Below are 230,686 nucleotides of genomic sequence, written 5' to 3'. Positions count from 1 at the left end.
CTTCGGGACGCTTTCTCAAAGGAGGTACTTCGATGGGTACGGTATTGAGTCGATAGAAGAGATCTTCACGAAAACGTCCTTTGCGAATAGCCTCGCCCAAATTGACATTGGTAGCTGCCACCACCCGTACATCCGTTTTTACGGGCTGACTTGCTCCAACGGGTATAAACTCGCCATTCTCCAAGACACGCAAAAGGCGAGCTTGGGTAGCAAGAGGCAATTCTCCCACTTCATCAAGAAAAATAGTCCCTCCATTAGCCTCTTCAAAATAGCCCTTACGGTCTCCCAAAGCACCTGTAAAAGACCCCTTCCGATGTCCAAAAAGCTCAGAATCTATGGTTCCTTCTGGAATAGCTCCACAGTTTATCGCTATATACTTACTGTGTTTGCGCCGAGAGTACTGATGTATAATCTGAGGGAAAAACTCCTTTCCTACACCACTCTCACCCACAACCAATACAGACATATCAGTAGTGGCTACTTGTGCTGCTGTACGCAGTGCTTGTAAGAAAAGAGGCGCATTGCCTATAATCCCGAAGCGTTGCTTAATCTGCTGAACATCTATATCCATACTTTTTTGAATGGTTGTATTAGTAAACTGTCTTGATAGAAAGGTTCTTTATCCTTAATCACAACTCTATCAGAAGGGCTGAATAGCTTCTCCAAAACTGAGAGGAGCATATACTAAAAGGTCTTGCTGACGAACTCCTATTTCTATTTTTTTTCCCATCTGCACCGACTCTCCATCTATCTGAGCAGGTCCAAAGGCACTGCGTTCTATCACTATGTGAGAGCCCCTATACGACTCGATGCGGGCATTTTTGTCTATCGTCTTTGTAAAAAGTTGCAATGCCACCTGTGCGGCATGAATACCCTCTAAGGGGCGGATTATCACCAAGTCCAAAAGTCCGTCCGAGGGCGAGGCATTGGGTGCAATGTAAGCATTATTGCCATATTGCTCTATGTTGGCACACGTTATCAGGAATGCTTCTCCCCCTATGTCATGATTATCTATGGAGATTTTATACTCCTGAGGTTTGAAAGAAATATATTCATCAATGGCAGACTTTATATAGGTAAGAAGTCCACGAGTCGAGGCATCATCGTAGCGTTTAGTAATCTGCGCATCAAATCCTACACCGAAAGTACAGAAAAAAGGCAAGCCATTCGCCAATCCCATATCAATAGAAACCAACTTACCCTCGGTTATAATACGTACTGCTTCTGCATCGTTTTGCATAGGGATACCCAACGCTCGGGCTAAGCCATTGCCACTCCCTCGAGGTATGATACCTAACTTGACCTCTGAGCCACTCAAAGCACTTGCTATCTCGTTAATAGTACCATCGCCTCCCACAGCGATAACCGAGTCTAACCCATGAACCATAGCCTCTTTAATCACCTCAGCGGCATGCCCTTCTCCCTTAGTATAGGTCAAGAAGAGCTCCTCCTCTCTATCCTGATAGGCGGCTGCAAGCAAAGCAGGCACTTTGTGTTTAGATGCGATGCCCGATATCGGATTAATGATAGCTATAACCCTCTTTTTCACACTCTTTATAGATGTTCTATTTATCTTCTATTGTGTTGTGCCAATCGCTCCTCTGCCAAGGTTTCGTACTTAGTACCAGGACGTCCATAGTTACAGTAGGGATGGATGCTAATGCCTCCACGGGGGAGGAAATCTCCCGTTACTTCTATATACTTAGGATTCATAAGAGCAATCAAATCATTCATTATGATATTGACGCAATCTTCATGAAAAGCTCCATGCGAACGAAAGCTAAAGAGATAGAGTTTCAAACTCTTGCTCTCGACCATCTGTACATCAGGTATATAGTCTATATAAAGGGTGGCAAAGTCTGGCTGGCTTGTTATGGGGCAGAGTGCTGTAAACTCTGGGCAGACGAAGCGCACCCAATAATCTCGCTCAGGATGCTTATTAACAAAAGACTCTAACACTTCGGGGGCGTAGTCCTGCTTATATACTGTTTTCCCTCCGAGGAGGGTCAATTCTTCACCTCTATCTTGCATAATTCTATTTTACAATAGGACAAAAGCCCTATACAGACAACTAAGCTACAAAAATAATCATTCAAGCACAAACGAAGCCCATTAGACATCATGCATAAGATTGCTGTGCAAGGTGCTATTGATAGAGCGAGAAGCGAACAACGAGGGAGTGCCAAAGTTCATTTTAGACATATCCCTCGTTAAGGTAGGTCAGAATATGCAAAGTACAAAGCACGAAGATCGTGGCTGAAAAGAGCGTGCCGAAGTACGAGACAAAAGCTGAAAGTGGCAAGCAGTACAGCAATTTGCGTACTATAAAACACCGTCCTTACTTTTGGAACTTATATGCTTCGCTCCACACTCCACAGGAAAGCTCGCAAACCCTGCAACGGATTTTCCCTATCAATCTCTGCTAAAGCATCTAAGAGCTTATGTGCACGCTCTTCGGAGCATGCTACCAAGAGAGCCCCATTGAGAGTAGGCCATGCGTGGGTGCCCAAATGGGGATTACCCGTGTGAGACCCCGCCCCTTGAATTTCCTCCCATTGGTGTATCCCTTTAGATTGAGACGGCTCAAAGCCTTGATGACAAGTCCATGAAGGGCCTGATTGAAACTAATGAAAACTATCTTTTGTGATTCCATAACTCGTAGCTATTAGGGGTTCAAAAGTTTTTTACACTCTCCGTCTTTGGAAGGCTCTTCGAGCACGTCTGACACGTCTACCCAAGAGAGATGCATAAATGGTAGGAATTAAAATCAACGTAACTCCCGTAGAAATAGAGAGACCAAATGCAACGGTAACTCCCATAGGTTGCCACGTTTCGCTTCCTTCGCCAATACCGATAGCCATAGGTACCATACCGAGTACGGTGGTCAGTGTGGTCATAAGTACTGGACGCAAGCGAGATTTGCCAGACTGCATAATGGCTCGACGCACACCCAATCCACGCTCTCTACCCAAGCGAGCGTAGTCGATGAGTACAATACCATTTTTCACCACAATACCTACCAACATAATAGCTCCAATAAAGGCTATAATACTCAATGGTACGCGAGTGAGAGCTAACCCTATAATAACACCTGTAAAAGCAAAGGGTACGGAAAACATTATCACAAAGGGGTCGAACATACTTTCAAACTGCGCCGCCATAACGATATATACTAAAACCAAAATAAGGAGTAAGAGTATCGTCAGATCGCCAAAAGCCTCTTGTTGCTGTTCATAGCTTCCCGAAATCTTATAGGTTACTCCAGCAGGCATTTCGGTATTCTTGAGCACTTCGTTGGCATCCTTCACCAAATCGGAGAGAGGCACTCCCTCTGCCGCTACCATAGCAAGAGTTACCACGCGCTCTCTATCCTTACGCTTGATAGAAGGGGGAGTAAAGTACTCTTTCAGCGTTCCCAAATCGCCCAAGCGTACTGCAGCCCCTGTGGGGGTGGCTACCAAAATATTGTTCATATCTTCGAGCGAACGGCGATATTCGGGAGCCAAACGCACACGTATCTCATATTCATTACCTGCCTCTCTATAATAGGAGGCAAGGTTACCCATAACGCTATTATTGAGCATCAAGGCAGCAGTGGAGATGTTGAGTCCATGTTCAGCCAGTTTTTTGCGGTCAAATTCCATACGATATTCAGGCATATCTTTGCTACGGTCGTTATTGACTTCCGAGCAAGAAGGACGTTTCTTGAGAGCCTCTTGTACCTTAGCTGCTGTTTGATTGGTCTTTTCAAAGTCGTAACCATAGATTTCCACCGCTACAGCCGTCTGCCCTCCTACCTGCTGCTCCGGGGGTAACCACATAGGTGTTAATGCCAGGGGTATTGGCAAGGTCTTCACGCATCAAGTCAGCTATGGCATAGATACTCCTATCTCGTTCCGAAGCATCTACAAAGCCTATGTTGTAGCGCAGCACATTATTACCACTTCCCGAAAGAGTGGCAAAAGCATTGCCCGCATCGGCAGTACCTACTGTTAGGTTACAATTCTTTATTTCAGGATACTTTTCTTGCCACATTTTGGTAAGCATAAGCTTTTTCACGTGCCAGGTCGATACTCGTACCCAAAGGTAGATCTATACGCATCGTCATAGAAGAGTTGTCATTTTGCGGCATAAACTCTGTCTTAATGGTAGAACCTAATATAATAGAACCTCCAAAGATGAGTATCGCCAAAAGGATAGTGAGCGTGCGGTGTCCTAATGCCCACTTAAGAGAGCGAGCATATATCTCTTCGGTCCATGAGAGAGCCGATTCAATAGATCGTTGTATGCGATTGAGTTCTTGACGTTCTTTCTTCTGCTTACGGCGCAATATGTGTGCACAGAGCGAAGGAGTTAGGGTAAGTGCTCCGATGGTAGAAATAATCATAATGATACTTACAATCCACCCTAACTGCTGAAACATAATACCCGTCATACCTCCGAGCATTGTGAGAGGGAGGAATACTGCAAGCATCGTAAGAGTAGAGGCTACAACCGAGATAGCTACCTCATTAGTAGCATGTGTGGCAGCTTGTTTAGGGTAACTGCCTCGCTCTATATGGGTGGTAATATTCTCCAAAACCACAATCGCATCGTCTACCACCATACCGATGGCTATAGAGAGCGAACTCATCGAAATAATGTTGAGAGTATTACCCGTTAGCATTAGGTAGATGAAGGAGCCGATAAGTGAGATAGGGATGGTAAGTATAATAATAAAAGTAGCTCGCCATCTACCCAAAAAGAGCAGCACCACAAAGATGACTACCACGAAAGTGATAAAGATAGTGTTCGTAAGGCTCGAAATGGTATCTTCAATATAGTTGGCAGTATTCATTACCGAAGAGAGCTTTACATCACTGGGGAGCGACTGCTCAAGTTTTGGGAGTAGCTCGGTAATCTTATTGGATATGGAAACGGAGTTAGCACCACTCTGCTTATTGATAATAATCAGAGCGCTGCGTTCGCCATTATTGTAAGCCTCCTGCATCTGTTCGGCTATGGTGTCTTCCACTCGTGCTACGTCTCGGAGGTATATGTTCTGTCCTCCTCTACTGGCTATAACTATGTTTTCGAGTTCAGAGGGGTCGGCAAACTCTCCCTGTACTCGTATAGAATTGGTCTGGTTACCAATGGTGATTTGTCCAGCAGGCGTGTTGCTATTTTCTGCCCGTATAATGGAACTTATCTGCGGTATGCTTAGTCCGTAGGCTTCGAGGGCAGTAGGGTCACAGTAGACCTGTATCTGTCGTTTAATAGTACCCGAAGAGGATACACTCCCCACACCATCGATACGACCAATCGGATTAACCACTTTTTCTTCTAATATCTTATCCAACCCTGTGGTACTCTCTTCGGCTGTAGCTACAAGTATTTGGATAGGAATATCGTCGGCACTGAACTTAAAGAGCATTGGGTCTCGCACGCCATCAGGGAGCGATTCGGTTAAAAGCCCCAACTTGTCTCGTACATCGTTCGTAGCTACGTCCATATCGCTCCCCTCATTGAACTCGATGGTTACGATAGAAACATTTTCTCGGCTCTCACTGGTGATGTGTTTCTGATTGGCAATCCCATTCAAAACATTTTCGATAGGATTGGTTACGTTCGCCTCTACGTCCGTTGGTCCTGCACCCGGATAAGAGGTAAATACAATGATACGCCCAAACTCTATATTGGGGTAGAGGTCTATCGGCAACTTCTGCAAAGAGAAGAGCCCTAATATAACCACAGCAACGAATATCAGTATCGTTGTAATGGGTTTCTTGACGGCAGCACTATATATACTCATAATGGTCGATTGTTGAGACTCTCGCTATAATTACTTACTGACTACTCGTACACGTACTCCGTTGCGAAGGCTTTGAGAACCCTCGGTAATAACCACATCGCCCTCTTTCAAACCTTCGATTACCTCTATAAAAGCATCGTGTCTTGTACCTATTTTAAGCTCGGTACGCACTGCCTTATCACCGTCAAGGGTAAAGGCATAATAGTCGCCACTACCACTCTGTTTAACCACGGCACGATCCGAAACAAGCAACTTCTTTTCTGTACCAAAGTCGAGCGTTGCACGGGCAAACATGCCTGGACGAAGTACATTTTTGCTATTGTTCACTTCAATCTCTACTGGGAAAGTGTGAGTAGCTGGATTTATGGTTGGATAGATGAGAGATACCTTTCCAGTGAACACCTCGTCGCCCAAAGCATCTACCTTGAGAGAAGCAGGCATCCCCTTATTTACCCTACTGTATAAACGCTCTGAGACATTGAAGCGAAGTTTAACAGGATTTATCTCTTGGATTACAAATATAGGTGCCGAGGGGGTACACATATCGCCACTATCATAGTTGCGGGCAGTTACAATTCCACTTATAGGGCTACGAAGTATGGTATTCTCTTGAATATTTTTGAAGTTATTCTCCGCTATGGCCAGCGCACTGCGACGAGCCTCCCATTGGGCTTGAGCCACCCCTCCCACTTTGTAAAGCTCATCGGTACGGTTAAAGGCGAGCTGGGCATCTGCCAACTGTACTTGAACTTGGTTGAGCTGACTATTATCCATTTCAGCCAAAACCTGTCCACGACTAACGAAAGCCCCTACTTCGGTACGGATACTTTTGATACGCCCTGCCATTTGTGGAGCAATATTGTTTTTAGTTTTAGCCTCTATAGTAGCCGAGAAAAGTTCTGTTTGAGGCACCATTTGATATGAGGCTACGGAGGTTTCAACCACTATCCGAGTAGTATCTTCTGTCGCCGTTTGTCCCTTAGAAGATGTGCTACCACAAGAGGAGAGTAGGAATGCTCCTCCCATAGAGCATAGAGAGACGAGGAGGTAGTTTATGATTGTTCGCTTCATAGTGTAGTTCTTTTTATCTAAGATGATATTATTTCTATTCCGTTGTGATTTATTTTTTGTCGGGTAACCCTTTGCCCTCAAGTTTTTCAAGCTCCGACTGAGCGACCATAAAATCGAAGAGGGATTGGTGATAGTTAAGACGTGCTTGGAGCAAAGCTACGTCGGCATCGTTCACTTCAAGAAGAGTTCCCTCGCCTGTTTCAAAGCGTTTAGTCGCTATGCTATAACCCTTTTCTGCCAGTTTAATAGCCTCTTGGCTTACAGTATAGGTTTGTACTGCTCGGCGTACTCTGTCCAAAGCATCTTTTTGAGCTATGGTGAGCTGGCGTTCGATGTCTCTACGATTGAGTTCGAACTGTAACAATGCAACTTTTTGTTGCTGTACATTGTAGTAACGTTTACCTCCCGAGAAGATGGGTATCGATAGATTGAAATTGATAGACGAAAAAGGTGTCCAAAGACGACTATTGTCTAAGTCCAATTTGTTGCTCGAAAAGGAGAAATTGTACATTCCCGACACCGAAAGAGTTGGGATGAAAGATGCCTTTGAGAGTTCCAAAGAGGAGTTGAGGAGCTTTTTCTGATGCGCCAATTCTTTAAGGGTAGGATTGTTGTCGAGAGTGCTATGTTCGGCTACAATATATTTGTCTATGATTTCTGGAGCATAGTCTTTGAGAGTTCCTTTGGGAACAATAGCAAAATGGGGAGGTAGTCCCATGAGGACGAGCAGAGAACTATTAGCTGTATTGGCAGCATCTTGAGCCTGTCGAAGGTTAGGTTCGAGGTTTTTGACTTGTACCTCACTACGGAACAAATCGTACTGAGCCACTAAGCCTTGCTTATAGTTGCTCTCCACCAATCGGTAGTTGTTCAGTGCATTACGATAGCTTGCCAACAAAACCTCATAGGCATCGCGCGCCAAGAGAGTTTGCAAGAAGGCCTTACGTATCTCGGCTACCTTATTTACCTTGGTCGTGTTGGCTTGTTCCATCGCTAAGGCAAGATTTTCCTTACTCATGGTAATACTTCTCCACAATTGAGCATTGACCAAGGGGAGGGCTACATTTACACCCCCTTGTATGTTATTAGTACGTCCCACTTCGATACCTTTAGCAAGCATCTCTTCAGGCATACTACTTGCCCCGGGGAAGCCATCTAAGTACATCACCTGTTTTTTTATGGTGTAGCTATAATTTCCAGAGAGATTTACAGAGGGGAAAAGCTGACCCAGAGCCTCACGGTAGGAGTACTTTTGCTTTTGGATGAGAAGCTCACCCACTTGTACGGAACTACTTTCGGCAAGAGCTATCTCAATGGCTTCGTCTAATGAAATCTCTCGACTATGCGGAGGGGAATTGGTGGGTATGGTAGTGTTATCGGGAACAACTTGGGCATAATTGGGTACCGAAACAGTACCCCAAAGGACTAACACGAGTCCTAAGAATAGGAGCAATCGATTTTTTGTCATAATTCTTGCTTTGTTTTCGTCGTTTTACAGAGAGGAAGAGTGGGCTACTCTTTACTCTCTTTTTGCCTTCACAATGAGGCTTTACTTTTCTCTTTAGATACTAAAAAAACAACAGGTTTAATACGATACTGTTTTTATTTCTTGTTTTTAAAGCAAAAAAAGGGAGCTTTTTCTTTTTGAATATGTTTTTAACTTCTTCTTTAGTACGTTTCTGGTTCTAAGAAATCGCTTTGTTTATCGTAGGGTTGGCATACGATGCCTATGTTTTCTATTCCTTTAAGTGCAGGAAGTGGCGTAAGAGGAGCGAGTCGCATTGTATAGATACCACTCGTAGGGAATGATATTTTTCGGAAAAAGACAAAACTGTTTTCACGTAGCGTAATCCCTCTCCCTGACCATCTCCCCGACTCGATAGCGAGAGGAATTGATAGGGTATCTATACGTTCATAGCCCCATTGATTAGCAATGGAGCTATGTAGCACGATATTGTTATAGTCATACTCGTTATTGTGACGTATTAAAACGTCGATTCGGTAGGGGCGTTTCGCCTCGGTGATGAGAAAAGGGATCTCTACGGGAGCCTCCTTCTTCCAGCCCGAAGCAGGAAGAGTGCAGTAGGTAACCGAAAGCTCTTGTGAAGGTCTGCAGTTCGTTACGAGTAGCAATAGCAGTACAAACCCTAAAAAGAGAGCGAGAGGAGTACTTTTTACCTTCACGGGAGTTTTCGTTATCACTATTCGTTAGGTTTCTCGGCGTTTCTCTTTTCTCCTCTTTTGCCTTGTGGACGAGAGTTTTTTTCTAGAGAGCCTGCCTCGTGATTTTCGCTATTTGCACTTCGATTGTGCGCACGGTGAGCGTTTCGAGGGTTGTTTCTCCTTCGATTCGGTTGAGGCTTTTCGCTCTGAGAGGGATGCTCGATAGTTGTTTTTTGTTCTGCCTCTTTGGCGGTTTCTGCCGTTGCTTGCCCTGCCACCTCTTTGGACTTACCGCTGGGACGCTTTTTGCGTCCGCGTCGCTTATCGTTATCAAAGCGAGTGAGGGAATTGGCTTCCAAGATGTCTGTTACCCCATTGGTCGGTGTAGCTACCTCTTCGAGTAGAGCCTCTGGCTTTTCTCCTCGTTTATTCATTTCGATAACTTCTCTTACTCGGCGTAGCGATAGCGTTACACTATTCGATAGGTTGCCCTCTTCGGGGACATAGGTAAGCTGCGAACGGAGCAAATCCCACTTGACAAACTTATAATTATCTGTCTGGGTTGCCAAGACGATATTCTTCGAAGGCATCTTTTTCTGCGCTTCGAGATAGGTATTGACCTCAAAGTTGGTACAGCACTTGAGTTTGGCACACTGCCCAGTAAGTTTCTCAGGGTTAAGAGTAAGCTCTTGAAAACGTGCAGCCGTAGTATTGACACTCTTAAAAGAGGTCATCCATTGGGCGCAACAAAGAGGGCGTCCACAAGGACCAATACCTCCAATGCGACCTGCCTCTTGGCGAGCTCCAATCTGCTTCATCTCAATGCGTACATGAAAGGTCTCTGCCAGCACTCGTATCAGCTTACGAAAGTCCACTCGACTATCGGCTATGTAGTAGAATATGGCTTTGCTTCCATCGCCTTGATACTCCACATCTCCAATCTTCATATCAAGCCCCAATTCTTCGGCTATTTGCCTTGCTTTGATCATAGTGGTATGCTCTCGTTGCTTGGCCTCTTCCCAACGCTCTATATCGTTAGGCGTAGCAAGGCGGAATATCTGACGCACCTGTTCGCGAGCATTTTCGCTCATTCGTCTGTAACGGAGTGCTGCGAGAGTACCTGTCAAGGTAACACTCCCCACGTCGAAGCCGGGAGCTCCCTCTACTGCTACGATGTCGTCTTTATGTAACTCCAAGTTGAGAGGATTTGTAAAGACTACCTTACGGGTATTTTTGAATTGAACTTCTATATATCGGTTATCCTGCACATCCTTGGAAAGGTCTGCCATCCAGTCAAACGAACTAAGGGGGCGTTTTCCACACCCTTTGCATCCGTCGGCGGATAGTTTTGCGCCAGGAAGTTTATAGTGATCTTTTGCCATCTACTTGTATAATCTCTGTATGATTTGGTCTGTAAAGTTAGTGGTTATCGGTCAAACTTGATACTACTTTGTAAGGAATAGACTTTAATCTTTTGTGGAAGTCCCAAAACCATGCCTACAAACTCCTGAAACCCTCCGTGTAAACTCTCAAAACCATTATACCTTCGGAGCAAAAGGATTAATGGTTGCAACTCGACACTAAGAGAGCACGTTAGAAAGAATTCAAAAAAATCTATCGCAACGAACGTCCAACAAGACATCTGTAGAGTATGGCAATCACAATAAGGAAGGAACAATAAAACGATTTCGATATAGAAATAAGCCCTTTTCCTCCGAAAGAAACAGCTCTCCTTTTTCTTTTTATTCTTTTTTAGCACGAAGTATTCAGGCAGTTACACGTGGTCTAAAATCAAAAACAAGAAGGTCTACAAAAAGACTACAAACTACTATAAATCAACAAATAAACACCACAAAGAACGACAAAAGTAAGAACCAAAAAGAGCACACTCTTAGGATTACTTATTAAGACAAACTATTTACATTAAAATTAGGCCGACACAATCAAGCAAAATATTGGATTTTTATCTTACATTTGCCTCGGAGTAAAGGTTAGACACCTACAATTGACCAGGTAGAAAACCTCTTCTGAGACTATGTGGAATAGAGTCATTAAGAGTATAACAATCCCCATCTTTTTAGGATTGATGTTGCTGTTCAGCGTGGGCTTCAAAAGCGTTGAGGTCTGCTGCGCATGTATATGTACTCAGATAGCTCCCAAGGGGTGTCCTTTGGAACGCCTTGATGCGGAGAGTTTCGCGGGGCGTCTACTCGCCTCACTCCCAAACGAAGAGACAACAACCACCGAAGAGCAGTGTACCTGTGATGGAGGAGAAGAGTGTTCGGATTGTATCCCCAAGATTGAAGTACTCCACGTAGATAGTTATACCCCTCCAAAAGAATCGTTCAAGAGAGTCAATTACCTATGGATTACTCTCTCGGAGATTAGTACGTATTATATTACACCTTCCCTTGCAGGAACAAGTACTACTTTCCCAAAAATCCCTACTCATCCTGCCCCTCTTGAGGGCAGAAGCATACTCACACACAGTTGTGTACTGAGAATTTGAATACTTGTCCCCCTTTGCGTCGTGAGACGTTAAAAAGGGCTTCCCTATGCGCTGCTGTCTATTGACTCCTGCGCACAGGCATCAGCGAAAGATGCAGTAATTAAACAAGTATTTATTTCAAATTCGAAACCACGTATTATTATTATGAATCGTACACACAAGAGCTTGCTCCTCTTTTTCCTAATCCTATCATTCACAACCTTCTCTCTAACAGCACAAGATGCCACACACATAAAGGGTAGCGTGGTCGATGAAGAGGGAGCACCGCTCCCCTCTGCCAATGTCTATTGGTTAGGTACTTTTACCCACACAACCACCAACGAAGAGGGTATCTTTACACTTCCTCGAACGGAGAAAAGCAGCAAAGTAATCATTAGTTCTATGGGCTTCCGCTCCGATACGATACCCATCTCTACTGACATCGCAGAGCTAAAAGTTACCCTACACTCTCTTGAAATGGAAGAAGTAGAAGTAGTCGCTTTCCAACGTGGACGAAGTCGGTCCAAACTCTCGGCAGGCAATCAAGAACGCATTAATATGGGCGAACTACTTCGTGCTGCCTGTTGTAGTTTGGGCGAGAGCTTTACTACAAACCCCTCGGTAGATGTCTCTACAACCGATGCTGCCACAGGGTCTAAGCAAATTAAATTGCTTGGATTAAGTGGTAAGTATGTGCAGATGCAGACGGAAAACATTCCCAACTTCCGAGGAGTTTCATCTCCTTTTGCTTTGGGGTATATCCCTGGCACTTGGATTGAGAGCATCCAAGTATCAAAGGGAGCAGCCTCTGTCAAAAATGGTTTCGAGTCCATGACGGGACAAATCAACGTAGAGTATCGCAAGCCCAATACCGAACGCTACTTAGACGGCAATTTTTACTTGGATCAGGGACTGCGTGCCGAAGGCAACCTTATCGGCAATTATCAGTTCGGGAAGCATTGGAGTACTGCCCTTCTGACGCATATCGAAGACCGTTCTCTACCTCATGATGGCAACAAGGATTCTTTCATAGATATGCCCCTGCAAAGGCAGTACAATGTAATGAACCGCTGGACCTATAAAGGAGGGCATACTATGCTCCAAGCGGGTTTTCTCTACCTCTATGAAAATAGGCGTTCGGGACAGTTGGGTCATCTCCACAAATCTCCACTTGATCGTTACCAAATCGGCATTCAAAATCACCGCACAGAGGCATTTACCAAAGTGGCTCACTCCTTTGACGATGAAAATGGTAGCAACATAGCCCTCATACTCGATGCAGGAAAGCAAAAGATGAACTCCTTCTATGGGCTCAAAACATTAGATATCGAGCAAAATAATCTCTACGCTTCGCTCATCTTCGAAACACAGTGGCAGGGCAAACATGCGCTATCTTCTGGACTTAGCTGGCAGTACGATGCTTGGCATCAAGCCTCTCAAATAGAGTCTCGGAAAGGGCTCACTCCACATAAGAGTACTTTCTTCGAATCTGTCCCTGGAGTCTATACACAATACACCTATACGCCCAATGGACATTTGACCTAATGGGAGGTATACGTGCCGATTATAGCAACCTACATGGCTTCTTTGTAACGCCTCGTTTACACGTGCGCTACAGCCCTATAGAGTACACCAATGTGCGTTTTTCCGTTGGTAAAGGCTATCGTACACAAAGGGTTCTCACAGAAAACTATCACCTACTCGCCTCCAGTCGCCAACTCATCATTACGGAGGGGGCTGACCAACTACAAGAAAGCTCTTGGAACTTTGGTTTGAGCAACAGTTGGGAAATCCCCCTATGGAAGGAGAAAAAGTTAGATCTCAATTTGGAGTACTATTACACCCGCTTTGACAATCGAGTGGTAATGGATATGGATAAAAATCCACATGAAGTACATTTCTATCCGCTCAATGATGGACTATCCTTTTCACACACATTCCAAATCGATGCTGCCTATAAACTACTCAAAGATTTGGATATAACAGCAGCTTTTCGCTATACCGATGTGCGTACCACCACCAACAATCTACTCCAACAAGAGCCTCTAAGTTCGCTTTTCAAGAGTATGCTCTCACTCTCGTACAAAACGCCTCTTAGACGTTGGCAGGGCGATGTAACACTCTCTCTTAATGGAGGAGGACGTATGCCCACCCCTTACCTTTTGGCAGACGGCACTTCCTCATGGAAGCCTCACTTCCCCACCTATCCGATGCTTAGTGCGCAGATCACACGCTTCTTCCCCAAATGGTCTATCTATTTAGGAGCAGAAAATATGACTAACTTCCAGCAGCCGACTCCCATTATTGATGCTCACAATCCTTGGGGACCTAACTTCGATGCCTCCATGGTGTGGGGACCAACCGAGGGTATTATGGTCTATATGGGTATTCGCTTCAATATATTCGACAACTAAATCATGGTCTGTTTCCTCTCGTTCTATAAACATTCAATTCATTCTATAACAATATGAAAACAGCATTTGTATCTATCCTTTTCACATTACTTTGTAGTACAGCATTGTTGGCCAAAAACATTGTCAGAGTACACGTTGCCCCTACCCCTCGTATGCACTGCACCAGTTGCGAAGAAAAGATTCGTAAGGCATTGCAGTTTGAAAAAGGGATGAAAGACATAGAGTTCGACATCGAAAACAATGTTATCCTATTGGTTTTCGACCAAGACAAGACTTCTTTGGAACATCTGGCGAAGAAACTCGAAAAGATTGGCTACGAAATCCGTATCTTGGATACACCTAACGGAGTCGATGCCAACGATGCACCCAACTCTACTTGCTCTCACAAGAAGCAGTCTACCTGCCTCTCCTTGGGCAAAAGAGGTTAAAAGAGGCAACGTACAAGTATCCCCTCCAACCTTAGAGAGTGTTGTATATTACCGCCTCCACTGGTATTATCATGCAACACTCTCCTAATAGAGAGAAGGCCTATTCGGCTATATGCATTTTTTGCGTAGTTAGCTCTTTTTTAGTACCTTTGCTTCTATCACTAAATATAGTTGCGCATTATGAGCCAAAAAAGAATTCTATATATATCACAAGAGATTACTCCCTATTTGGAGGAAACTCCTATGGGGATTTTTTCTCGGTGGTTACCTCAACGCATCCAAGAGAACGGTAGCGATGTGCGGATCTTTATGCCACGTTACGGGCTTATCAATGAGCGTCGTCATCAATTGCACGAGGTTATTCGCCTCTCAGGCATCAACATTATCGTCAATGACACCGACTATCCGCTCATCATTAAAGTGGCCTCTGTACCACAGTCTCGTATACAAGTCTACTTTATCGACAACGATGAGTTTTTCAAACGCAAATCCCAATTTGGCATCGAAGAGAAGTATGGCAACGATACAGCGGACCGCTCTATCTTCTTCGTACATGGTGTTTTCGAAGCCATCAAGAAGCTCCGCTGGATACCCGACGTTATTCACTGCGTGGGATGGTTTGGGGCACTTGCGCCAGCTTACCTGAAAACAATCTACAAGGATGATCCCTGCTTCAGTAAAGCTAAGATTGTTTACTCTCCTTTCGAGAAGGAAGAAGAGGGCGAGCTATCAGAAAAAATCATGGAGCTTTGCACTTCGATGGTATAGAAAATGAGCTTGTAGCTCCTATGAACGGAGCTTATACGCCAGAGGCTGTTCGTCGTATGGCGATAGCTCACTGTGATGGTGTAGTTATGCCCGAAAAGATCGCTCAATCGGCTCTATTGGAGTATGCCAAAGAGTGCAATAAACCGATTTTAGAGTACCCTGGAGACTTGAAAGAGAATGTACAGAAATTCCAAGATTTCTACGATTCTCTTGTTGACTAAAACCTTTTTATTCATCATTCAACACCACACAAGGAGTGCTTCGCTCTACCCTCTTATGTTAGCTCTATTGCTACTATTGCAGACAGAGAGCATAAGCCTTGCTCCACTTTCAATCCAGAAATAAAAAGATGAAAACAAACCTATTCAAGCCAGCCTTAGCACTCTTTGCTATCTGGATTTCACTCCTCTTTACAGCTTGCAACGACAAGCTCTCGGATTTAGGTTTAACACTTCCTTCGGATCAGCACGTACAGACGCTCTCCGACACCCTATTACTCGAAGCCCAAACGATACCTATAGACTCGATTTATAGTCGCTCAACCTATACTTTATTAGGGCAATTAAGCGATCCTTTCTTCGGCAATTTCCGCTCTTCTTATATTACTCGTCTACAACATGCTCCAGGCTTTAAGCTCAAGCATACCCCTATTAATGGGAAAATAGACTCGGTGGCGGTGGAGGTTAGCTACTCTTCTTGGGTAGGAGACTCTACTACATGGGCTAAAGTAGCGGTATATGAAGTAAAGCAACCACTTCCTGAAAGCCGTTATTCAAGAGACCTAACTCCCTACATTAAAGGAGCAGAACTGCTCGGCACACATACTTATCAGGCAGGTAACGCCAAAGGAGAGCATACTCTAAAGATACCTGTAAAGACCGAGCTTGGCGAACGTATTCATAATGCATCTATAAACGCTCCTCTCAGTTTCGATACGCAAAAGAACTTCGAGGAGCAACTCCTTAGAGGACTTTACATCCAATCCACTACGGGTTCGGGTTGTATGCTCAGCATCTATAACACAACCCTTGTACTCTACTACACCTACCGTTATGAAGGTAAGAATAAAGCAGGACGAGACACCGTAATGAACGTGGTGGCAACATCTCGCTTTACAAATACTAATCAACTCTATATGTTGCAACAGTTTGAAGATAGTAATATCGACAACCTCTTGGCTCCGAGTAGCGAATATGCCTATGTAAAATCGCCACAAGGAGTAGCCATGCAACTCACGCTCTCACAAAAAGATATGGAAAAGGCTTTTGGGAAAGCCTTAGGAGATGCCAGCAGAACACGCCTTATTAACGATGCTCAACTCAAATTGCCTGTAAACGTGCCTTCAGAGACCCAGACTATACTGAATCCACCCGCCTATACGCTGCTCATTCCTAAGGACTCTATTGTCTCCTTCTTCCAGAATGGATATACGGAATTAACCCACCCCGATGTCTTTTTTCTTTCTACCCAATACAATATCAATCAAAGGCTTATGTCTTTAACAATATAAGTCGCCTAATAACGAAACATATTGACCAGCATAGCACTCAAGACCCTCAAACGGGTTCCATCACACTAAAAAAACCATTAGAGATGGTGATACTCCCCGTTCGTAGGGAGACTTTGAGTGGTTCTAAACTTACTGCCAATATTATGAACTATGTGTTCCCCTCAGGCGCCCGCATTCAGTTGGAGTCTGGAGGCATAAGAATAGGAGTAATAAGCTCCTCACATAAGAAACACAAGAAATAGCTTTAACCCTCTTTGGAGGAGTGAGGAAATCGTCTCAAAAGAGAAAAAAGCATCGTTTTTTATCCCAATACAATAATGATAACAGCAAAGGATACCAAGATTAGGCTCACGGTAATGAACTTCTTACAGTTTTTTATGTGGGGCGCATGGCTTATATCTATGGGGCGTTACTTTGGTAACGTAATGCATTTTGACGGAGCTCAAATCGGCAATCTCTTTGCCACAGGAGGTATTGCCTCTATTATCATGCCTGCTTTGGTGGGTATCGTCGCCGACCGATGGGTCAATGCCGAGCGACTTTTGGGACTTTGTCATGCACTTTCGGCAGGGCTTCTCATCCTCTTAGGTCTATTGCCTGCGGGCACTCCCTACGGGACTGTTTTTCTGGTAGTACTTCTTCTGAACTGCTTCTATATGCCTACACTTTCGTTGAGTTATACGGTTTCGTATAGCGCCCTCAATCAAGTAGGCGAAGATGTAGTAAAGGCTTTCCCTCCTATTCGAGTATGGGGAACAGTTGGTTTCATCTTAGCGATGTGGTTGGTCAATCTTCTGGGCTTTATGGATAGCCCCAACCAATTCTTCTTAGGGGCAGGAGTAGCACTTTGTTTAGCATTTTATAGCATAACGCTACCCAAGGTTCCTCACGGACTCGGTAAGGGAGAAAAAAAGGGTTTACTCTCCTCCTTCGGGTTGGATGCTTTGGTGCTTTTGAAAGATACGAGGATGGCGATCTTCTTTCTCTTCTCTATCCTCTTAGGGGCTGCCCTTCAGATTACCAATGCTTATGGTAATCTATTCTTAGATAGCTTTGGTACGCAAGAACTCTTCAAAGAAAGTTTTGCGGTACGTTATCCCAACATTCTGCTTTCGCTATCACAAATTTCCGAGACCCTCTTTATTCTTGCTATCCCTTTCTTTCTCAAACGCTTTGGCATCAAGAACGTAATGCTGATGAGCTTCTTCGCATGGTTCTTACGCTTCGGGCTTTTTAGCATTGGAGATCCAGGCTTCCCTGGCATCATCGCCCTACTTCTCTCTATGGTAGTGTATGGTATGGCGTTTGACTTCTTCAATATATCGGGTTCTATGTTTGTAGAGTCAGAAACACCTGCCTCTATGCGAGCCAGCGTGCAGGGTCTATTTATCTTGGCAACCAATGGATTGGGTGCCGTGATAGGCTCTTCGTTGAGCGGTCAAGTGGTACAGGCCTTCACTACAGATAATAGTGTGCAATGGAGTACTGTCTGGGCTATTTTTGCAGGATATGCACTGATAACGGGTATCCTCTTCTTACTACTTTTCCGCTATAAGCCTCAACCCTCTCACTGATCAATCAAGATTAAAATAGATTTTCCCCTGACGAGTATAATGTTTTTTATCTTAACACAGAAGAAAAACGATTATATTTCATATCTTTGCTTGCGGTAGTTATAAAAGTTTATAAAGCAATTATGGGAAAGTTTATTCAAGATTTCAAAGAGTTTGCCGTTAGAGGCAACGTGATAGATATGGCTGTCGGTCTAATTATAGGGGCAGCCTTTGGCAAGATTGTCTCTTCGTTAGTAGAAGATGTTATTATGCCTCCCATCGCTTTGCTCACGGGAGCGGGCAATGTCGAAGAGATCAAGTGGGTGCTTCGCGATGCTATTATCGAGGGTGGAGAGGTTGTTCAACCCGAAGTAGTTATGAACATTGGAGGCTTTTTACAAACTGTTATTGACTTCATTATCATAGCCTTTGTTATCTTCCTTATGATTAAAGGCATTATGAAGCTAAAACGTCAGAAAGTAGAAGAACCAGCTCCAGAAGCACCAGCTCCTCCTTCTGAAGAAGTTAAACTATTGAGCGACATCAAGGAACTTCTGAAAAAGCAAACCAACTCTTAAGAGCAATCGTTTCTTACAGCAACACAAGCTACTCTCTCCCCAGTGAGAGGGTAGCTTTTTTTAGTAATGAGAGGTTGGGAAAGAGACGCAAAATGCTTCACAGATGAGCAGGCTTAGCGAGCCAAACGCAAGATACGTATCGCTCCTCTGAGTACTAATAAGAAAACAATGCTCCCGACAATCAAATCGGGATAACGAGAATTGGTAAATGCTACCACAATAGCCGAAACAATCACCCCTATATTGACCAACACATCGTTGGAGGTGAAAATACGTGAAGCCTCTATATGCGCCTCACGACTTTGTGCTCGGTTTAGTATCCAAAGAGAGGCGGTGTTACCTGACAAAGCTATAAGAGAGGCAATAATCATTGCCCAAAAATCGGGCGTTAGGTCGGGAGTAACAAAACGCTGAACGACCTCAACAATTCCCCACCCTGCAAGTAAGAACTGCAAAAGCCCCGCCATAACAGCAACCTGCTTCTTACTTCGCCCAGCACGCCCTATAGCCCATAACGCTAAACCATACACCAAAGCATCTGCCAACATATCGAGGCTATCTGCCATCAATCCCATTGAACGAGCCCAAATACCCCATGCCCCCTCTACTACAAAGCAAAAAAAGTTGATGCTAAGCACCCACCACAAGAGGGTCTTCTCTCTCCGCTCAACAGCATTTTCGGGCTGCTTTGCCGGTAAAACACCGTCAAAAGGTATAGAAAGCTCTAAACGACTACCCAAATTAAGCGAAGCCAAAGTATCCTCAATAGGTTTTACTGCCTCTCGGTGGATTATCTCCAAGCGACGTTGAGACAGATCGAATGAGAGTTGCTCTATCGTACTATCTCCATCGAGCTTCATTCTAATCATTCGCTCTTCGCAGGGGCAATCCATCTTAGGTATTAAGAAAGTACTCTTTAGCATTGTATGTATCAACTATGGAATAATAGGAGAATTATATTGCCTTGCAAGGGAATTGAAGGAAAGGGCAAGCAACCAACATACGACTATCTCAGTCCCTTTACCTTGTGAGGATTAGCTCGAGCAAAGTCTGCCCAGTTGCGCACCACGTTTGTAGTGGCTGCCAATGGATTACTCGTTTGATAAAAGTGACAGAGAGCTACAGCTAAGCCGTCCGTTGCATCAAGCAGATAAGGCATATCCTCTTTGGAAATACGCAAAATCTTCTGCAACATCTCTGCCACCTGCTCCTTAGAGGCATTTCCGTTACCCGTGATAGACTGCTTAATCCGCATAGGAGCATATTCGGTTATAGGAAGTCCTCGTTGCAAACCCGCAATCATCGCAGCTCCTTGCGCTCGCCCCAACTTGAGCATGGTCTGTACATTCTTGCCATAAAAAGGGGCTTCGAGAGCCATTTCATCAGGAAGAAACTCCTCAATGAGCCCTGTTATGCGCTCAAAGATACGATTCAAACGGAGGTAATGATCTTGGTACTTTTTGAGTTCGATAGCCCCCATAGCAATTAGAGAGGGCTTTCTCTGCTCTATACGCAGCAGACCATAGCCCATCACAGTGGTACCGGGGTCAATGCCTAATATAATCCGCTCTTTACTATACTCCATTGTCCATTCCTCTTTTCAGCACCACAAAAGTACTTCTTTTGGGAGAAAAACAGGAAAGTTTGCACGGAAGGTTGTAGAGGTTACCATTAATGGTTTCGAGAGTTTACACGGTGGGTTAAGGACAATAGGTATATACCTTTCGATGGGGGGGTAATATAAGAGCTAAGAGATCCCCCAAAGAGTAGAATAAGGTAAGGTAGTAAGGTCGAAGATAAAAGCAGTAATTTTACATCGTCACGCTCCGATCCTACTTTGCTCCACAAACCACCATAGACTGCCGATTGAATTTGATGAAACGAACGCTAACCTATCTTCTCCCCCTCTTCCTCTTGGAGAGCCTTTGCTCCTTCTCTATGTGGGGTATTACTCTATTTTCCAGCGAACAAGAAGCCAAGAATAGCCTACTCTCTCCCCCTCGCTACCAGTGGGATGTCTCTTGTATAGACAGTCTAACATCCTCTCCTCAAGATTCTCTCAAAGAGAAAACCCTTAGAGAGGTGCTCATACAGCATAATATCTCTTCGAAGACACCTACACTTCCACCTCAAAAATTGGAGGGCAAAGAACTCAAAGCCCTTTCCCTCTTCAGTATAGCCGATGCACTACGTCTCTTTAACGGCATACAAATCAAAGACTATGGTGGTATTGGCGGGCTCAAAACTATTAATTTTCGAAGCATGGGTAGTACTCACATGGGTGTCTTTTACGATGGGGTTGAGGTAGGGAACGTGCAGCATGGTATGGTAAATCTGGGCGAATTTTCGCTCGAACCGATAGAGCGTATCGAGGTCTATGTGGGGCAAAAAAGCCAAGAGCTACAACCTGCTCGAGATTTTGCTTCTTCGGGTAGTCTCTATCTCTACACTCGTCGTCCACAATACACGGCACATCGCCCCACGTCGCTACGAGCCACAATACGGGGAGGCTCTTTCGGACTATTCAATAGTTCCCTACTTTGGGAGCAACACCTCGCCTCGAACCTCTCCACTTCGTTCAATGGGGAGTGGTTACAAGCTACTGGCAATTATCCCTTTCGCTACCGACGTACTGCTCCTGACGGCACACTCGCCTACGATACCACAGCAGTACGTGCCAATGGAGACATCAAAGCGCTACGAGCCGAGAGTAACCTTTTTGGACAATGGAGGCACGGAGATATGCATATCAAAGGTTACTTCTACCGCAACGAACAGGGCGTACCGGGAGCCATAGTGAGCAATGTATGGCGCCGAGGAGAGCGAATGTGGGTACAAAACAGCTTTATACAAGGCATTGGGAACTACCGAATAGGAAACTATAAAGGGCTATTCACAGCAAAGTATGCCGATTATCGTTTGCGCTACGTAAACCACGACTGGCGAACTAAAGCTATTGATGAACGTTACCTTCAGCGTGAGTGGTATCTCTCCTATGCCCAGAGTTACCAAATTCTCCCCTCGTGGAGTCTCTCCTTGGCGTACGACTTTATGCACCACTCTTTGGAGCGGTATCGGAAAGATGTACCTAATCCTCGTCGTTCCACACACTTACTTGCCCTTTCGAGTCAATACAACACCTCCGACTGGAGGATACAAGCCAGCCTACTCAGTACCTATATAGCCGACCAAACGGGACTACCCAATCCTCCTCGCTATCACACCCTAACACCATCCGTTATCGCTTCATATCAACACCCACGACTACCCCATCTGCGCTGGGGAGCGCTCTACAAGCGTTCGTTTCGGATGCCTTCCTTCAACGACCTCTACTACATCGACATCGGAGAGATACATCTTGAGCCTGAAGATACAGAACAATTTAATCTTAGCCTTGATGGCATAGCTCGCTGGAAAGGGTGGTATCAAGAATTGAATTTCCGACTTGAGGCATACTACAACAGAGTGCAAAACAAAATTATAGCCTACCCCAAAGGGCAACAGTTCCGTTGGACCATGATTAACTTAGGCAGGGTAAGCATACAGGGAGTAGATGCCCAACTCTCTTGTCTTATAAAGCCTCTTAGAGAGGTTGAATGGCGTAGTACGCTGCGCTATACTTATCAGTCTGCCAGAGACCTAACCGATCCTGAAACACGTTACTATACTCATCAAATACCCTATGCCCCTCGACACACAGCCTCATGGACACATCGGATACACTGGTATAGATGGCAAGTAGGATACAGCATACTCTACACGGGAGCTCGCTACAATCAGCGCGAAAACTTTCCACAACATTATATGCGCCCTTGGCAGACTCATGACCTTAGCGTGAGTTACACCCTTCCTATTTGGCGCAGACAAGACCTACAAATACAGGCTGAGTGCAACAATATTTGGGCAGAAGATTACGAAGTAGTAAACAACTATCCGATGCCGTTAAGAAGCTATAAGCTCTCCCTAATTGCACATATTTTATGAGAACCATTACAAGAATTCTAAAAAGTCTATTCATAACACACCAAGAAATAACAAACGTACAAATATGAAGAAAACACTCCTCCTCTTCTTCCTTCTATACTCTACTTTCTCATTGAAGGCACAGTATCGTAGCAATGTCGGACTCAAATTTATGGGACTAAGCATCCATCCCTTGGGAGGCAATGGCAACGAGGTTATCATGCCCAATAAGTTAGACCCCCAAGCGCATTTTGTAGTCAATCTTGGAGCTATACTCTCCTACGAACACTTTCTTTATAAAGATATTGTCTCGGTCAAAGCCTTGCAAGGACTCTATGCAGACTGCGCCGTACAATTAGCAGGCTTTTCAAGTATAGGTATCCGCGCTCGCATCTTTCGTCTTGGTAGGCACAGCCTCTATGGAGGATTAGGCCCTACGATTATCTTTCGTCGCAACTGGTTTCGACTCGAAGGCTATCAAGATAGTCACTATTTCAAAGGCGACAAGGACGACTATTGGCAGTATCGCTTTCTGTGGTATGGAGGAGAGTTTGAGTATAAAGTCGTCTTGAGAGATCAGATAGATTTTTCTATTTCGTTCGTACCTGGCTATCCAGATCTCATGAGCCTCTCTATGGGCATCTCCTACAATTTCTAACATCGGCTCTGCATTTCAGGAGTGTTATGAGATAGAAAGCAAGTCTCATTATAGTATTACCTTTGCGCAGGATAGGCAGTTGTATGAGCAACAGAATGGCGGTAGTCTGCAAAGAGTCTGCACTCATCTCTCTATCTCAACGAACAATTTTATTTAGAGACTATTACAAACAATACACTAATCTATTTCCTTATGAATTACAAAATCAGAATTCTCGCCCTACTACTTTTAATAAGTGTAGGTGTGGTCTCTTGTCGCAAAGAACCTACCAAGCCTCAAGAAGAAACCAAAGAAGGTATCGAAGTTGCAACTTTGAAGCGTGTCGATGACACCTTCCAAGGCTTTTACCTTCTCAACGAAGGAGCTTTCCAAAGCAATAAAAGTAGCTTAGACTATGCCAATTTCCTCACAGGACGCTACATCCATAACGTTTTCGGTTTGCGCAACCCCAACAAGGTGAAGGAGTTAGGCGATACAGGTAACGATCTCAAAATATATGGTTCTAAACTCTACATCGTTGTAAATGGCTCACATAAAGTAGAGATATTAGATGCCTATACGGCTCGTCATATTGCACAAATCGATATTCCCAGCGGACGTTACATCAACTTCCATAAACAATACGCTTATGTATCTTCATATGCCAATCCTCAAGGAAGTGATGCCAATGCACCGGGCGTTGTATATCGTATAGATACTGCTTCGCTACAAACGCGTGGAATAGTTGAGGTAGGTTATCAACCCGAAGAAATGGAGGTTATAAATGATTTTCTGTATGTCGTCAATTCAGGAGGATATAGAGCACCTAATTATGATAAAACTATCTCTGTAATAGACCTCAATAGCTTCGTAAAGCAAAAGGACTTTACTGTAGCTCTTAATATGCACCGTATGCGCAAAGATGCACACAACGCTCTGTGGATAAGCTCTCGGGGCAACTATAAAGATGTGCCCAGCAATCTGCACTGCGTGCGTTACGATGCTGTGAGCCAAGCCTCTCCGCATGTCGAAGACCTCAACATCCCTGTAAACAATATGGCTATTGACAAGGACTATCTGTACTTTACCAGTTCGCTTTTCGACAACACGACTAAAAAGCAAGAAAATAGGTTTGGGATAGTAAAAATCTCTACACGCAAACTATTCAAGGAAAACTTTATCTCCGATGGTACTGAACAGAAAATTAAATCTCCTTATGGATTGGCAATACACCCCACCACGGGTGAAATCTTCATAATGGATGCTGGAGACTTTACCTCAAGCGGAACGCTCTTTATCTACACCAAAGAGGGAGTACTAAAAGCCCAAATACCCACAGGAGATATTCCCAATGGTATCGTTTTCTTACCCAAGCGGTAAGAGGAGCCTCCTACTTGCTCTGTTTCAACCTTTGAAACTCTCTGAGTAAAGAGGTAAAACTCTCCGTGCAATTTCTTAAAAGGGTTAGTCATTTGGCAACAAATGATTAACCCTTTCTCTACAACCCACAATGCTACCGACCCAACAAGAGCGTTCAAAGGCTTCTACTCGTGTCCGATAAAAGGCTTCCAACCTTTAGAGATGGCAATACAACACGCTCCCATCTCCCCTACATTTAAGGAGAGAGCAACAAACATTTAATTTGAGACAACGTAACTAACTATAAGACAAGAGTTAGCAAAAAGAAAAGCCAACGCAAGATTTAAATCCTACGTTGGCAACATTTTAGGATGAGGGGTATTTACAAAGCCTCTGTGGGACAACAAAAACCCTTTGTAGAGATGGGAAAATGGGGGTGTACTTAGAATGACATCCCCATACCGACACGGATGCCCCACATAGGAGTATCGGGGAGCAAACTTGGAGTAAAGCGCCGAAAATAGTGTACCGCAAAGATGTTGAATATACCCTCTATACCTGCACTACCCTCCCAATAAAGATGGTTGTGCATAGGACTTACTGTCATAGGGTAAACATATTCGCCCTCTCGATGTCCTTTTCTCTCTTGAGAGACATCTCCCCAGTAACCATGAAGAGAGAATACTTCTCTCAAACCTAAGCGGTTAATCAAGGGTATTCGATTCAGTATAAGCCCTCGCATACGATAAAACAAATTGAACTCCAGATATTTATCTGCCACAAATTCCAAAGGTTGCATCAACTGAAACTTGTTGCGCGAAAGGACCCAACTGGCATTAATCCCCGGAGTATAGAAGTCGGCTTCGTCTACTTTTCCCAAAGAAATACCTCCTAATACTGAGGCATCTATATATCCAAAAAGCGAAAGATAAAAGCGGTTGTAAAAAGAGAGAGCCAATGTACCTTTATGCCCATTATTACCCAAAACCCCATCGGGGAAATAGGTAGCCCTTAGACCAATGGTCGGGTGAAAGCGTTTGAAATTCATCATCTGCTTAGGACGACGATTGTCAATGGGCTCTCTCCCTGGGGTAAAGTTTACAGAAGCTCCCACTGAAGCTCGTTGCAGAGAAGGTACTTCTATTCGCTCACCTTGAGCATTGATGCGATAGTAATGGAGGTCTCCTGTAGAAGTCCGTTGAAAAACATTCGTCCACAATCCAATCTCCCAAGTCTTATTAAGGTCGGCAAGAAAAGAGAGCGTAGCACTCTTTTCATAGTAACGTTGGCGGATATTCATCGTTCCCAAGAGCGTACCTAAGCCGTCCTTATAGAGAGCCTCTTCGGTATAGCCTGGTACAAAGAGATCATTCTGTACGGTGAGAGATATGTTGCGTCGGGGGAATTCATTCTCATGAGCATCTTTCTCTATCGGTGAGTAAATAAGGCGTGCGTAATACTTCCAACGCTCGTCTCCAAAGCCATAGCCCAAATAGCCCTGTCCAAAGAAATGGGGACTAAGACCTGCAGAGGTAATCCCTCCCAAACGTAGACGTACTCCCTCCAACGTATTCCACGCAATAACCGACTCCAAAGGTCCTAATTCAGCATAATAATCTTCTCGTTTCAACTTATTCAATGGTAAGCCCAAGAAACCCCTCGAAAGCAGCTGAGCCCCCTTGGCAAGCGTTAAGTATATGGGGTCTCTGTGCACATAGCGCATCATAGCAAGCGTACCCTCGCCAAGGGGGGGCAAAGGTTCGGGACGGGTTACAATACCAAATGTACTTCGTCGAGGCTTATCGATCTCTTTACGTACTTCTTTCGATAGAGCTTTACGAGGGTCTAAAGCTACACTATCAAGAGCTTCTGGACCTCTCTTATAGTGTGTGTAGATAAAGCTCTGGAAAAACTCTGCATTCTGTTTAAGCAGAGGTGTTGGAGACAAAAGTGTATGAAAATCTTGCCTTTGGGGCAACCAAATCGTGTCGGCTCCGAAGACTTGTGGAGCATATTCGGCTGTTATGTAGCACCCTTGTACCCAGTCTATATTCGCCTCTTTAGGAAGCTCAAGGTGCAACTTTGCCAAAGCATAAGAAGCTGTATCGACCCAAAGCGTACCCTTAAATCCGATACTACGTATACTAAAAGGCACTACACCAATCTGATAGGAGGGACGGTCATTGACCATAACCGTATCTAAAAGATAGTATTTGTAAAAAGAAGTGGAGAAAAGACTGCTCATCGGACCCGGGAAACTATTCAAGAAGAGTCCTAAATCGTTGTTATAGAAGTTCACTTCGGGCATTAGTTCCTCAAGGTTAAGCATAACCTGAGGTCCTTCTATCGCCTCCTCAATACCCTGATAACGACGCCCTATGATGAGTTCCTCTTGTTCCTTACCACCTATATTAGCCCGTACAGAATGGCGTTCTCGAATTGAGAAAGGGCGTACTTTTAGCCCCTCGAAGCCAGAACTATCACTCCATGCCTGCCATCTCTTGCTATCAATACCGAATAGAGAACTAAAGGGTTTATCTATAGAGTCGGTAAGTCCGATAATTTGACGACGATAGACCTGATAACTAAAATCTTTCTGCGACTCCACTCTATTCTTCTCCTTACGGGCAATAGCTCGCTCCATTATGGTTACGGCAGGATTACCCTTTTTGCGGTAGCGTTTCTTCTTGGGCGAAACGACCACTGTTTGCAACTCTGCGCCTCGAAGGTTAAACTGCCAGTAGTAACCTTTGGTAACCTTAGTCTGCTCTAAACGTACAGTACTTACTCGGTAGCCGACCATCGAAGCCGAGAGTGTCAAACGAGTATTCTTTGCATAGTAGGCAGGAATAGTTAGTTTGAAGTTGCCATCTACATCGGCAATAGCACCAATCTCTCTATGTTTGGTAAGGTAAATAGAGGCTCCAACAAGAGGTTCTCCCGATATGCTATCCAGCACACGTCCCTGCACCATAATCTGCGCCCAAGAGGGAGCGGTATATATGAGGAGGAAAAGTATCGAGACCCACCCTCTTTTTAGGGACGAAAAGCCTCCATGGAGGAGGTAATAATTCTTTAGACGTTTCATTTGGTTTGTGTTATGTTGGTGTTTTATGTTCTTTATAGCTCCTTACGAAGTCGGGCTATCGGTATGTTCAACTGCTCTCTGTACTTAGCCACGGTACGCCGAGCCACGGAGAGTCCTTGTTCTGCCAGCATCGACTCTATCTGTGCATCCGAGAGAGGTTTGCGTTTATCCTCCTGCTCTATAAACGACTCTATTAAGGCTTTGGTTTGACGGGTCGATACAGCATCGCCCTCCTCTCGCTCCGTACCCTCGCTAAAGAAGTATTTCAACGAATAGATTCCATAGTCGCTCTGCACATACTTACGTGAAGTAATTCGACTTACAGTACTTATATCATAGCCTGCACGCTCTGCAATATCTTTGAGTCCCATAGGACGTAAGAGAGCTACATCTCCGAGACGAAAAAAAGGCTCCTGCATCTCTACGATGATTTGCATCACTGACAAAAGAGTACTTCTACGACGAGCAATAGCTCCTATAAACCATGATGCCTCGTGGACTCTCTGACGAGCAAATTCTCTTGCAGCACGTTCTTCGGGTCGCTCCTCCTTGATCTTTTGAGCAGAGGGGCGTTCACTAAGCACCTTGTACTCTGGCGAAACACGAAGTGAGGGTATCCCCGGAGGGTCATTGAGCCAGATCAAAAGTCTATCATCTCTTAGGTGTACCGTGAAATCGGGGGTAATACGCGCCGCAGCAGCTTCGACGGCACTACCGAAACCATTGGCAGGCCGAGGCGTAAGCGAACGAATAAGGTGCTGTACAGAGGCAAACTCTTCTTCCGAGAGTGAGAGAGCTTGCATTATACTCTTATAACGTCTATTGGCAAGAGCATCGAAATGGTGCTCTACAATCTCGGTCGCCAAGGCAAGACGGTGTAGCTGTTCCTTCTCTTCTCTATGCTGTTCTTTAAGGCGAAGCAACTGTAAAGAGAGACACTCTTGTAAATCTCTTGCAGCCACCCCAGCTGGGTCTAATGACTGTATCTTACGGAGTACCTGCTCAATGACTGTATGTGAAACAGTAATGTTTTCGTTAAAAAGGAGGTCGTCCTCTACATCTCTAAAATTCAATCTAAAGTAGCCATCATCGGTAAGGTTACCCACGATGTATTCTGCCACAGTACGCTCTTCGGCTGTGAGGGGCAAGGTTATGAATTGCTCCCTTAGATAGTCTGCCAGTGTATTAGTATCTCCAGCAAAAGGGATCTCCTCTCTCTGCTCCTCTACCTCTTGTATTAAGCGTAGTTTATACTCAGGGATATCATCTTCCGAGGCATAATCTGCCGTGGAGAAATCCTCACTCGTTGCCGATGGGGTATAAAGTTCCTCACTATCCTCAAGGGAATCCTCTATCGGAGACTCTATTTCTGAATTCTCTTGTTCCAAAGCATTTGCCTCCATAGGCTGAGAGTCCACCTCCAATGCTGGATTGGTAGCCAACTCCTCTTGAATACGATCTGCCAACTCCACGGCAGGAATCTCCAACAGTAAGAACTGCTGTATCTGCTGTGTAGTGAGAGATTGTTTTTGCTTCTGAACTAAAGATTGATCTAACATAACTCCACTAAAGAACTAAAACGCATACTATTCGATGCTTTTAGGAGTATGAGTTGACCTCGGAATGGTTGCTGTTGGAGTTCTACTACCAACGCTTCTCGAGAAGGAAAGTAGTGTATGTGAGGGGGGTGCAGCTCTGTACGTAAAGAGTAAAACTCTGCCCCTACCAAATAAATAGTATTAATAGTCGTCAGGGCAGAGAGGTATTCTACCAATGCTCTATGCTCTTGCACGGCCTCTGCTCCCAACTCGTACATATCCCCCAAGACAATGGCTTTGGGTCGGGCTGAGGAGAGCTGCACAAAATTATCCACAGCAATACGCATGCTGGTGGGATTGGCATTGTAAGCATCTACAATAAGCTCATTGTCCAAAGGAGTAGAAGGGATAAATTGCGACCTATTATTGGAAGGAGTGTAAGACTCCAAAGCAACAACAATATCCTCTATGGGAACCTCAAAAAAGAGCCCCACAGCAACAGCAGAAAGAGCATTAGGGAGATTATAATCACCTACAAGATGCGTATACACATCGTATAGGGTTTCGTTATGAGAGAGCTGGAAAGCCAAGCAATAGTCTTCTGAGCGAGGTAACAAAGTGGCTTTTACTCCATCTGTAGCCTCAAGACCATAAGTTAGCGAAGGTAAACCCTCAGCCAACTTTACCAATATCTCATCATCGGTATGTAAAAATATCTGCCCCCCATGCGAGTGTATATAATCGTAAAGCTCTCCTTTGGCTTGAACAACTCCCTCATAAGAACCAAAGCCCTCCAAATGGGCTCTTCCGATATTAGTTATCAGGGCAAAATTAGGCTCCGCTATGTCCGCAAGATCTTGAATATCACCAATATGAGAGGCACCCATCTCGACAACGGCTATCTCGTGCTCTTTCTGTAAACGAAGTAACGTGAGAGGAACACCAATATGATTGTTCAAATTGCCCTCCGTAGCTTCCACCTTATAACGCTGACGGAGTACAGTCGCAATTAGCTCCTTGGAGGTTGTCTTTCCATTGGTTCCTGTAATGGCAAGCAAAGGTATCGCAAGTTGTCTACGGTGATATCGTGCCAGCTCAACAAGTGTCTGCCAAACATCTTCTACCAGAATACAACGGTCATCCTTCTGAGCTATCTCTGCATCGTCTACCACGGCATAACTGCATCCTTGTTGCAGAGCCTGTAGAGCGAACTGATTACCATCAAAACGCTCTCCTTTCAATGCAAAGAAAAGAGCCTTGGGCTGGAAACTACGACTATCTATAGTAACGCTCCCCGCTTCGAGAAATAAATTATATAATTGCTCTATAGTAATCATTGTATCAAGTATCTACTTTCAAAAAAATAAATGCTCTCTGAGCATCTGCCCCTCTCTATGAGGAACGCAAGACATACTCCTAAAGCACAAATATAAGGCAAAAGAGATTTTCCTCAAAACCGGGAGATTTTGAAAACCTCTTAGAAAGATAAAAAGCTATCCATCAAATGGATAGACTTAATACTGTTCATCCAAATTGGGAAAATCGTGTGCCTTTACATCGCTAATATATTGAGTAAATGCCCTACGCATTACCTCTCCCAACTCGGCATACAGACGCAAGAAACGGGGGCGGAAGCCCTCATTCAAGCCGACCATATCGTGTAAAACCAACACCTGACCATCAACAGCTCCCCCCGCTCCTATACCAATAACTGGAATGGTGAGTTCCTTTGCCACTCGCTCTGCCAGAGTGGCAGGTATCTTCTCTAACACAATGGCAAAACAGCCCAACTCTTCGAGCAAATGGGCATCGCGCACCAACTTATTAGCCTCCTCTTCCTCACGAGCACGTACATTGTAAGAGCCAAATTTATTGATAGATTGGGGGGTTAAACCTAAGTGTCCCATAACGGGAATACCTGCCGAAAGAATGCGTTCTACCGACTCTTGAATCTCACATCCTCCCTCTACCTTGATAGCATCGGCATGAGTTATCTTCATCACCTTTATGGCAGAGTCAAGTGCCAACATAGGGTTACCCTGATAAGACCCGAAGGGAAGATCAACAACGACTAAAGCTCTTTGTACTGCCTTAACGACCGATTTGCCATGATAAATCATCTGATCTAACGTAATAGGTAGCGTAGTGGTATTACCTGCCATCACGTTAGAGGCAGAGTCGCCCACCAAGATAACATCCATCCCTGCACTATCGACCAACTTTGCCATAGTGTAATCATAAGCAGTGAGCATAGCAATTTTCTCGCCACGTCCTTTCATTTCGAGCAGGCGGTGGGTGGTAACTTTCCGAGAGTCTTCGGGTTGGTAAGTAGACATAATAGTTCTTTTGCTTTTTGCAAGGTGCCTCCTCTTCAGCACCTATATAAGAGTTAAGGAAATGGGATAAAGCTCAAAGAGTAAACATCCAAAGAAACAGCTGCTTTACAAGCAAAACGCTTTTTATAAGGCTTGAAAAATGGCAATTAAAACTTGTGTTTCGTTGTACAACCAATAAACACCCGACTCTTCCGTCCCTCTCTCAATGCCCCGACTATCACTTTGCAAAGCTCTCAAAAGGCCTCTTACACAGCCTTTTTGAGAGCCTGTACAAATGTTTCCGTTGGACGACTTATGCTTTACCTATTTATATACGGATAAAAATATGTTTGATAGTTCGTTCAACTCCCCCTATCACTCCCATTCAATTGTACTGGGTGGTTTAGAGGAAATATCGTACACTACACGGTTCACACCACGTACCTTATTGATAATTTCGTTAGAGACTTTTGCCAAAAACTCATAAGGTAAACGTGTCCAGTCGGCACTCATAGCGTCTACACTATTTACTGCTCTGAGAGCAATGGTGTACTCATAGGTACGCTCATCTCCCATCACACCTACCGACTTGACGGGGAGAAGGATAGCTCCCGCCTGCCAGACCGAGTTATAGAGTCCTTGCTTGCGCATCTCGCTCATATAGATATGGTCTGCCTCCTGCAATATGCGCACCTTTTCGGGCGTAACAGCCCCCAAGATACGTATGCCTAAACCGGGACCGGGGAAGGGGTGACGCTCCAAAAGATGAGCCTGCATACCAAGCGCTTTCCCCACTCGGCGCACCTCATCTTTGAAAAGAGTACGGATAGGCTCTACCAACTTGAGCTTCATACGCTCTGGAAGACCGCCTACATTATGGTGGCTCTTAATAACCATGCCTGTTATATTGATAGACTCGATAATATCAGGGTAGATAGTGCCCTGACCAAGCCATTTGATGCCTTGCAACTTCGAAGCCTCTGCCTCAAACACATCAATAAAGCCTTTACCGATAATTTTGCGCTTCTGTTCGGGGTCTGCAACACCCTCAAGTGCTGTATAGAATTGCTCATGCGCATCTACCCCAATTACATTAAGCCCCAAGTGACGATAATCTTCGAGTACCTGCTCTGCCTCACCCTTACGGAGTAAACCATGGTCTACGAAGATACAAGTGAGATTATTACCAATAGCACGGTGAAGTAAAACTGCTACCACAGAGCTATCTACTCCTCCACTAAGTGCCAGTAGTACCTTATCGTTGCCCAACTGCTCACGAAGCTCTACTACCGAGCGTTCAATGAAAGCATCGGGCGACCAATTGCCTGCAATGCCAACAATATTGATAAAGTTCTCTAAGAGGCGTACCCCCTCTGCACTATGAAACGCTTCAGGATGAAACTGAACGCCCCACGTTAGCTCGCCCTCTATGCGGTAAGCTGCATGCGTTACCTGATCGGTAGAGGCTATTGTGGTAAAGCCTTGAGGTAATTCAGTAATGGTATCGCCGTGCGACATCCATACAGTGCTTCTCGGAGAGAGTCCTTTCAGAAGGGGGTCTTCTGGGGCCAATAGGTTAAGCTGAGAAGAACCATACTCTCTCGTTTCCGAAGGCTCTACCTTACCACCAGCTTGATATACCAAACTCTGTGCACCATAGCAAATACCCAAGAGAGGGAAGCGACCTCGTAGCTCGTTTAGAGTAATGCGAAAAGCCTTAGGGTCATAGACCGAGTAGGGACTACCCGAAAGAATTACCCCACGCACATCCTCGATATTTTCAGGTAATTTGTTGTAGCACAATCTCACAATAGGTATTGAGGTCACGAATACGACGGCCAATGAGTTGCGTAGTTTGTGAACCAAAATCAAGTATCAATATTTTTTCTTGCATACCACTCACTAATTTGGGGCAAAGGTACTAAAAAGAGGTCGTTGCTCACTCTCTCAAAGAAAGACTATCGCAGGTCTTCTCCTATCTTCCTATTGAATAAGAGCAAAACATAGCGGATGAGGACGAGGCAACTTCATCAAGAAGTTATAAATACGCAAACAAGCATAAGCATCAAGAGCGGCGTAGCCAATCTGTTTTGGGGTCAGTTGCTTTGCTTCCCAATTCGTTACCCGTTGTGTTTTACTAATCCGTTCGTTGAAAAGGATAGCATAGATACGCTGTAACCCCGAGTCTTTAATACCGTATCCTGGGCAGAGCTTCTGCAACTCTACGAAACCTTGAGGAGTGAGTTGCATCTTACGACGCATTACTTTGTAATCATCGTGCAAACTAAGCCCTATCTTATAAATATCTGGATTGGTGATAAAGTCGCACAATTCCTGCGTGAAACCGATTTTGTTGATACGAAATAGATAGGCATCGGTAAGCGTAGCAATCTGAATGAGGGAAACCTCTGCCTGCTCGTCTCGTCTAAAAACGGGCTTGCTCTCGGTATCAAAGCCTACTACTCGCTCGTCTCTTAGAGCCTGAAGAGCGCGGACAGCCTCCTCTTCGGTCTCAATGAGGTGGATAGTGCCAGAGAAAGAGGCAACCTCTTCGATTGCACTAATCTCCTCTTTCGATATGGATGGGCGTAAATTCATCTCTTTAGTCAAACATTTTATCAATATGTGCCTCAAAGTCTTCTTCGGTAGGCAAAGTGGGAATAACGGCTGCCAACTCTGCCTCTTGCGTATAACGTACACGATGTAAGGCTCTCAACGCAGCTAAGAGACGATCGCCCCAATACTCCTCAAACTGTGCATGAGTAAAAGAAATAGCTGCGGGAAGAGCAACAAAGTTTTCATCTCTTAGGATACCGACCAAATTACCAACAGGCTGATACACATCTGCCAAGCACTCTGATATGCGAGCCGTCATAGGAACATCGCTGTACTGCATATCGTCCGAGAGAGTCTCTAAAAAAAGGTCTTCTCTATCCAAGAGGTCTTCAATACTACGCTGCACATAGGTGTATTCCTCCTCACTGACACTCTCAGGGAGCAGAGCAAAGAGTTCTTCTGCCTCATCGGACTGTTCAATAGAGGGGAGCAAAGAAGACTTCACATAAAGCAGAGGTAGTATTTTGAGCAACCGCTCCACAAAATCGGCACGTTGCGTTTGCGCAGCTTCGTGGAGCAAAGCGCAAAAAGGTACTGCCACGGTGGCAAACTCCAACACTTCAGGTGTTAGATAGTTTTTTTCTTGTGTACTCATCACTTACAACCCTACTTATTTTTTTGTTATCCCTTTGTGTTCGATGAGCCACTCGGCTATCTGCACGGCATTGAGGCTGCCCCCTTACGGATTTGATCTGCCACACACCAGAAGGTAATACCTCCATCGTGGGCTATATCTCGACGGATGCGCCCCACATATACAGGGTCTTTGTCTGCCACAAAGAGAGGCATCGGATACTCCAACATCTTAGGATCGTCTACCACCACCAGTCCCTCTTGGGAATGAAAGGCTCGACGTGCCTCTTCGGGAGAGATAGCTCGCTCCCCACGTACCCAAATAGCTTCACTGTGGGCACGTAGTACAGGGACTCGCACACAGGTAGCACTGACCGATATATCGCTGTGCAAAATCTTCTGAGTCTCGTAGTGCATTTTAAGCTCCTCTTTGGTATAGTCGTCCTGATCAAACTTATCGATATGCGGTATCACATTGTAGAGCAATTGATGGGCAAACTTCTGCACCTCTAAAGGTGCGCCCTCGGCTGCCGAACGGACCTGTTCACGAAGTTCCTCCATAGCAAGATTACCTGCCCCACTCGCGGCTTGGTAGGTAGCTACATGCACCTCTTTGAGTGGAGTAATTTTATTCAAAGCATGGAGTGCCACCACCATCTGTATGGTAGAGCAGTTAGGGTTGGCTATGATATGGCGTGGCGTAGTAAGAGCATCTTCGGGGTTTACCTCGGGGACCACCAGAGGTACATCTGACTCCATACGAAAGGCCGAAGAATTGTCTATCATCAAGGTGCCATATCGAGTAATGGTAGAGGCATAGGCTCTGGAAGTGTCTCCCCCTGCCGATACAAAAGCAATATCTATATCTTTGAAAGCATCATTATCGCACAACTCTTCTACCACACAGGTTTTGCCCTGTATCGTGTAGCTACGCCCTGCACTTCGTGAAGAGCCAAACAGGCGAATCTCATCTGCGGGAAAGTGGCGTTCCTCTATAAGACGTATAAACTCCCCTCCGACTGCTCCAGAAGCTCCTACAATAGCTATTTTCATACCTTTTCTATTCTTTTAGTAAAAACATCTAATTTCGCCTCTTCAAGAAGCCTCATAGGTTTCTTGCAAGAGAGCTGAACACAAAAATACTCACTTTAAGCCAATTACCATCCTACACTCTGCTATGCAACTCAACTTTTTCTCGCCACGACACCGCTCCAAAAGCCTTGCGCTACTCTGCTTACTCATCGGTATCTGCATACTATGCTCTTCGGCACCCCTCTATGGACAGGGAAGTAATGTTTGGGAGGGTATCCCTCTCTCTTCAGAGCAGTGGCAAGGCACGGTAGAGAAGTTCCAAATAGGAGACGGAGGGCTATACCTTGCCGACCCTTCACCTCGCCCTCGGCATAACGAAGCATGGCTTATCGCACCCTACTCTTCTTCCTTGCCCCACCAGCTACAAGGGGAGGTTAGTTTTTCGTTTACCCCCTCCTCTTACAATCATTTTTACCTTCTTCTCTACCCCTATACTTACCCAAAGGGAACATCCGAAAGGAACGAACAAAATTTCGTAGCCCTCTCTATCGGCAGAGACAAGGTGGTACAACTCATCACCCTCCAAAAGCGACATACGAAAGGGGAGGAAATGCTCCTCACACCGCTCTCTACTCTACTCAATGACCACATACTATACCGTTTCGACAATAGCTCAAACCACCTCTCGTGGCGCATCTCATGGAATAGCCAAGGGAGATGTACTCTTTGGCTCAATACACACAATTCATTGCAAAAGGAGTGGAGACATATAGGCTCTATCGACATAGAGCCAACCCTCTGCCCCATAACCCAGCAACCCACATGGGGGCTATACATTCGCTATACTAAAAAGCAAGCCAAAGGGTGGCAACTCCTACGCTGGAAGACAACAAACAGTACCCTTCCCAACGAAGAACCAACACCCAACGAGGGCGAAAGCCCCTTTGACGACATAAGTTATACGCCCCAACAGCTTACATTACACTGCAAAAAGTCTTTAGATATAAGCCATTTAGAGGCTCGATTGGAACCCTATAAGGGCACTTTACACCCCGAAGCTAAAGACGATCTGCTGTACCTGCACCTATCCGAGGCATTGTCGGAGGGGCGTTATCGGCTTACGCTACGTAATCTATACACCCCACAAGGCAACCTTCTACCCGAAGAGGAGTTTATATTCTCCTTAGAAGAAGAACGCCCCACTCCACTCCCTGCCGAAGAGCCGAAACCAGAGACACATCCGCTCTTAAGCGAGGTAATGTACTACCCTCTATTAGGAGGGAGCGAATACATAGAACTCTTTAACCCCACGGGAGAGATGCTCGATTTGAAACACTTTGGCATAGCCCTACGCACCGAGGGGCGACTGGGCAAAATCTATCCTATACAGGGGAGTAACACTCAAATTCCAGCAGGGCAATACAAAGCCATCACTGCTTGGAAGAGAGGTTTAGAAGAGCAGTTTCACACCCCCACAGACAGCATCGTAGAGGTACAACGCCTACCCAACCTACCGAATCGTTATGGGCAAATCGCCTTAGTACGCTTGGCAGATACCCTCTGCGTAGAAGAGATGCTCTACACTACACCCGAGAAGGAGCGCAAAGAGCAGTATCAAGGTATGGCTTGGGCTCGTATTTCGTTCAGGAAATCGGCACTCAACAGTGACAACTGGCGCAGAGTACGGGGCGATGAACAGTACGGCTCGCCTGGCAGATGCAATACGCCACCCGAAGTAACACCCAACCTTGACGAAAAGGAGAGCAACACGCCCCGCACCCCACACAGTATAGCCCAAATGCTACTGCGCCACGAACGGGAAAAAGGTTTCAAGGCACAAGCCTTTTGGTATGCACCCTCGGGCGAACAAATAGCCTACTACCCACAAGAGCAACTGCTCCGCTGGTGTCGAGAGGTGCTACAAGGTAAAGCCTCTCTACCACCCATATGCCCCACTCACTCCTGATACTGGCGGTAGAGATGCGCACCGAGGCAATGAGGAGGTGGCAAAAGATGCATCTATTCTTCCGCTAAACTCCTCGCTACTCCCCCAGCGATGTACGAAAGACTCTATCTATACATATTTATCTAAAATCAAGAAAGGGGCTGCAACTATCTTGCCTCTTCACTGGTAGGCTATTAAAAAATTCCGCCCCTTTAGAGCTGATAGGAAGACTCTAAGGGACGGAATAAAAGACAAGAATGTGCAAGAGTCTCAAAATAGGGACTCCTATGTGAGACTATTCTTTATACATAGAGTACTACTTGATGCGGTGAAGCACTTTGCGAGTCTTACCATTGCTGAGGCGGATGATGTTTACCCCCTCTTGCAACTCCGCAAGGCGACGACCCTCTACACTATATATCGCCACAATAGTAGCCTCCTCTTGCGCCAAAACATCGTCGATAGACACATCTTCGCTACCCTCGTAGTCTTTCCAACTCTTTTCATTGGGATTCCACTCTTTGGCAATCCAACCTCGAGTCTTGGCGGTTGCTACCTGCTTCTTAGAGCAAACATTACTTTCTGGACTTCTAACATCTGAGAAGTCTATCACTTCAAACTTTCCTTTTTTCTCTTCATTGCTTCGGTCAGGAAGCGAAGCGATAAGAGCATCCATCTTTTCCCCCTTGATGCGGTTTTGAGAACAATCTAACTCATTGAGCTTTATATTTTTGCTTACATCAAGCTGAGTAAGTTCGTTTTCAGAGCAACAAAGTTGCACGAGCTCTGCATTTTGGCTCACATCGATCTGAGTAAGTTCATTTTCACTACAAAAGAACTTAACTACATCTCCTTTGATAGTAATGCGCCCCTCCGTATTAGTAAGTGTATATTCGCTATCGCTCTTATGAGTTGCCCCCTCTACTTCAAAAGCTCCATTGACTTCTGCTACAGACAGGTAGATACTACTACCTACGGCTTTGTTGCTCTTCATCGTAATTACACCACTGCCAACCTCTTCACTTCCCGTGTAGTCTACCCAACTTCCGAGGTCCTCTTTCCACTCTTTGGCAATCCAACCACGAGCCAAAGCATCTGCACCTGCTTTTTAGTGCAGACATTGCCCTCTGGATAATCGGGGTCTGAAAAATCTACCACCCTGAACTCTCCCTTTACACCCTGACTACTTCGGTCAGGAAGCGAGGCAATGAGGGCATCCATCTTCGCCCCCTTAAGGAGATTTTGCTTACAACGGAGTAGCTCCAAACGACTATTTTTGCTAAAATCAATGTCGGTAAGTTGGTTTTGAGAGCAGTCGAGCGAGATTACATCTCCTTTTATCGTGATACGTCCACCCTCGTCTGTAAGGAGGTAGTTGCCATCATCTCCTTCAGCCACTCCCTCTACCTCAAAGTCTGCATCTACCTCAAGGGCTAAGTCGATACTCTCTCCTACAGCTTTGCTGGTCTTCATCGTGATGACCCCACTACCTATCTCTTTACTGCCTGCATATTCTACTATATTGTCTTTCTTAAGCTCCAAGGCTATCCAATTCTTAGAGCGTATCGAAGCTACCTGCTTTCTCGTACAGATATTCCCCTCGGTTATATCTGGGGTTGAAAAGTTTACTACTCCAAAGAAACCTTGTCGTAGAGAACTATGTCGGTAAGGAAGAGAAGCTATGAGGGCATTCATTTCGCTCCCTCTAATCGCATTTTGAGAGCAAAAGAGAGCATTCAAATTTTTGCTTTCGCTCACATTGAGTTGAGTCAGCCGATTAGTAGAGCAATCAAGCTCCTGTAGGTCCGTGTGCGCGCTTAAATCAAGCTGAGTAAGCTGGTTGGAGGAGCACTTCAGACTCTGCAATTCCGTATTCTGATCAATATCAAGTTGAGTAAGCAGATTGGCAGAGCAGTTGAGGTGCTTAAGCCTCGTATTTTTGCTAATATCGAGCTGAGCGAGTCGATTGCCAGCACATTTAAGAGTTACTAATGCTTTATTTTTCTCGACATCAAGCTGGGTAAGCTGGTTGCTGGAACATTCGAGAGTACTAAGCCCCGTATTTTTGCTAATATCGAGCTGGGTGAGTTGATTAAAAGAGCAGTCGAGCGCATAAAGTTGCGTATTGATACTAACATCCAACTGAGAGAGTTGATTATCATTACAATAGAGCGTGCTAAGCCCTACATTTTGTTTAATATCAAGTTCCGTAATTTGATTGATATTACAGAACAGAGCCGTAAGATTAGGGTTTTGGCTCACATCAAGCTGAGAGAGTTGGTTGGAAGAACAGTCAAGATTTTTTAGCTTGGAGTTTTGTCGAACATCGAGTTGGGTAAGAAGATTGCCACGACAAGAGAGTGTCTCAAGTACTTTGTTGTGGGTAACATCAAGCTCAGAGAGTTGATTATTCCAGCAACGCAATTCTTTGAGGTTGGGGCTTTGGGTTACATCAAGCTGTGTGAGAGTATTATTGTTGCAAAAAAGCTCTATTACATCGCCCTTAATGGTAATACGTCCATCAGTGGCGGTTAGCGTGTAGTCTGTGCCACTGTCAAGGGTTGCTCCCTCGACAGTAAAATCTCCATTGGCTTCAATACTCAAACCAAGGGTTTCACCGACAGCCTTGCTTGTTGTCATCGTAATCTGATTTTGCGCCTCCATTCCTCCAAAGGAGAGTAGCACCATAAGGACTATAAATAAGCCCCGGAAAGTAGTTTCTTTTTTCATTTTGACTATATTTTCATTGCTTTTTTTCACACCAAATATCGGTCTAAAAAAAGACCTTTACAAAAATCACAAAAGCACCCACTCACAATGGTTCTTTTGAAGATATTATCGGAAGACATTGCGTAGGAGCATCCATAAAGATTACTCCTTTTATATTTTGCAAAGTTCGGAGTTATTTCCATTATCCACTTATCAAATTCTGCCAAAAATCTGTCAATTTCGGACATTCTTCCTGTACAAAATCTGTCAATTTCGGACATCAAAACCTCATAAACAACTAATAATCAACAAATAAACCCTTATTTTTCATGTCCGATTTTTACCCATACTTTTTAATGGGATCACAGAGGGTTTTAGGGTTAGAAAAAAAGAAAAGAATAGAGGCTTATTTGCTATTTTAACAAAAAAAGAAGTAGCAAGAACTGGCTTCTCACATTACTTTCGGCTTCTTATAGCCATCCATTTTCACAACAAATACAGCTCACCTATTAAGAAAAGAAAGAAGCATTTCTCTCTATCAAAAAGGGGAATAATAGAGATTGTCGAAAAAGAAAAAGAAAAAGGAGCAGGGCGTTTTGCCCTACTCCTTAGTACGTTTGCCCCATCCTCAAGAAGCTCTACAAAGAGAGTAAGAAAGTCTTTACAAAGAGCTACTCAACTATATCGTCAAGAAAGGTAAAGAAGGTAGCATTGCAGGGTATATACCCTCCGAACAAAAGCATCTGTGCAAACTCTTGTAACCATCTGTGCTAACTTCCGAAAGGGTTAATCCTTTTAACGACTCCCTCCCACCCTTTCATTCGCAACCGATAACGTTACTAATCGGAAAGGTATGAGAGTCAGACAGCGGGGAGGTTCATTCCCGTTAGCTTGCGGTAGAGGTCGAGTGCATAGAGGTCCGTCATCCCCGATAGAAAGTCCAGCGTACACTGAATCTTGCCATAAAGGCGATCTGCCTTAGTGTTGTACTGACTGCTAACTCGCTTGAGGAAGGTCTTCGAATAGGAGTTCTCTGGGTGGAGCAATGCATACATCATACGGTCTATAATCTCCTCGAAGATGCGATGCCCTGCCAGCTCCACATCCACTACATCTTGAGTAACGTAGATGTGTTGGCGAGCTATCTTGCTCGACTTTTCGTATGCCTTGGCGCATCGGTCAGAAGTAGCGTTAATTAGAGCCCCTTGAAAGGTACCTTCCAAGATAGCAGCCTCGTTGCGCAAGAAGGCTTCAGAACACTCCTCGACCAAAAGATTGATAACCTTAGAGCGCACGTAGGCAATGCTCTCATTCTTGTCGTGGATACTATCGGCAATAGCTTGGATATGATTCTGCTCCTCCTCGGAGAAAAAGTCCAACATCAGTTGTATCACCTCTTGATAACCCAAAAGTCGAAGTTTGCAGGCATCCTCCAAATCCATTATCTGGTAGCAAATATCGTCTGCCGCCTCTACCAAAAAGACCAACGGATGGCGAGCATAGCGCAAAGGTTCCTCTTCAAAGCAAATCAACCCCAAATGGTCTGCAATGGTGCGAAAGGTATTTTGCTCGGTTTCAAAGAAGCCAAACTTGCCCTTCTTCTGCCCCGCCGTGGAGGAAAAAGGATACTTAACCACCGAAGCCAGCGTAGTGTAAGTGAGTCCGAAGCCCCCCTTGCGACGCCCCTCGAACTGGTGCGTGAGCAGACGGAACGTATTGGCATTGCCCTCGAAGTGGAGGAAGTCGTCCCAGCGTCCGCCCTCACGGCGCACCTGCTCCTCCCACTGCTTACCAGGTCCATCGGCAAAGTAACTCGAAATAGCCCGCTCGCCACTGTGCCCAAAGGGCGGATTACCCATATCGTGCGCCAAACAAGCCGAAGATACTATGGAGCAATTGCCAAAGGGTCAAAGAGTTCTGCCCCATACTTGCGCTGCAAATGGCGTGTGATATTATTGCCCAGTGAACGGCCCACGCAGCTCACCTCTAAGCTGTGTGTGAGCCTATTATGTACAAATACATTGCCTGGTAAGGGAAAGACCTGCGCTTTGTTCTGCAAACGCCGAAAGGGTGCTGAAAAAATCAGACGGTCAAAATCTCTCTCGAAGTCGGAACTGCGCCCTGCCCCAGAGGAGAGGACGGTGATATTGCGCCTCTCGTCCTCTTTACCCAAACGCATATCGGACAGAAGATTCTTCCAAGTCATTGCCATAATGTAACCTTTTTATCTTATTGTGATTGTTACAAAGGTAAACGAAGTATCGAAACTGTCGAATAGGCGTATCATAAAAAGCCCTCTTTGCACTCTGCGATGAAGAGGAGATACTCCCAGCATCCCCTCGAAGAGCAACAACAACGAAGCCAAACCTCTGTTATGCAAAGTCGAAAAAGAGAACTTTGGCAATAAGTGCCCCAAAGGCAACGAAGGATGCCTTTGCAGAGACTTTGGAGAATAGAGGGAGGGCAAGGCGTGGAGGATGAGGGGGAAAGGAGCGTACACAGGTACGTGACTGACCCAGAACGCCGACAACAACGAAGCCAAACCTCTGTTATGCAAAGTCGAAAAAGAGAACCCCTCCGCTTCGTAGAGAGAAGGGAGGGGTTAATTTAAGGGAATGAAAGGGAGCAAAGGGAGCGTTCATCACGCCCTCCCTCTCAAGGGGCAATCCCCCAAGTAGTGAGACTTACTCCGCCTCACGCATATTGGTAAAGACGTTTTGTACATCTTCGTCTTCTTCAATCTTTTCGATTAATTTATTCACTTGCTCTGCCTCTTCGGGCGTTACGTCACGATAGTCTTTGGGGATACGTACAAACTCTGCCGAAAGGATTTCCCAACCATTCTCTTCGAGGTAGCTCTGTAAAGCGGCATTTTGAGCAAACTCTCCATAGAGAATGAGTTCGCCCTCCTCCTCTTCAATTTCGTCCTCCACACCAAAGTCGATAACCTCAAGCGAAAATTCCTCCAAATCTATGTCTTCTCGTTTACGAAGATGGAAGACACATTTATGGTCGAATAGGAACTCAAGGCTACCCGTAGTACCAAGACTACCGCCATGTTTGTTGAAGTAACTACGCACATTGGCAACAGTACGAGTAGTGTTGTCTGTAGCAGTCTCTACAAAGATGGCTATTCCGTTAGGACCATATCCTTCGTAGTTGACCTCCTTATAATCAGAAAAGTCCTTGTCGGTCGCCTTTTTGATGGCACGCTCCACGTTTTCCTTAGGCATATTTTCTTTCTTAGCCGTCTGTATAAGAACGCGTAAACGGGGATTGGTATCAGGGTCCGAACCACCAGCTTTTACCGCCATGGTTATCTCTTTACCTAACTTTGTGAAGACGCGAGCCATGTTGCCCCAGCGTTTCATCTTTCGTGCTTTGCGATATTCAAAAGCTCTTCCCATAAATCTTTCGTATCTCTATATTATTCTTTTATTATTTATCGTAACGATGCTCCTAACTCTTTTTCAAGCATCTGACGGATGCGGAGCATACTCTTTTCAATCTGTTTATCGGTAAGTGTGGCTGTTTCGTCTTGTAGATAGAAGCTCACGGCATAACTCTTTTTACCCTCAGGGAGGTTCTTACCCGTATATACGTCAAAGAGTTCTACACGTTGGAGTAGTTTGCGCTCTGCCTTGTAGGCTATCTTTTCAATTTCAATAAAAGGTATAGCCTCATCCAAAAGAAGAGCCAAATCCCTCTTCACTACGGGGTATTTGTTAATTTCCTTAGCTTGAAGAGGGCTTTTTCTACCCCACTGCATAAGGAGTGTGCGGTCTATCTCGGCATAGAAAACAGGATCTTCAATCTCAAAAGAGTGGGTAATCTCAGGCTTAACCCTACCCAACCATGCAATACAAGCCCCTGAGGCATCGCCTATACGATACTCTAAACAGTCCGTAAAAAGGTCGTTGGAAGAAATTGTTAGATGAAGGGTATCAGGCACAATGTGCATACGTCGGAAAAGATTCTCTACATCCGATTTGAGGTGATAAACGGTCATCTTCTGCGCAGGAGTAAGCCAGTTGTTTTCTGCTCGTGTACCCGAAAGCCAGAGACCCAACATAGCTTTTTCTTTATATACAGAGAGTTCGTTCTTTTCCAATCCTTCTTGTGCTTCTTTTCGATAGCAATTGCCCCACTCGAAGAAGGCACATACGCTCTGTTTGTTATGGAAGTTACGACTGATAGCCTCCAACCCTCCAAAAAGAAGGGTCTGACGCAATACGCCCAACTCTCGGCTCAGAGGATTAACCAACGAGACCAATTCACTCGCAGGATAGGTGGTAAGCTCGGTGTAGTAACGCTCTGCCGTGAGAGAGTTCGAGAGTATTTCGTTATAACCTGCCCCGACCAACTGCTCGCTCAATATAAGTTCGGAGTGGTAGTCCAAATCGTTCTCGCTACGAGTACTTAAATTCGCATGGATATACCCTTGAGGGGGATTTCGTTATAACCATAGATACGGAGGATTTCCTCTATCACATCGATCTCTCTGCGCACATCAGTACGGTAAACGGGAAGCGATAAAAGCCAACCATCCTCTGTCGTTTTGATAGGGTTAATATCTAAGTCTTGTAAGATTTTGAGTACTGTTTCGTCGGCAAGCTCTGCCCCTGCTACCTCGTTGAGTTTACTTCTACGCAATGTACATTCGGGCTTTTCGGGCGCCTTTCTATATACATCTACCCCACTACCTACCACCGCTTGAGGTATTAACTCCGTAATTAACAAAAGGGCACGACAAAGGGCAAAATGAGTTGCTTCGGGGTCTAACCCACGTTCGAAGCGAAAAGAGGAGTCGGTATTCAGGGCGTGCGCACGGGCAGCCTTACGGATAAGCGTGCTGTTGAAATTGGCACATTCGATAAAAATACGAGTGGTCGTCTCCGTTACTCCAGAATCTAATCCACCAAAGACACCTGCCATACAGAGCGGTTTGTATTGGTCATCGCAAATCATCAGTTCTGTACCCTGCAACTTACGCTCTACCCCATCCAAGGTAGTGAAAGGGGTATCTTTAGGAAGTTGGGCTACACGTATCCGTCCGCCTGCAATGCGGTCAGCATCGAAGAAGTGAAGGGGTTGCCCCATTTCGTGTAGCACATAGTTGGAAATATCTACCAAGAGATTGAGCGGACGTAAACCTATCGCCGTGAGTCGTTGCTGGAGCCATTCAGGGCTTTCGCCGTTGGTTAGCCCCTCTACCACTACCCCTTGATAACGAGGACACGCCTCCTCGGATACCTCCACAGCTATATCTATCGGTGCTACCGTAGAGTTAGATGAAAGTTTCGCCTCCTCGGGGCGTTGTGCCTGTACGGACTTACCTCTCTGATTGAGATAAGCTGCCAAGTCTCTCGCTACCCCGAAATGAGAGGTAGCATCTACTCGGTTGGGGGTAATATCTACCTCCAAAACATAGTCGCACTCTATATTGAAATACTTTGCAGCGGGAGTTCCGGGCGTGGGAGCATCAGACAAGGCAAGAATACCACTACTATCGCTACCGATACCTATCTCCACTTCGGAGCAAATCATTCCGTAGCTTTCCTCGCCTCTTAGCTTAGATTTCTTGATAACGAAAGAGTCTTCCCCGCTATAAAGCGTGGTGCCGATGGTGGCTACAATAACATATTGCCCTTGAGCTATATTGGGCGCTCCGCAAACTATCTTGAGAGGCTCCTCTGTCCCCACATCTACTGTTGTGCAGTGCAGATGGTCCGAATTGGGATGCTCCGTACAGGTAAGCACATGCCCTACAACAAGACCTTCTAACCCACCCTTGATGGAGTCCACACGTTCTACACTTCCTGTTTCGAGCCCAATAGAAGTGAGCGCATCGGCTACTTCTTGAGGGGTCATTTCTTTGACGGCTGGCAAGTAGTCTGCAAGCCATTTGTAAGATATGTTCATATATGTCTTGTTTTTAGTTCAGAGGATACCCTCTCTTCCGTGGCTACAAAATTACTCCTTTTCTGCTAGGTTTGTATTCTTTACTTTCTCTTGATGGATGCGCAACTGAGGGAAAGCAAAAGAGATACCCTCTTTATTGAATACGGAGTACACCTCTTTATTGAGCCACCAATAAAGATCCCAATAATCTTCCGTTTTACACCAAACACGTACAAGAATATTAACAGAGCTGGCTGCCATCTCGTGCAATTCGATATTTATAGGTTGGTCGCGTAAAATGCGCGGGTCTCTCTCAAGCAACTTCTCCAATATGGGTCGTACCTTCTCAAAAGGCGTATCGTAATCTACCCCCACAATAACCTGACATCGACGCATAGTCATAGCACTGAAGTTAATAATCACATCGCTCGAAAGGCGTCCATTGGGGATATGAATCACTTTATTGTCTGCTGTGGTAAGCGTAGTATAAAAGATAGCTACTTTCTGCACGAAACCTTCGACGGACTCGAACTGTATGTAGTCTCCCACATGAAAGGGGCGTGTAACAAGTAGTATGATGCCCCCAGCAAAGTTCTGCAACTGACCGCTCAACGAAGCTCCCAAAGTAACCCCTGCCGCTGCCATAAGGGCTGCAAAGGATACGGGGGCAACACCCAGTATATTGATAGCTACAATGAGCAGTATTATAACAAAAACAACCTTCAAAAAGGAGTTAAGAAACGAACGTACGGCAGGGTCTATGTTGCGCTTTACCATCGCCTTGACAATAAGGCGCAATATAAATCGAGAGAGTAAGCGTCCTACGTAGAAAATAACTACGGCTATGAGGACTCGTATTCCAAAGTCTATGAAGAGTTTAAGCCAATCGGAGAAAAGGCCACCAAAGTCGATTTTGGCAATTTGTTCAGCAGAAAGGTCTTTGGGAATAATAGGTTCGGCTTTTTGGGTCGAATCTGCCCCCATCCCCGTAAGCAATCTATAAGGCATTACTATATTAATTTGATACAATTTACTTCTCGACAAAAGTACAATAAAGCAAAGAGCCACGAGCAACAGCCCATAGAGAAAAAAGATTTTGGATATAAAACTCTACCCCACAAAGCGAGGAGGAGTTAAAAACTCAATCGGCGTAAAAAGCGAGGGAAAAGGAATGTTTGCACCGCTCCTCTTGTAAGGAGATAGACGTTGAAAGCGAGCCAGAGTGCCGTTACCCCCCAATAGGGATGCAACGTATAGTAGAGCAAGAAAAAGAGAGCGGCTGCCCAAAGCATACTCCAGAGCAACCCTTTGGCATAGGTCCCCCCAATAAAAATCCCATCCCAAAGGAAGGCAGCAAAACCCATCGGCGGTATAAGAGCTGCCCAGAACACATACTCCATAGCAGAGGCTACAATATCTTCTCTATTGGAGAGTAAATGCAAAAGCGGAGCAGGCAGCAGATAGTAGAGCAGAGCTGTAAAGAGAGTTAGAGGTACTCCTATGATAAAAAGTTGGCGTACAAGTCGTTCCAAAAGAGAGCGTTGCTTCATTCCGATAAAACGACCTGCCAACGCCTCGCCCGCATAGGCAAATCCGTCCATAAAATAGGAGAAGAGGGTAAAGAACTGCAACAGCAATGTGTTGGCAGAAACCACTACTTCGCCCTCCTTAGTCGAAGCATAGGTAAAGAAAAGAGTAACGCCACTTAAAAGTATAGAGCGTAAAAAAAGATCTCTATTCACACCCAAATAGTGGCGAGCGCCATGGAGTTGCAAAAGCTCCTTAATCCGAAACTGCTTTAGGATAGGACGGTAGAGGAAACGTGCACTCAACAAAAGAAAAAGTACCCCTATGTATTGAGCCACAATAGTGCCCCATGCCAACCCTTCGACCCCCATAGCATACCCTCGCACACAAACGTAACTAATGAGGATATTAAGCAGATTAACGAGAATAGCTCCTATCATCGGGGTGCGCGTGTTCTGCATACCGATAAACCATCCATTAAAAACATAGAGCAACATCGTGGCAGGAGCACCCAAAAGGGACACACGAATATACCGCTCGGCTTGAAATGCCATCTCAATATCGCCCTGTGCCATAGCATGGACGAAGAAAGCCATTAAAGGCATCGTAAGGGAGAGAAGAATCCCTATCAATAAAGCTAAAACTACCCCTCTTCCGAGGTTTCGGTTGATGGCCTCCACATCATCGGCTCCGAAGGCTTGGGCTACAAGACCTGTAGTCCCCATACGAAGAAAGCCAAACAGCCAGTACAGAGTATTGACCACGACAGAGGCGAGCGCCACGCTCCGATGCTTCCATACACCGCCATATTGCCCGCCAGCCCCACATCCACTAAAGAGAGTAGTGGCACTGTGATGTTGGAAACGATATTGGGTATCGCAAGCCCCCATATCAACTTTCGCAACGAGGCATTACTCAGCGACTGTTGGAGCGATGATTCGGGCATACTACAAAGAAGAGGGGTAGCTTATGCTTTTTACTATCAAGTGTGCGCCAAACGCTCCTGTTGGATAGCGAGGTATTTCTCCAAAAGTTGGTCTGCCAACCCTACGGTATCGGTACAGGGCACACGCTTCTCCGCTTTGAGTTCCTTACAAGTCAAAGCACCCCACTGCTGACGGAATTCCTCCTGAAGAGCTTGCGCTTCGGGCGAATCTTCGCCCAACATCTGCTTTGCAGCATAAACAGCTCCGCACAAACCACCTTCGGCACGACCACCTCCCTTAGAACGATAAGTAAGCTCTATATCCTCATCACTCATGTTGGACTCTGCCTGAAAGCTCTTTACGATAGACTGTGCGCAGTTCCAATTGTTAGGTCCTGCGTGGAAGTATTCCACCGCTTTTTTGTTTTCTTCCTTATTCATCTTTTAATCTCCTTATTTTGATTATTTCTTTCGACCAAAGGTAACCCTTTTTGGGCACACCTTGTTCACACAGAATACCTACCCTCCACATTCTCTACATTAGCCCTCCGACAAAACTCTATAATTTTAACCATTGTACAACACACAATATTTACATAAATTGCACTCGTAAAACACAATAGGTTCGTGTTCTGCTCCTTGTAGAAGAGCACTAACATTTAAAAGATACAATCATGATAAGTAAAAGATTTATAGCATTATTGATTCCAATGCTTTCCTGCTTCGCATGGACAGGGAAAAGTCAGGAAACAAAACTGACAGAACTCCAAGAAGCTGTCTTTGTAAATCACCTCGCAGAAAGAACGCATACCAAAAACACCCAAGAAGCAAAGATGATACCTATGCTTACCATAGGTAACAAGTGGAATACCTATAAGCAATGTGAAGTTTTTGATGGCACGGCTAAACCTCCCAAAAAGTTAGGAGAAGACAAAACTACATATCACTATAGCATCAAGCGAGAGGTGGAGCTGGAAGGTAAGAAATATTTCGAAATCTTGAGAGATGGAGAGCTATCTTTCTTTATGCGAGAAGATTTGACAACAGGGAAAGTATATAGAAAATACCCAGAGAGAGAAGAAATTCTAATCTTTGACTATGCTCTAAAGGAAGGAGATGTTTTCATTTGGGAGAATGCACCTCTCAAGGAAGGTTTTAAGAAGTTGCGCATGAAGGTGATTTCTATTTCAGATAAGGAGATCAATGGTAGCAAGCGTAGAGTCTATCAATTGGCTTTTGCACCATATTTTGATCAGGAAGAGAATCATCATCAAGAAGAAGATCCATTTGGGAAATACACGAAAGGAGATCCCTTTCAAAGCCATTCAATGTTTTTCTTGGATACTGGTTTTTGGATAGAAGGTATCGGGGGAAATCAAGGATTAGGTGCTGTTAAATATTATGACCTTGTAGGCGGACATTGTACTTGTGAAGAGCTATTGTGCTTTACCAATGCTACAGGAGAGACTTTCACATTGTATCCAGAAAGCGGTTGCGAAATAAACTACAAAGTGCCTCTCTCGGTAGAAACTCCTTTGCTCTCGAAAGCAAAGATTGTTTATTCAGAGGGGCAATTGCAGATTTCTTTGGAGGATGCCAAGACGCACACACTTTCGGTGTACAATATGGCGGGACAGTTGTTGGCACATCAAGAGACCTTTGAGAACAGCGTAGTAGTACGTTTACCCACTTCGGTAGAGAGGGGTACAGTGCTTATTCGCATCGACAACGAGTCCACCCTATATACTTTCTAAACACAAGAGAGTAAGTAGCCAATAAAGAACCCTCCTTGCGTTGTGCAAGGAGGGTTCTTTTTATTTTTCCGCACAGTGGGTTTTACTGCACGGTAAGATGAGGCGGATAGATTACATCATACCGCCCATACCGCCACCCATAGCTGCAGCTGCTGCCGCACTCATATCGGGTTTATCTTCTTTCTTCTCGGCTATAACGCATTCGGTAGTGAGGAACATACCTGCAATAGAAGCAGCGTTTTCGAGTGCCACACGAGATACCTTAGTGGGGTCGATTACGCCAGACTCATAGAGGTTTTCGTACTTGTCGATACGAGCATTGTAACCGAAGTCGCCTTTGCCCTCACGCACCTTTTGTACCACTACGGCACCTTCCTTACCAGCATTAGATACAATCTGACGGAGAGGTTCTTCGATAGCACGCTTCACGATGTCAATACCAGTAGACTCGTCTTCGTTCTCGCCCTTGAGAGACTCAAGCACTTCGATAGCCCGTATATAGCAGTTCCTCCACCGGGCACTGTTCCCTCTTCGATAGCTGCACGAGTAGCACTCAAGGCATCTTCTACACGGTCTTTCTTTTCCTTCATCTCTACTTCGCTGGCAGCACCTACGTAAAGTACAGCTACACCGCCTGCGAGTTTTGCCAAACGTTCTTGGAGCTTCTCACGATCGTAGTCGCTTGTGGTATTTTCGATCTGTTTGCGGATTTGCGCTACACGCTCTTCGAGCAACGCCTTATCGCCCATACCATTTACAATAGTGGTATTGTCTTTGTCCACGGTTACTTTCTCCGCCTGACCGAGCATTTCTACCGTAGCACTCTCAAGAGAGAGACCTGTCTCTTCGCTGATAACAGTAGCTCCTGTGAGGATAGCGATGTCTTGCAACATAGCCTTACGACGATCTCCAAAGCCCGGAGCTTTCACAGCACACACTTTTAGTCCACCACGCAAGCGGTTCACAACAAGCGTTGCGAGGGCTTCGCTATCGAGATCTTCTGCGATGATGAGAAGAGGACGACCCGTTTGTAGACTCTTTTCCAAGAGAGGAAGGATGTCTTTAATTACAGAAATCTTTTTGTCGTAAAGGAGAATATAGGGGTTATCCATCTGCGTTTCCATCTTCTCCGTATTAGTTACGAAGTAGGGAGAGATATAACCACGGTCAAACTGCATACCCTCTACCACCTTGACACTGGTTTCAGTACCCTTAGCTTCTTCCACGGTAATAACACCTTCTTTCTTTACTTTATCCATAGCCTCTGCAATGAGACGACCGATTTCTTCATCTCCATTGGCAGAAATTTTAGCCACGTGTTCGATTTTCTTCAAGTCATCTCCTACAGCTTGGCTCTGCTTAGCAAGGTCTCCTACTACGGTAGCTACTGCCTTGTCGATACCACGTTTGAGGTCCATAGGATTAGCTCCTGCTGCCACATTCTTAAGCCCTACACTGATGATGCTCTGTGCCAAAACAGTTGCAGTAGTAGTACCATCACCAGCATCGTCATTGGTCTTAGATGCCACCTCACGCACCAACTGCGCTCCCATATTGCAGATAGGACAGTCGAGTTCTATTTCTTTTGCCACGCTCACACCATCTTTGGTAATATGAGGGGCACCATATGATTTGCCAATAATAACGTTACGACCCTTAGGTCCGAGGGTTACTTTTACGGCATTTGCCAATTCGTCTACACCCTTCTTGAGCAACTCACGTGCTTCAACGTCAAATTTTATCTCTTTAGCCATAGCTTTATATTCTTGTCTACAGATTTACTTTTATTTCTATTCAATCTCTTGTTAATTATTTCCCCTTAGGAGGGTTATTACTTCTCCCGCCACCACTTGGATTACCTGTTGTTGAAGGCCATCCGCCTGCATTTCCTTGTCCTTTTCCCATAATCCTATCCTCCTTAAAGTATAGCCAACACATCACTTTCGCGCATAATAAGCACCTTAGCCCCCTCGATTTCTATCTCAGTGCCGGCGTACTTACCATAAAGCACTTGGTCTCCCACCTTAAGTTCCATAGCTTGGTCTTTAGTCCCCTTGCCTACGGCAACAACCTCTCCCTTTAGTGGTTTTTCTTTAGCCGTATCGGGAATAATAATACCTCCCTGCGACTTTTCTTCTGCAACAGCAGGTTTAATAACAACGCGATCTGCGAGTGGTTTGATGTTCATAATCTTAGTCTGTATTGTTTATTTACGTTCTTGCTTTTCCATAGTGCGATACCCTGCATAGTGTATGGATATAAAGCGCACACGGAAAGACATACAATTTACGTGCCAGAAAAGGCAAAAAGAAACAAAAAGAACACCCGCAACCCTCCGTTAGGTATCTGAAAAGAAGCGTAGCATACAGAGCTTACCCAACGAAGTATATGGAAAGTGTACTAAGACATTTTGTCCGACCCTCCTCCTCTCCATATAGCTACTTTTGAAAACCATTATTGCAAACTCTCAAAACCATCTGTGCAAACTCTCAAAACCATCTGTGCAAACTCTCAAAACCATCCGTGCAAACTCTCGTAAGGATTAACCCTTTGAATAACGAATAGGCAATCTCCCTATTCTCCAGAAAGTTCTCTTTAAGGATGATATATTTTTCATTCAAAAGTTCGTTCAATGCTATAAAAATCATTCGGTATACCTATCTTTGTAGGGCAAAATAGACTTCCAAGCAATGCTAATCGTAAAAAGAAACAAACAGACCGAGGAGTTCACCCTCGACAAGATAAAGAACGCCCTAAAACGAGCCTTTGCAGCCACCAAAACAAAGATTAGTCAGCGTGAACTAACCGAGCTTTGCAAGCAAATTTTAACCGTTATAGAGGCACTACAATACAAGCAAATTGATGTAGAAACGGTACAAGACATAGTCGAAACCGAGCTTATGAAAGGAGGCTATTACAAGGTAGCCAAAGCCTACATTCTCTATCGCACCAAGCGTACCGAAGCTCGAGAAGTAATCAATCGCTTCCGCAATCAAATCAAAGACGAAGAGATTATCTCCCTTCTTAAAGAAATTCAGGAGCAACACGAAGGGGCGGTATACGCTTTAGATCTATTACATGCCAAGTTTTTTGCCTTTTTCAAAGAAGGGGCTAATACGCTCTCTACTCTTATTAAGGCAGCGGTAGAGCTCATTACCCCCCAGGCTCCCAACTGGGAATACATAGCCTCTCGCCTCTATGCTTTAGAACTACGCAAAGCATTAGATAAAGAAGAAGAAGCACTACAAATAGACAGTTTCTATGCCAAGATTAAGTACCTCACCAACGAGGGACTCTATGGACGTTACATTTTGGAACACTATACAAAGGAAGAAATCGACCGTCTGGCACAAGGCATCGAAAACGAACGCACACAACTACTCACATACAGCAGTCTGCATCTAATTGCCAAGCGCTACGTAATTCGCTCAGGAAGTCACGTTCTCTTAGAGAGTCCGCAAGAGATGTTTATGGGGATTGCTATGCATTTGGCACTGCCCGAAGGAGAGAACAAAGTATTTTGGGCGAAAAAGATATACGACATACTCTCTCAACTCAAGGTTACAATGGCTACCCCCACTATGAGCAATGCGCGCAAGCCTTTGAGTCAGCTCTCCAGTTGCTTTATTGACGTAATGCCCGACAACTTGATTGGCATCTACCGTACGATAGACAATTTTGCCCAAGTCTCTAAGTTCGGAGGAGGAATGGGTATCTATTTAGGAAAAATTCGTGCCGTCGGGAGCGACATTAGAGGCTTCAAAGGCGTGGCTGGAGGGGTACTCAAGTGGGTCAAACTTGCCAATGACACAGCCATAGCTGTAGACCAATTAGGCGTTCGCCAAGGCTCTGTAGCCCTTTACTTGGATATTTGGCATCGCGATATGCCAGAGTTTCTACAAATACGTACCAACAACGGTGATGACCGCATGAAGGCACACGATGTATTCCCAGGAGTATGCGTACCCGATTACTATTGGCAACAACTTGAGGAGAACCCCAATGGCACTTGGTATCTATTATGCCCTCATGAAGTGTTGAGTACTAAAGGATATGCTTTAGAAGACTACCATGGAGACGAGTGGACGAAAAGATACCTCGACTGCTTAGCAGACAATCGCCTTGCCAAACGTGCCATCTCTCTAAAGGATATGTTACGCCTCATCATCAAATCTGCCGTAGAGACGGGAACTCCCTTTATCTTCAATAGAGATACCGTTAATCGTATGAACTAATGCCCATCAGGGTATGATATACTGCTCGAACCTCTGTACAGAGATAGCTCAAAACCAAAGCGAAATACGCCTGAAGCAAATCAAAGTAGAAGTAGAGGAAGGCCAAGAAGTAGTTATCGAAAAAAACATTGCAGGCGACTTCGTTGTGTGCAACTTAGCCTCACTCGTACTCGGCAATATCAATACCGACCATCCTGAAGAACTTAAAGAGATTATCCACACCATAGTGCGTGCTTTGGACAACGTTATCGACCTCAACTTCTACCCTATACCCTATGCCGAAATCACTAATATGAAGATGCGCCCCATAGGCTTAGGGACGAGCGGATACCACCACCTATTGGCAAAGAAAGGCATTGCATGGGAGAGCGAGGTGCACCTCGACTTCATGGACAAACTCTACGAAAAAATCAACTTCTATACCATCGAAGCCTCGGCAGAGTTGGCAGAAGAAAAAGGACGCTACAACTACTTCGAAGGTAGTGATTGGCAGACAGGGGCTTACTTCACCAAACGTGACTACCAATCTTCTGAGTGGCAAGAGCTTGCCTCCAAAGTAGCTCAAAAGGGTATGCGTAATGGTTATCTTTTAGCCATAGCACCTACCAGCTCCACCTCTATAATCGCAGGTACTACCGCAGGCACTGACCCCATTATGAATCGTTACTTCTTGGAAGAGAAGAAAGGCTCTATCGTACCTCGCGTAGCCCCCAACTTGACCGACAGTACATTCTGGCTCTACAAAACCGCACACAACATAGACCAAAAATGGGTTATAGATGCCGCAGGAGTGCGCCAACGCCACTTAGACCAAGCACAGTCGGTAAACCTTTTCATCACCCAAGATATAACCTTCGGAGGCATACGAGACCTTTACCTTAGAGCTTGGCACAAAGGAGTCAAGACACTTTACTACATCCGAAGTCTTGCCCTCGAAGTAGAAGAGTGTGAGACCTGCTCTGCCTAATGAGAATAGAAGAAATCATCATCACCCCTTATCTGATAAAATTTTATGGACTTAAAGAAAAAAGCACTCTTCAATGAGTTGGGAGACATAGAACTCTCTAAACGTCGTTTAATTAACGGAAATACAACCAACCTCAACGATTTTAACAACATCAAATATACATGGGTCTCCAACTGGTATCGTACAGCTATGAACAACTTTTGGATACCCGAAGAGATCAATCTCAGTCAGGACATCAAGGACTATCGCCTGCTATCGCCTGCCGAAAAGAATGCCTACGATAAAATCCTCTCCTTCTTAATCTTCTTAGACAGCATCCAAACAGCCAATCTCCCCAGTGTAGGCGAGTATATCACCGCCAACGAGGTCAATCTCTGCCTCACCATACAAGCATTCCAAGAGGCGGTACACTCTCAGAGTTATAGCTATATGTTGGACACTATCTGCTCTCCCGAAGAGCGCACCGACATACTCTATCAGTGGAGAGACGACCCCCACTTGCTACGTCGTAACAAGTTCATCGGCGATATCTACAACGAGTTTCAAGAAAACAAAACCCCTGAGCAGTTGCTCCGTACTATGGTGGCAAATTATATCCTTGAGGGGGTTTACTTCTACTCAGGTTTCATGTTCTTTTACAACTTAGGACGCATCGGAAAAATGCCCGGTTCTGTTCAAGAGATACGTTATATAAATAGGGACGAAAATACGCACCTATGGCTCTTCCGCTCTATGATATTGGAACTCAAAAAAGAAGCCCCCGAACTTTTCACACCCGAAAGCGAAGAACTCTTCCGAAGTATGATTAAGGAGGGAGCACTCCAAGAAATCGAATGGGGTAAGTATGTTATTGGCAACGAAATAGAGGGCCTTACCGAACAAATGGTCAGCGATTATATTATGTATTTGGCCAATCTACGCTCAGCAAATCTTGGTTTAGGGGTTATTTTCCCTGGCTACGAAGAGGAACCTATGAGTATGGGGTGGGTGTCGCAGTACAGCAATTCCAACCTCATAAAAACTGACTTTTTTGAGGCAAAACCCAGTGCCTATGCCAAGTCTGCTTCTATCGAAGACGATCTTTAAGCGAAGCTTTTTTATACTCTCAGGCTACCTAATGCCCCTTTTCACAGGGGCATTTCTCTTTGAAAAGTTTACTTTATCGGAGAGTTTTTGATATATGTCGCAAAAAAAGGTATAACTTTGCGCTCGTGGATTATTAAGTATTTTATTATAAAGCAAGTAAAAACAGATGCAAAACAAAGGATTTGTGATCTTCATCACAGTTGCGTTGGCCATTATCTGTGCCTACTATCTATCCTTTACTCCCGTGGTTCGCCACTATGAGAGCAAAGCAGAGGCGATGACCGCTGCAGGACAAGACGGTAAAGCGTACCTCGACTCAATGGCTAATGAGAATGTTTGGTTTGGACAAACGCTCAAGAAAGCAAGAACACAACAAATCGGATTAGGACTTGACCTCAAAGGAGGGATGAACGTAGTATTGCGCCTCAATGCAAAAGATCTGCTCATCAACCTCTCTGGCCATAGTGAAGATCCTAACTTTCTCAAAGCCTTGGACAATGCTGCCAAGTCTTCTCAATCGGGAGACTTCATCGACAAGTTCGTTAGCGAGTACAAAAAAATAGCCCCAGAAGGTCAGCTCTCTATAATCTTTGGTAATGGAGACCTTCGTGAGCAAGTATCCGCTCGTAGCACCAATGAGGAGGTTATCAAAATCCTTAAGGAAAAATATAATAGTGCATCTGAAGCCTCTATCAACGTGTTACGCACCCGTATAGACGCTTCGGGGTAGTCGCTCCCAACATCCAAAAGATAGAAGGAGAGGGGCGTATATTAGTAGAACTCCCAGGGGTTAAAGAACCTGAGCGTGTACGTAGCCTCTTGCAACAGAGTGCTAACCTCCAATTCTGGCGGACGTATGACTATACAGAAGTAGAAGGCGACCTAATCAATGCCAATAATCGTCTCTCTGCTATGGCATCACTCTCTTCTACTAAAGCAACTGTCGAAGAAGAGTCTGCCACAGAAACACCTGCGACAGAAGAGGAAGCGACCTCAACAGAAGTTACTCCCGAGGAACAACCCAAGAAGCTCCTCAGGTAGAAGAAAAAGCTACTGAACCTATGGGGAATGTGCTTTTCAATCGCCTCAATCTCGTCAATAGAGGAGTAATCGTTGGTATGGCACGCAATGCCAATCGAGCTGCTATCGACAGTTTGATTCAAGTAGCCAAAGAACAAGGATTTATACGTGAAGACCTTCTTCTTCTTTGGGGGAATGCTCCTTATGTAGACCCTGAAACCAAGAGAGAGACAGACCTTTACGAACTCTATGCTATACGTGGCAATCGCTCGGGACAACCCGACTTAGGGGGAGATGTTGTAACCTCCTCAAAGAGTGAAATGAGCCAGTCTATCGTTAATAGAGGCCCAGTGGTTACAATGGCTATGAATGAAGAGGGAGCGCGCAAATGGGCTCGACTCACAAAAGAGAACATCGGCAAGCCTATTGCCGTGGTTTTGGACAATGTGGTTTACTCTGCCCCTGCCCCTCGTGGTGAGATTACAGGTGGACGCTCTGAAATTAGCGGAGACTTTACTGTAGAGCAGACTGTGGACCTTGCCAATGTACTCAGCTCTGGACGCATGGAGGCAACTGTTACTATTGAGCAAGAAAACGTTGTAGGGCCTACCCTCGGAGAAGAATCTATCCGTTCTGGTGTTATTTCCTTCTTCGTAGCACTTCTTATCCTTATGATATATATGTGCTTGGCATACGGCTTCATACCTGGTATGGTAGCTAATGGGGCACTTATCATCAACAGCTTCTTTACCTTAGGTATTTTGGCCTCGTTCCATTCGGTGCTTACCCTCTCTGGTATCGCAGGGTTGGTGCTTACATTAGGTATGGCGGTAGATGCCAACGTGCTTATATTTGAACGTATCAAAGAAGAGTTGCGTGCAGGCAAATCTGTAACCCGTGCTATTGCCGATGGATACGGAAACGCTTTCTCCGCTATCTTCGACTCCAACCTCACAACGATTATTACAGGAATTATCCTCTACACATTTGGTACAGGTCCTATTCGTGGTTTTGCCACCACACTGATTATAGGTTTGATTGCCTCGTTCGTTACTGCCGTATTCCTAACTCGTATTGTTGTGGAATGGCTTGACAAAAAAGGCAAGATGAGCAAGGTAACCTACACGACCTCTATTACTCGCAACATACTAACCAACCCCTCATTCAACATATTAGGTAAGCGTAAACTTGGTATAGCTATCCCTGTGATTCTTGTGCTCATAGGACTTGTGGGGTACTTCACCTTAGGGTTAAACAAGGGTATCGAGTTCTCTGGAGGACGTAACTTTGTCATAGCTTTTGACCAAAAGGTGAATATCGAAGAGATCCGAGCAGCTTTAGCTCCTGAGTTGGATAACAAACTCGTGGTAACCTCTATTGGTAACGAAGGTACCGAAGTACGTATCGCCACGAACTATATGATTGAAGAAAACACAGCTGAAGTAGAAGATGCTATCAACGAAAAGCTCTACAACGCTTGCAAAGACTTCTATCAAACCCCTGTGACTAAAGACACTTTCCTTTCTGAAAGCATTGTAAGTTCTCAAAAAGTTAGTGCCAGCATGTCTAAAGATATTAGTCGCAAGGCATTTATTGCGGTGCTTATCTCACTGATCTTTATGGCTCTTTACATTTTGCTTCGTTTCCGTCGTATCTCTTACTCTATCGGGGCCTTTGCATCGGTAACGGCTACCACACTAAGCATTATAGCTCTCTATATCTTACTGTGGAAACTTATGCCATTTACAATGGAAATCGATCAGAACTTCATTGCAGCTATCTTGGCAATTATCGGGTACTCTATCAACGACACTGTGGTAGTCTTCGACCGCATTCGTGAAACTGTAAAGACCTATCCCAATAGAGACCTCTATACGACCATTAACGATGCGTTGAATAGTACTCTATCCAGAACGTTGAATACTTCGCTAACCACTTTCATTGTGATGTTTATCATCTTCATATTCGGAGGGGCTTCTATGCGCAGTTTCACGTTTGCGATTTTGCTTGGGGTGGTAATTGGTACTTATAGTACACTCTTTGTAGCTTCTCCTATAGCTTATATGCTTGCTACTAAGAAATCAAAGAAACAAGTGGCAAAGAAATGATTTGCAGTCAGTAAAATAACTTAATAAAGTTCCCTATCATGAAGACTCCCTCTTCTTTCACATATGTGTTGGAGGGAGTCTTCGGCTTTAGGGAGGCACAAAAAACTCCGAAAGAGATTTAGGATACAACGCCTCTATTCACAAAACAAAAAGCCTCCCTACCCTGCGAAATACGAAAAGAAAAATGTAAGTATTGAAGATAATAATTAAGAGAACAGAAATTAAAAAGGATTTTTATGAGACAAAACAGAGTACGTTTTATTAGCCTTTTGCTTTTGACACTCATAAGCATAGGCTGGACCTACGCTCAAACCCTTGTTACGGGTAGAGTATTGGACAAAGAGCAAAAGACTCCTATTGTCGGAGCTTCTGTAACCACAGGACAGGGAGCTACCCTCCGTGGCACGACTACCGATGTAGATGGCAACTTCAAACTCGAAGTACCTCGCAACGCTACTTTGACCATCAGAAGTGTAGGCTATGTATCTTACACCCATAAGTTATCGGCTACCACTCGCACACACTCATTGGGTGCGATCTATTTGGCAGAAGATGCTGTTAGTTTGGGACAAGTAGAAGTAATCGCCTCTATCGTGCCGAAAGATAGAAAGGTACCCGTACCCGTTTCTAACATCTCTCTGGCACAAATCGAGAGCAAGGCTTTCAACACAGAATTCCCAGAGCTTCTTAAGTCTACCCCTTCGGTATATGTTACTCGTTCGGGTGGTGGTTTCGGAGACTCTCGTATTATGATGCGTGGGTTCGACACCAATAACCTCGGTGTACTCATCAACGGAGTACCCGTAAACGATATGGAAAGCGGACGTGTGTACTGGAGTAACTGGGCAGGATTGAACGATGTATCTTCTTTGGTGCAGGTACAACGTGGTTTGGGAGCTTCTCGCCTTGGTATCTCTTCCGTAGGGGGAACTATCAACATCGTAACAAAGAACATAGATGCTAAGAAAGGCGGTAGCGTATACACCGGTATCGGTAACGACCAATACGCCAAGCATGGATTTAGCATTTCTACAGGTCTTATGGACAACGGTTGGGCTCTTACTGCCTCTGGAGCTACCTCTTATGGTGATGGTTATGTTAGAGGAACCGACTTCCGTGGCTGGAGTTACTTCTTAAACCTATCTAAGAAAATCAACGATGAGCACACTGTTTCACTCACAGCTTTCGGTGCACCTCAATGGCACAACCAAAGATCGGCTCGCCACACACAAGCGCAATATGCCGAACACCCCGATAAGGAACGCATGAACTTAGAGTATGGTTACCTCAACGGAGGGGTATACTCTGCTCGTCACAACTATTACCACAAGCCACAACTCTCTCTCAACCACCTTTGGAGAATAGACGAAAGTTCTTCTCTCAGCACTGCTGTTTACGCTTCTATCGCTAACGGAGGAGGTCGTCGTGTAGATGGTAAAGTAGAAAAAGTAGCAGGTAAGACCGTTCGCTACACTAACTGGATCGAAGCATACCGTGGTAAACTTGACCCTATTGCTAAGCGTACTCCCAGTGGACTTGTAGACTGGGAAAGTATCTTCGCAGCCAATGCCTCCGAAGGGGACAACGGCTCTAAGGCTATCCTTGCCAACAGTGTAAACAATCACCAGTGGTACGGCATCCTCTCTACCTATCGCAATCGTCTTGATGAGCAGTTTACTATTACAGCTGGTTTGGACGGACGCTTCTACCGTGGCGACCACTACAAGCAAGTGTACGACCTTTTGGGTGGAAAAAACTACCAAAATCAACTCCTCCAAAGCCAAGTAAATGCAGGTAAAACTACGCTTCAAGTGGGCGACATCTTCGACTACCACAACATAGGCGAAGTACTTTGGGGCGGAGCCTTTGCACAGGGCGAATTCACCAGCGATGAGTTCGACGCTTTCCTCTCAGGATCTCTTACTTACCAAGGTTACCGCTACCTCGTTCCCGATGGATACAGCGTTGCTAATGCCAAAAAGTTAGCTCCTGAGATACGTGATCGTGCCGCTTCGGATCGCATAAACTTTATGCCCTTTAGTGTAAAGGCGGGAGCTTCTTACAAATTCCTTGACTACAATAATGTATTTATCAACGCAGGTTACTTCACACGTGCGCCCCACTTCGGAGGGACCTTCCTCAACTACTCTACCGAAATCAACAAGCACCTAACCAATGAGAAAATTCTCACTGCCGAGTTGGGTTACGGCTTTACCAATGAGTATGTACGTGTTAACTTGAACGGTTACTATACCAAGTGGAATGACCGCTTCTTGCGTCGCTCCAGTGTACTCGATAATCGTCAGTACTTTAACTTCCGTGGTTTGAATGCTCAACACATGGGGGTAGAGTTGGAGGCAGAAGCTCGTCCCGTAGACGAATTGCGTCTTAATGCTATGGTTTCTTGGGGAGACTGGCGTTGGGGAGGCAAGACTTACTACGATGTGTACGATGACTCTCAAACCAAATTGGGCGAAGGCGAAATCAACCTCAACGGCGTGCACGTAGGTAACTCTGCTCAGTTTACTGCAGCCTTTGGATTTGACTGGGAAGTATTCTCTAAACTCCACCTACGTGGTAACATCAACTACTTCGGTAAAAACTTTGCGGACTTCGAGCCTACTAACCGTCTTAGCAAGAACGCAAGTGGCGAAATTGAAGTGTACACCGGCGATGCTTGGCAAATGCCTAACTACACCTTAGTAGACCTCTCTACAAGCTACAGCTTCGAACTCTATAAGGGTATGACAGCTACCATCTTCGGAGGAGTTAATAACCTTTTGAATACTCGCTATATAGCCGATGCTACCGATGGTGTTAAGGTAGATAGCAACAATGTACGTACAGGCGAAGATGCCCTCGTATGGTACGGCTTTGGACGCACTTGGCAGATGGGTATGCGCGTTAACTTCTAACGCTCTACTTATCTAAACGAACTACAAAAAGCTGTATCCTTTATCGGGGTACAGCTTTTTCTTTTTAGCCTCCTTGCAAGATGCTCCTCCATCATTGCAAGAGGCTTTTTTTCAGAGTGATTTGCGCACCCTTCTGCCACCATCTACCTCAACTTTCGAAACCCTCCGACTAAACCGCCAAAAGCATCCGAGTAAACTACCCAAACCATCCGTGCAAACTTTCGAGACCATTAACCCTTTCGAGCAAAAGGATTAATGGTTGCAAAACGAAGACTCAAGCCTTGCAAAAAATTCGCTAAAGACAAGAAGTATCCAAAAGCATACAAGAATGCGAAAAGAGGCTTCTACACCAAAGTTCGCCTAAGATTAAAGAGGAGATTACTTCCAATCTAAAGAAGGCTTATTTATAAGATTTTTGTTCCTTTCTATGCTGTGCATAAATACGTTGGACAAAGTATAGAGTCGAAAGAAATAGATAGATACAGAAATTATATAGACTTTGACCACCTTTCTGACAATGAAAAAGAGAATCCTCTCCCAAGAGATTATTGAGTGTCATAGAACAACATCGTACTCGGTCACGTAGCAAAATACGTTATCGACGTCTACAGATTCTAAACGATAGCGTTGCCCTATTTGAGAAAGGGGCAAACTTCGGGGCGATACATCTGCTCTTTTTCTCTTTGCTCCTATGACCATAAATCTATGATTTTTAGTACCTTTGTCAAGAATGTTTCAAGAAGAAAAATAATTTAAGATGACTATGTTAACACCCGTAACTAAGACGATTGATCTTGGTGATGGACGTTCCATCAAGATCGAAACGGGAAAATTGGCTAAACAAGCCGACGGTGCTGTCACCGTAACTATGGGCAATACCGTGTTGCTCGCTACTGTATGTGCTGCTTCTGAGGCAGCTCCCGACTGCGACTTTATGCCGCTTCAAGTAGATTACAAAGAGAAGTACTCTTCTATTGGTCGCTTCCCTGGAGGGTTCACCAAGAGAGAAGGAAAGGCTTCTGACTATGAGATATTGACCAGCCGTTTGGTAGATAGAGCCTTGCGCCCCCTCTTCCCCTCAGATTACCACGCAGAGGTATTTGTTAGCATCACGCTTTTCTCTGCCGATGGTGTAGATATCCCCGATGCTTTGGCTGGCTTAGCAGCTTCTGCTGCACTTGCCGTTTCGGACATCCCTTTCGAAGGCCCTATCAGTGAGGTACGTGTGGCTCGCGTAGATGGTAAGATTATCATTAACCCTACTTTTGAACAGTTGGAAAACGCTGACATCGACATGATGGTAGCCGCTACGATGGATAACATCATGATGGTTGAAGGTGAGATGGACGAAGTACAAGAGAGCGACATGCTCGAAGCTATCAAAGTAGCCCACGAAGCGATAAAAAAACAATGCCAAGCTCAGTTAGAACTCTCTGCCGCAGTAGGCAAATTGGAAAAACGCGCTTACTGTCATGAAGAAAATGACGAAGAGCTACGCAAAGATGTACACGACAAGTGCTATGCAAAGGCCTACGCCATTGCCACAAGCGGTACCGACAAACACGCTCGTGCCGAGGCTTTCAAAAACTTGGTAGAGGAATACAAGGCACAATTCACCGAAGAGGAATTAGCTCTCAAAAAGACCATGATAGCCCGCTACTACCACGATGTGGAAAAGGAAGCTATGCGTCGCGCTATTTTGGACGAAGGTAAACGTCTTGACGGTCGTAAAACTACGGAAATTCGTCCTATATGGATTGAAACCGACTGTCTTCCTATGCCACATGGATCGGCTATCTTCACACGTGGAGAGACCCAATCTTTGACCACGGTTACCTTGGGCACAAAAGCTGATGAAAAACTCGTAGACGATGTACTCTATCGTACTAAGGAGCGTTTCCTCTTACACTACAACTTTCCTCCCTTCTCTACAGGCGAAGCTCGTCCCCAACGTGCCACTGGTCGTCGCGAGATTGGACATGGTAACTTGGCATTCCGTGCACTCAAACGTATGATCCCCCAAGATTGCCCCTATGTAGTACGTGTTATTAGCGACATATTGGAGTCGAACGGCTCTTCCTCTATGGCCACTGTTTGTGCTGGTACACTGGCTCTTATGGATGCTGGGGTGCAAATCAAGAAACCCGTATCGGGTATCGCCATGGGGCTTATCAGCGAAAATAAGGGTACCAACTATGCTATCCTCTCAGATATCCTCGGAGACGAAGACCACCTCGGAGATATGGACTTCAAGGTAACAGGGACACGAGATGGTATCACTGCTACTCAGATGGACATCAAGGTAGATGGACTCAGCTATGAAATCTTAGAGAACGCACTTCGTCAGGCTCGCGATGGCCGTATGCATATTCTTGGTAAAATCGAAGAGGCTATGCCTGCTGTCCGTCCCGACCTGAAGCCACAAGCTCCTCGCATTGAGCGATTGCGTGTACCTAAAGAATTTATTGGAGCTATTATCGGTCCTGGAGGTAAGATTATCCAAGGTATTCAAGAAAAGAGTGGTGCTGTGGTAAGCATTGAGGAGGTTGAGGGCGAAGGCCATGTAGAAATCTCCAGTGCCAACAAGGAGGCTTTAGATGTAGCTATGGCAATGATTAAAGGTATTGTGGCATTACCCGAAGTAGGCGAAGTATATGAAGGTAAGATTACCTCCGTTATGCCTTATGGATGCTTTGTAGAGTTTCTCCCTGGCAAAGAAGGGTTACTCCATATTAGTGAAATAGATTGGAAGCGTTTCGAAAAAATCGAAGACACCAATTTACACGAAGGAGATAACGTTAAGATACAACTCTTGGAGATTGACCCCAAGACGGGTAAATTCAAACTTTCTCGTCGCTCGTTGCGTGAAAAACCTGCTGACTATGTTGAGCCAGAACGCCGTCCTCGCCGTCGTGAGGAGGGTGAGCGTGGCGAACGCCGTCGCAGAGAATAGTTTCTCTCAAGAGTAAATCTACTGAGACCGTTAAATGGTCTTTTACCCATCGAAGCCCTTTCTCTTGTTCTATCAAGGAGAAGGGGCTTTCTCTTTTGTCCTCTTTCTCCCCACTTATAGGATAAAAGAGCGCTTTGCAACTATATCAAAAACTATCTCCTGCTTGAGTAGGCTATAAAGCACTCGCTAAAAAGTCTGAAATCTACAAAAAAGCCGCCCAGCATTCCCCAATATCCTCCTATCTCTTCCATTCATTTACAAAATAACAAGTGTAAACACCTGACATATACTTCACATATGTCAAAGAAAACCCTTGCTTGTTTTGTATTTTATAACTAAATTGCAGTCGATTTCAGTTAAACATATCCAATACATCGCTTTTTTACTTCGATGTCTTTGAATAAACCTCTATCGAGGTAATGAATACTTTTATTCATAAAAACATCAGTCCTATTTGACAGGACATTAGGAAAATATTTATTAAAAAAAGAAGAAAACATTCCATAATAGCTAACCTTTAAGAGGGAGCATCGCAGAGCTATTCGCAATAAGCACTGCCCAAAGTCGATTAAGGAGAGGGGTATCAAGAAGAAACAGTGGAAAGATATTTACTAAAAACGAGGGTATCCCCCTCCCGTAGTAGAAGGTATAGAACGGATAATAGAGCCATACAACAAAAGTTAATTGCCCAGTACCCCTCCCATAGCAGAAGGTATCGAACTCGACTATGAGAGAGTAGGCTATTAGAAAGAGAGAGAAAGAACCAATAACATCAGATATGTGTACAAAACGGCTTAAACTATTTCTTTATTCCCTACTGGTACTCTCGCTCGGAGTGCTAAGCAGTTGTCGCAAACAAATCCCCAACAATGGGAACAACCCACAAACCCCTCCCCAACTACCATGCCAAATCTTCACTAAAATCGGAGGAACTCTTGACGAGTTGCGTGCCTTCGAAATAGCCCAGCCCCATCGCCGTCCTGCGGTAAAGATACCTGAACAGGTAGAGAGCGACGAACTGTGGATAGCCATCTCCTACATACTAACCCCTTCGGGCGACTTAGCCCCTTGTCATACAGTAGCCTACTCGGGACGAGGTAACTCGGTAGATCGCATCAATCTTTTTATGAAAAGCAGAGAGGTGTACACTACAATGATAAGCCCTTGGCTACTCTATCACTACCGTCCGATAGGCATTTCTAAAGATGGACGTACCGTTTACGAAGATAAACAGCTCTCCTCTCCCTCCGCAGAAGATACACTCATAGCCGTTTCCCTGATAGACAATGACAACGACCCTAAAAAGAGCGAGTACAAACTGCTATGGGCATTCAGAAAAGATATTGAACTACAATAAATACATATAAACGATGAAACATCTATTACACACATTATTTCTCTCTGCCTTTGCGCTACCTATGGGCAATCTCTGTGTGGCGCAAGAACAAGTAGTCCCTCCCACCCCATTCTTTCACACGAGCTTTGAGACGTGGAGCAAGAACGACTTAAACGAAGAAATCATAAATATCGAGGGCTATCGATGGAAACTCTGCAACGCTACCATAGCAGAAAATAAGCTAAAACGCATACCTTCAGGACAAAAAGCTCTGGAGTTGGTCGCAGGGTCTCTCAATGGTATTCCTACCACCTTTGAACTACTCGACAATATCCCTGCCAGTCAAATCTCTTTTGTACTTGCTACTTCGGGGATGGACGGCGTTATTTCAAAAGATAATACCGCTTGGATATACGAACTTAGTTACGATGATGGAAAAACTTGGCAGAAAGCTAACTCTGCATTGTTCACATTAGATCTCTTCCCCTCGGTAATCACCATTGAAGCTCCCGATATGGACAATCGTCCATTCCGCTTCCGGATACGCTATCAAAGTCAAGATGAAAGAAGACTGGGCTCAGGCTTTCGCATTCTTATAGACGACCTTTGCTTCTATCCTTACGAGACGGGCGTAGATGCAGCTTGGGACATACGCCCAGAAGGCATTGTCAATGGTTATGAAACTACCCAAACTCGCCTCGAAGTAAAGCCACAAATCAGTGGAGCAAGTTGGATACTATGGGGGTCTACTCCAGAGCCTTACTACAGCTCTACCACCTATATGACAGTAACACTCGATAATGATCAAAAAGTAGACATAAAGCATCTTAACGATGAAATCGAGGGGCACAGTGCCATTTTCGACAATCTCAGCGAAGGTAAGCATAGTCTCGAACTGCAATTTGTCGATATTACCTCAAATAAACCCTACCCTGGTATTGCAAGTTATAAGATGGACTTCTGGGTACGCCCCTACAAAAAGATACAGTCGCTCAAAGAACTGAAGAAAGGCAATGTAGGCGAGTTTTACGAAATAACTCCCGAAAAAGATGATTTGTATCTCAACTTCTCGATACCGCTATGCAATCAACATTGGTTAATACAAGGGGAAGCGGGCATTATGCTCAATGACCCTCTTTACTACCTACCCATAGCAAAAGATTTACCTCTAAAGAAAAAAGCAGTACAATCTATTAGGGGGCAGTTAGTGCGCCAAGATAACAACCTCGCTTTTGTACTCGACACTACACCCAAAATCAAGGAAACGGAAGCCGACTGGAGCCTTATCAACTTCACTTGCAAAGAGTTCAAAGAGTTAGCCCCTATCAAGGAACAACTCCACGGGCTGTGCCTATCGCTCCAAGCGGTTTATATCTCCGAAGCGATTAGCAACACTACAACTCCCTTTATTCCAGCTCCCAACCGTCGCTTCTCTTTTAAGGATAAGAACGGCGACCTTCTTGCGGCACAAAACATCTATCCGCACCTTTTCCTCCGCAATAAAACAATCCCTCAAAGCCGCCTTACGGTGTTTGGCTTTATGGGCAAAGACTTTGCCTCAGGAGAGATGGTCATTTTCCCTATTTTAGCAAAAGAAAATCCGCTTGACGATGCGGTGCAACCCATTCTCAACTCCGAACTTATCCAACTTGCCTACACAGGAGAAGGCATCGAACTAACGGCTCAGAAGAAGTGCCAAGTACACCTCTTCTCCCTTGACGGCAATACTATTAGAGAGCAACGCATCGAACCCCATACTCCCACCTCAATTGTCTTACCTGCACAGAGCTACATCCTCATTGCTTACGATGAGGAAGAAGGCAACTACGTAACCCACAAAATAATCCTCTAACCTTTGAGATTCTCAACATGAAAAAAGTGTATCTAATTATGGTTGCCTGTATAGCAACCTTACTAAGCCTCAACAGCCAAGCTCAAGAGATAGCTCACGGAGCGTTGGATAAGTCTTTTCGCCCCACGCTGGACGGCAATGTCTTTGTCGTACTTCCCAATTCGGACGGAACCATCATGGTAGGAGGTAGCTTTGCTAATGCTGGATACAACGATGAAGATGCGGTATATATGGGCAACATTATACGCCTAAACTCTAACGGCAATCCCGACAAGAGCTTCAACACAGGAGGCATAGGTTTCGACAATAGTGTCTACTCCATACTCCGCACCCCAGAGGGCAAATATCTCGTATCGGGTCGCTTTAGCAAGTACAACGACCAACCCGTAGGGATGCTTGTACGCCTAATGCCCGATGGCTCATTAGACCCAACGTTCAATAATAACAATACGTTTACTCTCGATGGCTTTCACGCCAACTACACCCCCTCTGTAAGCAAGATTTTCATTCACCCCTCAGGACAGATCTACGTAGTAGGAGGCTTCAACAAAGTGAACGATATATTTGCCCCCTTTGTGGCGCGCTTCTCGGCAGATGGGCAGCACGATGGTAGCTATCAACCTGTCGATAAAGTGAACTTTAAGACCGACCCCAGCATATTGGGGGCTTATATGGACCATGACGGAAGTTTCTTTATTACGGGGAGTTTCTCTCGCTATGGAGGCATTATAGGGTGCGATAGAGTGGTACGCTTCTTGCCCGACGGCAGTCTCGATCCCGAATTTCAATCACCCGAATTTAAGGATAGCGAAGACGGAGGTTGTACTGTAAAAAGTATAACTCCCTACGATACAGGACACTATCTCGTAGCGGGCGACTTTGTAAAGGTCAATGAGCAAGAGCGTTTTCTCACCTGTGTCATCGACAGGCAGGGCAATGTAGTAGAAGAGTACAAGCCTTTTAATTTCTCAGGAGACGATAACAACATCACATGGGCAGCCTACTACGCCCTTCGCTATATGGATTGGATATTCGTTGCAGGGGGAGATGTTACAGCTCCTCAAACCTCTTTTATCCACTCCTTCGATAGTAAGGGAAGCGAGATAACCGATGGTTTCAAATTAGATACAAAACCCGACCGCACCGCCACTTTCTTATATGCCGATCCCATTAACGGATGGCTCTATGTGTCGGGACTATTCAACAAAATCAACAAAGACGTAGTCCCCTACTTCGGGCGCATAAGCATTGCCAAAGATCCTATGGCTATCCAAGCTCCTATCATAGCTACCGAAGAGGCGCACCTTACGATACACCAAGAGGGAAGTAACCTTTTTATAACGGCATCGGATGCCATTACCGAAGCATCGCTTTACTCGATGGAGGGCAAACTGCTAACGAGTGGTAAGAGCCTCGACGAAGCTACTCTACAGATAAAAACCCCTTCGGCAGGCAACTACTTCGTGAAAGTAGTACTTGTAAATGGAACAACAGCCACTAAAAAGCTGATTGTCCGATAGAGCGATTGCTGTAGCAAGTCCAATGCTACTAATCGTGATCTGATTGGTTAGCCTATTTTAGACACCAATCGAACCCCCGTACAAACTTTCCAAAGGTACGTAGGTTACAAGCAAAAGGTCTAATGGTTTCGATGAAAATCATTAGACCTTTTTTAATTCAGTGTATCGAGTGGTTAGCCTGCGCCTATCACGAGAGCCTCTTAGTAATCACCAAGGGGACTCGGAAAGAGTGGAGACCGAGGCTCGTTAGCGGATAACCTTTACCGTAGTAGTGCCTTGGCGAATGAGCCACAAACCAGCACCACGCTCCATTGTTACCTCCGCAGTTCCTTGAGCATCGGCACGTCCCTCTACGAGCAAGCCCCCCTTAGCATCGTACACTTGGTAGGGAGCCTCGGCTTCGAGTCCCTCTACATAGAGGCTCGTTTCGGTACAACGAACGGCAACGCCCTCTCTACGGGCATCGTCAATGGCATCTATCAGTACAAAGAGCACCTCTACCATGGCATATTGCTCCGCCTTAAAAGTATTGCCCGTTATCTCCTTGCCCTCTACGACAATCTTTTTGAGCATATACTTATCTTCGGGGGTGGCAGAAATGGTTACGTCGGCTCCCTTTTGGATAGGTGTCCAAGAGGCAACTGCTTTACCCTCTACAAGAGTGGCAAAAGTACCATGCTGGGCAGGCAAACAGAGCAAACGTATCGTATTACAGCCCGTGCCATCGCCCTCGATGTCGCTCTTCCAAGCCTTCTCTTTGAGCATAGCGGTCTGTGCCGTGGCTCCACCTGTCGTCTTATTAATGAAGAGTTTAGCCTCATCTGCCTCGGTGGCTTTGGGCAAAAGATAGCATATATCGTTCAGCGTGCAGGCATCGAAAGGATTGCCTCTAAGATCTAAATATCTCAACGCTTTATTCGATGCAATATCCAAAGTCGAGAGTTTGTTACTCTGGAGATTGAGTTTCTTGAGATTAGGTAGCATAGTTACATCAATGGAGGTCAAGGATGCGCCCTCCAAGTCGAGCGATTTGAGGGCTGGAGTATGACTCAAATCGAGCGGAGTAGTGTAGTTATTGCCCCCTGCGGTGAGGATTTCGAGCAATTGGTTCTGACTCAAATCCAATGCGGTAATACTCGTATTGTAGCAAGTTAGCACGGTAAGTTTCGGATTCATCGCCGTGCGCAGTTCGGTGTACGCGTTCCAACCGCCATAGAACTCTTCCAAATTTGCCAAATGGCTAATATCAATACTGGTGAGCTTATTGTCGGTAATCCACAACTCTCGTAGGTTGGTGAGCTTATCGAGGTTGAGGCGGCTGATTTTGTTCTGCGCCAAGCGGAGCACCTTTAGGGCATCGTTCTTGTCGAAATGCGCCTCTACAAAGGGATTGTTCGTAATATCCAAGAGGGTGAGTTCGCCATAAATCTTAACAACAGCCCCCTTATCTATCGTTTGGCTGATACTAACGGGCTCTTTGGAGCCGATGGTGTAGTCTATCTTTTCGCCACTACCCCAATCAATCTGGATAGCAGTCCCCTCTTTCTGTGCCCCTAAGTGCATCTGTACAGTGGCTTCGTCTATCTCGTAACCATCTTCATCCACCCCCAAATCATCGGTCATTTTGAGTACTATATTGGCTGGGGTTTCATCATCGGGCAGAGGTTCGGGGTCGCCATTCTTGACACAATAAATCATCCCCTTCCATCCCTTCATAGCAGAAGCACAGAAAAAAGCGACCGAGAGTGCCCCATCGGGAGCGGTAGAAGAAACGGCAAACTTCTGCTTAGCAGGCGTTCCCTTGGTTTGGAACGTGGGAGTCAGTCCCTTGGGCCAGCCATACCTATACTCGCCATCTTCATCCATTTCGTTGTTAAGTACCACTATACCTGAGTAAATCCGCATCTCGTCGAATGAGTCCAACTCCATCTCTTCAAAAACGATAGTAATGTGCGAATTGGCATTTGTGGGCTTCAGTTGGAGCATCGTATAGGCATAGTTGTTGCGCATCCCCTTGTCGGGACCACCCGCATCGTAATACTCTTTGGGTTCGCCCTGCACTATGCTGTAATCAAATACGGGCCCCTCGCTACCAGGTTGGAATATTCTACCGTAACTCTGAGCAGTAAGTAGCTGCAAAGAGAGTAGCAATACGGAGAATAACAATACAGTTTTTCTCATCTTTTTCATTGTATTTCAGTGAAACTTCTAATAGAACCTATGGGCAAGAGAGTGCAAGGACTTCTTTTCCATACTATATGAGGTCGGAAGACTATCACAGGGTCTCTTTGGTTATAAACTCATATGCCAATGAGACAAAAATACAATAAATATTAAATAAAACCTATCATACAAACTCCACAAAAGAGTATTAAAAAAGGGGAGAACTAATACCTCTTTCCAAGTCTGCACATCATAAATAATTATTCATTTTAATCAATCACATTGATATATTTTTGTAACATCGTAAATAGTTACGATTACCAACCAAAGTTAGATATGAAAACAAAGCAGCTATCTGTATTATTCCTCTCTTTCCTATTAGTCATGTCTACATCATGTACTAAAAAGGAAGCTATTGAAGTCAAATCTTTTCGAGATGTTATCTTTCAAAAAGAAAAAATGCCAGAGTATTATTGGAATCAAAAATATCTCCCTGGTAATGTATTTATTACACCTACCATCCAAGATTACTTTTTAGCAGAAAATTGGCAATTATTACAACAAGAAAAAGGAAAGCCCATAAGCAACACTTTGAAAGGAAAATCACTGGCTTCTTTGGACACTATGATCATACAAGGAGAAGCAAAAACTCTAACGAATAAAAACGGAAGAAAGTACAAGGTGCTAAACGTAACCTCCTGTCAGAGCGTACCTTCTCAGGAATTACAAGGTACTTTACAGCTTCTACAACAGCCACAGGACAAACGTTTCTACTTAGCTATTCAGACAAAGACAGAGCTGTATTGGATATTAGACGATAGTAAAAATCTCCAGGAGGTTAAAGGAAACAAAGAACTACTGTACAGACCAGAGAAAGGGCACTACAACATCCGATTTTCTTTGGAAAAAGAACTCAATCAAACAATTACTGTTACAGGTTATATAGGGAAAAGCAAGTTAAAAGACAACTCTTTGTGCACTACTCTATTGATAACCAGCAAGAAGAGTTAATCTACAAAAAAGTAGCACTAATTTTCATCAGTCTTTTTAGCCGTTTGAACTTCATTTTACTGAACTGCGATAAAAAAACATACAACTACAAGGTTATAGCATCTCAGGGTCTCGGAGCTATACTCTTTTTGAGGAGGGTATCGAAGTTCTACCCTCCTTGCTTTCAATAGCTCTCAGTTTCCCAAAAGCAAAAAAATCCCGAGAGAAGGCAAATGCTTCTCTCGGGAGGGAGGTGAGCCGTACTGGAGACAAATCGTAGCCACCAATGGCTATACAACTAATTCGAGCAACGATCTCGAATTACTTACGGCAGATTACTTCTATTTCTACCAATCCGTTCTTAGGGAGCGTTTTAACTGCTACGGCAGAACGAGCGGGGAACGTGCCAGTGAAGTGCTTTTCGTACACAGCATTCATGGCTGCAAAGTCGCCCATATCAGCAAGGAAGCAAGTCGTTTTGATGATGTTATCCATCGTGTAACCCGCTTCGCTGAGAATAGCTTTGAGGTTGCGGAATACTTGCTCAGTTTGCTCAGCTACACCGCCCTCTACAAAATTACCCGTAGCAGGGTCTAATCCGAGCTGACCACTTGTGATGAGCATGCCGTCAAATTCGATGGCTTGGCTGTAAGGTCCAATCGCTGCAGGAGCGTTGGAAGTATTGATTACTTTTTTCATAAAACAAAATATTAATAACGATATTCGTTCTTATCTCTTAACTCTTGCTGGCGTAGCACCTCGAAGAGCAGTATGCCCCCTGCTACGGAAACGTTTAGCGAACCAATAGTACCCCTCTGAGGGATTGCTACTTGTATCGAAGACAAGCGAGCCACTTGCTCACTTACTCCCTCATGTTCGTTACCCAAGACAAGTGCCAACGGTCCTGTGAGGTTTGTTTCGTAGTAGCGTTGCGAAGCCTTTTCGTTGGCAACTACTACACTCAATCCGCTATCTTTCAGATAGCCCACCGCCCCCACAATAGAAGGCACTCGGCACACGGGTATGCGCATCAAAGCACCTGCCGAAGCATTGACCGCATCGGCTGTAACCGACACACTCCCTCGCTCAGGTATCACCAGCGCATGCGCCCCAGCACACTCTGCAGAGCGAGCTATTGCACCAAAATTACGAGTATCGGTAATACCATCCAGTACCACAATAAGAGGCTCAAACCCCTCTTCATACAAATGAGGGACAAGCATCTCTAATCTCGTATAGGAAACCTGTGCCATAACAGCTACACACCCCTGATGTGCCCCTCTTGTGAAGCGATTCAGACGCTCTTGAGGCACTTCCATAACGGGGATGCGTAGCCTACGTGCTGCGCTTTTAATGGTACGTATCTCCTCGGAAACAATACCCCGACGGAGGTAGATTTTATCAATTTCTTGCCCTGCATCGAGTGCCTCCTGTACGGAGTGTATGCCAAATATAATCTTCTCTTTAATCATTGTTCAAAAGTTCTCTCGCGGCAGCTCTCGCAGCCTCTGTTATAGTGTCTCCGCTGATAAGGCGTGCTATTTCGTCCTCTCGTTGCTGTGCATCGAGCAGGGTTAGTTCGGTGTGCGCCATCTGCTGCTCATCGTACCGCTTGGCAATACACATCTGCGCCCCACTGCGTGCTGCCATCTGTGGCAAGTGGGTAATAGCAATGACCTGAAGGTAGTGCCCCATGCTCTGGAGTATCTTACCCATTTTGTCTGCCACACGGCCCGAAACGCCCGTATCTATCTCGTCAAAAAGCAGGGTAGGTAGTTGGTCTCGCTCTGCCAGCATAGCCTTTACCGCCAGCATCACGCGCGCTATCTCTCCACCCGAGGCTACCTCGCCAATCGGACGTATATCTTTCGCACCATTAGCCCCAAAGAGTAGGATCACTTGGTCGTATCCCATGGGCGTAGGGCTATCGGTAGGAGTTAGGGCAACTTCGATGTAAGCATGAGGCATCTCTAATTGATGGAGGTCTTCGGTAAGACGTTCGGCAATTTTTTGTGCTACTGTACGACGCATTTCGGTAAGCACGGCAGCAGCTTGGTCCATAGATTGTCGTGCCTCGGCAAGGCGCTGCTCCGCCTCTTGAAGAAGCATATCTTGGTCTTCGTGCTGCTGCAACAGAGCTTTGAGTTGGTCACGAAGGGTGATAAGCTCTTGACTACTCGGCACTCGATACTTTTGGAAGAGCGTGTTAAGCAAGTCCAATCGGTCCGTTACCTGCTCCAGCAGTAACGGATTGGACTCTACACTCTCCGAAAGATTGCCCAAGTCGGTGCGCACATCATTGAGCTCAATACGGCAAGAGTGCAACCGCTCGGCATACTCCTCTAAGGTACTTACCTTGGTTGCCACGGACTGCAACGCCCGCTCGGCTTGGAGCAAAAGAGAGAGAGCCCCCTCTCCCTCGCCCTCCAAGAGCGAAAGGGTTTCGAAAAGACCAGCTTTGATTTCGTCGGCATGGGATAGTTGCTCCTCCTGTTCGGCAAGCTCTGTCTCTTCATTTTCTTTCAGTTGCGCCTCGTTCAACTCGTTATATTTGAAAAGGTTGTAGTCGTATTCCTCCTTGCCTCGTCGTATCTCTTCGGTGAGTTGCGCCAAGGCTTTCTCCGCCCCCCTATACTCGGCATAAGCGTTGGTATAGACCTCAAAAGGCGCAAGGCTCGGCAACATCTTGTCTACCATACGCATTTGAAACGAAGAACCCGTAAGACTTAAATTTTGATGCTGTGAGTGGATGTCGAGCAACATAGCCCCCAACTCTGCCAACTGTGTGAGCGAAACGGGAGTATCATTGATGAAACAACGCCCCCTGCCCGATGTGGCAAGCTCTCTTCTTAGGAGGCAATACTCCTCTCCCTCGAAGAGGAGGTCGTTTTCCTGCAACCACTGCTCCGCTTGCTGTGGGATGGTGGCGAACTCTCCCTCTATGATACACTTCGTAGCCCCCTGTTTAATCATCGAACTCTCGGCACGCTTACCTAAAAGAAGAGAAAGCGCACCAACAAAGAGGCTCTTACCCGCCCCCGTCTCTCCCGTTACGGAAGTGTATCCAGAGGAAAACTCTACAGACAAATAGTCTATAAGTACGAAGTTGGAGATGGTCAATCGGCTAAGCATAGCATCTGTAACTCTTAAAAGAGGGGTTAGCGTTTAAGGGCATCAAGCACATTGCCCTCGGTAGGGTAAATCTTTGAAAGCAGTTTGTAGGCTGCCTGCTTCTCCTCTGGAGTAGCCTCTTTTGCAATCTGTACAATCTCTTGCAACTTAGTTTGGGATACCAGCATAAGTAAAGGCGAGAGGGAGTTACCCTGCCAAGAGAGTTCTAAATCTTTGAGACTCTCCAAGAGAGAAGTGCGCCCTCGTTGCACGTTGGCAACCAACTCATCCAACCCTTTACGATGATACGCATACCAAAACTTTCTAAAAGGTTCTTGTCGAGGATCATTTAATGCCTCTGCTATGGCGTAGCGGTTATAGTCGTTTTCATAGGCTTTCCAACCCTTCCAATCGGCATTGGTCTGACCTGCACTATTGACTAACTGACGCATTTCGGTACGAGCTATATTACCCCCTTGGAGCGAGAAGCTATCGAAATCAAGTGCCAGAATAAAATAAGCGTAGAAAACCATCGTAGCCACCAGATTACTACTTATCTGATTGCTATTGTATTCAACCACATCGAACGATTGATACTCAAAGTTCACATCTCTATCTCTATATACCAAAAGAGGTGATTGATAAGAAGCATTGTAAACAGGACGTTGGGCAGTAACATAAAGTTCCGCTTGATATTTTGACTCATCCTCTACAGAGAGGAGATTTAGTGCAAAGTTACATTCGATGCGCTCATTGGGCGAAAAGACGGCATTGGTCCAACGCGTATTGTTGAGCATATCGGAGAGCTGTCGTTCCAGCTCGGCAAACTGTTGCTTATCTACCGTACCTAATCGGTCAGTATTGATAGCCACCTTTGCCTTTAACTCTTGTGCCGAACTGAGGAAAGGCAGGAGCAAAAGAAACAGGAAAACAATACTTTTCAAGAGTCTACTCATACCCTTTCTAACCTTTTGATGATAGCTTGTACAATGTCTTGCGCCACCTCTTCTTTTGATTTGAGGGGGAAGTGGACCACTTCGGTAGCTGAAAGCAGGGCAATCTTATTAGTCGTACCCCCAAAACCAGCTCCCTGATCGGAGAGAGAATTGAGTACCATCATATCCATCCCTTTGACTCTCATCTTACGGAGTGCCTCCTCTTCGTTGGGAGAGGTCTCTAAAGCAAAACCCACTAACAGCTGTCGAGCTTCTTTCTTTGCCCCCAATGTAGCAGCAATATCAGGATTTTTAGTGAGTTGAATTTGCAGTTCTTGTCCTAAAGTTTCACGCTTCATCTTGCCCTCTACAGGCGTAGTAGGTCGATAGTCTGCCACCGCAGCCGAGAAGATAGCGATGTCGCTCTTAGGGAAAATCACTTCGGATGCCTGTAACATCTCCAAAGCCGAAGTTACTCGAACTGTTTTCACCCCCGATGGGTCGGGCAGTGCCGTAGGACCCGATACCAAAGTAACCTCCGCTCCTTGCGCCTTACAAGCCGAAGCCAAAGCATAGCCCATTCGCCCCGAAGAATGGTTGCCAATGAAACGTACTGCATCAATCGCCTCATACGTAGGCCCTGCCGTTATAAGTACTCGCTTTCCTTGAAGAGGAGCTTTTGAGAGAGGTGTCGCAAGGGGCATTGCTCCACTCTCAAAGTAGCGTATCACCTCCCCAGCAATATGTTCGGGTTCTGCCATACGCCCTTTGCCCTCCAAACCGCTTGCCAAAAATCCAGAACCAGCATCTATGATATGTACTCCCCTTTGTTGTAGTATAGAGAGATTGTTTTGCGTAGCCTCATGCGCATACATATCCAAATCCATGGCAGGAGCTACCCACGTGGGTGCTTTCATAGAAAGATAGGTAGTTAGAAGCATATTGTCGGCAATGCCATGCGCCATCTTGCCCAACGTAGCTGCAGAAGCAGGTGCTATGAGCATAAGATCTGCCCACAGACCTAAAGAGACATGGCTATGCCACGAACCATCTCGACGGTCGAAAAACTCCGAAACAACGGGTTTATTAGTAAGGGTTGATAGAGTGAGAGGGGTAATAAACTCTTTGCCTGCAGGAGTTATTACCACCTGTACCTCTGCCCCCTCTTTGATGAGACAACGAATAAGAGTAGCCGCCTTGTAGGCAGCGATACTGCCCGTAATACCCACTACGATATGCTTGCCCTGCAACTTCATCGGATTAGTTTTTGCGTGTAGCCTCCAAGTAAAGGCGTGTGAAATGCTTCTTTGTATCTTCGGGGAAATCGGAACCCAAAATCCAACCATAATAGCCCGGTTCTTGGAGCAATACCTCCTGTACGGAGCGTCCTTTATGTTTGCCGAAGTTAATTATTGGCTCACTTTTATCATTAAGAATAATACGCCCCGCCAAGTCTACATTGCGATTTTGTTGTGAGAATTGTGCCAAGAACTCGATATTATTTTGAAGTTGATCGGGATAGCGGTCCAACTGCGCCTTGAGTACTTCGTAAGTAGCACGTGTGTCCGCCTCGGCAGAGTGTGCATCTTTGAGTTCTTCATTGCAGTAGAAGCGGTAAGCAGCCTCCAAGGTACGTTGCTCCATCTTATGGAAGATGTTCTGCACATCTACGAAACGATACTGCCCCAGATTAATCTCCACACCTGCTCGAATGAACTCTTCGGCAAGCATAGGTATATCGAATCGGTTAGAGTTATAGCCCGCGATGTCGCACCCGACAAATTCCGATGCCAAACTCTTGGCTATCTGACGGAAAGTGGGGCAATCCTTAACATCATCGTCCGATATACATGTATTGCTGTAGTCTCGGGAGGGATGGGGCATTCGGGATTGATACGGCGTGTTTTACTCTCCTCTCTACCATCAGGATAAACCTTCAAGAGAGAGATCTCCACAATACGATCCTTAACGGGCGAGAGACCCGTAGACTCTATATCGAAGAAAATAATGGGGCGATTGAGTGCTAATTTCATGCCGATATTGTTTTAGGAACAATGAGACCGAGCAAGTCTTTGCCCTCCTCAAGATCTAAGGGTTTTACCAATAGAGGTCGTGTTTGGTCTGCCAAATGGAATATCAAATCGTTCTCACCCATGCAAGAGAGTATCTGCACCAAATCGTGCGTACCGAAGGCGATGGTCATACGGAGTGTTTCGGGCACATCACAAGGGAAGTTCTCTTGTGCCATCTTCTCCTCGCCAAACACACCTGAAGTAATCACGATAGCTTGGTCTGTAAACTGCAACTTAACAATGGATTTATCTTCTGCCAAAAAGGTGTAAATACGTTTAATAACACTATTGAAACGCTTTCCATCTATCTGCACTTGATGAGGGCTATCAGCTGGGATAATAGAGGCATAGTTAGGGAAACGACCTGCCAGTAGAAGTGTGGAAATTTCTACCGATCCGAGTGAAAACACCGCCTTGGACTGTGTATAGGTAACGTGTACAGGTTCGCCCGCATAACGAGGCAGAAAGCCACGCAAGAAGTTAGCTGTCTTAGGAGGCAAAACAAAGCGTTGATGTTCCTCCTTATTAGGCACGGCAACGATTTTATGGTCGCACATCTTGGTTAATATGAAGCCGTTGGTTGCCACGAAAGTAAGTCCTTCGGGAATGAAGTCCATACAAACCCCGGTAAGGATGGGACGTTTTTCGTCCGTAGCTACAGCTGGAAGGGCTGCATCTAACGCATGACGCAAAGTGTCTACCGTAAGGGTGGCACTGTGCAAAACGGGTTCTTCTTCGGGCTGTTTCTGTTGGAGACTCACGGGAGCCAACTTGCGAGGATAGAGAGAAGCATCGCTACAAACGAATTTGAAGTATCCTCCATCGAACGTTACCGAAACTGCAGAATTCTCCTGATTGTAAGAGAAAGTCAATGGCTGATCAGGCAAATTCTTGATATAGTCTATCACATCCTTAGGACGTACTGTAAAAGAGCAGTTTCCCTCGGCAGAGAGAAGAGGGAGTACCCCCGAGATACGTAACGATTGGTCCGATGCTGTAACATGAAGAGAACCGTTTTCTATCTCAAAAAGGAAGTGCGAGAGTATCGGAAGGGTGCTATTAACAGGAACAATCTTGGCGATGCTTTGCAGGAGAGAAGATAACTCTCCAGATGAGATCTTAAATTCCATATTTGTAGGAGTCTTATTAGTTTATTATCCACAAAAATAGCCTTTTTTGAGGAGATTAAGAAGCCCTTTTTGAGACTACCATATAATCTCACGCTCAGCACGTTCTTTTCGAGAGAATACCTCTTCTTCTATCTTTCCAATAGAAACAAAAAAGCTACCCAACCAAAGTCAGGTAGCTTTTGTTACGAGTACCTCTCCGTTTGTCGAAGAGCTATCGGTAGTATACCCTAAAATTACATTTCCCAGATTTCCTTGTCGTTAGGAATGTGGATCTTGGTGTTTAGAGGAGCCACACGAGAGATGTTGAGCAAGTGCTTGTAAGTAAAGTTCTCTGAAATAGAGTTGTTACCCCAAGAACCGCAACCCAAAGTATTGGTTACAGCCAAACCATTTTGGATATGCCCCCCTGCAGTAGTTGCACTTGGTGCATTAACTACGATACGAGATACTGTTACTTCAGAACCAACGAGGATGATGTGTGCTTGGTTGTTAGAGTGGATAGCACAAGTGTGACCATTACCTTCGTTAGCCAAGTTGGTGCGTGCAATTTGTACCCCTTCTTCGAAGTGCTTGTAAGAAAGTACGCACATTACAGGACACATCTTTTCCTTACAGATAATGTCTTCTGCACCTACTCCGTGAGCTTCTACCATAATAACACGAGTTCCAGCAGGAACAGTAAGCCCAGCCTTCTTAGCGATAAAGTCCACGCTCTGACCTACTACGTCTTTAGCGATAGAACCATCTTCGAAGATAGCAGTACGTACGCGCTCGCCTTCTTCTGCAGTACAGAAGTAAGCACCCTTGTTGCGGAATGCGCTATATACAGCTTCTTTATCCTTTTCGTTGTAGATAATGCTTTGTTCGCCAGAGCAGATAATACCGTTGTCGAATGCACGACCTGTGATAATCTTATCAGCAGCTACTTCGAAGTCGATATCTGTATCCACAATTACCTGTACGTTACCAGCACCCACACCGAAAGAAGGCTTACCAGAAGAGTAGGCAGACTTAACCATACCCATACCGCCCGTAGCAACAACTACGTCTACAGCACCCATCAACTCTTGTGTTTTTTCGATGCTGGGCTCTTCGATAATTTGTACCATTGCGTCAGGTACATTGAAAGGAGCAATAGCCTCCTTAATCAAACGTACAGCGTGAGCAGAACATTTCTTACTGCGTGGGTGAGGAGCAATGATAATAGCATTACAAGTCTTCAACGCAAAGATGATGTTACTCATAGGAGTAACGATAGGATTTGTAGTAGGAGTAACAGCACCAACCACACCGATAGGCTTAGCAATCTCAATCATGCCTGTACGCTCATCAATATTGAGGATACCTACAGACTTTTTGTCATGAAGGTTGTACCAAACACCTTTAGACTTACCTTGGTTCTTGGCAACTTTGTGTTCGTACACACCCATACGAGTTTCATCTACTGCTTCACGAGCCAAAATCTCTGCATTTTCGTAGATTACTTTCGCTGCAGCACGACAGATGTTATCTACAGACTCTTGGTTATGAGTGGCTTGATACTGTTTTTGAGCCTCACGAGCCAGGCTCACCATTTCTTTGATTTCCATTTGGACTTCTTATTTTTTATCGTATTTGTTGAAATCTTATTCCAAAACGCCGTCTAACACCAATTAGAATAGACGTGTATAGATGCCCTCAATCTCATCTACAGAGAAAGGGACGTAGTTATTTTTGAGCAAACGTTGTTGTGTTACAAGCACCGACTCTGCAAAGCCACGGCACTCTTCTTGCTTCATACCATACTCTTGAAGAGGTTTACGGCTGATGAGCTTACCGAGCAATTCGTCAAGAGCTTCATACACATTATCTACCGTACAGTTGAGCAAGCGAGCCAACTCTTTTTCCAATGGGGCGATAGCTCCGTTGGGATCTTTTTGGTGGTAGAGCTTGAATACCTCTGTAAAGAACTGATAGTTAGCCTCTCCATGAGGAACGTGGTAATTCCCCCCAAAGGATAAGAGAGTGCATGCACTGCACCCACCCCAGCATTACCGAATGCAATACCCGCCATGTTGGCAGCAATAAGCATGTCGGCAGCATATTTATGACGCTCTTCGGGATTAGTAGCAGCAATCTTTTGGAATACATCAATGATAGTCTCCATAGCTGCCATACTGAACACACGTGTGTAAGGGTTGCAACGAGGAGATACGCAAGACTCAATAGCATGTATCAGCGCATCAATAGAAGCCGCAGCATAGAAGCGGAAGGGCAAGCCCGCAAGAAGTTCTGGATGATAACCGCATCATCGGCAACAATAGCATCATCGGCAAGCCCCATCTTGGTGTGGCGAGACTTAATCTCGGCAATAGAGATGTTGGTAACTTCGCTACCTGTACCACAGGTGGTAGGTATAATCACCAGTTGCTTCTCTTTAATCAAAGGAATTTTGTGGTCGAAAGCATCCATTACATCTTTGAGATCTTTGAGAACAAAGAGCTTAGCGATGTCAATTACCGTTCCACCACCAACGGCTATTACACGATTGAAGGTAACTCCCTTCAAGTCGCGCAAGATGTTGTTCATCATCTCGTCAGAAGGCTCACCCACACCATACTTCTCTTGCATAACAAAGTGGCAAGGAAGGTTAAGGGCCTTCATAAAAGGTTGATAAAGGAAGTCATTGGTGAGTACGAGGTCATGCTCATTGAGGGCAAACTCCGTAGCAAACTCGGCAAAAGTCTCCGAGCGATGCACTTTTGTGCTTAACTTAAGTAACTGCATGAGTTCTGCGTAATATTTTAATGAGGGAAACGTTTATTCAATTCTTCTGTTAAGCTGGCGCGAAAATCGGGGTGCGCAATAGCAATAAGAGCCTTGGCTCTGTCTCTTAAGGTACGTCCTTTGAGGCGAGCCACACCATACTCGGTAACGACATAATCAACATCATTGCGAGAAGTTGTTACGGCTGCCCCCTCTGCCAATAGAGGTACGATGCGAGATACCGTACCCTTAGCCGCCGTAGCAGGCATAGCATGATACTTACTCCATGACCCGACATAGCAGCACCGCGTACATAGTCCACCTGACCCCCTGTACCACTGAACTGTTTGTAACCAATAGTTTCGCTACAAACCTGTCCCATAAGGTCTACCTCTATACAGCTATTGATACTTACAATACGATCAAACTGCATCACTGTACAAGGGTTGTTTACAACATCTACAGAGTCGAGACGCACATCGGGGTTATTATTAACGAAGTCGTAAAGCTCTTTGGTACCCATGAGGAATGTAGCAGTAAGTTTACCCTTGTCAATCTCCTTGCGAGCTCCCGTAACAATACCTGCACGCACGAGTTCCAACACGCCATCTGAGAACATCTCTGTATGGATACCCAAATCCTTTTTGTCCTTAAGGAAGAGCAACACGGCATCGGGTATAGCGCCAATACCGAGCTGAAGGGTATCTCCATCTTTTACGAGGCTTGCAACGTTACTACCGATAGCCTCTTCGGTAGCCCCGATTTTGGGTCGAGGTATTTCGTATAGGGGATAGTCTCCCTCTATGATATAGTCTATTTTAGAAACGTGGATGAGGTTGTCTCCCCCTACGAAAGGTGTTTGCTTATTCATCTCGGCGATAACCACCTTGGCACACTCGGCAGCAGGGCGCGTATAGTCGCACGATACACCATAGCTACAGAAGCCCTCTGCATTGGGTTCTGACACTTGGATAACAGCCACGTCTACAGGAATAGTACCTTCGCGAAGGGCGCGAGGCACTTGATAGAAGAACATAGGAAAAAAGTCGGCACGACCCTCGGCAATAGCTTGACGTGTATTGCCTCCAACAAAGTTGGTTATGTGTTTGAAGTGCCCTTTCATCTCGGGAGCACAGTAGGGAGCTTCCCCTAGCACCAGCATGTGATAAATCTTCACATCCTGATAGTTCTTGTAATTTTCACAGAGTGCCTTGATTGTGAGCTGAGGGGCACCTGCCGCATGGGAGAGGACTACGGTGTCTCCACTCTTAATCGCCTTTATCGCCTCTTGGGCAGATACGACTTTGCTTTTGTAATCTTCCATCACTTTAGTTTCGTAATATTATCGAGAATATTGATTTCGTATTCTTCTTTGTGTCGATTAAGGTTACAGAAGCGAGTTACTTCTGTTGTGCCTTTCGTGCTTCTTGTCGTTCTCGAAGCAAGGCTTTGGCTTGATTAATGAGGTCATCGTCTATACCCGAAACGGCAATAAGACGAAACTCCTCGTCTGGAAAAGCGCCCCGTAGAGTAGCCTCGACCAATTCGTCCAGTGTATCTCGCATAGAGGGGCAGGCAGCACAAGCCCCCTTGAAGGAGACGTGGATGTCTCCTTCAGGGGATATGCTACATAGCTTGACGCCACCTCCATGTGAAGCCAACGCAGGGTTTACCTGTTGTTCCAACACAGCCTGTACGGCATCAAAACTCAAACTCATATAGATTAAAAATCTTTGGTCTACTATTATTTACCAGCAGGCTTTTGGTCCAAAGAAACATCAACCTTGGCAATTTCGCGTGCCAACTGCTTCTTACCTTCGATATCGCCTTGACGTTGGATCATGATACGTTGAGCCTGAGGAGAACCAGCACCGTGCATAGACTCTGTACGATAACCCACTGCAGCTGTACCGAGTGTGATATTTTCGATGAGACGAAGTACACGCATACGATTTTCAACGTTGGTACCTGTAGCTCCTTGTAAATATTTGCGTACCAAGGGTCCGAGCTTTTCGTCACGAAGGTCTTGCTCTGCGGGCATAGTTACCATAAGACCGCCAGCGATGTCCTCTGCCAAACGAGCAATCTCATAGGGGAAGCGTGTAATATTTTGCTTACAAACATTCGCCAAAAGGAGGTCGATAAGATAGTTACCACTCTTAGTAGGTTTACCCTCAGCCGAACAAGCAATACCACAAGCATAGAGTGTTTCGTTCAAATGAATCATCTCGATGAGCTTATCCTTGATGTGCGAAGCCTTAGGGACACCATTGTAGTCTGCTGCCAAAGCTGCTGCACCGATAAGGACATCGCCCACACCTACCTTACAACCACCATAAGACTGACGGTGATAGCCTGCAAAACGCTCTACCATTACCCCTGCATACTTGTACTCACGGCACATGAAGACACGTTCGTTAGGGATGAATACGTCGTCGAAGATAACCAACGCTTCGTGACCTCCAAAAGAAGAGTTACCCAAATCAATATCTGCTCCCTCTTCCATCTTACGAGTATCACAGCTTTGACGACCATAAATCATCAAAATACCAGGAGCATCGCTCTCAATAGCAAAAGACACGGCATAGTCTGCATCATCTTCACGCATAGCCAATGTAGGCATGATGAGGTGTTCGTGAGAGTTCACGGCACCTGTTTGATGCGCCTTAGCTCCGCGCACCACAATACCATCTTCGCGCACCTCCACAATACGAAGGTAGAGATCTGGGTCGGGTTGTTGTGAAGGCTCAAGTTACGGTCTCCCTTAGGGTCGGTCATAGCGCCGTCTACCACGAGGTCTCTCTCTTGTACCATCTCAAGGTACTTCACAAAACGTTTGTGATACTCTGTACCGAGCTCTTGGTCCATATCGTAAGTAGTAGAGTAGATAGCGTTAAAAGCATCCATACCTACGCAACGTTGGAAGCAAGATGCGGTTTTCTGTCCCAAGAGACGTTGCATCTTCACCTTGTTCATGAGGTCTGTCGTATTCTGATGAATATGGCAGAAACGGTTGATTGTCTTACCCGTTAGGTGACTTTTTGCAGTCATCAGCTCTTTGTATTCATCATGTTGAGCCAACTCATAAGTCATTGCCAACGAATTGAGTGATGGGCGGATTACAGGGTGATCTACTGGATTGTCGATCTTTTTGCCCATGAAGTAAACTTGAAGATTCAGTTTACGCAAACTCTCGATGTACTCTTCTCTCGTCATCATAACTTTAATCCTTTCCTTTTTTCAAACTTTCCTCAAAGGTTAGTTTCTAAGAGGTCCGTTATTATCCTTATACTATATTTATTAAGTCATCTTTTTTCCTCTGACCTAAACCTTGGTTAGCACATAGTGTCAGGGTTAGGCAGGACACAAAAACAGGGAGACTGTACCTTCGATCTCTCCTAAACATCGAACCCACAGAACGATAATAGGAGGCGATAAAAGACAAAAGCCCCTTGACAGTCCGCACTTAGGCTATTCCTATCAGGGGCCAAATTTCTTAGGCAGTGTTTGGTATGAGGAGGACAAAAGACATTTTACACAAAAGAAACAACCCCTTCCACAAAAGATGCTCCTCGTGATGCCTCACCTTCTTATCACCCACCGTCTCCTATTCCCCCGGAATAGGCGGGCTATCTCATAATTATAGAATGTATCAAGAGGGGAATCCTACCTTATAGGTATTCTTTCACTCTGCACGGAAGCACTTCGCCAAGCGTTCTATTTATTGGAGCAAGCCCCAATATCTCTCCGTACACTGCACCTCTTCTTTGTGAACAAAGGTATACGTACGAACAAAGATATAACGGAGATACTTCTATAACTGCCACAAAGTTAGCACTTCTTTTTGTTCTGCCAAGTTATTCTTACGATTAAAGGGAATAGATTTTCAAATGTGCACAAAACAACAGAAGATGTGCAGGGAAAAAGAGGCTCTTATACGAGGAGAAGAAGGAACTATTCTTTACGCCCCTCTCTGTCTTCTATATCTTTTCTCCAAAGAAGGCTGTACCCTATCCGAGTACAGCCTTTTGATAGAGGATATATTGCCCCGATGGGATAATCCATCTACGGCTTTAATAATTCTTACTGTTTAACCACGGGGATTGCCTTACCTCCAACCTCAACAAGATAAGTTCCTTGTGGCAGTCCAGAGAGATCAAGTGTAGCAGATCCGTCCCCCTTGCATCGCGTGAGCTGTACTGCCACTCCCTGAGTGGTAAAGAGAACTACCTCAGCAAAGGCTTCCGCCCCTCGTATGCGAAGCTCGAAGGTCACAGGATTGGGGAATACTTCTATGGCAGAAGACATTACCTCTTCACTTGCGGAGGGTTGAGAGCCTTCGTAACGTCGAGGGTTACCTCCATTATAATCTTCGCACTCCCAACCTTTTTCCCAAGCCAGCTTAGCATCTGCTTCATAGCAAACGTTGCGCTCCGTCTGAGACCCTGTATTTATAATACGTAGCTTATTGTTATGCATCGGGTGCGGATAGCTGTGGTCGGGTAGTGATTTGATCAGGGTTGAGCATGCCTCGCCACTTATTTGATTTTCGTAACAAAATACAGAAGAGAGGTTATCTAACCCTGTAAAATCTAATCCTTTAAGAGCACACTTTAGTTTCCATAGGTCTAAATTTTAGTTGTCTCGTGTGCCAATGAGAGCAGACGCTCAACGAAACTCTGGCAATGCTTCTCCCTAACCAAAGTTCGCGTCAGAAGAGGTGATATAAAAAGAGGAGCTTACCCGACTTTTACATCGAGCCAGCTCCCTTTTATATACATACACCTCAACTTACCCTCTCTTTACCCAACAAGGGAACAAGGATAGAGTAAAGTCGATTATGATAGCACTAAGGAGTACCGCCTACACAATGCACGTATTGGAGTCCAGAACCGCCAAAGCCGTTATGTTTACAATATCCGTAACACTCGCCTCATGGTCGGCAAAGTAGACCGGCTTGTTTAGCCCCATTTGAATAGGTCCTACCACCTCTTCGGCATCGTCTGCCTCTCGAAGCAACTGATAGCAAGCATTCGAAGCTGTCAGACGGGGGAAAATAAGCACATTAGCCTTTCTGCCCCTAATTTTATTCTCTGGATAACGCTTGTCTCGCTTTTCGGCATGTAAAGCAAGAGATACTTGCATTTCTCCATCAACCAAAAGATGAGGATAACGCTCATGCAATATAGCCACCGCCTTCTGTGCCTCCTGTGTAGACTCAGCGTCGGTAGAGCCAAAGTTGGAGAATCCGACCAATGCCAGAACAGGTTCGATACCGAAACAACGTACCTTCTCAGCAGCCAAAACAGCTATATCAACCAACGCATCTGCCTTTAGGTTGCAATTAATCATGGTATCGGTTAAGAAGAGAGGACCATTCTTTAGCGTTACCATATGCATGGTAGCAAAATGGTTGACCCCCTTTCGAAGTCCTACGGTCTGCTTGGCAATCTCTGCCAAATCTGTGTGATGGCTGTAAATACCCGTAATCATTGCATCGGCATCTCCTTTAGAGAGCATCATCATACCAAAGTAATTGGGGTCGTACATTTTATCAACAGCCGTCGGCAAATCACCTCCCTTACGCCAGTTTTGATGAGCCAAAAGCTCGGCATACTCTTGGCGACGTCCCTTTTCAGCCTCGTCTCTATAATTGATAATAGTAAGCCCTTCGAGCGAAAGGTCCAACTCTTTTGCCAATTGCTCTAAATGCGAGGGGATACCTAATATAATAGGATGTGCCATGCCCTGCGCTTGAGCCTCTACGGCAGCACGCAAGACCGCGGGATTATCTCCTGCGGCATACACCACACGACGAGGACTTAGTTTGGCAGCCTCATGGAGGCGACGGGTCAAGTGACTCATCAAACCTAAACGAGAGCGTAACTCATCTTCATAGGCAGACCAATCTTCAATAGCCCTCTGGCTACTCCACTCTCAATAGCTGCACGTGCTACTGCCGATGAAACCCGCACTATCAAACGAGGGTCTACAGGCTTAGGGATAAAATAGTCTGGGCCGAAATGCAACTCCACATTGCCATAGGCTCGGGTAACCTCTTCGGGTACAGCCTCACGAGCCAACGCTGCAATAGCAAGAGTAGCAGCCTTCTTCATCTCCTCATTGATGGCACGAGCCTGAACGTCCAACGCCCCTCTAAAGATATAGGGAAATCCGATCACATTGTTTATCTGATTAGGATAGTCCGAACGACCCGTTGCCATAATAACATCTTCGCGAGCAGCCTTTGCCTCTTCGTAAGTAATCTCTGGATTAGGGTTTGCCAAGGCAAAAACAATAGGCTGTGAAGCCATAGCACGCACCATATCTTGTGAAAGCACTTTGGCACGCGAAAGCCCGACAAAAACATCTGCCCCCACAATAGCCTCTGCCAAAGTGTGAATATCGGTACGTGAAGTGGCAAAATAGGCTTTCTCTTCGGTAAGATCGGTACGCTCTTTAGAGATAACCCCCTTACTGTCGAGCATCACGATGTTTTCTCTTCTTGCTCCAAAAGATTCATAAAGTTTAGTACAAGATATAGCCGAAGCTCCTGCTCCATTGATAACAAAGCGAGCTTCCTCTATTTTTTTGCCCGCAATAGAGAGCGCATTGAGAAGCCCTGCGGCAGATATAATAGCAGTACCGTGCTGATCGTCATGCATCACGGGTATATCCAATTCTTTCTTGAGAGTCTGTTCAATCTCAAAACATTCAGGGGCTTTAATATCTTCCAGATTGATCCCTCCAAACGTAGGAGCTATTGCTTTGACTATTTCGATAAACTTTTTGGGGTCTTTCTCATCCACCTCTATGTCAAAAACATCAATCCCCGCATAGATTTTGAAAAGAAGTCCCTTACCCTCCATCACGGGCTTACCCGCCATAGCTCCTATATCACCCAAGCCAAGCACTGCCGTTCCATTGGAAATAACGGCTACCAAATTGCCCTTAGCCGTGTACTTATAGGCTGCCGTGGGGTCGCTCTCTATATCCTTACAAGGTACTGCTACGCCCGGACTATATGCCAATGTCAAATCTTGCTGCGTGGCATAGGGTTTTGTGGGGCGTACTTCTATCTTACCAGCTTATCGCCTGCATGGTAAGCTCTCGCCAATTCTTCCAATTTGCTATTCATATCTGTTGTGTCTCTTATACTATCGAACACAGAGGTATAGGAGGTGTACAACCTACCTCTCCTATCCTCTCGAACTCACTATTGCAAACTTTATACTCTATTGAAATTTAGTGATACACTACTTTCCAACGCTTTTTACTCTTTCTGTAAGAAGGTACCTTTTGCACCTTCTTAAGATAAGCAAGGATACTTTCTACCGATGTATAGCCTGTCTCCTTATAGGAGGAGGTATGCTCAAACTCGTAAGCATTGGCAATATAGTTGTTATAAGCTACACGGTACTTATAATCCTTCTTCAACGGCTTTTTATTAGGAGTAAACAGTTCTACTGAAAAACATTTTTTACTCTTCTTATCTACGTGATATACAGCATACAAACCTGCCGCATATATAGGACTCTCAAACTCTTTGCTCCAGTTTTTGAGCAATAGTCTACTAAGCTCTTCTGGAGTAAGTTCTATTACCACCATTTCGTTACCAAAGGGATCTAACGAATAGACATTGTGGTTGGTGATAGGACCTTTGGGCAGGCGACTCATGCGCACCCCTCCTCGATTTTGTAGAGTTATATCAACGCCTAATGTTGAGTAATGGGCATCTGCCATAAAAAAGCCCAATTCCTCTCCAGAGGTAAAGTCATCCGAAGCCTCTCCTACCACTTGTTTGAAGAAAGGATTGCTATTGAAGTCGTCCACCACGGCACGGATGGTAGCACTCTCCTCTCCTGCTTGGGCATCAATCGAGAGGAGTTGTGTAGTAACCTGCACCTCCGAGGAGTCCGAAAGGGTCAATGTAGTGAGGTAACAGTTGCGCAAACGACTTCCCGCCTGTGTAATGGTGCATTTGCCCTCCTTGATAGGTTCGGTAAGGAGAGTATGCGAATGCCCCCCGATGATAAGGTCAATCCAATTATTATCACGTGCTACTATCTGATCTTCCTCTACCCCTAAGTGCGATACCAACACTACGGCATCACATACCTCACGTAGCTCTTGATACTTTTTGATCTCTTTTTGGGCAGGAGCAAAGCGCACGTGCTCTACCCAAGTGGGGTTTGTAGCAGGCAAACCACTTTTCTCCAACTGCAAAAGTCCAACCAAACCGACTCTCACTCCATTGGGGAGAGTGTGTATGGCACTGGGCAGAAGACGAATACCTCGCTGAGGAGCAGGGAAAACGTTTGCTGCCAAGAAAGGGAACTGTGCTACCTGAGTAAGGAGTCCCAAGTCGGCACGAGTGTCAAACTCATGATTTCCAAGCACCGAATAGTCGAAACGCACCATATTCATCAAATGAGTCATCGGGTAACCTCTTGGCGTAAAAAGATCATTAATAGGATTGCCACTATGGTTATCTCCAGCCCCGATAAGAAGCATATCGGGATAGATTTGACGCAGGCTATCTACCATGTAACCAAAACGAGGAAATTGATCTATGGCAGCATGCATATCATTGACAGAGAGGAATACTACCTTTTTCTCTTGCGCTACGGTGGTTTGCACCGTACAGAAAGCAAAGAAAGCTACAAAAGCAATCATTATACCTCGGCTCCAGCTTCTCTGCATCATTGAATAGTTACGTATGTATTTCATAAAAAGACTTTTGTTACGGCACAAAAGTACGACTAATTGAAAGGAAAACCAAAGGGAGGAGAAGAGTTGAATACTGAAAGAAAGCCTAAAAGAGTGCATCACTCCGCCTGTCCAAGAGTAGTCAAAAGCCCTTACCTTACCTCCATAACAAAATTAGCGTCCACCCTCCAAAACCTCAAAGAGAACCCCCTCTCCGAAATACGACCTTCAGAAAGGGGGCTTCTACAAAACGTTTGAACGCTTTTCTCAAACAGTAGAGAATGAGAGTACTACAATAAATCTCTCAACCTCTCTATCCTAATATCGAAAGCATTTATTACTTACGGAAAGGACCCTTTACCACCTCTGCCTTGAGGTTGCGTCCACGTACCGAGATAGCGATAGGAGTGCCTACCTTAGTATAGTCCATAGTTACATAGCCCATACCGATACCCTTCTTAAGGCAAGGAGACATAGAACCAGAGGTTACAACGCCAATCACCTCGCCCTGCTCATTTACAATATCATAGTGCTGACGTGGAATACCCTTATCAATCATCTCGAAGGCAACGAGCTTACGAGTAAGTTTACCAGCCTTTTGCTCTTCCAAGAGGGCACGGTCTATCATCTCTTTCTTATCGTCGGTAAATTTGGTTATCCAGCCCAAACCAGCCTCAATGGGAGAGTGAGTATCATCAATATCATGACCATAGAGGCAGAAGCACATTTCTAAGCGCAAAGTGTCTCGACAGCCCAAACCAGCAGGCATAATCCCCTCTTCCTTACCCGCTTCGAAGAGTGCGTCCCAAATCTTCTTAGCATAGTCTGGATAGAAATAAAGCTCAAAACCACCTGCTCCCGTATAACCCGTAGCAGAGATAATTACATTAGGACAGCCTGCAAAGAAACCTACCTTGAAGTTATAATACTCGATTTCTGAGAGGTTGATATCAGTGAGTTTTTGCATCACCTTGATGGCGTTAGGACCTTGTACTGCCAACTGAGCAATTTGATCAGAAGCATTTTCCAAAGCCGCACCCATAGTATTTTGAGCCTTGCACCACTCCCAATCCTTTTCGATATTAGCCGCATTAGGCACCATCATATATTTGTCTTCGTCGTAACGATAGAGCAGGAAGTCGTCTACAATCCCCCCTTTTCCATTAGGGAAGCAGCAGTATTGCACCTGACCAATAGCAAGTTTAGAGGCGTCGTTGCTGGAAACTTTTTGCAAGAAAGCAAGGGCATTAGGACCTTTTACCCAAAACTCTCCCATATGTGATACATCAAATACCCCAACATTATTAACCACATTGAGGTGTTCCTCAGTGATTCCAGAGTATTCGATTGGCATATTGTAGCCTGCAAACTCAGCCATTTTTGCGCCAAGTGCAATGTGTACGTCGGTAAACGGAGTTGTTTTCATCTTATTTATATGTTTGTTTTTTTAATCAAATCGCCTCAAAGTTACGATAATATCCGATAATATCCATATCATTGTATAGATACCTTTGCATAAATAGATGCCCTCTCACAATTCTCAAATAGAAATAGCCATAATGGAATAAATACGGGAAGTATTGCTCCTTCTCCGCCGTGCCTCCTCTGCTACATGACCCTTATATATTTTTCAAAAGTTATGGTAATGCGCCCAAGTATAAATATATTTGTCCCCAAATTAGAAATAAAGCAATCATATTTAGCCCAAAGATTTATGAAACACATCTACTCTTTTTTAATCGGGGTACTCTTGACTATTTGCTCTGCAGGAGCGCAATCTGCCCCATCTAAGGGCATAACTGCTCAATACGAAGACTACTCGTGGAAACCTCTAACAGGCAATTATGTAGCAACTGACTATAAAGGCGTAACCCACGATATACAAGCCTATTTGGCAGAAGGTAAGTGCGTACTTATCGACTTCTCGGCTACCAACTGTGAACCTTGCTGGAAGCTTCACCAACAGGGCTATTTGGAAAAGTATCATAACCTCTTTGGACCTAATGGCACAGAGATGCAGCGCTTGGTTGTACTATGGGTCGAAGTCTATGGAGCTCCGTGGGACAAGATAAAAGACCCCTACAAAGACTGGACTAAAATACACAACTCGACAGACGATGTAAGCTACCCTATCCTGTCCGAACGAGAGATGGACAAAAAGTTAGGTATACAATTTAACTCCGTACCGAGCGTCTTTCTCATCAGCCCCCACAATGAGTACACAGAAATCTATCAAACAGGCATTTTATATTCAGAAACCCGGTTGAAAGAGTTGATTAACGCTTGCCCCAAGTTACCCCAAGCTCCCAAAGCTGTACAAGCCTATGCCTTAGAAACAGCCTATACGGGAGAACAAATTGCTTGGACACCTATCTACGAATCAATAGCCCCCATTACCAGCTATGCGTGGACATTCGAGGGCGCAAATACCCCCTCCTCTTCAGAGCAAAACCCCGTTGCTGTATGGGATACTCCCGGCACCTATAAGGTACAGCTAACCCTACAAAACATCAAGGGAAGCACTACCGCCGAGCGTACCTATACCGTACTCGACAGAAAAAGTTCGACCCTCCCAATAAATGAAGATGCAGAAAATGGCACACTGCCTAAAGGGTGGCGCACTTGGGAGGAAGATGGAGACTTCAAAAGTTGGAGTAATTTGAAAATGGACCTCGACCGTTTGGGTTTGACCATCCCCGAAAATTACAAAGGAGGCTACAACTCTCCTCTCTGTTGGGTATCGTGGAGTTTTTATCCCACAAGCGGAACAGTTGCTCCTAATGGAGGCTTTAACCTAAAAGGAACTAACGTAGCTGCGCAAAACTGGCTAATCTCCCCCCAATCTCCATACCCGAAAAAGCGGTAAAGGCCTCTATATCATATGCAACGAACAGATACTTTCTCTCCAAACCCGACCACTACCAGCTACTCGCTTCGACCGAATCGACACTTGCATCACACTTTACCCACGTCCTCAAAGAGGGGCAAGTAACCCATTCCAAGGAGTGGCAAAATGAAACCATAGACCTAATGCCGTTTAAGGGAAAGACGGTAACACTCGCTTTTGTTCACAAGCGCATAGGCAACACCTCCTCTCTAAGCCCAGGTTCCAGCTTCCTTTTGGACAACATCAAAATAGAAGTTGAGGTATCCTCTGCAACGCTACCTGCACTGCCCGAGGAAGAAGTTAGTATCTTCCCGACAGAGAGTTCGACACAGATTACAGTCCGAACTCCCCAAAAGAGTCAAGTTCGCATCTTTGACCCATGTGGGAAACTCCTCTATTACACCGAAAGTGCTTCCGAAGAGTTTACTCTTAATGTAACAGATTGGCAAACGGGACGCTACTTCGTACAGGTAGTTACTCCAGACAAACAGGCTACCGCTCAGTCTTTCTATGTTAAGCATTGATACCTCTCACCTCCTTTTGGAAAGAAGAGAAACATCCTAAAATAACCTTCTAAGAGAGTACTTCATAAAAGGGTGCATCGAACTTATTTGGGATACTTCTTTACGCCGAGGTGTATCTACACACATAGAAAAAGAGACACTAAAAACGAAACTAAAAGAAATGTACAGAAGGGCGTAACTAAAACAGAATGTAAAGGCAAGCAATCTATATGCGCCCCATAAACCATGGTATTGTCGCAATAAAAACCTATCCTTCTTTTCGGAGGGATAGGTTTTTTCTTTATCTCAATTACAGATGCTATTACCCACCCTCCCCATTTCCTACATCCACCATTAACTTTCGACTTTAGCCATATACTTTGCACGCACCCTTTATCTCCTATCTCAAGACCTTCTAATTACCGCATTCTACAAAACATAGCAGAAAGGTCGGTGTAATAAACTCTTCAGAGTACCAGCGATGAGCAGAAGCAACGCAATCAAATTAATTAAATATTTTGACAATAAAAACAAAACAATTACATTTGCCCGCAATGCTACAAAAGGCTTTTCCTCCAAAGTAGGTTCTTGAAGAAGAACGGAAAGGAACGGAAGGCTTTACACTTCGGAAGAAGCTAAATTGTACTATTCATTATAAACTAAATACTTACTTTATCTATGAAAGAGAAAAAAACTACTTCAAGAGTGCTCTCTTCCACCAAAAGGGGCTTTGTTTTCTTATCGTGCTTCCTTTCGTTACTCTTAGGAAGTGTAGCCTATTCGTTTTCCGCTATGGCTCAGAGTAGTATAACCCTTACTACCAACAAGGCTGTGGGCGAAAAAATCAAGTTGCGCATCTACATCGAACCCAAGACTTCTATCAGTATAGATGGTGTGGAAGAAGAGTTCGAAAATGCTTGGAAAGAGTACACCCTCAACAAACAAGAGGTTACCATTACAGGAGTTATTAAACGCCTGTTCTGCTCTAACAATCAGATTACCTCTATTGATACAAAGAATGCCCCTGAACTTCAAGCCATTATTTGCTCTTACAATGAGATCCAAAGTCTGGATTTTAGTCAAAACAGCGAAATAAAATCAATCACTTGTATTCAAAACAAGTTGGAAAGTATTAACGTAACGGGTATAGAAAAGCTCGAATTTCTATCGTGCGAACGTAACAACTTAGAAACTATAGATGTAACCACCAACTCTAAGCTATCTCACTTAGGAGTTGGCAACAACAAACTAAAAAAAATTGATGTAACTCAAAACAAACTTTTAGTTAATCTATTTTGCGAAAACAACGAATTGAGTAGCTTAGACCTTGCAGGACTTAGCAAGCTCATTTACATCAACTGCTTCGGCAATAAAATAAAGGGAAAAGCGATGAGCGACTTGGTAGCCTCATTACCCGAAAGAACCCTTTTGGATGAAGCCGAGCTACGCATTATCAACAGCAAAGGCTCTACACACGATAACCACTGTATGAAAAAAGATGCCCTTGTAGCTGAAGAAAAATGTTGGTCTGTGATGGACTACAACGGAGGTAACAAAAACTCTTATGCTGGTACAGACGAAGAACCTCAGGAGGATACCGAACAAATCTCTTTCGTAACAGAGCGACCAATAAATACATCTATAAGTATGGAAATAGAGGCAGAAGGAGAAGTTACTTTTGAAGGACTTGATGGTACTTACAAAAAGGGGTGGGAAAACTACACCCTCCGCTCTCCTAATGTAGTAATCAAAGGGAAAATTAAAAAACTTAACTGCTCAATATTGGATATCACAGCTATTGATGTTACCAAAGCTACTTCGCTGGAAGAGTTTGACTGCTCGACCAATAAGCTAACCTCTATCGACATCTCTAAAAATGCGAACTTGCAGTATTTTGAAATCTACAACAATCAGCTTACCAGTCTTAACACAAGTGGCAATCCAAAGCTCGTTTTCGCAGACGTGGTCAACAATCAAATAACGGAGCTTGACCTCTCCTCAAACATTGAGTTGCGCAATCTCTCTGTCTATTTCAACAAGATCAAAAAGCCCGAAATGAAGAAGCTACTCTCTTCGCTCCGCACCATAGAGGGAGACCAAGCTGGAGAGCTTATACTGATCAATAGCGTTCCATCAGTAGGTCAGGTTACTGTCGAAGAGCAGAATGAATACGACCAAAACGATTTGGCAATAGGAAAAGAAAAAAATTGGGATCTATTCGACTGGAATGGAGGGCATAAAAAAGAGCTTATCGCCGCTCCTTTAGGCAATGGTGTTATGACCTTCCGCACCAAGAAAACAGCTGGACAGAAGATTGCAATAGACCTTGGACCAGAAGAAACTCCTGCCGTAATAGAAGGGGTTGAAGAAACCTACGTACCAGGCAGTGGCTTAACGGAATACACACTTAAGGTTCGGAGGTAACAATACGTGGAGACTTATCGGTATTCTCTTGCCATAGCAACGAAATTGAGTCTATCCGTATCAATAATCCCGCACTCAGACTCTTCTGGGGCTTCCATAACGAGATAAAAGAAATCGAGATTACCCCCTCTCCTGAGTTAAAAAGAATACTACTCTCCAAAAACCAACTCAGCACATTTACTCTTGCAGATTGTCCTCTCTTAGAGTCTATCGACCTCAAGAACAACAAGCTGACAAGCATTACCCTATCCGGATGCCCTAAACTCAATACAATCTTCTGCTTCAAAAATCAGCTCGACGAAGACAATAGCAAAAAACTTATCGAAGCACTCCCCGCCATCCCCGATGGAAGCGACAAGGGTATCTTGGTAATCGTCGATACAGAGGCTAGGGGAATAGAAAAGAACGTATGCTCCTCTACTTTGGTAACATTGGCTAATACGAAAAACTGGGAAGTACGAGACAATATTGGAGATACACAAGGCGAAAATGGTGTCCTTTTCCCAGGAACAGACCTTGCCAACGAAGAGATTGGCTTTGCAAAGGTGAACTGCTATACGACTCCTACAACTGATGCTCTCTTTATCGAGGGTGCCAATCCCAACGACCGTATTATCATCTATGCACTTGATGGTTCCATAGTCTATCAGGCTACAGCCGATGCTCCTCAGATGCGTATTGATATGAACAACTATCCAAGTGGAGCCTATTTGGTACGTGTAGAGGCACACACACAAAAGGTAATGAAAAAGTAATCAGAACCTTTTTACTTAAACACTATAAAGCGGAGTTTTAGACTCCTCTTGTAGAGACAGCAGAGTCTCTCGAAAAGGTAACATAAAATCCTTTTTGGGAGACTCTTTGTCATTCCCTCGTTTACTCAACATCAAGCCCTCAACATAAAAACATTGCACACAGTCTCTACCAAGAGATAGTATACCCTCTCCATCAAGAAAGAGCTAAGTTATCGAGTAAAAAAGAGAGGGTAAGAATTTATTGAGACATCTTCCTCATTAAGGCATCACAGAATACTCAAAATACAAGATGATAAAAGAGAGGTAGAAAAGAGCGTAGCAAAGTAGAAGCCTAAAGCCAAGAATTGCGAGTAACTCAGCAATTTGTGTATGATGATACAGCATCTCTTTTGAGAATAATGTCTCAATCTCTCCAACCATTAATCCTAACGCTTATAACCTTCCGTGTAAAGAGAAGTAACCCTCTGTGCTAACTTTCAAAAGGTATATACCTTTTATCCAAAAGCTTTAGAGAGCGTTGCCTTCCCCTCTATCGACATTACGTTGTGATATAAACAAGCGAAATCAGAAAGCCTCGTGTGAATTCCGACAAGTTTTTTTCGACGGACTTTTCACAATACTCTGTAGAATATCATAAACGCAAGAGATTAAAGAATGAAAGAGAAGAAGAGAGGTAAAGAGATCGCTTATCGAACCTAAATGTCAATAATACGACAAGTGTGATAGCATAAAACAATCACCCGAAGAGACAAAGCAGCCAACAGATCTACCTAAAAAAAGAGGGAAGCCTCGGTAAAGGCTACCCTCCTTGGATAAAGCTACTTGACGAAAAAGTAGTACGTATATGTAAACTGCAAAGGGAAGTTAGTTCTTAGGTTTAGCTTTACGCCAAAGCCCTATCAAGATACTAATACCTAACAATACCAAAACAACCAATACGGCAGCTTTAAGCAAAGCACTTGAGATTAGAATTATCCCTTTAGCTACCAAATAGATAACTACAATAATCAAAATCACTATAAGTGTCGAAAAGATTTTGCCTAATAAATTCATAATTTCATTCCTTCTTAAAAATGTTCACTAACAAAGATAACAAAATCAGAATATAACGCCCTATCCTCAATACATATTTAGGATAAAATCTTACAGTCAATAAAGTAAAAAGATAAATACTATTCCCTCTTCTAATTTTCCCTCTTGAAACTATTGCATTAATACATTATACCGCCTTTTTGATAGCTTGAATAATACGCCCAGGCATAGCTTGAAACTATTGTATTAATACATTTATTGGTGTCCGATAAAATGCTTACTTTTACTCATCGTTATTGAGTTTTTTTGCTGACAATAAAGTAACGAAAAGAAGGGCTGAACTCCTGATATAGGAATCAGCCTTTTAATTATACCGTCAAAAAACTTTTATCGGACACCAATGATTATACTATTACTCTGGAGATATATCATAACCCACCAAATTAGCCTGTACGACATTCGGCGGTAGTCATTACTTCTGTACATATCCCTCCCTATTTCCACTTGATGTCTTCTAAGGCAGTTTAATCGTCTCGACAATCCTACAAACTTGCACTGACCTTGTCTTACACAGGCTTTGTCATTGGTAGTATTCTTCAAATAATTATAAAAAGTCCATTGAGAACATCTTTTGACAACCTGAGCAACGATACTGTCTTCCCCTCAAAAGCAACAACTAAGCTTACACACTCTTTTAAGACACTTCCGCTTTGACATATTAAACCAACTTCTATACCCTCTCAAAAACAGGATCAAAAAAACTGTCTTGCTGGAATTTACCAATAAGACAGTTATTTATATCCCCTAAGAGTTCTAACAATATAGCTCTTGAGGTGTAAAAATTAAGAGATAACGAAACCTTTTATATTTACCCTCATCTTGTAGAAGCGATTTCGAAAAACACTCCAATCAGTAGAGTGATTCAAATCTCCTAAAACAGTATCATAATGGGTAGGTCCTGCATTTCTAATAGGATAGAACTTACTTTTGGGAGTAGCAATATTTTCTTCAGAATAAGTTATCTTAACCCCAGGTCGCTGTTGCTCTGGCAAAGTTTGTGAAGCCAAATACTCTGGCAAATAAACATAAAGTCGATAGTCTGCTGTTAAAATTCCCCCAATAGAAGCATCGTCAATATTAGGAGGGAGCACAACGTATGCTTCTTGCGGAGCACCCTGAAAGCTAAAAGTATAGCCTTGTGCAGCCCCTACAATTGCAGGATTAGTGAGTTGTTTACGAGGGAAAAGGGTATACTTGGCAGGCATATTAAGTAGCTCTACTTTCAAACGACTATTGGGGGTATAGCCATAAGGTAAAATCCAACTATATGTCTTATTGCCATCTTCTCCCACAACAACTTCCACAACATCCTTCAATGTAATTTCCATCTTCGCTAAAGAGCGCATCATCTCAGCAGCTTGACGGTTCGTCCCCTTGATACTGGGACGTTGTACTAAGTTTTGAGGTTGTAAGTTAATACGATGAGGATCTGCTTGAGATCCAGTGCCAGGTAGCGAACGAGAAAAAGTAACTCCCTTGTATACAGCTGTCATCATAAAGAGTCCATTGACTCCACTACCCATTTGTTCGGGAACAATGCCAACCATATTTACATCAGCAAAAGACTCCAATGTATTACGAGAAATCCCAGCTTGTGACAAAAAGGACAAATCTGTACCCGACTGACCCGATGCTGATTCGTTCGCAATCATATATATGTCATAGGTCAGCATCTCTGAGATTTTAAAAGTAACCCTATGATTTACTATATTGGCAGCGTCAAACTTTACATTCAACGAAGCATTAGCTACTCCTGTAGGGAAAAGAATCAAACGAAGTTCCCGAATGACATCCTCCTTATCTGCAGGGTCTGTATTGGGGTCTGTAAACCCAGGATTTTCTGTATCAACTCCATGAGAACGCAAGGCATCAATGCCTAAGCTTACATATGCTGTATGTGGCTGCGTAGGGTCTAACCCTTGATTGGGTTTAGTACACGAAGTTACCCACCCAACAAATACCAAGAAAGGGAGTAAGAATATAGATTTTCTTTTAAGCATAATGTTTCTATAGATAAATGTTTGTTTCTACACCTGTCATCGGGTGTCAGTATTCCTGCTTGCAAAAACAATCCCTATGAAAGAACACTATCTTCATAAAGAGCTGACAACAACGCAGGTGATGCGTATCTCATTATAGCACTTCCTATCTCTACGCAACTATTTTGTTTGTTAGATTGCGGAGGGCGGGAGCGAACCTCAAATATCCGCTCCCTAAGCCTCTGCAATAATTATGAGGATAATGAAGTTACTCTAATTAGAGACCCAAATCTACTTCGTAAGAGTGAACGTTCCACTTAAGAACCTGAACAGCTACACTCATATAAGTATCCTTGTCGCCCAATGGATCTTCTGGCTTAACAGGAGGTGTAGGATCATCTTCGTTTGGTCTTGGGTCTGGGTTCACAGGATAATCAGAACCAGGGTTGTCAGGATCTTCTGGATACAAAGGATTCCAGTTGAAACCAAGAGCCTTAATATTTCTAATATGTACGTGGTAAACGTTGTTACGGAAAGCAGGAGCGTTAAGAGTCTTAGGACGCTCTACAATATCGGGGTTCACATAAGCATAGTAAAGCACCTTACCACCTTCATACTTACGATACTTTTGTCCTACAAGACCACCCTTATCAGGATCAATAACGTTTTCAACCTTTGAATAAAGCTTACCTGTAGTTGTACCCAAATAGAAAGTACCATCTACCAATTCATTCTTAGAGTTTCCTTCTGCAAAAGCAGCATCATAGGGTTCAAACTTCGTACGTACCAAAACGTAAGGAGTATTACCACGGCGGAAATCACCATCGTAAGTAGCAGGTGTATTGTTTGGTGCGGTATTACGCTTGTGGTTAGCTTCAAGTATAAAAGCTGGACGCTCGATTTTACCAATAAGTTCTGAATTTAGGCTACCAAATGTTTGCACAGTAGCAGGACGATCCTTAACAAACAAGTCTGAATAGTCATAATTATCATTCATATCAGTATATGTTTGAGGATTAGAAAAAGGTCCTGTTACAACTGCGTAAGCGGGGGTCTTTATGATGCCAGTCTCTATCTTTTGTTGAATAAACATTCTCTTTTCACCTTGGGCTACAGCATATTTAATTTCTGTAATCTTACCAATTTTTTGACCAGTACTTGTATTTTCGATTTCAAAAGCATCCTTAGCAGTGGTCAATACAACGCGAGCAGCAACTCTCTTTACTTTGGCTGTAGCTCTGTTTTGAGGAGCAGGAGCCATCGCAGCCTCATAAGTAACATTAGGTTGAACATCAATTGTACACTCTTCACTGTTACTCATCATAATTAGATCTTCTCCATTGGTTTCTTGAGTCATCAACTTCTTCATAGCAGCAGGAGCATCTGTTTTGTAAGCAGCAGTATTAGCAGCAATATTGTGAGCCACATAAATCTCAGCCCAAGCTCTATCAAAAGCTCCCTTCTCTGTTACAGCAAGAGTTCGACGAATTTCTTGAGGAGCATTCACCAAAACATACACCTTCTTAGGACCAGCTGTTGTTTTGATCGCCTTATTGGGATTAAGTTTTGTTTCCTGACCAGCATTCTTTACAATAGTGAAATCTGCAAGAGTGTATTGACCAGAAGAAACGGTTGTAGCATCTACCAAGTAAACATCAACTGTTTTAATGGCATCGTTACCTTCCCACTGATCATCTCTCTTGTTGAAGTCATCCTCTTCTGTACGGAAGGCATCACCTCCAAGAGACAGAGTTACAGAAGCATAGGTATCGCCCTTTTCTGTCTTTCCATTGAGCTCTTCAGAACCCTTGTTACAAGAGGTCATCGCTCCCAAGAAGAGAGCTAGTCCTGCAACCAAAATAGATTTCATTTTCATGATTGTTTAACTATTAAATTAACACTTTATTAAATTATTTCTTTTGTATTTGTTGAGTATATAAGAGTTTAGTCGCCCAAGTCTACTTCATAGCTGTGTACCAACCATTCGTTGATCCAAAGCTCAATAGCCATATAACCATTAGGACACTTACATTTCTCCATACGCACCAAGACATCAAAGTCATTGATACAACGTAGATTTATATTGTCCGCATTAGGACTTAACAGAATAGCTCCTATCAGATCTACCTTGAACATCTCCTCTCCGTTCTCCAATTTACGGATAATAAGCTCATTGTTTCTCCCTGTTTCCAACTTAAGCGTAGAGAAAGTAGCAAAGAGGTCTAACTCATTAGGATACTTTCTATTGGGAAGGTATTCCATTGTAGTGGGGTAAGAAAGCTTTTCATGCTTAAATACTCCCCCCTCCGCTATATAGGTAGCATTATTAGAATGCAACTCAATAGCAAAGTCTTGAGGTTTTTCGAAACCAATAACACGAACATTTACTCGGTTGGTAATCTCACGAATATTGACCTGTGTGTGGGGTAAAAACTCTTCCTTTTCACCCACAATAACACGGGGAGAAGTTCCAACATAAAGTTTATGCTCGCCCAAAGCGGCAGCTTTATTCGCCTCTCTTTTGAGAAGAAGCAATACATCTTTACGAGTAGATTCGTTATTGAGTTCTTTTAATTCAAAATGATCATCTACATTAGCCCACACTACGAAGCTATAACGACCATGGGTTGGCACTGGAACCAATACCTCTCCCTCTGCAGAAAGACGAAAGTCTTTGTTTACTGTGGTAGACACCCACTTATCCTGCTCGTTGAAAGTGTAGATATGCAAACTCTTAACCTCTGGAAAAGAGGGAGCTTTGGCACACTCTGTTTGCTCATAGATATTAATATAGACTCCTCTTTCGCAGGAAGCCAAGTTGTCAAACACGTGTCGCTTACAAGAAGAAGTAACTCCCGCAAGAAGCACTGCAACTACTGCCCAGCACCAAATTTTGAGTTTATTTATACGATTCATAAATGATGAGTTCATTGTTTAGTCAGTTTTCTTCGTTTATCGGTTCAAAATCTCTTGAGCTATCTTGCATCCCTTAGCAGCTGCATCGCTGAGAGTTTTTTCTGCCGCTTCTTCATAGCCCAACATATGTTCTGCTATAGCTGTAGGAAGAGCTGTACGAACATCGTCTCTAAAAGGTTGGAGTACACACACAGCTTTTTCTGCCTGCTTACTTCCATCATATTTCAAAAGAGCGTTGGCATAGTTGAGAGCAGCTACCACATCGTCTGGATAGATACGATAAGCTGTTTCAAATACTGGAAGAGGATTTTTACCCTCTTTAATATACTGCTGAGCCAGCATATAGTGCTCTTGATTACTCATCAACTCAGGTTTCTTACCGAAGATACGAGGCAATTCGTCAATAGTGAATGGACGCACCTTGTAACCCATACGGAAAGTAGTACGACGGAGCGGAGGATAAATATTTTCCAAAAGGTAGTGATAAGCCTGACCACCCTCTATTTGAAGAAGGGCATTACGTTTACCCAAGTGATCGGAATGAGTATCAAGCGCTTTGAGCACCTGTGCCTTATAAGAAAGATTAGAAGCCTCAACAGCCTTACGAAGACCAGCCCAGTCTGAACCAAACCCCTTAACCTTGAGGTTTTGTGTACGTTTAATCTGCGGATACTTATTGCGTACATAGTTAGCCAAAACATCGGCACGACGCTCTGAGAGAGTTTGGTTGGCATTAGCATCTCCTTCGGGAGAGGCATACCCTTCTACATGTACTACATCCAAAGTAGTTCCCTCTAAGCTCAAAGCTTTCTTCACAAAGTCGTCCAAACGATTGAGTTCAGAAGCATTGTTCTTATAATCTCTCTTGAGTTCATGACGCGCTACAACGAAGTTAACCTTACTCTCAAAGCTCTCCTCATGACGTTTAACAGCTACCGCCTTAGGCTCAACAAATGAGTAACGATAATCTTCGGGAGAGAAAGAATGGATGCCTGCATCATAGGAACCGCGCTCACGATCTTTCTTCTTACACTCGGCACAACCATACACTTCCTCACGAAGTACAAGGCGAGACTTCGCCATCCAACGTTCAAAGGGCACAGAACGCTCTACCTCTATGGAAGCAAACTTGGCTGAATGTACCTCCTCTACAACAGGGAGGTGCATCTTATTCTTTAACACCTTTGCACGCTTGATAACCTTTGCACGCTTATTGCCTACAATGCACAAAGGCTCAAGGCTTACCTCCTTAGAATTGTCTGCACTTACCAGTGTAGGGTAGATGTACACCAACTCTTGAGACATTATCTTGCGATCGGGGAGAACAGAAAACGACACATTGAGGTGTTGTCTGTCTTGCGAACGCTCTATCTTGACATTACTACTCGTCCACTTATAGGTTTCTGTTTTCTGAGCAGAAACTCCAAAAGAGAGCGAAGCTCCGAAGAGGGAAACGATTAGAAATTTGTATATCTTATTCATTGCTAATTCCTTTTTCTTTATCGTTTTTACTTAATCATATATATCAAAGAGAGGGTAGCCTTGGTAGGACCAATATAGTCTGCCACCTGATCTTTCGCGAGACGCTCGCCACAAGTAGTACACTTATACTTATCATACATGATACGAGCATAACCTGCTCCAATAGAAGCCTCAAGACTGAAGCGAGAAGAGAGCATCCAATGATACCCCACACTCACACCACCACCGATAAACCAACCTTCGTAACGATGGTCTGCCATCTTATTCTCTTTATTCTGTAGGATAAAGTAAGGGATATTTACCCCTCCAACATTCATAAGCCCCCCATGAGCATGTACCCCAAAGAACCAACCATTAAAGGCATCACAAGTCCAAAGACGGAGTTCGGGCTGTACCAACCAGTGACTCCATTTCTTAGGAGTATACCCTGTGGCTAAAGAGTTCTTTTCATAGAAGAAGAAGTTGGCTCCCAGCTGAGTATCCAAGGTAACCTTACGTCCTAAAGCAATCTCTAAAGAGAGGTTGGGAGTAAGAAGAGCATCATAGGCAAGGTTGTTCTTTATAGCTACTTTTTGGGCAAAAGCCGAAGAGAAAGCTACTAGCAACAACGCTCCAATAAGCAGAAACTTTTTCATATCATAGTATTTTATCATTGTCCTTATTTACCTCTAAGCAAGAGAGTAAGTTATTTATCGCAAATCGTATTTACGTACCGTACGCATTCCATTCTTGAAGAATACTTCTACTACTACCACTCCATGAGCATTATTAGTATCTACTTCTACAGTACGAGTAGCATTGTCTGTCAAAACTTCGTCTGCCAATGTCTTACCCTGCATATCGTAAACAACTACTCGATGGAGAGCATCGGGACTCTCGACACGGAGGCTACCTGCTCTGTAGAACATCTTGAACTCAGCAATAGGCATCTCGTCACTCGATGTAACATTGGTTATACCAAAGCGTTTGATACGCAAAGCAAAACGTGTAGCAGGAGTCGTATCGGGCTTATGGATAAAGTCGTACTGAGGGTTGCTTAGGAGATCTTGCTCTACTCCCTCATGCTTATCGACCAATGTAAGCTCTTCATATACCGAGCGATCTATATGGTCAAAAGAGAGTGTCAAAGGAGACGAAAGCGAAGAAGCTACTCCTAAATTGATAGTACCATGAGCTCTCTTAGGATAAGTAATAGCATTGTAATCTCCAGCATCAGGCTCTACCAAGAAGACTGTAGGCATAGAAGCATACTCACTATTTACGAATGCAGGAGCAGAGACATCATTAGTCCAACCCAAGAAAGCCTGTGAATAGTCGCCCTCTCTATTGGCTACATTGATAGTAAGAGGCACTTCCTCCATAGAAACCACACCTGCATTCTTCACCTCGTAACGACCAGGCTGTCCTGTGCGCCATGATGGGAGAAGAACAGACTTATCTCCTGATGTGGGGAAAAGAAGGTCGCCTACCGCCTTACGCTTCACGACAATAGATTGCAAAGGAGCAATCTCTTTGGAAAGAGTCGAAGCCGGTGCTGTTGCTTTGGAGTAAACCTTCCAAACATTCTCTGTAAAGAGGTAGTAGTAAGGTTCTATCTTATCTTGATTCACTTCATAGAACTTATCGAAATCCATCGGTGTCATAAATGGATTACCCAACATTATCCAGTCTCCAACGCCACCTGTGGGCTTAGCTCCTAAAGAGTATCCCTCTGTATTAACACCTCCAACATGAATATTACCAATCTTTCCACGACGACCCGGATTATTCTTTTCAAAAACAAAACGGAATGCATCAGGTAAAGTTCTCTTATAACTATCAGTCCTATTCGTTAGTGCTAAAGTATTTTCATTATAATAGCGGAAAGTACTTGTTTCTGTATGATCATCATAATCATGATGAGCATAAGCAGAAGAAGAACGAGGATTTTCAAAGAAAGGTAGACGGAAAATACCATCTAACATATTGAGACGCGTATGATCACTATAACCAACTTTACCACTTTGATAACCAGCCACTCGCAAAGCCATTGCATGATTGTGATTTGACAATGGTTCTACTTGAGAATTAAAGGGTTTTGTGAAAGATGCATCGGTCAAAGGAGTTGCTGTAGACATCTTTAAATAACGTTGATACGTTTTGGGATAACCTCCTACCCCAAAGTCTCCAGAAACCATATCTTTAAGAGGAGTAGCAATCATATACCAACGATTACGCTCCATAAGTTTACTGTCTGCAGAAGGATGCCCGAGTTCAACATAAGCAGTAACGACACCGCTATTGCTCATTTCACCAAAATTATAGTCTACATAAGCATTATGGTAGGAAAGCTGTTGCGGAGTTCCTAATTGAGAACCATAGTGGAAATAAACATCATTACACTCAGGCGCACCGTAGACATCTCGTTTGGTAATAGCACCAGCAAGGTCTGGGAAAGCGTTATCCACTTCTGCAGGTATATGCACTGTAGTACAAGGAGCAGGAACAGCTTGTACGGGTACACCATCTCTCTTGGCCCAGTTATTGAGGTTATGCCAGTCTGCATTCTGGGCATCCTTGCGCCACCACAGTTCACGTGGTGCTACAGAAAGGACAAACTTCTGACTTATACTTGAAGAAGTACCTCCACAAAGTATATTATTAATCGTTATCTCATACTCTCCCGAATAAGTCTCATCTACATTCGTAAGTACAATCTTCTGTCCTGTGCGAGTTTGCCCATTAGGAAGTTTCCATGAGTAAGTAATTCCTTCTCCCAAATTAATCACAGCCAACTCTATATTATCGCCCACACAATATTTACGCTGTTGATTAGGAGTTCTAATCATGTCTGGAGATGGGAGGTTATATACAATGAGAGATTCATCATTAAAATTAGAACACTCCATATCAGTCAATTTAGCACGAAGTTTACCTGGGAGTTTCTTTCCTGCAGGAGCTGCTAAATTGAACGAAGCCCCATTCTTTACTTGATCTTTTGCTAAAATCTGCGTTGCAAAAGGAAGACTTTCTCCTTCATAAAAGAGTTCTATTTTTACCCCCCCTACATTATTAGTAGGAACAATAAAGAGACGACCCGTTAAGCCATCGGGACAACTATACCCAATATAAGTCTCTCGTTCGTAAGAGAGAGGGATGTTAGATAAGTCGATAGTATAAACAGGCATACACGGCAAGTCTCTAAAAACTCTGTCATACTCGTTAGATCTACTAAATGGAGCTACTCCAATTTTTATTTTACCATTGGTTTTAGGCAACTCAAAATAAAGATTCTCAGGATTGGCTTGATTTGCTCCAAACCACAAAGCTGTGTGATATACCCATGCCCAAGCACTTCCAGATTGTAAGTTATGAGTTACATCTTCCTTCTTGAGACCTGCTGGGAACTCGGCGATATAGAACATTAAATCCATTGGCTCTGCAGCACCATTCTTAAAAAGGAAATTCGTTCTATTTTCTGGAGTAAAGGGATGAATACGCACGCGTCCACAAGAAGCATTTACCAAACGTGGGCTAAAATTCTCTTCTTTAACCTCCCATTTAGGTGTTACAGCCGTCGTAATCTCCGCTTCCAGCATATGAACCTTGCCACACGCATCCTCTATCTTGAACATATACTTACCATTCGGAGCAAATATATCTCTACTCTTACGGAAGAGTTCTGACTTCTTCCCAAAGGGGAAAAAGCGATTGTTTCTTCTATCTTTATCTTCGGGTTCCGCTGGAGGAAAATTAGCAGGAAACTCAAATGTTTCTCCCAACACTAAACCATCTTCCTCTGGCTGATATCCAACAGGAGCGCTCTGCAAAGTTACCTTATGACTCAAAAAAGTAGCACCAATAGGAGTAGCTCGATATATTTCGATAGCTGACCCTCTCTTTCGATTACAAATATCATATTTATCTCTACTTGGATTGACTCTGACATTATAAGTGAAGCTGTCCTCTATTCTTATAGAGAATTCTACCTTAGCACCGCTTCCATCTTCACCCTTAATCCAATAGTCTTTTCCCGCCTTCAAAACATAATTATTAAATCTGGTACTAGGAGGATTTCCTTTCTTCGTAAACACCTCATCGCCCGCTGTACCTAAACGTGTTGTCTTATCAGTATCAAAAAGCCCTACCTTAACAGGATAGCAAAAAAGTTCTGTAACGACATCCGAGGGTCTAATATTCACATAATAATCTGTTCGACAAGGATCCACAAGGGTAATCCAGTGAGTCAGGAATTCATATTTTTTAGTTTTTATTCTTTTGCCTCGAAACCCAGTGGACATCTGATCGGGAGAACCTTTTACTTGTAAAAAAAGAGCTGGAAAAACATTCTTATTAATAGTACTAACTTCCGGCTTTTGATCTGTATCCACAAAACCAGCATCACTCCACTTAGCCCCATTAGAAATCTTACTAAAAAGATAATACATGGTTCCCCAATCTGCAGCAATACCAGGAGTAGAGTTACCTGCAAAATTCACCTCTCCAACTTTATAATACTTCGTTGGTTTAGCATCCCCATAAGCAAATCCATAATTGTAGTACTTAGCAATTGTATCCAATGGCACTACTGTTCCTCCTTGAGTGGAAAGATTATTACCTGTGGGAGATAAATAGGGCTGTAAATCTTGGTCATTACCAACAAACTGAGCAATACCTCTATTTTGATAACGGAAGAAGAACCAACCACAAGCCAGGCGGGTTTCCTCAGAAGCTTGAGGATTAGTCTCAAAGGGAACAACCCCCCCCTGAGGGGCATCAGAAGCAACAGCTGTCATATTAATAGTTTGCACCTCTTGCCCCCCACACTCATCATATACCTGAAACTTATAGACTCCCTCTGGGATATTATAGAAGTAAACCTTAACATCAGGAGTAAGGACATGCTCTTTAATCCCAGTATAGTTAGATGGTGTTTCTATCATCTTAACCTTATACTCAGGTCTATTCCCGCCAGTAACCATTACTGAAATAATCCCCGTAGGGACACGCTGACCATTTTCCTTATAGCTCTTCAACGTTTTACGTTCAAGTTTAATAGCTACCGTTGGAACTTTATAATCCGAGTTTACAGTAACAGAAATAGGATCTAAAGTAACCTCTACACTATTATCAAAACGCACCTTAGCGTATGCCTTATAGACACCTTTTTTCAGTCCTCCAAAACGATTATTTAAGACAAACTGGCCACTCGCACCTGCCAAAGAGTTTCCTTTATCGTCGCGTAAATCATACTTCACATTACTCGGAGTAAAATTGTAAGGAGAACCTTCTTTTTTTGCGACATTGATTTCAACAGCTCCATCCTGAACACAATGTGCATCAGTTGCTACCGCTGTCATCGTAACATCAGCAGCTGTTTGCGCCCAAGCAACTCCACTCGAAAGCACAGCACCACTAACGAGCAGTAGCACAGTTTTCCAAAGTCTATAAATTATTTGAGAACGATTCATACTTTCTTCGTTTTATATTTCATACACCATATACAATCTCTCTAAGAAGACTTACTGAAAGGTTTGCAAAGAATGAACCCCTTAAAAAGTAAGGAATAGCAACACAGCATATCAAGGAAGACCAAGAACACTTCATGGCTATTACATTTTTTGACACTTCACATCATCTTCTGTACCAAAAGTACATAATAGAAAAGAGATAAACAAGTATTTTCTATACAATTCTATAATCGAAAACAGCGTTTTGGTCTTTTATCAACAAGATCAAAGAGGAAGAAAAGTCTTTATACAAGGGTGTTTCAAGACTTTTCGAAAGAAGATAATAAATCTTTTTGGTAATGATAAAAAAGGGGCAAACAAGAGAAAATGAAAGAGAGTGCCTCAAAAAAAAAGGTTCAGAAAATAGCATTTCTTGTTAATATATATACCCCTCGTATTCGACAGCGAAGGCAAGAACTCTCACAAAAGAAAAGATTAGTTAGGTCGTTGCAAAGCTCCACTTAAAGCTGTTAGTATAGAGGGAAAAAGTCCTTACATCAACCTTGTAGCAAAAGGGGCTACTACCATCTTTTGCAACCATTAACCCTTTACGACAAAAACATCTGTGCAAACGCTCGTAACCATTAATCCTTTTCGAGAAAACCTTCTGTCTAAAGAACGATAGGCTTAAAGGGCAAGCCAAGGGAACAGCATCGAGTATCCTCTACTGATAGAGCTTTTGTATAGAAAGCGAAGTTATCGCATAGAGTTCTCTCCACTCTTCGGGATACTCCCCTAAGAGCATCTGATGCGCTTGCATAGTTTCGACATCGCCCCTCCGAGCAGGTCCCGTCTGCCCCTCTTGAGCCCCCAACGCAATGGCTTTGTGCAATGTTTCTTGCATCAAAGGGTACAAAACTTCTACGGGCAAATTGGCACGCTCCAACATCTGTGCCGCCACCGCCCACTGGTGATTGACAAAGTTGCACGCAAAAACAGCTGATAAGTGCAGAGCTCTACGCATCGACAAGGGAGCTTCTCGCCCCTGCATCCCCAGAAGGTGTGCCAGTCTCATCACCTGTTCCATAGCCTCACTACTTGCCCCCTCATAGAAAAGAGGCACGCACTCCATCGGTAGAGGGCGACCTTTTGAGAAGGTATTTAATGGATAAAAAACAGCACTCGAATAGTGATACTGTGTGAGCGTCTCAAGAGAGACACTTGCCGCCGTGTGCATCCACACCCCTTGGGTAGTAGGCATAGTTTGTGCCACCTCTTGAACCACCCTATCAGGTACTGCCAAGAGATAGATATCGGCATCCGTGGTATCTCTTCCAAAGAGTGAAATACTTGACTTGTGGGACAATAGCGTGCAGACAACGCCTCGGCATGCCCCACTGTCGGACTTACAATAGCATGAGGGGTGCATCCTTTGGTTACAAGAGAGGCAATAAAACTCTCAGCCACTCCACCTGCTCCGACAATAACGATCTGAAGTTCCGTATTCATCGTTTACGACTACACATATATATAATAGGTATCTATAGAGAAGGGTGTGGCTAAAATGAATTGAGACACTCCTCACTCTACCCTACCTCAACGAAGACAAAAATACAAAAGAAAGGGAGCGTTTGCCCTATGGCTCCATAAAAAAGCCCCCAATGAAGCCAATATCAAAAGCTCACCGGGGACTAATCTTATACTATATATAGGATAAGTTTAGAGTATATCTCAGAATACCCCTCTACTCATCTTCTGGTAATGTCAAGACTACGAAGTGGGTAATAGGCTTACCTTCCTCAACAGGCATCATTAGAGAGAGAGAAGCCGTTGGCAAAGGAGGATTATGAGAGAAGAGCAGTCCATAGAATTTATCGTCATTATTTGGGTCTACCATCTGCATCATAAAAATCAACTTAGGATAACGATAGAAGAAAAGCTGAGACCATTTTTCAGCATTGGCCTCCTTCAAAGGCTCTAACTCTTTGTTATCTTTCGTCTTAACAGGATAATTGACACAACTATACACCACACGAGACCAAGGGCCTTGATTCAAATGATACACAGCCAACTGAAACAAAAGTTGTTCATCAGTTACTCCCTCTTTGGGCATAAAGAGTAATTGTTCCTTACCCTTCTCTTTACTAAAGCCTACATTTTCACGCAAACCTAAGGCTTTTTCGGCAGAAAGCACCATCGGCATATTCCATTGAATCGGGTCGCCCATGAGCAAATCAACATCCCAAGATGCTGCACTATAATCAACTTCGGGAAAAGCTGCAATGGTAAAAGTTTCTTCCTTACCTGCTTTAGAGAGCGTAAGTACAACTTCTCCCTCACCTTTCACCATAACTTCGTTGCCTTTAAGCTCTACGATACCTTCCTTGTCCATAGCAATCTTATAGGTAGCCTCTTTAGGTTCGATGGGTAATGTAAAAGAGTCGCCCACAAGCACAGCTTTATTGGAGTAGCGTAGCTGGGCACTTTCAATACCCACCACCTTTACTTTCTCTTGTAAGCCTTGGGCAGAAAGATGAATATATGTCTCCCCTACCTCTTTGACTGTAATCACTCCCTTATCAGAGACAGTGGCAATCTGCTCATTGTCACTTTTGAACTGAACAGGCACAGTCGCAGGTTTTACGGAATATTGGATAGTCCAGCTCTCTCCCTTCAATAGATAAAGCGTACTCTGAGTTACCTCAAGTTTCTCGATCTTAGGTTCCTTAGGACCACAAGAAGTTATCGCAAATAGAGATGCAATAAGAATAATGGATAAGAAGATCTTCTTTTTCATAAGTATATATTTATATAAAACAGAATAATAGATATTCGCAGACATTCATTCTGTACCCGAAAGGAGCATCGCAAAATTAATCTATTTTCAGCAACAATCAAATATAAATTAAGAATTCAGAGAATAAAAAGAGCTTGACGGGCTCTTGATAAATGTTGAGTAATAAAGAAATCTCCCTACTTCAATAGGGCTACTCCTCATGGCGCCCATACTGTTTGGGCGAAATGCCATAGAGTTTTCGGAAGTTGCGCGTAAAATTGGAGGGTTCATCAAAGCCACACTTCAAAGCAACCTCTCTCACACTCCACTCAGGGTGCATCTCTAAAAGCTGTTTAGCTCGACGCATACGCACATGCATAGTATAGCTTGCAGGGGTTTCTCCTGTTAATGCCGTTACCTTACGATGTAGCTGTCGAGTACTCAAACACAGCCGTTCGGCAAGCATCGGTATATCCATCTGCCCACTTTCCATAAGGACATAGATGCAAGTAATCATCTTACTAAGGAACTTCTTATTCTCCTCGATTTCAAGTGCATCTGGTTCTTCTCCACTCTCTTCCAATGGCTGAGCATATTTCTCTCGTAGCAATCTACGCTGTTCCAAAAGTTTATCGACCCTTACCCTTAATTCTTCGTCATTGAAAGGCTTTTCCAAAAAAGCATCTGCTCCCTCTTTGAGAACGTTGATACGATCCTCTTCGTTCACTTTAGCCGTAATAACAATAATCGGGATATGATTGGTTAGTTCGCTGTGCCGTATATGTCTACACACCTCTACCCCATCCATTTCGGGCATCATCAAGTCGGTAATAATAATATCAGGGATGGTTTCTTCGGCTTTCTCAATCCCCAGTCGTCCATTGGCAGCATAAGATATGGCATATTCATCTCCAAATCGGCTTCCTATATAAGAGGCTATATCACTATTATCCTCTATAATAAGCACTCTTGTCTTCCCATCGTCCTCCTCGGAACAATCATCAGTAGTTTCCACCACCTCTTTGGGTAAAAGAGGCATATTGTGATGCTCTTCGTAAGAGAAGATAGCATGATGCCCCGAACCATGGTGTATGGGTAACTGGATAGTAAAGGTGGTACCTTTGCCTAAAACACTCTCAACAGAAATAGAGCCTCCGACAGAGTCTACAATCTGCTTAACGAGAGCCAAACCAATGCCCGTACCTGTATTGTCATGCCCCCCTACTATTTGGAAAAAGGGTTCAAAAAGATGTTCAATATCCTCCTCCGCAATACCAATACCGGTGTCTGCCACTACGAGGAAACAGCTTTGCTCTTTCTTCCACACAGAGACTGTTATCTTGCCTTGCTTTGGAGTAAACTTTAGTGCGTTGGAAAGTAAATTGTTGATAAGTTTGCTCGTATAGTCGGGCACAAAATCTATCTCGATGCTTTCATGCGCCACAAAATCAAGTTCGATGGAGTGTCTATGAGCATACTCTCGATAGCTATCTACAATCATCGAAAGATAGGTACACACATCTCCTCTACGCCAATCGGGGTCTCCGACGGATGATTTTACCTTGGAAATATCAAGTAGTTGATTGATTAGTTGTAAGAGATTGTTTCCCTGACGTTCTATAACCTGAGCCGAATGCTCAATCTCTGCGCGAGTATGACACTTAGTCTGCAAATCTTTACTCTCTCCCAAAATGAGCGTTAGAGGTGTACGAAACTCGTGGGTAACATTAGTAAAGAAAGATTCACGCATACTATTCAACTTCTTCAGAAGGCGATGATTACGAGCACGGCTACGAGAGATATACCACATCATCGAGAGGAGCAATAAGAGAATAAGGATAACCATAAAAGAGATGGCAAAGCCTACCCTACGTACAGTACGCTCCTCCTTGTACTCCTGCTCTGCCAAACGCATCTTTTGGCGCTCTCTATTGCGTTCCAGACTCACGCTGACATTTTGTATCTGATTCATCTTCTTAACGTCTACCACACTATCGGCATAGAGAGTAGCACGTTCATGATATTCGAGAGCCTTGCGGTAGTCGCCTCGTTTCTTATACATAAGAAAATAAAGGTCATATATATCGGAGAGATGCGCTATGGAATTGATCTTCTGAGCAGTCTGCCGTGCTTGTACTAAGTAAGCCTCTGCTTGATCGAATTGCCCCATTTTGTACGAAATACGGGCCATCGCAATAAGCGTATTGAGCGCATGCCACTCATCTTTAGAAGCGACCATAAGTTGGTAGCTGCACGGTAAGCCTCGTTAGCCGAGAGGTAATCTTCAGACTCTTCATAGAGATGACCAAAATAGATATAGCAGAGCGATATACCCAGCGTGTTATTCGCCTTTTGATTCAACTCCATAGAACGACGATAATAGACCCAAGCGGAGTCTACCTGCCCCTGTAACTCAAAAACAGCTCCGATATTAGCATAGTTTATAGCCTTACCAATAGTGCTTTTGAGTATTTCTTCTCCTCGAAGGGCTTTGCGAAAGGCACTATCGGCACGCTCATAATTGCCAAGAGTCATATAGATATTACCCAAACCATTGAGAGAGATGACCTCATTTTTCTTGGCCATATAAGAGGTATCAGAATGCTCTTCGCTCAACTTCCACGCCTTATAATGATATTCAGTAGCTACATCGAGTACTCCTAAACGTCGGTAATTAGTCCCAATATTGTTAAGGGCTTGCACCATTTCGAGGGTATCATTAAGCTGCTCTGCCAGCATCAACCCCTTGCTGTGTACTTTGAGAGCTTCGTCAAAACGGCTCTCATCACGCAATTTCTTGCCCCATTCTCTCAGTACCGATAAGCTACCCAGCTGATTTCCTTCGTCCTCCCACTTTTTTTGTAGAGCCTCTAACTCTTCACATCCTTTCTGCGATCGGATTACACTATCTACAGCACGGCGTTCTTCGGTAGAAATAACTTGTTGTTTCTTAGCACACGAAGGCAAAAGAAGAAAAAAGAAAATGGGAAGCCACCAATAAAAAAAAAACGCCTCGATCAGATACATCCATAAAGAATCCTTTAATGCTTAGATTAAGAAACAACAACTAATTTTCCAGCTACAAAAGTACATCGTCCGCTTCAAACTTTAATCTTTTTTGAAAAAATAAGGGCAAGAACAGTTCTATTATGCCCTCTTTCCCTCTTAGTTAGGTAACGATTTTCTCTCAAAAAGGGAACAAACCCATAGGGTGAAAAATCGGACATCAAAAAAAGCACGCTATACACTATATTTCAACAAGTTATAAGGGAACGATGTCCGAAAACAACAGATTTAACATTTGAAATATGGCAGAAATTGACAGATTTTTGGCAGAAATTGATAAGTAAGATAGGAGATTTTGTTCCGAACTTTGCGGTAGAGAGAAAAGATGAACTATGAGACGCTCCAATGAAAGTGAAAAGCAGAAGAATAAAAGCCAACGGGCTTTGGAGTTTGCCGAAGAGCGAATGGAACTCCTTGACACGGTGCGTCTCGTAGTAAGGGATGAAATAGAAAAGTGGGCTAAAGAACGTGGAAAAGAGGAAATAGCAACTACAGAAAAACACATCAAAGACCCCAAGACTCGCAAGATAAAAGACTCGAGTCAGTGTTCTTGGAGGAGTTCAATAGAAAAGCTCTTCCGTCTCAATAGGAAACGATAGTCTGGTTGCTATTTCTTCTTCAGCAAGCCTCTCTGTTAGAGGATTCTGTACCTCCGAGGCATACGCTACGGAGAGCACTCTGCCCCCTTTATGGAAAGGGTGTGGAGCCGAAGAGTAACAATATTGACAATAAAAAAAACAATCATCAGATAGGAGCATATGTTAGAGTATCACATTAAAAAAGAGGTAATGCGTGTGGGCAGAGAGAAGGGTAAGAGCATGTATTACGCTGCTTTAGTACCCCACGAGAAACTCTCTCCCAAGGAGGTAGAAGATCGTATCATAAAGGCTACCTCACTGACACGTGCGGAAGTGCGCGCAACAGTTAGTGCCCTGGCAGAAGTAGTGCGGGAGGCAGTTCTTGAGGGAAAGGCTGTGGACTTAGCTAACCTCGGAACCCTAAAAGTGGTTTCGATAGGCAAACGTCGAAAAAGCCCCTCTGAGATTACGATAGAAACCCTCAAAAGACCCAAGATTCAGTTCTTACCTAAGCACTCGTTATCACTGAAAGCACGAGAAATACCTTGCCATATTATTGACAACGGAGGTGAAACTTCTGCAACAGAGGTCTAACGAGAAGAAAAATTAGAACCTATAAAAAAGAAGAAAAAGCACGAAAAATATAGAGTAAAGGGAGGGGCAATATCGCAGGAATTAATGGTTTATTTTCTTGAAAAGCCCCTCCCCTCTATCCCCAACGCCCGTTGTACGGGTTGCAACGAGAGGTCGTTACAGAGCATCGTATCGGTGCTTACACTTAGAGTTACGAGGTTTTGGTAACGTCTCTCAGAAGGCGGTATTACTTTACCTTACCCCTCTCTGGTCGGAGTAATCCTTCTGGGGAGGGGTTCTTATGTAGAGTAAGGTGCAACATCAGCCATAAACTGGATACTCATATAGATTTAGAGTACCTATTTTATATATAACGAGATATGGTATCAACGTTTGACACGCTCTCGAGCCCTCGCCTTATCTCGCCGTTCCTTCTCGGCTTGGGCACGTTTGCGACGCTCCTCTTGGCGTTGTTTTTCGCGGTCTCGAAGGGTTTGCCTACGAGCCTCCTCGGCGGCTCGTTCACGCTGTTTCTTTTCTTCAGCGAGCTTTTTCTCTCGAGCCTTACGCTCTCTCTCAAGGCGACGCACATCATCATAGGTGATAGGCTGACTCTCAGAAACTTTTTTAGGTGTTTCAATACGTTCTGTACTATCGTTGTTAGACTCCTCTTCGGGCTCTTGCCCACTCTGTACAGGAACTGCAACAACGGGTAAGTTAGTTTCCTCCAGCCCAGACTCTTCCACCTCCTCAGATGTTTTGGAAGATGGCTTTGCCTGTTGCTCTGCCTCTTGTTTGAGTATAGCATATCGCTCTAAGGGAATAGCCATAGTCGGTACTCGCTGTACGAGACTATCTGCCATAAAATTCATATATGCCTCTAAGGAAAGCCCCCCTTGGAGCTGCTCCCAGTTGCGTTCACTAATTGCTAAAAGAATAGCCTCTCTGCCCAGTTGGGGCATATACCCTTCGGGCGAATAGGCACGCTGTACATAGTGCCATGCGGCATACTCTCCCTTAAAATCTCCTATGAGCAAACGGTCAGAGGTAGCCCCTCGCTCCAAGGAGAGGGAGAGGTCTTGCTCGGTAAACTGGCTAAAATTGAAGGTAGTAACAGCAAAGAGCAACGCATTACGGTCAGTACCTCGGAGGGATAGAGCAAGAGAACTTTTTGTTTGTCCGCCAAAAGGGGCACTGAGAAATAGAGTGAATCCGCACCAGCAGTAGAGCCAGCAAATCCAAAGAGCGCATCATACTCCAATCCTGTATAACCTCCTTGGGCAATTTTTCGCCCACGAAGCAATTCGGCAAGCATACGTTGCGCTGGTTCGCTCACATCTCCTTGTGGGTAGAGTGCCAACATCTCGTCCAAAGCCTTCTTAAACTCCTCCTGCCTACCTTCGAGCACATAACCCAAAGCATTAAGGTAGTGCATCTTGGGAAGTAGTTCCGAGAGCGGATAGTCTTGCTTGATACGCTCCATAGCTTGGCGTATTGGGGTCGCTTCTCCTGCACGGTAAGCAAGCCAAGCCTCATTATAAATGGCATTGGCAACACTATCTGCCGTGCGCAACTTACGCAAATAGTTCGGGTCTGCCACCGCCTTAGAAAGCGGGTCTTCGGGGTATTGACTCACAATCTTACGTTGCCACTCGGCAGACTGGCTATGCAGTCCGAGTCGCTCGCAGAGCATATAGAGCTGGTAGTAGGCATTTAATCTTTCCTCGAAGTTAGGGTAACGGCGTAAAAGCTCTTGCCAAGCCTCGATGCTTCGGAGAAAAGCTCCATTTCATTTTCAAAAACCTCCGCCATTCCTACTAAAGTGTTCTGAATAATAATATCACTGGCAGCCTTTTGCTCTTCAGTAAGAGGCAGTTGCGCCAAATAGTAGTCGCGCTGATTAGGATCTTCGGAGGGCGATCGTACTTCTAAAGCTGGGCTGACAACCGCTTCTTTCTTCTCTCCTTCGGATATTTCCGCATTCTTCTCTGGCTCTCCTTCGGAGGGGGTTAGGGTAGTCTCGGCAGTAGGGGCAATCTGTTTGCGCCGTCTACGCCAATCATCTTCGAGCGGACGTTGTCCCCACAACTGCACGAACTTAGCCTTACCCTGTGTAATAAGTTGCGTATTGTAAAAATAAAACTCTCCTCCTGCGCTCTGCTGGGGCATAGTAGGCAATGAGGACTGGCGCTGGGGTAAGCCTCCTAACTCCTCATTAACGACACGCTGACGTTCCTCTTGCTCTGCCATCTGTTCGTTACGGAGACGCTCTCGCTCCGCTTTTTTATAGGCAGTGATGGCACTATCGATAATTCTAAGTCGCTCCTCTTCGGGTAGCGAAGCCAAGTGGCGGAGGCTATCCTGCTCCACCAAAGCCTTTACGTGTAATCCTAAAGCATCCAACTGCTTTGAAAGCAGATTCGACTCCTCATAGAGCGGATGGGCTTTGGGCAGGGCGGGTACACCTGCCGAGAAGGCCTTTTGTGCCTCAAGCCAGTTGCGTTGCGCACGGAAGATGCGACCAAGAGAGATTTGACAGAGGGCAAAGTCCTCTTTCCTTTCGGTACTATGCTCTCCTCCAAGGCGGAACGATTGTATAGCTTGTAGGGTGTCGGGGAGCATCAAGTATAGCTGTCCCTGCGTGAGGTATATACGATCTAAGACATCCTTATGGCGAGCACTGCGCACCAATCGTTCAGTAGAGCGAATGGCACCTCGGGGGTCTCGCTCTGCTTCTATCTCTACACGGCGCAGATGTGTAGCTATCTCCATAGCAAAAGGAGGGGCTTGACGAAGCAAAGTTGCAAAAGTACGGTCTGCCTCTCGGGGTCTTTGGGCGCGCATCTGCAACTGCCCCAAAAGATAACGCATACGCATACGCTCGAGTCGGTCGGGTTCTTTGCGAAGTGCCCTACGGAGGGGGTCGATAGCCTCCTGTTCTTTGCCAAGGGCAAGGGCTATCTCTGCCTGCGTTTTGTCGTAGATAGCACTTTTACGCAGAAGCGACTGCGTGGTTTGCAAACCAGCCACCAATGTTTCTCCCTCGTGAATCCAATCCATCGCTACATAGCTACGTGCCTGCCAAAGGCGCGCTTCGTCTCGAATGAGCGGTTCGGTAGCATAGAGGCGAGACATATAGGAGAAGGTCGCCATAGCATCCATAAAATCGCCATTATAGAATTGCGATTTACCCACTAAAAGCCAAGCATTGTGGAGGAAAGTGTTGTACTCCCGACGGCGATAGAACGCCTCGTCTCGTGCCGAAGCATTGCGTTTGCGCTCGGGTTTGACCCGTATGGAGTGCATCTTGATGGCTTTCTGCCCCTTCTCAAGGGCTTTGTTGAAAGCTCCGCCTGAGGACTCTTTGAGTATCCCTCGCTGTGCTTGTATCGGGTCTAAGAATATCGGTTCGGAATAACTCTCCGTATAAGACTTGATAAGGTTAGCATACGACTCTGTGAAACTCTTCTCTCCATTGTAGTAAACGTTATAGCGAGTCGTGAGCTGATGATAGAAGCGTGAAGATGCCGTATTCTTACGCGTAGAACAGGAAGCTCCCACGACAACGAACAGTAGGAGCGCAGATACTCGCAGGTAAGAATATATCGCCTTCATGGTAATTATTGGGGCAAGTTTTGAGCCGATGCTATCAACTGCCGAGCCTCCTCTGCCAAAGCAATCGGGAGGGCTATTTCTCTCTTTTCAAGGCTTTTGAGCCAATCGCCCACCTCGTGAGGGTAAAGCGTGGTAAGCACTTCGCGAAACTCTTCGACCTCCTCTGGAGTATAGTCGGTAGCAGAGCGATGGACAAAGCGATCCAACTCCTCATCATCGTAGTACACCGCCTGCTTCTTCTTAGGCGTAGAGGCTCCACACCCCGATGAGCAACAACTGCTACTGCATGTACTGCAAGCAGCCGAGGGTTCGCCCCATGTTTCAATATCTTTCTTTATATCATCGGCATGCTCCTCTATCGAGCCATGGCGTTTGCCCCAGCGGAGGATTACCCAGATAAGTAGCCCTAAAGCTAAGAATATACCTACTACTTTTATCATACCTCAAAAGTACATAATAACGCTAATACAACGAAACGAACCATGTATATAGTATAATTGGAGGAGTCAGCTCCACCGAGCATCAAAGAGCATCGTATCACATCTCTAAGAGAAGAGGCAAAGGAGATTGAGAACGGAGGCACAGAAGGGAACTTTTTCGGAGGCTATCGCTTACACAAAAAAACATTAACCCTTTGCGCAAAAAGCATCGTACCTTTTCACTCTAAGCATCGACTTACGAGCCGAACCATTAATACTTATTACTTAAGGGTACAAACCTTAGAAACACAGCCACCGCTCAAAATATCCGTCAGATACTTCTGATAGCTTTTGTTTTAACACTCCACCCCAACTAAAAGGGTTGATTTTTCGGATTTTTAGACAAGGTGTAATAGCAAGGTATTGCAGTTGTCAAATAAGTAAACTATCTTTGCCGTATCAAAACAGCAATACAGATAGTAAACCCAATAAGGAATAGGAATATGAAAGTAAGTATTAACAAGTATTCGATAGCAGGTATCCTACTGCTTTTGGCAACTATGCTTTGGCTTCCCCGCGAAGGAAAAGCACAGCAAAAAGCACTTACTAAAAGGGGTTATCCTCGACAGTCTCACCAACGAGACCATACCTTATGCGACCATAGCCATTACCCCTCTCAAAGGAACGGAAGAATTGGAAACGCTCAAGCAGGTAACCGATGACATGGGACGTTTTACCGTATTAGTCCCCTCGGCAGAGGAGTATGCCCTCACAGCCTCTTTTGTAGGCAAGAAAATGGAGCCTATCAAAGTGCCTTTCAGTCGAATAGAAGCAGGCGCTATGGTACGGGTCAAAATGCAAGACCGTGCCGAAGAACTCTCCACCGTAACCGTTAGTGCCGCTCGCCCCTTGGTACGTATTGATGCCGACCGCATAGCCTATAACGTAACCGATGACCCAATGAGCAAGAGCGAGAGCCTGAGTGATATGCTCCGCAAAGTACCCTTAGTAACCGTAGATGGCGAGGGTAAGGTACAGGTAAAAGGTTCTTCTAACTTCCGAATCTACCTCAATGGCAAACCCTCGAAGATGATTAGTTCCAATCCGAAAGAGGTGTTGCGCAGTATCCCTGCCTCCTCCATTAAAAAGGTAGAAGTCATCACCGATCCAGGGGTTAAGTATGATGCCGAAGGTGTTACGGCAATACTCAACATCGTTACCTCGTCTACCACCTTAGAAGGCTACTCTGGGAGCGTTTCGGTCAATGGAAGTCCTCTACAACCCTATTTGGGCACTTCGCTTTTCTTTACAGGCAAAATCGGCAAGCTCGGTATTAGTACTAATTATACCTATTGGCGACACAAGACTATCATAGGCTCCGAAACAGACTCTTATATGGAGCTGCCCCACGGCAACCAAAAGGATATAACAAAATCGCCCAACGACAAAGCGAATGGGCACTATGGTAGCGCCAATTTGACCTATGACTTCAACCCTCGTAATCTACTCTCTGCGAGCGTTTCGATCAACCTCTATAACAACTCCAACAAGAGCTTAACCGAGAGTGCTCTTACCCTTAAGAATGGTATGCTCCAAGAGGCATACAAGAGCACCACATCTACTCGAAGCAATTCAGGTTCGGTAGAGGCAAACATCGACTATCAACACACTACTGAGCGTGAGAACGAACAGCTCACCCTATCCTACCGCTTCGTGCATAGCCCCAGTGCTAACTTTCAGAACATGGATCTCTCCTACCATCATCGAGGAGGAGTCGAGCTAAATCCAGCGTTAGATTTATTCCAAAGAACGCAGTCTATCGCCGCTCTCAACGAACATACTGCACAGGTAGACTATACCCGCCCATTCGGAGAAGTACACCTTATTGACGTAGGGGCTAAGGCTATCTTCCGCCGTGGAGGCAATAATTCAAGTTATGAATTGTTCAATCCGATGACCCAACAGTGGGAAAAGGGGAGTCTCTTCGGGCAACATATCGGAATAGCTTCGGCTCCGATGAGCTACCGACAGGACATCTACGGACTTTACGCCAACTATACCGCCAAATGGAAGAAGGTTACCTTCGTTATGGGCGTGCGTGGAGAGCAAGGGTTCTATGATGTGCGCTTCAAAGACTTGGAGGGAGCCAACTTCTCTCGTACCTTCCTCGACATCGTGCCGCAAGTAACGCTCGCATACAAGCTAAGCGATATGCAACAAATCAAGCTCTCGTACAACTATCGAGTGGCTCGTCCGAACCTCACACAGGTCAATCCCTACCGCACACAACGCTCTCCCACGCTGGTAAGTGAGGGCAATCCCGACATTAACAACTCTAAGATGCACCACATAGACCTTGACTACAATCGATACAGTCAGAAGCTGACGCTTATGGCTTCATTGCAAGGGGGGTACTCTAACGATAATATTACCCAGATTATGTATGTCGATAAGGACAATCCGACTCTCATACACGCCACTTGGGGCAACTACGGAACGTCTCGCAATATAGGAGGAAACATCTTTATCAACTACACTCCCAAAGTGTGGCTACGCCTCTATGCCAATGCCAACCTCATGCACTACTATTTCGAAGCACGTAACCAAAAGACTCCACAGGGTACTACCTACAGCAATACCCAACAGGGGTTTGGGGGCGTATCCTACTTAGGGGCTATGTTTACCTTACCGAAGAGTTGGACCATAGGGCTCAATGGTGGCTTCTTTGCCCAAGAGCCTAAACTCGGCTCCAGCAGTGTCTATGGCACATGGCATCACCTATCGCTCTCGAAATCGCTTCTGAATAAACGCTTAACGCTATCTGCCTTTGTGAACAATCCCTTTGCCCCTTACCAAACTTTCCGTATAACCTCTACGGCTCCCGGCCTTCGACAAGAGTACAAGGTGCGCCAGTTCATGTTCAACGGAGGACTAAGGATTAGTTTCAACTTTGGTCAGATGAAGAGCCAAATCCGCAAAGTAAAACGCACCATTGTAAACGATGACTTGAGTACCGCCAAGGAGACCGACAGCCAGAAAAGCATGGGACAAGGTCAGGGCGGTAACTAACCACTACCCTCGGAGGAGGTGTCTGACGGCAGCTCCTCCACCTCTCTTTGAGGTTTTGTAATCCTTTTGGGAGAGTCCAAACTCGACCTTTTCTATTTTCTCACTAATTAGTAAACCCGTTGCATAGCGACCCCGATGAGGCTCTGTGCAACGGTTTTTTGTAACATAGATAGAGCCACAACCACGCTCCCCCATAGCCGTAAGGGAGAAGAGGCAAAGAAAATCAGCCCATCTGCTCAGCTTCCCAGCGGAGCAATGCCTCTTTCATAGCTGTGCCATAATAGTACCCCCCGATAGCTCCCGAAGAGCGTATCACTCGGTGACAGGGGATGAGGAGCGGAAAGGGATTAGCCCCCACGGCATTGGCAACGGCTCGCACGGCTCGAGGCTTACCGATGCGCACGGCAATCTCTTGGTAACTTACCCTTGCCCCCATCGGTAGCACAGAGAGAGCGTGCCATACACTACGCTGGAAAGGTGTACCTTGCCAGAGCGATGTATCGGGAAGTGCCTCCTCCTCCAAAATATAGTACAGTGCCTTACCTCTATCGTCAGGTAAGGCTACCCCCTCGGGATGCAGTTCTATATGCCATGCCGAAGGGGTTTTCTCTATGCGTACAGTCCCAAAATAGGGTATGTACACAAGTTGCGATAGGGCCTCGCTCATCGCTTACAAAAGAGCTTGAATAGCCGCATCGTAGTTAGGTTCTTGCGATATATTGGCGACCAATTCGTGGTAGACAATCTTACCCTCGGCATCAATAACCACTACGGCACGAGCCAAAAGACCTTGCAAAGCTCCTGATGCGATGCGTACACCATAGTCCAAATCAAAGTCATCATTGCGGAAGAGAGATAGCGTCTCTACCTTATCAATACCCTCCGCTCCGCAGAAGCGTGCTTGAGCAAAAGGCAAATCTTTCGATAGGCAGAGCACAACCGTATTGTCAAGCTCCGCTGCACGTTCATTGAAAGAGCGTACACTCTGGGCGCAAACCCCTGTGTCTATGCTTGGAAAGATGTTAAGCACCACGCGCTTTCCTTTAAGGGAGGCAAGAGTCAGATCTGAAAGGTCGTTTTTAACCGCCGTAAAGTCGGGGGCTAAAGAGCCAACTTGGGGTTGTTGCCCCACTACGGCTATGCTCTCGCCACGCATCACCACGATAGTGGTGTCAGGGGCAACAGAGGCTTTCTCTGCAGGGCAGGTTTCTTTCTGTTCGGTAGGGGCGCATGCTGTAAGGAGCATGGCAGTCATCACGATGAATGTTTGTCGTAGGTTCATAATTCTTTTCTATTTATCAAGCGAAACTATTTACGCTCACTTCTTTTCGGGGAAGAGGTCCTTTGCCTCCGTTACCCACCGCACAAAGATAAAATCATATCTCGACTATTATGCAATGTGGGGAGAAGTTCCCTCCTCCAAAGGTATAAGGGTTGGATGCAAAACCCTCCGTGTAAACTCGCAAAACCCTCCGAGCTAACTTTCAAAAGGGTTAATGGTTACAAAAAAGAGGTACAACCCTCCCGATGCTTATCGCTCCTCTTTTTTGAATAAACGATATACATATTTGTAGGGATTTTACCATTCTTTCAAATATTTTACCTTTGTCCGCATAGTAAAAGGGATGCTTTGTGAAGGCTATAAGCAACAATCTCTATAACTATCCGATGCCCTACTCTACAGCCTATTCGGATAGAAAAATTATTGAATAGTAACGAGCTATGAACAAGAAATTACGTATCACAGCATGGGCAGGATTGATAGGAGCGCTCGCCATGTACGCAGGCGATATGCTCCTCTACTTCACTACCGAGTCTTTTGCCGATATAGAGCAAGAATTACTCCCCTCGATGGGTTGATTCCCTCTGCCCGTCTCTTTGCTGGCGGAGTAGTAGCCCCCTTCGCCATGGGACTCTACCTATTGGGCTTTTACCACCTCTATTTAAGCGTGCAACCTACCACAAAAAGTGGGGGTTAGGGTGCTTTCTACTCCTCTCGTTGGGGATACTCTTCGGGGGTGCTTACCACGCTTTCTTCCCTGCCTTCGGTATTGTCTCAAGAGAGGGTTATCCGCATCTTATCTCCCCGCTCATGCAGTACGCTTCTATCGTGGGCGGTATCTCTTTTGTGTGCCAAAGTATCGGTTGGTTGCTCTATGGCTATCTCATACTTCACAGGGCGACTCGCTTCTCTCGTTGGGTAACTTTTGCGCTACCCATCGTAACCCTTTGGGTGGGCGAACTATTCGAAGTGCTTCCTGCCCCCTTTGCTATACTCATCGGTGGCGGATGGTTCAATCACATTTTATCTCTCTTCTTTATTGTAACCCTGACTACTCTACCCTCAAAAGAAAATGTAACCGCCTTCCATAGGTCATGAATAGCAAACGTATCTTAGTGGTCGGAGCTGGTGTTATAGGCTCTATATATGGAGGACGACTCGCAGAGAACGGAGCAGAAGTTACCTTCTTGGCTCGAGGCAAGCGATTGGAAGAGCTCCGCACTATGGGGCTTCGCCTCCAAAGGATGGATAGGAAAAATGGGCGAAAAGAGGAAGAGGTAAGCCCTCCCATCCGTCTGATTGAGAGGCTGAGTTCGGAGGATATTTATGATTATATATTCGTTACCCTCCGTGCAGAACAGGTTATGGAGGCATTGCCTCAGTTGGCTGGCAACCGCTCCGAGACCTTTGTTTTTATGGTCAATAACGCTTGGGGCTATGAGGCTTGGGAACAAGTGTTGGGACGAGGCAGGGTGCTACCCGCTTTCCCAGGCGCAGGAGGGTGTATAGAAAGAGGCATCGTGCAGTACAACTTAGTCCAACGTTGCGTGCAACCGACCACATTGGGCGAAGTGGACGGCACACGCACCCCAAGACTACGCACATTGCAAAGGCTCTTGGCTAAGGCTGGCTTTCCCACCTCAATACAGCACAATATGGACGCTTGGCAGAAAACGCATTTAGCTCTGGTAGTTCCGATGGCTTGTGCTATCTACTACGATGGAGGAGACAACTATTCGCTGGCAAACAATCGAGAGGCACTCCTGCTAACGAGTAAAAGTTTACGAGAAAACCTCGCTTTCCTACGCCGTGCAGGTATCGGCATCACGCCGAAAAAAATCGCTGTTATGCGTTACCTCTCCCCAAGTTTGATGAGCGACCTTCTTACCAATATCTTTGCCTCATCGTGGGCAGAATTGTTCATTATGGGTCATACGCTCAAAGCACGTGGCGAGATGCTCTACCTTGCCAAGCAGTTTCTCACCTTGGCGCATCAACGAGGTTTCCAGCTTCCCTCGCTCCAAACGCTGCTCGCCCCTCTCGCTGTTGATAGTGTACACGAACCCTCATAATGGTATCGGCTATCCGTTTCCTCCCTACTATTGGAGGAGGAACGCCCTCGGCATGGGTGAAAATGGAGAAATCTATCGCTTGAAGATAAATCGTTGATACGTCAATCTCCCTTACCAGCTCTTTAAGAGCAAGCGAAAAGGAGCATCACGCAAAAACATACAAAAAGGAGGAAAGCTATTCGGAGGGCTATCCTTTTATTTTTATCAAGTGATTCTTTGCCGTTTAAGGATTGATAGCCTCTCAAAAAAAGAAAAGAACTCCTATTACAACAACCTTAGTACAATCATTTGTTTTTTTGTATATTTTTGCAAAACACACTAACCTAAAAACATATTCTCCTATGAGATTAAAACAATTACTCATTACCCTAACCCTCCTTATCGGGAGCGTTGCAGTAACACAAGCACAAACTGATTACGGGTTTTGGATTAACGGCACGCCCATTACTTCTGCCAATGTGAACAACTTGCATAGCATCCAAGGCATCTTTACGGGGGCAAATGGACAGATTAGCTTCGACCCTAAAACCTATACGCTCTCTATGAAAAACGTGAGGATTAACTCCATATCGGGCGATTATAGTTTGAACATCGGCAAATCTGCCAAAGACTTTACCCTCCATTTAGAAGGAGAGAATTATCTATCTCCTGCCACCGAACAGGCTTTACATACCAAAAAGAACCTCACCATCGAGGGACCGGGCAAACTCACGATCAATACCCAAAAGTTCGGCATCTCGGTATACGCCAGTACATTGACGCTATCGAATGAGTGCTCGGTGCACATTCTCTCTCAAGCCAAAGAGAGTGGATATGCCGGGGTTGATGGGATATGGAACACCGATAGCCATCTGGTGATACAGAATGCCTCATTGGAGGTACAAACATTGGGTTCGGAAGATACCCCTTTCCCCTACGCTATCGGAGGGTTTCAATCTATCCAACTTGATGGGGTCAAGATAGTTACCCCCACAGAGGCACAGATAGGTACGTACAATTTTAGCTACGGAGGTAAAGACTACTCTCGCACCTTCGTTATGGAAGGTAATAAACCTGCCACAGAGGTCAAGATAGAGAAGAGCGAGCCTATCGACTATGGTATCTCTTTCTGCGGTGTGCCCATTACAAGCTACAATCGGGATAAATTGGGAAGTATCGACGGAGTAACAATAGAAGAGGGCGGATATATCGTCTTCCACCCCGACACGCAGACCCTCTCGATAAAAAACGTTATCGCCATCACTGAAACAGAGAAAGTATGCGAGGTACGGACAAATCACCCCATGACCCTACATATCGAGGGGCGCAACCAGCTCTACACAAGAAATGGAAGAGAGACGCTCAGCTCGATGCCAACACACGCATAACGGGGTCGGGACTACTCGTCGTCGACTCCAAGCAATATGCTATACGTGTAGGGCACTGTACGCTTACCATAGAAAAGGGTTGTACGGTCGATGTGGGCTCCAGACCCTTAGAGGGGAGCTATGCCGCTATTACGGGAGCCACTTTTGATAGCCATTTGGTACTCAAGGAGGGCTATCTATATGCTCGAGCGGAAGGTAAGAAGAATGCACCTTTCCCCTATGCCATTGGAGGGTTTCAATCCATCTCGCTCAAAGGGGCTGAAATCAGGTCTCCATCGGAAGCAGAAATCAGAGAATTCATCTATACGTTTGCAGGCAAAGAGAGGCGAGAAAAGTTCATTATGCTAAAGGGGGACTTCGTAAGCAATGTAAGGATTGAAAAGACAACAGCCGTAGAAAAGGTAGAAGCAATGGCTTTGAAGCTCTACCCCAATCCAGCCAATCGCTACATACGTATTGAGGGAGCAAAGGCAGACACACCTATCGCCCTATACACCTTAGAGGGTGTACGTTTGCTCACTGCCGAGGCGAACGAAGCAGGCTTCGCAGAGCTTGACCTCACCGACCTACCCACAGGCAACTATGTAGTAAAAGCAGGCAACGGAAAGGGCTATCGCTTGCTCATCCGTCGCTAACCCTCTGTTTGACTCCCCAACAGAGCAACGAGCCTACCCTAACTGGTAGGCTAGCTAATCCATCGAACTCCTCCCTTCTTTCCGCTTACTCTTAGAGAGCGAGCGGAGGGGCATCACCCTAAAACCGACAAGGAGATGAGTGGGATAGAGTGCAACTTATTGCATTACTTGTGCCGTTCGACGTCGCTCTCTCGCCCGCAAAAAAGAGAGAAGCTATGGGGCTTTTTCTTTGGTATAACAAAGGTAACTCTTTGGTATATCGAAAGTTTTGGTTACATTTGCAGTCGCTTTGCGCAATCTCTTTCGAGACATAATCCGTTAGGGGCAGCTCGTTACATTGCGTTTGGTAGTACAAAATACTAATTAAAAAAGAGCAGAAAGTATGGATTTCATTAAGTTGGTGCACGAAGAGTTCAAGTCTGGCAAAGAGCACCCCAAGTTCACTGTAGGTGATACTATTACTATCGACTACCGCATTTCAGAAGGTGGTAAAGAGCGTATTCAGAAGTACCGTGGCACTGTCATCGCTTTCCGTGGCCATGGCGACAAGCGTCGTTTCACTGTACGTAAGATTTCAGGCGAAGTAGGAGTAGAGCGTATCTTCCCTTACGATAGCCCATTCATCGAAACTATCACCGTAGAAAAACACGGTAAGGTACGTCGTGCAAAACTCTACTACCTCCGTGGTCGTATGGGTCGTGCAGCTCGCATTAGAGAGCGTCGTAATATCTCTAAGAGCGTTAAGTAATTGTAGTGTAACTCTACCTCATCTACTTAACAAGGCTTTACGTCCTTTTAAGACGAACAATAAACGAGAGACATCCTTCAATAGGGTGTCTCTTTCTTTTTATACCATCGGCACTCTTCTCATAGAGAGGTTAGAGCAGATAAGTAGCCCTCATTACTCGGACTTCTAAAATCTGCTTAGAAAAGGTTCTTTGTAAAACTTCGCGAGTACTATGATCACAACGGTTTCGTAAAACGATAGCAGAGTGCGGTTACTCAATAGTGCCGAGGGGAAGCATCATACCTTAGAAAGAATTAAGCTCAAAAGAAGAGAAAGCGAAAAGAGGTCTATACACAAAATAGGAAGTCGATAACAACACACTGAATACGATATTATCGCGACACCCTCTAAAAGGTTAATGATTAGCCTCCTAAGGATTAATCCTTTCCAGAGTTCGCACAGAAGGTTCTGTTCCAAAGGGTTAATGGTTACATTTTTAATCTACTATCCCAACACTTACTTTTAACAATATCGGGTTGCACTACCTTTTTTCTTCAAAAACAATAATAGCTCAATAAAAAAACAGAGCGTCCGAACACGTTTTTACAAAGATTTTAGAAAGCTACAACCTTTCGCTTACAGAAAGAGCTATCTCTCAATAAAGAAACAACATTATGTCGCCTCTTTCAAAAACAATTCACAAAAGAGGATATTACATTAAATAAAATATTTTATCTTTGTCTCGAAATGGATACATGCTACTGCATTTGCGCACGAAACAGACATTGGGATTAATGAGAAACTCCTTGCTTAAAGTATTCTCCTTTTAATTATGAATAGAAAACGTTCCGTTCACACACAATACTTCACAAACCCTCTCTACACAAGATGTAGCCATTATCCACACTCATTCTGAACAAACTCCTTTTATCGTTTCACAGCCCTGCTATACCTCTTTTTCTCTCTTGGCCATTCCCTCCTATATGCAGAGGCTCTAAATTGATTATATGAAAAGAACGCTACTACTCCTTTCACTAATTGTCCATGTACTATGGGCTGGAGCATCTTTACAAGTAGAGGCTCCCCCTCTTCAAGGGGACTCTGTTATTGCTCAGGCGTACGAATGGTATCCTCGGTATGTAACATTCCTACCCTCCGACAAGTTAGACTCCGTTTTAGCGTATGCTCACACGGATCTTGTTCCCGTCATCTATGAGGTAAACAAAGCTGTGTTGCGAGAAGACGAGCAACTCTCTGAGATTGTAGACCTTATCAACAAATTGAGAAAAGACGAACGGGTCAAGATGTCTTACATTTGGATTGGAGGTAGTGCCTCTCCTGAGGGTCCTATTGAAGGCAATAAGCGGTTGGGAGCATGGCGTGCACGAGTGTTTGCTGACTATATCAAGAGGAAAACCAACTTAACCGACGCTGATATTCGGAAAGAAAATCTTTGGGAAGATTGGCTAACGCTCTCTCGTCTTCTTCGGGAACAAGAATTCCCCAACAAGGAACGAGTTTTGGAAATCATCTCAAACGAGAATGATTGGGCAGTAAGAAAACGCAAGATAAAAGCAATAGACCAAGGAAAGACGTGGCGACTATTACTACAAGACATTTTTCCCGTATTGCGTAACTCGCGTATGGTTATTGTCTGCTCTGCTGAAGATATTAAGCTCCCCACTCCAGTCTCTCCGACTCCTACCCATTTACCACCCGACACTGTAACCATAACACCCACTCCTGTGGTTGAAATGCCCCTCGAAGCCCCTGTTGAAAATCGCTTCTGGGCCATTAAAACAAATGGGCTCTTCTTGGGTGCCCTACTTGCGAATGCTGGTTTTGAAGTGGAGCTTTGGCGTCAATGGAGCTTGGATGTACCTGTTTGGTATTCTCCCTACGACTACACCCCAACTCGTAAAATACGCCTTTTGGCTTCGCAACCCGAGCTACGCTACTGGTTGAAAAAAGCGGGCAGAGGCAACTTCTTCGGGGTTCATACACACATAGTAGGCTTTAATGTGGCTATTAACGATAATGGACGATACCAAGACCCCAACCACGCACTATGGGGGATGGGACTCAGCTACGGCTATGCCACTCACTTGGACAAAGCGGGACGCTGGAGTTTAGAATTCAACATCGGAGCAGGCTTTGCCGAATATGACTACGATGTCTATCGTAACTGGAACAATGGTCCTAAATTCCACTCAGGCAACGACTTCTATTGGGGTATTACCAGAGCTGGCATCTCCATTGCTTACAAATTCTACAAGCCTCGTAAAAAGTAAGAAAGAGCACCATGTACAAGAAGTTATATACACTTATCCTAACCCTATGTGGGGTGGCAAGCCTACTTAGCTCTTGCGACCGTACCATCCATGAGTATCCACAACCCATCGAATCGGAGGTTATCGTCGAAACACACATCGATCGCACGCCTCCTCTCTACCATAAAGAGGTAGTATATGGTCCCAAGTGGGAGCGTTCGGTAAAAGTTCTTGATGCTGTGAGTACTCCTGCTTACCAACCTGCCGAGGGATACGCTATGCGCCTTATCCTCGACATCTACCGTTGCAACCCAACGCGTGCCACACGCTCTATGCGCCAAGATGAGCGAGTAGCTCGCCATGTGATGGAGTTGGACAAAGATGCTCTTCCTCCTCAAAATCGCTTATACACGAAGCTACCCGATGGTAACTACTGCATATTGGCTTGGGCGGACTATGTACGCAAGGGGCAGCCGACCGATACTCATTACTCTACCCCTACTCTTCTCAACATTCTCTCTAACATTAAAAATTATCCAACCGACATACATCTCAAAAGTTGCGCTGCGGGACAACAATCTTTCACGCTCGACATGAATTTGGGTCCTGAGGGTTATCCTCTCCTACCCGATATGGGAGTACAACGCTCTCGCCTTATCCCCGTATTACTTTCTCGCCCCGTGGCTCGCTATACATTAGTCGCTTCGGACTATCGTGCCTTTGTTCAAGATGGTGGTAAACTAAAAGGAGGCAAAGTGAAAGTAACCTACAAGCAGTACGTGAGCATAGGATACGATGTTTCTCAGAAAGAACCGAACGAATTTATTAGCACCTATAGTTTCGAAGCTCCACTACCCGACGACCTTTCGCAAGATACAGAGGAGATTATCCTGCTGAAAGACTACCTTTTCACAAGTTTCAAAAAGGAAGACAACATCATCGTAGACCTCTATTTCTTCGATGCTAACGGCGTAGAGATTAGTCGTTGTTCCAATGTAGAAGTACCCTTACTACGCAACCATGAGACGGTAGTCAAAGCTCCTTTCTTGACCAAAAAGATTGACAATGGAGGTCAGGTCTCTATCGACGAAAAGTTTGATGGCGAACATATTGTAGAAATATAATTCTCCCCTGAAAAGATGAAAAGAATTGCAATACTATTTCTCTCCCTTTTGGTCCTTATAGTAACACCCTCTTGCCAACCTAAGCAAGGGGTTGATAACGACCTTGAAGAGCAAACCTCCATGATAGAAGTTAGTTTTTCTGTATCACCCCCCGATGGAGAGTTACAGACTCGCTCTGCCCTCTTGGGTCAAGAGAGCAATAGTGCTTTAGGGGGCATACATAACATTGATTGGGTTAATAAATACGACCTACGCTACCAAATAGCCATTTATAAGGTAGAAAGCGACGGAACGCACCGCCGAGTGGTTGCCCCTCTGTCAAAGATCGAGGATGCCAACACCCCCACTACATTTGCTCTACGTCTCAGCCCCAATCGCACTTACAAAGCTGTGGTATGGGCAGACTTCATACCTCAAGGCACTCGTACAGACCACCATTACAATACGCAAGACTTCCCTAACATCACCCTCTTGCCCTCCGATGCTACCGCAATTCTCAACGATGAGAGCCGCGATGCCTTTTATGGTGTACAAGAGTTTGCAGTAACCAACCAAGGGGTGGCACAGCAACTCGTTCTAAAACGTCCCTTTGCCAAACTACGTATCGTAACAACAGACTGGGAGCCCACAGCACCAAAAGTAGACCAAATAAAGATAGCTTACTATGGTTGTAAACGATTTACAAGCATCAACCTCCTCACAGACCAGAGTACAAGCATCGACCTCCCCAAAAGTGAAAACGTTACCACCTATAGTGGTACACTCAACAAAACCGAAAAAGAGTACGCCTTGGGTTACGACTTGAGCCCTAACAATCGCACCATCATGGTGGACTATCTGATGACTCCTTCAAAAGGACAAACTCCGATTAACATTATATTCGAAGCCTTAGAGGGCACTACTTCGTTAGTGCGCTACAATCTCAAGAGCAACATTCCTATCCAACGTAACTGGCTAACCACCATTACGGGTAATATGCTTACCAATACAAATGGTACAGTTACACTATCGGGAGAAGCAACTCCACGTCTCTCTCTAACTCCTTTTAATTAAAGAGATGAGCACAAGAAACTAACTATTAAATATTTACTCTTTGCATATTAATCCATTTTTATTTTATACAACAATGAAAATCAAAGCAATCTACCTTCTATTTTCTCTATTTCTTCTGGCAGGATGTCAGACCAAGGAGGTGCTTGTTATAGACCAACAAGTACCCGATGGTAGTAGCGAAGCTAATATCAACTTTACGCTATCTATTCCCGAAGAGCAAGGTCTCCAAGCTACTCGTGCTGCCCTCTATGGAGAGCAAAGCAGTAGTGCCGCAGGCGGTCTCACGAATGTAAATCTCACCACCTCACACGATCTTCGCTACCAGTTGGCAATTTATCGTGTAGAAGCCTCAGGCACAACCATTGAAGCTGTTGCTCCTATCAAAAAGGTGGTAGATAGATACCAACCCGTATCTTTCTCTCTGCGATTAACCCCTAACCGCACCTACAAAGCTGTGGTATGGGCGGACTTTGTAACCCAAGGCTCCGAAGAGGATTTGCACTACAACACTTCCGACTTGACCAACATTGTCTACAAAGACGTACAAAAGACCGATATCCTCAACGATGAGAGCCGTGATGCCTACTTTATTACTAAGGAGTTCAACCTCGGCAATACCGACTTCACAGACAATCTGGTACTCAAGCGTCCTTTTGCCAAAGTGCGTGTTGTAACCACAGATTGGGGATTGTACGAGCTTGAAAAGGCGGACAACTTCAAAGTAACCTACTATGGATGCAAACGCTTTACAGGGATGAATGCTCTCACAGGTGTTGCTACCAGCGAAGACCTCCCCAATCCGGGCACTGTAACCTATACAGGTACTATCAATAAGGATGAAAAGGAATATGCCCTAAACTACGACCAAAGTGCCAACAATAGAACGCTTACTGTGGATTACCTTATGACTGACCTCACAGAGCAAACACCCATCCATATGGTTATCGAAGCGTTAGACGGTACTACTCCTATCGCTAAACACAATTTGAAAACTAACATTCCTATCCAGCGCAACTGGCTGACTACCATTACGGGTAATGTACTAACGACAGATGCAACTTTCTCCATCTCTATTGATGAGAACTTTGTAAACAATTGGAACGTAGCAGAAATGTGGTGGAATCCTGCCGTAATAAACCCCATAGCTCCTGCATTCGATGCTGCGACTAATACTTATACTATCAATAATCGCAACGAATTTGCTTGGTTGCCCGACAATGTGGCCACTGTCAATGACAAGAAAGTAGTATTAACCAGCGACATAGATATGGCTGGGATAGAGTGGAAGCCGATTCACAATGCCAACTTCGACTTTGACGGACAAGGCCACAAGCTCAAAAACTTCTCTCTCAATGGGAAGTATAGTACTCTGTACGAATATAGCGCCCTCGGTGGTTGGCTTTCCTATAAAGTAATGGCTTACACAGGAGTATTTGGCGCATATAATGGTAATATGAAAAATGTAACGTTTGAGAATATTACCATCAATGGTCGTGCTGACGATAAAGTACATACCGATGAACACGGCAATCCTATACCCCACGACAATGAACCCGCCTACTTTGCTGGTTGTATTGGCTATGCCGGAGCCAACTGGAGTACCTCTCTCAGTTTTACAAATGTTCATGCTAGACATATAGAAGTAAAAGCAGCCTTGATGCAAGGATATACTCAAAATATCGGGGGACTTGTCGGTTGGGTTGGTGTCGGTGGAGCCAGCTTAGAGAACTGTTCGGTAAAAGATATAAATCTAATTTGTAAGGGAGGCTTTTATGATGGAGACGTCGGTGGTTTTATCGGAGAAGTAGTTGGAGGGCGTGGAATCACCATTCGCACTTGTAGCGCTGACTACGTTACTATCAGAACTGTGGGCAGTCCGCGCAAAATAAGTGGATTTATCGGACATGTAAAATATGGTGATGGTTTGGTCCTAGACAGAAATCCTATCCCGACGAATGTGAAATATGTAAATCATCTGACGGGTGCTCCGACTACTCACAAACCTGCTACCCCGTATTATGGTCGAGTGGAACGAAATGCAAATAAGATCAGTATCATCCAGCCTTAAGCTGAAGCGAAACATCAAGAATATTATTCAACAAGGTTAAATACTTAAACGTATGAAAAAATTAGCAATATACCTAAGCAGTTTATCTCTGCTTCTCACAGCATGTCAAACCAAAGACATAGAGATGAACAACCAAGCGGTTAATGCCTCGGAAGAGGGTAATGTAACCTTTACTCTCACACTTCCTACCGATGGAGAGATTAGTAACACCCGCTCCGCACTTTACGGAGATAAAAGCAATAGTGCTGCTGGAGGGCTTACCAATGTTAATATGACCCAGTATGACCTCCGCTATCAGTTGGCAGTTTATCGTGTAGATGGCTCTGAAACACCCATAGCTGTGGCTCCCATCAAAAAGGTGGTAGATAGTTACGAACCTGTAACCTTCTCTCTTCGACTCACACCCAATCGCAACTACAAAGTAGTAGTATGGGCAGACTTCGTGACCCAGGGGACGGATGCCGACCTCCACTATAACACGGCAGACTTTAAGGCTATTAGCTATGCACAGCCCGACAAGCAAGACATCTTGAACGATGAGAGTCGCGATGCCTACTTCATAACTAAAGACCTTCAAGTAGGCAACCAAAGCGTTAATGAGTCGCTCGTACTAAAGCGTCCTTTTGCGAAGTTGCGTGCTGTAACTACCGACTGGGGCTTGCACAAATTGGAGAAAGCTGACAATTTCAAAATAACCTACTACGCTGCAAGCGTTTCAAAAAGCTCAATGCCGTAACAGGAGAGGGCGAAAGCGAAGATTTACCCGATGGAGAGAGCAAGTTCTACACAGGTCGTATCAATAAGGATCAGAAAGAGTATGCCCTAAACTATGATTTAAGTACAAACAACCGTACACTCATCGTGGACTACCTAATGACCGACAAGAGTAATCAAACGCCCATCCACCTCAAGTTTGAAGCACTGGACGGAGCCACCCCTATTACCAGCCACGACCTCAAAACCAATGTCCCCATTCAGCGTAATTGGCTTACCACTATAACAGGTAATCTCTTGACAAATAATGCAACCTTCAATATCTCTATCGAAGAGAGCTTTGTCAATGAAACAACCATTAATCAATAGCGTCAAGTCAAAGAAACTAAGGTTCTAACCTCCTTTCAAACTCCTTTTTGCACCCCTCCAATGGGTAATGCAAGAAGCATCAAAGGGCTGTTCTCCATGGGAGGGAACAGCTCTTTTTCTCTTCTATTGATAGGAGCAATACATAATAGAGAAGTTCGAGGCAAGAGGGGAACTTTCAAGCAGAAAGAGAAGCTCTATGGATGCTACTCTCTAAAAGTCCAGCAGACGGTAACGACGGCGCACTTCCTTCATCTCGATACGTTCTTGGAAATGCCACCACTCTCGATGATAGCAGCGCAGTCCCACTTCGCCCAAAATCTGCCGTAGCAACTCTCTATTGCTTCGAGCTTGATGAGAGATGCGCCCTTCACGCACCAATCGTTCCTCTTGGTCGGTATGTGCCTCCTCCCCGAAATAATCAAAGGGCGTTCCCATATCGAGCAACTTACCTTTGGCATCGACGATACTCAAATCGACCGCCACCCCATAGTTGTGTCTGCCCCCTCTATTGCCATTGGCAACGTAAACTTTCAGAGGCGTATTAGCAACCAAAGCATACATTTTGCGCTGTACACTAATCGGACGGGCTGCATCGAAGATAATAAAACGATACCCGGGCCGACGCTTTGAAAGAATTCTTTGCGCACGAACAAGGCGTTCAGCAAATCCTTTTTCTAAATAGGCTTTGTTCAATTCGGTGTAGAGCTGTTGCCCCGTGAAGTTATCCGCCGTAGCGTAACGTAAGTCTACCACAATGGAGGGAGCAAAGCGAGTAACCTCGACCATACCATACTGGAGCATCAAAGAGTCTACTGATGAGGGGATAGGGGGAATAGCAACCATCGGGGTAGAGAGTATCGGCTCTTTCGGAGCAGAAAGCAAGGGAGGGGTCAGCGCACAAGCGCATGAAAGAAGTAGTGTAGCGAATAGCATAAATCAATGTAAGAATCTAATCGAGGCAACGACTCTCTCCACAGAAGGGCGAGTTACAATGCCTTGTCATGGCGCAAAGATATAATTCTTAGAGAGACAGTGCGCATACAATAGGAGGAACGAGGGGCAAGTAAGAAAAGGGGAGAACTATCAAAAGCTCTCCCCCATTCACTACGCAACTTATGAAAAGAAAAACTAAAACACAGTCTCTACTGAATGTGTGCAATTACTTCACAAGTACTTTCTTTACCACATTACCCACACGCAACAAATAAGTACCCGTAGCCAATCCTTCAGTCGAGAGCCTGCAAGTTCCGTTAGCATCAGTACGTTCTTGACGCATCAAATGACCATTCATATTGTAGAGTTGTACGCTTACATCGGCTTTGGCACGAGCAATCACGAACGCGCTATCCTCTCTTGCCCAAGAGAAATAGGCATAAGGAGCAGCTCCCTCCAACCCAATCTCTTCATTGTTCATAGGGGCATCGCCCTTTCCTCTGTCGGAAGAGGGGGGAGTAGGGGAAAATTTCGCTCTTACGTAGACTGTTGTTTCAATTGTATGACGATAGGTAAAGGGAGTACAGATTGGTTCAGAAATAATTGCCTCATCGCCTATCGTTAGTTGGGTTAGCCAACCATATCTTTCGGGAATAGCCTTTAGGGTCAAAGTACCTCTCAAAGGAACAAGATCTCCATTGTATACTTGCCTTTCACCCAAGAAAACATAGAGGAGACCTCCCTTTCCTGATTCACTTATGTAAAGAGGCACGTGCACTCTGTCTAGAGAAGACCAATGCTCAAAGTATGCCTTTATCAAAGTATAAGCCTCGCTTACACGATAGAATACTTCAATAGGATTGTTCGTATAGGTTTCATCAATCAAACATTGACCTCTCTGCGCTGTGAGGTTACTAAGAACGAAACTTTTGCCCGATATAGCTCGAATGCGCAACACCGTACCTACGGGAACATGCTCTCCAGTCAATACCTCTCTATCTCCAACATACACCTCCAAGGTTCCTCCTTGGTTCTTCTTAATATCTAAAGTCGCCTTATTAGCAGGCTGAATCTGGGAAAAAATCGCCTTAATGTGTGTATCTCCCTCCACTTTATACTTTACAGAAACGCTCTGCACAGGGAGGTTTACATAATGCTTTCCACTCACTCGTAGCACAGCTAAAGAGTAATCTCTCTGTGCCACAGAAGCCTCAATTAGCAATGTAGAGCCATTGTGTACCGCATCTCCATCGCGAAGTATGCGAGTACCCTGTTTTACCACGACCATTCCTCCCTCGGGAGCCTGATCGAACCACACGCGAACCAATCTACGGTTTGCATTTTCTTGTGCCCATCCCCCCACTGCACTGCCAAGCATCAATAGAGACATAGCAAGGGAGGCAAAAAGTTTTATTCTTTGACGCATAATCGAAATCTGTTTAACACTGTAAAACTTGTTTTTCTCACATTGAAATGATACTACAGAAAAAGCTCGATAAGCCATCGTAATATCAGAGGGAAAGAGTACTGCAAGCTCTTCTAAGGATAGGAGTTCTATTGCGTTTTTTAAGACAATCGAAAGGGAAGAGCTATAAACCTAACAGCACTGAGCAACCAACATCTCTATCCTTCAATGCAAACATACACATTTTTATTAAAAGAAACAAATATGCAATCATTCCAAGAGAGAGAGCGTTGCTCCCACTTCCAATGTATCAAAAGAAAAGAGAGATCGCACACACGACCTCTCTATCAAGCTCTCTACACCAGCTTACTACAAGCCTCCTCATCTTACTTACGACGCCTGCCTCTCTTATCATTGTAGCGTGTAAAGCCAAGCACCAATAGCAAGTTGAGCAACGCCAAGGCTGTTATCCCCAAAACCACCCCTTGCATATTCTCGGGCAGATAGAAAAAGGCGATGGTAGCTCCTATGGCAACAACGATAATCAGCAAGATAGCCAGCAATGTGATAATTCGAGACATCCCCTTCATAGCATTCCAATTATATCTGATGTTTACAATAGCAAAGATAACATTTCTCAACAAAGTCAAACAAGAAGCGATAGCCCAACTCAATGGACTATGCGCAACAGCCATTGCTTCCCTCTTTATTCGACACAATGAGAGCCTCTTTAAGGAAGATTTCTTTTTAATAGAAGACTCCAGCCATACAGCTATCTCCGATGAATGAGATAGACAAAGCATTCGCTATCTGCAAGAGCTTCTACGGCAACCTTTGCCTCGCCTGCAAAGTGGAGTACTTGCCCAACACTCAAATGATGTGTCTCACTCTCGTTCAGTGTTACCGCTACCTCGCCTCGAATCAAGGTAAAAAAGACCTCCTGCCCCTTATGGTCGTGCGCTGGGACCTTTTCGCCCATCGCCAACCGTAAGTGAACCAATTGCAAAAGCTCATTGTCGAGCATCATGCCCGTCTTGAAATAAATCGTTCCTAACATATCCGTATCTATTTTACTGTTTACACATTCTACTTGTGAGGGTCTCCCCTTACGGGCTAAAGGTACAACAAGGCGACAAGAGGGGCAATACCTTTTTATAGGGAATAGATGTAGTCGTTACGAGTCCGACACATGGACTTTTTTCGTTAGTCGGGTCTATTTTTGAAGAGAGTATAGCGAGGTCTATTCGTCCAATTTTTCTATCTTCGCAGGGGCATAGGACAATCCTCCAAAAAACCATTACTCCTAACCATCATTTGCACGGATGGTTTCGAGAGTTTGCACAGACCCTTTTTGCCGTTAGAGTTATAGGTTACCGAGTGTACCTATAATACCCCATTTTCGCACCATTATAAGCATCGCAATGAGCAGTATAGCCTACGACCTAACCCAAATAAAAGCCTTCCTTTTCGACATTGACGGCGTACTTAGTCGTACCACCACCCTATTAGGCGAAGATGGCAACCCCCTACGTACCGTGAACGTGCGAGATGGTTATGCTCTTCAATATGCCGTAAAGAGAGGGTACATAGTGGGCATCATTACAGGCGGATATATGCCCCCTATGGAGGCTCGTATGGCGCATTTAGGCGTAACGGAATACTATCAGCAGTCACGCAATAAGATGCGAGACCTCCTAAAAATTATGGAAAAATATCGCTTAGCCCCCCACCAAGTACTCTATGTGGGTGATGACATCCCCGACATTGAGGTGATGCGCTACGTAGGATTGGCGGTTGCCCCTGCCGATGCTTCGGTCGAAGCCCTTGAAGTGGCGGGCTACATTTCTCCCGTAAAGAGTGGTGAGGGGATAGCTCGTGAAGTGATCGAGCAAACCCTTAGAGCGCAAGGTGCATGGGCAACGCAAGGCGAGGGACTTAATTGGTAGCCTCTCTGGTTCACTCCGCACTCCTCCAAAAATCGCTTCCAAAAAGGCTAATAGACCCACAACGAATAAACCAATGATTGACTTACCCTACAAAATCGTCTTAGGCTCGCAGTCTCCTCGTCGTAGAGAGTTGCTGGCAGGATTGGACATTCCTTTCGAGGTACGCACCATGCCCGACATTGATGAAACACCTCCCGAGCAAATCGACCCGCACGAAGTTCCTCGCCACTTAGCCTGTCGCAAGGCTCAAGTGTATAGAGAGCAACTCGCTCCCGATGAACTCCTCATCACGGCAGACACCATCGTACTCACCGCAGAGCAACGCATCTTGGGCAAACCACACTCGCCCGAAGAGGCTCGGGATATGCTCCGCTCCCTCAGTGGCACAATGCACAGAGTAATTACGGGGGTAGCATTACTGCATCCATCGGGTAAAGGATACTCCTTCTCGGCAGAGAGTAAGGTTTGGTTTGCTTCGCTAAGCGATGAGGAAATCGAGTACTACCTCTCGCACTACAAACCTTACGACAAAGCTGGTTCGTATGGCATACAGGAGTGGATTGGCTACATCGGCATCGCTCGGATAGAGGGGTCTTTCTACAACGTAATGGGACTCCCGGTGCATCTTGTGTACAAAGAGTTGAGTAATTGGTTGCAAAAAGAAAAAGAATTAGTACCTTTGCACCCTGATTGCATTGTATAATAGAAATTACATAAGTTACATACAACGATGAAAAGAACGTTTCAACCCTCCAACAGAAAGAGAAAGAACAAACATGGCTTCCGCTCTCGTATGGCTACGGCTAATGGTCGTCGCGTATTGGCAGCTCGCCGTGCTAAGGGACGTGCCAAACTAACTGTTTCGGACGAATATTAAAAAGAGGCTTAGCTTCTTTCATCTTCCCTAAAAAGAACCCTGCAAGCGATTTGTTCCTTTGCATAGGGTAGCAAAATAATTCTCTTACAAAATCAATGAGTGTAGTTCCCTTTCAAGGCGCTACACTCTTTTTTTGTGCAACAGGGAACAAAGGAGAAGTAGGAGTGCTAAGTAATCTCCTACATTTTACAAACTCATTACCAGCTTCAAACACTCAAAACTCTTTGAGTATTCCAAGTACTCAAAAGTCTACACCCTCTCTCTACATACTTCATTAGAGCCTTCACACAAGCACTTTTCCCTTAAGATTTAGTTAAAAAGCATCGTCAAAACAAAAAAACAGCTACATTTGTAGCTGTTTAGTATCTCTTCAGGAAGAATTGCTACACACCCAACGAAAAACAGTATAACACACAACAAAATCGAGAGAACTATGAATCGTTCAAAAGCTAAAGTTCTTGGAGTATTGGTGGCTATCTTGACCTTCATGCTCCCTTCTACCTCTGCCTTTGCGCAGTTTGAGTTTGCCCCCGTGGCGGGTGCAGGCGTTTTCTCAGCCAAAAGCACCATAAAGCCCGGCTTTACGACGGACTTGGGCGTTTCGGCTCGCTACACTTTCTTCCCCCACGGAGTGGTTAGTTTTCAAGCTCGCCTTGATGTACTATACAGCTATCAACGGAACACGCAGCTCACAAGAAACCTCTTCCAAAACCCCGAATTAAAGAGTCATTTGGGCTTTGTATTCGACTGGCAAGACCACAAACTTCGTCTCCCCCTCTCGCTCGGCTTACGCTTTAACGAGGTATTCAACGGAAGTCTAACGCTACGTGCAGGAGCTTACTATCAAAGAGGTATCGGAGGCAAAGCTCGCTGTACCCTCTACCCTTTTGAAAATCTTGTAACGCCTTTTGAGTTCAATACCTACGCTACCGAAAGTTTCGATGTCAAGAGAGCGGACAATACCGTCAAGAGATTGAACACGATAGCTCAAAATGAAAGCGGATTTGGACTGCTCTTTGCGGCAGATTACCGTGTGTGGGACAACTTAGAACTTTCGCTCTACTATATGGGAGATATGACCCCTACTTGGCCTATACTCTACTCCAACTCCTACATCCACACATCGGTGAAACCGCAAGCCTTTAAGCTGGGCGTCTCTTACTGGTTTTAATCCAACGTGAGGAGCAGGCTCTCAGCGAAGAGCAAACAATATCAACCATCAAAAAAAGACCCGAAGGCTCAATGCGTAGCTTTCGGGTTGTCTTTTGTAGAGGCTCGTCCGTTGCAGAAAAACCGCTCTCTCTTTTACTCTCAATATTTCGGACTTCTTTCCGTAAAGAGCTATCACCTCTTATCGCAAAAGACAAGGAGGGAGGAGCACAGAAGGGTCTCTATGGGGGAATCTACAAGGCTCTTTCTTATGAAGATGTTTGCCCGTGGAGCGGGGGAAGGAGGGTTATTTCGGGAGAGATTTGAGGCGATAGGGCTTCGGATAGAGGTTATTGGCTCGGTTGCCCACGTTGTGCGCCCATCCAATGGGTACTCCCTCGAAAAAGAGTAGGCAGTAGCCCTGCGGAGCAGTAGTGGGGAGCTGGATAGCTTCGCCTGCCAAGTAGCGCAAGGCTTCACCCAATGAAAGCTCGACCTTCGAGAATGCCTCCGTATTTATTGCCTGACTAAACGGCAAAAGCGCAGAGGGGCGAGGCTTCCCTCCCTTCAAGGTAGCGCAAGGAATACCTGCCGAAAGAATGGGAATACGTGCCTCCGTGAGCATTCGGCAGTAGAGGGTTGCCCTTTCCGACAACAGAGCAATTTCTTCCCCCACAGTCATAGAGGCATAGCCTCGGTAAGACTCTTGCACCCACTCGGAGCAAAACGTAGGGAGGGAGAAATTCATCTCTTTGCGTTCGCCTTTCTTAGAGCGTTTGGAGCTTTTGTTGCAATACTTTCGTCCACACCATCGCCCTTGCGGAGCAGTGCCCAATAAAAGCCCTCGCTATCGGTTATCCCGGGCAGGAAGTGGTAGCCGAGTCCTTCTGCCCCCTGCACCCAACGCCATTCATCAGGCACATCTGCCAGCAGGATAGGAGTAGCACCGAATTGCTCTATCAAGAAACGGACATTAGCCTCGTTTTCCAGCCGATTGAACGTACAAGTTGCATAGACTAACCAGCCGTTGGGACGGAGCATCTGCCATGCCTCTTGGAGTATCTCTCTCTGTCGCACAGCACACTCCTCCATCGCCCCTAACGACCACTCGTTGCGTGCTTCGGGCGATTTGCGAAAGAGTCCCTCTCCCGAACAAGGAGCATCTACCACAATTAGGTCAAATGTTACCCCTGCACGGCGCAGTTGGTCAGGGTAGGATTGCGTTACGACAACATCAGGATAACCCCATTTAATGAGATTTTCAGTCAGTATCTGCGCTCGCTTGGGAATGGGTTCATTCGCCACAAGAAGACTTCCTTTGGGTAAAATCTGGGTGAGCAAGGTACTCTTCCCCCCCGGTGCTGCCGAGAGATCCAAGACATCTATCGACTTTTCGCCCAGCAGGGATTGGAGTTGAGCGAGTGCCATAGAGCCAGCCTCCTGCACATAGTAAGCCCCAGCATGCCACAGCGGGTCATGGGCAAAGAAAGGTCGCTCTGAGAGATAATGCCCTCCCTCGCACCAACACACCGCCCGATCTATGGGCAGATGGGAGAGTGAAAAGTTGTAAATAGTTTGCTTGATTTGGTTGCAACGGATAGAGAGAGCAGGCTCACTATGCTCCAAAGCCCAAAGTAAACGCTCCGCCTCTTCGGGATAAGAGGCTTCGATAGAGTGGCGGAACTCGTCCGAGAGGGGGGGCGTAGGAATTAATTCGCTCATGCGCCAAGGATAAAGAGCGTGGGCAATTTCTCAAAAACAAAAGGAGACTTACGCCACTGAGCAATGGTTTTGGTGATAATCTTTTCGTGCGCCCCCGTTATATCTTGCGCTATACAGAGACGGGTAGAGGGCTGGCAATGCGCCCATAGGGTCTCAGCAATACGTTGATTGCGATAGGGCGTTTCGATAAAGAGTTGCGCCTCACCCTGCGATGCGATACGTTGCTCTAACTGACGGATAGCTTGCTTTAGCTCTGCCGACTCTCGTGGCAAGTAGCCCACGAAAGCAAAGCGTTGCCCATTGAGTCCCGATGCCATAAGCCCCATAAGGAGCGACGAGGGTCCGATAAGAGGCACTACACGCACTCCCATTTGATGTGCCAAGCGAGCCACCTGTGCCCCGGGATCGGCTACGCCCGGACAACCAGCCTCTGAAAGCACCCCTGCCGAAGTGCCTGCTTGGATGCGCTTAAAGGCTTCGTGTAGGGCGGTATCATCGGCGTGCTTACCTATTTCGACAAAGGTGATCGGATCTATCGGTTTGGAGGGACAAAGCGAACGAATAGCTCTACGCGCGGAACGGATATTCTCTACAAAAAAAAGCTCCAAACCCTCCACAATAGGAGCATTGACCACGGGGAAGAATGCACTATTTTCGCCCTCGGCAATCGGCACGGGAATCATGTACAAAACACCCGTCTGCATCTTTATTTCTTCGTAGCGTTAGGGTTTGAAACGAGTGTCATACGACGGATAACAACGTCTTTCGTAGGGCGGTTCTCGGCGTTGGTCTTCACGCTCTGTATCTTTTCTACCACGTCCATCCCCTTGACCACTTCGCCAAAGACGGTGTAATGGTCGTCCAAATGGGGCGTACCGCCATACATTTTGTAGGCTTCTCGTTGCTCGGGAGTATAAGATTTCCCCTTGCTTCGCTCCATCTCATCGAGGTCTATGTCGGTAAAATAAGTTCCTGTAACGATATAGAATTGTGTGGAAGAGGAGGCTTTTTCAGGATTGACCTCATCGCCCTCACGAGCGGCACACAGCGCACCACGCTTGTGAAAGAAGCGTACCATATCAATCTCCGCAGGGAGACGACGGCTAATGGTATCTAAGCTCACATCCATCTCGGGCGTTGCGTTGCGGGTCATCAGATTGCCTCCTTGTATCATAAAGCGATTGATAACTCGATGAAAGATGGTTTGCTCATAGGCACGCTCCTGCACCAAACGGAGGAAATTGTCTCGATGCGCAGGCGTACCCTCATAGAGTGCCACCACGAAATCGCCCTTGTTGGTTTCAATCTTCACGAAGTTCTTCACCTCTTCTTGACAAGGGGCTTTGAGTTGCGCCCATGCCGCACTCATCATAAGCACAAGCGAAAGGGTTAAAAGTGCTACTCTTTTCATAACTAAATCAATGGGGGTAAGGTGTCGTTCGTAGCATTGGTCGTGGCGATAAATGCCTTAGGATCACGCTCCAAAACCAAGCGTTTGAGCGGTGCCAAGTGCTTACGCTCGACAATCATAAATATAGTATCTCGCTCCACGCCTGCATACATTCCCTGACCATGTAGGTAGGTAGCCCGCAAGCCCAACTGCTCTACGATAATGTCTCTCAGTTGGTGCGGATTTTCGCTTACGATGAAAACCGCCTTGTTAGGGTTTTCGGGCGACATCAAGTCAAGCACCTTACCATATACGACGATGGTAACCAACGAATAGAGAGGCACTTTCAAGTCGCCAAAAACAATCAACCCAAAAAGGATAACCATCGCATCAACGAAGATAATCAGGTTACTCGTTTTTATATTACGCCCCTTACTCAGCACACGCGCCAACACATCGGTACCAGCACTCGTACTACCCACTTTGAACGTAAGGAACACCCCTAACCCGAGGATAGCCCCACCATAGACCGATGCCAAGAAGGGGTCATCTTCGATAATGGGCTTACCATGTGTGATATAGGTAGTGATAAGGTCAGTAAAAAGACCGATGGAAAGGAATGTGGCAATGGTCTTTGCCCCCGAAGAGAGCCCCAAACTACGTGCCGCCAATAGGAAGAGCGGTATATTGAAGAAGTACGCCACCACCCCGATGGGCAATCCGTTGGGGAAAATGTCCCATACCCCCTTGGAGAGATGATTGATAGCAATACTTATACCATACACACCCCCGGGCACAATCCCCGCTGGTGCGATGAAGATAGCATAGGCAGCCGCTTGCAGTAAGGCTCCCAGAAGGAGCAGAAAAATATCGTTGAGCAACTGCTTTCGAGAGGCAGGTCGTAGCTCGGTGAAGGGGTTTCTTCTCTTTTTCATTCTGTTTCTTTTAGGCTTCCCAGCGGAACTATTTTAGCTCTGCCCGAAGCATCTCGCCACCATAGTCCTAAAACGTGCCTATTTTGGGAGGCAAAGTTAATCTTTTTCCCTCTGCTTTCGATGCACTCCGCACTTAAGAATTTGCCCCTCCTTTTGGAGCGAAAGAGAAGCATCGCCATCGAAAAACTCGATGCCTACAACTACAAACACCCCTCTCTCGGCAGTGTCTATCGCACTACAAAGAGAGGGCTTTTTCCTTTCTCCTCATCGGGTCGGTTTAGATTCTTGGGGCTTCTTCCGCCTTTTCCTTAGCCCCTTTCCTATTCAAAGAGGGTTGTCAGAGGGGTAGAACGTAAAGGTCTTTTGAAATCTCTTATGCTCGGTGTCGGAGACCAATCGGTCGATAACGTCAAACGTAAAGGTGAGTTGTAGCTCTTCGCCCTCCTTCAAATCGGGTTCTCGGTTTATGAAAAACGAAAAATAGGGCAACGAAAGGCGCACTTTCTTCCACGCCTCTACGTCGTCGCCCTTTATATATAGGGGCTCTTCAATCTCTTTGTCATCGAAGTTCTTTTCCACAAAGGTGGCAAAGTCATTGAACATAAAAATGGCAAGAGGCGAAAGGTCGCTCCCCGCAGGATACGCCTCACCGAAAGAGCAATTAGCCGTAATGGCGACTTTCTCGAAGGTTGCCAAGCATAAATCTATAGGTCGGATAGGTGCCCCACCCCGTCTTTTAAGCCAAGGTTTGCGCTCACAATAGTTGGTCACGTCAAACAACTCATGGTAGCGAGGATAGTCGGAACGCACATCTCTCAAGAAAAACTTAAAAGTGATCGAGGGACCTCGACTCCCCCCTTTAACGTGTCGGTAGACGATACGGTCGCTATAGTCGGAAAAATCGGATAGATGGAGGTAATTAGTCCCCATATAAGAGACGCCAACGATGCCATCTCTCAGGTAACCGACCTGTCCAAAAACTTGTTGTTCGTTCTTAATAGAGCTCTTCTTACCTTGTAGACAAGAGGAAAGCAAAATCACAAATGCAAAAAATCCAACGATGCCTTCCACAAAAACTTTTTTCTGCATATCAAAATCCTTTTTTACAATCTGTTGTTTCAAATCGGTCTCACTTTGATAATATCATAATACTCTCCCTAGCCATCTTGTATGTTTCTCTTCTGCCCTTTCGATGGTAGGCAGTTGGAGGTAATTATTTTCGGGCAACACCTTTCCAAGGTGCCTTCACATTGAGTTGCAAGCCATCCAGCGAGGAGCTCAAGCAAAAGCATCCGATAGGAGGGCAAGCAAAAGAACGATGGTAATACCTATGGTCAAGAGGGAGAGGAGGATCTTGCCAATAACTTTCCATGGCACCCTGCCCCAGATAGCCCAAATAATCAGTCCAGCTACCAACAAGATGAATATAACGCCCAATAAAAGTTCAATCATACCGCATAGAAAATTTTACGTATCCAAACCGCATTGCGAGATTTGACAAAAGTAAGCATTCCCATTCGGCAAACAAAATGACAAAAAAGGTCTTAAAAAAGTGATTCTTTAGCCCCCCCAAAAAGAGCAAGACAAAGGGAGAGGGCAACAGAGGGGACGGAAGAGGCTCTAATGCACCCCACGGTGTAGGGTCTGCAAAGGGCTAAGGGTATCGGGGCAAAGGATTATACCTTTTGCGTTTTTCCTCGGAGGGTTCGACGAGTTCTCACGGAGGGTTTTGAGTCCAACTAATTATACCTTTTGAAAGAGAACCTTTGCGCAAAGATGCTGTAGAATGCCTTGGAAACGAGGCGCAGAGGGAGGGCACACGGGAGCAAACAGAAGAAAACCCTCTCTCGGCAGTGTCTATCGCACTACAAAGAGAGGGCTTTTTCCTCTGCTAAATTAGGATGGCTATACGTTTGTATCAGCTTTATCCGTGCTGTATCTATGGGGTTATCCTCCTCTGAATTAGCGCAACAGGCTCTTGCGCAATTCGTATTCGCCCCTGCCCTGCCGAGGTGGAGTTATTTCTTCGTGGCAAATACGTAGGCGTGGAAAGCCCCGACGAAGAGTGCCCCTCCCACGATATTACCAAGCGTAACGGGCAATAGGTTGTCGATGAGGAGTTGCCCGAAAGTTACCTCCGCCCCCATCATCATACCGAGGGGAAGATAGAACATATTGGCAATAGAGTGCTCGAAGCCCAACGTTACGAACGTCATCACGGGCAACCAAATACCGAGCATCTTGCCCGTCAAATCCTTTGCCGCCAAGCCGAGCCAAATAGCCAAGCAAACAAGCCAGTTAGCCCCGATGCCTCTAAGGAAAGCGACCCCAAAGGAGAGCGAAGTCTTGTCTTCTGCCACGTGCTGAATAGCCTCTCGCCAAGGACCACCCTCCAAAAGCCCCGTTTGATACACGAGAAAGTAGGTGAAAGCTGCCGCCCCGACGAAGTTGGCGATGTAGACCACCGCCCAGTACTTTAGGGGAAAAAGCAGGGGGATGCGCCGTTTCATAAGCGCAGGGATAAGGATAGCGTTATTACTCGTGAACAACTCCGCCCCAGTAATAACGGTGAGGATAAGCCCCACGGGGAAAGTAATACCGCTTAGGAACTTGCCCAAGGCGGGATTGTCTGCCGAGATACCGGGAAAGCCCTTGCCCACCAAGAGCGACAAAAATCCGCCCATTGCGATGTAGACCCCCGCCATAATGGCAAGGAGGATGACCTTAGACCAAGGCTTGCTCTTCTTTGCCTCGGTCATGAGATAGGTCTCTTCGAGGACTTCTTTCGGATTTCGTATCATTGCGCTTTATAGTTTAGGTTTTGTTATTCCTTTTATCTCCGCCCCTTGCCCATACTGCACAACCACCTCGTATAAGGATTGCGCCCTTTTGAGAAGAGCAGAAAATCGAGGCACAAAATTAGGAAAAGCCTCTGACGTAGCCACTACCCACTCTTTGGGGTATGCTTGTACAAAAAAGACACCTCTCAACACCACTCTCCCCATAATGATTAGCAGCGTTTGATTAGAGTTATGCGCTTCGGCACACAGCCCACATTCTTAAATGTCTTCTAAAGTAAATCTAAAACTGAGCTATGGAGTAAAGAAGTGTTAAAAATAACAATCCCCATTTATCGTTCTATCAGATATGCGATAATCGCCAATTACAATAACACCTTATAGGCACTCTCCTCTACTCGTACTACATAAATTCCTCGATTGGGAGAAAGAAGGATCTCCCCCTCTTGAAGAATGCCCTGCTGGATGAGCGAACCCTCCATAGAGTAGACAGCATAGGCTTTACCTAATAACTCTACAGGAGTTTCAATCACCAACTGCCCATTGCAACCATACACTTTGCACAAAACAGGAGGGCGGTTGGGGGGCTCATTGGCTTGGGGGAACTGCCAAGGGTCAAGTTCTACAATAGTTCCAAAATTCCTAAAAATTTCCGAAGAGCGGTAGGCTTCTGCAGAGCCTTTTGGCACATAGAGGGTAACGGTTTCCTCATTGCAGGCATGAAAAGGCAAATTGGGAGCAATCACTGTCGGTTCACTTGTTACAGGAGGTACGATTGGTTTAGCATACACTTTCTTTAAGTTGCGATTATTCCAAAAAGCCTCTCGTCCGATTAAAACGACCTTCGAGGGGATAACAATCGAGTCAAAAGGAGCACTGTTAAAAGCATCATCTTCTATATGAGTTACAGACTCTGGCAACGTTATATCTTTCAACTCTAAATTCCAAAAGAAAGCCCCATTACCGATACGTGTAACTCCCTCGGGAAGTTTGACCTCTCGCAATTCTTCACACCAATAAAAAGTATTTTTTTCGATTTCGGTTAAAGGAGCTTGAATATCGACCTTACGAAGTTTTTTTGCTCCCCAAAAAGCTCCCTGCATCTTCTTGACACTCTTGGGCACTACAATCTCATCCATCAAAGTGCCTTCAAAAGCAGTCTCTTCAATAATTTCCAATGTATTAGGAAGATCTTTTATGTGTAAACTTTCACATCCCCAAAAAGCACTATCTCCAATCCTTTTTAAGTTTTTGGACCAATGTACTTCACGCAAGGCAATACAGCCTCCTCCCAACATGCTCTCACTAAACTCTGTCAAACTCTCGGGCAGCCAAATCTTTTCCAAGTTCCTATTCCAATAAAAGGCTCTCTTGGCAACATGAGTGACACCCTCTGGTATGCGAAGCTCTTTGAGATCGTGATTCCATTGGAAAGCACACTGCTCTATACTTTTTAGGGTCTTGGGTAATTTGTAACTTTCCATACAACACTTGAAGAAACCCTCTTTAGGAATTGTATTATTCTCCAATACAGCATCTTCGATATCAAGATGGCGGAGCTTGCTCTGGGAGCGAGGATATCCCGCCAGACTTCGTATAAAAGCAAGGTCTTGAGCATTCAAGAAGCCCGTAATGCGAATATGGGATAAATCTCGCACCTCGGGCCCTACCACTTGCGATAGAGTACCCGCCGTAGCTACGTGGTATTCTTGGGCCTGCAAAATTGTCATTCCCATCAAGAGAGAGAACAAAAAAGCAAAGTACTTTCTAATCATAATCATTGAAATTTTAATACAAAAGTAATCAAACAAATAACACTGTAAGATATACATCCTCTAAAAAGCATTAAGAAAAAAATCCCTCTTGCTATCTAATGGAGACAAAAACATTCCAATAAAACTATTCCTTAATCCACTTGCATTGCACAAAACCTCTGTTTTATTATTTTTACATTCAAAAGAAAAGAAACAACAGTATCAGCACACAACAATCCGCATTCTTTATTAAAAGATTGCACACCAACACAGAGCAAATAAGAATATCCACTAAAAAAAAGAAAAGTTATGAAGAGAGAGACTACCCTCCATCCGTATGTTGCTCTACTTTGCCTTACGCTTATCGGGCTTATGCTCCCCCACACGCTCCAAGCCGAGGGGCGCATCCGCCTAAAAACAGACAAAGCCATCAACCAATCTATCGGTATCAAGATCAAAGCCAACGGCTCCGTAAGGGTTTCGGGAGCCACAGGAAAGTTCAAAAACGGCTCTACCGTCTACTACAAGCTCTCCGCTCAAGAGGTAACTTTCGAGGGCGAAATCCTCCAATTTGAGAACCTTATGGGCGAAATCACCGCTCTACATCTTGAAAACACCACCTCGCTCCAAGAGCTTAATGTGAACTTTAACAAGATTGAGCAAATAGACCTAAGTGCCTGCCCTCAGCTGACCTACATCAACGTAATGAGCAATCAGCTTACAAGGCTCGACCTCTCAAGCAATCCACTCTTAACCTCCATCAATTTGGCACAGAATAAGGTGAGCGAACTCAATATAGAGGCATGTACTGCCGTTGCTTCGCTGGATTGCGGCAACAATGCCCTCTCCTCTCTGAATTTAAGTAACAACACCCAGTTGGGCGCACTCAACTGTAGCTTCAACAAACTCTCCACGCTCGATTTGAGCGCACTAACAGCACTAAAGCAACTCAACTGCGCCAAAAATGAGCTGACCCAATTAGACATCAGTCATAATAGAGAGCTGGAGATCCTTTCCTGCTTTTTGAACCCCCTTGAGGAGATGGACTTCACGCACAACGGCACACTCGTCATCGTAGACTGCGGACTAAGCTCCATTAGGCAACTTGACCTCTCGCCTCTCAAGGCATTGAGCATCCTCGATGTATCGGGATGCCAGCTCACATCTCTCGATGTATCGCACAACAAAGAACTCACTCGCCTCAACTGCCACCAGAACAAACTGACCGCCCTATCGGTAGCCAACAACCCCAAGATTAAGAAGATATCTTGCTACGAAAATGAGATTAAGGGCGAAAAGATGACCCAACTGATGCGCTCCCTACGGAGCTTGGACGGTCAGCCAATAGACCCTCGTCAGGGCGAAGGCGAAGTGCTGGTCATCAACACCCAATCGCCCAATGAGAAAAACATCTGTACAAAGTCGCAAGTCGCCTTGGCTCTCGGAAAAGATTGGCTCACAAAAGACCTCAACGGCAAGTATCAAAATCGTATCGATTACAGCGGTTCAGAAGATGAGGTAATGACCGATTACATCGCATTCTCGCACGGCAAAGCCGTCGGTAGCAAGATAAAAATGAAAATCAATGCTAACGAAGCCGTTGCCATCGAGGGCGCTACCGGCACTTGGTAAATGGGCAAGAGATTACCTATACAGTAGACCTACCACGTATATTGATACAGGGCAAAGTAACCTCCCTCGAATGCTCCGATGCCGAGATGACAAACATCGACCTCTCCTCCTGCCCCACACTTCGTTACTTGGATATATCTATCAATAAAATACCCCAACTTGACCTCTCTAAGGTGGTGCAACTGGAGCAACTCAAGTGCGAATACAATCCGCTGGAGCAACTCGACCTAAGCCACAATCCGAAGATTAGCAAGATATGGTGCTATGCCACCCTCCTAAGGAGCATAGATGTGCGCCAATGCCCCGAGTTGGAGCTCCTTTCCTGCAACGATTGCAAGCTGACCCAATTAGACCTTACACACAATCGTAAACTGAGTAAACTCTCCTGTTCGGGCAATGCTCTCGGCACATTGGACTTGAGTCAAAACAGCGAATTGGAGGTACTCTGGTGTGCTATGACAGGGCTACAAACGCTCGACCTGACGCCTTTTGCCAAGTTGCGCCAAGTGCTTTGTCAAGCCAATAGCCTCACTTCGATAGACCTCTCGCATAACCCTGCACTCACGCTCTTCTGGGGTTCGAGCAATCAGTTTACAAGTCTCGACTTTAGCCACAACCCCCAACTGCTTGAAGCCTTCTTTTACGACAATCGCATTGACGAAAGCCACATGGAGCAACTCATCGCCTCGCTTCCACAACGCACCGCCAGCGACCAAGCAGGACTTATCGTCATTCAACCCAATAGTACCACTGAGCAAAATATCTGCCGTGTAGAGCAAGTCGATAAGGCCAAGGCAAAGCATTATAAAGTCTATGCAGCACTCAACAGCAATGCAACTGCAAAGGAGGAATACCCTGGAAGCGTGGACTGCGAACTCATCGGCATCACTGCCGTACGCTGCTATCCTAACCCTGCGAGCCACTTCGTGCAAATCAGCCAAGCCACGCCCTCCTCAACCATTCGCCTCATAGATGCTTCGGGCAATCTCCTCCTCGAAGAGCGCACCTCAGACATGGGCGACGCACAACTCGATGTACGCCACCTCCCCGCGGTAGTTACCTACTCATCGTGGGCAATGCAACGCACCGCCTGCTCATCGCCCACTAACACCTCTCTGCCCTACAAACTACCTTAAATAAAAAAGAGCGTTGAGGACTCCCAAGAAAGGCAATAAGAGGGTACAGTAACCTACAATAATCTACAAAAAAGAGAGGATAGCCTTTATGGGACTACCCTCTCTTTTCTTTTCACTCGGTAGAGAATCGGACAAATCGACTCAAGATTTCAGGCTCTCCTCCTTCAAAGCCTCCTTCAGTTTCCTGCCCACTCCCGTCAAATTCAATGGTCACACCCTTCTCTCGTATATGTTGGAGGTAGCATATTTCTTGCCCTCCCTCGTTAAAATCAATGTGAATAGCATGATGGGAGCATTGGCTATTAGGAGGGGAAAAGATAGACTTAGAGACCGCATTATTATGGGAATGACTATTTCCTTTGGGCTGTCGAAGCCTCTTTTGAGGTTGTTACATCTTTCTGTGTTTGAGGGTTCTTTTTCTCTGTTAGAGGCGAGTTGAGCATCTCTTTGTCGGACACTGCTTTCGTTTCTTCTTTTTCTGCACTTTCAGAGGTAGGCTCAGCAACGAACTCTGTTTTTTGTTGTCCTTCGTATTCAAAACGTATCTTCTCTACGGCAGAAACAGGCTTCTCACTCTTTTTGAGTGCAACACCCCACCCCGCAACAAAAACTCCCACAGCAACTAAGAGAAAGACAAGTATACTTACTCCCCAACGCTTCAGCCAATTCCTTATTTTAGTATAACGACACTTGTCTACAAAAAAGCTAAATGTTCTGTTTTTCATCTCTTTTTTTGCATCTTTCTCCTTCACAAGCACTACTATGGCTAGTAATCCAGATATGAAGCTAAATCCAGAGCCGAACATAATCATAAAGTCGTAGACATTTTCCGCAAATTTAAATGAAGACACAAGGCTCACCAACATCGCAATAATAGCGGAAAATATTCCGAGAAAAACGACTTGAGAGGCTTGAATCTTCTCTAAATCTCCCGCATTTTTTTCACTCCATTTTTCCAAAAGCTCTTTTGTTTTTTGTTCTGATTTTTGAGTAGCCACTTTTAGTTCTTGAGCATTCTCCTTCTTTATCCTATCTAATTCTTCCACAGAAGTTTTTTGAGCTTTGTAAAGCCAGCTACGAAAATGACCTCTGTAAAGTCGATACTTAGTTTTACGGAGTAGGACTACATTCAACATCCTAACTCCCAAAGAGGAGATGAATATAGGGGGTAGATTGGGGGAGTTTGTTGCAGATATTAAACGAAAAAAAGAGTTTGAAAAAGCTTTTTCTTTTTCATAGGGCATAGATTTATAGGCATAATGCTCCAACTCGTTAACAAAAACACGCAAAAGAGAATCCATCTGATCTATAGGGTCATTCCATTCTACACTAGACTTCTTTTCTCCTGCATACTTCCGTCTAAGGAAATCAAGTCCTTTTAAAATTATATCAAATGGAACGTTTTCTTTTCGTGCTCTACTATTATCGTCATTTCTACCTGCTATACATCCAATTTCTTCAAAAACCCTTTCCTCATTATCCTCGTCAATATGGTCTTTTCCGTTTAATAACCCGTTCCATTTTTCTCTTGTTTCTTGAGATCTCTGAATGAATTTGTCATAATCGTCAATATGTTCCTCTGTAAGCACAGCGAAGAGAGGGTCTTTAGACTCATAGAGTTTTTCTTTCCAAAAACGAACACAGTCTAATTGTATCAAATCTTCTGGTTTATCGTAACATTTTCCCTTGAATACAACTTGTAATTCTTTCATCCCTCCATAGAGGCTGTTCCCTCTTTTATCATCAAAAGAAAACACGTTAATGCTATTATCTTGAGTTGAGGGTACAAGCTGCAGGAAGGGCTTAAAGAACGATTGATAGAGCAACAAGGAGGTCTTAATTTTAATAGCCTCTATGATATACTTTCCACTTCCCTCTATTTCTTGTGGTTTCGTATCGTATGCTTCTTTTTCAAATATCTGTAGATGTTTTTCTGGAGATGCTTCAATCTCCTCACACAGATTATAAAGGTTTGCCAAAGATTTGAGTTTCTCTTCATCGATGATTCCTAAAAAGTCAATTGAAGTCATCTCAATCAACTTTAGCCCCAAATTTTGTATATACTCCGCCTCCTTTATCTCTCTTCCCCGCTTCTTATAGCGAGAGTAATCTGCAGATAAGACAATCGTTTCTTCTGGGAAAAAGAGTGTTTGATTTCCATCCGTCACCTCAATTTGCTGACGCATCAAAAGACACTTATGCAATAGATTTTGGCACAGATTGTGTGCCACGGGGAGAATAGGGTGTAAAAACTTTCTACTCTCTTTAGTATAATACCTCCCTTTTATCTCTTTTACAATGGCTTCTAAAGAATTAGAATATCTTGCATGACGAAGATACTCCCCCGTTAAAAGAGAAAGTGTAAAGTAAGCCCAAAACTGCGCATTGACAGCTGATAACCTCTCTTCTTCCTCTATTTCATTCTTAGGAGATTTTGAGAAATACGCTTTCTCCTCTCCCTCGGAGACTTTAGTTTTTTTCAGTTCCGATTTGTCGCCAGCCTCCTGATTTTCGACACCTATATTCAAATCATCAGAAATTTGTAGCATATCTACTTTAGAGGCAGTAGACTCTTTGCTGTCAAAAAAATATTTTTCGGGGTTATCAAGAAGAGCTTTGAGCAGGTCTTGTATCTCTTCTATATACCCCCTCTTTTTAGGTTCTACACTCATACCAACAATATCTAACAGACATCAAAAAACTCCCTCCAAGGTAATAGAGAGAGCTACCCTATTTATTTTTACCTATCAATGTGCCTTGGTCGACACTCGAAATTCTCTAAAATACTCTACTTCCTCTCGAAGGTTTTTCGTATTCGAAAGATAATCTTGTATATCTTTGAGGGAGTAGACTTTATTTTCTCTATCGTTATTTTTCTTCCAACACTCTTTCCATGCAACAAATGAGTGAGAAGCCTCTATTACCATTTGGGTGTTCAAAGTGGTGTATTGTACCAAACTTTCTTCAGCCTGCTCTCCTTCGGGAAGGCGTTCTTTTAACTGGTAGTAGAGGGGTGTGTAAAGTCCGCCAAAAAGGTGTTTTATGGATTCATCAATAGAGTTCTCTAATCCCTCCTGTGTTGCTTTGCAAGATTTGTATTTTTCCTCCCGCACTATTTGGTAAGCCTTCTGCTCGTCAACGGAGTCCTTTAGCTGCAAAAAATATCCATCATAACTAAAGAGAGGGGACAGTTTATTGATAAAAAATCTATTATCATAAATATCTGCCTCTACAGGGCCATTTTCATAGGCAGTCCACCCATTAAAGAGAGAGAAAAGATTCTCTGATTTTACTTCAAAAGCACTGTTATCAAAAACCTTGTATTCTGGCAAAGAGAGCTTTCTATCATAATCGGAAAGACAAATAAAATAGAGTGTCTTCATCCAATGGGTTATGTTATACTTCCTAAGTAAGGTATTGTATTCTTCCTTAGTCTTCGCCTCTCCTCGTCCCATACCAATAGATTGAGCCACAACATACTCAAACACCTTCATTTTTTTGACAACGTGGAGTGCTTGGTCTAACCTTTCTTTCTCTTCTGGGAACTTTATTTTTCTATCATCTATTTTCCCGCTTAGCTCTTCTAAACTGATCATAAATGCATTCTGAATTCTTATTTAGATAAGAGGGTCACCCTGTAAAAAACAAAACAAGTGACCATTATTCCTATTTATTTCAATTTGTATCGTTATAGTTTTATCCAGCAAATATAAGTACAATTTCTGTTTTGCAAGCAGAAAGAGGGGAGGGAGCAAAAGATTTAACAGTTAATTGTCCCCAAACTTCCCCAAAAAAGGTTCTCTCTTACTTATATAGTGACCGCTATAGCAGACACTCAAAAAGAGAGAACAAAAGGGCGGGTTAAGGCGACAAATGAACCACTTCGATAGGGGTAGTGCTTCGGTGGGTAGAGACGGATGGTTTCGGCGAAAAGGGTCTGTGCTTTCGGGAGAAAGGGTTGATGATTTGGAGAGTTAGGATAATGGGGTTGGAATTTGAGCATCGGGGGTGAAATTTTTGGGGTCAGCGGGGAGGAGATGTTCGCAGTTTTTCAGATCGAGGAGATCGAGGCAAAGGGTTTAGATGCGTTTGTGTTTTGAGTTACGAGTTTCGATTGCTGATTTTATCCAGCCGACTGCGGTTTCGTTTAGATGCGTTTGTGTTTTGAGGTGCGAGGGTAGAAGAGATGAGGAAAAAGATGCAAGGGGCAGAAGTGGAGAGATCCCAGTAAAATCGATAATTCTGCATAATTCGACCATAATTCATTTCATAATTCGGAAATAATTATCACATCATGATTTTATAATTCGACATAATTATGCGCTGAATTATCCCCTATATAAATAAAAAGAAAAGAAAGGGAAGTAAATCAAACTCATTAAAGGGGGGAGAGTATGCGCACGCAACAAGTGCGTGCCACCCCTCCACAAAGGGTAGGAGATGGAATTAAGATTTGTTGATTGGGGGCAATCTTGGAATAGGATTACGGCATACAGCACTGAGGAGAGGGGAGACGAGGGAGTGCAAGAGCAAAAGAGCCTACCATGCTAAGGAGGATGAGAGGGGATATTGACAGAGGGATATGCTTCGGAGAGGAAACGGAGATTGGGGCAAGTAGCAAGGAGGTAGGAGAAAGAGGGAGTGCAAAAGCAAAAGAGCATACCATGCCAAGGAGTATGAGAGGGGGAATGGCAGAGGGATGCGCTTCGGAGGGTTGGGGTTGTTGGGAGGCAGTGCATCGTCTTTCGAGGTTCTTTTGAAGTCGGCACAATGGTCTGTTTCGACAAAGGCTTAGTGGAGGTTATTTTGTAACTTTGCCCCACAGTCAAAGAAACAGGAAAGCTCAAAAGGCTTCGAGGGCTACAAGCTCCGAAGACTTTGAGTATTGCAGGATGACAGACTGTTTTTGAGAGAGAAATTTATGACACTAAAGCGCATTTCCTTTACCCCCTTTTTGAGCAAGCAAGGTGCAAGCCAAGAGCCACCTAAATCCACTAACGAGAGAGCTATTAGCCCCCTTATTTCAGGCAAGGAGTTGTCTGCATCAAAGGCAGGGGGATATGCACTACCCTCCGCAAGCTCGAGCGCAGGGCGATGGGCTGGATTGTCCGCCACGCTGTTGGGCGTGCTAATGCTTCTTTTGGGGGCAAGCGGTTGTCAGTCGCATCCGCAACGCAGTTTTGAAATCAAAGGGCAAGTGCTGGATGGTGCCGACACCACGCTCTACCTCACCGAGGTACTCGAAACACTCCGTATCGTAGACTCCGTACGCACCGACAGCAAGGGGTACTTCAGCCTCATTTACCCGATACAACAGGACTCGATACTCTATCGCTTAGGGAGGGGCAAGCAAGGTGTCGTATTTCGTGCCGACTCTGCTCAGCAAATCCGCCTCTCGTTCCGCTTAGCCCAGCCAGCAGGGAGTTGCCACATAGAGGGGGGCGCAAGCAACCAAGCCTTGATGCGCATCCAGCAAGCCACCCAAAAGGTGGAGGACAGCATCGAACGCATCACCGAGTTGTGCCGTCGGGGAGAGATGACGCTCGCCGAGGGCAATGAACAAATAGGGAAACTTGTCGAAGCGCATAAACAGCGACTTTCGGAGCAGTACGTCTACCCTAACCCCTCATCGCTCGAAGCCTATTTCGTACTCCTACAAAACCTCAATGGTGGTCAAGAACTCTACCCGATAGAGTTCTTTGCTCCAGCTACAATAGACCTCCACTCGTTCGGTTCGGTAGCCTCTGCCTATGAAGTCTTCAAGCCCGAGCATCCCTACACCAAAGGTCTGAAAAACAAAGCACTACAACTCATCAAGATAGATAAACAGCGCAAAGGTGTACCCTACGAAGCTCTTTTGGAGCAGGCAGAAGAGCGTGCTTTCCCTGCCCTTACGCTCATCGACAATCAAGGCGAAGAGCAGAGTTTGGAGCAAGTAGCCAACGCCCACCCTCGTGTGCTTATCGCCTTTGTCTCCTTTGCCATGGAGGGGATGCCGAACTTCATAGCCGAACTTAACCAGCTCTATGTCCATCAATCCGCACCCCGCACCGAGGTCTACATGGTCTCGTACGATAGAGACATAGACCAATGGATGCAAGCCACTCGCCGTTTGCCTTGGCTCAACGTGTACGATGTACAGCAGAGCAGCGTAATACCCTTCAACGTAACGCAACTGCCCCAAGTCTATCTCTTACAGCAGGGCACTATGCGCCGTATAGCGAATCTCAAAGAAGCCTTTCGTTAAACGATGAAAACAATTACCCTTTCTACCTCTGTCGTGTGGAGGGGTATTGCCCCTGAGCGACGTCTCCACTACGGCGAAAAAATTCTTTCGCTCGGTTCCTGCTTCAGCGAGCGGATTGGTTCATGGCTCTTTCGACATGGGTTCGATGCTATGGTCAATCCGTTTGGCACGCTTTACAACCCGATTTCAATAGCCCAAGCCTTGGAATACTTGGCAGAGGGAGCCTGCTCGTTCGACCCCTCGACGCTCCTCTTTGAGCATCAGGCAAGTATCACAGCTTTATGCACCACAGTCGCTACTCCCGCCCCACTTGGGAGGAGACATGGAAAGGCATCGAAGAAGACCTCCAGAGGGGAAAACAACAGCTCCGTGAGGGGCGATGGTTGCTCCTAACCTTGGGGTCGGCATTCCTCTACACGCATAAGGAGTTGGGCTGTGTCGTTGCCAACTGCCACAAGTTGCCCGAGCAACACTTTACGCACACCAAGGCACAAAGGAGCTTTTTATCGCCCGCTTGGCTCCCATCATCGAACAGCTTTTAGCCCACAACGAAGCATTGGAAATCATCCTCACGGTAAGCCCCATCCGCTACTTGCGTTATGGTGCGCCTGAGAGTCAGCGCAGTAAGGCCGAGTTACTACTCACAGCCGAAGCCCTCGAAGAGCGTTTCAAAGGCAGAGTACACTACTTCCCAGCCTATGAGATTATGATGGACGAACTGAGGGATTACCGCTACTATGCCGAAGATATGATTCACCCGACTGATTTAGCCGTAGAGATTATCCGCCAACGTCTACTCACGGGCTGGCTCTCTCCCTCCGAAGAGGAGGCACTGCGCACGGCAGAAAAGTTAGCCCAACGCGCCCTACACCGCCCTATGAACGCCACGGCAGAGGAGCAAGAGGCACACCGCCGTTTTTTAGAACAAGAGGGCGAGCGTATCCGCCATAAATTTCCTAACTTAGTCTCTCGAAATCTGCTCTCCCCTTTGGAGAGCTAATCCCGAACCCGAATACACGAGAGACGAAAGAGTAGTTATACGAACATGATCTACACGATAGAAAAAATAGTACATCGATTACGCCCTTTGCAGTCGATAGTTCGCTTCGATGACACCATCGAGCATATCCTCACCGATAGTCGCTCTCTATCGCATACGAAACACACCCTCTTCTTTGCCCTCTTGGGAGAGTCGGGAGATGGGCATCTCTACATCGAACAGCTCTACCAACATGGGGTGCGCAACTTCGTTATCATCAACCACATCGAAGAGCTTGCCGAGCGATGCCCCGAAGCCAACTTCATAGCCGTGAGCGATACCCTCCGCGCCCTGCAACGCTTGGCAATAGAGTGGCGTGCCAACTTTCAGATACCTGTAGTGGGCATCACGGGAAGCAATGGCAAAACGGTGGTCAAGGAGTTTCTCTACCAACTGCTCTGCGATAGCTACAATATAGTGCGCTCTCCCAAAAGCTACAACTCACAGTTAGGAGTCCCCCTGTCGGTACTTCAGATGAGCGAGAGCCATACCCTCGCCCTCTTCGAGGCAGGCATCTCCAAACCGGGAGAGATGGAACGACTCTTCCCCATCATACGCCCCACGATAGGTATTTTTACCAACATCGGTTCGGCTCATCAGGAGAATTTCAACACCCTTGCTCAGAAGATTGACGAGAAGCTCCAACTCTTTTCTGAATGCGAGCGCATCATATACAATATGGACGACAGCCAGATAACCGATGGACTGCGCCGTGCAGGACTATTAGGGCGGAGTCGTGGCTGGAGTACAGAAAACAAAGAGGCTACCCTCTTCGTTAAAAAGATAGAGACCCGAGAGCGGTTTACCGAGATAACCATCGCCCCTCTGGGCAAAGATTTGGTCATTCGCATCCCCTTTGTCGATAAGGCTTCGGTAGAGGATGTACTCCTATGTATGGTGGCTATGATGCTCCTCAAACCTGATTTTATCGAACAACCCGACCTCTTTATGCGCTTAGAACCTGTGGAGATGCGCCTCGAGGTCAAGAAGGGTAATAATGATAATATCATCATCAATGATGTGTGTAGCAACGACATCAATTCGCTCGCCATTGCGCTCGACTTCCAGCAGCGAAGAGCCAAAGAAATGGGTCTGCAACGGGTAGTACTCCTCTCAGAGATACAGCAGAGTGGGCTCTCGGCACGTCAGCTCTACCGCAACGTAGCAGAGATAATTCAACCTCTCGCCATCGAGCATCTACTCGTGGTGGGTAAGGAGATGACACGCTTGCAAGACTATCTACCCGACCATAAGATTAGCTACTTCTCCAGCACAGAAGAGTTATTAGAGCATGGAGGCATCGAAGAGATAAGCCACAGTTGCATCTTGGTCAAGGGGGCACGCTCATTCCAATTCGAGCGCATCATAGAGCGATTGGCACACAAGGTGCATCAGACCACCTTACAGGTCAATCTCGAAGCTATTGTGCAGAACCTTCATTACTACCGCTCTCTGCTCCCCAAGGGAACGCAGTGCATCGGTATGGTCAAAGCCAATGGCTATGGGGTAGGCTCTTACGAGGTGGCACAGGCTTTGGACGAGGCACATATAGATGCGCTTGCCGTAGCAGTGGCAGATGAGGGCAAGGAGCTTCGCAAGGCGGGCATACTCTCGCCCATACTGGTTATGAACCCCGAAGAGAGTGCTTTCGACACACTCATCAACTACACCTTAGAGCCTGTTATCTTCTCTCGCTCTCTCTTGGAACAACTCTGTACCAAGATTAGCAAGCAGGGGTTCAGTCGCATCGCTCTGCACTTGGAGGTAGATACGGGCATGCATCGTTTGGGCTTCTCGCCCGAAGAATTGGTAGAACTGGCAGACTTCTTCAAGGAGAACCATTTGGTTTACGTCAAGAGCCTCTTTACCCACTTGGCAGCTGCGGACGACTCCACCGAAGATGCCTTTACCCTGCGACAGATAGAACAGTTCTCCGAGGCGGCTACTCGCTTTGCACAACAAGTAGCTACCAGCCCTCCGCCATATCCTCAACACGGCAGGGACGGAACGCTTCGCCAACAAAGCGTTAGATATGGTACGCTTAGGTATCGGGCTATACGGCATCTCCTCATCGGGTAGCACGCAGCTAACCCCTGCACTGCGCCTGCGCACCACTCTCTTGCAGAAAAAAAATATCCTCCCAGGCGATACTATTGGCTATGCTCGAAAAGGACTTCTCCCCGAAGGAGGTATCATTGGCGTTATCCCCATAGGATACGCCGATGGTTACGACCGTCGCTTCAGCCAAGGTCGGGGTTGGGTAAGCCTGCGAGGCAAGCGTTGCCCGATTATCGGTAACGTATGTATGGACACCTGTATGATAGACTTAACGCTCTGCCCCGAGGCACAGGAGGGCGATGAGGTAGTTCTCTTTGGCGATGAACTCACTGAACTCAATGCCTTGGCACAAGCCATAGAGACCATACCCTACGAACTTATTGCCGACCTCTCGCCCCGAATACAGCGGGTTTACTACCGTGCCTAAAGGGTAAGAGTTACATTCAGCACGCTATAAGAGAGCTTCCGAGATGATAGATGAGGTTACCAAACAGCGCATTTTAGATACTGCCAACATCGTCGATGTGGTGAGCGACTTTGTCTCGCTCCGCAGGTCGGGCGTCAATTACGTGGGGCTATGCCCTTTCCATGCCGATCGTCGCCCCTCGTTTCACGTCTCTCCCTCAAAAAATATCTGCAAGTGCTTCGCCTGCAACGAAGGAGGCACTCCCGTCTCCTTTCTGATGAAATTGGAGAAGATGTCTTACTACGAAGCTCTCCGCTACTTGGCACACAAGTACAACATAGAAATCAACGAACGCGAAGAGACCGAAGAGGAGCGCAGACGGCGCAACGAGCAGGAAAGTATGTTCTTGGTACAAAAGTTCGCTTGCCAATACTTCCAGCACCAGCTCTCCGACTCGGAAGAGGGGCAAACCATAGCGATACCTTACTTGCGCCATAGAGGTATCACGCCTCAGATTATCGAGAAATTTGCCTTGGGTTACTCTACCTCACAGCGAGATGGGCTTCTGCAAAAAGCCACCAGCGAGGGATACAATCCGCAATACCTCTACGCCACGGGACTATGCTTCGAGCCTACGGAGGGACGCACCTCGGGCGATCGTTTCCGTGAGCGCATCATCTTCCCCGTTCACTCCGTGAGTGGGCGAGTAGTAGCCTTCGGAGGGCGTATTATGGTCAATAAGGACAAAACTGCCAAATACATCAACTCGCCCGAAAATGCCATTTACTCCAAGAGTCGAGAGCTGTATGGACTCTACCTTGCTAAAAAGGCTATTTCGCAGGCCGATAAGGTCTTCCTCGTAGAGGGTTATATGGACGTTATCGCTATGCACCAAGCAGGCATCGAAAACGTGGTCGCCTCCAGCGGAACGGCTCTCACCACACAGCAAATACGCCTTATCCAACGCTTTACGCAACATATCACACTACTCTTCGACGGCGATGCGCCCGGCATCAAAGCCGCTATGCGAGGGGTAGACCTACTCTTAGAAGCAGGTATGCACGTAAAGGTTTTACTCCTCCCAGAGGGCGAAGACCCCGACTCCTTCGTGCGCCAACGCTCGGTAAGCGAGTTCAACGAATACATCGAACAGCACGAAGTGGACTTTATCTCTTTCAAAACAGAGCTATACCGTACCGAAATGGCAGAGAGTCCTATGAAACGAGCCGAGGTGCTCAACGAACTGGTACGCACCATAGCCCTGATACCCGATGTGGTGGAGCGTAGCGTCTATACGCAGAGCATGGCACGCAATCTATTTTTAAGCGAGCAGACGCTTCTCCAACAGGTCAAGATAACCCGTAACAATCGCTATGCCCAACAGCAACGGATAGCTACTCCGCACCCTTCGGAAGAAGCTCCTCAGCCCACTCCTCCCGTAGTAGAGGCTCCTAAGATGCGCACTCGACTCTCCAAAGGAGAGAGCGACCTACTCCGCCTCTTGGTACGCTACGGCGATGTGCTTATACCCGTAGAACTCGAAGAGGGAGTGGTAAGCGACACCCCCATCGGTATGTACATCAAAATGAGTATAGAGGAAGAATTACAAGGCGCAGAACCATCGACCTTTTCCATTATGTTCGCCGAGGCTGGCGAACGGATGGAAGCCTCCAAAGAGTTTCGTCCAAGTGCCTATTTCGCCAACCACGAAGAGCCTGTAATAGCCGACTTAACGGTAGACCTCCTCTCCGACCGTTACCAGTTAAGTAGCACATCACGCAGAGCCCTCAACATAGACAACGAAAACGAGATGCCCTCGCTCCAGCAACTTATAGACGATACGTTGCGCTGCATACGAGCCTTCCATGCCGAGCATATTCAAGCACAACTGCAAGCCTGCCACCACCGACTACAAGAGGCTCAGCGACGGGGCGACAACGAAGCTCTTATGAACGCTATGCAAGAGCTTAACGAACTCAATAAGATAAAAATGAGCTATGCACACGAACTGGGCGAACGTATGATTTTAGGCTCATAACCTCACGACAACAAGACAACCCATTTTATACAGCATGACGACAGCAAACTATCCGTCCGTATATCTACGCAAAGGACGTGACGAAGCGGTACGACGCTTTCACCCATGGATTTTCAGCGGAGCCATCGAGCGTATCGAAGGGCAAGCCAATGAAGGAGACCCCGTAAGGCTCTTTGCCCACGATGGAACCCTCTTGGGGTGTGGCTTCTTCGAGGGGGGGAGCATTGCCGTGCGGATGCTCTCTTTCGGCACTTCGATAACCGATTTCGATGCCTTCTTTGTGGAGAAAATCGAGCAAGCCTACCGCCTACGTCAAGCCTTAGGACTCATACAACCTGCCCCCGAAGCAGGAGCGCACCGCAACAACGTGTACCGCTTGGTTCATGGCGAGGGCGATGGCGTTTCGGGATTAGTGATAGACGTCTACGGAGACACGGCAGTCCTCCAAGCGCATAGCACTGGGGTTTACCATCATATCGAACGGATTGCCGAGGCGGTGGTCAAGGTCTGCAAGGGTGAAGTAACGGCTGTTTTCGACAAATCGTCCGCTACCCTGCCCGACCCCTCCATAGCGAGTGTGGGCGACCGCTTCCTCATCGGCAAAAGCACGGCGCAACCCGTCTACGAAAACGGTCTGCAGATACTCCCCGACTGGCTCAGAGGGCAGAAGACGGGCTTCTTCATCGACCAGCGCGACAATCGTCGCTTGGTGGGTCAATATGCCTCTGGTAGGCGCGTCCTCAATATGTTTTGCTACTCAGGAGGATTCAGCCTCTACGCTCTACAAGGGGGTGCCGAAGAGGTGGTTTCGGTAGATAGTTCGGCGCGAGCCCTCAGCTTGGTAGAGCACAACGTGGCACTCAACTTCGGCGACACCATAGCAGGCGGACGGCACGAAGGCGTAGTAGCCGATGCCTTTGAATACCTCAAAGGGATTGCCTACGGAGCCTTTGACCTCATCGTCTTAGACCCTCCAGCCTTTGCCAAGAAGCGGTCGGCACTGAAGAACGCCCTCAACGGCTACCGCAAACTGAATGCTCTCGCCTTAGAACGCTTAGCCCCCGGCAGTTTCCTTTTTACGTATAGTTGTTCGCAGGCTGTTTCGCCCGAAGATTTTCGCTTGGCAGTACTCACAGCATCGGTACAGGCGGGCAGATCGGTGCGCATCTTGCAACAGTTGGGGCAAGCCACGGATCATCCCGTAAGCATCTATCACCCCGAGGGCGAATACCTCAAAGGGCTCTTCCTCTACGTCGAATAATACCCCCCAACCCATCCCTCAATTCAACAATAACAATATGGGAGAAAGAGATAAATTGTACAACGACTTCTTGCAACGCTTCCCCATTGAGCACTTGCCCAACATGACCTTGGAGGAGTACTTCAACCTCGAAAGAAAAGACTCTTTCTGCTACTGGTTAGAAGTCAAATCGGGAGAAGAACTGGGGCGTATAGCGGGCGGATCTGCTTACAAATTTGGAATCTACAAATATGAAAATATCCCCATTAAAAGTAGCAAATACGACCGAGATAGTCAATATGCATGGAGGAGAGCCATAGGACAAACCGCGACAGAAGTTTTTGGTAAAGTAAGAGAAGAGATTGTGCAGACGGCTCTCTCGGCACAAAAAGGAGATTGGGGAGCAATTGAGTCACTCGAGCAGAGCAAGACAAGGGCGTTAGGTCCCGTTATAATTTGGAAAATTGCCTTTTTATACTCCAACAAGCATCTACTTCCTATTTATAACATAAAAGAGTGGCTTATTCCCCTCGCCCAATACTTCGGGATGCCGAATGCAGACAAAGCCTCCAGAATGGAGTTGCAACGTTTCCTATTAGAGAAGAAAGGCAACAAGGAGCTATTCCAATTCTATGAAAAACTTCTTGAGATTTATGATAAACTACCGAAAGAACAAAAAGACTCCAAGAAAGAGAATACGGCTTTGGTCACAGAAGGCAAGAGTACCGAAGAGCACGTAACAGTCCCTTCTCCCGAAGAGGTTGCCCCACAGCCTACCACAGAGGAGTCTCTCGAACACTATTCCGACGAGCAATTTCTACAAGAGGTCTATATGTCGCCCGATGACCTACAACGCCTCAAAGCATTGGTAAGAGAGAAAAAGAACATCATTCTCCAAGGAGCGCCCGGAGTGGGCAAAACCTTTACGGCAAAGCGATTAGCACATCTGCTGATGGGGGTCAAGGACGAGCAACGGATAGAGATGGTGCAATTTCACCAAAACTACTCCTACGAGGACTTTATCTTAGGCTACAAGCCCAATGCACAGGGCGGTTTCGAGCTAAGACAGGGCTTGTTCTACAAATTCTGTATGAAAGCGCTCAATAGTCCAGACAAAGACTTCTTCTTTATCATCGATGAAATCAATCGTGGCAATTTGAGCAAGATATTTGGCGAACTCCTCATGCTCATCGAAAACAGTTACCGAGCAAAGAGATTAAGTTAGCCTACACGGACGACCCCTTTGCCGTACCCGACAATCTCTATATCATCGGTATGATGAACACTGCCGACCGCTCTTTAGCGATGATTGACTATGCTCTGCGCCGTCGCTTTAGCTTCTTCGAGATGCGACCGGGCTTCCATACCGATGGGTTTAAGCATTATCAAGAGGGGTTGAACAGTCCACTATTAGACACTATCATTCAAGGGATTATCGCTCTCAATGGAGAGATTAGCTCCGACGATTCGCTAGGTAGAGGCTTCTGCATCGGGCACAGCTACTTTTGCAACCAAAAGGTCTTTTCCTCTGAGTGGCTCAAAAACGTTATTGAATACGACATAGAGCCCATGCTGCGAGAGTATTGGTTTGACGATACCCCTAAGTGTGAGAGGTATCTCGACCGCCTAAAAGAGTCACTAAAATGACCATTGACAAGGAAATACCCATCAAAAACATCTACTATATGCTCACCTATGCTTTCAAGGAATTGAGGCATAACAACTACGAGCATATCGAGGGTGAGGCATTCGAAGAGATCTATGATTTATTTGCCGAAATCCTCTTCAAGGGTGTTTCTTATCTCCTAAAACAGGGGTTGCACAAAGAGTATATCCTTTGCCAAGAGACACTCCCCTCACTAAAGGGCAAGCTCTCCCTTCCCGAGACTATTAAGGAGAAGATAGCACAGAGAGCCCGCCTCGCCTGCGAATACGACAATCTCACCGCCAACAATCTGTTTAATCAGATTATCAAAGCAAGTATCACACTGCTCATCCGTCAAAAATGTCTAAAAAGCGAACGGAAGAAAAGACTCAAAAAATTGCTCTTCTTTTTCGACGGCATCGAGGCTATCGAACTGAGCCGTGTGCCGTGGAGCCGTCTACAATACGACCGCAACAGGCACACCTATCAGATGCTCCACAACCTCTGCTACATCCTCTGGCAACACGAACTCCTCTCCACAGAGGAGGGTACGCTCAAAGTAGCGCAATTTTCAGAGGAGCAGATACACCTGCTCTTCCAGCGATTCGTCCTTGAGTACTACAAACGGCATCATCCCGAAAGTCGAGCTCCGCACGACAAATTACATGGAACTTCTGCGAAAGTAACTCTTCGTCATGGTCGCTCCTCCCCGCTATGCAGTCCGACATTATGCTGACTTTGGGCGAGCGCACCCTCATTATCGACACCAAGTATTACAGCAAAACCTTGCAGAGGCATTTCGGAAAGACAACAATCCACTCGGGCAACCTCTATCAAATCCATACCTACATGATGAACGAAGACAAGAAGCAAAACGGCAAGGTAGACGGTATGATTCTCTACGCTCAAACGCTGGCACAAGAGCAACCTGACGAATCCTTCACCACCCCCAACGGCAATCGTCTGATGGTCAAAACGCTAAATTTAAGTACAGACTTTGCCACCATCAAAAACTACCTGGACAATCTCCTTGCCTACTCGGTCTAATCCACCATCACTCTATTCTCCCCTCCACTCCATAAGTCTCAGTCCCTCTCTCGGCTGAGGCTTTTTGTTTTCCATCGGGCAATAATAAATATTTTAGAGCTAACAACAGTCTTTGTAGCCTTATTTTTAATTTAACATTTGAAATTTGCAAATAAATAAAAAAGTATTACCTTTACGAAGGGCAGTAGATACATTTTCCTAAAAAAACACACTACTATCCCAACCCCACTTTTAAGGAATGAAAAAGAAGTAAACTATTTTATTTAATTATGAGAACAAGAAAAATGAACAAACTAACGACCCTTCTTGGAGTTGTGGCATTTGGCTTAGTATCAATCTTCAGCTCCCATGCCCAAGTTAATATGAACAAGTTTGTCAAACTAACTGTAAAGCCTCAAGCCGAAATTCAACTTGATTTCTACGCATCACAAAAAGGAGAACAAATTAAGATAGTCAGTGGAGAGAACGAAGTTAGTGTAGAATTATCTGATACTTGGAGTACCAGTCCCAAAAAGTATGTGGCACATGGAGAGACAATGACTATTTATGGCAATTTAGTTGCAATAAGTTGCAACAAGAACAAAGAAAATATCAGTGCAATTGATGTACAGAACAACAAAGATTTGGAAAGATTATACTGCCAAGACAATGCTTTGACCGCACTGGATGTTTCTCAAAACAAGGAATTAATAGCCCTACACTGTGGGGGAAATAAAATTTCCGAATTAGACATAAAACAGAACAAAAAGCTAACAGCTTTAGCCTGTGCCGATCTATCTTTAACAAGCTTGGATTTGAGTGAAAATAGAGATTTGGAGTTTTTGATCTGTTACAAAAACAAACTAAAAACATTAGATGTAAGCAACAACACAAAGCTCGCTCTTTTGGATTGCCAAACCAATGAATTAAAAATCCTTGACATAAGCAACAACTTGGAATTAACGCAATTAACTTGCTCTAAGAACCAACTGACCTCTCTTGATCTTTCTAGAAATAGCAAGTTGGAACAAGTGTCTTGCTATGACAACCAATTCTCCACACAAACAATTGACGATATATATTGTAGCCTGAACGATCGTACAGGAAAGAGAGCTGGTAAAATCTTTCCTGTTTTCAAGAAAGAGTCGGCAAACCACGAAGTCGTATTGAAGACCAATCGTAAAAATGCAAAAAACAAGAATTGGCAAGTACTTTACCGAGGTCTACTCAATACAGAAGTTGAAACCACAGGAGAATATGAATGTAAACCAGTTGCGATAGAAAAAATTCGAGTAGGTAATGAATCATTGATATACCCCAACCCTGTTAGCGACGTAATAAGTATCAACACCGATTCCCCCATTCGTGAAGTTAAAGTATATAATATGCAAGGGCAAGAGGTGGCAAGAGAATACAGTAGCAACGGAGTGAATGTAGCCCATCTACCCACTGGTACATACAGCATTGAGATAACTTTCTCCAATGGCGAAGTTTACACGAGCAAGGTAGTCAAAAGATAACCCAACAATTCTTTCTAAATAGCTATTCAATAAAAAGGATGTGTCGAAACGAATTTTGGCACATCCTTTTTTTGTACTATTTAAGAGAAGTCAAGGTAGTTGCCCACTGTTACTTTGCTTAGCGAGTCCAGAGGGGCAGGGTGAAGGAGAGTTGCGGAGCGAACGACGAGATAAATCCTTTGCCCTTCTCTCCACTGCCTCTATCCACGCCAAAAACCGTTGTCAGTTCGTACTGCATCCCTATTCGACAGGTCATGTAGCCTATATCGTAGGCAAAATGGGCACCCAATTCGAGCGCGACATCGTGGTGGATAATGGACCGTTTTTTTTCGCTCTCGTCTCTTTTGCTGCTTACAAAAGCATCCGTCCCAACGAGAGAAAGGGTCAATGGTTTGAGGCATTCGCACGGAAGGTTAGCGATACAACCTATAACCCTATGGTCTCTATCCCTCTCGCTATGGTCTCGATCCCTTGAGCCTGCTGAAATTATTTCACATACACCCCTCTCTGTGTATTTTTGGGCATTCAGCCGACTCCCTGCAAAGCCTCATTCAATCTGTACAAAGTGAGGCAATTTGAATTACAGATGGAGTCGGTTGTTTCATACGACGATCTTTATTTTCTCCAGACCCCACCCCTCTTATTTTCCATAAAACTATTGTCAATAAGTTATTTTTTAATATATTTCGATAGCAAAGACACATTTAAGCAATAGTCTAACTCAACTACATTGATAGCAACTATAATTCTATAAATAGTTACAATCAAAAAAAGAAAAACCCACCTTTATCTTTGTAAAAGAAACGCAAAGAATACTCGCTATGAAAGCAACCATACTATACAGTAGTCGCCGGGGCAAAACTGCCTCCTTTGCTCGAGAGATTGCTATGCACCTCTGGAGTCAAGGGCTTAGTGTGAGCCTATGCTCGATAGGCGACTTTACTCCCGAGAAGATGAACGAGTGCCAACTCTTAGTACTCGGATGCTGGACCAGTGGCTGGTTCGTGGTAAACCAGCACCCCAACCGTCGCTGGGTACAATTTGCACAGGACAAATTGACCGCTCCACTTCCACCTCATCTACTCCTCTTCACCACCTATAAATTGCACACAGGGTCGATGTTTCGGAATATGAAGCGTCAGCTTACTCTGCGCCCCAACCAATCGGTACAGACACTAAAATCCAAGACCGGAATTCTCACCGAAGAGCAGAAAAAAAGCCTCGACCTCATAGCGCAAAAGGTACGCCTTGGCGAAGCAACAACCGCCCCCAATAACAGGAGATAACAAAACAATAATAAACTAAAAACTATGGAAGAAATCAAGAAACTTACCACGGCAGCAGGTGCTCCCGTAGCCGACAATCAGAACGTAGCCACGGCAGGCAAACGAGGCCCTATGTTGCTTCAAGATGTATGGTACATCGAAAAGATGTCGCACTTTAATCGTGAGGTCATTCCAGAGCGTCGTATGCACGCCAAAGGTAGTGGAGCGTTTGGAAAATTTACCGTAACCCACGACATTACGAAGTACACCAAGGCAGCTATTTTTAGCAAAATTGGAAAGGAGACAGAGGTATTTGCTCGCTTCTCGACCGTAGCTGGAGAGCGCGGAGCAGCCGATCATGAGCGTGATATCCGTGGCTTTGCAGTCAAGTTCTATACCGAAGAGGGCAACTGGGATTTAGTGGGCAACAATACACCCGTATTCTTCCTCCGTGACCCCCTCAAATTTCCCGACCTCAACCACGTAGTGAAGCGTGACCCTCGCACCAATATGCGTAGCCCGCATAATAATTGGGACTTCTGGACACTCCTACCCGAGGCACTCCACCAAGTAACCATCACGATGAGCGACCGAGGCATTCCCTACTCGTACCGTCATATGCATGGTTATGGAAGCCACACCTTCTCGTTCATCAATGCCGAGGGGGTACGCCACTGGGTCAAGTTCCACTTCCACACGCATCAGGGCATCAAAAACGTAACGGATGCCGAGGCTGAGGCTATTATCGGCAAGGACAGAGAGAGCAATCAGCGCGATTTGTACGAAGCTATCGAGCGAGGCGACTTCCCTCGATGGACAATGAAGGTGCAGATTATGACCGAGCAACAAGCCAAGGAGATGCCCTACAACCCCTTTGACCTCACCAAAGTATGGTCGCAAAAGGAGTTTCCTCTTATCGAAGTGGGGGTATTGGAGCTGAATCGTAATCCTGAGAACTACTTTGCCGACGTAGAGCAGGCTGCTTTCAACCCAGCCGATGTGGTGCCGGGTATTAGCTTTTCGCCCGACCGTATGTTACAAGGACGTCTCTTTGCCTATGGCGATGCACACCGCTACCGCTTAGGGGTCAATCATCACCAAATACCCGTTAATAAGAGCCGTTGCCCCTTCGTCAATATGTACCACAGAGATGGAGCTATGCGCGTAGATGGCAACTATGGTTCACGCTTAGGCTATGAACCCAATAGCTACGGACACTGGCAGAACAAGGCGAATACAAAGAACCTATGCTCGAACTCGATGGCGCTGCCTATCAGTGGGATTTTAGAGAAGACGACTGCGACTACTACTCTCAGCCTCGTGCCCTCTTTAGACTCATGACTCCCGAACAGCAACAAGTGCTCTTTGAAAATACGGCACGCGCTATGGGAGACATACCTAAGTTTATCAAGATAAGACACATCGTAAACTGCTATCGAGCCGACGAAGAGTATGGCAAAGGGGTAGCCAAAGCTCTCGGCATCAGTATGGACGAGGTGGAATTGTAATTCCACCAACACACCCTAACTCGAACAGCAGTTAGGGGATTCTAAATAAAGGAGGGTGTATCAAAATTTATTTGATAAACACCCCCTTTTTTGTGAGCTATAAGCTCATACATCACCCTTTCAAAAGAAGATTGCGCAAATTTCACTTCCAAAGCAAACAGGAAGCATCACAACAGGACATATACACACATATATACAAAAAAAATTACATACATTTGCAGACCGAAGGACATGGGTATTCTTCTCTCTATGTGGAGTTTTCGGTTGGATAGATAGCATCTTACTCCTCCTTGTATGGAGAGCTTCCCCCTCCTCAAAATGCTATAAAAGAAAAAATAGGAATTCAATTAAAAATGTTGTCTATGAGATTAAAACAATTACTAATTACTCTATCACTCCTCATGGGTGGTATAGGAGCTATGCAAGCTCAAAAAAGCTATGATTTTCGCATCAATGATGTTTTAATCACTGAAGAAAATGTAAATCAAATGCATAATATTGAGGGAGTTAGTATTGGAGAAGGTGGACATCTTACCTATGCTCCAGAGACGCGCACTCTCTCTATGAAAAATGTTTCATTAACGCTTCAAGGTTCATCGGACTGTATACGCACAAGAGGCGAAAATCCTTTCACATTGCGTTTAGAAGGAGAAAACGTTTTTACAGCACCCGAGGGTTATGGAGCAGACTTCGCAAACACTCGCATCACAGGACCCGGCAAACTCACTGTCAAAACGAGAAAGCATGCTATCTATATCGAATCTGGCACTCTTACCATAGCAGATGGGTGTACCATAAGCCTCTACTCCAATGACGAAAATGATGGTTGGGGAGGCATAACAGGCAATCGTTACTCTCCAACTAATTTGGTTGTTAAGAATGCTTCGCTTCATGTCAAAACAAGTGGCAAGGCAGACGAGCCCTACCCCTATGCCATTGGTACTTTAGCCTCTATAACATTGGATGGAGTTAAGATTTTAGAGCCATCAGAAGCGAAGATAGATACTTATGACTATACATACAATGAAGGCAATTACACTCACACCTTTGTTTTACTGAATGGCGAGCCTACTACCGAAGTGAAGATTGGGAAGGAGGCAGCCGTAGAATATAAATTTTACATCAATGGTGTTTCAATCACTGAAGAAAATGTAAATCAAATGCATAATATTAAGGGAGTTAGTATTGGAGACGATGGACATCTTACCTATGCTCCAGAGACGCGCACTCTCTCTATGAAAAATGTTTCATTAACGGTTCAAGGTTCATTGGACTGTATACGCACAAGAGGCGAAAATCTTTTCACATTGCATTTAGAAGGAGAAAACGTTTTTACAGCACCCGAGGGTTATGGAGCAGACTTCTCAGATACACGTATCACAGGACCCGGTAAACTCACTGTCGAAACGGGAAAGTTTCCTATCTATATCGAATCTGGCACTCTTACCATAGCAGATGGGTGTACCGTAAGCCTCTACTCCAATGACGAAAATAATAGTTGGGGAGGCATAGAAGGCAATCGTTACTATCCAACTAATTTGGTTGTTGAGGATGCTTCGCTTCACGTCAAAGCAAGTGGCAAAGCAGACAAGCCCTACCCCTATGCCATTGGTACTTTAGCCTCTATAACACTAAAAGGAGTTAAAATTTTAGAGCCATCAGGAGCGATGATAGGTACTTATGACTATAGATACAATGAAGGTGATCACACTCACTTCTTTGTTTTACTGAATGGCGAGCCTACTACCGAAGTGAAGATTGGGAAGGATGTAGCCGTAGAAGAAGTAGCAGCAACAGCCCTGACATTCTACCCCAACCCAGCCGACCACAAAGTGCATATCGAGGGTGCAAAAGCTGGACTTCGCATCGCTCTATACAACATAGAGGGAGTACGTTTACTCACTGCCGAAACTAACGAAGCAGGTAAGGTAGAGCTTGACCTCACCTCTCTTCCCGAAGGCAACTACTTTGTAAGGGCAGGCAATGGACAAGCCTATCGCCTACTCGTGCATCGCTAATCTCTCAATCGGCGGAAAGCCTCGCCTGCTCCCCTCTCTACTATGCGATGGATAAAGGGAGGCATTCTCCGAAAAGAGACTCTATAAAAAAAGGAGAGAAGCTACTTGGCTCTCTCCTTTTTTCGTGCTAAGCAAATCACTTTGCTACTCAAAACGAACGGAAATAGTGCTTCATCTCCTTCTTATTGCCTGTTTGATAGGCTTGCCAAGGCTCTGAACGAAAAAGAAGTATCTTCTTAATCAACGGAGCAACCAAGCGAGTGAGAAAATAGCGCCATCGAGGCACACTCTCTTTTACCTTCTGCCAATAGGTTGCGAGGGTATCTTGTCGGAAGTGTACAATGCGCTCCAAGTCATCCCCATCAGCATAATAACCACAGTGGAAGTTCTTTTCGGCAAAAGCCTTTTCGGGAAGATTGAACTTGCCCAAACCAAAGAGGCGGAAGTTATTCACCAAAAGGTCTCGAAAGTGAATGCGGTTCTGCTCTCCCCCACCTAAATTAAAAATCTTACCCTCCAGCTCCTCTCTGTGTTGCGCTGCATGAACAAAGGCCCGTGCTGTATCTTCGGGCGAGGTCATCTCTATGGGCGTATTAAGAGGCATATGAAACATGAGCGGACTAATCTTATGATTTTGCGCTCCGATAATTGCCGAGAGACGAAAGATGCTCCACCGCAAACGGCTAGAACGAAGGATCTCCTCGGCGGCTATCTTTGTCGTGGCATAGTAATCTCTATCGGATGGTTTGAGGGGGTCGCTTACTCGAATCTCTGGCGTCTCGACCCTATCGCCATAGACCGATACTGAAGAGGAATAGACTACAAAAACATCGGGCGAGTAACGCTCTAAATTGCTAATTAAATTGCGCGTACCCTCCACATTGACCCGATGTGCCAAGACTTGATTTTCATCTGCCATAGGGGGGATAAGCGAAGCCAAATGAATGACATAATCGACACCTCGGCACGCCTCTACCGAATGGTTGGGCTGCGTAATATCGCCATAAACGAGTCTCACCCTATCTCTAAACGGCTCAAGAAGGGTTCGGCTCTGGGGCGTATCCATATCGAAAACAGTTATTTTGAAAAGCTCCTCTTGCGCCACAAGTTGCAGGAGAGCTTGATAACCCACTGTACCCGATGCGCCTGTCAATAGTACTTTTATCTTTTTCATGCGATCTATCTTTCATATATCCACCCCTACGAGGGAGGGCAACCCATCTATCGAGAGACTTTTTCCTCTCCATCAAAAGGTTCTTCTTGCTCTTGAGTTCGACACTATTAGAAAAGCGAAAAACTCCCCAAACTCCCCCTTTAAGGAAGATGGATGCTTATTACTCCTCTTAAATGTACTAAAAAAAGGACAGAAAGACAAATATGCAAACACGAAATGGTACTATTACATCAGGTAATAGGCGCAACAGCAAAGCTGAAGAGAAAAAAAGGAGGGTAGCATAACTATGATTATACTACCCTCCTCCTCTACTTAGGATTTTACTTACATCTTAAGTACCTTCTTTCCGTCTACAATATAGACCCCAATAGGTAATTGCTCAAACGGAATATCGAGCTTAATGCCCTGCAAGTTGTATATGCCACGATAAGCGGGTTCTTCCCAGCTGATGCGTTCAATAGCATCGGGCTTATTGGGCTTTATGACCACTTTCGTCGTGATAACATTGCCAGCAGCATCACAAACAGCAAGTTTGCTTTCGTTAAATACAGCCCCTACTGGTTCGCTGATCTTACACTCTTCGAGCGTAAGCGATGACAAGTTGGCAATCGACCCCTCCGTACCTTGCGCAGTTACGAATGCGTTTTTAATAACGAGTTTAGCGTTGCTCGACTGATTGTATCCCGAGATACCTCTCACACCCTTAGCATCTACACGGCAACGATCAATAGTAAGAGTAACCCCTTCATCCAAGTTAATCGAACGGCCCTCTTTCGATTCAAGATAAAGCTCTCCATCTCCCGAAATGGTTGTATTACTCAAAAGAATAACCGTATGGTTAACGCGAGATGAGAGTTTACATGTTCCTTTGACCACAATTGTAAGAGGTGTACCTTGCTCTCCTGCGAAGATAGCGAACTGCTCTCCCCCATCAATTGTTGCATTCTCAAGGGTGAGTGTAGTAGTAGTAGGGTCGTACTTTACGGTTCCGCTGACACCATCTATCACAGAGAGGTCATTGCGATTGGCTTCCGTTACTTGCTTCCCTGCTAATTCGAGGTCATATTTAACTGGGGGCTTTATGACCACTTTCGTCGTGATGACATTGCCAGAAGCATCACAAACAGCACCCTTACTTTCGTTAAATACAGCTCCTGCTGGTTCACTGATCTTACAACCCTCGAGTGTAAGAGATGCCAAGTTGATGATTGAACCCTCCGTACCTTCTGCAGTTACGAATGCGTTTTTAATAACGAGTTTAGCATCGCTCGACTGATTGAATCCCGAGATGCCTCTCGCACCTTTAGCATCTACACGGCAACGATCAATGGTAAGAGTAACCCCTTCATCCAAATTAATCGAACGGCCCTCTTTCGATTCAAGATAAAGCTCTCCATCTCCCGAAATAGTTGTATTCCTCCAAAGATTAAGCGGAGACCAAGTGGTGGACGATAGTTTACATGTTCCTTTGATCACAATTGTAAGAGCTATAGCTCCCTTTCCTGCGAAAATGCAGTTTTTGTCATCTCCTACATCGATTGTTGCATTATCAAGGGTAAGCGTATTACTATTCGGGTCATACTTTACTGTTCCACTGACGCCATCTATCACAGAGAGGTCATTGCAATTAGCTTCTGTTACTTGAACCTCTGCTAAATGGAGGTTGTATTTAGCAACCGTGGACGTGGGCTTTATGGTAACTTTAGTCTTGATAGTATTGCCAGATGCATCACAGACAGCATGGTTACTTTCGTTAAAAACAGCTCCTTTTGGTTCGCTAATCTCACACTCTTCGAGCGTAAGCGACCCTAAGTCGTAAATAGAACCTTCGTGCCCCTCTGCGACTATAGTTGCATTCTTGAGCGTAAGAGACTCCTCAATAGTTGCAGCCTCTCCGGCTATCCCCCATTTACCTTTGGCTTCCACATGGCATCCATCAATAGTAAGAGGAGCATTAGACAGGTAAACTCCACAGCTATTGGTTGATTCAGTAAAGAGGGTTCCACTTCCCGTAATGGTTGTACTTTTATTAACGTAAAAAGCAGACGAACCAAAGGAGGAGAGGGCAGAAAGTTTGCATGTCCCTTTGACTACAACTGTAACACCTGCCTCTTCTACGGAGATGCAGTTTTGCTCAGTATTTGTAGTGATCGTTGCATTCTCAAGGGTGAGAATCTTACTACTGGGGTCATACTTTACTGTTCCGCTGACGCCCTCTATGACAGAGAGGTCATTGCAATTGGCTGATGTTACTTGAATTCCTGCTAACTGGAGCTTGTACCTGGTCTGCGCTTTTGCCATAAAAGGGAAGGCAAACAGCATTGCGAAGAGCGTAGCTATGGTCACAGCTCCATTTTTGATTGATTGAACTTTCATTTTATTGATTTAGTCGTTATTGGTTATCAAAAAAACCGCTTGTTCCTAAAAAATATAGAGAACAAAAGTGTGTTTTTCCGTCGCAAATGTATATAAAAACCCCCTATCAGTCATTAAAGTTTATCTCTTTCAAGAGAAAGTTCTTTTTACGTCTCATTGGGATTGAAAGGCACATAGCCAAGAAAACAGATTGTAATAAAAGCAGATAACTCTCCAATATGTCGTAAGATTTGCAGCTGTCTATCCCTCTCTACTCAACAAGAATGGAAGCATAACAAGCCCTATTTCCCATGAAATCTATTCGGTAGGTTCGAGCCAATCGCCATGCGAACGAATGAGTTCGATGAGTGCCTCTACTGCCTCTGCTTCGGGGATACCTCGCACTTGACACTCTTGCCCCTTGTAAAGGTCTATTTTGCCCGGAGATCCGCCCACGTAACCGTAGTCGGCATCTGCCATTTCGCCCGGACCATTGACGATGCAACCCATAATACCAATCTTCAGATTGGGCAGGTGGGCAGTGGCTTTTTTGACCCGCGCAATGGTGCCCTCCAAGTCGAACAACGTGCGACCACAGCCAGGGCAACTAATGAATTCCGTGTGCGAAAAACGTAAGCGAGTGGCCTGCAAGATGCCGAGTCCCAAGGAGTAAAGTTCTGCGACCCGACAATGAGGCGACGAAAGTACGATGCCCGAAGCCACGCCCTCCAAGAGGAGTAGCCCCAAGTCTGCAGAGGCGATAAGTTGCACCTCCTCCCAAGTCTCCTCCGCAAAACTACGATGGAGCAAAAGAGGCACACGGCACTGCTCCTCGGCAAGGAGTGCCACAGCTCTGCGCCAAGCTCCGACAGCATTAGCCCCCGAAGCGTTCAGTACGAGCACTGCGTTGGGTTGCTCTTTGAGTGTAACCACATCGGCAGACGTGAATTGCTCGGCATCTAAACATCGGAACTGTACCTGTTCTGCCCCCTCTACCGAGATATTCTCCCACGCTGTGCCATAGGAAAAGAGTGCATCGCCCTGCATCAAAGTTTTCTCTCCGCCCCCTCCAGCTCCGAAAACCAGTACTTTAGGGACGGAGTCGCCTCCATAGCTATCTGCCACAGAAGCACTCTCTGCTCGGGCAACATAAAGGGCACATAGGTATAATGCCCTGCATAAGAGAGCTTTGGGGTCAAGGCGCGTTGCCCCACATACTGCGCCAAGCGTTGTGCCACGGGCAACTCTGCTTCAGGAGCTTCGCTCAGAGAGACCCGAAGTGTGTCGCCTATACCATCTAAGAGCAAAGAACCTATACCGACGGCACTCTTGATACGCCCATCTTCGCCCTCGCCCGCCTCAGTAACCCCCAAGTGGAGCGGATAATTCCACCCCTCGGCATCGAGACGAGCCACCAAAAGGCGCACCGCTTGTGTCATAACCTGCACGTTGGAGCTCTTCATCGAAATAACGATAGCCTCGAACTGATGCGCCTGCGCCACAGAAAGATACTCCCAACAGCTCTCGACCATACCCTCAGGCGTATTGCCCCAACGGTGAAGCATACGCTCACTCAGCGAACCATGATTGATACCCAAACGAAGAGTGCGCCCCAAAGCCTTTGCCTCTTCGACGAAAGCTCCGAACAGCTCCCTCACACGCTTTGCCCCTGCCTGATACCACTCTTCATCGGAAGTGTACTGCGCCCTATCTCCCTTACGGTCGGCAAAATTGCCCGGATTGATGCGCACCTTCTCGACATGCTTTAGAGCTTCGTAGGCAGCTTGCGGATTGAAATGAATATCTGCCACTAAGGGGAGAGAACAATCGGCTTGGCGCAAGGCTCGGTGTATCTCGCCCAAAGCAGTCGCCTCTCGCACACCCTGCGCCGTAAAGCGCATATAATCGCACCCCACTGCCGCTACTCGCAGGGTTTGGGCTACTGCCTGCTCCACCTCATTGGTAGAGACATTCGCCATGGTTTGTATGCGTAAGGGGTGGAGGCTCCCCAAGGGAATGCCCCCGATGGTAACTGTTTTCGTGGTGCGACGGCAATAATTCAGCGCATCGAAACGCTCGTCGCCGTTTGTTGGGTTCTGCATAGGCTTGTTTCTTTTTCTCTCCTTTCAACTTAAAAATAGTGCCTCAGAGGGCTCTTGACATAAAGAAAGCAACCGCACACCCCCACCACTCGGGAAGGACAATGCACGATTGCTATTCCTAAAAAAGAATCTCTATAAACATCTACAACCTCCAACGAAGAGGTGCAAAGCGATACGCTACGGGGAGCATAAAGTGCTTCAAACTGTCCGTTTCAACACTCCCTCTTGGGGAGTATGCCTCCGCTCTCCCTCTCAAAGCCCTCTATCCACCTCTCCGTGGATACTGGGGCGGTGTCAATTAACCTTGTACTGAAACTTGATTTCGCTCAAGTCCTTATTGGCACGTACCACCTTCTCTTTGAGCGACTCCTTGAACTCCTTCAAGCGTTTCATCAGTGCCTCGTCGCCCAAAGCAAGCATCTGAGCCGCCAAGAGGGCTGCATTCTGCGCTCCATCTATCGCCACCGTTGCTACGGGGATTCCGGGAGGCATCTGCACGATGGCAAGGAGGGCATCCATACCATCCAACGAAGACTTAATGGGCACACCAATAACGTAGGGGGGTCATCGAAGCCACCACGCCACACAAATGGGCAGCCATACCAGCAGCGGCGATAATCACCTTAACACCACGCCCCTCGGCTTCGGAGGCAAAGGTTGCCACCTCATCGGGCGTACGGTGTGCAGAGAGAGCCAACATCTCGAAAGGTATCTGCAACGCCTCTAACTGGCGTGCCGCTTTCTCCATAACGGGTAAGTCGGAAGTACTGCCCATTATGATGCTAACGAGTGGAGTCATCATGCTTGCGGTCTATACTTATAGAGTAGATACCTAACGATTATCCCAAGAAATCTTGGTAAGCAGCTGCATCCATCAAGGCTTCCATTTGCGCTGCATCGGCAATGCGTACCTTTACAATCCAACCATTGCCATAGGGGGCGTTGTTCACCAACTCGGCTGATCTTCAAGAGCAGAGTTAAGCTCGATTACCTCGCCTTCTACGGGCATAAGGAGGTCAGCTACGGTCTTCACAGCTTCGATAGAGCCAAATACCTCACCTTGAGCTACGGTTTCACCTTCGGTAGGAACGTCTACGAATACGATTTCGCCCAACTCGCCTTGAGCGTAATCTGTGATACCAATAGTTGCTACATCGCCATCGAGGCTCACCCACTCATGATCGGTGGTGTACTTAAGATTTGCAGGAATATTCATATTTCCGTTTTCTATGATTATAATGTTGTAATTACTATTTTTCTATTCTGTGCCACCCTCTGCGAAAAGGGGGTAAAATGCGCCACAAAAGCACCTCGCAAAGATAGTAGTTCCTTTTTGAATAACAATACATTCCGAACGATGCGCCTCGCCTACCAACGCCACACACGCACCATCCCGCCCCAAGCTATGCGCCTTCCGATTGCTCCGCCTCGGGGTTTGCTTTTGGGTCTGACATAATCTACTATACAGAGCTTTTAGTCGAAAGATATTGGGGTGTAAAGGAGAGCCTTACCAGCTTTTTGCACTGCCACCTCTTAACAAAAGACAAAAGTACAAAACAAATACCATCCACAACTCACTCGCTCACATTGTCAGTGTTGCGCACGAACTCTCTCTGTACAAAACAAATACCATCCACAACTCACCCCATTTACATATAGGAAAAAGGGCAGACCCTACCGAAAAGAGCCTGCCCCTGCTGTCAAAACAAAAAGGTTGCGATGCACCCTATTGCAGGTCTTTTGGGGCGTCAAACTGCACCTCGAAGTAGGGGAAGCGGTAGGGGGTACTCTGCTGCACGAGGCGACAGAGGCGGAAGCCTTTGCCCCATCCATATAGTTGATAACGGGCACTTTGTTTTCCGTTATGCCCAGCTCGAAACGGCCTCGCTCTTTCCCTTGGGCATCGGCTATGGTAAGCAGGGCGGTATAACTTTTCTGAACGCCCCATGTTACCTTAACAGATTGATTGGTAGGCGTGAGAGGCTTCTCGGCAAGTGAGGGGATACCAAACGTAACCTCTACGCTATTCCTACCCAAAATGGGCTTCTCATAGGGGGCATACAGACCTACCTCGCTATTCTTTAGCGCAAAGTGGTAGTCGCTCCAGTCGTACTCGGGCTCGTCGCCGTAGACGAAAAGCAAGGTGAGCGCCGCTGGAGCGGGTCGGTCGGGGTTAAGAGGGTCTTGTGCTCTCTTGTCTTGCTCCTTTACGATGGGCTCTTTCTGCCCGTTGGGTCGGCAACTTACCCACCCCATACTCCCCCCAAGGAGGAGCAGTAATCCTATTACTATATAATGTTTCATACGCTATTCTATATAGAGACTATTGTCCACGGCACACTTGCCCAGCGATTGTCGATAGTCAGGTCGGGACTCGCACCTCTCTGCACTCCCCTACCCTCGGTCTCAACACCCTGCAACGACGGCACGCAACAAAGCCTCCTTCAATTATTTTCTATCGAAGAGAGCCTTACGACTCCCTTTTTTAACTATTCCTCACAACCCCTCTTCCGAAGTAAAACGCACCTCGAAGTAGGGCAATCGGTTGGGCGACTTCTGATACACCCAACGGCAGAGCGACCACCCATCGGCTCGTGCCACGGGACCCACCATAGGCACACCTGCCTCCTCTCTCAGTAGGAAGAAGATGCTCGCCACCCTGCGCCCTTGGTCATTGTAAACGATAAGCTCCACAGGCGTCGATTTGTCCTTACTCCAAAAGGCATTTATCTCCTCTATGGGCTTGGGGGTGAGGGGCTTCTCTGTCAAGGTTGGTTTACCGAAGAAGAGCTCCACCTCTCGACGATGGGTAACGGGCGCAGCAAAGGGAGCATAAGCCTCCGTCTCTGCTTTTTTGAGAGCAAAGCGATAGCGACCCCAATCGAAATCCGAGTGATGCGCATAGACCAAGCTAAAGTGTAGCGTAGAGGGCGAAGGCTCACTGGGATAGGTAGAGGGAGTAGATGCCTCTTGCGCCTCTTTTTGTTGGGGCAGTTGAGGCACCTCTTTACGGCAAGCAATGAGCGTAAAACCGAGCAAAAGAGCGAGCATTAGCCCCTTAATAGTGTAGTGTTTCATAAATTAAATTCGTTATACAGAGCCTGCCCCCCGAACCATAAACAGCGCAAGCAACGGACTTTTTACGATGCAAATGTAATACATTCTTCACCTCACGGTGCTACGATGCTCCTTTACTTCCCTTCGTAAACGGCGCCATGTCGGGCAAAAAAGAAGCTCGCCTCAAACGGTTTCGCCACTTGATAGCAGGTCCAATTACGCCTCGTAGCCTCTGCCACATCACTTTTGAGGCAAACATTACATTCGCTCTTAGTCATGGGATTAAAGACGGCTATTTTGGCCTCCTGTTCGCTGGTGGGGAGGGAGCGCATCATGTCGTTCATCGCCTTGCCCTGTATCTTATTCTCAAAGCAAGTTACGTAGCAAAGTTTGGAGGAGTGCGACAAATTCAACTTGCTCAATTCATTACGATAGCACTCCAAGTAGGTCAAAGCAGAGAGACCCGAGAGGTCTAAGAGCGAGAGATTGTTGTTTGAAACGTCCAGATTAGTCAAAAAGTTATGTTTGCCGAAATAGACCATTTTGAGCTTATTATCAGAGGCTTCAACAGCTGCCAAAGAGGGCTTATTACGCACATCGAGCGTAGTCAAGGCATTGCCTCGCACATCAATAAAAGACAACTTTTCGTTATCGGTTAGGTTCAATTCGGTCAATCCGCACTTGGCGCACTCCAAGATGCTCAAAGCTGTCATGTGATGCACATCGAGACGCTTTAACACATTATTCGACACGGCCAACGCTTTCAAAAGAGCGTTTTGAGAGAGGTCTAACTCGGTCAATCCATTATTGCCACAGTAGAGCGATACTAATTTTTTGTTTTGCGTTACGTCGAGTTTGTTCAGGTTGCCATTGGGAACGAGTAGGTAAGCCAGATTGGGAGCTTTAGAAACATTAACATAGCCCAACGTAGGCTCTTCGTCATCATTATTGTAAATAAGGCTTTTTAGGTAGATGGTAGGACTCACAACGATAGATTTGATACGGTTGCTCTCCTCGAGTTTTTCTAAATTCACATCGGTCGGGATAGACAAATCAAGCCTTTCGATAGCACCTTTTATCTTGATAACAGGCTCTGTAATCGTGAAAAGCCAGTATCGGCGTCCTCTCTTTTCCACCTCAGAGAAGTCTCCCAGCCCCTGCATGCGAGTAAAGTATAGGTCAGGATTATCCTTACCTTCTTCATTCAACTCGAAGGAAAGGGCAAGGGTAGAGCCGATGGGCTTTTCGGTAACAAAGGTTATGATATTGCTCTCTGTCTCCTCCTCTCCGGGCACAAACGCAGGGTCAACGATAGGCTTGACAATGGGTTCGGGTTCTTGCTTTTTGGGCGAACAACAAGCCATAAAGGCGAAAAGAGAGATACTGCCCAAAAGAAATGCTACGTGTTTACCTTTCAAAAGAGTTTTTTTCATAGTAGTATGTATTAAGTACATTAATCCATCTGCCCTCGAATTAACAAGTGTTCCACAAACGTATAAAAAACACATAAAAGAAACAACTTTTCAAGAAAACACACCACACGCTATCGAACGATAAAGCAACCGAAAAGAGCCAGAAAAAACCAAGAAACATTGTCAGATACAATCCCACTAAATACAGAGATAACACGCAGAGCAATGGAACAGCATCCCAAGCCTTTATAGGTTTTCGGCAAAAGCATCGACCCTTTTGCCTCAAAGGGTCGGTCTAAACAGCAGAAAGGATTAACCCTTTCCAAGGGGTTCGATTGAGGGAAGAAGCGCAGAGTGCCCAACCATTGCAAAAGAGGCTTTGTACAATCACTACCCCCCTTCGGCAGAGAACAAAATCCTATAATAGAGGAGCGGAGCTGGGAGGGGCGAGCAAGGGGGACGCAGGTGGTGCGTCAAAGCGGACAAAGAATATCGAACAGACACCGCTATAACACTTCATAATGCGATGAAAAGTAGCAAATCCATCATGTCCCAAAAGGTCGGTTACTTCGACTTTATTCTCTTTGCGGAACGTGCGCACTCGGAAACGCACCCGCCCCTGCTCCACGTGCTTGGCATCGTAAATAGTAAGTTGCGCTACGAATGTCCCCTCGCCCCATAGCTGCTGGGTCTCCGATTCATAGGCAGAGGGTTGCTCGGACAAGGAGGGCTTCCCAAAACTAAGAAGCACACCATTCTCTTGGAGTGTAGGCGACTTTATGGGAGCGTATAAGCCCGTTGCCACATCGTGCAAGGAGAAATGATAATCGCTCCACGCAATGGGAGCTAACGAATCGTGCTGTAATATAAGTTCGAGCGGACGAGGTACACCCATCGAGGGAGAACGCTGGCAACTGACCCCAGTCCAACCGAGGCAGAGGAGCAAAGCCACGACTCCGAAAATACGCCAAGCATAGCGCACTGCCCGACAACCCTTATAGGTCGAGAGTACAAACGAATAGATTGGGCTAAGAAAGATCATAATAGGATGGTCTTGGATAGTCTCTAAATTATTGTCTATGAGTCGCTACTGAAAGGTTGGGTTATGGGACATAGACAAGCATTGTACCGGCTCGCCCCGCCCGTAGTACCTCCGCACAAACGGAAACGTTGCAAATATACGACTCTCCCTCTAAAAAGCATCATCGCGCCACAGATTATAACTTTTCGGGATAGAGGGGCAATGGGGCGTACCATGGACACAGAGGGGAAGCGGTCGAGGGTACGAGGGCATCGCACGGAGAGAAGATAGACTATTCATATTGTGTCAAGATGATACGACTCGCAGAGGCGAAGGAAAGGAGGCTTAGCATCGGAACAAAGAGGGCGGAGGGTAGGTGAGAAAAAGGCTCACCTATTTATGTTTTTTTATTTTTCTCTACTTTTTCCACATTTGTATCTGTAAGTCAAGTTTGAAAGGATGCTCCCCCCATCGGAACGGCTGATAGATTTTTACCCTTTGCCCTATGGAGAGCGCAAAGGGCTACGATAGAGTTCGGGCATTGAAAGTAGTTCATTGCCCCCAATAGTACCCAACGGCGCAGAGGCCCTCCCCCACGAAGAGAGACGCACCCCTTAGAGAGAACAACAAAAAAAGATAGCACCACTTGCAAAAGCAGTGCTATCTTCCTTTAGGTAATTGACTATCGCAACGCTCGCTTAGGGGAGTACTACTTTAACCACCTCTGTGGCAGAAGAGCCCTTCAGTACGAGCATATAGCAACCCGATGGGAGTGCCACAGTGGCAAAAGAGACAGTGCCATTCTCGACAGATGCTTCGGCTATCCTATTGCCCACCATATCCCAGAGAGTGGCGGTCTGATAGGCACTATCCACATGGTCAATGCTAATCATCGAGGGCAATACTCGTACCCTGCACTCTGCCTTGTCGATAGCGTTAATTGCCGTGAACTCTGAAATCTTAAACTTATTCCACAAATCAGAAGCAAGGTAAGCCTCTTTAGACCCTTTAGGCACCCATAGTTCGCAGTTGGGCAGGTCGATGCCTTCAAAGGGGTCGCTCTCGATATCGTACAAAATCGGCGTGGGTACTTCGATGGTTATTTTCTTGACATTTTCGCTTCCGCAGAAAGCTCTCTTTCCAAACGTGTTGAAGTTTTTGGGGATATGTATCTCCTTCAAATTTCGACAATACCAAATTGCATAGTTGTCTGTCTCTTCTGTATTGGGGTGCATGGCACATACTTGGCTACTCATATTGGCAAAAGAGTAGAGGAAACGACCATCTTTACTATATAATCCTCCTTTGTATTCCATGAACTTAGGATTGTCTTCCGCCACCACGTAACGCTCTAAATTCAAACAGCCCCAAAAAGGATTAGAAACAAACTGCATATCTGTGGCATGTATCTTCACCTCCTTTAGTCCCATACATTCGGCAAAAGCGGAACTCTCTAAGTACTCCATACTGGCAGGTATTTCGAGCTTTTCGATACCCATACAGTGGAGGAAAGCCAGCTCTCCGATACGTTCGACCCCTGTACCCAAGTTACAAACGCTAAGAGCTTCGCAGTTTCTGAATGCTTCCATCTGTACCTCTTTGAGAGTAGAGGGAAAGGAAACCTCCTTGATCGATTTACAATTAAAGAAAGCCAACGAACCTATCTTAGTGAGACCTTCGGGGAAATTGATTTTTTCCAATTTGGGACAATCTTGGAAAGCACAATTTTGTATCTCCTTAAGACTATTGGGGAGTTGTACCTTCTCCAGCTTCCAACATGCGTAAAAAACATAGTTTCCTATCTCTTCAATACCCTCGGGCACCACAATCTCTCGCAACTCACCAGCCCCCATAAAGCACTCAGGCGCAATAAACTCCATTGTCTGGGGGAGATACACACGCTCCACCATCGACTCTTGAAACATACAAGTGTTGAAGCGCTTAACTCCTTCGGGTATAGTTACCTCTTTGAGAGCCTTACAGTAGATAAACATATAAGCTCCTAAAGAGGTCAGTGCAGAAGGTAGCTTGATTGTTTCCAACGTTCTACACACCCCGAAAGCCGTGCTTCGAATCTCGGTAACCTGATCGGGTATCGTTATCTTCTTGAGTTCATAGCAGTTAAAAAATGCTCCTACGCCTATCGCTTTGACATTGTTGGGCAATATAATCTCCTCGATACTGGTGCAGTTGTAAAAAAGTTTATCGGGGATTTCGTCCGAGCGTTCGATGTAGTACTTCCGCAATGAATTCTCTTCCTCTCTAAACTCAGCATAGTACTCACCTCCTTTTACAAAAGTAACCCCCGACAAATCTATCTTCTTGAGGATACTTGGGTCCGAAAAGCCCTTTTCATTGCCCCCACAAACAGAACGCACGTAACGAGCATCTGTACTGTTGAGTGTACCCGTAATGGTCAGTTCGGTAATATCTTCAAAGATATTGTCAGGCAGTTTGTCCCAAAGCGTACCGGGAGTAGAGATGTGTAGGGTACAAGACTGTTGCGCTCTAAGAGGCAAAGAGTGGCACAGCACAAGAGCGCAGAAAACAAACAGATACAATACTTTTTTCATAATTGATATTTTTATAAGGTTGAACTTCTCTTTGATTATAACAACCATTGCACAAGCATCAAAAAAAATCCGTACTATCGCCTATTGAGCATAACAAGTAAAGCCTCTCCGACCATCAATGATAATAAGGAAAATACCTCTGCCGGGTGCTGGAATAAACAGACTACTCTCTGTGGGTTGATACTGGGCTATACACTGCCCTGCCGTATCGACCAAAGTAATGGTTTGCACCTGCTCGGGTATTTGCAATAGACGCCATCCTTCCGCGTGATGCTCTATGCGTATCCCTTGATAGGAGGGGAGGGCATCTACCGAAGTTTTACACCCAGAGCCATCTCCCACGATAGAGACCATCCAACCTTTCTTTACGGCAAGCTCTGTATGGCTTGTAGCGGCAGCCTCTACTTGATTCATAAGTATCAAACCTCCCAAGTCGTTATCATCATCTCCCTCTCTTTTGACCCTTAACGATTGGTAGAGTTGGTCCAAAGCACAAGCATCTAATTGCGTATTATTCACAGACACAAAGCGCAAATTGGTGGCAGACAGCAATGTAAGCCCCTCCTTAATAGGATTGCCATTGACAGAAAGGTCTTGCAAGTGTTGCATCTCTTTCAAATCTAATTGGGGTATAGCATTCTCACTACAACTTAGTGTAACAAGGAGAGGGTTTTTAGATACATCTAAGGCAGATAAACTGTTTTGGTCGCAATGTAGGTCGTCCAAAGAAGGCAGTTGAGACAAGTCTATCTGACTCAACCCACAATTGCTACAATTAATCGACTTTAAGGATGAGGGAAGGGCGATACTCTTCAACTCGGGATTTTCAGAACAGTCCAGCGTAACGAGGGCATTACAGCCTGTGATATTGAGTTGCTCTAATTGATTGGAGTGGCATAGTAGCTCCTCCAAATAAATATGATTACTTACATCAAGATTTTTTATCTGATTATTGTTGCAGGTAAGTGAGGTTAGCTGAGGGCTATTGCTCAGATTTAGCTCCGTTATCGAGTTTGCCTCGCACGAAAGGACACGCAAATCTTTTTGCGACGACAAATCTAACTTCGAGAGCAGAAAGTTATTATCCGTAGTTAATACCTTCAGTTTTTTAGTTTCGCTAAGGTCTAACTTTTGCAATCCCGCCAATGGTAACAACAGAGTATCTATATTGTTCTTGGGAGGCAAGAGCAACTTGGTAATGGGTCTTCCCAAACCTGCAGAAAAATAGGTCAATTCCTTATTGGAGGTCAGATCGTACTCTGTTACAAGTGTCTGTAATGCGTTTAGATATTTTAGTTTGGGGCACCCCGATAGGTCTAACTTTTTCAGCCCCGGATTGGTCATACAAACCAATGTTTTTAAGGGAGAATTGGCAGGGAAGGCAATCTCTGCTATGCGATTATTGGCAACGACAACGCTATCAATAAGCGTACAAGCCGAGAGGTCGAGCTTCTGCAAAGGAGAGTCTTGTATTACTACTTTTTTCAACGACTTACTTTTAGAAAAGTCAATCGTCGGGATAAAGTTGCCACGAGAAGTCAAATCTGTCAAGATGGGCATATTGCTTATATCCAAAGAAGTTAATCCATTGCCCGAGCACTCCAAGACAAGGATATTACCCTTAATGGTCAAATGCTTCGTTTTGATTTCTCCTCTAAAGGGGGTGGCTTCTTTCTTTATTGGAAACTCCTCTTGCGTGCCATCTGCCCACTCAAAAGCTACCTTGCCCTCTTCCTGTCCCAGCATAAGGAACATATAGGGAGCTCCTACCTTGGCAGAGAAATCCATACTGATACTGTAAGGGCTTGCTTCTTGCGCCCTACAAAATGAAGGAAACATAAAAATACTCGTGAGCCAGAGTACTAACGATACTACGATACACTTTTTCATTTTCAGGTATTTTATTTTGTTTACTATTGACCGAATGTAAAAATAGTCTTTTCACAACTCATTAACAAATATAGCAAACATTTCAATACGTCTATACATATTTGTAAATAAATGTATCGAATTAGAGAACAAGTCTCTTATGTTCTCTTGGTATTGGATTAGATAAAAGAATAAGAAGAATAGAGATGCGGTGGAGAAGCGAGAGGAGGCGATGGTTAGGCAAGGAGTTGCTCGTAGAGTGTGCGGAAGCGTTGCGCCACTACCCGCTGGTCATAGCAGGCAAGGGCTTTATCTCGGGCAGCTTGGCAAGTAGGTCGTGGTCAGCTCCCAACACATAATGCAGTCCCTCCGCCAAGGAGTGAGGCGAGCGATAGTCCGCCACATAACCCGTAGTTTTATGTTCTATCATTTCAGGAATACCGCCCGTTGCGAAGCCCACCACAGGCACTCCTACGCTCATCGCCTCCATGATGGTGTTGGGGAGATTATCCTCCAACGAAGGGGTTACATAAAGGTCGGCAGAGCGATAGAGGTCAATCATGCGCTTCTCTTCCTGCACAAAGCCCACTTGGGTAATGGGGAGGGCGATTTGTTGCTCGAAGTAATCGCTCTGATGCCCAAAGATAACCACACGCACCTTGGGATGCTCCGCCCCATACCGCTCGGCAAAGAGACGCAACCCCTCGACCAATTCGTGTGCTCCCTTACGAGGGTCGGACGCTTTGACCGCACCGAAAAGAATGATTTGCTCCTGCTCATCGAAGCCCCAAAGGCATCGTGCCGTAGCTTTGTCCGCAGGGGAAAATCGCTCCGTATCTATCGGATTGGGGATAGAGGTTACCGCAAAGTGTCGAGCCAGCGGACTGCGACGGCACGCCTCGGCTATCCATTCACTACACCCGACCATAGTAAAACGCCCTGAAGCAAAGAGTTGTGCCTTGCGCCTCATCTGCCAACGCAGGAGCAGATAGGGCAAAAAGAGTCCTCGCTCGGCACATAATTCGATGCCCCGCCCATCGACCTGTTCGCCCGTGTAGTGCAACGCCGCCGAGAAGGGCCACATATCGTGCATAGTCCACACAATAGGTTTACCGAGGCGTGCCAAGGCTTTGAGCTGACCGACGGAGAGAAATCCGTGGTTAATCCAATGTAAATGAATAATATCTGCCTGCTGAATGAGCGGATGATGCGCCAAAGAGACACCCGTATTACCGAGCGAAGCGTGAAAAAGATGCTTGCGATCGAAACCGTTGGCAAGGAAAAGCGCCGCCCGCTCTGCCACGAAAGCCATCTTGTAGCGAAAGTTAGCCCACGCTCCCTCATTGAGCGACACCACCGAAGGGTGCGCCGACTGCTTAGAACGTACCAAGAGTTGCGCCTCTACATCGGTTGTTTGGAGTGCCTCCATCAGTCGCATAGCGGCTATGGCTGCGCCTCCTCCATGGTCGGAAGTATTCAAAAGGGCTACTTTCATACCTGCAAAGGTAGTAATAAGAGAGGGGGATACGCAACGCTCCCTTAGTCTTTCTATTCACATTCTTTTATATATCAATTGCCTCAACCAAATGTTTTTACTAAAATTGTACCCTGAAAACAAACCACAACAACATCAACACAATGAAAAAGTATCTTACTAAGCACTCCTTGCCGTAACATTGACCGCCCTCGCTGCCGTGGGATTCGTAGCGTGCGACCTCTTTCCTATGCCCATCGTTACCCGCAACCCCTGGAAGAGCCTCGGCAAAACAGGTTACCTCTATGGCACCCTCGTAGCCGAGAGTTACATAGACACCTCCAACAAGTTGCCCTACCCGAGCGAGGAGCAACGCAACGACACCACCTTTGTGTGGAACTCTAAATCGCCGAACAACAAAGGCATCTCCTTCTACCTACGCACACCTCTCAAAGAGGTGCGAGACGATTACTCCCGTTACATCAATTGCTTCGGCGACAACTTCTATAACAAAAAGAAGCCCTCCTTTCCCCATCCCTTGGTAGACAACCGTCCTGAGCTGAGTATGGCTACCGTAGAGCGAGTAACCATTACCGCTGACCGCTCCTTTGGCGATGACTATCCCGTGGGGAGCAACCTTGCCCCACTCTGCCTTTTCCATGCGCGGTCGTACGAAGAGTATATCGCCAACGGCTATACCTATAGCGAAAAACCGGGAGAGGGTGATAGCGGACGCCGCATTATACGGGGCGATGACACCGAAGCGTGGCGACAACTACATCTCTACCCTCCTCACTTTGGGTTTGAACTCACCCGAAAGCTCGAGTTGAAAGAGGATGAGTTCGTAACCCTTACCATCACGATGGAGCTTATCAACCGCCTTGCCTCCGACACCGAGCGTTGTACCCTAAAGCGCATTGTAGCCGTACGCACGCTACCACAAGATGGCAACAAACAAGTTGCCCTCCGATGATACAATAGGTTACCCTCTCTCCAACGGACGGTGGTTCGGGACGAATTCCCCGATAAAATACCCGATACTCAAAAGCGAGTATCGGGTATTCTATTTCCTATTGACACCGAAGATTAGGCTCACCACCTATACAATCTGTATCTAATTAATGAAAGATTCATTGCTGATAAATCAATATCCATTTCCTTTTTCTGCGTATATACGCACTTTTCTGAAGCAAATATATCCTTAAATGGTATCTCTACCAAAATTCATTGGACTGGAATCTGAACAATGAAAGAATAAGATTTCCTTTGTTGTAGTAACCAATCTATTCCGAACCTTTGCTCTCGGCTCTACGGGGACATCTAATGCTTTACGGGGACATCTAATGCTTTACGAGGGGCTCTATTGAGGCGAAGAGGATGCCATCTTCTTGTTTTTGGTGCGAGAGGCATGTTTAATAATCCACGCACACTCCTTGGTCATGTCCGAGCGTTCCCACGCTCCGATGATTTGTTCAAACCGCTCGGGGTCTACCTTGAAGAGGTCATTGAGATTGTTAGCAACGCTTTTCTGAATACTCTTATCGGTATCGTCCTTTAAGTTGGAGAGAACCTCTGTATAAAGGTCAAAGTAGTCCAGAACGACCTCTATCTTCTTCGACCATGGGAGGTGTATACGCAGGCACTCGCTTGCCAATCGTCGCACTCGCTGGTTTGCATCTTTGCTCCACTCTATCATCAAGCGTATCGTCTGCTCAGGGTAACGAGCCAAAATGGGTCGCATACAGAACTCGCCCGTAAAGCGTTTGGTAAGCTCTTTGCTGAAAGCGGTAGTCTGCTCGAACTGCTCACCTCCATACAGCTCGACAAATTTGCCCACTGGCCAGAGCCACCACCCCTCGGTAAACATACCCAAGCTACCTTCTAACTCGGGACCAAGAATTTGCGAAAAAATCTCAAGCGTCTGTTCATAGCTTTCGGGCAACACCTCTTTAAGAGTGGTAGCAATCAAAGTTTGCCTATCGTTAAACTCCAAGCTCTCTAAGGAGGGCGATATCGAATGAATGAATCTTTCAAGGTCGAACGAGGGATAGACAGATCCTATTTTCTGCCCGAGCGATAGGCAATAGGCTATATCATAATGCTCTTTCAGTTTTTGCGCCATACAACTGATGAATGCTTGGTTTGATTGATAATTTTTAAGTATTGCAAGTACAAAACTACACAAATCCACAGAGAATTCTTCTCGAAGCCTATACAATAAAATCAAACAATGACATGGTGCGCATGACAGTTGGGAACAACTTCTTAAATGATAGATTTTCATCGAAAAACAGCTCAGATTAAAAATAAAACCCGATATTTGTAGTCATGCAAGTTTGATGTGTAAGTTCCGGCAGAGGGGCGTTTTCTCTTTTTGGGGAAGATAATCTGCTGGAACTTTCCTTTATCTCTACCCACTCCACATCAAAAGGGTACGAACTCAAGAGCGTAAATTCTTCTATCTTTGCGCACGTAATTTATCAAAGAAGAGAATCAATGAATTGGCAATCGTATTACAAAGAACATTTGGTAACCGCCGCCGAGGCAGTAAAAAGCTCCCTATTTCAAGGCGCAAACGTTGTAGTAGGTAGTGGTGCTGCCCATATAGACTGCTTCATCGAGGAGATGTATGCCCAGCGAGACACCCTCCCCTTCGTAAACCTTTTCCACGTACTTTACTTTGGCAAAGGACTTTACCTCACTCCCGAAATGGAGGGAAAGGTACGCCCCATCATCAATTTTATGGAGCGTCAGGGACGTAATGCCTACAAAGAGGGATTGGTGGACTTTCTTCCCTGCCACTTTCACGAAGTACCCGGACTTATCAAGGATGGCTTCTACCCTGTAGATGTGGCTGTAGTTCAGCTCTCTACCCCCGATGCCGAGGTATCTGTTCGATGGGCGTTTCGTGCGACTATACCCGTGCTGCCATAGACCATGCGCAGAAAGTAGTCGGCATCATCAATAAACAGATGCCCTACCTCTACGGAGATACTCGTGTACCCGTGAGCCGATTGGACTATATCATCGAAATCGATGCTCCGCTCGTTACCGTGCCTCAAGCTCCTATTGGAGAGGTCGAGGCTACCATCGGCAAATACTGCGCCTCGCTTATTGGCGACGGAGCTACCTTGCAGTTGGGCATCGGAGCCATTCCCGACGCAGTACTCAATAACTTGGAAGACCGTAAGGACCTGGGCATCCATACCGAAATGTTTACCGATGGGGTAATGCGACTCATGAAGTCAGGCGTTATCAACGGCAAGGCGAAGACTCTCCACAAGGGCAAAGTCGTATCGGCTTTTACGTTCGGTTCGCAAGAGCTTTACAAGTTTTTGGACCACAACCCCGATGTGGAGATGTATCCCGTAGACTATACGAACGACCCCTTCATCATTGGTCAGCACGACAACGTGGTTTCCATCAACTCCTGCATAGAGATTGACCTCTACGGTCAGGTTACGGCAGAGAGCATCGGCTACTCTCTCTTTAGTGGTTCGGGCGGTCAGGTCGACTTCGTTCGTGGGGCAAAACGCTCCAAGGGAGGCGTTTCTATCATTGCCATGCCTGCCACGGCAAAGGAGGGAACGGTCTCTCGCATCGTGCCTACGCTCAAACCCGGTTCTATCGTAACCACAGGGCGCAACGAGGTGGACTATATCATCACCGAATTCGGTATTGCACGCATGCGAGGGCGCACCATGTCCGAACGTGCCAAAGCGCTCATTTCGATAGCGCACCCCGACTTCCGTGCCGAACTGGAGGAAGCCGCTCGCAAAATGATCGGCTACTTCAAATAAACCCTCCTATTAGAATATAAAAAAGTCGTCCTGTGGATGGAGCTACCAACTCATCGCTCGGGGCGACTTTTTCTATACCTTTCTCGGTAACTATCGAGACCCTTGTACGAATTTCAAGGAATAATCCTTTTGTTAGTTAGCACAGAGGGTTTTGAGAGTTTGCTCAAAGGGTTTCACAAGTAAGCTATATACCTCTCGATTTTTTGTACTACACCTCTCTTCGGACAAGCAAACAACGACCTCATAACCAACAAATACTCCCCTTTCACAACTAAAAAAAGGGCACAGCAATGGCTATGCTCTTTTTCTATTTAACAGATTAGTAAGAACGATAGAGGCATGGATGGCGGTTTGGGGGAGTTGTTGTACCTTTCGGAGGATTTTTCCATTGCTCGGTACCAACTATGCACCTGCTCTACCCCACTCCCCACTGTTCGGAACGGCGACTACAAGCTCGCTTCGCAGGGCGTTGGGCGGTCATTACGGGGGCTTCCTCGGGCATCGGAGCGGCTCTCGCCCGACAGTTGATGCGCTATGGTGCTCACTTGCTCCTCATTGCTCGCCGAGAAGAGGAGCTACAAACACTCTGTCGTGAGGCAGAGCAAATGGGGTGTCGCGCCCTCTACCGAGCCTTAGACCTCCGAGAAAAGGCATCTTTGGAAACCCTCTGCGAAGAACTACCTCGCTTGCTCCCGAGCGTCGATTACTTCTTTGCCAACGCAGGCAAATCTATCTGCCGACCTCTTGCAAAAAGCCTTGACCGTGCGCACGACTTCGACCGCACCATCGACCTAAACTATCGAGCCACCGTACACCTTGCGCTGGCACTTATCCCAGCGTTGGAGCGTGCTCGAGGGTGCATCGTCTATACCTCTTCGGTGAGTCTGCTCTACCTATGGTAGCCAACTGGTCAGCTTATCACGCCTCGAAAGGAGCTACCGACCTGTGGTGTAGGACGGCTCAAATGGAACTCCCTGCACGAGGCGTCAAGGTGCGTATAGCCTATATGCCGTTGGTGGCAACACCCATGTCGCAGGCGAACAAAGTCTACCGACATTTGCCGAGTTACACGGCAGACGAAGCCGCGCGTCTACTGATGCGTTTGGCTACGGGCAGACGTGCCTTTTATATCCCTTGGTGGGCACGCATAACAGCCCCTTTGACGCGCCCCTTCGCTCCGCTTCTGCGATGGCTCTATCGCCACCGCCTGCTCTCCTAAGTAAGGGTAACGAGGGCTACTGTTTGTTTTTCAGCTTGTCTAACTTTATCTGACACCAACAATTAGAAAAACAAAACCTAGTAACGAATTTGGGTCGAAGCACAGACCTGCATTCCTTTTGCTGTGGGGTAGAGCTAAGGAAATAACAACCCATTGAGATTCTCTAATGACAAATCTAAGATAAACTATACTAAAGGCGTTTTATTTCATCGTTGGTAGTGTTCCCCTTGTACTTCTTGCTACTGATGAGGTTTGACAACTTGTAGGAGACATATATCGTGAATGTACGTGTCTGATAGTTTCGGCTATAATCCATGGTGATATGCTCGCCATCATATGTCCGCTTGCCGTGTAGCGTGGAGAAAACATCTGCACATTCGAGGTAGATATTTAGACGGTCTGAGAGCAAAGAGAAGTTGAGAGCGACATCGAGATTCCACGCTCGGGGTATTCTGAACAAACCATTTTCACTTGCACTACGATAAGCACCATTGACAAAACATTGGACATGATTGCTGAGACTAATGGTGTTGTCGGCTTTCAGCATATATCCATCGCCCCTCTCTCTTGTGAATCCTGTAACACGCATCCATTGTGTTTGGTAGTCCATTCGCAACGCACATTCCCAAAAGTCACCCCATTTAATCCGCTGACCGATAGACAACGAGAGGTACTTGTTTACACCGTGGTTGTCAGGTCTATAAAGCATGATATTGTCGGCATAAAGCGTGGGCACCTGTATGATCTGTCTACGACCGCTGTATAATTGATCATCAGAGAACTCTTCATATACCTACTCAAGAGTGATAACTCGTGTCGTGTCTCTGGACGCAAGTCGGGATTACCTCCTTCGTATAGGTAGGGTGAACTGTAATTAAGACCTGCACGCAGCTGATTGTATGTTGGGTACTCCGTCTTCATTGAATAGGACAACTGCGACTGAAAAGCCTTTTGGCTCATTGATATGGAAGCAGAGGGGTATAGTCGAGAACGTGAAAAGAGCTTGCGAACACTCTGCTTTGCTTCGTCCTTTCGCTTGATGGACAATGCCTCATGTCGAAGCCCCACCACAAAAGACAAGGGTTGAAGGTCATATTGTACAATGGCATAACTGGCATAGCGATGCTGATAAGTCCTTATATCAAATGGGCTTAGTGTAGCATGACTACCACCGACTTGATACATTTGTGAAACGGACGTATGAGCATAGTCTGCTCCGAATTGGACATTTATGCAATCCGAGACTTTATAGCTCGCCACGGCTTGGGAATAGATGAGGAAGTTGCTACTCTCCGAATGTGTATTGACATTTGGCTCTACCGTATGATCCGAACTTATAGAAGCCATAACGTTGGAATAGCTTCCTCGATAGAGATCAGTATTGAAGAGTAGATCCCAACGTTTGTCAGAGTAGTTGTAAAACAGGTTTCCTGTCCACTTATGACTTGGACTCTTAGAGTTGGATTTTTGCTCAAACTCTACGTTGCTCACTGCATCTGTATAGTGCAATCCATTGACGACATCTGTATTCCAGTGCGTATAACTGTATGTGAGTGAAGCTCCCAAACTGTTGCTCTTGTTTGGGGAATAGACTAAGCTATTGCGAAGGAGCAGATTTCTATAAAGTTGCTCCTCCGTACTATTGTACTTCACGGACGAAGATTGGTTCTTCGTCATCAACTGTACTATATCAAGCTGGGCACATGTAGGGTCGTGGTCATATGCGAGCGAAGACTGCCAGCTGAGCGTAGGCGTGTTGTACGAGAACTTACCCCTATTCCAGTACTCTGTGCATTCGCTATGAATCACACTACTTGCGAACTCTGCACCCATTCCGGCTTTCTTCCTTTGTGTTCGGATCTTAATAACAGCCCTGACATCTGCATCATAGAAAGCCCCCGGATTGGGCAATACATCGACCGAGAGCACGTCTTCCATTTTGAGCTCCTTTAGTTCTTGTAGGTCTTCGAGCTTTCGGTTATCGATATAGACTACTGCTACACCTCTGCCCACCACAGCAAACCCACTTCCAGACTTCTCGATAAATGGTAATTGCGCAAGGTAATGTGTGATGTTGGGTAATGCTTTTTGTAGCCTTGTAGGCGAGAACTTGATACCATCGTTTGTGATTCTGCTTGGGCTTCGCCCCGTCACCGTGACCTCTTCTAATTCTGAGGGGATCTCCTTCATCTTTATAAGTAGTGGAGAAGAAAAAGGAGCTTGTAAGACCTTCCTCTCAAATCCGATATACTGCACCCTGATAATACGTATCTCTTTTTCGGCAGAGGCATAAAACTCCCCAAGATGATTGGTAGTAACAGCCTCAATAGGCGCTACATTTTCCGACACAAGTAATTCGACATAGGCTCCTACTAGGGCATCTCCCTTGTCATCTATCACCTTTCCCAAAAGTGAGAAAGCAGACTGAGCGTAACACCAATGCACCATACCCAGTAATATCACGACTGTGATAAGGACTTTATTGCGAGACATAGCCATAATACTTCTCTAATATTTTACACCTCATGTCTGGGGGAGCAAGAGGCATTGACAAAGATTAAACTGTCCTCTGTTGTATTTATTTTTCAATCATTAGCATATAGCTCTTACCAACGAAGGTCTTCAAGATTTGACAAAAAGGGGATACCTCCATAGCGTCCATGTAAGTAGCCATTCTCTATATTGGCAGTCCTATGGATATTAAAATCGCTTAGAGGATGGAGACGCGTAGATTGGTCTACATCTTTCTCGGCAAACCATATTTCGTCGGGTCTAAATATCTCTTGATCGAGCAAGTAGGACTCATAGGTGGTAAAAATGAGCTGCCCTTTAACCTCTCTATGTTCGGAAGTATACTTAACAATATGTTATGTACTACAAGCTTTAGGAGCATAACAAATCCGTTAATTTTTCACGGTAAAGATATGTAAAGGCTTTAGATTGACCAAAACAGTAGCATACAAAGAGGTGGAGGGAGATACAAAAAAGCACTCTTGCCCTTGATAGACTATGAGTATTTTCATATATTTGCCTCACAAATTTTCACTTTTCGATTAAAAAGGATAGAAGAATACCGATAAGGCTATACATAACTCTCCAAAAAGGGAGTAACCGCTCCGCCTTTTATACTATCCTCAGTGGGGATATATCCCAAAAAAGTTACAAAATTTGGAGACTTTGACGAGCCAACAGCTTCTGGCAAGAGCGATTACGAGAGTAGTCCATAGAGTCGTTAGTTCGTTGTTGTACCACAAAAATAACTCTATACAATATGAGATTACATATAAAGGTATCGGCTTCTCACAAGCCGATTGATTTCAATTACCAATCCCTCCTAACGGGTTGCGTGCATAAATGGCTGGGCAGGGAGAATGAAGAGCATGGCAAGATAAGCCTCTACTCCTTTTCTTGGTTGCAAAACGTTGAGGTTACGTCTGAGGGCATCCGACTATTGGATAGCACCTATTTTACACTCAGTTTCTACGATAGTGAACAGGTGCGCAGAGTGGTCAAAAACATTTTGGAGCAACCTGAGATGTTTGCTGGGTCAAGAGTAGTAGATGTTCGCCTACTTTCTGCCCCTGAGTTTTCAAACCAAGAACGTTTCTTCCCCGGCAGTCCTATCCTCATAAAAAGACACGACGAAAACAAGATAACCCACTACACCTACCGGGACGAAGAGGCGAACCGCTTTATGACAGAGACTCTCAAAAGCAAAGCAAGCATAGCGGGCTTAGATACCGAGGGGATAAAGGTGTACTTTGACCCTACTTATCCACACCCCAAGACCAAAGTAGTCGCCTACAAAGGGGTCAAAAGCAAAGCCAATTTATGCCCCGTTATTGTGGAGGGAACGCCCGAGATAATAGCCTTTGCGTGGCACGTGGGGATTGGCAATAGCACAGGTGTAGGGTTCGGAGCATTAAAGTAGAGTAGATTATGGAGAGAACACTTTATATAGTAAAATATGCAGGTCCTTTCGGCTTTATCAAACCATGGACCAGCGTGAGAGATAGCGAAACCTTCTCCCAGCAATTTCTCACCCCCAGCATCGTGGAGGGTATTGAACGGAAGCTCTTCCCCGAACTTCTATCTGCACCCAGTGGTATTCAAAAGATTGTTCGCCACCGACTCTCCTACGATCAAATCTCCCAACAGCAAGAGGTAACGCAAACAAGGGGATGGAATCAAACGAAAAAGGGTAAAGAGTATCTATTTCAGAGAGACACCTCGATCATTGTGCGGGGCGTGATGGTAAACCCCGTACTCCACTTAGCTTTCTTAAAGCAGGAAGATGCCGACGAGGCTTTTACACAGCATATCTGTTTGGCGCGCAACGAAGATATCCTATTGCCTCAAGAGAATTTCTCTCTACCAGAAAGTGCATTTGACAACGAGGAGCTGATGCCAGGCTTCGAGCTTCGATTTGAGACCAATGAGCACTCTTTTCCTGTGGGCATTGACCGCAAGACGGGGCAACAGATGTATGGTTGGCTTAACATAGTGGGTACTCCCGTCAAGAGTTATCAATAAGCTCCACTAAAACAAACAATAATCCACTAAAAACAACCCATGAGCGACCTATTAGCCAAATCAGCTCCCGAGCGTACTACCCTACTTGCCCATACCGAGCAAGTAGTTTCGGTGGCAGAACTCTTGGCGGACTACCTTTCCGTAGATAAGGCAACAGCTCGCAATGGAGCTATTCTGCACGATATAGGCAAAGCGCATCCCGTGTTTCAAAAACGATTGACGGAAGATGCCCACCGTGCGCCCCGCCAACCTTTTCGGCACGAAGTAGCCTCGCTCTTTTTCCTTTCAGCCTTTCCCAAAGAGCAGTGGCATGCCCTCATCGAAATGGTGGTCAGCCATCATAAATCGGTTAAGAAAGATATCTCCCACTTAGGGTTACTTGATTTGGAGGAGGAGTACGACTATATCGATTTTCATTTACAAGAGTGGAAGCAGTGGTCCGAAAGAGCGTGGGAGGTATTGGTTGCTCTGGACATCCCCTACCGCTCTATATCGGCACAAGAGGCAGAAGAGAATTTGGAGTACGCTATCAATTACTGTGAAAAGCGGTCCAGAGAGCGAGGCGTATCCGAGTGGAAAGGGCTTTTGATGGCAGCCGACCACTTTGCCTCTGCCGTAGAGGGCAAGGTCGATGCCCTCCTCCCGAGGCTCTTCAAAGCCCCAGACTTATCGTTCTACAACCGCCCCAACGCCCTCTATGTCCTCTCTCTGTTAAATGCCGATAGTCCTCAAAAGCACACCATAGTCGTTGCCCCGACGGGAGCAGGCAAAACAGACTATCTGCTGCGTAGATGCCATGGACGGGTTTTCTATACCCTGCCCTATCAAGCCTCTATCAATGCTATGTATCGACGAGTGGCGGACGACCTTGAGAGAGACAATCCTTCTCTTGACATTCGTGTGCTCCACTCCACCTCGAAAGTCGTTCCTCGCAAAGGGAGCGACGAGGAGACAGTACTCCAGTCGCACATCGGCTCTTCGGTAAAAATTCTTACCCCGCATCAGCTGTCGGCGTTGGCGTTCGGGATGAAAGGTTACGAAGCTATGTTGCTTGATCTCAAAGGGTGCGATGTTATCTTAGATGAGGTACATACCTATTCGGGCATATCACAGGCCATTGTGCTCAAATTGGTCGCTATCTTGAAAGCCATAGGGTGTCGCATACACATCGGTACAGCCACCATGCCCACTCTACTCTACCGCAAAATTGTGGAGCTATTGGGCGATGACGTCTTAGAGGTGCAACTGCCTCCCGAGGTGTTGGACTTGTATGATAGACACATCATACACAAGGCAACTTCGTTCGACACGCTTTTCCCCACCATCGAGCAGGCGATTCAACGAGGAGAGAAGGTGCTTATCGTACAAAATCAGGTCAAGAGGGCGCAGGACATTTTCGAGCAAATCAGAGAGCTATATCCTTCTGTTCCCTCAATGCTTTTGCACAGTCGCTTCAAGCGGAAAGATCGCAACGAAAAAGAGCGAGCTCTACTCGGCTGGGATGCAGAGGCAATGCCGTGCATCAATTCAACACCTCGGAAGAGGCTTGTATCGTAGTAGCTACGCAGATTGTGGAAGTTAGCTTGGATATAAGTTTCGATGTAATGATTACCGAATGTGCTCCGCTGGATGCTATGATACAACGTTTCGGGCGAGTCAATCGCAAAAGAAGTCCCGAACGCATCGGACAGTTAAAAGATATTTACGTAATAGCTCCCTCAGATAACCAACTGGAGGCAAGACCCTACGATGTAGCTACTCTGCAGAAGTCATTCGAGGTACTCGAAGATGGTCAACCTCTACGGGAGCGATCGTTGCAAAGCAAAATAGATGAGGTATTTACCTCTATCGACTTTACACAGATTGACCAACACACCATCTTCCAATCGAGTGGTGAGTTTACAATAGACTGCCTAACGCACCATAGCAAGGCCATTCTCTTTGAACTCCTCGACATCGACAGCGTGGTGTGCATCACGGCAAACGACATAGAAGCCTACCAAGAGGGCAATTTGGCAACAAGGCTCCAGTTGGAGATACCCGTTCGCTACACTGCCGTAAGGAAAAGACCACAAATCGAAAAGGGCAATCACCCTTTCATCATACCCGACGAAGCCTACTCTGACGAGATGGGTTTAGACATTAGTAAAATAGACAGCAACTTAGGAGTAATACTATGATAACTTCTATAATTGGAAAAACGTTTTTGAAAGCCTTTAATGAGAAGAACCAATCGAACCTCTCCGCCAAAGAGTTCTTCGATACAGAATATTTCAAACTGTTCTTCGACCACCCGAAGTATCTGCAATGGGTAACCAACTCCCCCTTTGTGCAGATGAAAAGCGGACAAAAGCCACATCTTCTAACCCCCGAAGAGAGGGCAGAGAAGTTGGAAGCCCTGCACGACAAAGTAGCCAACGAGGCTCCCGATGCCAGCTTTGCACTGGGCTATCCTGCTTCGGAAGAGAAAGAGTTTGCAAGTACCTCGGGGCTTATAACCGATATCTCTACAGCATACAACGAGGAAGATATCTATTGCTCTTGGCTGGGTTCAAGTTTAGGTATCGGAGTGGCAGGGGGATACAATCTACTTATTGACGATGCCGAACTACTACTCCTCATATTCGATGGATGGAAGTTTTACCGTCAATACTTGAACGACCCTACCCTCGAACAACTAAGAGGTAATCAAATCAACTCTTGGAATGGGCAGTGGCTTACTTATAGACTCGGCAAAAGCTATCGTGAGGATTTTACCTTCTCAAACCTCGAAGACGAAGAGATATTTAGCACGAAAGAGAACTTAATAGAGGTCGATACGGTCGATTGGGCAAGGCTATTTTTCAGTCTTTCACGCGAGTACCCCGATAGAAAACTGATGACCTACATTTATAGTTTTGGACAAACCAACAAGACAGTAGGGTTTATCCCTCTCTACCTCAAATCGGGCACGAGACTAAAAGAGATTTATAAGCACCTTTATCAAAACGACGAACGTTTTGACCAAAAAGAGTTTCAGTCTCTATACGGAAGGCATATCAAAAGAGCCTGCGAGTTGGGAAGCATCGGACTGCAAGCCCTGCGCCCCAAGAATTTGGAAAAATACCTCAAAGAGGCAAAGAACTTCGCACTCAACAAAGAAGAAGACATTATTACTTATCAATCCTATAAAACTTGGTTAATTGCTATGTTATCAAGAAATAAACAAGAGATTACAGACTATACCTCAGAATTGGCAAATCTCATCTTACGTTACAGGAAGGGAGCCTCAGGCACCGAACGGAAAAACCTCATCGAAAAAGGACTCTTAGCGGCTCGCTCTAAAAAGCCTTTTATCGAGGCTCTTACAGAGATGATAGCAGGGGTAGAGCAAGAAGATTTGGCACAACTAAAAGCCTTGAAAAACGAGGTACACCTTATGACCAACGAAGAGTTCGTCTATTTCAACACCTTGCTCAAATTCGATTACACCTTCGTAGAGAAAAATTTATAAACAAATAGAAATACAAGATTATGAATACAATTTATATCCGTACGCTCAAAAGAGCAGAGCATACTGTCTTCTGTGTGGCTGATGGTCAGAAATCCTACTACGATGCTCAGTTTAGTCGTTACATCCCTTTCTCCAGTGGACAGCAAGTAAAGAGATCTATACTCGATGCCGTTTGCGAAAACCTAAAAACGATGCCCAGCCCCACAACTTTCCTCTTCGATGTTACCAAACAGAAGGAACTCAAAGAGGGCGAAGTGTACGGCACTTGCGACCCAACTTATGTTGACCAACTCTTCGGAGGTTGGATGAAAGCCGAGAAAAAATCGCAAGATAAAAAGGGAAAGAAAGCCACCAAACAAGAAGAGCAAGAAGAGGGAGAGAGCAGAGGAAGAACATTGAAGAGAAGAAGCCCCCTCTCCATCTCTGCTATGAGAGGTCTCCATCCTCTTTTGGCGGGATTGAGTTCGGAAGATATTTCATTCGATAGAAGCGACAGACCCAACAACGAAGTTATCGTAAGAGATGAAAAAGGTAACCAGCTAACAGACGAAGAGATAGCCCTCTTTTTAGAAGGGAAAGATAGAAGTCTAAGCAGAAAATGGATTCCCAGTAACAGCCGTGCAACCGGTCTTTTTGTATCCGATATTGCGATTGATTTGAGAAGGCTCTTTTGCGTTTCGGTCAATCAGCTTGAACCCGAAATGTCCAACGAAACTATCAAAAAGTTGCAAGCAGAGGGATGGATTGCCTCTAAGAATGTTTTTGGCGACTGCTTAGTAGCTCCTAAAGCCCTACGTGAAGCGTGGATTGAGGCATTGGCAAAGGCTATCGTGAACTGGCGCATCACCTCCAACCAATCTCGCACCTTCAGCTTGATGGATACACTCGCTATCTCAATAGGCGATAATGCCAATCTAATTGCAGGCAGTATTAGAGCAAAATTGTCCGAAGAAGATTCCAACAAAGCGGTACCCATCATCGACGAAAATCTAAGCAACGTAGAGACTTTCGTTACCCTGCAAGCTGGGGGCTACATTGCCACTACGAAAGAGCAAGCCAATGCCCTCGAACAGGCAGAGAAGAAGCTCATCGAACTAATGATGGCATTCGATTACGAAAATCAAAAGTAACTTTGCATCGAAGGATAGCAATAAAAAAGAGGGTTGTGGACAAAACAAATTGTACCACACCCCTCTTTAAGCTCTATCGAAATACATAGCCCAAACCTCAGATCAACAATAACGCCGTGAGTTCGGTGCAATGGGTTTCATAACTCCCGACACAATATCTTACACACCAACCAACATGGTATGAAGCCATCTTCTAAGCAGCATTCCGTTTTTCAAGCTCTCATCAAGTTACAATTCATCACACCCCAAGGAGTCTATCGCTGGATAAAGAGCCTGCTCTCCGAGGGAACGACTCTGATGGCACTTCTCCGCTTTTCGGCAGAAACTTATCCATATCAAACCGCTCTCTTACCAGCCGAGGGTGAGACTCTCACTTACCGAGATTTGTACAAGCAATCTCGACAACTGGCATATCTATTACGAGAGCATTACGGACTTCGGGCAGGGCATCGGGTTGGCATACTCTGTCGCAATCATACAATGGCGGTATTACTTCTGCCTGCCTATCTCGTCTTGGTGTACACACGCATCTACTCAATACGGAGATGGGAGCCGAAAAACTGGAGGCTCTACTCCACAAGGGCAAAGGGTATCAGCTACTTCTTCTTGACGAAAATCTTCGTGAGCAGTCGCTCCCTCAGACTCTTTCTACCCCTTTTGCTACGATAGAAGCCATCAAAAGAGAGCTAACAGAGACACCTACTCCGCAAGGGAAACTGCCCCACATACGCCGAGGGGGAGAACTAACGGTACTCACGGGAGGTTCCAGCGGACACTACAAAGCCGCCGCTCGACGTCCTTCTGCCACACAATTTCTCCCTCCTCTTTGGGCATTGCTCCGACAAATCGGCATACACCACTACCGAAACGTTTACATCGCCCTTCCCCTTTACCACGGATTTGGCTTGGCAACGCTTATTACCTCTCTTGTTATGGGCAAAGAAATTCTACTCACTCGCCACTTCGACACCGAGCAAGCCCTACAAGCCATCTGCAAATATCGCATCGAGGCAACTCCTTTAGTACCTGTAATGCTCTCTCGTATGTTGCAAAAGCCAACATCGAAGGAGCAACTATCCACACTTCGTTGCATTATCTGCGGAGGCGACCGACTTGAGCGATCACTCGTCCAACTGGCACACGAAACGCTCGGCAAGGTAATCTACAATCTTTATGGTACTTCGGAGGCAGGATTCTTTCTCCTTGCCACGCCCAGTGATTTGGAGCGACACGCAGAGACGACCTTAGGCCGCCCCATACGGGGTGTGCAGTGTCGATTAGAGCAGGTCAATGCCGATGGCGTAGGTACGCTGTGGGTGCGATCGGGGTGGGCGATGCAAGGGCGAGACCATCAGTGGCAAGGCACAGGCGACTTGATGCGTTGCAACGCAGAGGGGTATTACTTCTATCAAGGGCGAGCCGATCAGATGATTGTTTCAGGCGGCGAAAACATCTATCCCGAAGTCGTTGAACGCACCATCGTAGCACATCCCGAGGTCTTTACGGCGAGGGTTTTTCCCATCCCCCACGCCTCTTTTGGACAAGTCTTAGCGGCACACGTAGAGTGTAAAGACAAGGAAAATCCGCTAAGTGAGGAAACTCTACGCTCATGGCTTCGCCCTCGACTTTCACGGGCCGAAATGCCCCATTGCATTACCTTTGGCTCCGTCCAACTTTTAGAAACAGGCAAACGAAAGGCATAGTCGCTACAAACTGCGCAACACATCAAAAGAGGGACAAGCCTTCGGGGCAAAGTCTCTGTGCCCGTGGAGTGTGGCTCGAGGATAACGCTCCATGAGCGACTCGACCAACTTGCGCAATGCCACTCGTTGTGGAGGCGTGCGATTGTCTTCGGGTTGCCCCTCGCTATTTACCCCACCCACGTAACAGATACCGATGCTTGTACGATTGTACCCACGGCAATGCGCTCCGACCAATTCTTCGGCACGTCCTACCTCTATTGAGCCATCTCGGCGCACCACATAATGGTAGCCACATCGCACCACCCTCGTTCTTGATGCCAAGAGCGGATTTCTTCCACGCCAATATCTTGCTCCGGCGGGGTGGCAGAGCAATGCACGATAATCTTCTCAATCGCTCGCATAATGCACTGCCCCGTTTACTCTGCCTCTTCTTTCTTCTGCGTGGGCTCCTCCTTTTCGGGCATGGCGACTTTCTGGTCTGCCTTACCCTTGGCAGGAGGCTCTCCCTCACGACGACGATAAAAAAGATAATTGAGTACAAAACGTACCAACTCCCAACCGCCCAAAGCGGCAATAATATTTACAATGTCCATAGTGATAAAAGATTAAAAGGTTCGTATAAAAAAGAGGGGGATAGCTCGTTGCTTACCACCCTCATTGAAGTGTATTTGGTGCTACACCTCATCTTCAAAAAGCCCAAGAGAACGCCTCAAAGACTCAAAAACAGAGCAATCTCAAAGTACACGACAACCACCGAAGTCCTACAATAGGCTACTGAAAAAAGACTTGCCTAAAGGACTGTAAAAAGAGCGATTAAATACCCTCGCCCGTATCTTCTCCACTTACGGGAGGAGTCGGTTTCTTGCCCTCATCGGGCGTAGAAGGAGCACCAGTCTCTGGCTTGTTAGCCAACTCATCAATACGCTGGTAGGAAGCCAAGCGCAATGCACTAAAGTTACGAGGGGGCATATAACGTACACGAGCCTTGCGCAGATGCTTATGCACCTTAAAGTCCTCAATACGCTCTACCCCCTGACTTCCGAAAGAGGGGCGGAATGAGCCCAACTCGCCACAATCGACAATAAAGCCCTCCGAAAGGTAGTGACTAAAGGCGTGAGCCAAACGGTCTATAACTGCCTTTACATCGGCAGAAGAGACGGTCGAGCCTTCGGAAATTACATCGCACAACTTAGCAAAGGTCAGCTTGTTTTGTGCTACCTGTTGTGCAAAAAAGAGTTTACGACCTGCATGCTTTCCAATCGTAACATTACGTTCTATCAATCTGAATTTCAATGCCATAATATAGATTTATTATAAGGTTATTACTTGTTTTACCCCACGAGATTGGGGTGTTGAATGGTTCATGGTACGCTCCTCCCCGTCGAAAGAAGAAGAGGAGGCGAAAATCGGTATCATGATAAAGATTTATTAAGGTAGAGGGGGAGAGCAAGGGTATCGCACCTCTCCCCCGAAAAGGGATTTTGAAGCATTAGGATATCAAAAGTTATTTACGATGAAGAAAAAGTCCGTATGGAGGGATACTACCCACTCTAAGCACCGACATCAACGAAATAAAACCCTTTTTGTCCCGTAGTTTCATCTGGCAGTTGAATGTACTTTGACAGCTCTGTTCACATCTCAAAGATCCTTTTGAGCCTCCTTGTGAGGTCTCTCTCGCAAAGCCGTGCGCCCTCTCCCTACGACCGCTCTTCGGTCTCTCTTTGGTGGGGAAAGTCGCCCCACTCGGAGGCTTCAAAAGAGGTGAGTACCTCCCTTGCGCAACCGCCTTGCTTTTGCTTTTCTGACCACAAAAGTAGGTGCTCCCCTACGAGTAACCCCTTGATGCTCCGACCCGATTGCACTCTCCCCCTCCATAAACTTTTGCCTATCTCCGCCCTCGCTCTCTCTACGGCAGGGGTGTGGGGCGTTGTGGGGGTGGATTGAAGTGCTTCTGCCCCGCTATTGCTATCAAAATCTTACTGCACGCCCTACCGCACCCCAACGGTCGCTTTAAGACTATTACACAGCAAGAGCCTCTCAAACCCCTACAACTATGTACAAAAGAGCAAAAATTACTAACAAGTAGGTATCACAGAGTATTGGAAATCTCACTCGCTTCATCGTATCTTTGCGCATGTGAAAAGAGACCGTTACTCGGACTCTCGAAAACAATCCTTTCCGAAGAAGAATAGGAGGCAAGGGCACAAATTCCCTTCGCTCCTCCTCTTCTCCCTCACCTCTCCCAGCGAGAGAACCCATGAAGAAATTGCCTAAGCGTAGGCAATGCCCTGAGGATTTAGCACAAGCCTAAAAAGCGATGAAAACACCTGTCATTAGGCAATGCGCCTCAGAAGATAACCATTTCCATTAAGCTGTACGAGACGGGGGACTTCCTTTTTTGCCCCTCTCTCTCTGAGAAATAGCTTTTGATGTAGACCAAAACCTAATCCTTATCACTCTACGCAAAAAGCTCCGTTGCTACCTATTGCCTTTTCCAGCCAAAGTAGTGGCACCAACTTAAAAGAGAAATACATTTAATCTTCATACTTACTTTTTCATTCTTTTCAACTAGTTCGATAGAGCCGATGCAGAGTTACTCACCTTTGCATCGGCGATGTCTTTTTAGCCCTCGCCGCTCTACGCTACCATCTTACACTCCTATTTTTCTTTTTCAAGCCCTATTGCTTTTCTAATAAACAAAACATATTTTTGTGTCCGGATAGAACATTTTTTACCATAAAATAGATAAACACGCAAGCTATCCAGACAAGCTCTTCAATGACTAAAAACCACCTTGTTCACGCTTGTCTACAACAACGCTTAAGCAATGTTACAGAGGATGCTATAAGAACCTAAAATAGGCGAACCAGAACAAAACAACAGAAAAGAGTTTTACCCACTTCATAAGTATTGATTCACCAATTTTACGACATTATCAAAATAAAAAAGAAATGCATTATGAAACACAATCTTCTCTCAATTACAACAATTACTAAGAAGCTGGCTCGCTTCTCTTTTACCCTCTCGTTCGGGCTGTTTATCTCCTATTTCTTCTCTCTCTCCCTAAAGGCTCAAGGTATCGTAGAAGGGCCTATTATGCTAACCGGAGAGCATGAAACGGCCTGCATCATAGGCGGTATTTCTTCCAATGGTCGCTACATTTTTGGGTTCAACTCAGAAAATAGTTTCCGTTACGACCTTACAACTAAGAAAAGCTATTATCCAGCCAAGCAACATCGTATAGTCTCTGTATTCGACAATGGCGATATGCTTATTTTCGTTGGTGAAGGTAGCGGAGGTGTCATAACGGGAGCCGACCAGAAGTTCACCGCTTTCACAAGTCCCGACCCAGACTACCCTTTTGTAGGTCCTCTCTTCGCATCGGCTGACGGCAAGCACATCTGCGGAAATGTGGCTAAAGAAAAGGGAGGTTTTACACTCAAACCTTTTGTGGGGATACGACAAGAAGACGGTAGCTACAAACTCTCCATTTTGGAAGTATTGCCACAAGATGTACTCGGGACAGAACCTCAGTTTACCAATGCTATGTTCTGCTCACAAGATGGTAAAAAGATCTTTGGACTTCAAAAAGACTGGACAGGCTTCTTAGACCGATTTATGGTTTGGGAGATGGGTGCAGATAACCAGTACCATATCCAAGGGTTAGACGATGCCACCTTCTTCGGCACACAAATACCTCTCCCAAATGATTTTGAATTTACGTTTCTCCCCTCTTCTGGGCGCAGAATGCTACCCAGTTTTAATGGCAACTACATTTGTGCCGGCAGCAAACCCTACATAAAGGACGAGGAACGTTTGGGAAAAGAGTCGCCCTACATCTATAACTTATCAGAAAAGAAGTCCCTAATTTTCGACAAAATCACTGATGCTATCGCCATCAATGCGTGGTCCGATAATGAGTTACTCTGCAGCGAAATTGCTCCAACAGGAGGTTGGGACTCTTTTATAGGCTACAAAAATGGTACTCGAAAACCTTTGTATGAGTGGATCAAAGAAAAAACAGGTGTAGATGTATCCAGTTTCTTCAATATATCTGAAATAAATACTCCCGTGATGGGCTTCCCCTTCCTATCAGCAGATGGTAAAGTGATGGTAACTTTCAGAGTAGACCCCAACGACTCTCAAAAAGGTAACATCGCATACATGGTATTCAAAGACAATATCACTGGAATAAATACCCCCGAATGGCAGGAGAAAAGGGAGGTTATCGATATGACAATGCCAACCGAACAATTAAAGTCGATTTTGATGCTCAAATATCTCTATTCGATGTTTCGGGTTGCCTCCTTGCTCATACTTCTCTGAATGCCGATACGGAGTGGCAACTGCCCTACTCTTTGGCAGAAGGCTTCTACATAATGCAAATCGCCCTCGATGGCAGAAAAGAGGTCTTGAAAGTAGCTTTATAAAGTAATTGGTACAGCGTCTTACGGCTCGTTTCGGATAGGGGCAGTCTTTGCTTCCAAACCTACCGCAAAGCCGAATTCTATACGAAAATTAGTCGTAGCGTAATTCATACCATCAACAAAAAAAGGGAGTTCCATTGAGGAGCTCCCTTTTGTAATATATCGTGCGTAGGAGGATAACTTGCCGAACAACGGGTTTTATCTATTGCTACGCATCACACTTTGCGGATTACTTTCTGTAGATTACCTTGCGCACCTTGCCGTTGCTGAGGCGGACGATGTTTACCCCCTCTTGCATCTCGTTTAGGCGACGTCCATCCACACTATAAATCGCCACGATAGTAGCCGACTCTTGCGCCAATACGTCTTCGATAGCCACATCGGTGCCTTCGAAGTCCACCCATTGAAAATTATCCCCAACTCGTTTTAGCTCCTTGGGCATCCATCCTTTTTGGCGTGCCGTTGCTACTTGTCTTTTGAGGCAAACGTTTTTATCCTTACTATCTCGCTTGTCCACTACCAAGAGGTCTCCCTTTTTCTCCTCGTCACTGCGGTTGGAGAGAGAGGCGATGAGTGCATCCATAGCCCTTTCGTTGATATTGTTTTGAGCACAAGCTACAGACCTCACATCGGGATTGTGGCTAAAGTCTAAGGCGGTAATTTGATTATAACTGCAATCAAAAACCTCAAGCTCGGGGTTGGCAGAGAGGTCTACCTCCGATAGGCGATTGCCATCACAGTAGAGATACTCTAACTCCGTATTGGCACGCACATCTAACGACGAGAGTTCATTTTTGCCACACATCAGAGAACTCAAAAGAGCGTTATGACTCACGTCCAACGTGGAGAGCTTATTGCCATAACAATCCAATGTTTCCAAATAGGGTAAAGCTCTCACATCAATAGTTTTCAATGCGTTTACAGAACAGACAAGTTGACCTAATTGAGGGTTTTTGCTAACATCCAAAGCGGTAATATCATCGTTTACACAGGCAAAGTAGCTCAAGTCGCCCTTAATGGTAATGCGCCCCTGCTCGTCGGTCAATCGGAAGGTTATGATGCCCTCTTGCGCACTGACCTCCTCGGCACCCTCTATCTCGAATAATTCTATATTTACACAATCACTCGCACCTAACGTCATGGTGAGGGTTTCGCCCTTCTTTTTGGAAGTAGTTAGCGTCATAATACCCTTGCCCACTGTTGGTTCTGTGCCCGCATAGTCGATCCATTTGTCCTGCTCTTTATTCCACTCTCTGGGTAACCACCCCCTCTCCTCAGCAATCGAAGCCTCATTAGAGGAGAAGATATTCCCATCGGGCGTTTCGCTGTTGTTAATCACCATCAGCTTGCCCTTTAGTGCCATGCTTTTACGGTTGGGGAGGGAGCGCAATAGGCGTTGCATACCTGCACCTTTCAATTCATTTTGCGAGCAGAGTATAGTCTCCAAGGCGCCATCCTGAGCCACTTTGAGACGTCCTATTTTGCTGGCAGAGCAAGATACCCATCTTAACTTTTTGTTCTCACTAAGGTCAAGGGTGTAGAGCGGATTGTCATAGCAGAAAAGCTCTTCGAGCGCCTCGTTTTCGTCCACCTTTAACTTTCGGATTTGGTTTTTGAAGCAATGCAAAATCTTCAACTTCTCGTTTTGCTTCACATCGAGCGCCTTGAGTTCATTTTCCTCGCAGTAAAGCGATGTAAGGCTGGGAGCTTGCGTAACGTCGAGCGCCGTAAGCTCCAACTTTGAGCAGACCAAGCTACGCACATCGCCCTTGATAACGATATTGCCTTGGGCATCGGTCAGTTTGTACTGATTTTCTGCGCTCAAAGTAGCCCCCTCTACGGTAAATGCGCCATTGGCGTTGATGTTTATATCGAGTATGGCATCGACTTTCTTGGCGGTGGTCAGTTTAACTTGATGCTGTGCCCCAGCGGTGTAGGATGTAAACATTGCCATAAGAGCAACGAACAACCCTAAAATAGTACCTTTTGCCTTCATATTATATCAATTTTAACCTTTATCTAAAGTAATACCGAGACAGAAAGAGCCTCTCCAACGATGTGAAGTTAGCATTATTTTACAAAAAAAACAATTACCCCTCCCCAGAGAGAGAGAGGTGGGGCGCATCAGAGTCATCTGCCTAAGCCAATACCCCGACTTGCCCTACTCTCCTGCTCCACAGAGGCTATCGCTTCTCGATGAGTTGTGAATAGTTGTCTATTTTGATGATGTATTGCCCTTGAGGTAGCTCTTGGGTGTCGAGTATCTCCTGCGTACAAGAGCTCCACTCCTTAATAAGTCGCCCCTCTCTATCGTAGAGGTAGACAGAGCTTTCGAGAGGTTTGTTCTGCACTGCCAGATAGCTATCAAAACTGGAGGGATAGACTCTAATAGCCCTCTCTGCCCCTCTCTCGCAACTGCTCCATTCTCCATCGTAGGGTTTGAGGTTACCCCCATTGAAGTCCATAGCCTTCCACCCTTTAGCAAGTACCTTTTTGACCTGCTCTTTGGTACATCTATTCCGCTCTTCTTTCTCTTGAGTATCGACCACATTAAAGAGACAATCATCGGAAGATTGGACCTGTGGGAGCGACTCTACGAGCTTTGCCATCGCATCGGCATTCATCTGATTTACATAGCAATCAATCGTTATCATTCCCGTTGCCTGGGGCGAAACGACCAGCGAACTCAGCCTATTGAACGCACAGAGCAACTCAAACATTGCAGGGTTATGCGAGAGGTCCAGCAGGGTGAGCTCATTGCCTCCACACCATAATTCCTCAAGGAGAGGATTGTGTGAGAGTTCCAACTGAGAGAGAAAGTTCGTACCACAGTAGAGCTTTCTGAGGCGAGGCAACTTTTGCGTCTCGATGCGACGGAGTTCATTATCGAAGCATTGTAGCGTCTCAAGTTTAGCATTACGCTCCGAAAAATATAGATGCGTGAGCTTGTTGCTAAAGCAAACCAGTGTCTGTAAGGCAGGCATATGCTGAGCATCGATTAAAAGTATTTTATTGCCGGAACAGTTCAGATAACTGAGGTTCTCCAAATTGTTCGATAGCGATAACTTAGTCAACTGATTGCGGTTGCAGTTGAGCCCTTCCAAGACTTCCGAAGCGCTCACATCGAGTTCAGAAAGAGCATTGACCCCACAACCCAATATTTTAAGGCGCGAGAGGGCAGTAAGATCCAAATCCGAGAGCTTGTTGTTAGAGACATCAAGCCACTCAAGATCGGCAGCTTTTGAAACATCAAGCATCGTTATCTCACTGTACGTAGAGACGAATTTCGTAATCGAAGAGCCTGCTATCGTAACGGTTTGATGGGTCAATGTGTACTCGACAACGCTTTCCGAAGGTGTAAAAACGCCCTCCACTCCTGTTGCTTTAAGGTCGGAAGAGCCGTTACAAACGAAGCTAATTTTTGAGCCAACGGGCTTATCCGTTGTAAAGGAGAGGGTTTGCTTGGGGGTATCTCCGCCCTCTTCCGAACCAGGATACTCCCTCTCGTGGGTGCCGTTATAGTCATACACCGTCCACCCTTTGCCCGAGAGCGTAGCGACATCCGTTCGAGTACAAACGTTTTGCTCATCTGTTTTTTGCGTGTCTATCACGTAGAGAAGCCCATCTTCATCAGGTCTATTTGGGAGCGAAGCAACAAAGTTTTTCATCCCCACCCTATCCAATCTGTTCACTTGGCAGATAACGATACTTACCTTGGGACAGGCACTTAGGTCGAGCGAGGCGATGAAGTTATCTTGACAAGAAAACTCCTCCAAAAGTGGACTTTTCGGTGCTAACGAGGTCAGCTCATTATGCCCACAATCGAACGTCTTCAACTCCGTAAGATGCTCCACTTTGAGACTTGATATTTTATTGTCTGCCACATCTAAGTAGGTAAGATGCGGAGTATTCAAAAGATCCAACACCTTAAGTTGATTGATGGAGCAGTCGAGGTAGGTCAAACTCGATGCCTTGGTTACGTCCAACTTTTCGAGCTGACTGCTGGAACAAACCAGCTCTGTAACCGCCCCCTTGATAGTTATCGTAGAGGAACTCAAAGTGTACTGCACCTTTGAATTGGAGACTTGGGCAGGCTCTTTTACGCCTTCGATAGAAAAAGTGCCCTTTGCCTTTATCTTCAGCTTAATGGTCTCTCCTACTTTCTTCTGGGTCGAGAGCTGGATACACTCCTGTGCTTGGAGCTGCACGCCCCCTCCGTTTAAGAGGAGTAGCAGAGCCATCAGCCCCACCGATGCGAAGCACCATCTAAACCTCGCATCACGGTGCTGAAAGCAACCCATAGAGAGCGTACTCCGATGCCCTACGAACTTCAAATAAAACCCCTCGAAAAGAGCTACTAAAGAGCTCTTCATTTCTGTAATGCTCTTCTTCATAACCGAGAAATATTAAAAATTAACTTTCCCGAAAGGTAGTAAAAATATATACGAAAGCCAAACAGCGCACCCTACCTATCATAGACAGGAGGAGCAATAGTTCAACCCCCAAAGATCAATCAATGCCGAAGCGGCGATTGGCACGCTCTTCAATATCGGAAAAGGCAGTGTTGATTAACTTGCGAATATCGCTCTTTTCCTGTTTGGTTATCCGCCCCTGCACTTGCAGGTAGTCCAGCCACGCCATAGTATGCCCATACCCACCTAAACGCTGCACCGCACACTGTATGCACAGATGCTTAAATTCGCCCGAAGTACGCACCCCTTCAAAGAGGGGATAAACCTCCTTTTTAGAAACTTCTACCAAAAAATGACTATCCAACCGATTATCTACTTCCATAAAACTTCCTCCTAAAAACACTTTTTCAACAACAGCTATACTCTATCGATTCATTACATCAAAAAAATATCACATAACACTTTTGGCTCTCCCCTCTAAATAATCTAAAAGTCGGGGAAAAGAGCAAAAAGCTCACTCTACAACTTACAACTTTGTTTATTTCCTCTCTCGAAAAAAAGAAATATATTGGCTCACCTCTTTTTTTATCCAAAAAGAAATACTACTTTTGCACCATCTCATAAGAGACAAGAATACAAGAAAATAAACCGTTCACAGTTCCTTGTTGGGAAACAAGGGACTGTTTTTTGTTTCTACCCTCCCTACCCATCGTCTTTTTGAGGCTATTACACAGAGGCAACAGGAACGCACATTTGCAAGCAATAGCTTAGGTTGCGCAAAAAGAGAGAGAGTAGGGTACAAAGCGCAAGGAGCGAGAACGTGTCGAGAGCCTATTCTGCCCAACAACCGAATACGAGACTTCATAACAATGCCACAATATCTCATTATGCAAGAGCCTCTTTTTGAGAGCCTTTTCCTATCGATGCTCTGCGCCTATCCTCGCCTTTCATCTCCACATAATTACACATCTCAAAGAGGCGAGAGACCGCCCTCGAACCATAACACTGCAGGAGCCGCTCGCCTGCCAACCTATAATTGCTCGTAAAGTGAGTAATGCAGTCGTGCCGATCGCCCCGCTCCTCGATAATCATACGTAACAACTCCACCCGATTGCCCATATAGAGTACCTCTCGTGGCTCTGAACCCAAGTCCTGAATACACAGTACTCGAGGTTTTACGAAAGTGTCCAAACGCCCCTCCCGAGCATACTGCATGCAGATGGTGCTGGCGCGCAGACTCTGCCAAGCAAGAGGGAAACGCTTATCCCCAATACGATACGTTACCCCGAGATGCGTGCATAGCTCCGACATAATGTTCATTACGAGCGATTTACCCGTGCCCGTTGGTCCACACACAAAGAAGCCTTTACTCAAATCGGCAGGCACCATACGCCCCTCCATAGGCTCCTCACAGCGAGCATTAACACTCCCCTCCAACCACTGCAAAAGGTAGAAAACAGCCCTCCTATTATGCTCATCTACCGCAAAACCCTGCGGTAAAAGCAAGCGTGCCACTGCGAGAAACGCCTCCTCATAGCTGGCAAGGGCAATGTTCATCGGAGTGCGCTCAATGAGAGGGAAACTGCCCCCCTCACGTACCAACTGAACCAATCGGCTGATGCGAATACTCTGTTTGCTCATACTTGTTCTCTTTTTGAGAAATAGCTTAGATGGGTAATGCTACTCGAAACGCCACAACGCTTCTGCACCGCCCCCTCGAAATGCTCAGACAGCCCTGCCCCACTCGGCATTGGCATCTCGATTGAAACGCATACCAACGGCTTCTGACCGCTGCCCCCACTCCAACACTCGACACTCGCCCACTGGCTTACGCTCGGCAACCTCCTTGCGCTCTCGTCGGTGCCAGTTGCGTACTGCCGCTTGCCAATCTTTCATCTTGTTGCGCCCCACCATCCAACCCTTGGAGGCATAAAACGAAACAAAGCGCTCGGCATCGACCTCATAACCACCCTCTCGAACAAACCGCTCTACCTCTCCCTCGGTGGGGGCAACGAAGCGTGGCGCAGCGTTGCGTGTTTCGGGCGCACTCTCTCCCCCTTGAGTTAGGTTAGGTTCTGTTTCCTTTTCTTTCTTTTCTTTTATAGGGGGCATAATTCGTTCATAATTCTGCACCGAATTATCTTTTGCTATTGCTGCATCGTTGTCATAATTCGGAATTATAGTTAGAGAATTATCTACCGAATTATCGGAATTATTGATTTTATCGGAGTTCTCTCTATTTTTCTCAATCTTTTCTTTGTATGGGTTGGTGTGCCCTAACAGAAAATTAGGATTGCCTCGTGAGATGCCCGTCCGCCTACTCTTGCTGGCAGAAGATTTACTCCTTTCTTGCAGAGATGCTTCCATCAACTCCATACGGCGGAGCAGACTGGGCGAAAAGAATCGGTCGCCACACTCGGTAAAGGCAAAGAGTTCAAAGTCCTCCACAATGGAGCGCACCACCTCTTCGTCCACCTGGATATCGTATGCCAAATCGGCATAGCAACGGCAGTGGGTATAGTCTCGCTCCTCTCGGAGACGCTCGATAATCATAAAGTAAACACCATAACCCATAGCCCCGAACTTACGGCGCACGGCTACGATTTTGGCATCGCGCGAAGCATTGCTATCGTGCGAAAAGTAAAATGCATCTTTCATAATAATCCTATCTTTTAATGTTAATTACCAACGCTTAAGAAAGCTCTTTAGAGCTACATTTGCCCGCCCTCTCTATGTTTTCCAATCTCCCTCTGAGAGGCGTTAAAGTATCTCCTCTTGCCAACACCGCACAACACTCTCACAGCATCCTCTGCGACCTCCCTGTGCCTTGTACAATGCTCTAACAGCCAACCGCAACAAAGAGCCTTCTGAGTAAAAAAGAGCCAATGCCTCACGCTCAACTTAGGGAATGCTCCGAGGGAAGCACTTTTTTCTTTCGAGATAAATGTCGTACTTTTGCAAGCGACGGAACATTTACGCCACAAAGATAGAACTTTTACACTAAACGCTCTATCATATTTTAGAAAATGTTCTACGCAAAAAAAAGAAAGGTATAATCATTCGGAGCAAAAGGCACGTTCCTAACGCCCGAAACCCACTGAGAGGAGTCGAATAAAGATTAGAGGTTCGAGTTGAGAGAATAAAGATTAGAAAAAGGAATGAAGTCGGTCGAGTTTACCCTGCTATTGCTGCCTCTTGCATTTATGCTCCACGAGTATGAGGAAATTATAATGTTCCGAAGCTGGCTAACTCGTCATAGAGCGGAGATAGAACAACGCTTCCCACAAGTAGCAAAGCTCCTCACCCGGCAGAAAGTGTTCGACTACTCAACAGCAACATTTGCCCTCGGTACAGCGCACGAGTTCATTCTTCTCTGCCTCATCGTACTCTACGCCATCGGCTCGGGCAACTATCAATGGTGGTTTGCCGCCTTGGTCGGGCACTCCCTGCACCTTGTGGCGCACCTTGTCCAATGGGCAGTGTATGGCAAATATGTGCCCGTCCTCCTCACCACGCTCCTCACCCTACCCTACTGCGGATATGCCTTTGCCCAATTTGTCAAGGCAGACCTCCTCTCACTCGAACAAATGATAGCGTGGGGCATTGTCGGCATCCTCCTCACCGCCATCAGTTTAGGGTCGGCATTTTACCTTATGTCCCAGTTCCATCGCTGGGAGTACAAAAAGAAATAAACGAAGAAATATAACGAGTAAATTATGGCTACTCAACCGCTTAACATCAGCCCATCAAGTTGCGCCTACTGCAATTTATCCGCCACCAAGGTATCTCAATCAAAAGTTTTGAAATGCAGTGCGGACTCTCCAACGGTTACGTATCCTCGATGCGTATAGGCATCGGATCGGAGAAGCTCGAAGAGATTTTGCGCCAATACCCACAACTCAACCGCAAGTGGTTGCTCTATGGAGAGGGCGATATGCTCAGCGACGAGAGGGACGACTCGGCAGAGGGTGAACCAACTTCGCTCAACGACCGCAACAGCCTCAAATACTTCTACTTGATGTCTGCCACAGCGAGCAACATCGAGGGCATCGAAGACAACGAACTCCAGCAACCCTACACGCGCATCAACTTCCCCGGTTATGAGGGGTGCATCGGCTTCAACGTAACGGGCGATAGTATGTACCCCACGGCAAAGGAAAAAGACATCGTCGTTATCTCGCCCGAACGCATCGACACCATCATCAACGGCGAAGTCTACTTGGTGGTAACCCGAGACGGACAACGCATGATAAAACGCCTCTGCATCGTGGGCAACGACGAGGAGAGCGGGCACATCATACGCTGTATATCGGACAACGAAAACCAAACGCTCTACGCCCCGTTTGAAATCTTCGGCGCTAACATCCACAACATCTTCCGTGTGAAAGGATTCATCTCGAACACCCTCTTAGCGTGATGCGGTGGAGAGCGGGAGCAACGTCCCCAAGCCCCTCGAAGCAACCCCATTGACCCGAAAATATAACTGAATTATCAACTAATAAGCAAAAAAAATGACACGCGAAGAATTTATATACCTAGAGATAAAGAATAATCTAATAAAAGAATTCATTTCTACATGTAAGGATCACCATCATTATCCAGAAGACGAATTTCATTTATTTATGGAAGAGGCTTCAACAGACATGGCAGAATGGCTAGGCAACAAGCTCTCATACCCCATTAGTCCCGCCACTTTACTTATAACAGAAGAGTTTAGCTTTTACTACGCACTCTTTGAAAAATTTCTAACAAACAGAAAAGATAGTACCAAAAAGGGTTGGAATAATATTAAAACTCTATTAGATCAGAACACAAATGGGGGGAAGGAGCTCTCTCAAGTCCTCCTCGAAAAAATCAATTCTTTATTCTCTTTTTTCAACGAGAGATATATCACTAATTCTGAAACAAGCGAAAAAACAACCAATAAAGATTTCGAAGATTTATTCGGCAACGGAAGCACTAAAAAAAGGACAAGAGATATTCTTTTGAACAACAACCCTTCTCTGACAGAAAAAATCGAGGCTCTTGTATACATTACTATGAGATTCAGGAATAGGCTCCTGCACGGACAAAAAGCATTGTCAGAAATAAGCGAGCAAGGATTTATTTTCTTCCTTTTATCCATATTTATACGAGATTTGATTAATCTTTTAGTATCTTCTAAAGATTGGGAGCGTCTCCGAGATTGAGAAAATAACTCTCTTCAAGAGGAAGACAAAAAAAGAGACCATCACACGAGGGCGGTCTCTTTTTTATAGGGGATTGTTCGGGAGGGGTGCTCCTTGGGCATTCATTCGCCAAGCAAAGGGCAAAGTCGGAATATCAAGAGGTGCGAAAAGTCTACCGCTATGCTCTTTGCCCATTTTGGGAATAAAAGGCGAGAGATAAATACCACCAAAAAGAAAGAGGAGAGGGAGCAAAAAGAAATACCCTCCCTTGAGAGAGGGGCGGTATAATTACTGAGAAAAAGGAGAGGGTTGCCCCTTTGTTCTTTTATGAGTTGCGTTTACGGTGCAACCTGCGACGGGGCGTTCTACGAGTCCATTGCACCACAGCCCCAACCAATACGACCAATCCTAAAATAGATAATCCTTGCATACTACCATCGGTGTAAACTTTGATTAAAAAGGAACTGCACCGCAATTCCTAAAAATCCTTTCGACAGTACTCAAACCGCACCACTCCACCAATAAAAAAATGACTAAATTCGCACAAAGAAGAAATAATTAGCAACAGAAATATGACGAAAGAATTCCCCCAAAGAACTAAGGAGCACGTATTAGAAGAAACGTCTGGTCGCTTTTTGCAAACTCATCTGCCTCAAGAATGGATTTGCAGAAAAGAGTTCCCTGATTACGGGGTAGATTATATAATAATTCCAATACTTGAAGGGGATGTTTATCCTATTAAAATTCTTGTTCAACTAAAGAGTTCTAAAAAATCTAACAAGGGTAAACGGGAGCCAGAGTATGAGAGACAACGACTAAAAGTAGCAACCTACAATCTCTTAAAAGAAGAACTCTCATGTGCTTTACTTATTAAATATGTGGAAGAAGAAAACGAAGCCTATTATATTTTCATAAGAGATATCCCAGAACCTCCCCAGGGAAAAGCTTCCTTTACCGTAAAAATCCCCAGAAGTGAAAAGCTTTCAACAATAGACTGGGCTTCAATTTTTAAAAGAGTATCTGGAATCCATTCACAAAAAAAAGAGGCAGGTAAAGAAATATAAATAGAAGAAAGAAGTGGAAATTATAAAGGTTACATATCGTCCAAGGAGAGGCAACGTTGCTCGATTTGATACTTCGGGAGAAGTTTCTGCTTGAGGTGTGCAGCTTTCTCCGCCAAGAGTTCGGGACGGAAGTTCTTCCGCTGTCTTTTTACTTCCGCCACGACGGCTCTATTCTTCTCTACTTTGAGGGCTACAATGTCTATTTCGTACGCTTTGCCCTTGGTTTCCCACCACGAACCGATAGCACGATACTGGAGGCTCTCTGCCATTTGTTGCTTGAAATAACGCTCCAGCATCACGCCCGAATAGGTTGGATAGTCCGCACGAACAATCTCCCGAAGAGCCTCGAAGTTCTTAATCTCTATGAGCGAACGGTGGCGGTCGAAGTAGTTGAACCAAAATCGGATAAAGTTATCCCGTATCTCGTAGCGCACCGTTTGTGTTCCCTCTTTGGAGAGAATGGGGCGTTGGCGTGATAGGATGTTGTAGTCCTCTATCAACCGCTTGATATACCCACCGAGACTTTTGTTGCCGAGAGCATTCTCTATTTCGGGTTGGGTGTTCCTGCCGCCCGATATGAGACCGATTATAGAGAAGTAAGTGGCGTAGTTTTTGCCAAATTCCTCGATGAGTAGGTACTTGCCCTCTTCGGTAAAGGGGGAGTTGTCTCGCACCATAAAATCAATCATTGCATCCACCGTAAGCACTCTATTATCGCAAAAGAGCTCCACGTACTTAGGTACTCCGCCCGTGAAGGTATAGAGAGCCAGAAGGTCGTCGGGCGTGTATTCCTTGTGGTAGTCGTGTAGTATCTCTTTGAGTGTGAACGGGGAGAAGGCTTCCAACTTAATCGTGTTGTCTGCTCGTCCGAAAAGAGGCTCCTTGGCACTCTGGAATATCTTCTGCATGAGCGAGTAGAGCGACCCCGAGACGATGAGGTTCATGCGAGAACGCTTGCGGTACTGATCCCAAATGTTTTGCATATCGCTGTAAACCGCCTCGTTGATGTTGTAAAATTCTTGAAACTCGTCGAGTACTAAGTTAAAAGGAGTGTTGCCAGCGACCTCCATCAAGTATTGAAAGAGCGTGCGGAAGGAGCGGATTTCAGCGGGAACGAAGATCCCCAACGCCTGCCGAATAATGGGAATGAACTCCTCACAAAGGGTGGCTTCGTTCTTACGCCCCACGAAAAGGTAAACGGTGGGTGTGCCCTCTACGGCTTGCATTATGAGGCTTGTTTTGCCGATGCGACGCCTGCCCGTTATGACCGTCAGGCGAGAATGCTCTTCAAAAGAGAGCTTTTGTATGCGGGTCAACTCCGCCAATTCGTTGGTCCTATCGTAAAACTTCATAGCTCTTTTCTTTTTGTAACCGCCGTAACCGTAACCATGGTTACAAATTTATTGCGAATAGTTGAGATGCACAAATTGACCCTCCTCTTGCGGAGCTTCGAACTTTTGCTCATCGGGGGTGTACAAGCGAACGCCTCTCCCTCTTTCGAATCTCTATTTTCTCAAAAAGAACGTGTTCATAACGCTAAGAAAAATACCTCAAATGTTAAAACAGGAAGAATACTCTCGGCACACATTTACTCAATAGAGAGGAAAAGAAACTCTACCACCCTCTTTTTAGGGATAGTGAAAAATCGGACATCAAAAATAGTATATTACTATCTGTTTTACAGACAAATACAAATATTTGATGTCCGATTTTTACGGTTTTATCTCCTACAAGATGTCCGAAAATGACAGTTTTTTGGCAGAAATTGATAAGTATTTTTCAGGGAAAAAGTAGGAACTTTGCCATCTCTTTGGGAACATCGTTTTAACGCCCTGCCAAAATGTTAAAAAAGAAAGACTTCAACGATTGCTAAAAAAAGGCTTTGAAGTACCCCCTTATCGGTAGGAAAATGAAAGGATATAATATATACTAACCCTATAAAGAAAACAATGAGAAAAGGAAAATTACTCTTGGGCATACTCCTTGCCTCATGGCGCTACTAACCGCCACCCGTACTATGCACAAAGCCAGATTACAATGACTACAAAACAAACCACAGGGAAAATGATCTCATTAGGCATTACAGCCAACGGAGACTTTGTAGTAGAGGGTGCGACCCTTGATTCTGGCACAATCTACACCATAACCGACAGCGAGGGGCGCATTACCATCAAAGGCGATGTAACCGTTCTCCGCTGTACAGCAAACAAACTCACTCAACTCGATGTGAGCCAGAACCCCAAGTTGCAGAAACTCTACTGCGAAGGTAATCAACTCACACAACTCGATGTGAGTAAGAGCCCCAACTTGAAAACCCTCCGCTGTACAGCTAACAAACTCACTCAACTCGATGTGAGGCAAAACCGCGACTTACAAACCCTCGACTGCGAGAATAATCAACTCGCTCAACTTGATGTGAGTAAGAATCCTAATTTGAAAGCCCTACGCTGCCAGTTCAACTATCTCACACAACTCGACGTGAGCAAAAACCCCAACTTAGAAACCCTCTACTGCTACAAGAACAAGATTAAAAACAAAGCGATATCCGATCTCGTAGCTACACTCCCCGACCGTAGTGCAAAAGAGATGAAAGGCAGATTTGTCGTAGTCAGCAAAATCAAAAAAAAAGAATACCCCGGCGATAATGTCTGCACCAAAGCGCAAGTAGAGGAAGCTCTCAAGAAAGGATGGAACCCTGAGTACTCTTATATCTTGAGAAGAAAAACTCACTATGCATCCTACGAAGGACTTACCCTCCAAATATCCCTTACCACTCAAAAGAAAGCAAACGAGATTATTACTCTGGATATCAGAGCCAATGACGAGTTCAGCGTAGAGGGTGCAACACACGTAGATAATAGAGACTACAAGATTACCGATCCAGAGGGCAAAATCACCATCAAAGGAGATGTACACTTTCTTTATGCAAATGGGCAAGGAGTAACAGAACTTGATGTAAAAGAAGCTCCCTCTCTCACCCATCTCGGATGCTGGGAGAACGATCTCACTCAACTCGATGTAAGCCAAAACTCCGAGTTACAGAAACTCTCCTGCTCCAGCAACCAACTCTCCGAACTCGATGTGAGCCAGAACCCCAAGTTGCAGGATCTCTTCTGCTACAGTAACCAGCTATCCGAACTCAATGTGAACCAAAACCCCGAGTTACAGCAACTCTCCTGCGACGACAATCAGCTATCCAAACTCAACGTGAGCCAGAACCCAAGTTGCAGGATCTCCGCTGCTCCGACAATCAGCTATCCGAACTCAACGTGACAG

Annotated in this window: 184 protein-coding genes and 19 pseudogenes (1 of these 203 cut by a window edge); 91 read left to right on the top strand and 112 right to left on the bottom strand. The window is 45.5% G+C overall.

Features of this window, described 5'->3' with window-relative positions; translation table 11 throughout:
- The 9 genes and pseudogenes from JCM15907_RS03105 to JCM15907_RS10435 all read right to left on the bottom strand — a co-directional run.
- On the bottom strand, positions 1-571 hold the 5' end (the start) of the coding sequence (locus JCM15907_RS03105; RefSeq protein ID WP_025842677.1) for a sigma-54 interaction domain-containing protein. It extends 728 nt beyond the left edge of the window; only the first 571 of its 1,299 coding nucleotides appear in the window; it begins with the start codon at positions 569-571; its stop codon lies beyond the left edge, outside the window.
- Between the two features lie 69 nt (positions 572-640).
- The gene (locus tag JCM15907_RS03100; RefSeq protein WP_051522348.1) at positions 641-1,549 is read right to left on the bottom strand and encodes a diacylglycerol/lipid kinase family protein; all 909 of its coding nucleotides are present in this window, start codon (positions 1,547-1,549) and stop codon (positions 641-643) included.
- Between the two features lie 20 nt (positions 1,550-1,569).
- Positions 1,570-2,031, bottom strand: a complete 462-nt coding sequence (gene queF, locus JCM15907_RS03095; protein WP_025842675.1) for a preQ(1) synthase — start codon at positions 2,029-2,031, stop codon at positions 1,570-1,572.
- 320 nt (positions 2,032-2,351) lie between these two features.
- Entirely contained in the window at positions 2,352-2,510 is a 159-nt protein-coding gene (locus JCM15907_RS13810; protein WP_306305465.1) for a PG0541 family transporter-associated protein, read from the bottom strand.
- 174 nt (positions 2,511-2,684) lie between these two features.
- A pseudogene (locus tag JCM15907_RS13930) lies at positions 2,685-5,791 on the bottom strand (efflux RND transporter permease subunit).
- A gap of 30 nt (positions 5,792-5,821) precedes the next feature.
- Positions 5,822-6,862 (bottom strand): efflux RND transporter periplasmic adaptor subunit, encoded by a 1,041-nt coding sequence (locus JCM15907_RS03080; RefSeq protein ID WP_036882744.1) that lies wholly within the window; start codon positions 6,860-6,862, stop codon positions 5,822-5,824.
- 49 nt (positions 6,863-6,911) lie between these two features.
- Positions 6,912-8,330, bottom strand: coding sequence for a TolC family protein (locus JCM15907_RS03075; RefSeq protein ID WP_025842673.1), 1,419 nt, complete (start codon positions 8,328-8,330; stop codon positions 6,912-6,914).
- Positions 8,331-8,530: 200 nt separating this feature from the next.
- Positions 8,531-9,064 carry a gliding motility lipoprotein GldH gene (locus tag JCM15907_RS12070; RefSeq protein ID WP_051522347.1) on the bottom strand — a complete coding sequence of 178 codons (534 nt, stop codon included), beginning with the start codon at positions 9,062-9,064 and terminating at the stop codon, positions 8,531-8,533.
- Entirely contained in the window at positions 9,064-10,407 is a 1,344-nt protein-coding gene (locus JCM15907_RS10435) for a PSP1 domain-containing protein (protein ID WP_051522346.1), read from the bottom strand. The genes JCM15907_RS12070 and JCM15907_RS10435 overlap by 1 nt, the downstream gene beginning before the upstream one ends.
- 653 nt (positions 10,408-11,060) lie before the next feature.
- Here JCM15907_RS10435 and JCM15907_RS03055 point away from each other — a divergent pair.
- The 9 genes from JCM15907_RS03055 (at position 11,061) to mscL (ending at position 18,764) form a co-directional block, all read left to right on the top strand.
- Complete coding sequence (locus JCM15907_RS03055; RefSeq protein WP_036882746.1) at positions 11,061-11,534, top strand: hypothetical protein; 474 nt, start codon at positions 11,061-11,063, stop codon at positions 11,532-11,534.
- A gap of 144 nt (positions 11,535-11,678) precedes the next feature.
- A complete protein-coding gene (locus JCM15907_RS13790; RefSeq protein ID WP_306305460.1) occupies positions 11,679-13,058 on the top strand; it encodes a TonB-dependent receptor in 1,380 nt (459 codons plus the stop codon).
- Complete coding sequence (locus tag JCM15907_RS13785; protein WP_306305459.1) at positions 13,058-13,927, top strand: TonB-dependent receptor plug domain-containing protein; 870 nt, start codon at positions 13,058-13,060, stop codon at positions 13,925-13,927. Before JCM15907_RS13790 ends, JCM15907_RS13785 begins: the two co-directional genes overlap by 1 nt.
- Positions 13,928-13,980: 53 nt before the next feature.
- Positions 13,981-14,355, top strand: coding sequence for a heavy-metal-associated domain-containing protein (locus JCM15907_RS10425; RefSeq protein WP_025842670.1), 375 nt, complete (start codon positions 13,981-13,983; stop codon positions 14,353-14,355).
- Positions 14,356-14,535: 180 nt separating this feature from the next.
- A complete protein-coding gene (locus JCM15907_RS10420; RefSeq protein ID WP_306305458.1) occupies positions 14,536-15,123 on the top strand; it encodes a glycogen/starch synthase in 588 nt (195 codons plus the stop codon).
- Between the two features lie 20 nt (positions 15,124-15,143).
- Positions 15,144-15,344, top strand: a complete 201-nt coding sequence (locus JCM15907_RS13780; protein WP_306305457.1) for a hypothetical protein — start codon at positions 15,144-15,146, stop codon at positions 15,342-15,344.
- Positions 15,345-15,472: 128 nt separating this feature from the next.
- Complete coding sequence (locus tag JCM15907_RS10415) at positions 15,473-16,633, top strand: DUF4270 family protein (protein WP_051522345.1); 1,161 nt, start codon at positions 15,473-15,475, stop codon at positions 16,631-16,633.
- 317 nt (positions 16,634-16,950) lie between these two features.
- The gene (locus JCM15907_RS10410; protein ID WP_036885394.1) at positions 16,951-18,207 is read left to right on the top strand and encodes a nucleoside permease; all 1,257 of its coding nucleotides are present in this window, start codon (positions 16,951-16,953) and stop codon (positions 18,205-18,207) included.
- Positions 18,208-18,329: 122 nt separating this feature from the next.
- Positions 18,330-18,764, top strand: a complete 435-nt coding sequence (gene mscL / locus JCM15907_RS03025; protein ID WP_025842669.1) for a large-conductance mechanosensitive channel protein MscL — start codon at positions 18,330-18,332, stop codon at positions 18,762-18,764.
- Positions 18,765-18,877: 113 nt separating this feature from the next.
- Here the strand turns inward: mscL and JCM15907_RS03020 are convergent, their stop codons facing one another.
- Entirely contained in the window at positions 18,878-19,687 is an 810-nt protein-coding gene (locus tag JCM15907_RS03020) for a cation efflux transmembrane domain-containing protein (protein ID WP_036885393.1), read from the bottom strand.
- Between the two features lie 83 nt (positions 19,688-19,770).
- Complete coding sequence (gene ruvC, locus JCM15907_RS03015; RefSeq protein ID WP_025842667.1) at positions 19,771-20,349, bottom strand: crossover junction endodeoxyribonuclease RuvC; 579 nt, start codon at positions 20,347-20,349, stop codon at positions 19,771-19,773.
- A gap of 290 nt (positions 20,350-20,639) precedes the next feature.
- On the opposite strand from ruvC, the gene JCM15907_RS03010 reads away from it, so the two are divergent.
- The 3 genes from JCM15907_RS03010 to JCM15907_RS03000 all read left to right on the top strand — a co-directional run bounded on the left by JCM15907_RS03010 (position 20,640) and on the right by JCM15907_RS03000 (position 24,744).
- Complete coding sequence (locus JCM15907_RS03010; RefSeq protein WP_025842666.1) at positions 20,640-22,748, top strand: TonB-dependent receptor plug domain-containing protein; 2,109 nt, start codon at positions 20,640-20,642, stop codon at positions 22,746-22,748.
- Between the two features lie 64 nt (positions 22,749-22,812).
- Complete coding sequence (locus JCM15907_RS03005) at positions 22,813-23,385, top strand: hypothetical protein (protein ID WP_025842665.1); 573 nt, start codon at positions 22,813-22,815, stop codon at positions 23,383-23,385.
- 192 nt (positions 23,386-23,577) lie between these two features.
- Positions 23,578-24,744, top strand: coding sequence for a YncE family protein (locus JCM15907_RS03000; protein WP_036885390.1), 1,167 nt, complete (start codon positions 23,578-23,580; stop codon positions 24,742-24,744).
- Positions 24,745-25,165: 421 nt separating this feature from the next.
- On the opposite strand, the gene JCM15907_RS02990 is transcribed toward JCM15907_RS03000, so the two are convergent.
- The 8 genes and pseudogenes from JCM15907_RS02990 to JCM15907_RS10400 form a co-directional block, all read right to left on the bottom strand.
- Positions 25,166-27,811 (bottom strand): DUF5686 family protein, encoded by a 2,646-nt coding sequence (locus tag JCM15907_RS02990; protein ID WP_025842663.1) that lies wholly within the window; start codon positions 27,809-27,811, stop codon positions 25,166-25,168.
- A gap of 32 nt (positions 27,812-27,843) precedes the next feature.
- A complete protein-coding gene (gene rpoN / locus JCM15907_RS02985; protein WP_025842662.1) occupies positions 27,844-29,370 on the bottom strand; it encodes an RNA polymerase factor sigma-54 in 1,527 nt (508 codons plus the stop codon).
- The gene (locus JCM15907_RS02980) at positions 29,364-30,686 is read right to left on the bottom strand and encodes a UDP-N-acetylmuramoyl-tripeptide--D-alanyl-D-alanine ligase (RefSeq protein ID WP_051522343.1); all 1,323 of its coding nucleotides are present in this window, start codon (positions 30,684-30,686) and stop codon (positions 29,364-29,366) included. The genes rpoN and JCM15907_RS02980 overlap by 7 nt, the downstream gene beginning before the upstream one ends.
- A gap of 177 nt (positions 30,687-30,863) precedes the next feature.
- Positions 30,864-31,685, bottom strand: a complete 822-nt coding sequence (gene panB, locus JCM15907_RS02975) for a 3-methyl-2-oxobutanoate hydroxymethyltransferase (RefSeq protein WP_025842660.1) — start codon at positions 31,683-31,685, stop codon at positions 30,864-30,866.
- A gap of 354 nt (positions 31,686-32,039) precedes the next feature.
- Positions 32,040-33,558: pseudogene (gene guaA, locus JCM15907_RS10405) on the bottom strand (glutamine-hydrolyzing GMP synthase).
- 89 nt (positions 33,559-33,647) lie between these two features.
- Entirely contained in the window at positions 33,648-34,262 is a 615-nt protein-coding gene (locus JCM15907_RS02965) for a 3'-5' exonuclease (RefSeq protein ID WP_025842659.1), read from the bottom strand.
- Between the two features lie 4 nt (positions 34,263-34,266).
- Positions 34,267-34,875 carry a DUF5063 domain-containing protein gene (locus tag JCM15907_RS02960; protein ID WP_025842658.1) on the bottom strand — a complete coding sequence of 203 codons (609 nt, stop codon included), beginning with the start codon at positions 34,873-34,875 and terminating at the stop codon, positions 34,267-34,269.
- Positions 34,876-34,890: 15 nt separating this feature from the next.
- Positions 34,891-35,906, bottom strand: a pseudogene (locus JCM15907_RS10400) (aspartate-semialdehyde dehydrogenase).
- Between the two features lie 124 nt (positions 35,907-36,030).
- On the opposite strand from JCM15907_RS10400, the gene JCM15907_RS02950 reads away from it, so the two are divergent.
- Positions 36,031-37,851 carry a lamin tail domain-containing protein gene (locus tag JCM15907_RS02950; protein WP_025842657.1) on the top strand — a complete coding sequence of 607 codons (1,821 nt, stop codon included), beginning with the start codon at positions 36,031-36,033 and terminating at the stop codon, positions 37,849-37,851.
- A gap of 295 nt (positions 37,852-38,146) precedes the next feature.
- Here JCM15907_RS02950 and JCM15907_RS12065 read toward each other — a convergent pair whose 3' ends face one another.
- From JCM15907_RS12065 to JCM15907_RS02900, 9 genes and pseudogenes are all read right to left on the bottom strand, one after another.
- Entirely contained in the window at positions 38,147-38,920 is a 774-nt protein-coding gene (locus JCM15907_RS12065; protein ID WP_025842656.1) for a hypothetical protein, read from the bottom strand.
- Positions 38,866-40,560 carry a leucine-rich repeat domain-containing protein gene (locus JCM15907_RS12060; RefSeq protein ID WP_025842655.1) on the bottom strand — a complete coding sequence of 565 codons (1,695 nt, stop codon included), beginning with the start codon at positions 40,558-40,560 and terminating at the stop codon, positions 38,866-38,868. Before JCM15907_RS12060 ends, JCM15907_RS12065 begins: the two co-directional genes overlap by 55 nt.
- An 839-nt stretch (positions 40,561-41,399) precedes the next feature.
- A pseudogene (dgt, locus tag JCM15907_RS10385) lies at positions 41,400-42,745 on the bottom strand (dGTP triphosphohydrolase).
- Positions 42,746-43,223: 478 nt separating this feature from the next.
- A complete protein-coding gene (locus tag JCM15907_RS02920) occupies positions 43,224-43,946 on the bottom strand; it encodes a YebC/PmpR family DNA-binding transcriptional regulator (protein ID WP_025842653.1) in 723 nt (240 codons plus the stop codon).
- A gap of 35 nt (positions 43,947-43,981) precedes the next feature.
- Positions 43,982-46,461 (bottom strand): annotated as a pseudogene (gene pheT, locus JCM15907_RS10380) (phenylalanine--tRNA ligase subunit beta).
- 51 nt (positions 46,462-46,512) lie between these two features.
- Positions 46,513-47,448: a mechanosensitive ion channel family protein gene (locus tag JCM15907_RS02910; RefSeq protein ID WP_025842652.1), complete on the bottom strand. Its 936-nt coding sequence runs from the start codon at positions 47,446-47,448 to the stop codon at positions 46,513-46,515.
- Positions 47,449-47,573: 125 nt separating this feature from the next.
- Positions 47,574-48,692, bottom strand: coding sequence for an MATE family efflux transporter (locus JCM15907_RS10375; RefSeq protein ID WP_242396782.1), 1,119 nt, complete (start codon positions 48,690-48,692; stop codon positions 47,574-47,576).
- Positions 48,671-48,913 (bottom strand): hypothetical protein, encoded by a 243-nt coding sequence (locus JCM15907_RS13300; RefSeq protein WP_242396781.1) that lies wholly within the window; start codon positions 48,911-48,913, stop codon positions 48,671-48,673. The genes JCM15907_RS10375 and JCM15907_RS13300 overlap by 22 nt, the downstream gene beginning before the upstream one ends.
- A gap of 36 nt (positions 48,914-48,949) precedes the next feature.
- Complete coding sequence (locus tag JCM15907_RS02900) at positions 48,950-49,333, bottom strand: C-GCAxxG-C-C family (seleno)protein (protein ID WP_025842651.1); 384 nt, start codon at positions 49,331-49,333, stop codon at positions 48,950-48,952.
- A 233-nt stretch (positions 49,334-49,566) separates the two neighbouring features.
- Between JCM15907_RS02900 and JCM15907_RS02890 the strand changes: the two genes are divergently transcribed.
- Positions 49,567-50,646 carry a hypothetical protein gene (locus tag JCM15907_RS02890; protein ID WP_025842650.1) on the top strand — a complete coding sequence of 360 codons (1,080 nt, stop codon included), beginning with the start codon at positions 49,567-49,569 and terminating at the stop codon, positions 50,644-50,646.
- A gap of 111 nt (positions 50,647-50,757) precedes the next feature.
- Here the strand turns inward: JCM15907_RS02890 and groL are convergent.
- Positions 50,758-52,400, bottom strand: a pseudogene (groL, locus tag JCM15907_RS10370) (chaperonin GroEL).
- Positions 52,401-52,564: 164 nt separating this feature from the next.
- On the bottom strand, positions 52,565-52,834 hold the full coding sequence (locus JCM15907_RS02880) for a co-chaperone GroES (protein WP_025842649.1): 270 nt from the start codon (positions 52,832-52,834) through the stop codon (positions 52,565-52,567).
- A gap of 502 nt (positions 52,835-53,336) precedes the next feature.
- On the opposite strand from JCM15907_RS02880, the pseudogene JCM15907_RS10365 reads away from it, so the two are divergent.
- From JCM15907_RS10365 to JCM15907_RS02855, 4 genes and pseudogenes are all read left to right on the top strand, one after another.
- Positions 53,337-55,848 (top strand): annotated as a pseudogene (locus JCM15907_RS10365) (ribonucleoside-diphosphate reductase subunit alpha).
- Between the two features lie 45 nt (positions 55,849-55,893).
- A complete protein-coding gene (locus tag JCM15907_RS02865; protein WP_025842648.1) occupies positions 55,894-56,934 on the top strand; it encodes a ribonucleotide-diphosphate reductase subunit beta in 1,041 nt (346 codons plus the stop codon).
- A 166-nt stretch (positions 56,935-57,100) separates the two neighbouring features.
- Positions 57,101-60,062 (top strand): annotated as a pseudogene (secDF, locus tag JCM15907_RS10360) (protein translocase subunit SecDF).
- A gap of 236 nt (positions 60,063-60,298) precedes the next feature.
- Entirely contained in the window at positions 60,299-62,977 is a 2,679-nt protein-coding gene (locus JCM15907_RS02855; RefSeq protein ID WP_025842647.1) for a TonB-dependent receptor, read from the top strand.
- A 555-nt stretch (positions 62,978-63,532) separates the two neighbouring features.
- Here JCM15907_RS02855 and JCM15907_RS12970 read toward each other — a convergent pair.
- The gene (locus JCM15907_RS12970; protein WP_159099906.1) at positions 63,533-63,676 is read right to left on the bottom strand and encodes a hypothetical protein; all 144 of its coding nucleotides are present in this window, start codon (positions 63,674-63,676) and stop codon (positions 63,533-63,535) included.
- 64 nt (positions 63,677-63,740) lie between these two features.
- On the opposite strand from JCM15907_RS12970, the gene JCM15907_RS02850 reads away from it, so the two are divergent.
- The 4 genes from JCM15907_RS02850 to JCM15907_RS02830 all read left to right on the top strand — a co-directional run bounded on the left by JCM15907_RS02850 (position 63,741) and on the right by JCM15907_RS02830 (position 70,638).
- Positions 63,741-65,930, top strand: a complete 2,190-nt coding sequence (locus JCM15907_RS02850) for a polyribonucleotide nucleotidyltransferase (RefSeq protein ID WP_025842646.1) — start codon at positions 63,741-63,743, stop codon at positions 65,928-65,930.
- Positions 65,931-66,708: 778 nt separating this feature from the next.
- Positions 66,709-67,287 (top strand): hypothetical protein, encoded by a 579-nt coding sequence (locus tag JCM15907_RS02840; protein ID WP_025842645.1) that lies wholly within the window; start codon positions 66,709-66,711, stop codon positions 67,285-67,287.
- A 13-nt stretch (positions 67,288-67,300) separates the two neighbouring features.
- Positions 67,301-69,118 (top strand): hypothetical protein, encoded by a 1,818-nt coding sequence (locus tag JCM15907_RS02835; RefSeq protein WP_025842644.1) that lies wholly within the window; start codon positions 67,301-67,303, stop codon positions 69,116-69,118.
- 38 nt (positions 69,119-69,156) lie between these two features.
- Positions 69,157-70,638 carry a T9SS type A sorting domain-containing protein gene (locus JCM15907_RS02830; RefSeq protein WP_159099905.1) on the top strand — a complete coding sequence of 494 codons (1,482 nt, stop codon included), beginning with the start codon at positions 69,157-69,159 and terminating at the stop codon, positions 70,636-70,638.
- 246 nt (positions 70,639-70,884) lie between these two features.
- On the opposite strand, the gene JCM15907_RS02825 is transcribed toward JCM15907_RS02830, so the two are convergent.
- Complete coding sequence (locus JCM15907_RS02825; protein WP_025842642.1) at positions 70,885-72,819, bottom strand: leucine-rich repeat domain-containing protein; 1,935 nt, start codon at positions 72,817-72,819, stop codon at positions 70,885-70,887.
- A 318-nt stretch (positions 72,820-73,137) separates the two neighbouring features.
- On the opposite strand from JCM15907_RS02825, the gene JCM15907_RS02820 reads away from it, so the two are divergent.
- Positions 73,138-73,812, top strand: a complete 675-nt coding sequence (locus tag JCM15907_RS02820; RefSeq protein WP_148297446.1) for a hypothetical protein — start codon at positions 73,138-73,140, stop codon at positions 73,810-73,812.
- A 300-nt stretch (positions 73,813-74,112) separates the two neighbouring features.
- Here the strand turns inward: JCM15907_RS02820 and JCM15907_RS02815 are convergent, their stop codons facing one another.
- The 12 genes and pseudogenes from JCM15907_RS02815 to JCM15907_RS10340 form a co-directional block, all read right to left on the bottom strand.
- Positions 74,113-74,490 carry a RidA family protein gene (locus JCM15907_RS02815; protein WP_025842640.1) on the bottom strand — a complete coding sequence of 126 codons (378 nt, stop codon included), beginning with the start codon at positions 74,488-74,490 and terminating at the stop codon, positions 74,113-74,115.
- An 11-nt stretch (positions 74,491-74,501) separates the two neighbouring features.
- Complete coding sequence (gene rlmB, locus JCM15907_RS02810; protein WP_025842639.1) at positions 74,502-75,263, bottom strand: 23S rRNA (guanosine(2251)-2'-O)-methyltransferase RlmB; 762 nt, start codon at positions 75,261-75,263, stop codon at positions 74,502-74,504.
- A complete protein-coding gene (recN, locus tag JCM15907_RS02805; protein WP_025842638.1) occupies positions 75,256-76,923 on the bottom strand; it encodes a DNA repair protein RecN in 1,668 nt (555 codons plus the stop codon). Before recN ends, rlmB begins: the two co-directional genes overlap by 8 nt.
- A gap of 26 nt (positions 76,924-76,949) precedes the next feature.
- Positions 76,950-77,858, bottom strand: a complete 909-nt coding sequence (gene porD / locus JCM15907_RS02800) for a type IX secretion system protein PorD (protein ID WP_025842637.1) — start codon at positions 77,856-77,858, stop codon at positions 76,950-76,952.
- Positions 77,855-79,093 (bottom strand): bifunctional phosphopantothenoylcysteine decarboxylase/phosphopantothenate--cysteine ligase CoaBC, encoded by a 1,239-nt coding sequence (gene coaBC, locus JCM15907_RS02795; protein ID WP_025842636.1) that lies wholly within the window; start codon positions 79,091-79,093, stop codon positions 77,855-77,857. The genes porD and coaBC overlap by 4 nt, the downstream gene beginning before the upstream one ends.
- 4 nt (positions 79,094-79,097) lie before the next feature.
- Positions 79,098-79,870, bottom strand: a pseudogene (locus JCM15907_RS10355) (exonuclease domain-containing protein).
- Positions 79,867-81,039, bottom strand: a complete 1,173-nt coding sequence (dnaN, locus tag JCM15907_RS02785) for a DNA polymerase III subunit beta (protein WP_025842635.1) — start codon at positions 81,037-81,039, stop codon at positions 79,867-79,869. The pseudogene JCM15907_RS10355 and the gene dnaN overlap by 4 nt, the downstream one beginning before the upstream one ends.
- A gap of 233 nt (positions 81,040-81,272) precedes the next feature.
- The gene (locus JCM15907_RS02775) at positions 81,273-82,628 is read right to left on the bottom strand and encodes an aldehyde dehydrogenase family protein (protein WP_025842634.1); all 1,356 of its coding nucleotides are present in this window, start codon (positions 82,626-82,628) and stop codon (positions 81,273-81,275) included.
- A gap of 63 nt (positions 82,629-82,691) precedes the next feature.
- Positions 82,692-83,805 (bottom strand): annotated as a pseudogene (locus JCM15907_RS10350) (4-hydroxybutyrate dehydrogenase).
- A gap of 17 nt (positions 83,806-83,822) precedes the next feature.
- Positions 83,823-85,108: pseudogene (locus tag JCM15907_RS10345) on the bottom strand (acetyl-CoA hydrolase/transferase family protein).
- A gap of 76 nt (positions 85,109-85,184) precedes the next feature.
- Positions 85,185-85,502 carry a NifU family protein gene (locus tag JCM15907_RS02760; protein ID WP_025842633.1) on the bottom strand — a complete coding sequence of 106 codons (318 nt, stop codon included), beginning with the start codon at positions 85,500-85,502 and terminating at the stop codon, positions 85,185-85,187.
- 26 nt (positions 85,503-85,528) lie between these two features.
- Positions 85,529-87,003, bottom strand: a pseudogene (locus JCM15907_RS10340) (4-hydroxyphenylacetate 3-hydroxylase family protein).
- A 671-nt stretch (positions 87,004-87,674) separates the two neighbouring features.
- Here JCM15907_RS10340 and JCM15907_RS02750 point away from each other — a divergent pair.
- The gene (locus JCM15907_RS02750; protein WP_148297445.1) at positions 87,675-87,878 is read left to right on the top strand and encodes a hypothetical protein; all 204 of its coding nucleotides are present in this window, start codon (positions 87,675-87,677) and stop codon (positions 87,876-87,878) included.
- Here JCM15907_RS02750 and JCM15907_RS02745 read toward each other — a convergent pair.
- From JCM15907_RS02745 to gcvT, 4 genes and pseudogenes are all read right to left on the bottom strand, one after another.
- On the bottom strand, positions 87,868-88,263 hold the full coding sequence (locus JCM15907_RS02745; RefSeq protein WP_025842631.1) for a T9SS type A sorting domain-containing protein: 396 nt from the start codon (positions 88,261-88,263) through the stop codon (positions 87,868-87,870). The genes JCM15907_RS02750 and JCM15907_RS02745 overlap by 11 nt on opposite strands.
- Positions 88,264-88,647: 384 nt before the next feature.
- Positions 88,648-90,922: pseudogene (locus JCM15907_RS10335) on the bottom strand (NADP-dependent malic enzyme).
- 107 nt (positions 90,923-91,029) lie between these two features.
- On the bottom strand, positions 91,030-92,514 hold the full coding sequence (locus JCM15907_RS02735) for a bifunctional metallophosphatase/5'-nucleotidase (protein ID WP_159099904.1): 1,485 nt from the start codon (positions 92,512-92,514) through the stop codon (positions 91,030-91,032).
- 316 nt (positions 92,515-92,830) lie between these two features.
- The gene (gene gcvT, locus JCM15907_RS02730; RefSeq protein ID WP_025842629.1) at positions 92,831-93,919 is read right to left on the bottom strand and encodes a glycine cleavage system aminomethyltransferase GcvT; all 1,089 of its coding nucleotides are present in this window, start codon (positions 93,917-93,919) and stop codon (positions 92,831-92,833) included.
- Between the two features lie 288 nt (positions 93,920-94,207).
- On the opposite strand from gcvT, the gene JCM15907_RS02725 reads away from it, so the two are divergent.
- The 4 genes from JCM15907_RS02725 to JCM15907_RS12965 all read left to right on the top strand — a co-directional run bounded on the left by JCM15907_RS02725 (position 94,208) and on the right by JCM15907_RS12965 (position 99,062).
- Positions 94,208-95,359: a PKD domain-containing protein gene (locus JCM15907_RS02725; protein WP_025842628.1), complete on the top strand. Its 1,152-nt coding sequence runs from the start codon at positions 94,208-94,210 to the stop codon at positions 95,357-95,359.
- Positions 95,317-95,904 (top strand): T9SS-dependent choice-of-anchor J family protein, encoded by a 588-nt coding sequence (locus JCM15907_RS02720; RefSeq protein WP_306305469.1) that lies wholly within the window; start codon positions 95,317-95,319, stop codon positions 95,902-95,904. Before JCM15907_RS02725 ends, JCM15907_RS02720 begins: the two co-directional genes overlap by 43 nt.
- Positions 95,905-96,561: 657 nt before the next feature.
- Positions 96,562-98,307, top strand: coding sequence for a leucine-rich repeat domain-containing protein (locus JCM15907_RS02715; RefSeq protein WP_025842626.1), 1,746 nt, complete (start codon positions 96,562-96,564; stop codon positions 98,305-98,307).
- 431 nt (positions 98,308-98,738) lie between these two features.
- Positions 98,739-99,062, top strand: a complete 324-nt coding sequence (locus JCM15907_RS12965) for a T9SS type A sorting domain-containing protein (RefSeq protein ID WP_159099903.1) — start codon at positions 98,739-98,741, stop codon at positions 99,060-99,062.
- Positions 99,063-99,926: 864 nt separating this feature from the next.
- On the opposite strand, the gene JCM15907_RS02695 is transcribed toward JCM15907_RS12965, so the two are convergent.
- From JCM15907_RS02695 to JCM15907_RS13295, 12 genes are all read right to left on the bottom strand, one after another.
- Positions 99,927-100,115: a hypothetical protein gene (locus JCM15907_RS02695; RefSeq protein ID WP_025842623.1), complete on the bottom strand. Its 189-nt coding sequence runs from the start codon at positions 100,113-100,115 to the stop codon at positions 99,927-99,929.
- Positions 100,116-100,936: 821 nt separating this feature from the next.
- Positions 100,937-102,154 (bottom strand): hypothetical protein, encoded by a 1,218-nt coding sequence (locus JCM15907_RS02690; protein ID WP_025842622.1) that lies wholly within the window; start codon positions 102,152-102,154, stop codon positions 100,937-100,939.
- A gap of 256 nt (positions 102,155-102,410) precedes the next feature.
- Positions 102,411-104,009, bottom strand: coding sequence for an Mfa1 family fimbria major subunit (locus tag JCM15907_RS02685; protein ID WP_036885387.1), 1,599 nt, complete (start codon positions 104,007-104,009; stop codon positions 102,411-102,413).
- 68 nt (positions 104,010-104,077) lie between these two features.
- On the bottom strand, positions 104,078-105,064 hold the full coding sequence (locus tag JCM15907_RS02680; RefSeq protein WP_081773780.1) for a FimB/Mfa2 family fimbrial subunit: 987 nt from the start codon (positions 105,062-105,064) through the stop codon (positions 104,078-104,080).
- Positions 105,065-105,085: 21 nt separating this feature from the next.
- A complete protein-coding gene (locus JCM15907_RS02675; RefSeq protein WP_025842619.1) occupies positions 105,086-106,531 on the bottom strand; it encodes an OmpA family protein in 1,446 nt (481 codons plus the stop codon).
- Between the two features lie 26 nt (positions 106,532-106,557).
- A complete protein-coding gene (locus JCM15907_RS02670) occupies positions 106,558-107,166 on the bottom strand; it encodes a DUF3575 domain-containing protein (protein WP_025842618.1) in 609 nt (202 codons plus the stop codon).
- Between the two features lie 54 nt (positions 107,167-107,220).
- Positions 107,221-111,981 carry a hypothetical protein gene (locus tag JCM15907_RS02665; RefSeq protein ID WP_025842617.1) on the bottom strand — a complete coding sequence of 1,587 codons (4,761 nt, stop codon included), beginning with the start codon at positions 111,979-111,981 and terminating at the stop codon, positions 107,221-107,223.
- Positions 111,982-112,684: 703 nt separating this feature from the next.
- Positions 112,685-113,221: a DUF2520 domain-containing protein gene (locus JCM15907_RS02655; RefSeq protein ID WP_159099902.1), complete on the bottom strand. Its 537-nt coding sequence runs from the start codon at positions 113,219-113,221 to the stop codon at positions 112,685-112,687.
- On the bottom strand, positions 113,122-113,469 hold the full coding sequence (locus JCM15907_RS12960; RefSeq protein ID WP_159099901.1) for a hypothetical protein: 348 nt from the start codon (positions 113,467-113,469) through the stop codon (positions 113,122-113,124). Before JCM15907_RS12960 ends, JCM15907_RS02655 begins: the two co-directional genes overlap by 100 nt.
- Before the next feature lie 235 nt (positions 113,470-113,704).
- Positions 113,705-114,757 (bottom strand): Ig-like domain-containing protein, encoded by a 1,053-nt coding sequence (locus tag JCM15907_RS02650; protein ID WP_159099900.1) that lies wholly within the window; start codon positions 114,755-114,757, stop codon positions 113,705-113,707.
- Between the two features lie 190 nt (positions 114,758-114,947).
- A complete protein-coding gene (locus JCM15907_RS10330) occupies positions 114,948-116,975 on the bottom strand; it encodes an ATP-binding protein (RefSeq protein ID WP_242396779.1) in 2,028 nt (675 codons plus the stop codon).
- Positions 116,873-117,703, bottom strand: a complete 831-nt coding sequence (locus JCM15907_RS13295; protein WP_242396777.1) for a tetratricopeptide repeat protein — start codon at positions 117,701-117,703, stop codon at positions 116,873-116,875. The genes JCM15907_RS10330 and JCM15907_RS13295 overlap by 103 nt, the downstream gene beginning before the upstream one ends.
- 431 nt (positions 117,704-118,134) lie before the next feature.
- Between JCM15907_RS13295 and JCM15907_RS02640 the strand changes: the two genes are divergently transcribed.
- Both JCM15907_RS02640 and JCM15907_RS02635 read left to right on the top strand, forming a co-directional pair.
- Positions 118,135-118,401: a hypothetical protein gene (locus JCM15907_RS02640; RefSeq protein WP_025842613.1), complete on the top strand. Its 267-nt coding sequence runs from the start codon at positions 118,135-118,137 to the stop codon at positions 118,399-118,401.
- A 159-nt stretch (positions 118,402-118,560) separates the two neighbouring features.
- The gene (locus JCM15907_RS02635) at positions 118,561-118,974 is read left to right on the top strand and encodes an HU family DNA-binding protein (RefSeq protein ID WP_025842612.1); all 414 of its coding nucleotides are present in this window, start codon (positions 118,561-118,563) and stop codon (positions 118,972-118,974) included.
- A gap of 365 nt (positions 118,975-119,339) precedes the next feature.
- On the opposite strand, the gene JCM15907_RS12055 is transcribed toward JCM15907_RS02635, so the two are convergent.
- Genes JCM15907_RS12055 through JCM15907_RS12040 form a run of 4 tightly spaced genes read right to left on the bottom strand, consistent with a single transcriptional unit; the run spans position 119,340 to position 123,008 of the window.
- Positions 119,340-120,080 carry a hypothetical protein gene (locus JCM15907_RS12055; RefSeq protein WP_148297443.1) on the bottom strand — a complete coding sequence of 247 codons (741 nt, stop codon included), beginning with the start codon at positions 120,078-120,080 and terminating at the stop codon, positions 119,340-119,342.
- The gene (locus tag JCM15907_RS12050; RefSeq protein WP_051522340.1) at positions 119,981-120,646 is read right to left on the bottom strand and encodes a tetratricopeptide repeat protein; all 666 of its coding nucleotides are present in this window, start codon (positions 120,644-120,646) and stop codon (positions 119,981-119,983) included. Before JCM15907_RS12050 ends, JCM15907_RS12055 begins: the two co-directional genes overlap by 100 nt.
- A 20-nt stretch (positions 120,647-120,666) precedes the next feature.
- Complete coding sequence (gene porW / locus JCM15907_RS12045) at positions 120,667-122,568, bottom strand: type IX secretion system periplasmic lipoprotein PorW/SprE (RefSeq protein WP_051522339.1); 1,902 nt, start codon at positions 122,566-122,568, stop codon at positions 120,667-120,669.
- Positions 122,569-122,573: 5 nt separating this feature from the next.
- Positions 122,574-123,008: a hypothetical protein gene (locus JCM15907_RS12040; RefSeq protein WP_025842611.1), complete on the bottom strand. Its 435-nt coding sequence runs from the start codon at positions 123,006-123,008 to the stop codon at positions 122,574-122,576.
- Positions 123,009-123,490: 482 nt separating this feature from the next.
- Between JCM15907_RS12040 and JCM15907_RS12810 the strand changes: the two genes are divergently transcribed.
- Both JCM15907_RS12810 and JCM15907_RS02615 read left to right on the top strand, forming a co-directional pair.
- Entirely contained in the window at positions 123,491-123,709 is a 219-nt protein-coding gene (locus JCM15907_RS12810; RefSeq protein ID WP_025842610.1) for a hypothetical protein, read from the top strand.
- Entirely contained in the window at positions 123,606-126,056 is a 2,451-nt protein-coding gene (locus JCM15907_RS02615; protein WP_306305468.1) for a TonB-dependent receptor, read from the top strand. Before JCM15907_RS12810 ends, JCM15907_RS02615 begins: the two co-directional genes overlap by 104 nt.
- 3 nt (positions 126,057-126,059) lie before the next feature.
- Here JCM15907_RS02615 and JCM15907_RS02610 read toward each other — a convergent pair whose 3' ends face one another.
- The 3 genes from JCM15907_RS02610 to tpx are packed head-to-tail and all read right to left on the bottom strand — an operon-like array spanning position 126,060 to position 127,212.
- On the bottom strand, positions 126,060-126,251 hold the full coding sequence (locus JCM15907_RS02610; protein ID WP_025842608.1) for a hypothetical protein: 192 nt from the start codon (positions 126,249-126,251) through the stop codon (positions 126,060-126,062).
- 28 nt (positions 126,252-126,279) lie between these two features.
- The gene (locus tag JCM15907_RS12035; RefSeq protein ID WP_025842607.1) at positions 126,280-126,723 is read right to left on the bottom strand and encodes a methylated-DNA--[protein]-cysteine S-methyltransferase; all 444 of its coding nucleotides are present in this window, start codon (positions 126,721-126,723) and stop codon (positions 126,280-126,282) included.
- Between the two features lie 3 nt (positions 126,724-126,726).
- On the bottom strand, positions 126,727-127,212 hold the full coding sequence (gene tpx / locus JCM15907_RS02600) for a thiol peroxidase (protein WP_036883010.1): 486 nt from the start codon (positions 127,210-127,212) through the stop codon (positions 126,727-126,729).
- A gap of 566 nt (positions 127,213-127,778) precedes the next feature.
- On the opposite strand from tpx, the gene JCM15907_RS13290 reads away from it, so the two are divergent.
- The 13 genes and pseudogenes from JCM15907_RS13290 to JCM15907_RS13130 form a co-directional block, all read left to right on the top strand.
- A complete protein-coding gene (locus JCM15907_RS13290) occupies positions 127,779-127,916 on the top strand; it encodes a hypothetical protein (RefSeq protein WP_242396776.1) in 138 nt (45 codons plus the stop codon).
- On the top strand, positions 127,913-128,035 hold the full coding sequence (locus JCM15907_RS13585) for a hypothetical protein (RefSeq protein WP_277906833.1): 123 nt from the start codon (positions 127,913-127,915) through the stop codon (positions 128,033-128,035). The genes JCM15907_RS13290 and JCM15907_RS13585 overlap by 4 nt, the downstream gene beginning before the upstream one ends.
- A gap of 113 nt (positions 128,036-128,148) precedes the next feature.
- Positions 128,149-128,436: a hypothetical protein gene (locus JCM15907_RS13285; RefSeq protein ID WP_242396774.1), complete on the top strand. Its 288-nt coding sequence runs from the start codon at positions 128,149-128,151 to the stop codon at positions 128,434-128,436.
- Entirely contained in the window at positions 128,433-129,410 is a 978-nt protein-coding gene (locus JCM15907_RS02590) for a ketopantoate reductase family protein (RefSeq protein WP_025842605.1), read from the top strand. The genes JCM15907_RS13285 and JCM15907_RS02590 overlap by 4 nt, the downstream gene beginning before the upstream one ends.
- A 341-nt stretch (positions 129,411-129,751) precedes the next feature.
- The gene (locus JCM15907_RS02585) at positions 129,752-130,777 is read left to right on the top strand and encodes a hypothetical protein (RefSeq protein ID WP_148297442.1); all 1,026 of its coding nucleotides are present in this window, start codon (positions 129,752-129,754) and stop codon (positions 130,775-130,777) included.
- Positions 130,669-131,412, top strand: coding sequence for a T9SS type A sorting domain-containing protein (locus JCM15907_RS02580; RefSeq protein WP_081773776.1), 744 nt, complete (start codon positions 130,669-130,671; stop codon positions 131,410-131,412). The genes JCM15907_RS02585 and JCM15907_RS02580 overlap by 109 nt, the downstream gene beginning before the upstream one ends.
- Positions 131,413-131,794: 382 nt before the next feature.
- Positions 131,795-132,160 (top strand): 50S ribosomal protein L19, encoded by a 366-nt coding sequence (gene rplS, locus JCM15907_RS02575; protein ID WP_025842602.1) that lies wholly within the window; start codon positions 131,795-131,797, stop codon positions 132,158-132,160.
- Between the two features lie 986 nt (positions 132,161-133,146).
- A complete protein-coding gene (locus JCM15907_RS02570) occupies positions 133,147-134,430 on the top strand; it encodes a DUF3575 domain-containing protein (protein ID WP_025842601.1) in 1,284 nt (427 codons plus the stop codon).
- A gap of 11 nt (positions 134,431-134,441) precedes the next feature.
- Entirely contained in the window at positions 134,442-135,533 is a 1,092-nt protein-coding gene (locus JCM15907_RS02565; RefSeq protein WP_025842600.1) for a DUF6562 domain-containing protein, read from the top strand.
- A 15-nt stretch (positions 135,534-135,548) separates the two neighbouring features.
- A complete protein-coding gene (locus JCM15907_RS02560; RefSeq protein ID WP_025842599.1) occupies positions 135,549-136,586 on the top strand; it encodes a DUF6562 domain-containing protein in 1,038 nt (345 codons plus the stop codon).
- 73 nt (positions 136,587-136,659) lie between these two features.
- Positions 136,660-138,654, top strand: a complete 1,995-nt coding sequence (locus JCM15907_RS02555; RefSeq protein WP_025842598.1) for a DUF6562 domain-containing protein — start codon at positions 136,660-136,662, stop codon at positions 138,652-138,654.
- Positions 138,655-138,706: 52 nt separating this feature from the next.
- Positions 138,707-139,390 carry a DUF6562 domain-containing protein gene (locus JCM15907_RS02550; protein ID WP_025842597.1) on the top strand — a complete coding sequence of 228 codons (684 nt, stop codon included), beginning with the start codon at positions 138,707-138,709 and terminating at the stop codon, positions 139,388-139,390.
- A gap of 32 nt (positions 139,391-139,422) precedes the next feature.
- Positions 139,423-139,737: pseudogene (locus JCM15907_RS13130) on the top strand (DUF6562 domain-containing protein); the annotation flags it as partial.
- A gap of 210 nt (positions 139,738-139,947) precedes the next feature.
- Here JCM15907_RS13130 and JCM15907_RS02535 read toward each other — a convergent pair.
- From JCM15907_RS02535 to JCM15907_RS12805, 3 genes are all read right to left on the bottom strand, one after another.
- Positions 139,948-140,670 (bottom strand): M15 family metallopeptidase, encoded by a 723-nt coding sequence (locus JCM15907_RS02535; protein ID WP_242396772.1) that lies wholly within the window; start codon positions 140,668-140,670, stop codon positions 139,948-139,950.
- 226 nt (positions 140,671-140,896) lie between these two features.
- The gene (locus JCM15907_RS02530; protein ID WP_159099899.1) at positions 140,897-142,096 is read right to left on the bottom strand and encodes a T9SS type A sorting domain-containing protein; all 1,200 of its coding nucleotides are present in this window, start codon (positions 142,094-142,096) and stop codon (positions 140,897-140,899) included.
- Positions 142,097-142,461: 365 nt separating this feature from the next.
- Positions 142,462-142,656 carry a hypothetical protein gene (locus JCM15907_RS12805; RefSeq protein ID WP_148297441.1) on the bottom strand — a complete coding sequence of 65 codons (195 nt, stop codon included), beginning with the start codon at positions 142,654-142,656 and terminating at the stop codon, positions 142,462-142,464.
- Between the two features lie 28 nt (positions 142,657-142,684).
- Here JCM15907_RS12805 and JCM15907_RS12800 point away from each other — a divergent pair, with 28 nt between their 5' ends.
- Positions 142,685-142,864, top strand: coding sequence for a hypothetical protein (locus JCM15907_RS12800; RefSeq protein ID WP_148297440.1), 180 nt, complete (start codon positions 142,685-142,687; stop codon positions 142,862-142,864).
- Here JCM15907_RS12800 and JCM15907_RS02520 read toward each other — a convergent pair.
- Positions 142,848-143,132: a cupin domain-containing protein gene (locus JCM15907_RS02520; RefSeq protein ID WP_025842592.1), complete on the bottom strand. Its 285-nt coding sequence runs from the start codon at positions 143,130-143,132 to the stop codon at positions 142,848-142,850. The two genes, JCM15907_RS12800 and JCM15907_RS02520, sit on opposite strands and share 17 nt — an antisense overlap.
- Positions 143,133-143,496: 364 nt before the next feature.
- Here JCM15907_RS02520 and JCM15907_RS02515 point away from each other — a divergent pair, with 364 nt between their 5' ends.
- The 4 genes from JCM15907_RS02515 to JCM15907_RS02495 all read left to right on the top strand — a co-directional run bounded on the left by JCM15907_RS02515 (position 143,497) and on the right by JCM15907_RS02495 (position 146,069).
- A complete protein-coding gene (locus JCM15907_RS02515; RefSeq protein ID WP_025842591.1) occupies positions 143,497-144,021 on the top strand; it encodes a KdsC family phosphatase in 525 nt (174 codons plus the stop codon).
- 73 nt (positions 144,022-144,094) lie between these two features.
- Positions 144,095-144,724 (top strand): Maf-like protein, encoded by a 630-nt coding sequence (locus JCM15907_RS02510; protein ID WP_025842590.1) that lies wholly within the window; start codon positions 144,095-144,097, stop codon positions 144,722-144,724.
- Positions 144,725-144,751: 27 nt separating this feature from the next.
- Positions 144,752-144,898, top strand: a complete 147-nt coding sequence (rpmH, locus tag JCM15907_RS02505) for a 50S ribosomal protein L34 (RefSeq protein ID WP_025842589.1) — start codon at positions 144,752-144,754, stop codon at positions 144,896-144,898.
- A gap of 433 nt (positions 144,899-145,331) precedes the next feature.
- Positions 145,332-146,069, top strand: coding sequence for an outer membrane beta-barrel protein (locus tag JCM15907_RS02495; protein WP_025842587.1), 738 nt, complete (start codon positions 145,332-145,334; stop codon positions 146,067-146,069).
- A gap of 285 nt (positions 146,070-146,354) precedes the next feature.
- Here the strand turns inward: JCM15907_RS02495 and JCM15907_RS12025 are convergent, their stop codons facing one another.
- From JCM15907_RS12025 to JCM15907_RS12955, 7 genes are all read right to left on the bottom strand, one after another.
- Complete coding sequence (locus JCM15907_RS12025) at positions 146,355-146,795, bottom strand: methyltransferase RsmF C-terminal domain-like protein (protein WP_051522337.1); 441 nt, start codon at positions 146,793-146,795, stop codon at positions 146,355-146,357.
- Complete coding sequence (locus JCM15907_RS10305) at positions 146,792-147,769, bottom strand: RsmB/NOP family class I SAM-dependent RNA methyltransferase (RefSeq protein ID WP_051522336.1); 978 nt, start codon at positions 147,767-147,769, stop codon at positions 146,792-146,794. Before JCM15907_RS10305 ends, JCM15907_RS12025 begins: the two co-directional genes overlap by 4 nt.
- Positions 147,766-148,473, bottom strand: a complete 708-nt coding sequence (locus JCM15907_RS02480) for an SAM-dependent methyltransferase (protein WP_025842585.1) — start codon at positions 148,471-148,473, stop codon at positions 147,766-147,768. The genes JCM15907_RS10305 and JCM15907_RS02480 overlap by 4 nt, the downstream gene beginning before the upstream one ends.
- A gap of 2 nt (positions 148,474-148,475) precedes the next feature.
- On the bottom strand, positions 148,476-149,180 hold the full coding sequence (locus JCM15907_RS02475; RefSeq protein ID WP_025842584.1) for a peptidylprolyl isomerase: 705 nt from the start codon (positions 149,178-149,180) through the stop codon (positions 148,476-148,478).
- Positions 149,181-149,182: 2 nt separating this feature from the next.
- Positions 149,183-150,094 carry a YitT family protein gene (locus tag JCM15907_RS02470; protein WP_025842583.1) on the bottom strand — a complete coding sequence of 304 codons (912 nt, stop codon included), beginning with the start codon at positions 150,092-150,094 and terminating at the stop codon, positions 149,183-149,185.
- Positions 150,095-150,418: 324 nt separating this feature from the next.
- Complete coding sequence (locus JCM15907_RS02460; protein ID WP_148297439.1) at positions 150,419-151,216, bottom strand: hypothetical protein; 798 nt, start codon at positions 151,214-151,216, stop codon at positions 150,419-150,421.
- A gap of 156 nt (positions 151,217-151,372) precedes the next feature.
- Positions 151,373-151,546, bottom strand: coding sequence for a hypothetical protein (locus tag JCM15907_RS12955; RefSeq protein ID WP_159099898.1), 174 nt, complete (start codon positions 151,544-151,546; stop codon positions 151,373-151,375).
- Positions 151,547-151,885: 339 nt separating this feature from the next.
- Between JCM15907_RS12955 and JCM15907_RS12950 the strand changes: the two genes are divergently transcribed.
- Positions 151,886-152,137: a hypothetical protein gene (locus JCM15907_RS12950; RefSeq protein WP_159099897.1), complete on the top strand. Its 252-nt coding sequence runs from the start codon at positions 151,886-151,888 to the stop codon at positions 152,135-152,137.
- Here the strand turns inward: JCM15907_RS12950 and JCM15907_RS02445 are convergent.
- The 3 genes from JCM15907_RS02445 to JCM15907_RS02435 all read right to left on the bottom strand — a co-directional run bounded on the left by JCM15907_RS02445 (position 152,113) and on the right by JCM15907_RS02435 (position 154,667).
- Positions 152,113-152,895: a formate/nitrite transporter family protein gene (locus JCM15907_RS02445; protein ID WP_025842580.1), complete on the bottom strand. Its 783-nt coding sequence runs from the start codon at positions 152,893-152,895 to the stop codon at positions 152,113-152,115. The two genes, JCM15907_RS12950 and JCM15907_RS02445, sit on opposite strands and share 25 nt — an antisense overlap.
- A gap of 6 nt (positions 152,896-152,901) precedes the next feature.
- Positions 152,902-153,099 (bottom strand): hypothetical protein, encoded by a 198-nt coding sequence (locus tag JCM15907_RS02440; protein ID WP_025842579.1) that lies wholly within the window; start codon positions 153,097-153,099, stop codon positions 152,902-152,904.
- A 158-nt stretch (positions 153,100-153,257) separates the two neighbouring features.
- On the bottom strand, positions 153,258-154,667 hold the full coding sequence (locus JCM15907_RS02435; RefSeq protein ID WP_025842578.1) for a leucine-rich repeat domain-containing protein: 1,410 nt from the start codon (positions 154,665-154,667) through the stop codon (positions 153,258-153,260).
- A 288-nt stretch (positions 154,668-154,955) separates the two neighbouring features.
- Between JCM15907_RS02435 and JCM15907_RS02430 the strand changes: the two genes are divergently transcribed.
- A complete protein-coding gene (locus JCM15907_RS02430) occupies positions 154,956-156,278 on the top strand; it encodes a leucine-rich repeat domain-containing protein (protein ID WP_025842577.1) in 1,323 nt (440 codons plus the stop codon).
- Complete coding sequence (locus JCM15907_RS02425) at positions 156,272-157,414, top strand: T9SS type A sorting domain-containing protein (protein WP_025842576.1); 1,143 nt, start codon at positions 156,272-156,274, stop codon at positions 157,412-157,414. Before JCM15907_RS02430 ends, JCM15907_RS02425 begins: the two co-directional genes overlap by 7 nt.
- Before the next feature lie 350 nt (positions 157,415-157,764).
- Here JCM15907_RS02425 and JCM15907_RS02420 read toward each other — a convergent pair whose 3' ends face one another.
- The 3 genes from JCM15907_RS02420 to JCM15907_RS12795 form a co-directional block, all read right to left on the bottom strand.
- Complete coding sequence (locus tag JCM15907_RS02420) at positions 157,765-160,086, bottom strand: hypothetical protein (RefSeq protein WP_025842575.1); 2,322 nt, start codon at positions 160,084-160,086, stop codon at positions 157,765-157,767.
- A gap of 75 nt (positions 160,087-160,161) precedes the next feature.
- Positions 160,162-161,010: a hypothetical protein gene (locus tag JCM15907_RS02415; protein WP_025842574.1), complete on the bottom strand. Its 849-nt coding sequence runs from the start codon at positions 161,008-161,010 to the stop codon at positions 160,162-160,164.
- Positions 161,011-161,961: 951 nt separating this feature from the next.
- Positions 161,962-162,261 carry a hypothetical protein gene (locus tag JCM15907_RS12795; RefSeq protein WP_148297438.1) on the bottom strand — a complete coding sequence of 100 codons (300 nt, stop codon included), beginning with the start codon at positions 162,259-162,261 and terminating at the stop codon, positions 161,962-161,964.
- A gap of 74 nt (positions 162,262-162,335) precedes the next feature.
- Here JCM15907_RS12795 and JCM15907_RS02400 point away from each other — a divergent pair, with 74 nt between their 5' ends.
- The 17 genes and pseudogenes from JCM15907_RS02400 (at position 162,336) to JCM15907_RS02335 (ending at position 179,424) form a co-directional block, all read left to right on the top strand.
- A complete protein-coding gene (locus JCM15907_RS02400; RefSeq protein WP_025842572.1) occupies positions 162,336-163,661 on the top strand; it encodes a hypothetical protein in 1,326 nt (441 codons plus the stop codon).
- A gap of 3 nt (positions 163,662-163,664) precedes the next feature.
- Positions 163,665-164,054: a GSCFA domain-containing protein gene (locus JCM15907_RS13580; RefSeq protein WP_051522334.1), complete on the top strand. Its 390-nt coding sequence runs from the start codon at positions 163,665-163,667 to the stop codon at positions 164,052-164,054.
- Positions 163,943-164,203 (top strand): GSCFA domain-containing protein, encoded by a 261-nt coding sequence (locus tag JCM15907_RS13575; protein WP_081773775.1) that lies wholly within the window; start codon positions 163,943-163,945, stop codon positions 164,201-164,203. The genes JCM15907_RS13580 and JCM15907_RS13575 overlap by 112 nt, the downstream gene beginning before the upstream one ends.
- Entirely contained in the window at positions 164,176-164,661 is a 486-nt protein-coding gene (locus tag JCM15907_RS13570; RefSeq protein WP_051522333.1) for a GSCFA domain-containing protein, read from the top strand. The genes JCM15907_RS13575 and JCM15907_RS13570 overlap by 28 nt, the downstream gene beginning before the upstream one ends.
- A gap of 45 nt (positions 164,662-164,706) precedes the next feature.
- Positions 164,707-166,779 (top strand): alanine racemase, encoded by a 2,073-nt coding sequence (locus JCM15907_RS10295; RefSeq protein WP_242396771.1) that lies wholly within the window; start codon positions 164,707-164,709, stop codon positions 166,777-166,779.
- Complete coding sequence (locus JCM15907_RS13275; protein ID WP_242396770.1) at positions 166,733-167,185, top strand: alanine racemase C-terminal domain-containing protein; 453 nt, start codon at positions 166,733-166,735, stop codon at positions 167,183-167,185. Before JCM15907_RS10295 ends, JCM15907_RS13275 begins: the two co-directional genes overlap by 47 nt.
- A gap of 43 nt (positions 167,186-167,228) precedes the next feature.
- Positions 167,229-169,202 carry a DNA primase gene (gene dnaG, locus JCM15907_RS02385; protein WP_025842571.1) on the top strand — a complete coding sequence of 658 codons (1,974 nt, stop codon included), beginning with the start codon at positions 167,229-167,231 and terminating at the stop codon, positions 169,200-169,202.
- A gap of 34 nt (positions 169,203-169,236) precedes the next feature.
- The gene (locus JCM15907_RS02380; RefSeq protein ID WP_025842570.1) at positions 169,237-170,463 is read left to right on the top strand and encodes a class I SAM-dependent rRNA methyltransferase; all 1,227 of its coding nucleotides are present in this window, start codon (positions 169,237-169,239) and stop codon (positions 170,461-170,463) included.
- Positions 170,464-170,500: 37 nt separating this feature from the next.
- The gene (locus JCM15907_RS12010; protein WP_025842569.1) at positions 170,501-171,667 is read left to right on the top strand and encodes an McrB family protein; all 1,167 of its coding nucleotides are present in this window, start codon (positions 170,501-170,503) and stop codon (positions 171,665-171,667) included.
- A gap of 50 nt (positions 171,668-171,717) precedes the next feature.
- Positions 171,718-172,089: a 5-methylcytosine-specific restriction endonuclease subunit McrB gene (locus JCM15907_RS13270; protein ID WP_051522332.1), complete on the top strand. Its 372-nt coding sequence runs from the start codon at positions 171,718-171,720 to the stop codon at positions 172,087-172,089.
- On the top strand, positions 172,086-172,823 hold the full coding sequence (locus JCM15907_RS10285; protein ID WP_242396769.1) for a 5-methylcytosine restriction system specificity protein McrC: 738 nt from the start codon (positions 172,086-172,088) through the stop codon (positions 172,821-172,823). The genes JCM15907_RS13270 and JCM15907_RS10285 overlap by 4 nt, the downstream gene beginning before the upstream one ends.
- Complete coding sequence (locus JCM15907_RS13265) at positions 172,802-173,134, top strand: McrC family protein (RefSeq protein ID WP_242396768.1); 333 nt, start codon at positions 172,802-172,804, stop codon at positions 173,132-173,134. The genes JCM15907_RS10285 and JCM15907_RS13265 overlap by 22 nt, the downstream gene beginning before the upstream one ends.
- Positions 173,135-173,403: 269 nt before the next feature.
- Positions 173,404-174,633: a T9SS type A sorting domain-containing protein gene (locus JCM15907_RS12000; RefSeq protein WP_081773773.1), complete on the top strand. Its 1,230-nt coding sequence runs from the start codon at positions 173,404-173,406 to the stop codon at positions 174,631-174,633.
- A gap of 40 nt (positions 174,634-174,673) precedes the next feature.
- Positions 174,674-175,108, top strand: coding sequence for a hypothetical protein (locus tag JCM15907_RS02355; RefSeq protein WP_159099896.1), 435 nt, complete (start codon positions 174,674-174,676; stop codon positions 175,106-175,108).
- A 346-nt stretch (positions 175,109-175,454) separates the two neighbouring features.
- Complete coding sequence (locus JCM15907_RS02350; protein WP_025842565.1) at positions 175,455-175,919, top strand: flavodoxin domain-containing protein; 465 nt, start codon at positions 175,455-175,457, stop codon at positions 175,917-175,919.
- 24 nt (positions 175,920-175,943) lie between these two features.
- Positions 175,944-177,406 (top strand): annotated as a pseudogene (locus tag JCM15907_RS10275) (catalase).
- A gap of 362 nt (positions 177,407-177,768) precedes the next feature.
- Positions 177,769-179,424: a T9SS type A sorting domain-containing protein gene (locus JCM15907_RS02335; protein WP_159099895.1), complete on the top strand. Its 1,656-nt coding sequence runs from the start codon at positions 177,769-177,771 to the stop codon at positions 179,422-179,424.
- Between the two features lie 148 nt (positions 179,425-179,572).
- Here the strand turns inward: JCM15907_RS02335 and JCM15907_RS02330 are convergent, their stop codons facing one another.
- The 6 genes and pseudogenes from JCM15907_RS02330 to gcvH all read right to left on the bottom strand — a co-directional run bounded on the left by JCM15907_RS02330 (position 179,573) and on the right by gcvH (position 186,271).
- Positions 179,573-180,598, bottom strand: coding sequence for an NAD-dependent epimerase/dehydratase family protein (locus JCM15907_RS02330; RefSeq protein WP_025842562.1), 1,026 nt, complete (start codon positions 180,596-180,598; stop codon positions 179,573-179,575).
- Between the two features lie 324 nt (positions 180,599-180,922).
- Entirely contained in the window at positions 180,923-182,974 is a 2,052-nt protein-coding gene (locus JCM15907_RS10270; protein ID WP_025842560.1) for a right-handed parallel beta-helix repeat-containing protein, read from the bottom strand.
- A 297-nt stretch (positions 182,975-183,271) separates the two neighbouring features.
- Complete coding sequence (locus tag JCM15907_RS13925) at positions 183,272-184,078, bottom strand: flavodoxin-dependent (E)-4-hydroxy-3-methylbut-2-enyl-diphosphate synthase (protein ID WP_370664403.1); 807 nt, start codon at positions 184,076-184,078, stop codon at positions 183,272-183,274.
- Complete coding sequence (gene ispG, locus JCM15907_RS13920; protein WP_148297437.1) at positions 184,000-185,055, bottom strand: (E)-4-hydroxy-3-methylbut-2-enyl-diphosphate synthase; 1,056 nt, start codon at positions 185,053-185,055, stop codon at positions 184,000-184,002. Before ispG ends, JCM15907_RS13925 begins: the two co-directional genes overlap by 79 nt.
- Before the next feature lie 294 nt (positions 185,056-185,349).
- Positions 185,350-185,854: pseudogene (gene purE, locus JCM15907_RS10255) on the bottom strand (5-(carboxyamino)imidazole ribonucleotide mutase).
- Between the two features lie 40 nt (positions 185,855-185,894).
- Positions 185,895-186,271 (bottom strand): annotated as a pseudogene (gene gcvH, locus JCM15907_RS10250) (glycine cleavage system protein GcvH).
- Between the two features lie 117 nt (positions 186,272-186,388).
- On the opposite strand from gcvH, the gene JCM15907_RS13565 reads away from it, so the two are divergent.
- Positions 186,389-186,511, top strand: a complete 123-nt coding sequence (locus JCM15907_RS13565) for a hypothetical protein (RefSeq protein WP_277906816.1) — start codon at positions 186,389-186,391, stop codon at positions 186,509-186,511.
- A 218-nt stretch (positions 186,512-186,729) separates the two neighbouring features.
- On the opposite strand, the gene JCM15907_RS02300 is transcribed toward JCM15907_RS13565, so the two are convergent.
- The 4 genes from JCM15907_RS02300 to JCM15907_RS02285 all read right to left on the bottom strand — a co-directional run bounded on the left by JCM15907_RS02300 (position 186,730) and on the right by JCM15907_RS02285 (position 190,566).
- On the bottom strand, positions 186,730-187,359 hold the full coding sequence (locus tag JCM15907_RS02300) for a hypothetical protein (RefSeq protein ID WP_025842559.1): 630 nt from the start codon (positions 187,357-187,359) through the stop codon (positions 186,730-186,732).
- 192 nt (positions 187,360-187,551) lie between these two features.
- Entirely contained in the window at positions 187,552-188,133 is a 582-nt protein-coding gene (locus tag JCM15907_RS02295; RefSeq protein WP_025842558.1) for a hypothetical protein, read from the bottom strand.
- Positions 188,134-188,246: 113 nt separating this feature from the next.
- Positions 188,247-189,545, bottom strand: coding sequence for a leucine-rich repeat domain-containing protein (locus JCM15907_RS02290; protein WP_148297436.1), 1,299 nt, complete (start codon positions 189,543-189,545; stop codon positions 188,247-188,249).
- Positions 189,546-189,942: 397 nt separating this feature from the next.
- Positions 189,943-190,566, bottom strand: a complete 624-nt coding sequence (locus JCM15907_RS02285; protein WP_025842556.1) for a hypothetical protein — start codon at positions 190,564-190,566, stop codon at positions 189,943-189,945.
- A 63-nt stretch (positions 190,567-190,629) separates the two neighbouring features.
- Between JCM15907_RS02285 and JCM15907_RS12790 the strand changes: the two genes are divergently transcribed.
- Positions 190,630-190,836, top strand: coding sequence for a hypothetical protein (locus JCM15907_RS12790; protein ID WP_148297435.1), 207 nt, complete (start codon positions 190,630-190,632; stop codon positions 190,834-190,836).
- A 154-nt stretch (positions 190,837-190,990) separates the two neighbouring features.
- Here the strand turns inward: JCM15907_RS12790 and JCM15907_RS12785 are convergent, their stop codons facing one another.
- The 4 genes from JCM15907_RS12785 to JCM15907_RS10245 all read right to left on the bottom strand — a co-directional run bounded on the left by JCM15907_RS12785 (position 190,991) and on the right by JCM15907_RS10245 (position 196,482).
- On the bottom strand, positions 190,991-191,191 hold the full coding sequence (locus JCM15907_RS12785) for a hypothetical protein (protein ID WP_148297434.1): 201 nt from the start codon (positions 191,189-191,191) through the stop codon (positions 190,991-190,993).
- Positions 191,192-191,243: 52 nt separating this feature from the next.
- The gene (locus tag JCM15907_RS02280; protein ID WP_025842555.1) at positions 191,244-193,118 is read right to left on the bottom strand and encodes a leucine-rich repeat domain-containing protein; all 1,875 of its coding nucleotides are present in this window, start codon (positions 193,116-193,118) and stop codon (positions 191,244-191,246) included.
- An 81-nt stretch (positions 193,119-193,199) separates the two neighbouring features.
- Positions 193,200-194,957, bottom strand: coding sequence for a leucine-rich repeat domain-containing protein (locus JCM15907_RS02275; protein ID WP_148297433.1), 1,758 nt, complete (start codon positions 194,955-194,957; stop codon positions 193,200-193,202).
- Positions 194,958-195,267: 310 nt separating this feature from the next.
- Entirely contained in the window at positions 195,268-196,482 is a 1,215-nt protein-coding gene (locus JCM15907_RS10245) for a glycosyltransferase (RefSeq protein ID WP_051522331.1), read from the bottom strand.
- A 181-nt stretch (positions 196,483-196,663) separates the two neighbouring features.
- Here JCM15907_RS10245 and JCM15907_RS02265 point away from each other — a divergent pair, with 181 nt between their 5' ends.
- Positions 196,664-197,434: a hypothetical protein gene (locus JCM15907_RS02265; RefSeq protein WP_025842553.1), complete on the top strand. Its 771-nt coding sequence runs from the start codon at positions 196,664-196,666 to the stop codon at positions 197,432-197,434.
- The gene (locus tag JCM15907_RS12945; protein WP_159099894.1) at positions 197,406-197,579 is read left to right on the top strand and encodes a hypothetical protein; all 174 of its coding nucleotides are present in this window, start codon (positions 197,406-197,408) and stop codon (positions 197,577-197,579) included. Before JCM15907_RS02265 ends, JCM15907_RS12945 begins: the two co-directional genes overlap by 29 nt.
- A gap of 242 nt (positions 197,580-197,821) precedes the next feature.
- On the opposite strand, the gene JCM15907_RS02260 is transcribed toward JCM15907_RS12945, so the two are convergent.
- Positions 197,822-198,583, bottom strand: a complete 762-nt coding sequence (locus JCM15907_RS02260; protein ID WP_025842552.1) for a DNA alkylation repair protein — start codon at positions 198,581-198,583, stop codon at positions 197,822-197,824.
- 374 nt (positions 198,584-198,957) lie between these two features.
- Here JCM15907_RS02260 and JCM15907_RS10240 point away from each other — a divergent pair.
- The 3 genes and pseudogenes from JCM15907_RS10240 to JCM15907_RS13770 all read left to right on the top strand — a co-directional run bounded on the left by JCM15907_RS10240 (position 198,958) and on the right by JCM15907_RS13770 (position 201,480).
- Positions 198,958-200,261 (top strand): annotated as a pseudogene (locus JCM15907_RS10240) (acetyl-CoA hydrolase/transferase family protein).
- 404 nt (positions 200,262-200,665) lie between these two features.
- Positions 200,666-201,163, top strand: a complete 498-nt coding sequence (locus JCM15907_RS13775) for an SDR family NAD(P)-dependent oxidoreductase (protein ID WP_306305456.1) — start codon at positions 200,666-200,668, stop codon at positions 201,161-201,163.
- The gene (locus JCM15907_RS13770) at positions 201,157-201,480 is read left to right on the top strand and encodes an SDR family NAD(P)-dependent oxidoreductase (protein ID WP_306305455.1); all 324 of its coding nucleotides are present in this window, start codon (positions 201,157-201,159) and stop codon (positions 201,478-201,480) included. Before JCM15907_RS13775 ends, JCM15907_RS13770 begins: the two co-directional genes overlap by 7 nt.
- Before the next feature lie 190 nt (positions 201,481-201,670).
- Here the strand turns inward: JCM15907_RS13770 and JCM15907_RS13560 are convergent, their stop codons facing one another.
- The 3 genes from JCM15907_RS13560 to JCM15907_RS02240 all read right to left on the bottom strand — a co-directional run bounded on the left by JCM15907_RS13560 (position 201,671) and on the right by JCM15907_RS02240 (position 204,275).
- Entirely contained in the window at positions 201,671-202,189 is a 519-nt protein-coding gene (locus tag JCM15907_RS13560) for an outer membrane beta-barrel protein (RefSeq protein ID WP_277906815.1), read from the bottom strand.
- Entirely contained in the window at positions 202,159-203,973 is a 1,815-nt protein-coding gene (locus JCM15907_RS13555) for an outer membrane beta-barrel protein (protein ID WP_277906813.1), read from the bottom strand. The genes JCM15907_RS13560 and JCM15907_RS13555 overlap by 31 nt, the downstream gene beginning before the upstream one ends.
- A gap of 113 nt (positions 203,974-204,086) precedes the next feature.
- Positions 204,087-204,275, bottom strand: coding sequence for an AAA family ATPase (locus JCM15907_RS02240; protein WP_025842551.1), 189 nt, complete (start codon positions 204,273-204,275; stop codon positions 204,087-204,089).
- A 476-nt stretch (positions 204,276-204,751) separates the two neighbouring features.
- Between JCM15907_RS02240 and cas6 the strand changes: the two genes are divergently transcribed.
- The 7 genes and pseudogenes from cas6 to JCM15907_RS10220 all read left to right on the top strand — a co-directional run bounded on the left by cas6 (position 204,752) and on the right by JCM15907_RS10220 (position 212,339).
- Complete coding sequence (gene cas6, locus JCM15907_RS02230) at positions 204,752-205,411, top strand: CRISPR-associated endoribonuclease Cas6 (protein ID WP_025842550.1); 660 nt, start codon at positions 204,752-204,754, stop codon at positions 205,409-205,411.
- Positions 205,412-205,419: 8 nt separating this feature from the next.
- On the top strand, positions 205,420-206,013 hold the full coding sequence (locus tag JCM15907_RS02225; RefSeq protein ID WP_025842549.1) for a hypothetical protein: 594 nt from the start codon (positions 205,420-205,422) through the stop codon (positions 206,011-206,013).
- 39 nt (positions 206,014-206,052) lie between these two features.
- Positions 206,053-208,193, top strand: a pseudogene (cas3, locus tag JCM15907_RS10225) (CRISPR-associated helicase Cas3').
- Positions 208,190-209,506: a hypothetical protein gene (locus JCM15907_RS02215; protein WP_025842548.1), complete on the top strand. Its 1,317-nt coding sequence runs from the start codon at positions 208,190-208,192 to the stop codon at positions 209,504-209,506. Before cas3 ends, JCM15907_RS02215 begins: the two are co-directional and overlap by 4 nt.
- Positions 209,507-209,526: 20 nt before the next feature.
- A complete protein-coding gene (locus JCM15907_RS02210) occupies positions 209,527-210,636 on the top strand; it encodes a hypothetical protein (protein ID WP_025842547.1) in 1,110 nt (369 codons plus the stop codon).
- 180 nt (positions 210,637-210,816) lie between these two features.
- The gene (locus tag JCM15907_RS13250; protein WP_242396765.1) at positions 210,817-211,305 is read left to right on the top strand and encodes an AMP-binding protein; all 489 of its coding nucleotides are present in this window, start codon (positions 210,817-210,819) and stop codon (positions 211,303-211,305) included.
- Positions 211,197-212,339, top strand: coding sequence for a class I adenylate-forming enzyme family protein (locus JCM15907_RS10220; RefSeq protein WP_242396790.1), 1,143 nt, complete (start codon positions 211,197-211,199; stop codon positions 212,337-212,339). Before JCM15907_RS13250 ends, JCM15907_RS10220 begins: the two co-directional genes overlap by 109 nt.
- Before the next feature lie 3 nt (positions 212,340-212,342).
- On the opposite strand, the gene JCM15907_RS10215 is transcribed toward JCM15907_RS10220, so the two are convergent.
- The 4 genes from JCM15907_RS10215 to JCM15907_RS02190 form a co-directional block, all read right to left on the bottom strand.
- On the bottom strand, positions 212,343-212,660 hold the full coding sequence (locus tag JCM15907_RS10215; protein WP_370664402.1) for an N-acetylmuramoyl-L-alanine amidase: 318 nt from the start codon (positions 212,658-212,660) through the stop codon (positions 212,343-212,345).
- Complete coding sequence (locus JCM15907_RS13765; protein ID WP_306305453.1) at positions 212,594-212,740, bottom strand: peptidoglycan recognition protein family protein; 147 nt, start codon at positions 212,738-212,740, stop codon at positions 212,594-212,596. Before JCM15907_RS13765 ends, JCM15907_RS10215 begins: the two co-directional genes overlap by 67 nt.
- A 15-nt stretch (positions 212,741-212,755) precedes the next feature.
- Entirely contained in the window at positions 212,756-212,932 is a 177-nt protein-coding gene (locus JCM15907_RS12940; RefSeq protein ID WP_159099893.1) for a hypothetical protein, read from the bottom strand.
- A gap of 220 nt (positions 212,933-213,152) precedes the next feature.
- Positions 213,153-213,638 (bottom strand): HU family DNA-binding protein, encoded by a 486-nt coding sequence (locus JCM15907_RS02190; protein WP_025842546.1) that lies wholly within the window; start codon positions 213,636-213,638, stop codon positions 213,153-213,155.
- 363 nt (positions 213,639-214,001) lie between these two features.
- Here JCM15907_RS02190 and JCM15907_RS02185 point away from each other — a divergent pair, with 363 nt between their 5' ends.
- Both JCM15907_RS02185 and JCM15907_RS02170 read left to right on the top strand, forming a co-directional pair.
- Complete coding sequence (locus JCM15907_RS02185) at positions 214,002-214,283, top strand: hypothetical protein (RefSeq protein WP_148297432.1); 282 nt, start codon at positions 214,002-214,004, stop codon at positions 214,281-214,283.
- Positions 214,284-215,297: 1,014 nt separating this feature from the next.
- Positions 215,298-216,665, top strand: a complete 1,368-nt coding sequence (locus tag JCM15907_RS02170) for a LamG-like jellyroll fold domain-containing protein (RefSeq protein WP_025842543.1) — start codon at positions 215,298-215,300, stop codon at positions 216,663-216,665.
- Positions 216,666-216,995: 330 nt separating this feature from the next.
- Here the strand turns inward: JCM15907_RS02170 and JCM15907_RS02165 are convergent, their stop codons facing one another.
- The 5 genes from JCM15907_RS02165 to JCM15907_RS11990 all read right to left on the bottom strand — a co-directional run bounded on the left by JCM15907_RS02165 (position 216,996) and on the right by JCM15907_RS11990 (position 223,836).
- Positions 216,996-218,762 carry a leucine-rich repeat domain-containing protein gene (locus JCM15907_RS02165; RefSeq protein ID WP_025842542.1) on the bottom strand — a complete coding sequence of 589 codons (1,767 nt, stop codon included), beginning with the start codon at positions 218,760-218,762 and terminating at the stop codon, positions 216,996-216,998.
- Between the two features lie 187 nt (positions 218,763-218,949).
- A complete protein-coding gene (locus tag JCM15907_RS02160; protein ID WP_148297431.1) occupies positions 218,950-221,160 on the bottom strand; it encodes a T9SS type A sorting domain-containing protein in 2,211 nt (736 codons plus the stop codon).
- Between the two features lie 115 nt (positions 221,161-221,275).
- Positions 221,276-221,560 carry a hypothetical protein gene (locus JCM15907_RS02155; protein ID WP_036884206.1) on the bottom strand — a complete coding sequence of 95 codons (285 nt, stop codon included), beginning with the start codon at positions 221,558-221,560 and terminating at the stop codon, positions 221,276-221,278.
- A 503-nt stretch (positions 221,561-222,063) separates the two neighbouring features.
- Complete coding sequence (locus tag JCM15907_RS02145) at positions 222,064-222,819, bottom strand: P-loop NTPase family protein (RefSeq protein ID WP_025842538.1); 756 nt, start codon at positions 222,817-222,819, stop codon at positions 222,064-222,066.
- An 84-nt stretch (positions 222,820-222,903) separates the two neighbouring features.
- The gene (locus JCM15907_RS11990) at positions 222,904-223,836 is read right to left on the bottom strand and encodes a DUF4373 domain-containing protein (protein WP_025842537.1); all 933 of its coding nucleotides are present in this window, start codon (positions 223,834-223,836) and stop codon (positions 222,904-222,906) included.
- A gap of 500 nt (positions 223,837-224,336) precedes the next feature.
- Here JCM15907_RS11990 and JCM15907_RS02135 point away from each other — a divergent pair, with 500 nt between their 5' ends.
- The 4 genes from JCM15907_RS02135 (at position 224,337) to JCM15907_RS02115 (ending at position 227,410) form a co-directional block, all read left to right on the top strand.
- Entirely contained in the window at positions 224,337-224,870 is a 534-nt protein-coding gene (locus tag JCM15907_RS02135) for an HXXEE domain-containing protein (protein ID WP_025842536.1), read from the top strand.
- 59 nt (positions 224,871-224,929) lie between these two features.
- A complete protein-coding gene (locus JCM15907_RS02130; RefSeq protein ID WP_148297430.1) occupies positions 224,930-225,595 on the top strand; it encodes a S24 family peptidase in 666 nt (221 codons plus the stop codon).
- 94 nt (positions 225,596-225,689) lie between these two features.
- Complete coding sequence (locus tag JCM15907_RS02125; RefSeq protein ID WP_025842534.1) at positions 225,690-226,367, top strand: hypothetical protein; 678 nt, start codon at positions 225,690-225,692, stop codon at positions 226,365-226,367.
- A gap of 551 nt (positions 226,368-226,918) precedes the next feature.
- Entirely contained in the window at positions 226,919-227,410 is a 492-nt protein-coding gene (locus JCM15907_RS02115) for a DUF4365 domain-containing protein (protein ID WP_025842533.1), read from the top strand.
- 29 nt (positions 227,411-227,439) lie between these two features.
- On the opposite strand, the gene JCM15907_RS02110 is transcribed toward JCM15907_RS02115, so the two are convergent.
- Complete coding sequence (locus JCM15907_RS02110; protein WP_025842532.1) at positions 227,440-228,762, bottom strand: ATP-binding protein; 1,323 nt, start codon at positions 228,760-228,762, stop codon at positions 227,440-227,442.
- Between the two features lie 685 nt (positions 228,763-229,447).
- Between JCM15907_RS02110 and JCM15907_RS11985 the strand changes: the two genes are divergently transcribed.
- Complete coding sequence (locus tag JCM15907_RS11985) at positions 229,448-230,683, top strand: leucine-rich repeat domain-containing protein (RefSeq protein ID WP_148297429.1); 1,236 nt, start codon at positions 229,448-229,450, stop codon at positions 230,681-230,683.
- Positions 230,684-230,686: the final 3 nt, after the last annotated feature.

Origin of the sequence: Porphyromonas gingivicanis JCM 15907 (assembly GCF_000614585.1) — a bacterium.
In the GTDB taxonomy this organism is placed as follows: domain Bacteria; phylum Bacteroidota; class Bacteroidia; order Bacteroidales; family Porphyromonadaceae; genus Porphyromonas; species Porphyromonas gingivicanis.
Note: the sequence above shows the minus strand (reverse complement) of the source record. Positions and strands in the feature narration are given on the sequence as shown.

Bases quoted from the DNA above. Each gene is read 5' to 3' on its own strand.
- queF (WP_025842675.1), bottom strand. From the start codon at position 2,031: ATGCAAGATAGAGGTGAAGAATTGACCCTCCTCGGAGGGAAAACAGTA.
- JCM15907_RS03080 (WP_036882744.1), bottom strand. From the start codon at position 6,862: ATGAAGCGAACAATCATAAACTACCTCCTCGTCTCTCTATGCTCTATG.
- JCM15907_RS03075 (WP_025842673.1), bottom strand. From the start codon at position 8,330: ATGACAAAAAATCGATTGCTCCTATTCTTAGGACTCGTGTTAGTCCTT.
- JCM15907_RS10435 (WP_051522346.1), bottom strand. From the start codon at position 10,407: ATGGCAAAAGATCACTATAAACTTCCTGGCGCAAAACTATCCGCCGAC.
- JCM15907_RS03055 (WP_036882746.1), top strand. From the start codon at position 11,061: ATGTGGAATAGAGTCATTAAGAGTATAACAATCCCCATCTTTTTAGGA.
- JCM15907_RS13790 (WP_306305460.1), top strand. From the start codon at position 11,679: ATGAATCGTACACACAAGAGCTTGCTCCTCTTTTTCCTAATCCTATCA.
- JCM15907_RS13785 (WP_306305459.1), top strand. From the start codon at position 13,058: ATGGGAGGTATACGTGCCGATTATAGCAACCTACATGGCTTCTTTGTA.
- JCM15907_RS10425 (WP_025842670.1), top strand. From the start codon at position 13,981: ATGAAAACAGCATTTGTATCTATCCTTTTCACATTACTTTGTAGTACA.
- JCM15907_RS10420 (WP_306305458.1), top strand. From the start codon at position 14,536: ATGAGCCAAAAAAGAATTCTATATATATCACAAGAGATTACTCCCTAT.
- JCM15907_RS13780 (WP_306305457.1), top strand. From the start codon at position 15,144: ATGAACGGAGCTTATACGCCAGAGGCTGTTCGTCGTATGGCGATAGCT.
- JCM15907_RS10415 (WP_051522345.1), top strand. From the start codon at position 15,473: ATGAAAACAAACCTATTCAAGCCAGCCTTAGCACTCTTTGCTATCTGG.
- JCM15907_RS10410 (WP_036885394.1), top strand. From the start codon at position 16,951: ATGATAACAGCAAAGGATACCAAGATTAGGCTCACGGTAATGAACTTC.
- mscL (WP_025842669.1), top strand. From the start codon at position 18,330: ATGGGAAAGTTTATTCAAGATTTCAAAGAGTTTGCCGTTAGAGGCAAC.
- JCM15907_RS03020 (WP_036885393.1), bottom strand. From the start codon at position 19,687: ATGCTAAAGAGTACTTTCTTAATACCTAAGATGGATTGCCCCTGCGAA.
- ruvC (WP_025842667.1), bottom strand. From the start codon at position 20,349: ATGGAGTATAGTAAAGAGCGGATTATATTAGGCATTGACCCCGGTACC.
- JCM15907_RS03010 (WP_025842666.1), top strand. From the start codon at position 20,640: ATGAAACGAACGCTAACCTATCTTCTCCCCCTCTTCCTCTTGGAGAGC.
- JCM15907_RS03005 (WP_025842665.1), top strand. From the start codon at position 22,813: ATGAAGAAAACACTCCTCCTCTTCTTCCTTCTATACTCTACTTTCTCA.
- JCM15907_RS03000 (WP_036885390.1), top strand. From the start codon at position 23,578: ATGAATTACAAAATCAGAATTCTCGCCCTACTACTTTTAATAAGTGTA.
- JCM15907_RS02990 (WP_025842663.1), bottom strand. From the start codon at position 27,811: ATGAAACGTCTAAAGAATTATTACCTCCTCCATGGAGGCTTTTCGTCC.
- rpoN (WP_025842662.1), bottom strand. From the start codon at position 29,370: ATGTTAGATCAATCTTTAGTTCAGAAGCAAAAACAATCTCTCACTACA.
- JCM15907_RS02980 (WP_051522343.1), bottom strand. From the start codon at position 30,686: ATGATTACTATAGAGCAATTATATAATTTATTTCTCGAAGCGGGGAGC.
- panB (WP_025842660.1), bottom strand. From the start codon at position 31,685: ATGTCTACTTACCAACCCGAAGACTCTCGGAAAGTTACCACCCACCGC.
- JCM15907_RS02965 (WP_025842659.1), bottom strand. From the start codon at position 34,262: ATGAATTTACGCCCATCCATATCGAAAGAGGAGATTAGTGCAATCGAA.
- JCM15907_RS02960 (WP_025842658.1), bottom strand. From the start codon at position 34,875: ATGAGTACACAAGAAAAAAACTATCTAACACCTGAAGTGTTGGAGTTT.
- JCM15907_RS02950 (WP_025842657.1), top strand. From the start codon at position 36,031: ATGCAACTCAACTTTTTCTCGCCACGACACCGCTCCAAAAGCCTTGCG.
- JCM15907_RS12060 (WP_025842655.1), bottom strand. From the start codon at position 40,560: ATGAAAAAAGAAACTACTTTCCGGGGCTTATTTATAGTCCTTATGGTG.
- JCM15907_RS02920 (WP_025842653.1), bottom strand. From the start codon at position 43,946: ATGGGAAGAGCTTTTGAATATCGCAAAGCACGAAAGATGAAACGCTGG.
- JCM15907_RS02910 (WP_025842652.1), bottom strand. From the start codon at position 47,448: ATGCCTTATAGATTGCTTACGGGGATGGGGGCAGATTCGACCCAAAAA.
- JCM15907_RS10375 (WP_242396782.1), bottom strand. From the start codon at position 48,692: ATGGGGACTACAGGTCTTGTAGCCCAAGCCTTCGGAGCCGATGATGTG.
- JCM15907_RS13300 (WP_242396781.1), bottom strand. From the start codon at position 48,913: ATGCCCGAATCATCGCTCCAACAGTCGCTGAGTAATGCCTCGTTGCGA.
- JCM15907_RS02900 (WP_025842651.1), bottom strand. From the start codon at position 49,333: ATGAATAAGGAAGAAAACAAAAAAGCGGTGGAATACTTCCACGCAGGA.
- JCM15907_RS02890 (WP_025842650.1), top strand. From the start codon at position 49,567: ATGATAAGTAAAAGATTTATAGCATTATTGATTCCAATGCTTTCCTGC.
- JCM15907_RS02880 (WP_025842649.1), bottom strand. From the start codon at position 52,834: ATGAACATCAAACCACTCGCAGATCGCGTTGTTATTAAACCTGCTGTT.
- JCM15907_RS02865 (WP_025842648.1), top strand. From the start codon at position 55,894: ATGGACTTAAAGAAAAAAGCACTCTTCAATGAGTTGGGAGACATAGAA.
- JCM15907_RS02855 (WP_025842647.1), top strand. From the start codon at position 60,299: ATGAGACAAAACAGAGTACGTTTTATTAGCCTTTTGCTTTTGACACTC.
- JCM15907_RS12970 (WP_159099906.1), bottom strand. From the start codon at position 63,676: ATGGTCATAGGAGCAAAGAGAAAAAGAGCAGATGTATCGCCCCGAAGT.
- JCM15907_RS02850 (WP_025842646.1), top strand. From the start codon at position 63,741: ATGTTAACACCCGTAACTAAGACGATTGATCTTGGTGATGGACGTTCC.
- JCM15907_RS02840 (WP_025842645.1), top strand. From the start codon at position 66,709: ATGTGTACAAAACGGCTTAAACTATTTCTTTATTCCCTACTGGTACTC.
- JCM15907_RS02835 (WP_025842644.1), top strand. From the start codon at position 67,301: ATGAAACATCTATTACACACATTATTTCTCTCTGCCTTTGCGCTACCT.
- JCM15907_RS02830 (WP_159099905.1), top strand. From the start codon at position 69,157: ATGGTTGCCTGTATAGCAACCTTACTAAGCCTCAACAGCCAAGCTCAA.
- JCM15907_RS02825 (WP_025842642.1), bottom strand. From the start codon at position 72,819: ATGAGAAAAACTGTATTGTTATTCTCCGTATTGCTACTCTCTTTGCAG.
- JCM15907_RS02820 (WP_148297446.1), top strand. From the start codon at position 73,138: ATGAAAACAAAGCAGCTATCTGTATTATTCCTCTCTTTCCTATTAGTC.
- JCM15907_RS02815 (WP_025842640.1), bottom strand. From the start codon at position 74,490: ATGAAAAAAGTAATCAATACTTCCAACGCTCCTGCAGCGATTGGACCT.
- rlmB (WP_025842639.1), bottom strand. From the start codon at position 75,263: ATGATTAAAGAGAAGATTATATTTGGCATACACTCCGTACAGGAGGCA.
- recN (WP_025842638.1), bottom strand. From the start codon at position 76,923: ATGCTTAGCCGATTGACCATCTCCAACTTCGTACTTATAGACTATTTG.
- porD (WP_025842637.1), bottom strand. From the start codon at position 77,858: ATGAGTAGACTCTTGAAAAGTATTGTTTTCCTGTTTCTTTTGCTCCTG.
- coaBC (WP_025842636.1), bottom strand. From the start codon at position 79,093: ATGAAGTTGCAGGGCAAGCATATCGTAGTGGGTATTACGGGCAGTATC.
- dnaN (WP_025842635.1), bottom strand. From the start codon at position 81,039: ATGGAATTTAAGATCTCATCTGGAGAGTTATCTTCTCTCCTGCAAAGC.
- JCM15907_RS02775 (WP_025842634.1), bottom strand. From the start codon at position 82,628: ATGGAAATCAAAGAAATGGTGAGCCTGGCTCGTGAGGCTCAAAAACAG.
- JCM15907_RS02760 (WP_025842633.1), bottom strand. From the start codon at position 85,502: ATGAGTTTGAGTTTTGATGCCGTACAGGCTGTGTTGGAACAACAGGTA.
- JCM15907_RS02750 (WP_148297445.1), top strand. From the start codon at position 87,675: ATGTGCACAAAACAACAGAAGATGTGCAGGGAAAAAGAGGCTCTTATA.
- JCM15907_RS02745 (WP_025842631.1), bottom strand. From the start codon at position 88,263: ATGCATAACAATAAGCTACGTATTATAAATACAGGGTCTCAGACGGAG.
- JCM15907_RS02735 (WP_159099904.1), bottom strand. From the start codon at position 92,514: ATGAAATACATACGTAACTATTCAATGATGCAGAGAAGCTGGAGCCGA.
- gcvT (WP_025842629.1), bottom strand. From the start codon at position 93,919: ATGAAAACAACTCCGTTTACCGACGTACACATTGCACTTGGCGCAAAA.
- JCM15907_RS02725 (WP_025842628.1), top strand. From the start codon at position 94,208: ATGAAACACATCTACTCTTTTTTAATCGGGGTACTCTTGACTATTTGC.
- JCM15907_RS02715 (WP_025842626.1), top strand. From the start codon at position 96,562: ATGAAAGAGAAAAAAACTACTTCAAGAGTGCTCTCTTCCACCAAAAGG.
- JCM15907_RS02695 (WP_025842623.1), bottom strand. From the start codon at position 100,115: ATGAATTTATTAGGCAAAATCTTTTCGACACTTATAGTGATTTTGATT.
- JCM15907_RS02690 (WP_025842622.1), bottom strand. From the start codon at position 102,154: ATGCTTAAAAGAAAATCTATATTCTTACTCCCTTTCTTGGTATTTGTT.
- JCM15907_RS02685 (WP_036885387.1), bottom strand. From the start codon at position 104,009: ATGAAAATGAAATCTATTTTGGTTGCAGGACTAGCTCTCTTCTTGGGA.
- JCM15907_RS02680 (WP_081773780.1), bottom strand. From the start codon at position 105,064: ATGAACTCATCATTTATGAATCGTATAAATAAACTCAAAATTTGGTGC.
- JCM15907_RS02675 (WP_025842619.1), bottom strand. From the start codon at position 106,531: ATGAATAAGATATACAAATTTCTAATCGTTTCCCTCTTCGGAGCTTCG.
- JCM15907_RS02670 (WP_025842618.1), bottom strand. From the start codon at position 107,166: ATGAAAAAGTTTCTGCTTATTGGAGCGTTGTTGCTAGTAGCTTTCTCT.
- JCM15907_RS02665 (WP_025842617.1), bottom strand. From the start codon at position 111,981: ATGAATCGTTCTCAAATAATTTATAGACTTTGGAAAACTGTGCTACTG.
- JCM15907_RS02655 (WP_159099902.1), bottom strand. From the start codon at position 113,221: ATGCCTACTACCCAAGGGGTGTGGATGCACACGGCGGCAAGTGTCTCT.
- JCM15907_RS12960 (WP_159099901.1), bottom strand. From the start codon at position 113,469: ATGAATACGGAACTTCAGATCGTTATTGTCGGAGCAGGTGGAGTGGCT.
- JCM15907_RS02650 (WP_159099900.1), bottom strand. From the start codon at position 114,757: ATGAAAAAGAAGATCTTCTTATCCATTATTCTTATTGCATCTCTATTT.
- JCM15907_RS10330 (WP_242396779.1), bottom strand. From the start codon at position 116,975: ATGGTCGCTTCTAAAGATGAGTGGCATGCGCTCAATACGCTTATTGCG.
- JCM15907_RS02640 (WP_025842613.1), top strand. From the start codon at position 118,135: ATGAGACGCTCCAATGAAAGTGAAAAGCAGAAGAATAAAAGCCAACGG.
- JCM15907_RS02635 (WP_025842612.1), top strand. From the start codon at position 118,561: ATGTTAGAGTATCACATTAAAAAAGAGGTAATGCGTGTGGGCAGAGAG.
- JCM15907_RS12050 (WP_051522340.1), bottom strand. From the start codon at position 120,646: ATGCTCTGCGAGCGACTCGGACTGCATAGCCAGTCTGCCGAGTGGCAA.
- porW (WP_051522339.1), bottom strand. From the start codon at position 122,568: ATGAAGGCGATATATTCTTACCTGCGAGTATCTGCGCTCCTACTGTTC.
- JCM15907_RS12040 (WP_025842611.1), bottom strand. From the start codon at position 123,008: ATGATAAAAGTAGTAGGTATATTCTTAGCTTTAGGGCTACTTATCTGG.
- JCM15907_RS12810 (WP_025842610.1), top strand. From the start codon at position 123,491: ATGAAAGTAAGTATTAACAAGTATTCGATAGCAGGTATCCTACTGCTT.
- JCM15907_RS02610 (WP_025842608.1), bottom strand. From the start codon at position 126,251: ATGGGGGAGCGTGGTTGTGGCTCTATCTATGTTACAAAAAACCGTTGC.
- JCM15907_RS12035 (WP_025842607.1), bottom strand. From the start codon at position 126,723: ATGAGCGAGGCCCTATCGCAACTTGTGTACATACCCTATTTTGGGACT.
- tpx (WP_036883010.1), bottom strand. From the start codon at position 127,212: ATGCGTGGCGAGAGCATAGCCGTAGTGGGGCAACAACCCCAAGTTGGC.
- JCM15907_RS13290 (WP_242396776.1), top strand. From the start codon at position 127,779: ATGAACAAGAAATTACGTATCACAGCATGGGCAGGATTGATAGGAGCG.
- JCM15907_RS13285 (WP_242396774.1), top strand. From the start codon at position 128,149: ATGCAGTACGCTTCTATCGTGGGCGGTATCTCTTTTGTGTGCCAAAGT.
- JCM15907_RS02590 (WP_025842605.1), top strand. From the start codon at position 128,433: ATGAATAGCAAACGTATCTTAGTGGTCGGAGCTGGTGTTATAGGCTCT.
- JCM15907_RS02585 (WP_148297442.1), top strand. From the start codon at position 129,752: ATGAGATTAAAACAATTACTCATTACCCTAACCCTCCTTATCGGGAGC.
- JCM15907_RS02580 (WP_081773776.1), top strand. From the start codon at position 130,669: ATGCGAGGTACGGACAAATCACCCCATGACCCTACATATCGAGGGGCG.
- rplS (WP_025842602.1), top strand. From the start codon at position 131,795: ATGGATTTCATTAAGTTGGTGCACGAAGAGTTCAAGTCTGGCAAAGAG.
- JCM15907_RS02570 (WP_025842601.1), top strand. From the start codon at position 133,147: ATGAAAAGAACGCTACTACTCCTTTCACTAATTGTCCATGTACTATGG.
- JCM15907_RS02565 (WP_025842600.1), top strand. From the start codon at position 134,442: ATGTACAAGAAGTTATATACACTTATCCTAACCCTATGTGGGGTGGCA.
- JCM15907_RS02560 (WP_025842599.1), top strand. From the start codon at position 135,549: ATGAAAAGAATTGCAATACTATTTCTCTCCCTTTTGGTCCTTATAGTA.
- JCM15907_RS02555 (WP_025842598.1), top strand. From the start codon at position 136,660: ATGAAAATCAAAGCAATCTACCTTCTATTTTCTCTATTTCTTCTGGCA.
- JCM15907_RS02550 (WP_025842597.1), top strand. From the start codon at position 138,707: ATGAAAAAATTAGCAATATACCTAAGCAGTTTATCTCTGCTTCTCACA.
- JCM15907_RS02535 (WP_242396772.1), bottom strand. From the start codon at position 140,670: ATGCTATTCGCTACACTACTTCTTTCATGCGCTTGTGCGCTGACCCCT.
- JCM15907_RS02530 (WP_159099899.1), bottom strand. From the start codon at position 142,096: ATGCGTCAAAGAATAAAACTTTTTGCCTCCCTTGCTATGTCTCTATTG.
- JCM15907_RS12805 (WP_148297441.1), bottom strand. From the start codon at position 142,656: ATGTCTCGAATTATCACATTGCTGGCTATCTTGCTGATTATCGTTGTT.
- JCM15907_RS12800 (WP_148297440.1), top strand. From the start codon at position 142,685: ATGTTTACAATAGCAAAGATAACATTTCTCAACAAAGTCAAACAAGAA.
- JCM15907_RS02520 (WP_025842592.1), bottom strand. From the start codon at position 143,132: ATGTTAGGAACGATTTATTTCAAGACGGGCATGATGCTCGACAATGAG.
- JCM15907_RS02515 (WP_025842591.1), top strand. From the start codon at position 143,497: ATGAGCAGTATAGCCTACGACCTAACCCAAATAAAAGCCTTCCTTTTC.
- JCM15907_RS02510 (WP_025842590.1), top strand. From the start codon at position 144,095: ATGATTGACTTACCCTACAAAATCGTCTTAGGCTCGCAGTCTCCTCGT.
- rpmH (WP_025842589.1), top strand. From the start codon at position 144,752: ATGAAAAGAACGTTTCAACCCTCCAACAGAAAGAGAAAGAACAAACAT.
- JCM15907_RS02495 (WP_025842587.1), top strand. From the start codon at position 145,332: ATGAATCGTTCAAAAGCTAAAGTTCTTGGAGTATTGGTGGCTATCTTG.
- JCM15907_RS12025 (WP_051522337.1), bottom strand. From the start codon at position 146,795: ATGAATTTCTCCCTCCCTACGTTTTGCTCCGAGTGGGTGCAAGAGTCT.
- JCM15907_RS10305 (WP_051522336.1), bottom strand. From the start codon at position 147,769: ATGAGCGAATTAATTCCTACGCCCCCCCTCTCGGACGAGTTCCGCCAC.
- JCM15907_RS02480 (WP_025842585.1), bottom strand. From the start codon at position 148,473: ATGCAGACGGGTGTTTTGTACATGATTCCCGTGCCGATTGCCGAGGGC.
- JCM15907_RS02475 (WP_025842584.1), bottom strand. From the start codon at position 149,180: ATGAAAAGAGTAGCACTTTTAACCCTTTCGCTTGTGCTTATGATGAGT.
- JCM15907_RS02470 (WP_025842583.1), bottom strand. From the start codon at position 150,094: ATGAAAAAGAGAAGAAACCCCTTCACCGAGCTACGACCTGCCTCTCGA.
- JCM15907_RS12955 (WP_159099898.1), bottom strand. From the start codon at position 151,546: ATGATTGAACTTTTATTGGGCGTTATATTCATCTTGTTGGTAGCTGGA.
- JCM15907_RS02445 (WP_025842580.1), bottom strand. From the start codon at position 152,895: ATGATACGAAATCCGAAAGAAGTCCTCGAAGAGACCTATCTCATGACC.
- JCM15907_RS02440 (WP_025842579.1), bottom strand. From the start codon at position 153,099: ATGGGGAGAGTGGTGTTGAGAGGTGTCTTTTTTGTACAAGCATACCCC.
- JCM15907_RS02435 (WP_025842578.1), bottom strand. From the start codon at position 154,667: ATGATTAGAAAGTACTTTGCTTTTTTGTTCTCTCTCTTGATGGGAATG.
- JCM15907_RS02430 (WP_025842577.1), top strand. From the start codon at position 154,956: ATGAAGAGAGAGACTACCCTCCATCCGTATGTTGCTCTACTTTGCCTT.
- JCM15907_RS02420 (WP_025842575.1), bottom strand. From the start codon at position 160,086: ATGAGTGTAGAACCTAAAAAGAGGGGGTATATAGAAGAGATACAAGAC.
- JCM15907_RS02415 (WP_025842574.1), bottom strand. From the start codon at position 161,010: ATGATCAGTTTAGAAGAGCTAAGCGGGAAAATAGATGATAGAAAAATA.
- JCM15907_RS02400 (WP_025842572.1), top strand. From the start codon at position 162,336: ATGACACTAAAGCGCATTTCCTTTACCCCCTTTTTGAGCAAGCAAGGT.
- JCM15907_RS13580 (WP_051522334.1), top strand. From the start codon at position 163,665: ATGAAAACAATTACCCTTTCTACCTCTGTCGTGTGGAGGGGTATTGCC.
- JCM15907_RS13575 (WP_081773775.1), top strand. From the start codon at position 163,943: ATGCACCACAGTCGCTACTCCCGCCCCACTTGGGAGGAGACATGGAAA.
- JCM15907_RS10295 (WP_242396771.1), top strand. From the start codon at position 164,707: ATGATCTACACGATAGAAAAAATAGTACATCGATTACGCCCTTTGCAG.
- JCM15907_RS13275 (WP_242396770.1), top strand. From the start codon at position 166,733: ATGGTACGCTTAGGTATCGGGCTATACGGCATCTCCTCATCGGGTAGC.
- dnaG (WP_025842571.1), top strand. From the start codon at position 167,229: ATGATAGATGAGGTTACCAAACAGCGCATTTTAGATACTGCCAACATC.
- JCM15907_RS02380 (WP_025842570.1), top strand. From the start codon at position 169,237: ATGACGACAGCAAACTATCCGTCCGTATATCTACGCAAAGGACGTGAC.
- JCM15907_RS12010 (WP_025842569.1), top strand. From the start codon at position 170,501: ATGGGAGAAAGAGATAAATTGTACAACGACTTCTTGCAACGCTTCCCC.
- JCM15907_RS13270 (WP_051522332.1), top strand. From the start codon at position 171,718: ATGATGAACACTGCCGACCGCTCTTTAGCGATGATTGACTATGCTCTG.
- JCM15907_RS10285 (WP_242396769.1), top strand. From the start codon at position 172,086: ATGACCATTGACAAGGAAATACCCATCAAAAACATCTACTATATGCTC.
- JCM15907_RS13265 (WP_242396768.1), top strand. From the start codon at position 172,802: ATGCAGTCCGACATTATGCTGACTTTGGGCGAGCGCACCCTCATTATC.
- JCM15907_RS12000 (WP_081773773.1), top strand. From the start codon at position 173,404: ATGAGAACAAGAAAAATGAACAAACTAACGACCCTTCTTGGAGTTGTG.
- JCM15907_RS02350 (WP_025842565.1), top strand. From the start codon at position 175,455: ATGAAAGCAACCATACTATACAGTAGTCGCCGGGGCAAAACTGCCTCC.
- JCM15907_RS02335 (WP_159099895.1), top strand. From the start codon at position 177,769: ATGAGATTAAAACAATTACTAATTACTCTATCACTCCTCATGGGTGGT.
- JCM15907_RS02330 (WP_025842562.1), bottom strand. From the start codon at position 180,598: ATGAAAAAGATAAAAGTACTATTGACAGGCGCATCGGGTACAGTGGGT.
- JCM15907_RS10270 (WP_025842560.1), bottom strand. From the start codon at position 182,974: ATGAAAGTTCAATCAATCAAAAATGGAGCTGTGACCATAGCTACGCTC.
- ispG (WP_148297437.1), bottom strand. From the start codon at position 185,055: ATGCAGAACCCAACAAACGGCGACGAGCGTTTCGATGCGCTGAATTAT.
- JCM15907_RS02300 (WP_025842559.1), bottom strand. From the start codon at position 187,359: ATGAAACATTATATAGTAATAGGATTACTGCTCCTCCTTGGGGGGAGT.
- JCM15907_RS02295 (WP_025842558.1), bottom strand. From the start codon at position 188,133: ATGAAACACTACACTATTAAGGGGCTAATGCTCGCTCTTTTGCTCGGT.
- JCM15907_RS02290 (WP_148297436.1), bottom strand. From the start codon at position 189,545: ATGAAAAAAACTCTTTTGAAAGGTAAACACGTAGCATTTCTTTTGGGC.
- JCM15907_RS02285 (WP_025842556.1), bottom strand. From the start codon at position 190,566: ATGATCTTTCTTAGCCCAATCTATTCGTTTGTACTCTCGACCTATAAG.
- JCM15907_RS12790 (WP_148297435.1), top strand. From the start codon at position 190,630: ATGGGACATAGACAAGCATTGTACCGGCTCGCCCCGCCCGTAGTACCT.
- JCM15907_RS02280 (WP_025842555.1), bottom strand. From the start codon at position 193,118: ATGAAAAAAGTATTGTATCTGTTTGTTTTCTGCGCTCTTGTGCTGTGC.
- JCM15907_RS02275 (WP_148297433.1), bottom strand. From the start codon at position 194,957: ATGTTTCCTTCATTTTGTAGGGCGCAAGAAGCAAGCCCTTACAGTATC.
- JCM15907_RS10245 (WP_051522331.1), bottom strand. From the start codon at position 196,482: ATGAAAGTAGCCCTTTTGAATACTTCCGACCATGGAGGAGGCGCAGCC.
- JCM15907_RS12945 (WP_159099894.1), top strand. From the start codon at position 197,406: ATGGCAACAAACAAGTTGCCCTCCGATGATACAATAGGTTACCCTCTC.
- JCM15907_RS02260 (WP_025842552.1), bottom strand. From the start codon at position 198,583: ATGGCGCAAAAACTGAAAGAGCATTATGATATAGCCTATTGCCTATCG.
- JCM15907_RS13775 (WP_306305456.1), top strand. From the start codon at position 200,666: ATGCACCTGCTCTACCCCACTCCCCACTGTTCGGAACGGCGACTACAA.
- JCM15907_RS13770 (WP_306305455.1), top strand. From the start codon at position 201,157: ATGGTAGCCAACTGGTCAGCTTATCACGCCTCGAAAGGAGCTACCGAC.
- JCM15907_RS13560 (WP_277906815.1), bottom strand. From the start codon at position 202,189: ATGCTTTATAGACCTGACAACCACGGTGTAAACAAGTACCTCTCGTTG.
- JCM15907_RS13555 (WP_277906813.1), bottom strand. From the start codon at position 203,973: ATGTCTCGCAATAAAGTCCTTATCACAGTCGTGATATTACTGGGTATG.
- cas6 (WP_025842550.1), top strand. From the start codon at position 204,752: ATGAGATTACATATAAAGGTATCGGCTTCTCACAAGCCGATTGATTTC.
- JCM15907_RS02225 (WP_025842549.1), top strand. From the start codon at position 205,420: ATGGAGAGAACACTTTATATAGTAAAATATGCAGGTCCTTTCGGCTTT.
- JCM15907_RS02215 (WP_025842548.1), top strand. From the start codon at position 208,190: ATGATAACTTCTATAATTGGAAAAACGTTTTTGAAAGCCTTTAATGAG.
- JCM15907_RS02210 (WP_025842547.1), top strand. From the start codon at position 209,527: ATGAATACAATTTATATCCGTACGCTCAAAAGAGCAGAGCATACTGTC.
- JCM15907_RS13250 (WP_242396765.1), top strand. From the start codon at position 210,817: ATGAAGCCATCTTCTAAGCAGCATTCCGTTTTTCAAGCTCTCATCAAG.
- JCM15907_RS13765 (WP_306305453.1), bottom strand. From the start codon at position 212,740: ATGCGAGCGATTGAGAAGATTATCGTGCATTGCTCTGCCACCCCGCCG.
- JCM15907_RS12940 (WP_159099893.1), bottom strand. From the start codon at position 212,932: ATGGACATTGTAAATATTATTGCCGCTTTGGGCGGTTGGGAGTTGGTA.
- JCM15907_RS02190 (WP_025842546.1), bottom strand. From the start codon at position 213,638: ATGGCATTGAAATTCAGATTGATAGAACGTAATGTTACGATTGGAAAG.
- JCM15907_RS02170 (WP_025842543.1), top strand. From the start codon at position 215,298: ATGAAACACAATCTTCTCTCAATTACAACAATTACTAAGAAGCTGGCT.
- JCM15907_RS02165 (WP_025842542.1), bottom strand. From the start codon at position 218,762: ATGAAGGCAAAAGGTACTATTTTAGGGTTGTTCGTTGCTCTTATGGCA.
- JCM15907_RS02160 (WP_148297431.1), bottom strand. From the start codon at position 221,160: ATGAAGAAGAGCATTACAGAAATGAAGAGCTCTTTAGTAGCTCTTTTC.
- JCM15907_RS02155 (WP_036884206.1), bottom strand. From the start codon at position 221,560: ATGGAAGTAGATAATCGGTTGGATAGTCATTTTTTGGTAGAAGTTTCT.
- JCM15907_RS02145 (WP_025842538.1), bottom strand. From the start codon at position 222,819: ATGAGCAAACAGAGTATTCGCATCAGCCGATTGGTTCAGTTGGTACGT.
- JCM15907_RS11990 (WP_025842537.1), bottom strand. From the start codon at position 223,836: ATGAAAGATGCATTTTACTTTTCGCACGATAGCAATGCTTCGCGCGAT.
- JCM15907_RS02135 (WP_025842536.1), top strand. From the start codon at position 224,337: ATGAAGTCGGTCGAGTTTACCCTGCTATTGCTGCCTCTTGCATTTATG.
- JCM15907_RS02125 (WP_025842534.1), top strand. From the start codon at position 225,690: ATGACACGCGAAGAATTTATATACCTAGAGATAAAGAATAATCTAATA.
- JCM15907_RS02115 (WP_025842533.1), top strand. From the start codon at position 226,919: ATGACGAAAGAATTCCCCCAAAGAACTAAGGAGCACGTATTAGAAGAA.
- JCM15907_RS02110 (WP_025842532.1), bottom strand. From the start codon at position 228,762: ATGAAGTTTTACGATAGGACCAACGAATTGGCGGAGTTGACCCGCATA.
- JCM15907_RS11985 (WP_148297429.1), top strand. From the start codon at position 229,448: ATGACTACAAAACAAACCACAGGGAAAATGATCTCATTAGGCATTACA.